This window comes from Sphingomonas sp. NFX23 (assembly GCF_049887795.1).
Lineage (GTDB): Bacteria > Pseudomonadota > Alphaproteobacteria > Sphingomonadales > Sphingomonadaceae > Sphingomonas.
The window spans coordinates 1-227403 of the sequence record NZ_JAGEKH010000002.1; the positions used below are offsets into that span (position 1 = coordinate 1).

The 227403-nt window shown below is 65.1% G+C and carries 210 protein-coding genes, 5 tRNA genes, 1 rRNA gene, 1 other RNA gene and 2 pseudogenes (1 of these 219 only partly in view); 105 read left to right on the forward strand and 114 right to left on the reverse strand.

The features are described 5' to 3' along the window. The 5 genes from J4O76_RS03810 to J4O76_RS03830 form a co-directional block, all read right to left on the reverse strand. Window positions 1-85, reverse strand: a 16S ribosomal RNA gene (locus J4O76_RS03810); the annotation flags it as partial. Between the two features lie 454 nt (window positions 86-539). Further along, on the reverse strand, window positions 540-929 hold the full coding sequence (locus tag J4O76_RS03815; protein WP_426280404.1) for a reverse transcriptase-like protein: 390 nt from the start codon (window positions 927-929) through the stop codon (window positions 540-542). Next, the gene (locus tag J4O76_RS03820; RefSeq protein WP_426280405.1) at window positions 929-2074 is read right to left on the reverse strand and encodes a YihY/virulence factor BrkB family protein; all 1146 of its coding nucleotides are present in this window, start codon (window positions 2072-2074) and stop codon (window positions 929-931) included. Before J4O76_RS03820 ends, J4O76_RS03815 begins: the two co-directional genes overlap by 1 nt. A 107-nt stretch (window positions 2075-2181) precedes the next feature. Beyond that, window positions 2182-4680: an ABC transporter permease gene (locus tag J4O76_RS03825; RefSeq protein WP_426280406.1), complete on the reverse strand. Its 2499-nt coding sequence runs from the start codon at window positions 4678-4680 to the stop codon at window positions 2182-2184. Next, a complete protein-coding gene (locus J4O76_RS03830; protein ID WP_426280407.1) occupies window positions 4677-5375 on the reverse strand; it encodes an ABC transporter ATP-binding protein in 699 nt (232 codons plus the stop codon). Before J4O76_RS03830 ends, J4O76_RS03825 begins: the two co-directional genes overlap by 4 nt. A gap of 25 nt (window positions 5376-5400) precedes the next feature. Between J4O76_RS03830 and J4O76_RS03835 the strand changes: the two genes are divergently transcribed. Both J4O76_RS03835 and J4O76_RS03840 read left to right on the forward strand, forming a co-directional pair. Then, the gene (locus tag J4O76_RS03835) at window positions 5401-6114 is read left to right on the forward strand and encodes an arylesterase (protein WP_426280408.1); all 714 of its coding nucleotides are present in this window, start codon (window positions 5401-5403) and stop codon (window positions 6112-6114) included. Between the two features lie 118 nt (window positions 6115-6232). Beyond that, window positions 6233-6961, forward strand: coding sequence for a Crp/Fnr family transcriptional regulator (locus tag J4O76_RS03840; RefSeq protein ID WP_426280409.1), 729 nt, complete (start codon window positions 6233-6235; stop codon window positions 6959-6961). Between the two features lie 144 nt (window positions 6962-7105). Here J4O76_RS03840 and J4O76_RS03845 read toward each other — a convergent pair whose 3' ends face one another. The 3 genes from J4O76_RS03845 to J4O76_RS03855 form a co-directional block, all read right to left on the reverse strand. After that, window positions 7106-7441 carry a hypothetical protein gene (locus tag J4O76_RS03845; RefSeq protein WP_056063484.1) on the reverse strand — a complete coding sequence of 112 codons (336 nt, stop codon included), beginning with the start codon at window positions 7439-7441 and terminating at the stop codon, window positions 7106-7108. A 101-nt stretch (window positions 7442-7542) separates the two neighbouring features. After that, complete coding sequence (locus tag J4O76_RS03850; RefSeq protein ID WP_426280410.1) at window positions 7543-8370, reverse strand: transglutaminase-like domain-containing protein; 828 nt, start codon at window positions 8368-8370, stop codon at window positions 7543-7545. Window positions 8371-8384: 14 nt separating this feature from the next. Then, on the reverse strand, window positions 8385-9320 hold the full coding sequence (locus J4O76_RS03855; protein WP_426280411.1) for a transglutaminase family protein: 936 nt from the start codon (window positions 9318-9320) through the stop codon (window positions 8385-8387). Here J4O76_RS03855 and J4O76_RS03860 point away from each other — a divergent pair. The 3 genes from J4O76_RS03860 (at window position 9319) to J4O76_RS03870 (ending at window position 15526) form a co-directional block, all read left to right on the forward strand. Continuing rightward, window positions 9319-10101 carry an N-formylglutamate amidohydrolase gene (locus tag J4O76_RS03860; protein ID WP_426280412.1) on the forward strand — a complete coding sequence of 261 codons (783 nt, stop codon included), beginning with the start codon at window positions 9319-9321 and terminating at the stop codon, window positions 10099-10101. The genes J4O76_RS03855 and J4O76_RS03860 overlap by 2 nt on opposite strands. A 90-nt stretch (window positions 10102-10191) precedes the next feature. After that, window positions 10192-13098 carry a PAS domain-containing protein gene (locus tag J4O76_RS03865; protein WP_426280413.1) on the forward strand — a complete coding sequence of 969 codons (2907 nt, stop codon included), beginning with the start codon at window positions 10192-10194 and terminating at the stop codon, window positions 13096-13098. 265 nt (window positions 13099-13363) lie between these two features. Then, a complete protein-coding gene (locus tag J4O76_RS03870) occupies window positions 13364-15526 on the forward strand; it encodes a TonB-dependent receptor (RefSeq protein WP_426280414.1) in 2163 nt (720 codons plus the stop codon). 47 nt (window positions 15527-15573) lie between these two features. Here J4O76_RS03870 and J4O76_RS03875 read toward each other — a convergent pair whose 3' ends face one another. From J4O76_RS03875 to glgX, 5 genes are read right to left on the reverse strand one after another with little or no spacing between them, the layout of a single operon-like run. Further along, window positions 15574-15780 (reverse strand): TOBE domain-containing protein, encoded by a 207-nt coding sequence (locus tag J4O76_RS03875; protein ID WP_056063255.1) that lies wholly within the window; start codon window positions 15778-15780, stop codon window positions 15574-15576. A gap of 41 nt (window positions 15781-15821) precedes the next feature. Beyond that, window positions 15822-18272: a malto-oligosyltrehalose synthase gene (gene treY, locus J4O76_RS03880; protein ID WP_426280415.1), complete on the reverse strand. Its 2451-nt coding sequence runs from the start codon at window positions 18270-18272 to the stop codon at window positions 15822-15824. Beyond that, window positions 18269-20245, reverse strand: a complete 1977-nt coding sequence (malQ, locus tag J4O76_RS03885; RefSeq protein ID WP_426280416.1) for a 4-alpha-glucanotransferase — start codon at window positions 20243-20245, stop codon at window positions 18269-18271. Before malQ ends, treY begins: the two co-directional genes overlap by 4 nt. Beyond that, window positions 20242-21948, reverse strand: coding sequence for a malto-oligosyltrehalose trehalohydrolase (treZ, locus tag J4O76_RS03890; RefSeq protein WP_426280417.1), 1707 nt, complete (start codon window positions 21946-21948; stop codon window positions 20242-20244). Before treZ ends, malQ begins: the two co-directional genes overlap by 4 nt. Next, window positions 21945-24047, reverse strand: coding sequence for a glycogen debranching protein GlgX (glgX, locus tag J4O76_RS03895; protein ID WP_426280418.1), 2103 nt, complete (start codon window positions 24045-24047; stop codon window positions 21945-21947). The genes treZ and glgX overlap by 4 nt, the downstream gene beginning before the upstream one ends. A 181-nt stretch (window positions 24048-24228) precedes the next feature. Here glgX and J4O76_RS03900 point away from each other — a divergent pair, with 181 nt between their 5' ends. Next, window positions 24229-25332, forward strand: a complete 1104-nt coding sequence (locus J4O76_RS03900) for an NADH:flavin oxidoreductase/NADH oxidase (RefSeq protein ID WP_426280419.1) — start codon at window positions 24229-24231, stop codon at window positions 25330-25332. Window positions 25333-25498: 166 nt separating this feature from the next. Here the strand turns inward: J4O76_RS03900 and J4O76_RS03905 are convergent, their stop codons facing one another. The 3 genes from J4O76_RS03905 to J4O76_RS03915 are packed head-to-tail and all read right to left on the reverse strand — an operon-like array spanning window position 25499 to window position 28938. Further along, window positions 25499-26302: an SDR family NAD(P)-dependent oxidoreductase gene (locus tag J4O76_RS03905; protein WP_426280420.1), complete on the reverse strand. Its 804-nt coding sequence runs from the start codon at window positions 26300-26302 to the stop codon at window positions 25499-25501. A 28-nt stretch (window positions 26303-26330) separates the two neighbouring features. Further along, a complete protein-coding gene (locus J4O76_RS03910; protein ID WP_426280421.1) occupies window positions 26331-28154 on the reverse strand; it encodes a glycoside hydrolase family 15 protein in 1824 nt (607 codons plus the stop codon). Further along, entirely contained in the window at window positions 28147-28938 is a 792-nt protein-coding gene (locus J4O76_RS03915; protein WP_426280422.1) for a glucose 1-dehydrogenase, read from the reverse strand. Before J4O76_RS03915 ends, J4O76_RS03910 begins: the two co-directional genes overlap by 8 nt. Window positions 28939-29108: 170 nt before the next feature. On the opposite strand from J4O76_RS03915, the gene J4O76_RS03920 reads away from it, so the two are divergent. Together J4O76_RS03920 and J4O76_RS03925 are read left to right on the forward strand one after the other, a co-directional pair. After that, on the forward strand, window positions 29109-31256 hold the full coding sequence (locus J4O76_RS03920; RefSeq protein WP_426280423.1) for a catalase: 2148 nt from the start codon (window positions 29109-29111) through the stop codon (window positions 31254-31256). Window positions 31257-31303: 47 nt separating this feature from the next. Beyond that, a pseudogene (locus J4O76_RS03925) lies at window positions 31304-31669 on the forward strand (glycosyltransferase); the annotation flags it as partial. A gap of 510 nt (window positions 31670-32179) precedes the next feature. On the opposite strand, the gene J4O76_RS03930 reads toward J4O76_RS03925, so the two are convergent. From J4O76_RS03930 to J4O76_RS03940, 3 genes are read right to left on the reverse strand one after another with little or no spacing between them, the layout of a single operon-like run. Beyond that, complete coding sequence (locus J4O76_RS03930) at window positions 32180-32770, reverse strand: SAM-dependent methyltransferase (RefSeq protein WP_426280424.1); 591 nt, start codon at window positions 32768-32770, stop codon at window positions 32180-32182. Continuing rightward, window positions 32760-33512, reverse strand: coding sequence for a PIG-L deacetylase family protein (locus J4O76_RS03935; RefSeq protein ID WP_426280425.1), 753 nt, complete (start codon window positions 33510-33512; stop codon window positions 32760-32762). Before J4O76_RS03935 ends, J4O76_RS03930 begins: the two co-directional genes overlap by 11 nt. Beyond that, complete coding sequence (locus tag J4O76_RS03940; protein ID WP_426280426.1) at window positions 33503-34612, reverse strand: acyl-CoA dehydrogenase; 1110 nt, start codon at window positions 34610-34612, stop codon at window positions 33503-33505. The genes J4O76_RS03935 and J4O76_RS03940 overlap by 10 nt, the downstream gene beginning before the upstream one ends. A gap of 160 nt (window positions 34613-34772) precedes the next feature. On the opposite strand from J4O76_RS03940, the gene J4O76_RS03945 reads away from it, so the two are divergent. Beyond that, window positions 34773-34928, forward strand: a complete 156-nt coding sequence (locus tag J4O76_RS03945) for a hypothetical protein (RefSeq protein WP_168711596.1) — start codon at window positions 34773-34775, stop codon at window positions 34926-34928. Between the two features lie 3 nt (window positions 34929-34931). On the opposite strand, the gene J4O76_RS03950 is transcribed toward J4O76_RS03945, so the two are convergent. Then, the gene (locus J4O76_RS03950; protein WP_136189876.1) at window positions 34932-35195 is read right to left on the reverse strand and encodes a hypothetical protein; all 264 of its coding nucleotides are present in this window, start codon (window positions 35193-35195) and stop codon (window positions 34932-34934) included. Window positions 35196-35324: 129 nt separating this feature from the next. Between J4O76_RS03950 and J4O76_RS03955 the strand changes: the two genes are divergently transcribed. Beyond that, window positions 35325-35414 (forward strand) — tRNA-Ser (locus tag J4O76_RS03955). Between the two features lie 19 nt (window positions 35415-35433). On the opposite strand, the gene J4O76_RS03960 is transcribed toward J4O76_RS03955, so the two are convergent. The 4 genes from J4O76_RS03960 to J4O76_RS03975 are packed head-to-tail and all read right to left on the reverse strand — an operon-like array spanning window position 35434 to window position 37698. Further along, window positions 35434-35865, reverse strand: coding sequence for a DUF1178 family protein (locus J4O76_RS03960; RefSeq protein ID WP_426280427.1), 432 nt, complete (start codon window positions 35863-35865; stop codon window positions 35434-35436). Then, the gene (locus tag J4O76_RS03965) at window positions 35862-36689 is read right to left on the reverse strand and encodes a carbon-nitrogen hydrolase family protein (protein ID WP_426280428.1); all 828 of its coding nucleotides are present in this window, start codon (window positions 36687-36689) and stop codon (window positions 35862-35864) included. The genes J4O76_RS03960 and J4O76_RS03965 overlap by 4 nt, the downstream gene beginning before the upstream one ends. After that, window positions 36689-36943 (reverse strand): glutaredoxin 3, encoded by a 255-nt coding sequence (grxC, locus tag J4O76_RS03970; RefSeq protein ID WP_056063132.1) that lies wholly within the window; start codon window positions 36941-36943, stop codon window positions 36689-36691. Before grxC ends, J4O76_RS03965 begins: the two co-directional genes overlap by 1 nt. 32 nt (window positions 36944-36975) lie before the next feature. Beyond that, window positions 36976-37698, reverse strand: coding sequence for a ComF family protein (locus tag J4O76_RS03975; protein WP_426280429.1), 723 nt, complete (start codon window positions 37696-37698; stop codon window positions 36976-36978). 70 nt (window positions 37699-37768) lie between these two features. Between J4O76_RS03975 and J4O76_RS03980 the strand changes: the two genes are divergently transcribed. After that, on the forward strand, window positions 37769-38629 hold the full coding sequence (locus tag J4O76_RS03980) for a class I SAM-dependent methyltransferase (RefSeq protein ID WP_426281096.1): 861 nt from the start codon (window positions 37769-37771) through the stop codon (window positions 38627-38629). On the opposite strand, the gene J4O76_RS03985 is transcribed toward J4O76_RS03980, so the two are convergent. The 9 genes from J4O76_RS03985 to J4O76_RS04025 all read right to left on the reverse strand — a co-directional run bounded on the left by J4O76_RS03985 (window position 38626) and on the right by J4O76_RS04025 (window position 52903). Further along, a complete protein-coding gene (locus tag J4O76_RS03985; RefSeq protein ID WP_426280430.1) occupies window positions 38626-39018 on the reverse strand; it encodes a response regulator in 393 nt (130 codons plus the stop codon). The two genes, J4O76_RS03980 and J4O76_RS03985, sit on opposite strands and share 4 nt — an antisense overlap. 64 nt (window positions 39019-39082) lie before the next feature. Beyond that, entirely contained in the window at window positions 39083-41557 is a 2475-nt protein-coding gene (locus J4O76_RS03990; protein ID WP_426280431.1) for an ATP-binding protein, read from the reverse strand. A 5-nt stretch (window positions 41558-41562) separates the two neighbouring features. Then, window positions 41563-42927 (reverse strand): EAL domain-containing protein, encoded by a 1365-nt coding sequence (locus J4O76_RS03995; protein WP_426280432.1) that lies wholly within the window; start codon window positions 42925-42927, stop codon window positions 41563-41565. 433 nt (window positions 42928-43360) lie between these two features. Next, on the reverse strand, window positions 43361-44842 hold the full coding sequence (locus J4O76_RS04000; protein WP_426280433.1) for a flavin-containing monooxygenase: 1482 nt from the start codon (window positions 44840-44842) through the stop codon (window positions 43361-43363). A 69-nt stretch (window positions 44843-44911) separates the two neighbouring features. Beyond that, on the reverse strand, window positions 44912-49180 hold the full coding sequence (locus tag J4O76_RS04005) for a translocation/assembly module TamB domain-containing protein (protein ID WP_426280434.1): 4269 nt from the start codon (window positions 49178-49180) through the stop codon (window positions 44912-44914). Continuing rightward, window positions 49180-51378 (reverse strand): autotransporter assembly complex protein TamA, encoded by a 2199-nt coding sequence (locus tag J4O76_RS04010; RefSeq protein WP_426280435.1) that lies wholly within the window; start codon window positions 51376-51378, stop codon window positions 49180-49182. The genes J4O76_RS04005 and J4O76_RS04010 overlap by 1 nt, the downstream gene beginning before the upstream one ends. 94 nt (window positions 51379-51472) lie before the next feature. Continuing rightward, window positions 51473-51907 (reverse strand): hypothetical protein, encoded by a 435-nt coding sequence (locus J4O76_RS04015; protein WP_426280436.1) that lies wholly within the window; start codon window positions 51905-51907, stop codon window positions 51473-51475. Further along, entirely contained in the window at window positions 51904-52659 is a 756-nt protein-coding gene (locus J4O76_RS04020) for a prepilin peptidase (RefSeq protein ID WP_426280437.1), read from the reverse strand. The genes J4O76_RS04015 and J4O76_RS04020 overlap by 4 nt, the downstream gene beginning before the upstream one ends. Continuing rightward, complete coding sequence (locus J4O76_RS04025) at window positions 52652-52903, reverse strand: hypothetical protein (protein ID WP_426280438.1); 252 nt, start codon at window positions 52901-52903, stop codon at window positions 52652-52654. The genes J4O76_RS04020 and J4O76_RS04025 overlap by 8 nt, the downstream gene beginning before the upstream one ends. Before the next feature lie 88 nt (window positions 52904-52991). On the opposite strand from J4O76_RS04025, the gene J4O76_RS04030 reads away from it, so the two are divergent. Further along, entirely contained in the window at window positions 52992-54185 is a 1194-nt protein-coding gene (locus J4O76_RS04030) for an acetyl-CoA C-acyltransferase (protein WP_426280439.1), read from the forward strand. An 83-nt stretch (window positions 54186-54268) separates the two neighbouring features. Here J4O76_RS04030 and J4O76_RS04035 read toward each other — a convergent pair whose 3' ends face one another. Further along, window positions 54269-54769, reverse strand: a complete 501-nt coding sequence (locus tag J4O76_RS04035) for an SH3 domain-containing protein (RefSeq protein ID WP_426280440.1) — start codon at window positions 54767-54769, stop codon at window positions 54269-54271. Window positions 54770-54884: 115 nt separating this feature from the next. Here J4O76_RS04035 and J4O76_RS04040 point away from each other — a divergent pair, with 115 nt between their 5' ends. Together J4O76_RS04040 and J4O76_RS04045 are read left to right on the forward strand one after the other, a co-directional pair. Next, entirely contained in the window at window positions 54885-55883 is a 999-nt protein-coding gene (locus tag J4O76_RS04040; RefSeq protein WP_426280441.1) for a 2-hydroxyacid dehydrogenase, read from the forward strand. A gap of 89 nt (window positions 55884-55972) precedes the next feature. Continuing rightward, window positions 55973-56164, forward strand: a complete 192-nt coding sequence (locus J4O76_RS04045; protein WP_093399163.1) for a hypothetical protein — start codon at window positions 55973-55975, stop codon at window positions 56162-56164. 143 nt (window positions 56165-56307) lie between these two features. On the opposite strand, the gene J4O76_RS04050 is transcribed toward J4O76_RS04045, so the two are convergent. From J4O76_RS04050 to J4O76_RS04065, 4 genes are all read right to left on the reverse strand, one after another. Beyond that, on the reverse strand, window positions 56308-56553 hold the full coding sequence (locus J4O76_RS04050; RefSeq protein ID WP_133019121.1) for a hypothetical protein: 246 nt from the start codon (window positions 56551-56553) through the stop codon (window positions 56308-56310). 167 nt (window positions 56554-56720) lie between these two features. Next, window positions 56721-57359, reverse strand: a complete 639-nt coding sequence (locus J4O76_RS04055) for a LysE family translocator (RefSeq protein WP_426280442.1) — start codon at window positions 57357-57359, stop codon at window positions 56721-56723. Between the two features lie 290 nt (window positions 57360-57649). Beyond that, complete coding sequence (locus tag J4O76_RS04060; RefSeq protein ID WP_056063082.1) at window positions 57650-59053, reverse strand: NAD(P)H-dependent flavin oxidoreductase; 1404 nt, start codon at window positions 59051-59053, stop codon at window positions 57650-57652. Window positions 59054-59122: 69 nt separating this feature from the next. Then, complete coding sequence (locus tag J4O76_RS04065; protein ID WP_426280443.1) at window positions 59123-60271, reverse strand: glycosyltransferase; 1149 nt, start codon at window positions 60269-60271, stop codon at window positions 59123-59125. On the opposite strand from J4O76_RS04065, the gene J4O76_RS04070 reads away from it, so the two are divergent. Beyond that, a complete protein-coding gene (locus J4O76_RS04070) occupies window positions 60270-60410 on the forward strand; it encodes a hypothetical protein (RefSeq protein ID WP_426280444.1) in 141 nt (46 codons plus the stop codon). The genes J4O76_RS04065 and J4O76_RS04070 overlap by 2 nt on opposite strands. A 93-nt stretch (window positions 60411-60503) precedes the next feature. Further along, window positions 60504-60860, forward strand: a complete 357-nt coding sequence (locus J4O76_RS04075) for a hypothetical protein (RefSeq protein WP_056063078.1) — start codon at window positions 60504-60506, stop codon at window positions 60858-60860. A gap of 53 nt (window positions 60861-60913) precedes the next feature. On the opposite strand, the gene J4O76_RS04080 is transcribed toward J4O76_RS04075, so the two are convergent. The 3 genes from J4O76_RS04080 to J4O76_RS04090 all read right to left on the reverse strand — a co-directional run bounded on the left by J4O76_RS04080 (window position 60914) and on the right by J4O76_RS04090 (window position 63846). Beyond that, entirely contained in the window at window positions 60914-62023 is a 1110-nt protein-coding gene (locus J4O76_RS04080) for a glycosidase (RefSeq protein WP_426280445.1), read from the reverse strand. 123 nt (window positions 62024-62146) lie between these two features. Then, window positions 62147-62905: an SDR family oxidoreductase gene (locus J4O76_RS04085; protein WP_426280446.1), complete on the reverse strand. Its 759-nt coding sequence runs from the start codon at window positions 62903-62905 to the stop codon at window positions 62147-62149. A 59-nt stretch (window positions 62906-62964) separates the two neighbouring features. Then, window positions 62965-63846: an alpha/beta fold hydrolase gene (locus tag J4O76_RS04090; RefSeq protein WP_426280447.1), complete on the reverse strand. Its 882-nt coding sequence runs from the start codon at window positions 63844-63846 to the stop codon at window positions 62965-62967. 37 nt (window positions 63847-63883) lie between these two features. On the opposite strand from J4O76_RS04090, the gene J4O76_RS04095 reads away from it, so the two are divergent. From J4O76_RS04095 to J4O76_RS04125, 7 genes are all read left to right on the forward strand, one after another. After that, the gene (locus tag J4O76_RS04095) at window positions 63884-65245 is read left to right on the forward strand and encodes a protein adenylyltransferase SelO family protein (RefSeq protein WP_426280448.1); all 1362 of its coding nucleotides are present in this window, start codon (window positions 63884-63886) and stop codon (window positions 65243-65245) included. Window positions 65246-65281: 36 nt separating this feature from the next. Further along, a complete protein-coding gene (gene astD / locus J4O76_RS04100) occupies window positions 65282-66694 on the forward strand; it encodes a succinylglutamate-semialdehyde dehydrogenase (protein ID WP_426280449.1) in 1413 nt (470 codons plus the stop codon). 248 nt (window positions 66695-66942) lie between these two features. After that, on the forward strand, window positions 66943-67734 hold the full coding sequence (cobA, locus tag J4O76_RS04105; protein ID WP_426280450.1) for a uroporphyrinogen-III C-methyltransferase: 792 nt from the start codon (window positions 66943-66945) through the stop codon (window positions 67732-67734). Then, window positions 67731-68027 (forward strand): DUF2849 domain-containing protein, encoded by a 297-nt coding sequence (locus J4O76_RS04110; RefSeq protein WP_426280451.1) that lies wholly within the window; start codon window positions 67731-67733, stop codon window positions 68025-68027. Before cobA ends, J4O76_RS04110 begins: the two co-directional genes overlap by 4 nt. A 1-nt stretch (window position 68028) precedes the next feature. After that, the gene (locus J4O76_RS04115; protein WP_426280452.1) at window positions 68029-69660 is read left to right on the forward strand and encodes a nitrite/sulfite reductase; all 1632 of its coding nucleotides are present in this window, start codon (window positions 68029-68031) and stop codon (window positions 69658-69660) included. Continuing rightward, window positions 69653-70093 (forward strand): DUF934 domain-containing protein, encoded by a 441-nt coding sequence (locus J4O76_RS04120; protein WP_056050673.1) that lies wholly within the window; start codon window positions 69653-69655, stop codon window positions 70091-70093. Before J4O76_RS04115 ends, J4O76_RS04120 begins: the two co-directional genes overlap by 8 nt. Then, on the forward strand, window positions 70086-70838 hold the full coding sequence (locus J4O76_RS04125) for a phosphoadenylyl-sulfate reductase (RefSeq protein ID WP_426280453.1): 753 nt from the start codon (window positions 70086-70088) through the stop codon (window positions 70836-70838). Before J4O76_RS04120 ends, J4O76_RS04125 begins: the two co-directional genes overlap by 8 nt. A gap of 165 nt (window positions 70839-71003) precedes the next feature. Here the strand turns inward: J4O76_RS04125 and J4O76_RS04130 are convergent, their stop codons facing one another. After that, a complete protein-coding gene (locus J4O76_RS04130; RefSeq protein ID WP_056050676.1) occupies window positions 71004-72494 on the reverse strand; it encodes a replicative DNA helicase in 1491 nt (496 codons plus the stop codon). Between the two features lie 99 nt (window positions 72495-72593). On the opposite strand from J4O76_RS04130, the gene J4O76_RS04135 reads away from it, so the two are divergent. Genes J4O76_RS04135 through J4O76_RS04145 form a run of 3 tightly spaced genes read left to right on the forward strand, consistent with a single transcriptional unit; the run spans window position 72594 to window position 74207 of the window. Beyond that, window positions 72594-73076 (forward strand): UPF0262 family protein, encoded by a 483-nt coding sequence (locus tag J4O76_RS04135; protein WP_353467793.1) that lies wholly within the window; start codon window positions 72594-72596, stop codon window positions 73074-73076. A 7-nt stretch (window positions 73077-73083) separates the two neighbouring features. Further along, entirely contained in the window at window positions 73084-73761 is a 678-nt protein-coding gene (locus J4O76_RS04140) for a glycoside hydrolase family 25 protein (protein WP_426280454.1), read from the forward strand. Further along, on the forward strand, window positions 73758-74207 hold the full coding sequence (locus tag J4O76_RS04145) for a cytidine deaminase (RefSeq protein WP_426280455.1): 450 nt from the start codon (window positions 73758-73760) through the stop codon (window positions 74205-74207). The genes J4O76_RS04140 and J4O76_RS04145 overlap by 4 nt, the downstream gene beginning before the upstream one ends. On the opposite strand, the gene J4O76_RS04150 is transcribed toward J4O76_RS04145, so the two are convergent. From J4O76_RS04150 to J4O76_RS04185, 8 genes are all read right to left on the reverse strand, one after another. Then, window positions 74204-74908: an HPP family protein gene (locus J4O76_RS04150; RefSeq protein ID WP_426280456.1), complete on the reverse strand. Its 705-nt coding sequence runs from the start codon at window positions 74906-74908 to the stop codon at window positions 74204-74206. The genes J4O76_RS04145 and J4O76_RS04150 overlap by 4 nt on opposite strands. A gap of 85 nt (window positions 74909-74993) precedes the next feature. Then, window positions 74994-75830 carry a CheR family methyltransferase gene (locus tag J4O76_RS04155; RefSeq protein WP_426280457.1) on the reverse strand — a complete coding sequence of 279 codons (837 nt, stop codon included), beginning with the start codon at window positions 75828-75830 and terminating at the stop codon, window positions 74994-74996. Continuing rightward, the gene (locus J4O76_RS04160; protein ID WP_426280458.1) at window positions 75827-76945 is read right to left on the reverse strand and encodes a chemotaxis protein CheB; all 1119 of its coding nucleotides are present in this window, start codon (window positions 76943-76945) and stop codon (window positions 75827-75829) included. Before J4O76_RS04160 ends, J4O76_RS04155 begins: the two co-directional genes overlap by 4 nt. A gap of 13 nt (window positions 76946-76958) precedes the next feature. Continuing rightward, window positions 76959-77324: a response regulator gene (locus J4O76_RS04165; protein ID WP_055878033.1), complete on the reverse strand. Its 366-nt coding sequence runs from the start codon at window positions 77322-77324 to the stop codon at window positions 76959-76961. A gap of 85 nt (window positions 77325-77409) precedes the next feature. After that, window positions 77410-77838, reverse strand: a complete 429-nt coding sequence (locus J4O76_RS04170; RefSeq protein ID WP_426280459.1) for a chemotaxis protein CheW — start codon at window positions 77836-77838, stop codon at window positions 77410-77412. Beyond that, complete coding sequence (locus tag J4O76_RS04175) at window positions 77835-80135, reverse strand: chemotaxis protein CheA (RefSeq protein ID WP_426280460.1); 2301 nt, start codon at window positions 80133-80135, stop codon at window positions 77835-77837. Before J4O76_RS04175 ends, J4O76_RS04170 begins: the two co-directional genes overlap by 4 nt. A 75-nt stretch (window positions 80136-80210) precedes the next feature. After that, window positions 80211-80855 carry a histidine phosphotransferase family protein gene (locus tag J4O76_RS04180; protein ID WP_426280461.1) on the reverse strand — a complete coding sequence of 215 codons (645 nt, stop codon included), beginning with the start codon at window positions 80853-80855 and terminating at the stop codon, window positions 80211-80213. 136 nt (window positions 80856-80991) lie between these two features. Then, window positions 80992-81387 carry a M67 family metallopeptidase gene (locus tag J4O76_RS04185; RefSeq protein ID WP_426280462.1) on the reverse strand — a complete coding sequence of 132 codons (396 nt, stop codon included), beginning with the start codon at window positions 81385-81387 and terminating at the stop codon, window positions 80992-80994. 17 nt (window positions 81388-81404) lie between these two features. On the opposite strand from J4O76_RS04185, the gene J4O76_RS04190 reads away from it, so the two are divergent. Genes J4O76_RS04190 through mtgA form a run of 4 tightly spaced genes read left to right on the forward strand, consistent with a single transcriptional unit; the run spans window position 81405 to window position 85269 of the window. Continuing rightward, on the forward strand, window positions 81405-82352 hold the full coding sequence (locus J4O76_RS04190) for an RluA family pseudouridine synthase (RefSeq protein ID WP_426280463.1): 948 nt from the start codon (window positions 81405-81407) through the stop codon (window positions 82350-82352). Between the two features lie 57 nt (window positions 82353-82409). Beyond that, window positions 82410-83312: an RNA polymerase sigma factor RpoH gene (gene rpoH, locus J4O76_RS04195; protein WP_056048373.1), complete on the forward strand. Its 903-nt coding sequence runs from the start codon at window positions 82410-82412 to the stop codon at window positions 83310-83312. 1 nt (window position 83313) lies between these two features. Then, window positions 83314-84585: a flavin monoamine oxidase family protein gene (locus J4O76_RS04200; RefSeq protein WP_426280464.1), complete on the forward strand. Its 1272-nt coding sequence runs from the start codon at window positions 83314-83316 to the stop codon at window positions 84583-84585. Between the two features lie 9 nt (window positions 84586-84594). Further along, complete coding sequence (mtgA, locus tag J4O76_RS04205) at window positions 84595-85269, forward strand: monofunctional biosynthetic peptidoglycan transglycosylase (RefSeq protein ID WP_426280465.1); 675 nt, start codon at window positions 84595-84597, stop codon at window positions 85267-85269. A 229-nt stretch (window positions 85270-85498) separates the two neighbouring features. Here the strand turns inward: mtgA and J4O76_RS04210 are convergent, their stop codons facing one another. The 8 genes from J4O76_RS04210 to J4O76_RS04245 form a co-directional block, all read right to left on the reverse strand. Next, window positions 85499-85822 carry a YbaB/EbfC family nucleoid-associated protein gene (locus J4O76_RS04210; protein WP_426280466.1) on the reverse strand — a complete coding sequence of 108 codons (324 nt, stop codon included), beginning with the start codon at window positions 85820-85822 and terminating at the stop codon, window positions 85499-85501. After that, window positions 85819-87513, reverse strand: a complete 1695-nt coding sequence (locus J4O76_RS04215; protein ID WP_426280467.1) for a DNA polymerase III subunit gamma/tau — start codon at window positions 87511-87513, stop codon at window positions 85819-85821. Before J4O76_RS04215 ends, J4O76_RS04210 begins: the two co-directional genes overlap by 4 nt. Before the next feature lie 341 nt (window positions 87514-87854). After that, an RNA gene (ffs, locus tag J4O76_RS04220) (signal recognition particle sRNA small type) lies at window positions 87855-87948 on the reverse strand. A gap of 69 nt (window positions 87949-88017) precedes the next feature. Next, on the reverse strand, window positions 88018-88257 hold the full coding sequence (locus J4O76_RS04225; RefSeq protein WP_426280468.1) for a hypothetical protein: 240 nt from the start codon (window positions 88255-88257) through the stop codon (window positions 88018-88020). Between the two features lie 81 nt (window positions 88258-88338). Continuing rightward, the gene (locus J4O76_RS04230; protein ID WP_426280469.1) at window positions 88339-88677 is read right to left on the reverse strand and encodes a hypothetical protein; all 339 of its coding nucleotides are present in this window, start codon (window positions 88675-88677) and stop codon (window positions 88339-88341) included. A gap of 112 nt (window positions 88678-88789) precedes the next feature. Then, the gene (locus J4O76_RS04235) at window positions 88790-89095 is read right to left on the reverse strand and encodes a 2Fe-2S iron-sulfur cluster-binding protein (RefSeq protein WP_426280470.1); all 306 of its coding nucleotides are present in this window, start codon (window positions 89093-89095) and stop codon (window positions 88790-88792) included. Continuing rightward, window positions 89092-90177, reverse strand: a complete 1086-nt coding sequence (locus J4O76_RS04240; protein WP_426280471.1) for a cysteine desulfurase family protein — start codon at window positions 90175-90177, stop codon at window positions 89092-89094. The genes J4O76_RS04235 and J4O76_RS04240 overlap by 4 nt, the downstream gene beginning before the upstream one ends. Then, window positions 90174-91217, reverse strand: a complete 1044-nt coding sequence (locus J4O76_RS04245) for a cysteine desulfurase family protein (protein ID WP_426280472.1) — start codon at window positions 91215-91217, stop codon at window positions 90174-90176. The genes J4O76_RS04240 and J4O76_RS04245 overlap by 4 nt, the downstream gene beginning before the upstream one ends. Here J4O76_RS04245 and J4O76_RS04250 point away from each other — a divergent pair. Beyond that, on the forward strand, window positions 91170-91955 hold the full coding sequence (locus J4O76_RS04250) for an alpha/beta hydrolase (protein ID WP_426280473.1): 786 nt from the start codon (window positions 91170-91172) through the stop codon (window positions 91953-91955). The two genes, J4O76_RS04245 and J4O76_RS04250, sit on opposite strands and share 48 nt — an antisense overlap. Before the next feature lie 143 nt (window positions 91956-92098). Here J4O76_RS04250 and J4O76_RS04255 read toward each other — a convergent pair whose 3' ends face one another. Together J4O76_RS04255 and J4O76_RS04260 are read right to left on the reverse strand one after the other, a co-directional pair. Continuing rightward, window positions 92099-92278, reverse strand: coding sequence for a hypothetical protein (locus tag J4O76_RS04255; RefSeq protein WP_192238768.1), 180 nt, complete (start codon window positions 92276-92278; stop codon window positions 92099-92101). After that, window positions 92275-93237, reverse strand: coding sequence for a threonine ammonia-lyase (locus J4O76_RS04260; protein WP_426280474.1), 963 nt, complete (start codon window positions 93235-93237; stop codon window positions 92275-92277). Before J4O76_RS04260 ends, J4O76_RS04255 begins: the two co-directional genes overlap by 4 nt. Window positions 93238-93374: 137 nt before the next feature. On the opposite strand from J4O76_RS04260, the gene J4O76_RS04265 reads away from it, so the two are divergent. From J4O76_RS04265 to J4O76_RS04285, 5 genes are all read left to right on the forward strand, one after another. After that, window positions 93375-94610 carry a type III PLP-dependent enzyme gene (locus tag J4O76_RS04265; protein ID WP_426280475.1) on the forward strand — a complete coding sequence of 412 codons (1236 nt, stop codon included), beginning with the start codon at window positions 93375-93377 and terminating at the stop codon, window positions 94608-94610. A gap of 148 nt (window positions 94611-94758) precedes the next feature. Next, a complete protein-coding gene (locus J4O76_RS04270; RefSeq protein WP_426280476.1) occupies window positions 94759-95820 on the forward strand; it encodes a 1,9-bis(guanidino)-5-aza-nonane synthase in 1062 nt (353 codons plus the stop codon). 199 nt (window positions 95821-96019) lie between these two features. After that, a complete protein-coding gene (locus J4O76_RS04275) occupies window positions 96020-96445 on the forward strand; it encodes an MAPEG family protein (protein WP_426280477.1) in 426 nt (141 codons plus the stop codon). Between the two features lie 74 nt (window positions 96446-96519). After that, window positions 96520-97524: an alpha/beta hydrolase gene (locus J4O76_RS04280; protein ID WP_426280478.1), complete on the forward strand. Its 1005-nt coding sequence runs from the start codon at window positions 96520-96522 to the stop codon at window positions 97522-97524. A 70-nt stretch (window positions 97525-97594) separates the two neighbouring features. Next, entirely contained in the window at window positions 97595-97780 is a 186-nt protein-coding gene (locus J4O76_RS04285) for a hypothetical protein (RefSeq protein WP_426280479.1), read from the forward strand. Here the strand turns inward: J4O76_RS04285 and J4O76_RS04290 are convergent, their stop codons facing one another. The 3 genes from J4O76_RS04290 to thiS all read right to left on the reverse strand — a co-directional run bounded on the left by J4O76_RS04290 (window position 97781) and on the right by thiS (window position 99991). After that, window positions 97781-98461, reverse strand: coding sequence for an HAD-IA family hydrolase (locus J4O76_RS04290; RefSeq protein ID WP_426280480.1), 681 nt, complete (start codon window positions 98459-98461; stop codon window positions 97781-97783). It abuts the gene before it with no gap. 244 nt (window positions 98462-98705) lie between these two features. Continuing rightward, window positions 98706-98888: a CsbD family protein gene (locus J4O76_RS04295; protein WP_056050734.1), complete on the reverse strand. Its 183-nt coding sequence runs from the start codon at window positions 98886-98888 to the stop codon at window positions 98706-98708. A 110-nt stretch (window positions 98889-98998) separates the two neighbouring features. Next, window positions 98999-99991, reverse strand: coding sequence for a sulfur carrier protein ThiS (thiS, locus tag J4O76_RS04300; RefSeq protein WP_082441445.1), 993 nt, complete (start codon window positions 99989-99991; stop codon window positions 98999-99001). A 121-nt stretch (window positions 99992-100112) separates the two neighbouring features. Between thiS and aroQ the strand changes: the two genes are divergently transcribed. The 7 genes from aroQ to J4O76_RS04335 all read left to right on the forward strand — a co-directional run bounded on the left by aroQ (window position 100113) and on the right by J4O76_RS04335 (window position 106726). Beyond that, the gene (aroQ, locus tag J4O76_RS04305; RefSeq protein WP_426280481.1) at window positions 100113-100547 is read left to right on the forward strand and encodes a type II 3-dehydroquinate dehydratase; all 435 of its coding nucleotides are present in this window, start codon (window positions 100113-100115) and stop codon (window positions 100545-100547) included. A gap of 14 nt (window positions 100548-100561) precedes the next feature. Next, on the forward strand, window positions 100562-101059 hold the full coding sequence (gene accB / locus J4O76_RS04310; protein WP_426280482.1) for an acetyl-CoA carboxylase biotin carboxyl carrier protein: 498 nt from the start codon (window positions 100562-100564) through the stop codon (window positions 101057-101059). Further along, window positions 101059-102411, forward strand: a complete 1353-nt coding sequence (accC, locus tag J4O76_RS04315) for an acetyl-CoA carboxylase biotin carboxylase subunit (protein ID WP_426280483.1) — start codon at window positions 101059-101061, stop codon at window positions 102409-102411. The genes accB and accC overlap by 1 nt, the downstream gene beginning before the upstream one ends. Before the next feature lie 131 nt (window positions 102412-102542). Then, the gene (locus tag J4O76_RS04320) at window positions 102543-102878 is read left to right on the forward strand and encodes an arsenate reductase family protein (RefSeq protein ID WP_056052772.1); all 336 of its coding nucleotides are present in this window, start codon (window positions 102543-102545) and stop codon (window positions 102876-102878) included. A gap of 181 nt (window positions 102879-103059) precedes the next feature. Beyond that, on the forward strand, window positions 103060-103398 hold the full coding sequence (locus tag J4O76_RS04325) for a P-II family nitrogen regulator (protein ID WP_055875939.1): 339 nt from the start codon (window positions 103060-103062) through the stop codon (window positions 103396-103398). Window positions 103399-103541: 143 nt separating this feature from the next. Continuing rightward, entirely contained in the window at window positions 103542-104954 is a 1413-nt protein-coding gene (gene glnA, locus J4O76_RS04330) for a type I glutamate--ammonia ligase (protein WP_056062965.1), read from the forward strand. 434 nt (window positions 104955-105388) lie between these two features. Then, window positions 105389-106726 (forward strand): ABC1 kinase family protein, encoded by a 1338-nt coding sequence (locus tag J4O76_RS04335; protein WP_426280484.1) that lies wholly within the window; start codon window positions 105389-105391, stop codon window positions 106724-106726. 3 nt (window positions 106727-106729) lie between these two features. On the opposite strand, the gene J4O76_RS04340 is transcribed toward J4O76_RS04335, so the two are convergent. Both J4O76_RS04340 and J4O76_RS04345 read right to left on the reverse strand, forming a co-directional pair. Continuing rightward, complete coding sequence (locus tag J4O76_RS04340; RefSeq protein WP_426280485.1) at window positions 106730-107752, reverse strand: phytase; 1023 nt, start codon at window positions 107750-107752, stop codon at window positions 106730-106732. Then, window positions 107752-110814: a TonB-dependent receptor gene (locus J4O76_RS04345; protein ID WP_426280486.1), complete on the reverse strand. Its 3063-nt coding sequence runs from the start codon at window positions 110812-110814 to the stop codon at window positions 107752-107754. Before J4O76_RS04345 ends, J4O76_RS04340 begins: the two co-directional genes overlap by 1 nt. A 264-nt stretch (window positions 110815-111078) precedes the next feature. On the opposite strand from J4O76_RS04345, the gene J4O76_RS04350 reads away from it, so the two are divergent. Then, a complete protein-coding gene (locus J4O76_RS04350) occupies window positions 111079-113598 on the forward strand; it encodes a TonB-dependent receptor (protein WP_426280487.1) in 2520 nt (839 codons plus the stop codon). 63 nt (window positions 113599-113661) lie between these two features. On the opposite strand, the gene J4O76_RS04355 is transcribed toward J4O76_RS04350, so the two are convergent. The 3 genes from J4O76_RS04355 to J4O76_RS04365 form a co-directional block, all read right to left on the reverse strand. Continuing rightward, the gene (locus J4O76_RS04355) at window positions 113662-115002 is read right to left on the reverse strand and encodes an ATP-binding protein (protein ID WP_426280488.1); all 1341 of its coding nucleotides are present in this window, start codon (window positions 115000-115002) and stop codon (window positions 113662-113664) included. After that, entirely contained in the window at window positions 114999-115679 is a 681-nt protein-coding gene (locus J4O76_RS04360) for a response regulator transcription factor (RefSeq protein WP_426280489.1), read from the reverse strand. The genes J4O76_RS04355 and J4O76_RS04360 overlap by 4 nt, the downstream gene beginning before the upstream one ends. Before the next feature lie 356 nt (window positions 115680-116035). Next, the gene (locus J4O76_RS04365; protein ID WP_426280490.1) at window positions 116036-117010 is read right to left on the reverse strand and encodes a quinone oxidoreductase family protein; all 975 of its coding nucleotides are present in this window, start codon (window positions 117008-117010) and stop codon (window positions 116036-116038) included. Between the two features lie 106 nt (window positions 117011-117116). On the opposite strand from J4O76_RS04365, the gene J4O76_RS04370 reads away from it, so the two are divergent. Further along, window positions 117117-118577 (forward strand): aldehyde dehydrogenase family protein, encoded by a 1461-nt coding sequence (locus tag J4O76_RS04370; protein WP_426280491.1) that lies wholly within the window; start codon window positions 117117-117119, stop codon window positions 118575-118577. Between the two features lie 159 nt (window positions 118578-118736). Here J4O76_RS04370 and metH read toward each other — a convergent pair whose 3' ends face one another. The 5 genes from metH to J4O76_RS04395 form a co-directional block, all read right to left on the reverse strand. Beyond that, complete coding sequence (metH, locus tag J4O76_RS04375; protein WP_426280493.1) at window positions 118737-121445, reverse strand: methionine synthase; 2709 nt, start codon at window positions 121443-121445, stop codon at window positions 118737-118739. Between the two features lie 5 nt (window positions 121446-121450). Then, window positions 121451-121843, reverse strand: coding sequence for a hypothetical protein (locus J4O76_RS04380; protein WP_426280494.1), 393 nt, complete (start codon window positions 121841-121843; stop codon window positions 121451-121453). Window positions 121844-121845: 2 nt separating this feature from the next. Continuing rightward, window positions 121846-122904, reverse strand: coding sequence for a homocysteine S-methyltransferase family protein (locus tag J4O76_RS04385; RefSeq protein WP_426281098.1), 1059 nt, complete (start codon window positions 122902-122904; stop codon window positions 121846-121848). Window positions 122905-123019: 115 nt separating this feature from the next. After that, window positions 123020-123964, reverse strand: a complete 945-nt coding sequence (gene metF, locus J4O76_RS04390) for a methylenetetrahydrofolate reductase (RefSeq protein WP_426280495.1) — start codon at window positions 123962-123964, stop codon at window positions 123020-123022. Continuing rightward, window positions 123961-124914 carry an ArsR/SmtB family transcription factor gene (locus J4O76_RS04395; RefSeq protein WP_426280496.1) on the reverse strand — a complete coding sequence of 318 codons (954 nt, stop codon included), beginning with the start codon at window positions 124912-124914 and terminating at the stop codon, window positions 123961-123963. The genes metF and J4O76_RS04395 overlap by 4 nt, the downstream gene beginning before the upstream one ends. A gap of 193 nt (window positions 124915-125107) precedes the next feature. Between J4O76_RS04395 and J4O76_RS04400 the strand changes: the two genes are divergently transcribed. The 3 genes from J4O76_RS04400 (at window position 125108) to J4O76_RS04410 (ending at window position 126730) form a co-directional block, all read left to right on the forward strand. Continuing rightward, the gene (locus J4O76_RS04400) at window positions 125108-125479 is read left to right on the forward strand and encodes a hypothetical protein (protein ID WP_426280498.1); all 372 of its coding nucleotides are present in this window, start codon (window positions 125108-125110) and stop codon (window positions 125477-125479) included. Window positions 125480-125591: 112 nt separating this feature from the next. Then, entirely contained in the window at window positions 125592-125786 is a 195-nt protein-coding gene (locus J4O76_RS04405) for a hypothetical protein (protein ID WP_426280499.1), read from the forward strand. Further along, a complete protein-coding gene (locus tag J4O76_RS04410; RefSeq protein WP_426280501.1) occupies window positions 125783-126730 on the forward strand; it encodes an aldo/keto reductase in 948 nt (315 codons plus the stop codon). The genes J4O76_RS04405 and J4O76_RS04410 overlap by 4 nt, the downstream gene beginning before the upstream one ends. A 135-nt stretch (window positions 126731-126865) precedes the next feature. Here J4O76_RS04410 and J4O76_RS04415 read toward each other — a convergent pair whose 3' ends face one another. After that, the gene (locus J4O76_RS04415) at window positions 126866-128248 is read right to left on the reverse strand and encodes a helix-turn-helix domain-containing protein (protein ID WP_426280502.1); all 1383 of its coding nucleotides are present in this window, start codon (window positions 128246-128248) and stop codon (window positions 126866-126868) included. 191 nt (window positions 128249-128439) lie between these two features. Here J4O76_RS04415 and J4O76_RS04420 point away from each other — a divergent pair, with 191 nt between their 5' ends. From J4O76_RS04420 to J4O76_RS04430, 3 genes are all read left to right on the forward strand, one after another. Beyond that, window positions 128440-128604, forward strand: a complete 165-nt coding sequence (locus J4O76_RS04420; RefSeq protein WP_164913371.1) for a hypothetical protein — start codon at window positions 128440-128442, stop codon at window positions 128602-128604. A gap of 295 nt (window positions 128605-128899) precedes the next feature. Beyond that, window positions 128900-129886, forward strand: coding sequence for a cation diffusion facilitator family transporter (locus tag J4O76_RS04425; RefSeq protein ID WP_426280504.1), 987 nt, complete (start codon window positions 128900-128902; stop codon window positions 129884-129886). A gap of 56 nt (window positions 129887-129942) precedes the next feature. Further along, on the forward strand, window positions 129943-130575 hold the full coding sequence (locus J4O76_RS04430; RefSeq protein ID WP_426280505.1) for a hypothetical protein: 633 nt from the start codon (window positions 129943-129945) through the stop codon (window positions 130573-130575). Here J4O76_RS04430 and J4O76_RS04435 read toward each other — a convergent pair. Next, window positions 130572-131204 (reverse strand): DUF4893 domain-containing protein, encoded by a 633-nt coding sequence (locus J4O76_RS04435; protein WP_426280507.1) that lies wholly within the window; start codon window positions 131202-131204, stop codon window positions 130572-130574. The two genes, J4O76_RS04430 and J4O76_RS04435, sit on opposite strands and share 4 nt — an antisense overlap. A 94-nt stretch (window positions 131205-131298) precedes the next feature. Then, window positions 131299-132084 carry a 3-hydroxybutyrate dehydrogenase gene (locus J4O76_RS04440; RefSeq protein ID WP_426280508.1) on the reverse strand — a complete coding sequence of 262 codons (786 nt, stop codon included), beginning with the start codon at window positions 132082-132084 and terminating at the stop codon, window positions 131299-131301. A 100-nt stretch (window positions 132085-132184) separates the two neighbouring features. On the opposite strand from J4O76_RS04440, the gene ypfJ reads away from it, so the two are divergent. After that, complete coding sequence (gene ypfJ / locus J4O76_RS04445) at window positions 132185-133099, forward strand: KPN_02809 family neutral zinc metallopeptidase (RefSeq protein WP_426280510.1); 915 nt, start codon at window positions 132185-132187, stop codon at window positions 133097-133099. Between the two features lie 188 nt (window positions 133100-133287). On the opposite strand, the gene J4O76_RS04450 is transcribed toward ypfJ, so the two are convergent. Both J4O76_RS04450 and J4O76_RS04455 read right to left on the reverse strand, forming a co-directional pair. Continuing rightward, on the reverse strand, window positions 133288-133569 hold the full coding sequence (locus tag J4O76_RS04450) for a DUF427 domain-containing protein (protein WP_426280511.1): 282 nt from the start codon (window positions 133567-133569) through the stop codon (window positions 133288-133290). 11 nt (window positions 133570-133580) lie between these two features. Then, entirely contained in the window at window positions 133581-133925 is a 345-nt protein-coding gene (locus tag J4O76_RS04455; protein WP_426281099.1) for an ArsC family reductase, read from the reverse strand. Window positions 133926-134055: 130 nt separating this feature from the next. Between J4O76_RS04455 and J4O76_RS04460 the strand changes: the two genes are divergently transcribed. Genes J4O76_RS04460 through J4O76_RS04480 form a run of 5 tightly spaced genes read left to right on the forward strand, consistent with a single transcriptional unit; the run spans window position 134056 to window position 139373 of the window. After that, window positions 134056-134523, forward strand: a complete 468-nt coding sequence (locus J4O76_RS04460; protein WP_426280512.1) for a DUF1203 domain-containing protein — start codon at window positions 134056-134058, stop codon at window positions 134521-134523. A gap of 49 nt (window positions 134524-134572) precedes the next feature. Continuing rightward, window positions 134573-136618: an NAD(+) synthase gene (locus J4O76_RS04465; protein WP_426280513.1), complete on the forward strand. Its 2046-nt coding sequence runs from the start codon at window positions 134573-134575 to the stop codon at window positions 136616-136618. Window positions 136619-136672: 54 nt separating this feature from the next. Then, the gene (locus J4O76_RS04470) at window positions 136673-137533 is read left to right on the forward strand and encodes a CDP-alcohol phosphatidyltransferase family protein (RefSeq protein WP_426280514.1); all 861 of its coding nucleotides are present in this window, start codon (window positions 136673-136675) and stop codon (window positions 137531-137533) included. Window positions 137534-137548: 15 nt separating this feature from the next. After that, window positions 137549-138640 (forward strand): inositol-3-phosphate synthase, encoded by a 1092-nt coding sequence (locus J4O76_RS04475; protein WP_056050788.1) that lies wholly within the window; start codon window positions 137549-137551, stop codon window positions 138638-138640. 1 nt (window position 138641) lies between these two features. Next, complete coding sequence (locus J4O76_RS04480; RefSeq protein ID WP_426280517.1) at window positions 138642-139373, forward strand: NTP transferase domain-containing protein; 732 nt, start codon at window positions 138642-138644, stop codon at window positions 139371-139373. A gap of 182 nt (window positions 139374-139555) precedes the next feature. On the opposite strand, the gene J4O76_RS04485 is transcribed toward J4O76_RS04480, so the two are convergent. From J4O76_RS04485 to ettA, 3 genes are read right to left on the reverse strand one after another with little or no spacing between them, the layout of a single operon-like run. After that, window positions 139556-140755, reverse strand: coding sequence for a sensor histidine kinase (locus J4O76_RS04485; RefSeq protein WP_426280519.1), 1200 nt, complete (start codon window positions 140753-140755; stop codon window positions 139556-139558). 2 nt (window positions 140756-140757) lie between these two features. Continuing rightward, window positions 140758-141300 (reverse strand): hypothetical protein, encoded by a 543-nt coding sequence (locus J4O76_RS04490; RefSeq protein ID WP_426280521.1) that lies wholly within the window; start codon window positions 141298-141300, stop codon window positions 140758-140760. Between the two features lie 4 nt (window positions 141301-141304). Then, on the reverse strand, window positions 141305-142984 hold the full coding sequence (ettA, locus tag J4O76_RS04495) for an energy-dependent translational throttle protein EttA (RefSeq protein ID WP_426280522.1): 1680 nt from the start codon (window positions 142982-142984) through the stop codon (window positions 141305-141307). Window positions 142985-143107: 123 nt separating this feature from the next. Between ettA and J4O76_RS04500 the strand changes: the two genes are divergently transcribed. The 3 genes from J4O76_RS04500 (at window position 143108) to J4O76_RS04510 (ending at window position 145144) form a co-directional block, all read left to right on the forward strand. Next, window positions 143108-144511: a M20/M25/M40 family metallo-hydrolase gene (locus J4O76_RS04500; protein ID WP_426280523.1), complete on the forward strand. Its 1404-nt coding sequence runs from the start codon at window positions 143108-143110 to the stop codon at window positions 144509-144511. 154 nt (window positions 144512-144665) lie between these two features. After that, complete coding sequence (locus tag J4O76_RS04505; RefSeq protein WP_031393308.1) at window positions 144666-144932, forward strand: hypothetical protein; 267 nt, start codon at window positions 144666-144668, stop codon at window positions 144930-144932. A gap of 136 nt (window positions 144933-145068) precedes the next feature. Then, window positions 145069-145144 (forward strand) — tRNA-Ile (locus J4O76_RS04510). 117 nt (window positions 145145-145261) lie between these two features. Here the strand turns inward: J4O76_RS04510 and J4O76_RS04515 are convergent. The 6 genes from J4O76_RS04515 to J4O76_RS04540 form a co-directional block, all read right to left on the reverse strand. Next, window positions 145262-146305 (reverse strand): rod shape-determining protein, encoded by a 1044-nt coding sequence (locus tag J4O76_RS04515; protein ID WP_056490679.1) that lies wholly within the window; start codon window positions 146303-146305, stop codon window positions 145262-145264. 267 nt (window positions 146306-146572) lie between these two features. Then, window positions 146573-148357 (reverse strand): DUF885 domain-containing protein, encoded by a 1785-nt coding sequence (locus J4O76_RS04520; protein ID WP_426280524.1) that lies wholly within the window; start codon window positions 148355-148357, stop codon window positions 146573-146575. Window positions 148358-148370: 13 nt separating this feature from the next. Next, window positions 148371-150485 (reverse strand): prolyl oligopeptidase family serine peptidase, encoded by a 2115-nt coding sequence (locus J4O76_RS04525; RefSeq protein WP_426280526.1) that lies wholly within the window; start codon window positions 150483-150485, stop codon window positions 148371-148373. 68 nt (window positions 150486-150553) lie between these two features. After that, window positions 150554-151540: a DUF2891 domain-containing protein gene (locus J4O76_RS04530; protein ID WP_426280527.1), complete on the reverse strand. Its 987-nt coding sequence runs from the start codon at window positions 151538-151540 to the stop codon at window positions 150554-150556. Between the two features lie 29 nt (window positions 151541-151569). Beyond that, complete coding sequence (locus J4O76_RS04535) at window positions 151570-151995, reverse strand: YybH family protein (RefSeq protein WP_426280528.1); 426 nt, start codon at window positions 151993-151995, stop codon at window positions 151570-151572. Beyond that, window positions 151992-153665 carry an EAL domain-containing protein gene (locus J4O76_RS04540; RefSeq protein ID WP_426280529.1) on the reverse strand — a complete coding sequence of 558 codons (1674 nt, stop codon included), beginning with the start codon at window positions 153663-153665 and terminating at the stop codon, window positions 151992-151994. Before J4O76_RS04540 ends, J4O76_RS04535 begins: the two co-directional genes overlap by 4 nt. 124 nt (window positions 153666-153789) lie before the next feature. Between J4O76_RS04540 and moaA the strand changes: the two genes are divergently transcribed. The 6 genes and pseudogenes from moaA to J4O76_RS04570 all read left to right on the forward strand — a co-directional run bounded on the left by moaA (window position 153790) and on the right by J4O76_RS04570 (window position 158364). Beyond that, window positions 153790-154818: a GTP 3',8-cyclase MoaA gene (gene moaA, locus J4O76_RS04545; protein ID WP_426280530.1), complete on the forward strand. Its 1029-nt coding sequence runs from the start codon at window positions 153790-153792 to the stop codon at window positions 154816-154818. Beyond that, window positions 154815-155594, forward strand: a complete 780-nt coding sequence (locus J4O76_RS04550) for an NAD kinase (RefSeq protein WP_426280531.1) — start codon at window positions 154815-154817, stop codon at window positions 155592-155594. Before moaA ends, J4O76_RS04550 begins: the two co-directional genes overlap by 4 nt. Before the next feature lie 88 nt (window positions 155595-155682). Continuing rightward, a tRNA-Asn gene (locus tag J4O76_RS04555) sits at window positions 155683-155757 on the forward strand. 318 nt (window positions 155758-156075) lie between these two features. Next, window positions 156076-156327 carry a hypothetical protein gene (locus J4O76_RS04560; RefSeq protein WP_426280533.1) on the forward strand — a complete coding sequence of 84 codons (252 nt, stop codon included), beginning with the start codon at window positions 156076-156078 and terminating at the stop codon, window positions 156325-156327. Between the two features lie 379 nt (window positions 156328-156706). Continuing rightward, window positions 156707-156931: pseudogene (locus tag J4O76_RS04565) on the forward strand (altronate dehydratase); the annotation flags it as partial. Next, window positions 156928-158364, forward strand: a complete 1437-nt coding sequence (locus J4O76_RS04570) for a mannitol dehydrogenase family protein (RefSeq protein WP_426280534.1) — start codon at window positions 156928-156930, stop codon at window positions 158362-158364. The pseudogene J4O76_RS04565 and the gene J4O76_RS04570, both read left to right, overlap by 4 nt. Here J4O76_RS04570 and J4O76_RS04575 read toward each other — a convergent pair. Continuing rightward, window positions 158361-159203 carry an amidohydrolase family protein gene (locus tag J4O76_RS04575; protein WP_426280535.1) on the reverse strand — a complete coding sequence of 281 codons (843 nt, stop codon included), beginning with the start codon at window positions 159201-159203 and terminating at the stop codon, window positions 158361-158363. The genes J4O76_RS04570 and J4O76_RS04575 overlap by 4 nt on opposite strands. On the opposite strand from J4O76_RS04575, the gene J4O76_RS04580 reads away from it, so the two are divergent. The 3 genes from J4O76_RS04580 to J4O76_RS04590 are packed head-to-tail and all read left to right on the forward strand — an operon-like array spanning window position 159177 to window position 161382. After that, window positions 159177-159440, forward strand: coding sequence for a hypothetical protein (locus J4O76_RS04580; RefSeq protein ID WP_426280536.1), 264 nt, complete (start codon window positions 159177-159179; stop codon window positions 159438-159440). The genes J4O76_RS04575 and J4O76_RS04580 overlap by 27 nt on opposite strands. An 11-nt stretch (window positions 159441-159451) precedes the next feature. Further along, window positions 159452-160279, forward strand: coding sequence for a hypothetical protein (locus J4O76_RS04585; protein WP_426280537.1), 828 nt, complete (start codon window positions 159452-159454; stop codon window positions 160277-160279). After that, complete coding sequence (locus tag J4O76_RS04590; RefSeq protein ID WP_426280539.1) at window positions 160276-161382, forward strand: glycosyltransferase; 1107 nt, start codon at window positions 160276-160278, stop codon at window positions 161380-161382. The genes J4O76_RS04585 and J4O76_RS04590 overlap by 4 nt, the downstream gene beginning before the upstream one ends. Before the next feature lie 53 nt (window positions 161383-161435). Here the strand turns inward: J4O76_RS04590 and J4O76_RS04595 are convergent, their stop codons facing one another. Both J4O76_RS04595 and J4O76_RS04600 read right to left on the reverse strand, forming a co-directional pair. After that, window positions 161436-162302 carry a galactosyltransferase-related protein gene (locus tag J4O76_RS04595; protein ID WP_426280540.1) on the reverse strand — a complete coding sequence of 289 codons (867 nt, stop codon included), beginning with the start codon at window positions 162300-162302 and terminating at the stop codon, window positions 161436-161438. After that, entirely contained in the window at window positions 162299-164392 is a 2094-nt protein-coding gene (locus tag J4O76_RS04600; RefSeq protein WP_426280542.1) for an HAD-IIB family hydrolase, read from the reverse strand. The genes J4O76_RS04595 and J4O76_RS04600 overlap by 4 nt, the downstream gene beginning before the upstream one ends. Window positions 164393-164533: 141 nt before the next feature. Here J4O76_RS04600 and J4O76_RS04605 point away from each other — a divergent pair, with 141 nt between their 5' ends. After that, on the forward strand, window positions 164534-165778 hold the full coding sequence (locus tag J4O76_RS04605; RefSeq protein WP_426280543.1) for a glycosyltransferase family 4 protein: 1245 nt from the start codon (window positions 164534-164536) through the stop codon (window positions 165776-165778). Here the strand turns inward: J4O76_RS04605 and J4O76_RS04610 are convergent. The 4 genes from J4O76_RS04610 to J4O76_RS04625 all read right to left on the reverse strand — a co-directional run bounded on the left by J4O76_RS04610 (window position 165694) and on the right by J4O76_RS04625 (window position 169599). Continuing rightward, window positions 165694-166641, reverse strand: a complete 948-nt coding sequence (locus J4O76_RS04610) for a hypothetical protein (RefSeq protein ID WP_426280545.1) — start codon at window positions 166639-166641, stop codon at window positions 165694-165696. The genes J4O76_RS04605 and J4O76_RS04610 overlap by 85 nt on opposite strands. A 111-nt stretch (window positions 166642-166752) precedes the next feature. Next, window positions 166753-168420, reverse strand: coding sequence for an inorganic phosphate transporter (locus J4O76_RS04615; protein WP_426280546.1), 1668 nt, complete (start codon window positions 168418-168420; stop codon window positions 166753-166755). A 251-nt stretch (window positions 168421-168671) separates the two neighbouring features. After that, window positions 168672-169001, reverse strand: a complete 330-nt coding sequence (locus J4O76_RS04620) for a UrcA family protein (RefSeq protein ID WP_426280547.1) — start codon at window positions 168999-169001, stop codon at window positions 168672-168674. 202 nt (window positions 169002-169203) lie between these two features. Then, complete coding sequence (locus J4O76_RS04625) at window positions 169204-169599, reverse strand: GFA family protein (RefSeq protein ID WP_426280548.1); 396 nt, start codon at window positions 169597-169599, stop codon at window positions 169204-169206. 109 nt (window positions 169600-169708) lie between these two features. Here J4O76_RS04625 and J4O76_RS04630 point away from each other — a divergent pair, with 109 nt between their 5' ends. Beyond that, entirely contained in the window at window positions 169709-171991 is a 2283-nt protein-coding gene (locus J4O76_RS04630; protein WP_120299660.1) for an ATP-dependent helicase, read from the forward strand. Window positions 171992-172012: 21 nt separating this feature from the next. Here the strand turns inward: J4O76_RS04630 and J4O76_RS04635 are convergent, their stop codons facing one another. Further along, window positions 172013-172354, reverse strand: a complete 342-nt coding sequence (locus J4O76_RS04635; protein ID WP_426280549.1) for an L-rhamnose mutarotase — start codon at window positions 172352-172354, stop codon at window positions 172013-172015. A 112-nt stretch (window positions 172355-172466) separates the two neighbouring features. On the opposite strand from J4O76_RS04635, the gene J4O76_RS04640 reads away from it, so the two are divergent. From J4O76_RS04640 to fucP, 5 genes are read left to right on the forward strand one after another with little or no spacing between them, the layout of a single operon-like run. Next, complete coding sequence (locus J4O76_RS04640; RefSeq protein ID WP_426280550.1) at window positions 172467-173207, forward strand: SDR family oxidoreductase; 741 nt, start codon at window positions 172467-172469, stop codon at window positions 173205-173207. 10 nt (window positions 173208-173217) lie between these two features. Next, on the forward strand, window positions 173218-174063 hold the full coding sequence (locus J4O76_RS04645) for a fumarylacetoacetate hydrolase family protein (RefSeq protein ID WP_426280551.1): 846 nt from the start codon (window positions 173218-173220) through the stop codon (window positions 174061-174063). Beyond that, complete coding sequence (locus tag J4O76_RS04650) at window positions 174060-175337, forward strand: L-fuconate dehydratase (RefSeq protein WP_426280553.1); 1278 nt, start codon at window positions 174060-174062, stop codon at window positions 175335-175337. The genes J4O76_RS04645 and J4O76_RS04650 overlap by 4 nt, the downstream gene beginning before the upstream one ends. Then, a complete protein-coding gene (locus J4O76_RS04655; protein WP_426280554.1) occupies window positions 175334-176086 on the forward strand; it encodes an SDR family oxidoreductase in 753 nt (250 codons plus the stop codon). Before J4O76_RS04650 ends, J4O76_RS04655 begins: the two co-directional genes overlap by 4 nt. A gap of 28 nt (window positions 176087-176114) precedes the next feature. Then, window positions 176115-177392, forward strand: coding sequence for an L-fucose:H+ symporter permease (gene fucP, locus J4O76_RS04660; RefSeq protein ID WP_426280555.1), 1278 nt, complete (start codon window positions 176115-176117; stop codon window positions 177390-177392). 205 nt (window positions 177393-177597) lie between these two features. Here the strand turns inward: fucP and lldD are convergent, their stop codons facing one another. Beyond that, entirely contained in the window at window positions 177598-178731 is a 1134-nt protein-coding gene (lldD, locus tag J4O76_RS04665) for an FMN-dependent L-lactate dehydrogenase LldD (RefSeq protein ID WP_426280557.1), read from the reverse strand. Between the two features lie 164 nt (window positions 178732-178895). Between lldD and J4O76_RS04670 the strand changes: the two genes are divergently transcribed. From J4O76_RS04670 to J4O76_RS04715, 10 genes are all read left to right on the forward strand, one after another. Next, the gene (locus J4O76_RS04670) at window positions 178896-179705 is read left to right on the forward strand and encodes an IclR family transcriptional regulator (RefSeq protein ID WP_426280558.1); all 810 of its coding nucleotides are present in this window, start codon (window positions 178896-178898) and stop codon (window positions 179703-179705) included. 309 nt (window positions 179706-180014) lie between these two features. Beyond that, window positions 180015-180380 carry a hypothetical protein gene (locus tag J4O76_RS04675; protein WP_426280560.1) on the forward strand — a complete coding sequence of 122 codons (366 nt, stop codon included), beginning with the start codon at window positions 180015-180017 and terminating at the stop codon, window positions 180378-180380. A gap of 97 nt (window positions 180381-180477) precedes the next feature. After that, on the forward strand, window positions 180478-181887 hold the full coding sequence (locus tag J4O76_RS04680) for a mechanosensitive ion channel (RefSeq protein WP_253072214.1): 1410 nt from the start codon (window positions 180478-180480) through the stop codon (window positions 181885-181887). Window positions 181888-181925: 38 nt separating this feature from the next. Then, a complete protein-coding gene (locus J4O76_RS04685; protein ID WP_426280561.1) occupies window positions 181926-182210 on the forward strand; it encodes a CsbD family protein in 285 nt (94 codons plus the stop codon). A 189-nt stretch (window positions 182211-182399) separates the two neighbouring features. Further along, window positions 182400-183188, forward strand: a complete 789-nt coding sequence (gene aqpZ / locus J4O76_RS04690; protein WP_056486919.1) for an aquaporin Z — start codon at window positions 182400-182402, stop codon at window positions 183186-183188. A gap of 283 nt (window positions 183189-183471) precedes the next feature. After that, window positions 183472-184602 (forward strand): LuxR C-terminal-related transcriptional regulator, encoded by a 1131-nt coding sequence (locus J4O76_RS04695; RefSeq protein WP_426280562.1) that lies wholly within the window; start codon window positions 183472-183474, stop codon window positions 184600-184602. 183 nt (window positions 184603-184785) lie between these two features. Beyond that, entirely contained in the window at window positions 184786-184968 is a 183-nt protein-coding gene (locus tag J4O76_RS04700) for a hypothetical protein (RefSeq protein WP_426280563.1), read from the forward strand. 18 nt (window positions 184969-184986) lie between these two features. After that, the gene (locus J4O76_RS04705; RefSeq protein WP_136189770.1) at window positions 184987-185130 is read left to right on the forward strand and encodes an entericidin A/B family lipoprotein; all 144 of its coding nucleotides are present in this window, start codon (window positions 184987-184989) and stop codon (window positions 185128-185130) included. A 236-nt stretch (window positions 185131-185366) separates the two neighbouring features. Next, complete coding sequence (locus J4O76_RS04710; protein ID WP_136189769.1) at window positions 185367-185606, forward strand: hypothetical protein; 240 nt, start codon at window positions 185367-185369, stop codon at window positions 185604-185606. After that, a complete protein-coding gene (locus tag J4O76_RS04715) occupies window positions 185599-186588 on the forward strand; it encodes a diguanylate cyclase (RefSeq protein ID WP_426280564.1) in 990 nt (329 codons plus the stop codon). The genes J4O76_RS04710 and J4O76_RS04715 overlap by 8 nt, the downstream gene beginning before the upstream one ends. Window positions 186589-186633: 45 nt before the next feature. Here J4O76_RS04715 and J4O76_RS04720 read toward each other — a convergent pair. Both J4O76_RS04720 and J4O76_RS04725 read right to left on the reverse strand, forming a co-directional pair. Beyond that, window positions 186634-186707 (reverse strand) — tRNA-Gly (locus J4O76_RS04720). A gap of 129 nt (window positions 186708-186836) precedes the next feature. Then, a complete protein-coding gene (locus J4O76_RS04725) occupies window positions 186837-187343 on the reverse strand; it encodes a MarR family transcriptional regulator (RefSeq protein WP_136189767.1) in 507 nt (168 codons plus the stop codon). Window positions 187344-187384: 41 nt separating this feature from the next. On the opposite strand from J4O76_RS04725, the gene J4O76_RS04730 reads away from it, so the two are divergent. Both J4O76_RS04730 and J4O76_RS04735 read left to right on the forward strand, forming a co-directional pair. Beyond that, on the forward strand, window positions 187385-188494 hold the full coding sequence (locus J4O76_RS04730; protein ID WP_426280565.1) for a branched-chain amino acid aminotransferase: 1110 nt from the start codon (window positions 187385-187387) through the stop codon (window positions 188492-188494). Between the two features lie 52 nt (window positions 188495-188546). Beyond that, window positions 188547-188621 (forward strand) — tRNA-Gln (locus J4O76_RS04735). A 357-nt stretch (window positions 188622-188978) separates the two neighbouring features. Here the strand turns inward: J4O76_RS04735 and J4O76_RS04740 are convergent. Next, window positions 188979-189200, reverse strand: coding sequence for a hypothetical protein (locus J4O76_RS04740; protein WP_426280566.1), 222 nt, complete (start codon window positions 189198-189200; stop codon window positions 188979-188981). Window positions 189201-189464: 264 nt separating this feature from the next. On the opposite strand from J4O76_RS04740, the gene J4O76_RS04745 reads away from it, so the two are divergent. Together J4O76_RS04745 and J4O76_RS04750 are read left to right on the forward strand one after the other, a co-directional pair. Then, on the forward strand, window positions 189465-190472 hold the full coding sequence (locus J4O76_RS04745; protein ID WP_426280567.1) for an AAA family ATPase: 1008 nt from the start codon (window positions 189465-189467) through the stop codon (window positions 190470-190472). After that, on the forward strand, window positions 190435-192960 hold the full coding sequence (locus J4O76_RS04750; protein ID WP_426280568.1) for a S8 family peptidase: 2526 nt from the start codon (window positions 190435-190437) through the stop codon (window positions 192958-192960). The genes J4O76_RS04745 and J4O76_RS04750 overlap by 38 nt, the downstream gene beginning before the upstream one ends. 142 nt (window positions 192961-193102) lie before the next feature. Here the strand turns inward: J4O76_RS04750 and J4O76_RS04755 are convergent, their stop codons facing one another. Then, entirely contained in the window at window positions 193103-193678 is a 576-nt protein-coding gene (locus tag J4O76_RS04755) for a recombinase family protein (RefSeq protein WP_426280570.1), read from the reverse strand. A gap of 355 nt (window positions 193679-194033) precedes the next feature. After that, window positions 194034-194957 carry a LysR family transcriptional regulator gene (locus J4O76_RS04760; protein WP_426280571.1) on the reverse strand — a complete coding sequence of 308 codons (924 nt, stop codon included), beginning with the start codon at window positions 194955-194957 and terminating at the stop codon, window positions 194034-194036. Between the two features lie 148 nt (window positions 194958-195105). Between J4O76_RS04760 and J4O76_RS04765 the strand changes: the two genes are divergently transcribed. The 7 genes from J4O76_RS04765 to J4O76_RS04795 all read left to right on the forward strand — a co-directional run bounded on the left by J4O76_RS04765 (window position 195106) and on the right by J4O76_RS04795 (window position 202643). Beyond that, entirely contained in the window at window positions 195106-196089 is a 984-nt protein-coding gene (locus J4O76_RS04765) for an aldo/keto reductase (protein WP_426280573.1), read from the forward strand. A gap of 16 nt (window positions 196090-196105) precedes the next feature. Then, a complete protein-coding gene (locus J4O76_RS04770) occupies window positions 196106-196963 on the forward strand; it encodes an aldo/keto reductase (RefSeq protein WP_426280574.1) in 858 nt (285 codons plus the stop codon). Between the two features lie 63 nt (window positions 196964-197026). After that, entirely contained in the window at window positions 197027-197566 is a 540-nt protein-coding gene (locus J4O76_RS04775; protein WP_426280576.1) for a nuclear transport factor 2 family protein, read from the forward strand. A gap of 64 nt (window positions 197567-197630) precedes the next feature. Next, on the forward strand, window positions 197631-198797 hold the full coding sequence (locus tag J4O76_RS04780; RefSeq protein ID WP_426280578.1) for a (R)-mandelonitrile lyase: 1167 nt from the start codon (window positions 197631-197633) through the stop codon (window positions 198795-198797). A 14-nt stretch (window positions 198798-198811) separates the two neighbouring features. Next, window positions 198812-199438, forward strand: a complete 627-nt coding sequence (gene paoA / locus J4O76_RS04785) for an aldehyde dehydrogenase iron-sulfur subunit PaoA (RefSeq protein WP_426280579.1) — start codon at window positions 198812-198814, stop codon at window positions 199436-199438. After that, window positions 199435-200388: an FAD binding domain-containing protein gene (locus J4O76_RS04790; RefSeq protein ID WP_426280580.1), complete on the forward strand. Its 954-nt coding sequence runs from the start codon at window positions 199435-199437 to the stop codon at window positions 200386-200388. The genes paoA and J4O76_RS04790 overlap by 4 nt, the downstream gene beginning before the upstream one ends. Beyond that, window positions 200385-202643, forward strand: a complete 2259-nt coding sequence (locus tag J4O76_RS04795; RefSeq protein ID WP_426280582.1) for a molybdopterin cofactor-binding domain-containing protein — start codon at window positions 200385-200387, stop codon at window positions 202641-202643. The genes J4O76_RS04790 and J4O76_RS04795 overlap by 4 nt, the downstream gene beginning before the upstream one ends. Before the next feature lie 1416 nt (window positions 202644-204059). Here J4O76_RS04795 and J4O76_RS04800 read toward each other — a convergent pair. Continuing rightward, window positions 204060-204983, reverse strand: a complete 924-nt coding sequence (locus J4O76_RS04800) for a hypothetical protein (protein WP_426280583.1) — start codon at window positions 204981-204983, stop codon at window positions 204060-204062. 144 nt (window positions 204984-205127) lie between these two features. Continuing rightward, the gene (locus J4O76_RS04805) at window positions 205128-206948 is read right to left on the reverse strand and encodes a DUF6538 domain-containing protein (RefSeq protein WP_426280585.1); all 1821 of its coding nucleotides are present in this window, start codon (window positions 206946-206948) and stop codon (window positions 205128-205130) included. 226 nt (window positions 206949-207174) lie between these two features. Between J4O76_RS04805 and J4O76_RS04810 the strand changes: the two genes are divergently transcribed. After that, entirely contained in the window at window positions 207175-208353 is a 1179-nt protein-coding gene (locus J4O76_RS04810) for an aspartyl/asparaginyl beta-hydroxylase domain-containing protein (RefSeq protein ID WP_426280587.1), read from the forward strand. Between the two features lie 34 nt (window positions 208354-208387). Here J4O76_RS04810 and J4O76_RS04815 read toward each other — a convergent pair whose 3' ends face one another. Together J4O76_RS04815 and J4O76_RS04820 are read right to left on the reverse strand one after the other, a co-directional pair. Then, on the reverse strand, window positions 208388-209677 hold the full coding sequence (locus J4O76_RS04815; RefSeq protein WP_426280588.1) for an aspartyl/asparaginyl beta-hydroxylase domain-containing protein: 1290 nt from the start codon (window positions 209675-209677) through the stop codon (window positions 208388-208390). 18 nt (window positions 209678-209695) lie between these two features. Continuing rightward, on the reverse strand, window positions 209696-209956 hold the full coding sequence (locus J4O76_RS04820) for a hypothetical protein (protein ID WP_426280590.1): 261 nt from the start codon (window positions 209954-209956) through the stop codon (window positions 209696-209698). A 128-nt stretch (window positions 209957-210084) separates the two neighbouring features. Here J4O76_RS04820 and J4O76_RS04825 point away from each other — a divergent pair, with 128 nt between their 5' ends. Then, a complete protein-coding gene (locus J4O76_RS04825) occupies window positions 210085-211149 on the forward strand; it encodes a hypothetical protein (RefSeq protein ID WP_426280591.1) in 1065 nt (354 codons plus the stop codon). Window positions 211150-211343: 194 nt separating this feature from the next. Here J4O76_RS04825 and J4O76_RS04830 read toward each other — a convergent pair whose 3' ends face one another. Further along, window positions 211344-214571 (reverse strand): TonB-dependent receptor domain-containing protein, encoded by a 3228-nt coding sequence (locus J4O76_RS04830; protein ID WP_426280592.1) that lies wholly within the window; start codon window positions 214569-214571, stop codon window positions 211344-211346. Window positions 214572-214793: 222 nt separating this feature from the next. Between J4O76_RS04830 and J4O76_RS04835 the strand changes: the two genes are divergently transcribed. The 4 genes from J4O76_RS04835 (at window position 214794) to J4O76_RS04850 (ending at window position 220143) form a co-directional block, all read left to right on the forward strand. After that, the gene (locus J4O76_RS04835; RefSeq protein ID WP_426280593.1) at window positions 214794-215333 is read left to right on the forward strand and encodes a hypothetical protein; all 540 of its coding nucleotides are present in this window, start codon (window positions 214794-214796) and stop codon (window positions 215331-215333) included. Between the two features lie 209 nt (window positions 215334-215542). Further along, window positions 215543-217465 (forward strand): S9 family peptidase, encoded by a 1923-nt coding sequence (locus J4O76_RS04840; RefSeq protein ID WP_426280595.1) that lies wholly within the window; start codon window positions 215543-215545, stop codon window positions 217463-217465. Window positions 217466-217503: 38 nt separating this feature from the next. Further along, entirely contained in the window at window positions 217504-218484 is a 981-nt protein-coding gene (locus J4O76_RS04845) for an MBL fold metallo-hydrolase (RefSeq protein WP_426280597.1), read from the forward strand. 78 nt (window positions 218485-218562) lie between these two features. Beyond that, on the forward strand, window positions 218563-220143 hold the full coding sequence (locus J4O76_RS04850) for a L,D-transpeptidase family protein (protein WP_426280598.1): 1581 nt from the start codon (window positions 218563-218565) through the stop codon (window positions 220141-220143). Here the strand turns inward: J4O76_RS04850 and J4O76_RS04855 are convergent. Then, window positions 220140-221474: a chloride channel protein gene (locus J4O76_RS04855; RefSeq protein ID WP_426280599.1), complete on the reverse strand. Its 1335-nt coding sequence runs from the start codon at window positions 221472-221474 to the stop codon at window positions 220140-220142. The two genes, J4O76_RS04850 and J4O76_RS04855, sit on opposite strands and share 4 nt — an antisense overlap. A 169-nt stretch (window positions 221475-221643) precedes the next feature. Between J4O76_RS04855 and J4O76_RS04860 the strand changes: the two genes are divergently transcribed. Then, entirely contained in the window at window positions 221644-222807 is a 1164-nt protein-coding gene (locus J4O76_RS04860) for an endo-1,4-beta-xylanase (protein WP_426280600.1), read from the forward strand. A 27-nt stretch (window positions 222808-222834) separates the two neighbouring features. On the opposite strand, the gene proC is transcribed toward J4O76_RS04860, so the two are convergent. The 5 genes from proC to J4O76_RS04885 all read right to left on the reverse strand — a co-directional run bounded on the left by proC (window position 222835) and on the right by J4O76_RS04885 (window position 226114). Next, on the reverse strand, window positions 222835-223638 hold the full coding sequence (gene proC, locus J4O76_RS04865) for a pyrroline-5-carboxylate reductase (RefSeq protein WP_426280601.1): 804 nt from the start codon (window positions 223636-223638) through the stop codon (window positions 222835-222837). Further along, on the reverse strand, window positions 223635-224141 hold the full coding sequence (locus J4O76_RS04870) for a YbjN domain-containing protein (protein ID WP_165895101.1): 507 nt from the start codon (window positions 224139-224141) through the stop codon (window positions 223635-223637). The genes proC and J4O76_RS04870 overlap by 4 nt, the downstream gene beginning before the upstream one ends. 97 nt (window positions 224142-224238) lie before the next feature. Continuing rightward, window positions 224239-224526, reverse strand: a complete 288-nt coding sequence (locus tag J4O76_RS04875; RefSeq protein ID WP_426280602.1) for an accessory factor UbiK family protein — start codon at window positions 224524-224526, stop codon at window positions 224239-224241. A gap of 51 nt (window positions 224527-224577) precedes the next feature. Continuing rightward, on the reverse strand, window positions 224578-225096 hold the full coding sequence (locus J4O76_RS04880; RefSeq protein ID WP_426281101.1) for a TspO/MBR family protein: 519 nt from the start codon (window positions 225094-225096) through the stop codon (window positions 224578-224580). A gap of 220 nt (window positions 225097-225316) precedes the next feature. Then, window positions 225317-226114: a TlyA family RNA methyltransferase gene (locus J4O76_RS04885; RefSeq protein ID WP_426280603.1), complete on the reverse strand. Its 798-nt coding sequence runs from the start codon at window positions 226112-226114 to the stop codon at window positions 225317-225319. A gap of 185 nt (window positions 226115-226299) precedes the next feature. Between J4O76_RS04885 and J4O76_RS04890 the strand changes: the two genes are divergently transcribed. Further along, complete coding sequence (locus J4O76_RS04890) at window positions 226300-226971, forward strand: RBBP9/YdeN family alpha/beta hydrolase (RefSeq protein WP_056047792.1); 672 nt, start codon at window positions 226300-226302, stop codon at window positions 226969-226971. A 141-nt stretch (window positions 226972-227112) separates the two neighbouring features. On the opposite strand, the gene J4O76_RS04895 is transcribed toward J4O76_RS04890, so the two are convergent. After that, window positions 227113-227280, reverse strand: a complete 168-nt coding sequence (locus J4O76_RS04895) for a hypothetical protein (protein WP_353466769.1) — start codon at window positions 227278-227280, stop codon at window positions 227113-227115. Continuing rightward, window positions 227277-227403, reverse strand: the final stretch of a protein-coding gene (dxs, locus tag J4O76_RS04900; protein ID WP_426280605.1) for a 1-deoxy-D-xylulose-5-phosphate synthase. Its footprint extends 1796 nt past the window's final position; 127 of the gene's 1923 nt are visible here — the last part of the coding sequence; the start codon falls outside the window, past its right edge; it ends in the stop codon at window positions 227277-227279. The genes J4O76_RS04895 and dxs overlap by 4 nt, the downstream gene beginning before the upstream one ends.

Sequence of the window (227403 nt, forward strand, 5' to 3'; positions counted from 1 at the left end):
ACTAAGGCCGAAGCCTTCGTTCGACTTGCATGTGTTAGGCATGCCGCCAGCGTTCATTCTGAGCCATGATCAAACTCTCAAGTTTATGTCACCAGCCAATCGCAGTGGAATTCCACGATCAACCAGCCCATCTCAAGGAGCCGCTCTGCACAATATCATTCAGACACCCTACCCGACCAAAGCCAGACGGAGTGTCCATTACATATGGAATATGTGAAGGACATATGAGAACGACTTAGCTTTAAACGATACCCCGAACCCTTGAGGAGCCCGAGAACCGCAAGCCGCCGCCCACATGTCCCTTCATCTTAACCTACAATGTCAAAGAGCCGACAAAAATACCGACACTCGCATAACCTCCCTTTCGAGAAGCTTGGAGCATCTGGTTTTTTGCGACCGTCGCGGTAGCCGGTAAGCCCCTCCGCTGCGGTGACACCCCTCTAGGGCCACCTCCCCACCCCGTCAAACACTATTTTACAGTTTGAGGTCAGTTTTTGGAAAAACCAATGTCGCGCGCCTGAGCAAGCCCTCCGTCGACCTTAGCGAGGATGCAGCCGGGCGAGCGCAATGCCGGCAAGGTTCTGGGCTCGGCCGATATGCCGGATACGGACGCGGTCAAAACGTTCGGCCAGTGCCGCGAACCTATTACGGTGCACTTCCAAGTCTGCCGAACGGCACCGCGCCTTACCGCTGGCTTGCGTCACGACCAGGGTAGAATCGCCTAGCAGCGTGATGTCGCGATCGCCTTCTAGTTGAGCGATCTCCAACGCATGGATCGCAGCTAGCCATTCGGCGTCGCTGTTTGTTCCCTCACCCAGATCGTGCCGGTAGTGGGTAACGCCCTTGCGGACGACAGCACACTCGATCGGGCCAGGGTTTGGCCGGCATCCACCATCGAAGAACAGCTTGGTCGACTGCCCGTATGTCATCAGGCCTTCGCTCGCGGCTTCGTCGTTGCTTTGCTCGATGAGTTACGCTTCCTGTGTGACAGCGCGGCGCCGATCGCGATCATGCCAAGGCCAGCGACTGGCGAACCACGACGGATCGACCGCAGACCGCCCAGCGCCAGAAGCGATGCGGGCAAGCCTGCATGCACGCCACCCAAATGGGCAACGGCTAAGACCCCTGCCCTGTCCGGCTCTGCAGCCTGAACAGCTGGCTTCGGGTCAACGTCTGTTGCAACCGTGTCAGCGACGGTCGCGCCCCGCGTTCCCATCGGGGTGGCCCCGCCGGTCGTCGTATCGCTCGTCGTCTCGTGTTCGAGTTCCGAATTCAGCTCTGCGCCGAGCAGGAACACGTAGGCCGAGAGCCACAGCCATGTCAGCAGCACGATGACCGCGCTCAGCGAGCCATAGGTCGCGCCGTAATTGCCGAAGCGCGACACGTAGACGCCGAAGCCGATCGTCGCACCAAGCCAGATGACGGTCGCGGCCAGCGATCCAGGGGTCAGCCACATCCACTTCGCCTTGTGACGGTTGGGGCCGAACCGATACAGGCAGGCCGCCGCCGTCACACCAAGCGAGGCGAGCACGGCGTAGCTTGCGAGGCGGATCGCCAGGAGCAGGATTTCCGGCGCGCCGGGTATCAGGCTGTCGAGAAGCGCGAACGACGCCGTCGAGAGCGCCGCGACAAGGGCCAGCATCACCGCACCACCGGTGATCGCAAAGGCGAGCAGGTTCAGCGTTATGAACCCGCGCGTTTCCTTTTCTTCATAGGCGATGTTGAGCGCGGTGACGATCGACGACGCACCCTTGGTGCCGCCGTACAAGGCGATGCCCAGCGCGATGAGGAGGCCGAAACCCTTTTTGCCTTCCGACGTGTTGACGACCGTCGCGAGCTGATCGCCGATTACCCTTGCCGCATCTTCGGGGAGGACGTTGAACAGCGCGCGGATGTTCGCGACCACCGTCGCGGTGTCGGCGACCAGACCGTAGATCAGTACCACCGACGCCAGCAGCGGAACGATAGCAGCGAACCCGTAGAACGCGGTACCCGCCGCGATGAGACCGATATTGTCATCGTTCCCCTCGGCCCAGGTGCGCTTCAGGACCTTCCACCATTCGCTTGCTGACATCGACCAGGGGCTGGTGGCCTGATGCTCGGATGATGTTTCGTGCGTGCTCAGCGTCTTGCCCCCTTCGGTGTATTGCGGCCCAACGCAGCACGGACGCAAACGGACCCTCAGAGTTGCCGCAACGCCTGTGCGGGCCGCGCGCCGAGAATGGGCCACGCACCGATCAACCCGATCACCATCGTCAGCCCCGCCCCGCCCAGCAACGTCGCCAAGACGGTCGCGTAATCCGGACGCCACTCGAAACTGAAAAGTTGCGTCACGACATACCAGGCACCACCGAGCCCGAGCAGCAATGCGAGTATCGACAGCACGATGCTGAGAAACGCGTATTCGAGCGCCTGCACCGCGAGCACCTGCCGCCGGGTCGCGCCGAGTGTACGCAGGATCACGCCGTCATAGGTGCGCGCCTCTCGCGCTGCGGCGATCGCGCCGATCAGCACCGCGATCCCGGCCAGGATCGCCACCGACGCCGCCGCCGTGATCGCGGTCGCCATCTGCGAGACGATATCACGGACCTGCCCGAGCACGCCGCGAACCTCGATCACCGATACAGATGGGAAGCGCGGCAGCAATGCTCGCATGACAGGCGCTTCCTGCCCTGGCGCAAGCTCGATTGTCGCCGCCAGATCATGCGGCGCGTCCTCGATCGCGTTGGGCGAGAAGACCATGACGAAGTTGAAGCCGAGCGTATCCCAGCTGATTCGTCGGAACGACGCGATATGCGCGGTCCGCTCTACGCCGAGCAAGGTGTAGGTGAGCGGATCACCGATCTTGAGGTCGAGCACCTTGGCCAGTCGCTCGTCGATCGAGACCAGCGGCTGACCCGTATAGTCACGCGGCCACCACCGACCGGCGGTGAGTTCGCTCCCCTCGGGCAAGGTCACGGAATAGGTCAGCCCGCGTTCGCCGCGCAACGCCCATGCGCCGTCGGGCAGCGTCTTGAGATCGGCGACGCGCGTGGTGCCGTAGCCGGTGATCGTGCCGCGCATTGCGGGCACGGTGCGGATCACCGGGTGGGTCGCTACGCCTTCGATCGTCCTCCGGAACTCCGCCTCGCGGTCCGGCGGAACGTCCAAGGCGAACAGTGCCGGCGCGCGCTTGGGTACGGTGAGCGCGATGTTCGCGTCGATACTGGTGCGGATGCCGGCGAGGAGGACGAACAGCGTAAGGCCGAGACCGAGCGCGACGACCAGGGTGCCGGTGCGAGCCCCAGGGCGATGGAGTCCGGCGATGGCGAGGCGGAGCAACGGCTTGCGCGAACGAGGGAGCGCCGCGGCGATCCGGCGTACGGCCCAGCCGAACCCAGCCAACACCAGCAACACGCCGGCCACTGCAGCGAGGAAGCCTGCGCTGAGACCGGGCTGGTCCGCGGTCGACAGCGCGAGTGCGACTATCGCGGCTCCTGCACCGAGAACCCAGGGCAAGGTCCGGCGCAACGGCACGGACCGATTGCCGAACACGCCGCGCAACAGGCCGGCTGCCGGAATGCTGCCAGCCTCGATCAGCGGTGGCGCGGTGAAGGCGAGCGCGATCAGCATGCCATAGGCAGCGGCGAGCGCGAGCGGCGCGAACTGGAGCGAGAATTGCGGCGCGACCGGCAGGACGTCGCCCGCGAGCCAGACGATCAGCGGCACCGTGACCGCGCCCGCGACCAACCCGGCAACGATCCCCATCGCGGCGACGACAGCGACTTCGAGAAGGTAGATTTTGGCAATCAGGCCGGACGTCGCGCCGAGCACCTTCAAGGCCGCGATGCTGCTGCGGCGTGCGGCGAGATAGGATGAGACGCCGTTGCCGACCCCGATTCCTGCGATGACGAGCGCGGACAGTCCGACCAGCAGCAGGAACTGGCCCATGCGCTCGACGAAGCGTTCGGCACCGGGCGCGGCACGATCGCGTGTCTTGGTTTCCCAGCCGCCGGTCGGGAATGCCGCCTTCAACCGATCGACCGCGGTCGTCGGCGAGGCGCCGGGTGAAAGGCGTACCCGGTATTTGCTCTCGTACAGGCTGCCGGGCTGGACCAGACCGGTCCGCGCTATACCCGCCATCGACACGATCGCGACGGGGCCAAGCGTAAAGCCCTCACCGAGCCGGTCCGGTTCGTTCGCGATCACCCCCGCGACGGTGAAGTCGGCGATCCCGAGCCGTACGCGCGCCCCGCGGCCGACGCGGAGCCTCTGCGCCAAGGCCGGGACGATCCAGATCGCCTTGGGATCGTCGACCTTCGCGACCGATCCACCCTGTACGGCCAGCGTCCCGTAGAGCGGATAGACCGCGTCGACGCCCTTGAGCTGGACCGGCACGCTGTTCGTTCCGCGGATCGCGGTCGCCTGCATGCGGACGGTCTCGGACACCGTCCCGAGCCGCGCCATCGCGGTGCGCTCGTCAGGCGTGGCGGCGCGCTGCGACGTGCCGAACTCGATGTCGCCGCCGAGGATCGCGCTACCGCGGGCCGCAAGCTCGCCGTCGATCGACTGCGTCAGGCTGCCGATCGCCGCCAGCGCGCCGACGCCGAGGAACAGGCATGCCAGCAGAAGCCGCAGCCCGCGAAACCGAAGATCGAGTTCGCGACGGGCAAGCCGCCACGCCAGCCGCCATTCGCTCACCGCAAGCGATCCGCGGCGATCCGGCCGTCGGCAAGTTCGACAATCCGATCGCAGCGCGCGGCGAGTACGGGATCGTGCGTGATGATGATCAACGTGGCGCCGGTCGCAGCGCGGCGGTCGAACAGCAGGTCCATGACCGAGGCTCCGGTGGCCGCGTCAAGGTTGCCGGTCGGTTCGTCGCCGAAGACGAGTGCTGGCCGCGGGCCGAGCGCACGGGCGATCGCCACGCGCTGCTGCTCGCCGCCGGAAAGCTGCGTGGGATAATGGCCGATCCGGTGCGACAGGCCGACCGCGGCGAGTTCCACTTCCGCGCGCTCGAAGGCGTCGGGCATCCCGGCCAGTTCCATCGGCACGGCGACGTTCTCCAGCGCGGTCATCGTCGGCAGCAGGTGGAAGGCCTGGAGGACGATCCCGATCCGCCCACGCCTCGCCCGTGCAAGGGCATCCTCGTCGAGCTTGCCGAAATCGAGGCCCGCCACCTGGACCCGGCCGCTAGTCGCCCGCTCCAGTCCTGACAGCACCGCCATCAGCGACGACTTCCCCGACCCGGACGGCCCAAGGAGCGCGACGCTGGTGCCCTGCGCGATGTCGAGATCGATGCCCTTGAGGATCGTCGTCGCGGCAGTCGAGGCGCCGAGTGTCAGCGTGACATCGCGCGCCGAGATCACCATATCGGCGGAAGCAGGTTCTGACATGGAGACCAATATCTTGGAGAAACAGATGCGATTCTGGCCTCTTTATGGGGGCGGACTGGCGCTACTCCAAGCGGGGTTGCTGGCCGGCTGCGATCGGACGCCCGAAGTCCCTGCCCCGCCGCCTGCGACGAAAGTGGTCGCGCCGGTTGTTGCGACCCCAGCCCCGCAGGGTCCCGAGCGCCTGATCCTAGCCTTCGGGGACAGCCTGTATGCCGGCTACGGCCTCGACCGCGGCCAAAGCCTGCCCGACGCCTTGCAGAACCGGTTGCGCAAGGACGGGATCAACGCGACGATCGTCAATGCCGGCGTCTCGGGCGATACCAGCGCGGCGGGACGGCAGCGGTTCGCGTTTGCGCTCGACAACATGAAGCGCAAACCAGACCTCATCCTGCTGGGCTTGGGCGGCAATGATGTTCTTCGCCAGATTTCGCCGGCCGAGACGCGCGCCAACATGACGGCGATGATGGACGAGGCGAAGCGTCGCGGCATCCCGGTGATGCTGACCGGGATGATGGCACCACCCAATCTGGGTCCGGAGTATTCGGCTCAGTTCAATGGGATATGGACCGACTTGGCCAAGACCTATCATGCGACGCTGTACCCGTTCATCCTGGATGGCGTCATTGGTAACGCCGCACTGTTGCAGGCGGATCGTGTTCATCCCAACCGGACCGGCGTCGACCGGATCACCGCCCGCGTTGCGCCACTGGTGGAAAGCGCGTTAGGACGGTCGCAATGACGGCATTGCATCGTCATCGATAGACTTACAAAGGATCGCGCGATCCACGACGCGCGGTACGATCAATTGGCGGCGGGACGGCAATAGCCGCGCGCAAGGAAAAGGGTAAAGCATGCAATTGAGCGGTTTGATCGCACGACTGGGGCGACATCTCGATCTCACCGACGCCGAACGCGAGGCGATCCTGCACGCCGAACGCGGCGAGCGGCGGTTGCGTGCGGGTGACGTGCTGGTCGCGGAAGGTGGCGAAAGCCATGCGCTGTACGTGGTCCGCCAGGGGTGGCTGCACTCCTCGACCAAGCTGGTCACCGGCGGGCGCCAGATCCTGCGCTTCCACTATGCGGGCGACCTGATCGGCACGTCGAGCATGGCGTGGTCGCAAGCGGCGGCGACGCTGACCGCGATCTCGGACTGTATCGTGATCGATTTGCCGAAGACCGAACTCGGGCTGCTCTTCCGCGCGCAACCGCGCATCGCCGGGCTGCTCTATGCGATCGCCGCCGCCGAGAACGTCGCGATGAGCGACCGGCTGACAACGATCGGCCGGATGGGGGCGAGCGAGCGGCTGTCGACGCTGTTGCTCGACATCATGGCGCGGCTGCGCGTGACGGCGGGCGGGATCGTCGATTCCTTCGACCTGCCGCTGACGCAGACCGATATCGGCGATGCGCTCGGGCTGACCAAGGTTCACGTGAACCGCACGATCCGGGCGCTGGAGAAGGCAGGCGTGATCGAGCGGAACGGGCGGCGGGTCCGGATCGTAGACGAAGCGGCGCTGGTCGAGGCGACCGGGTTTACAGACCGCTACGGCGAGATCGAAACCGGGTGGTTGCCGCCAGCGGTTTGAGGCGTCGCCTATACTCCGTCATCCTGACGAAAGTCAGGATCCAGAGCCATGATGGGCAGCGCCTGTTACTCTGGATCCTGACTTTCGTCAGGATGACGGAACGAAATCAGGCGAATAGCGCTCCGCAGGCGCCCTCGAAGACTTTTACGACCGATCGACGACGAACAGCGTGACGCGGTCGTACTTGATATCGCCGGGGTTGAAGATCGCGTCGGGTACGAACGGACGATCGGTCACTTCGATGTCCTTCAGCCCAGCGAGCTTGAACGTCCCGAGCTTGATCTCCTTGGGCGGCTGGCCGTCGCGCTCGAGCGTCACCGCATCGACGAACACATCGTCGTGCTTGGTGTACAGGATGTGCGGCGCAAGCGTGCAGACCATCCGGTTGTAGGTCGCGGTGATGCACTTGCGCAACGCGATCGCCTGGAGAAGCAGCGCGTTCGCGTTGTTCGGCGCGGAGGTGTCTGGGGTCGAAGTCATGTTGTGCATCGCAGCATAAGTTTGAGGATCGGTGCCGTTAGGCCGAACGCGACCTTACCCACAAGGGTTAAGTTTTCGCGGCCGCCGCTTCGGCTGCGCTTTTACCCGCTGGGCTGGTCGTCGGCAAAGACTTCGTCGGTATGCACGTCGAACCTTACCAACTGCGCCCGACCGAACGTCGTCGTGAGCGCGGTGTCCGTCGCATCGCGCCCCCGCGCCATCAGGATACGGCCGATCCGCGGGCGATTGTGGCGTGCGTCGAAGGTGTACCATGTGCCGCCCAGATACACGTCGAACCATGCCGAAAAGTCCATCGGCGCGTCGACCGGCGGGATGCCGATATCGCCGAGATACCCGGTGCAATAGCGCGCGGGAATGTTCATGCACCGGCACAGCGTGATCGCCAGGTGGGCGAAGTCGCGACACACGCCCTGGCGCTCCTGATGCACGTCCCACGCGGTCTTCGTCGGGCGGGCATAGTGATAGCCGAACTCGACGTGATCATGGACGAAGTCGACGATCGCCTGAACTCGCTGCCAGCCGGCCGGGACATGCCCGAACAGCGACCAGGCGGTCTCGGTCAGCCGGTCGGTCTCGCAATAGCGGCTGCCGAGCAGGTAGATCAGGACGTCGTCGGGCAGATCCTCGACCGCGTGCTGGACGGCGTCCGGCGTGATCGGATCGGGCTCGCCGCTGTCCTCGATCGTAAAGTCGCACGACAGCGTCAGGCCGCCCTTGGGCACGGTGATGCGCGTGCAGACGTTGCCGAACGCATCGAGATAGTCGTAGGTCGGCACGTCGGGGGTCGCGACGATCCGGTGCGGCGTCACGAGATCCTTGTTGCGGGACGGGTGCAGGCTCAGCATCGCCATCATCGGCGTCGCGACCTCGGTCTCGAAAACTATGTCGTATCCAGTCCGGATCAGCATGGAAGAGCCCCTTTTCACGCCTGTTTTAAAGTTTGTGCCAAGTGTTGCCCCGCCGCGTCGACGTCATCGAGCGTGATGTCGACCGACACGGTCATGTCGAGAAAGCTGCCGGGAAAGCCGCTCCAGGTGCCGGAGATCGGCACGGCCTGGTAGATGTCGCGCGCGACCGCGACACGGACGAGTCCGCGGTTGCCGACGATGCCATTGGTCGGATCGAACTCGACCCAGCCCGATCCCGGCAGGTACACGCGGACCCAGGCATGCGTGTTGCCGCCACCGGTCCGTTGCTCGCGAGCGCTGGGGTTGTAGACATAGCCCGAGATGAACCGTGCCGCGAAGCCGAGCGCGCGGACCGCCTCGATCATCAGCACGGCGTAATCGCGACACGTCCCCTTGCGCGTCGCGAGCGTCTCGATCGGCGACTGCGTGCCCTTTTCCGGTCGCGGGACATAGGTGAACTCACGCCGGATCGTCGCGGTCATGTCCGACAGCATCGCCAGCGTATCGGTCGGCCCGTCGGTCCGCACGAAGCGCCGTGCCCAGCTGTCGATCTGGCGCAGCGGATCGTGATGCTGACGCTCTATCGAGCGAAGCAAGTCGGGCATTTCCTCCGACGAATAGGTGAACGGATAAAGCCGCGCATACCGCTCGATATCGACGTTCTGGAGTTCGGCTGGCGTGTGCAGCAACTGCACGCGGCTGTCGAAGACGAGCTCCTTCGCGCGCTTGTCGAACGTCGCGATCGCAACCGAATTGCCGAACACGTCCTGCAGCCAGCGGACGTCCGAAGGCTCTGGACTGATCGTCAGCTGCGCATCGATCAGATGCTGGTCGAAACTCTCGCGCGGGCGAACCATGATCCGATGCTCGCCAAACGCTACCGGATGGCGGTAGGAGTATCGGGTTACATGAGAGAGAGTTAGAGATGGCATCGAGGATCCGTGTCGCATGAAGACCGCTATCAGCCAATCGCTGCTTGGGACCGAAGATGCCGCACCGGTCACATTGGTCAACCCCGAAGGCGCGTCATCGTTCCTGCTGATCGGCGATCACGCGGGGAAAGCCGTGCCGGCTGCGCTCGGCGCGCTGGGGTTGAGCGATGCCGAACTGTCGCGGCACATCGGCTGGGACATCGGCATCGCCGAGCTTGGCCTGCTGTTGGCCGAGCGGCTCGACGCGGTCTTCCTCCGCCAGACCTATTCGCGGCTGGTGATCGACTGCAACCGGAGCGCAGAGCAGCCCGATGCGATCGCCGCCGTCAGCGACGGGACCATGGTGCCCGGCAACCAGGCACTGTCGGACGCCGACGTCGCGGCGCGGTTCGCCGAGATCCACGAGCCTTATCAGGCGGCGATCGCGGCCGAACTCGCGCGCCGCGATGCGTTGGGGATCACGACGACACTCGTTGCGCTGCACAGCTTCACGCCGTCGATGCGCGGCATCGACCGGCCATGGCAGATCGGCATCCTGCATGACGGCGGCGATACCGGATTTGCGCACGCTCTGCTCGACGTCCTGCGCGAGGAGGCCGACCTGACCGTCGGGGACAACGAACCCTACCGCATGGACCAGATCGACTACACCATTCCGCGCCATGCCTACCCTGCCCGTCCCTATGCCGAGATCGAGATCCGGCAGGATTTGCTGGGCTCGACGGAAGGGTGCGCGGCGTGGGCGGATCGGCTGGCACGGTTGCTGCCGGTGGCCGCGGCACGCACCCGGGGAGCTTGAACACGCGCCAACCGGGATCGGTTTTCAGATTGGCGCGTTAGGCCGCAGGCCTTGGATTATGAGGTCGCGTCCTCCGACCCCTGAGATACGATGCAGCGACCGACGGCCCCGACCACCGATACCCCTATTTCGTCGCATGCGAGCGAGGACCGATACCGCGCCTTGGTCGACGCGATCGACGCCGGTTTCTGCATCATAGACCTGCTGTTCGACGGCGAACGCCCCGTCGACTACCGCTTTATCGAGGTCAATCCGCGGTTCGAAAGCCAGACCGGGCTGGTCGATCCGGTCGGCAGGACCGCCAGCGAACTGGTCCCCGATCTCGAAGCCTTCTGGTTCGAGACCTATGGCCGCGTGGCGACGACCGGCCAACCCGCGCGGTTCGATCATGGCTCGGAGCAGATGGGACGGTGGTTCGACGTCCACGCCTTCCGCGTCGGCGATCCCGAAGCCCGGCAGGTCGCGGTATTGTTCACCGATATCTCCGAGCGCCGCAGCATCCTCACCGCGGCGCAAGCCAGCGAGGAACGGCTCGGCCAGGCGCTGGCTGCAGGCAATGGTATCGGCACATGGGACTGGGACGTTCCAAACGACCGCGTCACCGCGGACGAGCGGTTCTCGACGTTGTACGGCGTCTCCCCCGAGCTTGGACGCGCCGGTGCACCGATCGAGCGTTTCTTCGGCAACATCCATCCCGACGATGTGCAAGCCGCGCAGTCCGCAATCGACACGGCCTTACGGACTGGAGGCGATTTCAATGCGGAATACCGTCTCGTACAGCCCGACGGCGCAATCCATTGGGTGACCGCGCAAGGTCGCTGTCGCTTGGCCGCCGATGGTACGCCGCTCCGCTTCCCCGGCATCAGCTTCGACATCACCGAGCGCAAGCAGGCCGAATTGCGACAGCGCGCGCTACTCGAGTTGAGCGACGCGATCCGCGACCTGACCGACCCCGACGAGATCGCCTATGCCGCCTCCGCGATCCTGGGCCGCGCCTTGCAGGTCAGCCGGGTAGGCTATGGCATCATCGACAAGGTGAACGAGACGATCACGGTCAAGCGCGACTGGAATGCGGAAGGCGTGACGACGCTTGCCGGTACGCTGCATTTCCGGGCGCATGGGACATATATCGAGGACCTCAAGGCCGGACGAACGGTGGCGATCGCCGATGTCGACAAGGACGACCGGACGCGCGACACCGGCGATGTCTTGAAGGCGATCGACGCGTGGTCGTTCGTCAACATGCCGCTCCTCGAACAGGACGATTTCGTCGCGTTGCTCTACGCCAACCACGGCGTCGCGCGAGTTTGGAGCGACGATGACCTGGTGCTTATGCGGGAAGTCGCGGAGCGAGTCCGTGCCGCTACCGAACGGTTGCGCGCGGAAACCGCGCGGCGTGAAAGCGAGGAACAGTTCCGGGTCTTCGCCGAAGCCGTGCCGAACCAGATCTGGGCGGCCAGGCCTGACGGGCATCTCTATTGGTTCAACCGCCAGGTCTATGACTATAACGGCCTCGAACCCGGTGCGCTCGACGGTATCGGCACCTGGAGGGACCGCGTCCATCCCGACGATTACCCAACTGCCTCCGAAGCTTGGCGGCATTCTCTTGCAACCGGTGAGCGGTACAGCGTCGAGTATAGGGCGCGGAGCAAGGATGGCGACTATCGCTGGTTCCTGGTTCGTGCGGACGCGGTCCGAGCGCCCGACGGCACGATTCTTCGCTGGGTCGGGACCAACACCGACATCGACGACAGCCGCCGCCAGACGGCCGAACTCGCGCGCTGGAACGAGACGCTGGAGGATCAGGTTGCGACCCGGACGCGCGAACTCATGGTGGCCGAGGAAGCGCTGCGACAAAGCCAGAAGATGGAGGCCGTCGGTCAGCTCACCGGCGGGATCGCGCATGATTTCAATAATTTGCTGACCGGCATTACCGGCAGCTTGGAACTGCTCGGAATCCGGATCGCGCAAGGTCGGCTGAACGATGTCGAACGCTATTCGCTGACCGCGCAAGGTGCCGCGAAACGTGCGGCGGCACTAACGCACCGGTTGCTCGCCTTCTCACGGCGACAGACGCTCGATCCCAAGCCGACCGACGTCAACCGGCTGGTCGGGGGGATCGAGGATATGGTCCGGCGCACGGTCGGTCCCGAAGTCGAGGTCGAGGTCGTCGCCTCGGTTGGGCTTTGGGCGACTCTGGTCGATCCCCACCAGCTGGAAAACGCGCTGCTCAACCTGTGCATCAACGCGCGCGATGCGATGCCGGGTGGCGGGCGACTGACGATCGAAACCGCCAATCGCTGGATCGATGCGAGGACGGCACGCGAGCGCGAACTCGATGCCGGGCAATATGTATCGCTGTGCGTGTCCGACACCGGCACGGGCATGACCCCGGAGGTGATCGCCAAGGCGTTCGATCCGTTCTTCACGACCAAGCCACTCGGGCTCGGCACGGGCCTCGGCCTGTCGATGATCTACGGCTTTGCCCGGCAATCCGGTGGACATGTCCGGATCTATTCCGAGGTGGGCGAGGGCACCAACGTTTGCATCTACCTCCCGCGACACTTCGGTGAGGTCGAGAATACCGAAACCGTCGCCGAACACACCGATGCACCGCGTGCGAACGCGGGGGAGACGGTGCTAGTGGTCGACGACGAACCGACCGTTCGAATGCTGGTGGTGGAGGTACTCGAGGAGCTGGGCTATGCGGCGATCGAAGCGGCGGACGGGGCATCCGGGCTGAAGCTGTTGCAATCCGACATCCGCATCGACCTGCTGGTGACCGACGTCGGTCTTCCCGGCGGGATGAATGGGCGACAGATGGCCGACGCGGCGCGGATCGGGCGGCCGGAGCTCAAGATCCTCTTCATCACCGGCTATGCGGAGAATGCGGTCGTCGGTAACGGGCATCTCGATCCCGGCATGCATGTCATGACAAAGCCGTTCGCGATGGAGGCCTTGGCCACGCGCATCAAGGATTTGATCGTTGCGGGGTAATGGGGCGGGGTGTGGAGTCGGATTCTCCCCACTCCGTCATCCTGACGAAAGTCAGGATCCAGAGTAACGAACGCCCCCCGTCATGCCTTTCGATCCTGATTTTCGCCAGAATGACGGCAAGCGTTATCCCCGCTGACGACAGCAGCCATGTTGCATCGCGGTAACAGTCGCGACGCCATTCGCGTTCATGGCAACATTGTCACTTGATATGATGTATCATCAAATCTACCCGATTTGTCGTACAGGGACGACACAAGGGAATTTCATGAAGACGATGCTGTTCGGCGCCACCGCCCTGGCTGCGCTCCTCTCCTCGCAGGCGCATGCGCAAACCGTCGCCACGGATGCTCCGGCCCCTGCCCCCGCACCGACGTCGGTCGGTTCGACCAACCAGCGCGACATCATCGTCACCGCGCCGATCCAGACCAGCGAGCGCGACGTCCTGCAAGGCACGACCGTCCTCACCGGCCAGGAACTCACCCGCCAGCTGCGGCCGTCGATCGGCGAGACTCTCGCCCGCCAGCCCGGCGTATCGGCCAGTTCGTTCGGCCCGAGCGCCTCACGCCCGATCCTTCGCGGCTTCCAAGGCGACCGTATCCGCGTGCTGACCGACGGGATCGGATCGATCGACGTCTCGAACACCTCGGTCGACCATGCCGTCATCATCGACCCGCTGCTCGCCGAGCGTATCGAGATCCTCCGCGGCCCCAGCGCGCTGCTCTACGGCACGTCGGCAGTCGGCGGCGTCGTCAACGTTATCGACACGCGCATCCCGCGCACCGTGCCCGAGAACGGCTACCGCGTGAACGGCATCGCCAACTACGGCTCGGCTGCGAACGAGCGCTCCGGCGGGATGGCCGGTGACGTCGCCGTCGGCCAGCACCTCGTGCTTCATGCGGACGGCTCGTACTTGAAATCGGGCGACCTGCGCACCGGTGGCTACATCCTTTCGCGCGATGCCCGCGCCCAAGCGCAGGCTACCGCCGCCCTCCCCGTCGATCCCAACGAAGCCGACCCGATCGACTACGCCGCATCGGCACAGCTGAAGGGCAAGCTCCCCAACACGCAGGCCGAGACCTGGACCGCGGGTGCCGGCGCGTCGATCATTACCGACAACGGCAATCTCGGCATCTCGTACAGCCACTACGACAGCCTCTACGGCGTACCGATCCGCTACGCCACGCAGCCCGGCCAGGAGCAGGAAGCGCCGCGCCTCGACGTCCTCCAGAACCGCGTGGACCTGCGCGGCGAGATCGACACCGGCGGCGATTTCATCAGCAAGATCCGCGTCCGCGCCGGCCAGGCCAGCTATCGCCATTTCGAACTCGAGGAGGACAACTCCGTCGGCACCGCCTTCTACAACAAGGGTCTCGAAGGTCGTCTCGAAGTCGTCCAGGCGAACCGCGGCGGCTGGCAGGGCGCATCGGGCGTGCAGTTCTACAACCGGATCTTCAACGTGGTCGGCGACGAGGCCTTCCTGCCGAAGAACGAGACCAACCAGACCGGCCTCTTCACGCTCCAGCAATATGAGTCCGGCAAGTTCCACGCCGAGGGCGGCGTCCGCTACGAGATCACCGACCTCGCCGCGCGGACACCCGAGGATGATCTGCGCTTCTTCCGCGGCAGCCAGAGCTATCATTCAGTGTCCGGCTCACTCGGCGCATCCTACGCGCTGACCGACAGCATCCGCGTCGGCCTGAACGGCTCGCGCACCGAGCGTGCGCCATCGGCGGAAGAACTGTTCGCGAACGGCGCGCATGCTGGCACGCAGGCGTACGAACTCGGCAATCCGAACTTCCGGCTTGAAAAGTCGTGGGGCCTCGAAGGCACGCTGCACGCGCATGGCGACGGCTTCAGCTTCGACGCGTCAGCCTATTACAACTGGTTCTCGAACTACATCTCGGAGAACCAGGTCGCGTCGACGGTCTGCCAGGCGGCGGCCGATCCCTCGGGCCGCACCGTCGACCTGCCCTGCTTCCAGTATCAGCAGGCCGACGCCCGCTATTACGGGTTCGAGGCGGATGCATCGGTGAAGGTCGCGCAGATCGGCGGTTATGCGGTCAACGCCGACGTGCTGGGCGATTACGTCCACGCCAACATCGTCGACCAGGGCCCCGTCCCCCGCATTCCCCCGATGCGCGTGCTCGGCGGGATCGAGGCGCAGGGAGACCGGATCAACGGCCGCGTCGAGGTCGAGCATGTGTTCGACCAGAACCGCATCGCCGCATTCGAGACGAAGACCAACGAGTACACGATGGTCAACGCCTCGATCGGCCTGAGCCCGTTCGGCAAGGATTCAAAGACGACGTTGCTGCTGAGCGCGAACAACCTGTTCGACGTGAACGCACGCCGCGCGACGAGCTTCCTCAAGGACTTCGCCCCGCTCGCCGGTCGCGATTTCCGCGCGACGCTGCGCTTCGGTCTGTAACCTCTACCGGCCGTTCCAGCATCGAAGCGGGAACGGCCGGCTCGCGATCATTTGCCGATCAGGACGTCGCTCGCCTTGATCAGGACGGTCACGGTATCGCCGGTCGCGAGTGCGAGGTCGGCGATCGCTTCTTCGGTGATATTGGCGGTGACGACGTTGCCGCCGCCGATGTCGACCTTGATCGAACCATTGACCGCACCCGGCGTGATCGAGACGATGGTGCCGGAAATCTGGTTGCGTGCGCTGATCTTCATCGTTCTGTTCCTTCTGAAATCGTTCCCCGGCAGCGTATTGGTCACGCCGCCAGCGCTGGATCCGATGCCATGAGATCGACGCGCACGCCATCCTCGCCGAGCAGATTGCAAATCCGCTCGCCAGACGACAACGCGGTATCGCCCCACCACTCGGCCGCCGTCATCCCGTGGAGATAGCGCTCGGCACACCGCAACGCGATGATGCAGCGAAGCGTCATCCCCTCATGCTCCCGCTCGAACGCCATAACATGGTCGCGGCGCGGTCCGATGACGGCGATCGGCGCGTAGCTACCGTTCGAGAACAGCGCAGGATGCTTCCGCCGGAGATCCAGCAGATGCTTGATCGACCGCATCTTGGGTGCACCGCCAGCCCACGGCGTATCGCGCAGGAGAGCATAATCGACCGGCCGCCGGTTATCCGGATCGACTAGGCTCAAATCGGCGATCTCGGTACCCTGATACAGATCCGGCACGCCCGGCACGGTATAGCGCAATGCAACCTGCACGAGGCTGTTCTGGTCTGCGGCGGGGGCGATGCGATCGACGAATGCCGTCATGTCCTCAAGAAAGTCGGTCGACCGTTCGGGATCGAGTAACGCCCGCGCCAGATCGTGACAGCGGGTCTCGTACGCCTCGTCCGGCGCCTCCCAGGACGACCGGAGCTTGGCTTCGCGCAACGCCTTTTCCTGCCACGCGACGATTCGCTCTGCATACTCCGACAGAGCATCGGCGTCCGGCGCGCGAAGGTTCGTCGGCCAAGCGCCGAACAGCGTCTGGAGCAGCATATAGGCGTCGGCGGGATCGACGCCTTCCGCATACGGGGCAGCCTGTTCGAACCAATGCTCCGCAAGGGAACGCCAGAGATCGGGTATCTCGCTGAGCACCGCTAGCCGCGCGCGAACGTCCTCACCACGTTTGTGGTCGTGCGTCGCGGTGGCGAGCATCGCGGACGGCCAGTCGCGGGCACGCTCGATCATCGCGGCGTGGAACGCGTCGATATGAAGCGACATCCGCGCGGCGTCGAACCCGACATCGTTGCGCGAGAGCAGTCGGCCATAGCGGTAGAACGCGGTGTCCTCGACCGCCTTCGCCGCGATCGGCGCGGAGAGTTGCTGGAATTTGCGCGCCGCTTCGGCGGCGAGTGCGACGTCGCCTGGCCCCTCGCCTGCCAGCCAACCCAGGATCCGGTCCACGACCGCGCCTTCGCCGGGCGGGACGAACTCCGCAACCCGCTGGCGGACGGTATCGCGGATTCCGGCGTCAGCGAGCGGCGCAGATTCGCCCGTTCCGTAGGTCCGATACACTGGGAAGACCCAGAGCAACCGCTCGATCGCGCGGTGGAGCATGCCCCTCGTCACCCCGTCGCATTCAGGTGTCGAGCGGGCCAGCGCCACGAAAGCTTCGACGCAGCGGCGGTGCTGCGCATCGAACTGCCACGCGAGCAATTCCTGCCGCGCGCGCAGTTCCTCGGGCGCGAAGTCAGCGGAGCGGCCGCTTATGTGGGCCCAGAGTTCGGCTAGCGGTTCTGCGCCACCGGGCGCGTGGAGCAAGGCGGTGACCTGCTCCATGAAGTCGTACCCGCTGGTACCGTCGACGCCCCAGTCGGTGCTGAGTGGTTCACCGTCGGCGAGGATCTTCTCGATGACGAGATACGCCGGGCCGGGCGGCGCGTCGACGGGGCGCTCGATCGCGTCGAGCCTTGCGCGCAAGGTGCGGCAATAGCCGGCGGGGTCGGTCAGGCCGTCGACGTGATCGACGCGGACGCCGTCGATCAGGCCCTCGGCGTAAAGACGGAGATAGAGCGCATGCGTAGCCTCGAACACGACCGGGTCTTCGGCGCGGAGGCCGGCGAGGTCGTTGATCGTGAAGAACCGCCGCCAGTTGAGTTCGTCGTTCGCGACGCGCCACGAGGCGAGGCGGTAATGCTGGCGGTCGATGAGCGCGGCTATGTCGTCCGTCCCTGCGGTCGTTTGGTCCTCGTCGCGGATCGGGAGACGGTGTTCACCGTATGCTTCGAGGACGTAGCGGCCGTCGACCTGCTCGACCTTCAGCGCACCGCTGGCCAGCGTCTCGAAGAGCGGATCGCCGAGGATCGGGAGAACGAGCTTCTCGCGCCAGTCGATGTCGAAGTAGCGTGCGAATTCGCTGTCTTCCCCGTGCGTTAGAATGTGATTCCACCACGCGTTCTCACCGCCGGCGACGCCCATGTGGTTGGGGACGATGTCGATGATGACGCCCATGTTGAGGGCGCGGAGGGCTGCGACGAGGCTCCGGAAGGCATCCTCGCCGCCAAGTTCGGGGTTGATACGGGTCGGGTCGACGACGTCGTAGCCGTGGGTAGACCCGCTTGGCGCAGTGGTGATCGGCGAGGCGTAGAGGTGGCTGATCCCAAGGTCGTCGAGATAGGGCACCAGCGCTTCCGCGTCGGCGAAGGTGAAGTCCTTGTGGAACTGGAAGCGGTAGGTTGCGCGCGGCGTGGTGGGGGCGGTCATGCGGGTCTCGTGACGTTGAGCGTGTCGATGCGAGCGGCGACTTCGGGGCGGGCGAGCAGCGCCTCGGTCGTGTCGGGCATGCGGCGGCGCCAGTTGGGGTGCTCGTCGATCGTGCCGGGGAGGTTGGGTTGCTCGACCAACCCGGCGAGGTCTTCGATCGGGATAATGGCGAGCGCGCAGGGCGTGCTGGCGACATGCGCGATGGCGGCGTCGACGACAGGGTCAGTGTCTTCAGGGGTTGGCTGTTCGGTGCCGGTGTCGAATGCAGACCAGAGCGCGACGCGGTCCTTGGCGCGATCGGCAAGGTCCGTGGGCTTATCGACAGCGTCGGACTTGCGTCCGAGGTCCCACGTCCAGTCGATATCGCGGCCGCTCCACCAGCCTGCGGCGGTGGCAAGGTCGTGCGTACCGGTCATCGCCACCGCGTCGCGCGACCATTTGGTGGGCGGCACGAAGCCGTCGGCGTCGCGTTCGAACCACAACACCCGCATGCCGAGCATGGCGCGCGCGTCCATCGCCTCGCGGAAGCCATCGGGGACGGTGCCGAGGTCTTCGCCGATGACGATCGCCTTGGCACGCTGCGATTCCATCGCGACGATCCGCATCTGGTCTTCGAACGGCATGTCGAGGTACGCGCCCTCAGCGGCAGAAGCGTCTTCGGGAACGACCCAGAGGCGACGAAGGCCGAACGCGTGGTCGATGCGGATGCCACCGGCATGGGCGAGCGCAGCGCGGATGGTCGCGATGAAGGGGGCGAAGGCCGTGTCACGGAGCGCTTGCGGGTCGAAGCCAGTGATGCCCCAGCTTTGACCGTCCGGCCCCAGCGGGTCGGGTGGCGCGCCGATCGACAGGCCGGTGAGCAAGTCGCTGCGCCGGCTCCAGCCGTGGCTGCCGCCGGCGTCCATGCCGACGGCGAGATCGGCGATGAGGCCGATCGCCATGCCGGAGTCCTTGGCAGCCATCTGCGCGGCGTCGAGGTCGCGGCGGGCCAGCCATTGGAGGAAGATGTAGAACGTGACATCGTCCGCCTGCTCCGCGACGAAGCGGCGGACGGCGGGACTAGCGGGATCGTGATACTCGGCGGGCCATTGCTGCCAGCCGCGTGCGCGGGTGGTCGCGAAGAAGTGGGCGTGGAAGGCGTCGAACTCGGCATGGCGCTCGAGGTCGTCGCCGCCTTGACGCCTGAACGTTGTCAGCGTTTCCTTAATCTGTGGAAGCACTTGATCGAAGCTCTTGCGCAGTCGTGCGAGCTTTTCGGGGATCGCGGCGTGCCAGTCGATCAGTTCGGGGAGGTCGCGGCCGTCGGACTGTGCACCGAATGCAGCGGGATCGCCGTACAGGCCATTGAGGAATTGGCGGCTCGAGGGTGCGTAGGGGCCGTATCGGCCGGGGTCGGCGGGAAACAGCGCGTGCGTCGGGCTGATCGCGAGGGCATCGGCGCCGCGTTGGCCGAACGCGCGGGCGGCATCGGCTAGCGAAACGAAATCGCCGAACGCCTTCGGCGCATCGGTGCGGAGGCTCGGGATCTGGACGGCGGGCGCCCAGAGTTTACGTCCTGGTAGCGCGTCGGCGATCGTGTAGCAGCGGCGTGGTGCAACGAGAATGTCGATGACTTCGCCATTGATTTCAAGCTCGTGGTAGCCGCTTTTGCTTATCGGACTCAACTCGCCGTCATTGACTGTGACGGAGCGCATCGTACCGTCTTCGAACGTAAGTTCGGCTTTGCCCGATACCTTTGATTTCAGCCGGATCGGGTCTCCCACATCGATGGACAAGAAACGGACACCCTGCGCGTTTCGAGCTTCGATCGCGGCGAGGCTTTCGGCGATCTGCTTTTCACTTCCGGACGGATGGCCGAGACGATACAGGATCGCCTGTAACGCACCGTCGGCGACGGTCTGGCGACGACCTGCTGCGTCCTGCCATTCGGGTTGCAGGCCGGCGGCGACAGCGAGTGTTCGGAGGCTGCTCATCGATCCAGCCAGACTGCCACGCTGGCAGCCTCCCCCGGTTCGCCCTCGGCGAAGATCGGCGAAGCCTCTATTGCCGGAAAATCAACGACATCGTCGCCGAGGTTGAGCGCAATTGTCAGGATTGCGCCGTCACCCATTTTCCAGCGTGCAACGACCGCCCCCTCGCCGATCGCTTCGGCGCCGGTCGCGGTCGTGTCGCGCAGGCGGGGGATGATCTGCTCGTGGCGGATCTTGAGCAGGGTGCGGTACAGGTCCTGCCACTCGGCCGCATCGGCGCCGGGCCGTGCTCCCGATTGCAGGAAGGTTTCTTGCGCGTTGGGGTCGGGGATTGCCTCGCGTGCTTCGGGATCGGCGAAGGCGGCGAACTTGGCGAATTCCTTGCGGCGGCCTTCGCGCACCGCGTCGGCGAGTTCGTCGTGGAAGTCGGTGAAGAACAGGAACGGGCTTTCGCTGCCGTGGTCGTCGCCGATGAAGAGCAAGGGTATCTGCGGGCCGAGCAGGAGCAACGCGGTGGCGGCGCGGAGCTTCTTGCGGTCCGCGAGCAGCGTCAGGCGTTCGCCCATCGCGCGGTTGCCGATCTGGTCGTGGTTCTGGAGAAACGCGACGAACGCGGTCGGCGACAGGTGGGCGCTGGGCTTGCCGCGAGTCTTGCCGTCTTGGTTTGGCGACGCCTCTCCCTGATAGATGAAGCCTTCGCCGAGGCAGCGCGCGAGGCGTTCGGCGGGGCGGTCGGCGAAGTCGGCATAATAGGCGCTGGTCTCGCCGGTGAGCAGGACGTGCAGGACGTTGTGGAAGTCGTCGTTCCACTGCGCGTCGAACGCTGCCGGGTGGAGCCGGTCGGCATCGTTGCCTTCGTTCTCGAGGACGAGGTGGACGTGGCGGCCGGCGGTCTTCTCGCGCAGTTCGGCAGCCATCGCGTCGAGAAAGGCATCGTTCTCGATCGCGTGGACCGCATCGAACCGGAGGCCGTCGAACTTGTACTCGTTCAGCCACATCAGCGCGTTATCGACGAAATAGCGGTGGACCGGCGCCTGGTCGACCGCAACTGCGCCACCCCATGGGGTATCGACTTCGGGGTGAAAGAAGCCCTTCGCATAGGCGCCGAGGTAGTTTCCGTCGGGGCCGAAGTGATTGTAGACCACGTCGAGGAACACGGCGAGACCGAGTTCGTGGGCGCGGTCGACCAGCGCTTTCAGTTCGTCGGGGGTGCCGTAGCTTTCGGCCGGGGCGTAGGGCAGCACGCCGTCATAGCCCCAGTTGCGGGTGCCGCCGAACGCGTTGACGGGCATGAGTTCGATTCCCGTGATGCCGAGCGCGGCGATTGCCGGGAGGTGGTCCGCGACGTCTGCGAAGCCGCCGAGCGTGCCGACATGGACCTCCTGGATGACCATCTCTTCCCACGGTCGGCCGCGCCAGTCGGGGGTCCGCCACGTATAGGCTTCAGGACCGACGACGACGCTCCAGCCGTGCACGCCGCCGGATTGCGCGCGCGAGGCGGGATCGGGAACCGCGAGGTCATCGGTCAGGCGGAACCGGTACCGTGTCCCTGGCCCCACCGACGCCTTCGCGCTGAACCAGCCTTCCGGTTCGCGGGTCATGACAACCGCGTCGCCTTCAGCGACCTCGAGCGTTACCGCGTCGCGATCCGGCGCCCAGAGGCGGAAGTTCGTTCCGTCGGCGGCAAGCGTCGGCCCCCAAGTCACGCTGCTTCGATCGTCCAGGAGAGCAACGCCGCGCCCTGCGGGGGAAGCTCGTAGCTGTTCTTGATCGGGGTGGCGCCCTGCTCGGGCTTGCTGCTGTCGATCAGGACGGTGCGCTCCACCTCCTCGGGCGGCGGCATGTGGAAGGTCAGCGGCCCCTCTGACGCATTGAGCAACAGCGAGATCACCTGCACCTCGCCCGACTCACGCTCGCAGGCGCGGCGCATCACCAACGCGCGGCCGTTGGTGTTCTCCCAATCTGCGGACGTGAGTTGCTGGCCACGCTCGTCCCACCATTCGATGTCCTTGAGGCCCTCGGCGGGCGTGTCCTCGCCGTAGAGGAAGTTTCCGGCGCGGAGCATGGGATAGTCGCGGCGAAGCGCGATCAGGCGCGCGGTGAAGTCGATCAGTGCGTCGCCCTCGGGGGACTTGGCCTTGTTCCAGTCGAGCCAGCTGATCTCGTTGTCCTGGCAGTACGCGTTGTTGTTGCCGTTCTGCGTGCGGCCGAACTCGTCGCCCGCGACCAGCATTGGCGTCCCGAGCGACGCGAACAGCGTGGTCAGCATCGACCGCATCACGCGCGACCGGGTTTCGAGGATTGCGGGGTCTTCCGTCGGGCCTTCCACGCCCCAGTTGCGCGAGCAGTTGTTCGAGTGGCCGTCGTTATTGTCTTCGCCGTTCGCCTCGTTGTGACGCTCCTCGTAGGCAACCGTGTCGGCAAGCGTGTAGCCGTCATGCGCGCCGAGCAGGTTGACGCTTGCCCAGGGTCGGCGTGCGCGGCGATCGAACAGGTCGGCCGAGCCGGTCAGGCGCGCGGCGAGGTCGGCACGCTGCGCATGGTCACCGCGCCAGAATTTCCGCACGGTGTCGCGGTACTTGTCGTTCCACTCGGCGAAACCGGGGGGGAAGTTGCCGAGCTGGTATCCGCCCGGGCCGATGTCCCAGGGTTCGGTGATAAGCTTCAGCCTGCCGAGCACGGGATCCTGGCGGAGCACGTCGAAGAACCCTGCGCCGGGATCGAAGCCGGTGTCCGTCCGGCCCAGCGTCAGGCCGAGATCGAAGCGGAAGCCGTCGATGCCGAAGCTGGTCGCCCAGTAACGCAGCGAATCGGCGACCATCTGGATGACGCGGGCCTTGGTGAGGTTCAGCGTGTTGCCGGTGCCGGTGTCGTTGATCGAATAGCGCGGGTCGTCTTTGACGAGGCGGTAGTAGCTCGCGTTGTCGAGGCCGCGCCAGGACAGCGTCGGACCTTGCTCGGAGCCTTCGCAGGTGTGGTTATAGACAACGTCGAGGATCACCTCGATCCCGGCCGCGTGGAGGCGGCGGATGGAGCGGCGGAGTTCGTCGTGGCTGTCTGTCGCGAAGAACGAACGCTCGGGCGTGAAGAAGTTGAGGGTGTTGTAGCCCCAGTAGTTGCGCAAGCCCTTTTCCTGGAGGAAGCGGTCCTGGATGTAGGTGTGGATCGGCAGCAGCTCGATCGCGGTAACGCCAAGGCGCTTGAGGTGATCGATGACCTTGGGATTGCCGAGCGCTGCGAAGGTGCCGCGTTCGGAGGGCTGGACCTCCTCGAACAGCTTGGTCAGGCCCTTGGTGTGCGCCTCGTAGATCACCGTCTCGGACCAGGGCGTGTTCGGGCGCACGTCGCGCGACCAGTCGAAATGGCTGTCGGTCACGACGCCCTTCGGCATCGTCAGCGCGCTGTCGCGCTTATCGAAGCTCAGGTCCGCGCGCGGCGACTTCACCTGGTAGCCGTACATCGCGTCGGTCCAGCGGAGTTCGCCGATCATCTGCTTGGCGTACGGATCGAGCAGCAGCTTGTTGGGGTTGAAGCGGTGGCCTTCCTCGGGCGCGTATCGGCCATGTGCGCGATAGCCGTAGACGAGGCCCGGCTGCGCGTCGGGGAGGTAGCCGTGCCAGACTTCGTCGGTCCATTCGGGGAGCGGATAGCGCTTTAGTTCGCGGCGGCCGGTCTCGTCATAGACGCAGAGTTCGATCTTCTCGGCATTGGCGGAATAGACCGCGAAGTTGACGCCGAGGCCGTCGAAGGTCGCGCCGAGGGGATAGGCCGAGCCGGCGTCGAGCGTGTCGGGCAGTAGATGCAATGCGAGGACCCTTTTCGTGTCGTAATCATCGCTGCGGGCACGACTTTATCGCGGTGCAGCATTCCTTGCCGTGAAACCCGCCCGCCCGTTCCTATGTTCCGCAGGCAGCAGCGAGTTTTCGCGGCACTTTTCTACGTATCAAGGACATGCACATGCCTTACACCATCCGATCGATCGCCGCATGAGCGGGCCGAAACTGTTCGAGCCTCTTCAGGTCGGCAACCTGACGCTCGCGAACCGGATCGTGATCGCGCCGATGTGCCAGTATTCCGCGACCAACGGTTGCATGAACGACTGGCACCAGATCCACCTGGGCCAGCTCGCGCTGTCGGGTGCGGCGCTGCTGACGATCGAAGCGAGCGCGGTGCTGCCCGAGGGGCGGATCACGCATGGCGACGTCGGGCTGTACGACGACGCGACCGAGGCGGCGATGGCGGGCGTGATCGAGAGCGTGCGGCGCTGGTCCGACATGCCGATCGCAATCCAGTTGTCGCATGCCGGGCGCAAGGCGTCGTGCGAGGTGCCTTGGAAGGGTGGGCTGCAGATCGCGCCGGGCGAGCCGAACGGGTGGCAGACCGAGGGGCCCTCCACAGTGCCGTTCCTGCCGGAGGAGAATGCTCCGGTCGCGCTCGACGCCGAGGGTTTGGCGCGGGTCCGCGATGCGTTCGTGGCAGCGACGGTGCGTGCGGCGCGGCTCGGGATCGACGCGGTACAGTTGCATGCGGCGCATGGGTATCTGCTGCACGAGTTTCTGTCGCCGCTGTCGAACCGGCGCGAGGACGAGTATGGTGGCAGTCTCGAGAACCGGATGCGGTTCCCGCTCGAGGTGTTTGACGCGGTACGGGCTGCGTTTCCGGCCGAGCGCGCGGTGACGATGCGCGTGTCGGGGACAGACTGGGCCGAGGGCGGTTGGGATTCCGATCAGACAGTGGCGTTCGCGAAGGTTCTGGAGGCGCGCGGTTGCAGTGCCATCCACGTGTCGAGCGGTGGGATCACGCCCGCGCAGCAGATCCCGGTCGGGCCGAGCTATCAGGTGCCGCTCGCGCGGGCGGTGAAGCAGGCGGTGTCGATCCCGGTCGTCGCGGTCGGGCTGATCACCGATTTCGAGCAGGCCGAGGCGATCGTCGGGACGGGCGATGCGGACATGATCGCGCTAGCTCGGACGATCCTCTACGATCCGCGCTGGCCCTGGCATGCGGCGGCGCATCTTGGGGGTAAGGTGAAGGCGCCGAAGCAGTATCTCCGGTCGCAGCCGCGGCAGTTTAAGGACTTGTTCGAGGGGTAAGGCCCACTTTTGCAATCCTCCCCCACCAGGGGGAGGTGGCGCGGAGCGACGGAGGGGGAGGACACGGAACAAAGGTTTCGCCTGCCTCCCCCTCCGTCAGGCTGCGCCTGCCACCCCCCCTGGCGGGAGAGGATTTCTTATTTACGTTCTAGCGATGCCTGAGCGTTCACCCCGCGACGGTCATCACCGAGCCCGAATCCACCCGGATATCCGCACCGTTGATGAAGCTCGCCCGCTCCGAGCACAGGAACACGATCGCCGATGCGACCTCTTCCGACGTCCCGCGGCGCTTCAAGGTCATCCCCGGGCGCTCCTCCTCGAGGAACGTCTCGATCGCCTCGTCGAAGCTCACCCCCTTCTCGTCGGCACGCTTCTGCATCATCTTGTCGGTCATCGGCGTCGCGATGAACGCGGGCGAGACGGTGTTCACCAAGACGTTGTCGCAGCCGTAAGCCTTTGACAGCCCCTTCGACAGGCTCGAAATCCCCGCCTTCGACGCACAATAGGCGAGCTCGTCGACATAGGGCTGCACCGCATCCTCCGAACTCATCAGCACGATGCGGCCCCATTTGGCGGCGCGCATCGCCGGAATCGCCTCGCGGCACACCCGCACGGCGCCCATCAGGTTGATGTCGATCGTCGACTGCCAGCCGGCATCGTCAACGTCGAGGAAGTCGCCGGTCGCGCCGGTCACGCCCGCGCAGTTGACCAGGATGTCCGGCTCACCGAGCTGCTCGCGGACCTTCGCGAACAGCGCCTTCACGTCGTCGAGCTTGGTCAGATCCGCCTCGACCGCGATCACCTCGCCGTGCGCCTTCAGCTCTTCGACACTCGCGTCGAGGTCGCCGCCGGGCTGGTCGGTGATCGCGACGCGGACGCCTTCCTGGAGCAGCATCCGGGCGGTTTCCTTGCCCATGCCGCTGTCCGCGCCGGTGATGAGTGCGATCTTGCCCGTGATATCGAGGTTCATGCTGTCGTCCTTGCGTCAGTGAAAATTGTCATGCCCATTCGCGCGGACCGTCACTGTCGAGCGCGCGGTCGAGGTAGAAGGCCGCGCTGATCAGCGCCAAGTGGCTGAAGCCTTGCGGAAAATTGCCGAGGAAGCTGCCGTCCTGCGCGATCTCCTCGGCGAACAGGCCGAGATGGTTGCCGTGCGCGAGCAGCTTCTCGAAGTTCAGCCGCGCCTCATCAAGGCGCCCTGCCCGCGCGAGGCATTCGACGTACCAGAACGAGCAGGCGACGAACGTCCCTTCCTGCCCCGGCAAGCCGTCGTCGATCCGGTAGCGGTAGACCTGCCCGTCGTCGGACAGGTCCTCGCCGATCGCCTCCAGCGTCGCGAGCCACTTCGGATCGGTCGCGCCGACGAAGCGGACCAACGGCATCATCAGCAGCGCGCCGTCGACCGCCAAATCCTCTGGCGCATCGCCGATCGCGCGGACGAAGCGGCCGAGATCGTCGTTCCAGAAGTTCGCCCAGATATCGTCGTGGATCGCCGTCCGCGTCTCCGACCAGCGGACCAGCGGCGCGGGGAGCGAACGCTTCTGCGCCAGCCGCACCGCGCGGTCGACCGCGACCCAGCTCATCAGGCGTGAATGAAGATAATGCTTCTTCGGCCCGCGGACCTCCCAAATACCAGAATCCGGCGTGTCCCACGTCTCGCAGACCTGATCGACGATCCGGCCGATCGCGACCCAGGAGTCATGCGCGATCGGCTCGCCGTATTTGCTGCCGAGATAGGTCGCATCGAGCAGCGCGCCGTAGATGTCGTGCTGCGTCTGGTCCTTCGCCTCATTGCCGACGACGATCGGGGTCGCGCCCTCGAACCCGGCAAGGTCGAGCTTGCGTTCGTCGGCGATCTCGCCGCCGTCGAGCGCGTACATGACGCCGAGATGACCCTTCGAACACGCCTGCGCGCGGTCCATCGCCCAGTGGAGGAAGCCGACCGCCTCGCCCTGATAGCCGAGCCGGAGCAAGGCATAGACGATGAAGGATGAGTCGCGGACCCACGTCGCGCGGTAATCCCAGTTTCGCACGCCGCCATGCGCTTCCGGCAAGCCGAAGGTCGCGGCGGCGGCGATCGAGCCGTGCTTGCGCGAGGTGAGCAGCTTCAGTGCCATCGCCGAGCGCTCGACCGTCTCGCGCCAGCGGCCGCGGTAGCGCGACTTGCGGCTCCAGGTCCGCCAATAGTTTAGGTCCTTCTCGACGATCGCGTCGAGCGCTTCGGTGTCGAGTGAGACGTCGTCGGGGTTGCTGAGGATCAGCGAGACGGTGTCGCCTTCGGTCAGGTGTATCTCGGCGGTCAGATCGCAGTCGTCCGCGACCAACGTCGTGGCACCGTGAACCGCGAGCGCGAGGCCGCTCTCGTGGTCGAACCGACCGCGCGATACGTCCGCGCCCGACGTCGTGACGGAAGCCGTGCGGCCCATCACGCCATAGTCGAACCGCGGGGCGCAGCGGACGCGGACCGTCGCCGATCCGCGCGTGCAGGTCAGCCGCCGGACCAACCGCGACGGCGCGTCGTCCTTGTCGTTGCCGACCGGCATGAGGTCGACCAGATCGACGCTCGCCGCGTTCGCCATCCATCGGGTCAGCAGGATGTTGGTCTCGGGCAGGTACATCTGGACGATGTTCGCGTCGGGCAGGCCGGGCTCGATCGAGAAATGCCCGCCCGTGTCTCCGTCGAGCAGCCTCGCGAACACCGACGCGCTGTCGAGGCACGGCCAGCAGAGATAATCGATCGTGCCGGCCGTATCGACCAGCGCGATCGTCTCCAAATTACCGATCGCGCCGTGGTCCGCGATCGATATGCCAGGCTTATCCATTATCGCGGAAGCCGGGATACAGGCTCATGCCACCATCGATGGTGAGCGTCGATCCGACGATATAGTCCGCTGCGTCCGACACCAGGAACAGGGCCGCCCGGGCGACGTCCTCGGGGTCGCCGATCCGGCCATAGGGGATCAGTTCGAGCAGCTTGTCCTGGTCGGCGGTCGCGTCCTCGTTGATCTCGGTCGCGATCGCGCCGGGGGCGATGCCGTTCACGCGGATGCGGTCGCCGGCGATCTCCTGCGCGAGCGTGCGCATCAGCATCCCGCTGCCGCCCTTCGACGCGGCGTAATTGGCGTGGCCCGCCCAAGGGATCACCTCGTGCACCGAACTCATGAACAGGATCTTCCCGATCGAGCGGCTGAACCCGCGGTCGCCCTGCTTGCGGAACCGACGGACGGCCTCGCGCGAGACGAGGAACTGGCCGGTCAAATTGACGTCGATGACGCGCTTCCAGTCCTCCAGCGTCAGATCGGCATAGGCCGCATCCTTCTGCATGCCAGCGTTGGCGAAGACGATGTCGACGCCGCCGAAACGCTGGACCGTCTCGTCGAACAGCTTCAAAACCGCCGCCTCGTCCGACGTATCCGCTTCGCAGGCGAACGCCTCGCCGCCGGCCTGCTCGATCGCCTCGACCACCTCGCGCGCCTTGTCCGCGCTGCTGTTGTAGTTGACCGCGATCTTCGCGCCGGCCTTGGCAAAGGCGATGGCGGAGGCGCGGCCGAGACCGGAACTCGCGCCGGTAACGATCGCGGCCTGGCCTGTCAGGTCGATGTGCATGGCTGGTCTTTCGCTGGGGATTATCGCGGCTTAACGCGCGCCCTCCGGCATTTCTCCCTGCTCACGCCCTCCCCCCGCAATCTTGCTGATCTGCATTAAGTCACCGTTTCCGGTGCAACTCTTAGCCCGTCCCGCGCGCTGTGGGTCCTGAGAAGCTACGAGGACGGCACATGACCAAGACCATCGCCAAGGATACCGGCACGCCACCGCAGGGCGCCAAGTTCGAAACGCAGGTCGGCGAAGGCGGCGAACTCCACCAGATCGCCAGCGGCGATGGCGACGTGCTGACGACGCAGCAGGGAATCCCGGTATTCGACGACCAGAATTCGCTCAAGGTCGGTGAACGCGGGCCGACTCTGCTCGAGGATTTCCACTTCCGCGAGAAGATCTTCCACTTCGATCACGAGCGTATCCCCGAGCGCGTTGTCCACGCGCGCGGCTATGGCGCGCACGGCACGTTCACGCTGACCGAGAGCCTGGAAGAGTTCACCAGCGCCGGCATCCTGACCGAAGTCGGCGAGCAGACGCCGATGTTCCTTCGTTTCTCGACGGTCGCGGGCAACAAGGGCTCGGCCGATCTCGCACGCGACGTACGCGGCTTCGCGGTCAAGTTCTACACCAAGGAGGGTAACTGGGACGTCGTCGGGAACAACATCCCGGTGTTCTTCATCCAGGACGCGATCAAGTTCCCCGACCTGATCCATGCCGCCAAGCAGGAGCCCGACCGCGGCTTCCCGCAGGCGCAGACCGCGCATGACAATTTCTGGGACTTCATCAGCCTGACCCCGGAATCGATGCACATGGTCATGTGGATCATGTCCGACCGCACCATCCCGCGCGGCTTCCGCTTCGTCGAGGGTTTCGGCGTGCACACGTTCCGCCTCGTCAATGCCGAGGGCAAGGGCACTTACGTCAAGTTCCACTTCAAGCCGAAGCTGGGCCTTCAGTCGGTCGCGTGGAACGAGGCGGTCAAGATCAACGGCGCCGACCCCGACTTCCATCGTCGCGATCTTTGGGACTCGATCGACCAGGGCAATTTCCCCGAGTGGGACATGGGCGTCCAACTGTTCGACGACGAGTTCGCCGACAATTTCGAATTCGACGTGCTCGATGCGACCAAGGTCATTCCCGAGGAGCAGATCCCGGTCCGCATCATCGGCAGCTTCAAGCTCGATCGCCTGGTCGACAATTTCTTCGCCGAGACCGAGCAGGTCGCGTTCTGCACGCAGAACATCGTGCCAGGGATCGGCTTTACCAACGATCCGCTGCTGCAGGGCCGCAACTTCTCGTATCTCGATACGCAGCTGAAGCGCCTCGGCAGCCCCAACTTCACGCATATCCCGATCAACGCGCCGAAGATCCCGGTGAACAATTACCAGCAGGACGGCCACATGGCGATGCATGCCCGCAAGGGTCGTGCGAACTATGAACCGAACAGCTGGGCCGGCACGCCGCGCGAGAGCCCATCGAAGGGCTACAAGCATTTCCCGTCGCAGGAGACGGGGCGCAAGGCACAGGTGCGGTCTGCCACGTTTGCCGATCACTACAGCCAGGCGCGGCAGTTCTTCATCAGCCAGACCGCAATCGAGCAGAAGCACATCGGCGATGCGCTGACGTTCGAGCTGTCGAAGGTCGAGCGAGTCGATATCCGCGAACTGATGGTCGGGCATCTGCTCAACATCGACGAGAAGCTCGCGAAGACGGTCGCGACCGGTCTTGGGCTCAAGGCGATGCCGCCAAAGGCCAAGGCTGCGGTCGAGACGCGGACCGACCTGCCCGCTTCGGATGCCCTCAGCATCCTGAAGAACACCAGCGGCAGTTTCGAGGGTCGCAAGCTTGGCATTCTCGTCACCGACGGTGCTCCGGCAGCAATCGTGCAGGCCCTGGTCGACGGGATCGTTGCGGCGAAGGCCACGTACGAGATCATCGCACCGAAGGTTGCCGGCGCAACGCTCGACGACGGAACGCTCGCGGAGGGCAAGCAGAAGATCGATGGTGCGCCTTCGGTGCTCTACGATGCGGTCGCGATCGTCGTGTCGGCGGACGGGGCCAAGAAGCTCGGCAAGGACAAGACCGCCAAGGACTTCGTCAGCGACGCGTTCGGGCATGCCAAGTTCATCGGCTTCAACGCCGACGCGAAGCCGTTCCTCGAAAAGGCCGGCATCGAGGACGAGGACATGGACGACGGCGTGATCGCGCTGGGCGGCAAGGGCGATGTCGATGCGTTCCTCAAGACGCTCGGCAAGCTCCGCATCTGGGAGCGCGAACTGAACGTCGACCTCGACGCGCCGGCGTTTGAAAACCCCGAGGCGGCTTGATCTCTTCGTTCAAACCCGGGTCGTCGCCACCGTACGCGCAGCGTGCGGTGGCGATCGCCATTCCGGTAAAGAACGAAGACCAGTATCTGCTTGGCTGCCTCGACGCGCTGGATCGTGCCGCGGGGCGCTACGGCGGCAAGGTGGTCATCGTCGCGATGGCGAACGACTGCACCGACGGCACGATCGATATCCTGACGAACTGGCGGCCGACGCATGCGACGCTTGCATGGTCGGCCGTTTCGCTTCTGCCAGGCGCGCGTCATGCCGGATGGGCCCGGCGGCTAGCGCTCGACGCTGGTGTCGCGCTGCTTACGCGTCATACCGATCTGCTGCTGTCGACCGATGCGGACACGAACGTCTCCGCGGACTGGATCGTGCGGATCGCCGCGCATGTCTATGCGGGCAACGACGCCGTGGCGGGTCGCGCGCTGACGCTTCGGTCCGACCGTGCGAGCCTTGGCGCCGCGGCACGACGGCGGCTCGATCAGCTCGGGCGTTATCACACCGCTCTGGATTATCTCCGCGCGCGCGCCGAGACCGAAGCGCATGATCCCTGGCCCCGCCATTTCTATGAAGGCGGCGCGAGTATCGCGGTGACCCATGCGATGTACCGCCGGATCGGTGGCGCCCCTACCCCGCCCGTTGCCGAGGACCGCGCGCTGTTCGATCGGATCCGGGCGCATGGCGGGCAGGTTCGACACCCGCTAGACGTTCGCGTCTTCACCTCATGCAGGATTTCGGGCCGTGCGCCAGGCGGCATGGCGGACGCGGTCGCGCGGTGGATCGACCAGCCGGTCGACGCACCGCTGCACGAGACCTACGCGGTGACGGCGGCGCTAAACCCCGCCTCCGCGAACCCCGGCGACCAGCTCAGCTTCGCAACGTTGCCCGCTGCGATCCACGAGGCGCAGGCGCTCATCCGTCTAACGCGCGTCTTCCAGCCGCCAGAGGTCGAGCCGATACGCTTCGTGCCGATCGCTGCGAACGACCGTGACGCGGTCGCCGAGCGCAGCGTGCAGTTCGGCAACGGCATCGTCCCCGCTTTTGGGATAGTCGGTCTCGCCGATCCAGTGGACCAGCATCACATACCCGCCTGACGCTGCCGCCGAGCGGACGTACGCGGCCAGCCGGACGATGTCGGCGCTGTCCCAGTAATACACCACCTCCGACAGCAGGATCAGGTCGAACGTCCCTGCGGGAGCGTCTTCGGGAAGTCGGCGCTGCTCGATGCGGATATGCGGTTGGTCTGCACACCGCGCCCGTGCAGCCGCGACCGCGGTTTCCGACACGTCGAGCGCGAGCAACGCGTCGCAGCGTGCACCGAGCCGCGCGGTCAGGACGCCGTTCGCGCAACCGACCTCCAACGCGCTCTCGAACCGCTCCTTCGGCAACGCGGCCAAGGTCTCGTCATACTTCGCCGCCTCGTACGGACTGGTCTCGAACTCCCACGGGTCGCCCTTGTCCTTGTAGAGCGCCTCGAAATATTCGGGCTCGATCGAGTGTTCACGGCGCATCGCGGGTCTCCAGCAACAGGGTGTTCGGCCGGTCCATCAGCCGCATCATCGCGTCGGGCAGCCGGAAGTTCTCGCGCGCGCCTACGATCCGCCCGCCCCGCTGGCTGCGATGGTACGCCATCGCGCGACGCTGTCTGGGCCGACCGGATGCCGTGGCGATCGAGACCGTGCGGGCGCTACGCAGGCGCTCGGTCAGGTCGGGGACGGTCCAGCCCCAGACGAGATACTGCCAGAGACGGCAATGCGCGCGCCGTGCCACCGCCTCGGCGAGTGCGGCGGCGGCCTCGTGGTCGCAATGCGGTTCGCCGGACCATGTCACGGCGATCTGGCGGACACCGCGGGCTTTGCACCACGTGGCCAGTCGATCGACGCTGCGCACGAACAGCAGATCGCCCTTCGAAGCCGGCGACGCGTCGGGCCAATCGAGATAAAGCGCGTCCTGCTGACCACCCAAGGCCGTCAACGCCGCCCGCGCCTCACCGCGCCGTAGCCCCGCGATTCGCTTCCCCGTCCAGCCAGGCGCATCAGGATGCGATCCCGCGCCATCGGTCAGGAACGCGGTATGAACCCGGCCGCCTGCCGCGGTTACCGAGGCGATGAACGCGCCGCAGCCGAGCGTCTCGTCATCGGGATGCGGCGCCAGCACGAGCCAGGGCCCCTGCCCCGCCGCCGTCCTGGCCGACATCCGCCGTGCCCGCCGCGTGAAGTTGCTCCAGGCCTTGCCGCCCGGTGCTACCACCACCGATCGTCGCCCCAGCAATCATCCTCAAGCCACGCCGCCGCCGCCCGGTCGCGCGCCTGGTCCGGGACCGGCTGGCGCAGGTAGAGCCCCAGATCGCGCGTGATCCGGTCGATCCGGCTGGCCGCGAAGAACGACGCGGTGCCGACCGAGCGCGCCGCCGCCTCCATCGTCTTCAAGCCCGCCTCTTCGACCACGCCGCGTGTCATCAACACCAGCGGGATGGCGTCGCTCGCCTGCGCCTCGGCCAGATGCGCCGCCTGGCGCACCCACAAGCCTGCGCTCCGCGTCTCGGTCAGGCAGGCGGCAAACCGCGCGCGCTGGATCGGGTCCGCCCCCTTGCCGGTCGCGACGAGGTGATCGCGCAGATGCCGGACGAGTGCCTCGACCGCGCCGAGCTGGACCGCCGTGAACCGCCACGCGCCCGCGCTGAAGCGTGGCTCGCGTTCATAGTCGTTCGGCGCACCGATCACGCCTTCGCGACCGATCTCCATACCCGTGAAGTCGAACCGCCCACTGCACGTGCCTCGCATCCCGCGCACCTGCCATCCGGAATTGTCGGTCCGTGTAGTCTCGCCCGCGATCGGGACCAGCACGAGCTGCTTGTCGCCGTTCGCATCGCGCGCCGTCACCAGGATGCGATCGAGATGCCCGGCCCCGGTCGCAAAGCTCTTCGCACCGTCAAGCGTCCAGCGACTGTCGCCAGCAGCGTGGATCGCGAGTCCCGGCGCCGGTTCGGTATTCCAGACTCCGAAGACCTTGCGCGCCGCGAGATCCGCATCGAGCGCCTTGCGCTGCGCGTCGTTGCCGTAGGTCGCGACGAGCTGGACGGCATTCACATGCCCTTCGAACACGCGCCCAAGGCTGAGATCGGCGCCCCCGATCGCGCGCAGAACGTCGAGCAGCGCGTCGGTCTGCACGCCCGTGCCAAGCGTCTTGAACGCGGCCAGCGCGCCCGCGCCGTGGAGGTCGGCTATCCGCTCCGCCGGGAATGTCTCGTGCGAATTGTCCTGATCCCATGCCGCGGCGAGGTGCCGGACGGTCTCCAGGACGGTCCAGCCGGTTGGATATGTGGTCAGTGGCCGACTCCCCGTGAAACCCATGGCGGTACGCCAGCTTCGTCACACAGAACGCGGGACAGGCGCCAGCGTTGCGTATCGCCATCATGGAGCGCGGAACTAATTTACGCGTCCGACACCGCAGCCGAACCTTTGGTTAACGCTTGGCCGGCATACTCCCATCCAACGGAAAGGATCGGACTCGATGGCACGCAAACAGGATGTCTTCACGCTGCTCGGCAAGCGTATGCAGATCGACCAGCCGTCGCTTCGCGGGCGTCGTTGCGATAGCGACATGCCGCCGATCGCGGACCTGATCCGGCGGATCGACCGTGCGCTGCTGGAACGCCGCGCGGCCTGACCATTAGTCGTCCGCGCCGGCTGCCCCGATTGCGGAGGCATACATCTGTGCCGCCCGCTGTTCCCGCGGATCCTTGAACGCCCGCATAGGGTCGGGCGCATCGCCGGTCGCGCGCAACACGGCCCAAAGCGCGAACCGCCGCCCAGCATCCCGCTCGGTGCCGAACGCGATCGACACGCGCTCGCGACCGGCCTCCAGAGCCCCCGAGCTCAGCGTATCGATGTCGGTCGTGCCGAAGAAGTGGTGCGAAATAGCGTCTAGGTCCATGCCAACAGCCTAGCGGACCACCTGCTCTCCGCGCAATCTGATGCAACCGTACAGACGGCGTATCGCAACGGTTGCGATCCCGACGCTCTCCGCTTAGACGCCGTCCTCCCGGCTCGCCGGGTACAGGTTGGAAGAGTGTCCGAGTGGTTTAAGGAACTGGTCTTGAAAACCAGCGATGGGGTAACTCATCCGTGGGTTCGAATCCCACCTCTTCCGCCAAGGCGCGGTTAGCCGCGGATCAGTTCACTTTTCCCGGTGGAACGATTGGCAGGGGAAGCGGGGCAACCGGAACGCCTTCGTCGACAAGGGCCTTCGCCTCAGCAAGGCTCGCCTGACCGTGGATGGTCGCGTGTTTCTCTTCCCCGAGGTGCATCGCGCGGGCGCGGTCGGCGAAGGCGGTGCCGACCCATTCCGAGGACTCGAGCGCCTTTGCCTGCCGGGTGGCAAGCATCTTCATCGCGACCTTGACCGCGTCCGGGGTCGGTGGTGCCGCCTTGCTGTTGCTCTTTGCCGAGATCGCGGGCGCCATCACCGCCTTGGTGATCGTGCCATCGTCGCAAACCGGACAGCGGACATGGCCCGCCGAGCGTTGCTCTTCATAGGAGCCGCTCGATCCGAACCACGCCTCGAACACATGGCCGCCACCGCACTTCAAGTCGAATACGATCAACCGACGGTCGATACGGGAGGAATCGTCCGGCGGTGCGCAAGGACTGGCATACGCGACCGCACCTGCTTAATCCGAGCGAGATCGATCTCCGCGAACGCCAGCCCTGCGCCCTCACCCATGTCGAGCAGCACATCGCCCCATGGATCGATCACAAGCGAATGGCCGTGGGTTTCGCGTCCGTCCTCGTGAACGCCAGTCTGCGCCGATGCAACGACGAACGCGCCCGCTTCGATCGCCCGCGCGCGCAGGAGGATTTCCCAATGCGCTGCGCCAGTCGGTCGCGTGAACGCGGCTGGGACCGACAGGATAGTCGCGCCCGCATCGCTCAATGCGCGATAGAGGTCGGCAAACCGGAGATCGTAGCAGATCGACGTACCGAGCTTGCCCGCGGGCGTGTCGACGACCGTCGCCGTCTCGCCCGCGACATAGGCTGAGGATTCCCGCCAGCTCTCACCGGACGGGAGGTCGACGTCGAACAGATGAAGCTTGTCGTAGCGTGCGCGGATCGCGCCGCTCGGGTCGATCACGAACCCACGGTTAGCGAATTTACCGTCCGCGCGTCGTACCGCAAGCGATCCCAGGTGGACCCAAATGCCGGCCGATGCCGCACCGTCACGGACGGCCGCCAGCACCGGGTCATTATCCTCGGCGACGATCGAGTTGGCAGCGCGGGCCCGATCGCGATCGACCAGACCCGACATTTCGGGCGTAAACAGCATCTCCGCCCCCGCTTCCGCAGCCATCCCAATCGCTTCGACAAGCGTCGCGGCGTTGACGGCGGGATCGATCCCGCTCGTCATCTGGAGGACGCCGATCTTCGCCATCAGGCGAGCAGTGCGTCGAGGCCGCCCTTCGCATCGAGCGCGGCCAGATCGTCGGATCCGCCGATATGCTTACCGTCGATGAAGACCTGCGGCATGGTCATGCGACCGCCAGACCGCTCGACCATCTCGGCCTTTTTCGGGCCCCCCATCGTGACGTCGAACTGCTCGGGCTCGACCCCCTTCGATGCGAGGAGCTTCAGCGCGCGCGTGCAATACGGACAGAACGCCTTGGTGTAGATTTCGACTTTAGCCATGAAGCGGGAAATGTGGTCTCGGTTTGCCGTTGTCAATCGTCAGACGCCGGCAAGACCCGCGCCCAGCACAGGATCATGACCGATCGCGCGCCCGCCTTGAGCAGCGCGCGGGTGCACGCGTCGGCAGTCGCTCCGCTGGTGTAGACGTCGTCCACCAACGCGATCGCCCTGCCCCGCACGCGGCCCGGCGCCGTAACCGCGAACGCGCCCGACACCGCCTTTGCCCGCTGTCGTCCGCCGAGCCCGCGCAACAGGATCGTCCGCCTGGGCCGCGTCAGAACGGTGCGATCGTGCCCTACCCCCGACAGCTTCGCGATGGCGTCGGCGATCAGCGCTGCCTGGTTGAAGCCGCGCGACCATATTCGCCAGCGGTGCAGCGGCACTGGCACCAGCAAGTCGACCTCGTCCGGCAGCAAGCGCCGCATCTGTCGCGCCATGGTCTCCGCAAAGGCGATACGCCCGCCATATTTCAGGCGCAGCGCCAGCGTCCGCGCGATCGGACCGTACGCGACGGCCGCACGGACGCCGGCATGACGCGGCGGATCCTCGAGGCATGCCGCACACCGTGCGTCGTCACCGCGATCGAACGCGAAGGGTCGGTTGCAGCTGGCGCACCACGGCGGTCCCAGGAAGCGCAACCCTGTCCAGCAGATCGCGCAGAACCGGTGATCCTCGGCAACCGGGGTGCCGCAACCGGCGCACCGCGGCGGCAAGGCGATCCCGGCGATGAAGCGGAACGGGGCGAGTATCTTCATCCAGCCCCCCCATGAGTGCCAGCCCTTGTCGGAGGCACGCGACCACGGCACAAGCGAAGACGTGTCCGATATCGTTTCAGAAAACTCCGCCCCAGAAATCTTCGACCGCGCCGCGCGCCGTGTCCGCCGGGACCGCGCCGCGCCCGGCTATGCCGAGCACGACTTCCTGCGGGCCACGATGCTCGACGGAATCGCCGAACGGCTGGATGCAGTGACCCGCGACTTTACCGACATCCTCGATCTCGGCTGCTTCGACGGCGCCTTCGCCCCGCCGCCGGGCGCTCGCGTGGCACGCTGCGATGCGGGGTTCGCGTTCGCTGCCAAGCCGGGCGGCGTGCAAGCCGACGAGGATCGCCTCCCGTTCGCCAATGCGTCGTTCGATCTCGTCGTAAGCGCCGGCGTACTCGATCAGGTCAACGACCTGCCCGGCGCGCTAGCCTTGATCCGCCGCGTGCTGCGTCCTGACGGCCTGTTTCTCGGTGCATTCGTTGGTGCGGGGAGTTTGCCGGCACTTCGCAGTGCGCTGAGGTCCGCGGAAAGCGAACGGCCCGCCGCGCGTCTCCATCCGCAGATCGACGTGCGATCCGCCGGCGACCTGCTGATGCGTGCGGGATTTGCCCTACCCGTGGCCGATGTGGAGACGCTCGACGTCGGGTACCGCGATCTCGGCCGGCTGCTCGGCGACCTGCGCGGAATGGGGGCGGGTAACATCCTGGCCCAGCGCCAGCCTCTCGTGTCGGCGACGGTGGGACGGACCGCTGCGGCTTTCGCAAGCGCATCGGACGATCGTGGCCGGACCCACGAGACATTCCAGATCGTGTTCCTGACCGGCTGGTCGCCAGACCCGTCTCAGCCCAAGCCAGCGAGACGCGGCAGCGCGACTGCATCGCTCGGCGCGGCGCTCGGGCGCCACGGTCAAAGCGACGCCTAGACGATTAGGCCGTCGCCGTCGGCGCCCCGTGCCAGGATCATACCCATCGCGTCGAACAGCGAATCCATCGCGACCGGTTTGAAAATAACGTCGTCTGCACCCGCCGTCAGACAACGCTCCCGCAGATCTGGCGCGATATCAGCGGTCACGACGATGATCGGCACCTTGGCTTTGGCGTCGCCCCGAGCACGGATATGCTGGATCGCGGTGATGCCATCCATGCCCGGCATCCGCAGATCGACAAGGATCATCGCGAAGTCCTGCTCGTCGAGGATCTCAAGACCGCGTTCCGCACTTTCCGCCTCGACCATAGCGACGCCTGCGACGTCGAGCATATCCTTGACGACGCGGCGGTTCATCCGGTCGTCCTCGATGAACAAAACGTTCACCGCACCCCCCGCTTAACATAGATCAAAGGAGGATATATCGTGGCCATATGGCCGCCTCTACGCCTCATGCAGCATGCGATACAAGGTCGGGATTCACGCCGTCGGTCGATACCGATCCATCGAACATTCTCGCAATCAGCGCCCCCCCGCTCACCGGCTTCGCAACGACCCGCGTGATCCCCGTACCCAGCAGTTCCTCACGCTCATCCTCTGCGGCAACGGGCCACAGCAACGTCGTTTCGGCACCCGAAATATACGCCGCCTCGGCAACCCGCGACAGTCCGCCCAGCGCGTCGTCGCCGACACGCACCGTCGCATCGTCGATCAACACGCGTGCGATGTCGCCATCGGCAAGACGCGTGACCGCTTCGTCGACCGAGGCTGCGAAGGTGATCGGGCCGCCGTGCGGTGCAAGCAACGTCCTGAACATGCTGCGCGTGATCGGGTTGCGATCGACGATCAGCGTACCCGGTCGCGTATCCGTCTCAACGATATCGACCGCCTTCGAGTCGGCACGGACCAACGGCAGGACCAGCGTGAAGGTCGCCCCCTGCCCCACGATGCTGCTGACGGACACGTCACCGCCCATGGCGCGCGCCAGATTGCGACAGATGGACAGTCCCAAACCAGTACCACCGAATTGCCGTGTCGTCCCGGCATCGGCTTGGCGGAACGATTCGAAGATTTCCTCGATCTTGTCGGCGGGAATACCGATACCGGAATCGGTGACGCCAACACGCAACCGGTCGTCGTCGCCAACCTGGATGCTCAGCGCGACATGGCCCGTCTTGGTGAACTTCAGCGCGTTCGACAGGAGATTGAAGACGATCTGCCGAACCCGTGCGGCGTCGCCCATGATCATTGCAGGGCAACCGCCGACATCGACGGTGAAGGAGAGGCCTTTCGCGCGCGCCTGCTCTTCCCACATCCGCGCCGCGTCCTTCACTGTCGCGCAGACGTCGAACGCAGCAGCCTCGATCGTCAGGTTGCCGGTTTCCATCTTGGCGATGTCGAGGATGTCGTTGACGAGCGCCCGCATCGTGATCCCGGCGCCATGTACCACGCCAAGCCGGTCGCGCATGTCCGCCGGAAGCGTCGGGTCCGCCAGCATCACCTGAGTCATGCCCAGAATACCGTTCAGCGGCGTCCGGATCTCGTGACTGGTCGTGGCCAGGAACTCGGTCTTCGCGGCCAGTGCCTTGCCCAATGCGCTGTTCGTCGTCGCAAGGTCGTCGTTGGCAGCACGTACCTGATCCCGGCTGCGACGGATCGTAACCAGCCCGATCGCCAGCAGAACGATAACGACCGCGACCGCAGCCCCCGTCGCGATAAAGATATTCCGCTGGGTCCGCGCCTGTGTGCGCTCGAACGCAATGCTGCGCTGCAATTCGCTGGCCTTGAGTTGGCTGATCCGTAACTCCTGATTGGCGAAATCGAATCGCGCCGCCATCAGCGCGGTCTTCGTGTCGGTGGCGAGCTTGGTGCCAGCGTCGTCGAGGCGCTTGAGAGCTTGCAGATGCACCAGCGCCGAAGTGGTGTCGCCCGTTGCCGTGAAGACATTGTACGCGGTCTGATGAAAATCGCGGTACGAAATGCCCGTGGTTTTCGGATCGATCCCGACCAGCGCACTTTCGATCAATCGATTAGCGCGCGGCAGGTCACCGTGTTGCAACGCCGCCTGCGCTGCCGTTGCCGTCAGGCGCCCTGCGAGACTCGGGTCACTGGGATCGGCCATCGCCCGCCCGTTCGCGATAGCCCGGTCCGCCAGCGTCAGGTTACCAAGTTCGAGCTGCACGCGCGCGATGTTCATATAGATCAGCTCGAGCAGGTTCCTGCTGTTAAGCTGCTTCGCGAGATCGAGCGCGTTCTTGAACTGCTCCGCGGCCTTCTTGTATTGTTTGTCCTCGGCGAACACCAAGGCACGGTTGTTGTAAACGGAGACGGCGATATTCACGTCCCCCCGATAGATATCGAGCGCCTGCTGATAATAGCGATCGGACGTCTCGGGGTCCTTAGCCTGCGTATAGAGCAACGCGATAAAGACCAGCGCCCGCGACTGCCCCCGAGCATCGCCAAGCTTTCGGTAGATACCGAATGCCAGTTGATAGTCGATAAGCGCATTGCCGACATGGCCCTGATAGCTGTCGAGCCACCCCATCGATATGAGCAGGTCGGCATGAAGCTTCGACTTTGGCTGATACCGTTTCACCGCCGCAAGTGCCCCCCGGATAAGCACATCCGCCTTGTCGGGGGTATTGATCCGGAGATACGCCTCGCCTTGGAGCCATTGTGCGGTGGCGATCGCAATGCCGCGAGCTTTCTCGTCGGCGATTTGTGCACCAAGGCGTTCGGCGACGATCGCTTTGGGCAACGCCTTGGCCGGATCGACCAGCATCGTCGCATTGGCATCCGCAACCGTCGTCTCGTATCGGTCGGCAGCAACGTCCTCTGCCTGGACGATAGCCGGTTGCGCCGACACGGCCGGGCCGATGAATGTCAGGGCTACGGCGGCGGCCGCTACGATCCAGCGCTGCGCCATTGCGATCAGGCGCGCTTCCAGACGGTCGCAAGACGATTGAACGGCGCGCGCATATCGGCTGCCAAAGCCTGATACTTTCCATCATCGAGAAAATGGATCAGCGCATCGAGGTTGATCGGTCGGCTAATGAGGAAGCCCTGGATCATGTCGCAGCCCATCACCGACAACAGTGCCATCGCCGCCTGGGTCTCGACACCCTCTGCGACCACCTCCATCTCGAGCGCGTGCGCGAGGTCGATCGTCGAGCGGACGATCAGCGGGTCGCGATTCGAACTCGTGAGCTGCGTCACGAAAAGCTTGTCAATCTTCAGTTCGCGTGCCGGCAACTGCTTCAGATACGCCAGCGATGACAGGCCGGCTCCGTAATCGTCAATCGCGATGACGATCCCAATATCCGCGAATATCTTGAGGTTTGCGATCGCGCTTTCCGGGTCACGGATGACCGACGTCTCCGTGATCTCAAACCCGAGTTGCGCCCCGCTCGCCTGCACCAACTCGCAGGCGCGACGAACGAAGCGCTTGTCGGCGAGCAATGCCCCCGCGATGTTGATGAAAATCCGGAGGTCGTGACCACTGGCAGCCAGTGCCTTCTGATCGGCAATCGAACGGCGGATCGTCCACAACGTAAGTGCGACGATATCCCGCGACTCCTCGGCCAGAGGAATGAAGTCGTTGGGCAGCACGAGCCCACGTGTCGGGTGGTTCCAGCGGACCAGGGCCTCGACGCTCGTGACCTGCTGGCGACGGAGGTGAACCTTTGGCTGGTATTGGAGGAACAGTTCCTCCTTTTCGATCGCACGCGTCAGGTCCAGCGATAGCTCGGCACGATCCATTGCCGCAGGGTTGCCGGTGACATCCCGCGCGATCGTGATTCGTTCGGCCCGAGCTTCGCGCAACGCGTGCTCGGCCTCTTCTATGAGCAGGACCTCGTCGCGGTGCGCCGAGGCGGCGGCAGCCCCCAACTGGATATGGATCACATACGACTCACCGTCGATGTCGAACGGGTCCTCGAACGCGATTTCCAGCGCGGCGATCGCAACGTCCAAGGCTAGCCGTGCCTCGCTCTCGAAGACGATTTCCGCCGTGTCGCGTCCCGCGACCATGACCCTGGCGTCGGGCAGCGTATTGGCGATCCGCGCCGCGACATCGACTATCACGGTGTCCGCCCTCGATCGCCCGAGATGACGCCGCAACACCGCAAAATTCGCAACCTCGGCAAGCACGAGAAACCGCCAAGAACCTTGTGAAGCCTGGCATATCGCATCCCGCGTGCGCTTTATCGACAGGTCGGCGTCCAACAGCCGAATGCCCCCTAAATGCGGGCTGCCTTCGACCTGACCGTGCGGAATGTGGCTCATCCCAACCCGCATAGCTCGGACGCATAAATATACCCTTAAGCACTTAGCACGCCCGGACGCCAAGAAGATGGTTAACAAATTACAAATGTTATTGTTTAACGCTTCATTAACCGATATTCGGAACCGGCACCTTCTCGGTGCCAATTAGGGAGCAAAACATGCTGAAGCTCATTATCGCGCTCGTTTACGGCGAAGGCATTCGCCCCTGGTGAATGCCGGTCGGCTCGAACATTGCGGAGGCGTCGAATAAGGGCGCGCCTCGGTGTTCGGGCCGACATTTTAAAGTGGCTGCTGTCTGGACCGAGGCACTTCGGCGCAACTGCCCGCCCGCTAAGCGCTGATTTTGCTTTATAGTCTTTCCATCGGCGAAGTGTGAACCTGCTTAGGCAAACCCCGCGCCGATCCTGGATGCCCCGACTGCTAGTCGGGACTCAAAACGGTACCCTCAGGCGGTAACGTGCTCGCGCCGCGCACGAGCCTGCATCGGGTTCGAGAACCGCATCGCATCATCGATTGAACCGAACTTGAGCGCGAGCACGTCCAGGGCGTAATTCTGGTTCAGCTTCCACGGCTTGCGCTCTCCCTGCGTCGGCAAAGCCGCGGCGGCGCGCTGCACGTACCCCGATGTGAAATCGAGGAACGACTCGCTCTTCATCGTCGGATCGTCATTGAACGGCGTCGCCTGACGCAGGCCGCGCTTCTTCATCGTATTCAACAGTCGGCACATGTAGATCGCCGTCAGGTCCGCCTTCAGCGTCCACGACGCGTTGGTGTAGCCGAAGGTCGAGGACAGGTTCGGCACACCGTCAAACATCATACCCTTATATTGCAGCCGTCCGGCGAGCTCGATCGGCTTGCCGTCGAGGCTGAACGCGACACCGCTCATCAGTTGCAGTTCGAGGCCAGTGGCAGTGACGATCACGTCGGCGGGCAGGTCCTTGCCCGAATCGAGGCGGATGCCGTCGGGCGTGATCCGTGCAATCGTGTCGGTGACGATCGAGGCTGTGCCGGCGTTGATCGCGGTGAACAGGTCGCCATCGGGCACGAGGCAGACGCGCTGGTCCCACGGATTGTAGCGCGGGGTGAAGTGCGTCGCGACGTCGTAGTCCGGGCCGAGCTGATCGCGGACCATGCCGATCATCCGCTCCTTGACGACCGCCGGCTTCTTTCGCGCCATCCGGTAAAAGAACATCCCCATCAGCACGTTCTTCCACCGCGTGATGCCGTACGCTGCCTTTGCCGGCAGTTTCCCACGAAGCCAGTTCGCCACGCCGTCCTCGCCCGGCCGCGCGACGATGTAAGTCGGCGAGCGCTGGAGCATGGTTACGTGCGCCGCGGTCTTCGCCATCGACGGGACCAGCGTCACGGCAGTCGCGCCGCTGCCGATCACGACGACTCGCTTGCCGCTATAGTCGAGGTCTTCGGGCCAGAATTGCGGGTGGACGATCTGTCCGGCGAAACTGTCCGCTCCCTCGAACTCGGGCGAATAGGCCTTGGCGTAATTATAATAGCCCGCGCACATCGAGAGGAAGTTGCAGGTCAGCGTTACCGGGCCATCGGGGCCGGTGGCTTCGACGGTCCAGCGCGCGTCCTCGGTCGACCACGCCGCGGCCTTGACGTGGTGGCCGTAGCGAATCTTCCGGTCGATTCCGTACGCTTGCGCCGTCTCCTCGACATAAGCACGGATCGAGGGGCCATCGGCGATCGACTTGGCCGCCGTCCACGGGTGGAAGACGAATCCCAGCGTATGCATGTCCGAATCGGAGCGAATGCCGGGATAGCGGAACAGGTCCCACGTCCCGCCCATCGACTGCCGACCCTCGAGGATCATGTAGCTGCGGTCGGGGCAGCGCGTCTGGAGGTGGTAGCCGGTGCCGATCCCGGAAATGCCGGCGCCCACCACGATCACGTCGACATGTTCGGTCATGCTGCATCCTCGCGCCCCGGCGTTACGCCGTAGGTTTCATAACCGAACCTATCCTGTTGTGATCTTTACTCAATAGTCCTTCGTATATTTCACGCTCGCGCTCTGCCCGCCGCTTGATCCCGCGGCCGACAACAGGCTTAGCGCCTTGGTCAGCGCGATCTCGAGCTGCGTCGAGGTGAAGCCCTTCGCGTCGGTCACGATCTCCACATAGATGTTCTTCGTGATGTACTTGCCCGCCGCGAGGCTCGTCCCGCGGCCGGTCGCTTGGTCGGCACCGAGCACGCGCAACCGGTCGAACCCGGTCGCCGAGCGGAGCTTGCCGAGCGGGTTCAGACCGCCGCCGCCCGATCCGCGCAGCGAGTTAAGCGCGGACGCCAGCTGAATCGCCTCGGTCGCCGACAAATTGGCCGGGCTCGACCCGAACAACAGGCGGCTGAGCACCTCGTCCTGCGGCAGGACCGGCGTCGACGTGAACGCGATCTGCGGCTTCTGGCCGGTCCCAGTGACGTTGATGACGACGGTGATGTCGCTAGTGGTCGTGGTCGCCTGGATGTTGATGTCCGGATCGGTCAGCGCACCGCCGCGGAAGCGGATCTGACCCTTGTTCACCTCGAACCGCTTGCCCGAGAACGAATAGGTGCCGCGGACCACGTCCATGCCGCCGGTGACGATCGGCGCGGCGGAGGTGCCGCCGATGTGCATGTCCATCTCCCATTCGGACTCGAGGCCCATGCCCGAGACGAACAGCTGGTTCGGCGCACGGACGCGAAGGTCGAGCTTGAACTTGCCGATAGCAGGCACGTCCGAGCGATCGGTCGAGACCGGCGTTCGGATGTCGCTCTTGCGGCGCACGCCCGTCAGTTCGGGAACCTCGGCCTGCCCTTGGCGGATGATCTGGTAGCGCGCCTCGGGGATCTGGAGATCACCCTGGATCAGGCCACCGTCGCGCCCGTTCGTCAGGTGGACCGTGCCCGTCGTAGTGGCGCTGATCGCGTCGCTCTTGGCGAGCTGCGCATTGTTCAGCGTCGCGCGGATGTCGATCGGGAAGCCGCTGTCCGCCGCAAACCCGATCCTGCCCTGCGCCTGCACGGTGCCGTCGCCGGCCTTCGCGTTGAGCTGCGTCAATTGCAGGTCGGTGTTCGAGAACCGCCCGGCGATCCGCATCTGCGACAGCCGCGTGCCATAGGTCTCGTTGTCGTAAGTCAGGTTGTCGGCGCGGACGACGCCGTTCAGCTGCGGTGCGGACAGGCGCCCGGAGAAGTCTGCCGCGACCGCGATCGGGCCCGACAGCTGCTGGTTCGGGATCGCGGCAAAGCTGAACAGCACCGCGGACGGACCGTTATAGCGGATCCCGCCCGACAGCGGCGCGGCCATCAGACGCGTGCTCCAAGAGCCGTTGCCGGCCGGCAGCGGCCGGAGGTTGGCGACCATGCGGCCGATGACCGACGTCCCGCGACGCACCAGGGCACGACCGGTCGCGCCGTCGCCGCCGAGCGTCCCGGCGAACACGATGTCGACGGGGTCGGAGACGGCAGCGAGACCCGAGCGCGTGAAGTTGGTGACGGTCACGCGTGCGTCTGCGGTCGGCAGTGCGGCCGAATTCGCCTGCGCAAAATCGAGGCTGCCGGTCGCCTTGCCGCCGATCCCGAGGTTGGGGACGAGAGCGGAGAGCGTCGACAGGTCGAGGCGATCGAGCCGGACCTGCGCGTTCGTGCCGCGGCCGTAGCTGCCAGCCAGGCGCGCCGAGCCACCGCCTGCGCCACCGAAGTCGATCCGGGTCGGCGACAGGCGATATTCGCCCTTTACCGCCTGGATGCGCGCCGGGTTGACGGTGCGGAAATCGATGCCGTTCGCTTGGCCCTGTGCGGCGACGAGGTAGGTGTTGGGGCTGAGCTTCGCGTTGACGGCGAGGCGGAACGGCACGCCGTTCGAGCCGGTCAGCAGCGCCTGCGCGGTGCCGTTGCCGCCGACATAGTTCACCTTCGCACGTGCCGCCGAGAGGACGATCGCGCCGTAACGCATGTCCGCGACCTGCGCGTCGGCGACGATCTGCGGCGTCGGCGTCAGCACCGCGGTGGCGTTGACGATCGCGCGGCCGATGGTGAAGTCGACCATGCCGGGGATCTTGGCGCCGTTGGCGCGCGCCGCGACATCGGCGCGCTGGTAGCCGCCCTGGTTGGCGAGACGGACATTGCCCGACAGGCCCTGGCCAGCGAACTGGAGCGCGCCCGCGAATGGGCCGGCCGCCGTCTGAACGATCCGGCCGCTGCCGACGATCCCGGCGAACACCACGCGGCGCACGTCGACCGCGAGCTGCGCCCCCGGCTTGACCAGCACGTCGGCGGTGAACGGCCCGTAATTGGTGCTGCCGCTCGCGGTGACGGCATAGGCGCCGCCGCGGCCGACGATCCGCGCGTTAAGGTTCACCAACCCGACGCCGACGCCCGGACGCGGTGCGCGCAGGACGACGACCGGCGCCGTTGCGCTGCCCGTCACGCGGGCGAACAAGGGACCGTAGGCGGTCGAATACGCGTCGGCATTCACCAGCACCGCACCGGTCGCCGGATCAAACCGGCCTTCGCCGCTGGTCACACGGAACTGTGGCGCGTTCATCCGGAGATTGCGGAAGGTGACGATGCCTTCGGGGCTGTAGCCGATGTCCGAGCGGACGATCGCGTTGCCGCCGAGGAAGCTGCGCGCACCTTCGTTGAAGATCTGCGAAGTCTGCGCGACGACGCGGCCGGTGATCCCGAAACCGCCGTTCGGGCCCGGTACCAGCTTGGCGTCGGTCGTCAGGTTGACGATGCCAATGCCGTCGACGCGGTAATTGTTGATCCGCCCCTTGAGCGCGCCGGTATAGCGCCCGGTCGCCATGTTCGCGACGACGACCGCGGTCGCGTCGATCTTGTCCGAACGGATCTTGAGGTTGTCGGAGAGGACGTTGACGCCCGAGATCGCGAAGTCGCCGTCGATCGCGACGTTAGTCGCGAGCCCGCCGACCGCGGCATTGAGCCCCGTCACGCGACGCGCGCGCGCCTTGATCGGTACGAGGATACGGTCCGAGTTCACGCGTGCGAGCCCCTCGGCGTAGAGGTTCTCGACGCCCATGTCGCCGAACGCGATCGTGGTGGCGCGGACCTTGTAGTCGACCGTCGGCGTCGCGAACGCACCGTCGAGGACGACCCGCGCCGTCACGTCACGACCGCGCAGGTTCGGCAAGATCGCGCCGGGCGTCAGGAGCTTCGCGTTCACCGCGAAATTGCCGAACCGGCTGTTGGCGAGATCGATCAGGCCGCCGGCGTCGACCGCGAGCGCGTCCGACTTCAGCGTCATCCGCGTGTCGGCCTTGCGGTCGTTCAGCGTCGTGTCGATCGCGACGTCGAGCTGCGGCGACGTCAGGCGCTCGACCGGCCCTTCGAGATACAGGCCGGGACGCGTCGAACCGCGCACTTCGATATGGCCGTTCTTCGCAGTCAGCCCGAGGTTGGCGAGTTGCCCGCCGCCGAGCGTTGCGACGGCGCGCCCCTGCCACGAGGCCCAGCTGCCGCGGCCATCGACGGTCGCGGTCAACGGTGCCTTGAACGACCCCATCGTCGACACGACGCCGCCGACCGGAGCGGTCAGCTTCAAATTCACGTCGAGCTTGTTCTGCTCGGGCACCGCGTCGAGCTTCAGTACGAGGCGGTCGCCGCCGGCGATGCCGGGGCCGGTCAGCGCGGTCGCGTTGGTGGTCAGCTGCGCGCGCTTGTCGGCGATGTGGACCGCGCCGTCGATCTTGACGATATGCGTCTGGCCGGTGACCGGCTTGGCGATCAGGAAGCGATCGATAACCAGGCGGTTCACGTCGATGTCGAGATCGGGGAGCAACGGCGCGTTGGGATCGGTCGGCGTCGCGTTGAGCACCGGGCGGCGCTGCAGCGTGACCAGCGGCGTGGTCAGCGAACGCACATCGACATGGTTCTTGGCAAACGCGAACGGACGCCAGTCAACGGCGAGCTTCGGGCTGGTCAGGAAGACGCCCTTGGGATCGGACACGCGCACGTCGCTGAGCGTCATCGCGCCGTAGATCGAGCCATCGATCCGGCCGACCTTGATGTTCAGCCCGGATGCGGTGGTGTAGCCGCCGATCTGGTCAGCGACGAGGCGCCGGCCCGGATCGGTGTTGATCCCGAACAGCACGATCAGGACGAGCGCGATCAGGCCGACGACCAGGATCGCCAGCCATTTCAGGATGCGCTGCCACAGGGGGCGACGTTCGACGATCACCGTTTCGGTCTGCTCGAACTGGTCCCGCTCAGTAGGGCCCTGTTCAACAGGTGGAGTGCCGTTTTCGGCCATCAGAATGCCTGCCCGATCGAGATGTAGAGGGCGATCTTGCCGTCGCCCTCGCGTGGGTTCAGCGGCGTCGCGACATCGAAACGCATCGGGCCGAAGCTGGTATAGAATCGCCCGCCGATGCCCGCGCCGTAGCGCAGGGACGACAGGTTCGGCGTGCTGCTCTCATAGCTGTTGCCGGCGTCGATGAACGGCACGATGCCGAAATCGCCGAACCGGTAGCGGGCTTCGAGCGCGAATTCGTTGAGCGAGCGCCCGCCGACCGGATCGCCGTTCGGATCGAACGGCCCGAGCCGCTGGTATCCGTAACCGCGCACCGATCCGCCGCCGCCGCCGTAATAGCGCCGCGAGGGGGCGAGGTCGTCACGGGAAACGCCTTGGATCGAGCCCGCCTTGGCGCGCCCGGCGATGACGATGCTACTGGAGACGGGGTAGTAGAACGTCCCCTCGATCATCGTCCGGATGTAAGGCTTTACCGACCCCTGCACCGACGTCTCGGGGCTGAGGTTGAGCGTCAGGCGATAGCCCTTGGTCGGGTTGAGCAAGCTGTCCGAGCGATCGAACTTCACCTGGCCCGGCAACGCGACGATGCCGTAGGTGCGGCGCACGTTCTCGCCGCGACCGAAATCATAGACGCTTTCGTTCGTGCCGACGAGTTCGCCGCCGTAATAATAGGTCAGCGGCTTCTGCCAGATCGGCGTGGAGTCGTAGCTCCAGCGGACGCCGACACTGGTCGTGAACGCGTCGTACGCATCGTAATTCGAATGGTTCGCGCCTGCGGTCAGGCTGAACGTCTTGTCGCGCTTGCCCGCATTGGCACGGCGGAACGTGCCCGACAGGCCCTGCTCCTGCGTACCCGCGATTACCGATCCGATCAGCGCGCCCTCGTACGGGAACAGGTTGCGGTGCTGCCACGTGCCTTCCGCGCGGAAGCCCTGCCCGGTCGAGAACCCGACATTGCCGCCGAGCGACCGCGGCTTGCCCTCGCTCTGGCGGACCAGCAGGTCGACCTGCTCGGTGCCGTCGGGGTTGATCGTGCCGGTGCGGACCGGTTCGACCGACACGGTAGAGAACAGCGACGTCGCGACCAGCGCATCGCGCAGGTCGTCGGTCATCCGGTTGTCGTAGAGTTCGCCCGCCTTGAACCGGGGGAACAGGTTCAGATGCTCGAGGTTGAAGACCGGATCGCCCTCGGTGCGAAGCTGCCCGAACGACGAGCGCGGTCCGGTATCGACGGGCAGCGTGTACGCGCCGGTCGGGGTCCGGTCGTCGAGCAGGATGTCGCGCTCGCCGACCTTGACGAATGGATAGCCCTGCTGCGGCAGCGTCAGGCTGACATTCGCCTCCGCGCCCTGAATGCGTGCGGCCTCGATCGGATCGCCGACCTTGAGCGGCAATTGCGTGCGGACGAGATCGGGCGGGGTCGTCGCGTCCGCTTTCACGGTGATCGACGACAGCGAATAGAGCCGGCCGGGTTGCGCGCTGACGGTCGCCTTCAGCCGCGCGGGCTTGGTCTTGTCGGCGTCGGGGATCGTCTCGATCGTCGAGATCGCCGTCGCATCGTAATAGCCGAGCGACTTCAGCAGCCGCACCGCCAGCGCCTCGTCCTCGCGGGCACGCGCCGCGACCTGCGTGGCGTTCGCCGCTTTGCCCTTGCCCTCGGCGAGCGCGGACAGCGCCTTGTATTCGCCTTCGAGCCCGTCGCCCGCCTTGTCGAGACCTTTGGTGGCGGTCTCGTAGCGGATTTCGGGCGCGTCCTTGTCCTTGATATCCGCCGCGGTCTGAAGCGGGGTCGTGTCGAAGCTCGACAGCGGCGTCAGCGGTTGCGCGAGCTGCGGATCGCTGGGGCCGGTCGGGGGCAGGACGTCGCCGGCCAGCGTGGTCGCGGGGGTCGTTGCGGTGGCGGGTGTCGCGGGTGTTTGCGTCGAGGGAGCGGGCAACGGTGCCATCGCTTCCAACGGCGCGTTGAGGTCGCCGCTCAACGGCGGCAAAGCGCTGTCGAACTCGGCGTCGGGCACGATCGGCGCGTCGGAACGCGGGTCGTTCGACTGCGACTGGTCGCTGGGCTTCGGCGCGTCGGGACCTTTGGCTGGGGCGGTGCCCGGCTTCACCAACTGCGCGGAACCGACGCCCGCGAATCCCGTTGTCGACGCTACCAACGCCAAAGCGAGCCAATGATGCCGGCTGTTAGAAGCTGTCACACGATCCCCTTTACAGGCAGCGATCGTGCTCGATTCACCCCCATCTTCGTCCACGTAACGCACATAGGACGGCTTGGTTTCACAAAAATTAACCTCAGACACAGCCGATTAGGCCACCGACCGGTATGACGACAGTATCCCGTCCGGGGCGGTCGATCCGTAGCGTCGCGGACGTCACGGTCGCGCCTGCGGAGATGTCGGCGCGGACCGCGACCGCCATATCGAGCGTCGCGGTCACGTCGCCGCCGCGATATTGCGTGACGCCGCCGAAGCCGAAGCCGATCGCGGGCGACTGGGTCGTCATCGCGTAGTCATTGGTCTTGCCGTCGATCGCGAGACGGATCTGCGCGGGGTCGGCGGTGGCCATCGCGACGAGTTGCCGACCGGCGTCCATGCTCCAGAGATACGCGGCGCATCCCTTCGCGGGGAGCTTCTGCTGGCCGATCGCGCCGAGGGGGCCCGGACCTGAATTGGCAGCTGGCGCAGGCGTCGCGGCTTGCAGCGCGAGCATAAGAGCGAGCGATATCATGGCGTCACGCCTATCATGAACAGCCACGCGGGATAAGCCGCGATCGCCAGCAACGCGCCGAATGGAAGCGCCGTGTCCGCTGCCATGCTGCGTCCCTTGAGGTGTGCGGCAAGGACGACGCCGAGCCCAATCATGCTCGCGATCAGCAATACGGCGGGCAACATCTGCCACCCGAGCCACAGTCCGATCGCTCCGAACAGCTTGGGATCGCCGCCGCCCATCCCGTCGCGGCCACGTATGCGCCGATAGCCGACCGCGACCAGCCACAGCGTCCCGAACCCGGCGAGTCCGCCAATCAGCCGTTCCTGAAGCGGCGGGTCGATACCAAGCGCGGCGCCAATGAGCCCGGTCGCAGCCAGCAGGATCGTCAGCCGATCGGGCAGCCAGAATGCGACGAGGTCGAGGCTTGCCAACGCCAGCAACAGCCATCCGAACACCGCGCCGGCGATGCCGACCGTCCCCGGTGCGACGATCCCCGCTGCCAAGCCGATCGCCAACCCCGCCAACTCGATCCGCCAGTGCACCGGACTGATCGCAACGCCGCATCCTTGGCACCGACCGCGCAGGACGAGCGCACTCACCAACGGCACCAGCTCGACCGCGCGGAGTGTCCGCCCGCAGCCATCGCACGCCGAGCGCCCCTGCATCACCGATCGCCCGTCGGGCCAGCGCGTCACCAGCGCCGCGACGAAGCTGCCGATGATCGCCCCGAGCACGCCCAGCAGCACCGCCCAGAACGCAGCCTCAGACACCTGTTTTCCGCACTAGGTAGCGATACACGCCGAGGAGGTTGATCCCGAACAACACGATGTTCTGCGTGCCCAGCGCCCAGTCCCCGGTCAAGGCCGCACCGCTCAGCCACGCGATCGACGAGGCAACGAACAGCACGAACCCCCACCCCGTCACGCGCCGCCCGAAATCGAGCGACACCATGAAGGCGGCGATCACCCCCGACCCTGCTGCACACCATTTGAGCGTCGTGATGAGTGTTTCCATGACGGGAGGTCTAGGCGCATCCCGCGGTGCTTTGTATTGCCGCACATCAACCCCAGATACGGGGGCAGAAGAATATATGGAGAGTGAAGTGGCCGCCGATCGAGATCCTATCGTCATCCTGTCCTACGCACGTACGCCAATGGGGTCGTTCCAGGGTGCGCTTGCCGGCGCGACCGCGACGCAGCTTGGCGCCGATGCGGTGCGCGGTGCGGTCGAGCGCTCGGGCGTTTCGGCGGCCGAGATCGAGCGGATCTACATGGGCTGCGTGCTCCCCGCCGGGCTCGGCCAGGCGCCGGCGCGACAGGCTGCGATCAACGCCGGGCTCGGCGATCACGTCGAGGCGACGACGGTCAACAAGATGTGCGGTTCGGGGATGCAGGCGGCGATCCTAGCCGCCGATGCGCTCGCGGCTGGGTCGGTCGACCTGCTCGTCGCGGGCGGCATGGAGAGCATGACCAACGCGCCGTACCTTTCCAAGAGCCACCGAGGCGGCGCGCGGATCGGGCATGACCGGATGTACGACCACATGTATCTCGACGGGCTCGAGGATGCGTACGAACCCGGCAAGCTGATGGGCAATTTCGCCGAGGACACCGCGCACGAATACCAGTTCACGCGCCAGCAGATGGACGACTACGCGATCGAGTCGCTGCACCGGGCACAAGCCGCGCAGAAGTCCGGCGCTTTCGACCGCGAGATCGTCTCCGTCGATATTGCGGGGCGGAAGGGCACTACCACGGTCTCGCTCGACGAGCAGCCGGCGAAGGGCGACGTCGCCAAGATCCCGACGTTGAAGCCTGCCTTCTCGAAGGAGGGCACGATCACCGCCGCCAATGCCTCGTCGATTTCCGACGGTGCTGCCGCCTTGGTGATGACGCGTGCGAGCGTTGCAGAGCGCCTTGGCATTACTCCGATCGCGCGCGTCGTTGCACACGCCGCGCATGCCCACGCCCCGGCCCTGTTCACGACCGCGCCGGTGTTCGCGATGCGGAAGGCTATGGAAAAGGCCGGCTGGTCGGCGTCGGACATCGACCTGTTCGAGGTCAACGAAGCCTTCGCCGTCGTCGCGATGATCGCGATGCGCGACCTTGGCTTGCCGCACGACAAGGTGAACATCCACGGCGGCGCGTGCGCGCTAGGCCATCCGATCGGTGCAAGCGGCGCGCGGATTTTGGCGACGTTGCTTTCGGCGTTGGAGACGACTGGCCAAAAACGCGGGCTTGCCTCGCTCTGCATCGGCGGCGGAGAGGCGACTGCGATGGCGGTGGAATTGATGAACTGATCCGCTGACCTCCCCCTCCCTAAAAGGGGGGGCGGGGGTTGGTCGGTGTCCACATTACGCCATCATCAAGCCCCCTCAAACACTCACGGCAGAGCCTCACCGGCCTCGACACCCCAGAGACCACCGATCTGCACAAACCCCGCCTGCCCCTTCACGTCCATTCTACACCAGCCATTGCCGCACTGGCTCAGCCGCCCGACCACGCCCGGCGCTGCGCGCCAAAGCAATTTGGCGGACGAGACGGGCTTCTCGCGCATCTCCACCGGCCCCGCGCCGTGGACGATCGCGGTGCGCGTGCCGCTGAGCAGGTTCGCCTGCATCCAGCCTTCCGTGCCATCGGGATCAGCGACCTTGCGCCATTCCTTGAAGATCGCGACCACCTTGATCGGGAGATCCTGGCGTTGATACAGCCAGCTCGCCGGATACGTCCGCGCCGGCCCGGTCCGCATCCGCGCGCGCGACGCCGAGATCGACGCGTAATAGGGCACGCTCTTCTTCGTCGCGTCGGCAGCCGCCACGGGGTCGGGCACCAGCGCAGCGGCAACAAGAGCGGAAAGCGCGGCGGCGAGAATGCGCATGGTCATGTCCTAACTGGCGAGCCGAACTCCTATCGCGACCAACCGCTTTCCTCAACCGAAGTTGCGGCCCCGACGTTGACGGAACGTTGACGGGCACGAGCGCCTTCGCCAAGCCGGTCGCATGATCGACACACGCCGCTGTCCGAACCCCAAGGTCGTCGTCACCCGCGAGCTGGCCGATACGCTGATGGATCGGATGGAGGCGCTGTTCGACACGCAGAACAACCGCGCCGATGTGAAGCTCGACCGCGACCAGCTCGCCGCGGCGATGGCCGATTGCGACGTGTTCGTGCCGACCGTGACCGACGACATCGACGCCGCACTGATCGCCGGCGCGGGCGACCGTCTGAAGCTGATCGCGAACTACGGTGCGGGCGTGAACCACATCGACCTGAAGGCGGCACGCGCACGCGGGATCATCGTCACCAACACGCCGGGAGTGCTCACCGAGGACACCGCCGATATGACGATGGCGCTAATCCTGTCGGTACCGCGGCGGCTGGCCGAGGGCGAGAAGCTGGTACGGTCCGGCCAGTGGAACGGCTGGAGCCCGGGCGGCATGCTGGGCCATCGAATCGGCGGCAAGGCGCTCGGGATCGTTGGGATGGGACGGATCGGCCAGGCGGTCGCGCTGAGGGCGCGCGCGTTCGGGCTGACGATCCATTATCATAACCGCACCCGCCTGCCCGCGGTCCGCGAGGCGCAACTGGTCGCCACCTTCCACGCATCGCTCGACGACATGCTCGGGGCGGTCGACATCGTCACGATCCACACGCCCTTGAATGCCGATAGCCGCGACCTGATCGACGCCCGCCGGATCGGCCTTATGCAGCCGCACGTGTACCTCATCAACGCGGCGCGCGGCGGGATCGTCGACGAAGGTGCGCTGGTCGATGCACTGGAGGCGGGCAAGCTGGCGGGCGCAGGTCTCGACGTCTGGGCACACGAGCCGGTGATCGATCCGCGATTGCTTGCTCTGCCCAACGTCGTGATGCTGCCGCACATGGGCTCCGCAACGCTCGAGGGGCGAATGGCATCGGGCGAGCGCGTCATCCAGAATATCCGGATGTGGGCCGATGGCCATCGCCCGCCGGATCAGGTGCTCGACGGGTGGGTCTGAACCCGTCGATACAATCTAAATCAAGATTTGGAACCGATGCCGCGGTGCAGCATTTGTTGGATACCCCCGGAGAGACAGGAGTATCCAAGATGAAGAAGTTTGCCGTTTCCGCCCTGCTGGTCGCATCCGCCGTCTCGATGAGCGCATGCTCGACGCTCAAGGGCGCGGGCATCGGTGCAGCCGGTGGCGCAGGCGTTGCCGCCGCGACCGGTGGTAGCGTCGAGAAGGGCGCAGCCGTTGGCGGCGCTGGTGGCGCGGTCGTCGGCACTGTCGCCGACTGATCGATGGACGATCCCCCCCCGCCAGGGGAGGTGTCAGCGAAGGTGACGGAGGAGGAGGACGCGGAACAAAGGTTGTCCTTTCCTCCCCCTCCGTCTGGCAAGGGCCAGCCACCTCCCCCTGGCGGGGGAGGATCGCAGCGATCTTAAACCGCGCGCATCCAATGTGTTCGCGCGACGTTCCCGGTCAGAACCTTCGACCCGAACGCCTTGATGATCTTCGCGGCATCGGCACTGTTCATCAGCACGACGCGCGTGCCACCTGATGGCAGCGTCTCGATCGCACTGATGATCGCGTCATGCTTCTTGCACATCGCAACGACCTGAGGCTGTTCAACGCTGACGTTGACGGCGCGCGAGATCGGCACGACCGTTTCGGTGCCCGTCGTCACGATGCGGCCCCTGAGATCACGAAGAAAGAATAGATCGTCATGCGGCATTCCCGGCTCGGAGCGGGAGCGCAAAGCATCTCTCAGTCGCAGCCTGCCCGTACGAAGCGCCGCGATGCCTCCACTATGCGCGCTATCGCTCCGAACGGCAATGGCGCGGCATGCTTTGGCTATGCTCGCACCCGCAGCAAAGCAAGACCGAACCCGACGAAGATCGCCCCCGTCACACGGTCGAAGGCGCGCCGCAACGCCGGGCGCGTCAGATAGCGCGCGAGCGTCCGCCCACCGGCTGCATACACGCCGTACCAAAAGCTCTCGACCACCGCGAAAGTCACGACGAGTATCGCGAACTGCGGCGCCTGCGGTGACGCGCGGTCGACGAACTGCGGCAGGAAGGCGGCGGCGAACAACAGCAGCTTGGGATTGCTGATCCCGATCACGAACCCGCCGCGATACAGCCGCCACGCCGATACGGTCGGGGGAAGTGCCACCGGCGACGTATCGTCGCCGACGTCGATCGGAGCCCCCGCCCCGCGCCACGCCTTAATCCCGAGGAATATCAGATACGCAACGCCGCCATAGCGCAGCGCATCGAACACCCGCGGCCACGCCGCCAGCAACGCGGACACGCCTGCTGCCGACGCCGCCAGCACGAGCACCAGCGCGGTCAGGCACCCCGCCATCGCCGCGACGCTCCGCCGCGCACCGAAGGCAATGCTGCGCGTCATGACGTGCAGCATGTTTGGTCCGGGCGTCCCGCATAACAGGAACACCGCGACTACGAACAACCACCAGGCGTGTAGAGTCATTGTTGTTTCTACTCGCTCAGCTACTGAAAAACGCAAGCTAGCGCCACAACTCGGCAGTTCCGGCTCAGGACCTCGGTAGACTTAAAGTGTCTATCGAGACGTTGTCAGCAGTTGCTTCACCTCCCCGGCGCAGGCCGGGGTCCAGTTAGGGGACGCTGCTATGTCACGCAGAGCTCCGTTACTGCGACCTCTCCACCTGGACCCCGGCCTTCGCCGGGGAGGTGCACCGCTGGACAGAACGGTGCCCGGACAAGTCGAGCGACCCTGAGGCCCGGCCTGATGGAAAGGCCTCAATCCCCCGTCAAAATCCGGTCGACCAGCTGCCCGACGCTTGGCACGAACCCGTTCGAATAGAACGGATCCTTCTTGAAATTATACGCCGCATGGCCCGCGAACATCAGATTCTGGTCGATGTCCCCGCCGTGCGCGATGTCCTGCAACGTCTTCTGAATGCAGAAGCTGCGTGGGTCGGCGAGGCGTCCGGTCGAGTTAGTCTCGGTATCCGCCCAGCTCGAGAACGAGCATTGCGACAGGCAGCCCATGCAGTCGGCCTGGTCCTTGCGGATCATGCCCTTCTCGGTCGGGCTGACGAACACCAGCGTGTTGTCCGGCGTCTTCAGCGCATCTGTGTAGCCCTCGCCGAACCACTGCCGCGCACGCAGCAAATCGTTGCGCGTCACCCAGAAGTTTTTGCCCTTCACGCCGACGTCGAGCTGGAACACATGATCGCCAGCCTCCTGCGTCGAGAACGCGATCTGGCGCTCGGAGCGTGCTTCCAGCGAGCGCAGGAACGGATTGCGCACTGCCGACGAATAGAACCCAGTCGGCGAGAACTTATGCAGCAGCACATCGCCTTCCTCGATCTGCGTCAACGCGTCCTTCCACCCCTGCGGGATCGGGCTCTCGCGCGTCAGCAAGGGCCGCGTGCCGAACTGGAACGCGATCGTGCCGAGCTCGGGATTGTCGATCCAGTCGTTCCAGTCGCGCAGATACCAGACGCCGCCCGCCATCACGATCGGCACGTCGTCGCTGATGCCGCCTTCGCGCATCACGTCGCGCAGTTCCTTCACGCGCGGATACGGGTCCTGCGGCTTCAACGGGTCCTCGGCATTCGACAGGCCGTTATGCCCGCCTGCAAGCCACGGATCCTCGTACACCACCGCGGCAAGCCACTCGGCTGCCTTCGAATAGGCGCGCTTCCACAGCGCGCGGAAGGCACGGCCGGAGCTGACGATCGGCAGGTAGCTGACGCCGTAGGACGCAGTGATCTCGGACAGCTTGTACGGCATGCCCGCACCGCAGGTGACGCCGGCCACCTTGCCGCGGGTGCGTTCGAGCACGCCGTGCAGGATCCGCTGCGCGCCGCCCATTTCCCACAGCACGTTGATGTTGATCGCGCCCTTGCCGTCAGCGATCTCGTACGCGCGCTCGACCTGCTGGACCGCGCCCTCGATCGCGTACTGAACGAGCTCCTCGTGCCGGTCGCGTCGTGTCAGCGCCGCATAGACCTGCGGGATGATCTTGCCTTCGGGATCGTAGCTGTCGGCGTTGACTGCCGAGACGGTGCCGATGCCCCCGGCCGCAGCCCAGGCGCCGGCCGACGCGTGGTTGGTCGCGGCGACGCCCTTGCCGCCCTCAACCAGAGGCCAGACTTCCCGACCGTTATAGACGATAGGCTTCAGGCCCTTGAACACGACGTCACCTCTCCCGGAAAATACGGCCCCCTATATCGCAAGGACGCAACGCGCGAGCAATATTACGACCTAGGTTAGTAGTTCGCCTAGTACGCCAGGCCGTCCGAGTGCGTCTTCGTACAACGCACGATAGCGAGCGATCATAACCGCTTCGTCGAATTCAGCCCGCGCCTTGGCCTGGTTCGCGGCGCCGACCGAGGCGCGCAACACGGGATCGGCGACCAGCGCCTGCAACGCGTCGCGCAATCGCACTTCGCCGGGGAGTTCGGTCACGAACGGCAAATTCTCCGGCGAGACCATTCGCCTGATATCGCCGACCGGGTAGCTCGCGATCGGCAAGCCGGCCGCCATCGCCTCGACCACCGAGATCGGAAACTGCTCGCTCCGCGACGACAGCGCCAGCATGTCGAAATGGCCAATATAGCGGTACGGCCGATCGAGGAATCCGGGCAGTACCAGCTTGTCCGCCATCCCCATCGCCGCAGCGGCCTGCAGTATGTTCGCGCGCTCCGGCCCCTCCCCGACGATCACGAGGCGAACCCGCCCGGAAACGCCACCGACCGCACGCACCAGCGCAGTCAGGTCCTTCACGTCTCGAAGGCCCGCCAGCGCGCCGATCACGACTTCCTTTGCGTTGGGCGTAAATCCCGGAATCGCCTTGGGTTCGGGCTTCTGCGCGTAATAGGCGGTGCCGATTCCGTTGACGATCCGGTGGACCCGCTCGCGCGGCTGCTTCCACGTCTTCAGCGCGATGCCTTCCAGCACCTCGGACGGCACCGCCAGCGCATGCGCCGCGCCCAGCGCGAGCCGCCGGTAGATGTTGCGCTCGATCTTGAGCCCGTTCGCCTCGTCGGCGTTAAACCCATCCTCGTGATGCACCAGCGGCGGCGCGCCTTTGGCGAACGCCCGTCGCGCCATTGCCCCGTCGATCGCGCCCCAGTTGTACGTCAGCACCAGATCGAACCGCCGCATATACTGCGCTATCGCCTCGTAGCGCGCGACCGAAGGCTTGCCCGTCAGCGGCGGCGGGTTCTGCGCGATCTCGTAGCGCACCCCCTTCGCGATCGAGTCCCGCGCGCTCAGCGCATCGGGCACGCCCGACACGATGGTGTGTTTCGCGCGATCGCCGAACGCATTCATCAGCCGAACCGCGCGCGCTTCCTTCCCTCCTAGGTCGAACGAGGAGTGGAGGTGGAGGATGTTGACGGGAGCGGCCATGGCCGACGCGATGCCGATTTTCGCGAGCGCTTTCAAGGGCGCGTGCGGACTTACCGTGCGCGAGCGCTGGCAACACAATCTGCATCGGTACAGTATTGCCGTCGAATCGGACCATTCATCCAAGTCTTTGCATCGATAGCCAAGCGAAACGGACAATGTTCGCGTTGAGCCTTATGCGACCTAGCCCGTAAAACAGCTGAACCGGAATACCGGCAATAAAAGGATGACCGTCATGGCTGCCTATGATTTCGACCCAAAACAGATCCAGAGTGCTCTCGACGCCGCTGCGCAACATGCAAAGTCGGCCAATATTGCTTCGGTTAGTGCGGAGACCGACGTTTCCAATGGCGGCGCCTTGGTACTAGCCGGCGGGTGTATCAGCGTCACGGTTAACAACGGACAGGTCTGCGTCAATCTGCCACTAGGGTTCGGCTCGATCTGCCTGCCCATTCCGTCGATCTTCCCCAGCGGAACCGCAGCGCAGGCTTGCCTCGACATCTGCACGACATGGGGCATCCCTACCGGCGTGAAGGTCACGATCTCGGTCGCCGGCCATGTCGTCGTTTCGAAGTCGTTCGGCCGCTGCTGACCCGACTTTCCAGGAGGGAGGCTGCGCACCGCGTCCTCCCTCCGGGCTAGCGCTCAGCCTGCGAACACTTCCTTGGCGATGTGCGTGATCCGGCATGCCAGATCCGCCTCACCACTGACCACCACGTAGAAGTCGCCCGCGTCGGCGATGCCCGTCGTGAAGACGACGTTGTCGAGGTACATGCTGTCCTTCAACGGCTCGGTCAGCGCCGGGTTCGGCTCCAGCAGTGCGGCATGCTCGGTCGCCACCGTGATCGAGGGATCGTCCTTGTCGAGGATCGACCAGTACGTCCGGTAAATCCCGACCACGCCCGATGGCTCCACCCCGTGCCACAGCGTCAGCCACCCGCGATCGGTCAGGATCGGAGGCGCGCCGCCGCCCATCCGCGCGGTCGAGACGGTGGCCGCATGCGGCCGGATGCCGGGCTTGTCATGCGGCTTCCAATGGAGCGCGTCCGGAGACCGGGACAGGTTGATCGACGGTCCGCTGCGCCACTCGCTGCCCGGCGGATAGGCGAAATACAGGTCGCCGAGCGGGCGGGTCTGCGCCCAGTACTGCCCGTCAATCAGCCCTTCGAAGATCAGCATGTCCTTGTTCTGGTGATCGAGCACGATCCCCTCGAGCTGCCAGTCGAGCGCATCAGCGGACGAATATAGCGTCGTCGAATGCCGCTCCGGGCTGACCGAGCAGGTGGTCATCAGATAGCGGTCGCCGACCTTCGAGATCCGCGCATCCTCGACGCCGTAGCATTGGTATGACGTCCGCGGCGCGATCGCCTTGTCGTAATGCACCGCGACCACCGAGCGGCCCTCAGGCTCGAGCTCGACCGGCAGCAGCCACGACAGCGACGTCAGCGCCATCACCTTCCACCCGCCGCCGGGGATCAGGAATTTGCGTGGATCCTTGGTATCCACCATCGTCAGCGGCCAAGCGTCGAGCACATACGCGCCGTCTTCCCAGCGGATCGCATGGACGTTGCCGTTCTTGACCGGCTGCTTAAGCGCCTCCGCCACGCGCACCATCAACAGCAAATTGCCATTCGCCAGCCGCGTCATCCCGGGATTGAACGCACCGAGCACATAGGTCTCCGCGCCGACCTTCCCCGCCAGTGGCGAGCGCGACAGATCGATGTCGGCGGGGGTGAAGACGAGCTGGTCGAACATGGAAGCCTCCTAAGTGGTTACCTCAGCGCTCTGGCTGTTCCCCCGCGAAGGCGGGGGCCCAGGAGCCACAAACGCCGTTCCCAGTGACCCTGGGCTCCCGCCTTCGCGGGAGAACAGAAGGGATTACTCCCCCTCGAGCGCCCGCGGGACGATCACGATCTGCTGGATCACGGTCCGGGTCGGCTGCGTCAGCACGAACTCGACCCCCGCCGCGATGTCCTCGCCGCGCAGCATCTGCTCCGCCTCGATCATCTGGCGCTGCTTGTCGTCGGGCACGTCGGGATACTGCATGTCCGACCCGACCTTGCCCGGCTCGACCAGAGACACACGAATACCCTTCGGCCCCAGTTCGCGCCGCAACGCTTCGGAAAAACCCGCGATACCCGACTTGATCCCGGCATACACCGTTGAGCTTGGCCCAAGTATATGCGCGCTGAGCGAGCCGATGATGACCATGTCGCCGATCGGCGTCATCCGGTGCGCCGCATGATGCGCGCTGAGCAGGTACGCGGTAAAATCGACCGCGATCGCGTAGCGCAATTCGTCCTCGCTCATCTGCGTAAGGCCACCGGCCGCTACCGCGGCGTTGATGACGGTGATGTCGAACCCGCCTAGATACGCCTCGCCCGCATCGAAGAACGCGCGGACCTTGTCGGGGTCGGCGAGTTCGGTGATCATCCCGTCGCCTTCGCCGACTTCGCGGATGTGCGTCAGCGCATCGGCCAGGAACCGCTCGTCGCGCCCACAGATATAGACCTTGGCACCGTTCGCCGCGAGCATCACCGCGATCGCCCGGCCGATCCCGGTCGTGCCCCCGGTAATGATCGCGCGACGGCCCTTCAGCGGGCGGGCGGTCGTGTGGAGGTCGGCGCGTTCGGTCATCGAGTTTCCCGGCTTGTCAGTAAGGTCGACGCCAAACGCGCAGTCCCAGCCGGATGTCCCTAAGCGCGGATCGCCGCCCCCTCAAGCGCGCGCGCCAGCAACCGGTCGATCGGCTCCTGCAGCATCGTCTCGCTCAGAGTCGGCGCGTGGCCGACGCCCGGCACCGTCACCAGTTCGGCCTGATCGAGCGATGCCGCCATCCGCTCCGCCGTCGCCGCCGAGAGCAGGTCCGAGCGTCCACCGCGGACGATCAGCGTCGGCACGTCGCGCAACGACGCCAGCGCCGGCCACATATCCGGCCCCGCCTCGTTCCCCGGCACGCGGAACGGCTCGGCGATCTTCAGGTCGTAATCGAGCACGATCCGCCCCGAACTGTTGAGTCGGTACAGCCGCTTGGCCATCGCCAGCCAATCCTCGATCTGCCAGTCGGGATAGACGTCGGCGTTGTTCTCCGAAACGCAGCGCGCGGCGTGCATCCAGGTCGGGAAGACGCTCGCCTTGCCGACATAGCCGCGGATCCGCGACAGCCCCTGCGCATCGATCTCCGGCCCGACGTCGTTGAGCAGCGCCGCCACCATCCGGCCCCGCGATGGCCCAGCCATCAGCATCGTTACGATACCGCCCAGCGACGTCCCGAACGCGATGTACCGATCGATACCCTGGTCGGTCAGCAATGCCTCGACGTCCTGCACGTACGTCAGCGGGACGTACGACATCGGGTCTTTCGCATACGCGCTCTCGCCGCGCCCACGAAAGTCCACCGCGATCAGGCGCCAGCGCCCTGCCAGCCTGGCCGCGAGCGCATCGAAATCGCGCGCATTCCGCGTCAGGCCGGGCATGCAAATGATTGGCGGCTGGCCTTCCGCGCCGCCCGGATAGTCCCTCGCGTGCAGTCTCAGCCCGTCGTTGGACCACCAATAGAGGTTTTCGTAAGCGGCCATGGTTGCGTCCTTCGGGTAGCGGCCACCATATCGCCGCATGCCCATCTCCCCGCAAGCCTATCGCCCCGAAGCAAAGCTCCTCGACCTCGGCGACGGCTTCTTCGACCCCGTCGCGCCCGCCGACTTCCCCGAGACGCGAACCCGTTTCCGCAACGATCGCGCCGCCGCGCAGATCGGGGTCGACACGCTCACCGACGACGAATGGACGCGTCATTTCGGCCGGTTCGAGCCGCTCCCCGGCACGCTCCCCCAGCCGGTCGCGCTCCGCTACCACGGCCATCAGTTTCGCAACTACAATCCGGATCTCGGCGACGGCCGCGGCTTCACCTTTGCGCAGATGCGGGATGACCGAGGCCGGTTGATGGACCTAGGTACCAAGGGATCCGGCCAGACGCCGTGGAGCCGCGCGGGCGACGGCCGCCTCACACTCAAGGGCGGTGTCCGCGAAATCCTCGCGACGGAGCTGCTCGAAGCGCTCAACGTCCCCACCTCGCGGACGCTGTCGCTGATCGAGACCGGCGAGGAACTCCAACGCGGCGACGAACCAAGCCCGACGCGCTCGGCGGTTCTCGTCCGCCTCAATCACAGCCACGTCCGCATCGGCAGCTTCCAGCGTCTCGCCTACCACCGCGACGAAGCCGCCTTACGCAAGCTCGTCGGCTACACGCTGCGCAACCTCTACGACGAGGACAGCGACGATCCGGTCCGCCTGCTCGGCCTCGTCGTCGGCCGCACCGCGCGTCTCGCCGCACGCTATATGGCGGCAGGGTTCGTCCACGGCGTGCTCAATTCCGACAACATCAACGTCACTGGGGAGAGCTTCGACTACGGCCCGTGGCGCTTCGCCCCGACCTGGGACCCGGCGTTCACCGCCGCCTATTTCGACCATCAAGGACTCTACGCGTTCGGTCGCCAGCCCGAGGCGATCCACTGGGACGTGATGCAACTCGCCGTTGCGCTCCGCCAGATAGCCGAGAGCGACCCGCTGGTGGCGGCGCTCGACCAGTTCGGTCCGCGCTATCAATCGGAAGTCACGGAGGCGATCCTCTGGCGCCTCGGCGTCCGCCCGCGCGATCCCGATACCGACCGCGACCTCGTCCAGGCCACCGAACGCGCGCTCCGCACCTCCGGCGTCGGGATCGACCGGTTCTTCTTCGACGCATTCGGTGGGGATCTGCCCGGCACCTACGACGAACCCTGGGCCGAAGTCCGCGCCGCACTCGCGTCCTACGAACCCCGGAAAGACCGCTCGCACCCCTATTGGTCGGGCGAGCCCTGCAGCATGCTCATCGACGAGGTCGAAGCGATTTGGGTCCCGATCGCCGAGCACGACGATTGGACAGCACTAAATGCAAAAGTGGCCGTGATCCGCGGCATGAGCCAGGCACTGGCCGATTAATTGGAATCAAACCCGATTTGGGGCAAGAGCGGCACCATGTCCGACGAGATCATCTCCTACGAGCCAGCCACCGGCGCGGTCCTCTGGCGCCATCCGATCGGCGACGTCGATGCCGAGGTCGCCTGCGCGCGCGCCGGCTGGTCGAGTTGGGCGTCGAAACCACTCGCCTTCCGGATCGAGACGATGCGGCGTTTCGCGAACATCGTCCGCCAGCGCAACGACGCGTTCACCGACCTGATCGCGCGCGAAACCGGCAAGCCGATCTGGGAAGCACGGGGCGAGGTCGAGACGGTCATCGCCAAGGTCGACATCTCGGTCAGCGCCTATGCTGACCGCACGGCGCAACGCCGCCTCGAAGCGACGATGGGATCGCGGATCGCCGTCCGCCACAAGCCGCACGGCGTGCTGGCCGTGCTCGGGCCGTACAACTTCCCCGCACATCTGCCCAACGGCCACATCGTCCCCGCGCTGATCGCCGGCAACGCAGTCGTCTTCAAGCCATCCGAAAAGACCCCTGCCGTCGGCGCGTTCCTCGTCGAATGCTTCCGCGCCGCCGGCGTACCGCCCGAATGCATCCGTCTCGTGATCGGTGGCCCGAACGAGGGCAAGGCACTCGCCGCACATCCAGATATCGATGGCCTGTTGTTTACCGGCTCGGCACGCACCGGCCTCGCGCTCAATCGCGCGTTCGCCGACAAGCCCGAGAAGATCCTCGCGCTCGAGATGGGCGGCAACAACCCGATCGTGGTCTGGGACACGCCCGATCTGCACACCGCGGCGATCCTGATCATCCAGTCGGCCTTCACCACCGCCGGTCAGCGCTGCACCGCGGCGCGGCGACTGATCGTCGACACCAAGCTCTATGACCCGCTGATCGCGACCGTCGACAAGATGGTCGGCCGGATCATCGTCGGCGAACCGCACGCCAACCCCGCCCCGTTCATGGGCCCGGTGATCGACAACGAAGCCGCCGAGCAGCTGACCGAGAGCTTCCTCGAACTGCTCACGCGCGGTGGCCGCCCGATCCGCCATCTCGAACGCCCGGTCGGGGACCTGCCGTTCCTGAAACCCGCGTTGATCGACGTCACCGATATCGCAGACCGCCCCGATATCGAGCTGTTCGGCCCGATCCTGCAAGTCGTCCGCGTCGACGATTTCGACGCCGCGATCGCCGAGGCGAACAACACGCGCTACGGCCTGTCAGCCTCGCTGATCAGCCAGACTCCCGCGCTCTACGACCGCTTCTGGGCGAACATCCGCGCCGGCATCGTCAACTGGAACAAGCCCACCAATGGTGCCTCGAGCGGCGCGCCGTTCGGCGGCATCGGCTGGTCGGGCAACCACCGCCCAAGCGCCTATTATGCAGCCGACTACTGCGCGTATCCGGTGGTCAGCAGCGAGTCCGAAAGCGCGCGTGCGTCGATTGGGATCGGACTTGCCGACGGCTGATCACCTCATAATCTGATCCTCCCCCGCCAGGGGGAGGTGGCTGGCACTTGCCAGACGGAGGGGGAGGTAAGCGATTACGCCTCTTCCGTGTCCTCCCCCTCCGTCGCTACGCGCCACCTCCCCCTGGCGGGTGAGGATCGTCCGGTTCGCCGACAGCCACCTTGATCTACCAGCGCAAAAGCAATCCTACCTCCCGCCAAAGCATCATTCGGTTGCAGCGCAGCGCCCATCCGCCCATCTCCGGTCGCATGGCAAGCCTCCTAGACCCCACCGCCCGCGGGCGCGTCATCCTCGTCGGGGCGGGCCCGGGCGATCCCGGACTCCTCACCGTTCGCGCTGTCGAGGCGCTGAAGACTGCCGACGTCGTCGTGCATGACGGGCTGATCGATCCGCGCGTGCTCGACATCGCGCCGCCGGGGGCTCAGCGCATCTCGGTCGCCAAGCAGCGCGCGCGCCACACGCTGCCGCAGGAGGCGATCAACGCGCTGATCATCGCGCACGTGAAGACCGGCGCGATCGTCATCCGGCTCAAGGGTGGCGACCCGTTCGTGTTCGGCCGCGGCGGCGAGGAGGTCGAGGCGGTTCGCGCTGCCGGTCTCCCCGTCGAAGTCATTCCCGGCGTCTCGGCTGCACTAGGTTGCGCTGCGGAAGCCATGCTGCCGCTCACCCACCGCGATCATTCCAGCGCAGTCAGCTTCGTCGCGGGCCAGTGCAAGGGGCTGACCGAGCAGGACTGGTCCGGGCTCGCCGGCCAGGGCCGCACGCTCGTGATCTACATGGGCATCGCCACCGCGACCGAGATTGCCGACAAGCTGATGGCCGACGGCGTCGCACCAGACATGCCCGTTGCCGTGCTCGAACGCGGCACGTTGCAGGGCAGCCGTGCGATCCGGACGCTACTCGCCGATCTCGGCGCCATGGTAGCGCGCGAGGCGGTGAAAAGCCCCGCGATCATCGTCGTCGGCGAGGTCGTCGAACTGTCGGACGCCAAAGACAAACTCGCCCGCTGGGCCCGCGTAGCAGAGGACGCCGCCGCATGAAGCTGCTGACCGGAAACGACCTTCCCACCGGCGATGTTGTCTGGTGGACCGGCAATGGCTGGTCGCGCCACATCGAGGACGCTGCCGATGTCGGCGTCGCGGGTGAGGCCATCCTCCAGGCGGAGGAAGGCGCGCGCCGCGTCAACGTGCCGTATCTGATCGAGGCCACGCTGACCGACGACGGCCCCCGCCCCGCCCACATCAAGGACCGCATCCGCGCTCTCGGGCCCACGATGCGGCCCGACCTGACTCTCAAACCCGCCGACCCCAACGCCGGCAGCTGGGTAATCTGACATGTATAAATACGACGAATACGACCAGGCGATCGTCGACCAGCGCGTCGACGAGTTCCGCGACCAGGTCCGCCGCCGCCTTTCGGGCGAGCTGACCGAGGACCAGTTCAAGCCGTTGCGGCTGATGAACGGGCTTTACCTGCAATTGCACGCGTACATGCTGCGCGTTGCGGTGCCGTACGGGACGCTTGACGGGCGGCAGATGCGGATGCTCGGCCACATCGCGCGGAAGTATGATCGCGGGTACGGCCACTTCACCACGCGGCAGAACATCCAGTTCAACTGGATCCAGCTCGACCAGACCCCGGACATCCTCCAAGAATTGGCGACGGTCGAGATGCACGCCATTCAGACCTCGGGCAATTGTATCCGCAACATCAGCTCGGATCAGTTCGCCGGTGCTGCCGCGGACGAGGTCGCCGACCCGCGACCCTGGGCAGAGCTGATCCGCCAATGGTCGACGTTCCACCCGGAATTCACGTACCTGCCGCGCAAATTCAAGATCTGCGTGATCGCGGCGAACGAGGATCGCGCGGCGATGCGGCTCCATGACATCGGCATCGGGCTGCACGTCCGCGACGGTGAGCTCGGCGCGAAGATCTTCGTCGGCGGCGGCATGGGCCGCACGCCGATGATCAGCCACGAAATCCGCGACTTTGTCCCCGCCGACGATCTGATGAGCTATCTCGAGGCGTGCCTGCGCGTCTACAATCGCTATGGCCGGCGCGACAACATCTACAAGGCGCGGATCAAGATCCTGCTCCACGAGATCGGCCCCGACGAATATCGCCGCCAGGTCGAGGAGGAGTTCACCGCTGTGAAGGGCCTTGGGCTCGATCCCCCGCGGGCTGAGTTGGAGCGCATCACGAGCCACTTCGGTGCGCCAGCGTTCGACACGGACGCTGGCACGGACATCGATCGCAGCGACCCCGATTTCGCCGTCTGGCTCGACCAGAACGTCCGCACCCACAAGCAGGATGGTTACGCTATCGTAACGATCAGCTTGAAGCCGGTCGGTGGCATCCCCGGCGACGCCTCGGCCGACCAGATCGACCTGATGGCCGACCTCGCCGAGCGCTACAGCTTCGACGAACTGCGCGTCACGCACGCCCAGAACATCGTCCTGCCACACGTTCATAGGCGTAACCTTCATAACCTTTGGACCGCGCTGAACGAGGCAGGGCTCGCCGAAGCCAATCTCGACCTGATCAGCGACATCATCGCCTGCCCCGGCCTCGACTATTGCAGCCTCGCCAACGCGCGATCGATCCCGCTCGCGCAGAAGATCGCGACTCGCTTCGGCAGCCTCGATCGGCAGCGCGATCTCGGCGAACTGAAGCTCAAGATCAGCGGCTGCATCAACGCGTGCGGGCATCACCATGCCGGTCACATCGGCATCCTCGGCGTCGACAAGAAGGGTACCGAGAATTACCAGCTCTCGCTCGGCGGCTCGGGCGCGGAGGACGTCAGCCTCGCCAAGATCACCGGGCCCGGTTTCTCCGAGGATGGCGTGGTCGACGCGATCGAGCGCGTCACCGATCGGTACCTTCAGGTCCGCGATCCCGGCGAGCGCTTCCTCGACACCTACCGCCGCGTCGGCTTCGAGACGTTCAAGGAGGCGATCTATGGTTGAGTATCCGGACCAGACGCTGCTCCGCTTCCGCGACGACGAGCCGCATGACGAGCCTGCGGTGACGCTCGATTCGTTCATCGGGCAGAGCAACGCGGCCGCCGTTCGCCTGGAAGCGGGCGACGACGCACGTGCGTTGTTGCCGCAGATCGACCAGCTTGCGCTGATCGAGGTGAGCTTCCCCGGCTACCGCGATGGGCGTGGCTATTCGTCCGCCCGGATCCTGCGCGAGGCGGGCTATACCGGCGAACTGCGTGCGCAGGGTGACGTGCTGGTCGACCAGATTCCGCTGATGCGGCGGTGCGGGTTCGACAGCTTCGCACCGCAGGCGCCGATCGATATCGACGTGCTGCGCGCGAGTCTGGAGCGCTACGATACGCCGTACCAGAAGGCGGCGGACGGCGCGGTGCCGGTGTGGAAGCTGCGCCATGGGTGAGCCCGCGCGCCAACTCGACATGATCGACGTCACGCCGGCGTTCACGCGCGCCGATGCGATGGCGATGCAGGAGCGGTTCGAAGGCGTCTCCGCACAGGAGATGCTGTTCGAACTGCTGGTCGACGAGTTGCGCGGGCGGATCGCGGCGGTGTCTTCGTTTGGCGCGGAGTCGGCCGTGCTGCTGCACATGGTCGCGCAGGTCGATGTCGATGTGCCGGTGGTGTTCACGAATACGCAGAAGATGTTTGGGGAGACCTTGGCGTACCGTGACGAACTGGCGGAGAGACTAGGGTTCACGGACCTGCGCGTGTTCCGGCCCGATCCGCGGTTGCTGGCGATCAAGGACAAGACGGGGTTGCGGTGGTCGTACGATCCAGATGGCTGCTGCGATCTGCGGAAAGTCGAGCCGCTGCGGCGGGCGCTGGCGCCGTTCGATGCCTGGATTTCGGGGCGGAAGGGGTTTCAGTCGGGGACCCGTACTGCCTTGCCGCGGTTCGAGGAGGACGAGGGCCGCCTGAAGATCAACCCGCTGGCGGATTGGGACAAGGCCAAGCTCGACGCGTATTTCGCGGAGCATGAATTGCCGCGGCATCCGTTGGAGGCTCAGGGCTATCTCTCGATCGGTTGCGCGCCTTGCACGACCAAAGTCGCCCCCGGCGAGGACCCGCGCGCTGGTCGGTGGCGCAGTTTCGACAAGGTCGAATGCGGCATCCACGCCCCCACCGACTACGATCCGATGATTTGATCCAATTCCCTCGCCCCTACGGGGAGAGGGAGGGAGGAGCCACTTGGCGACGGAAGGGAGAGGGGAGTTGGGATGCGACGTCCCCAGCCACACTCCCCTCTCCCTTCCCACGGCAAGAGCCGCGGGCCCCTTCCCTCTCCCCGAAGGGGCGAGGGACTCAGACACTCAATACTCCGCTAGATCCGAGAACTTCGTAATCGTCGGATCGAACTTCATCCGAACCTTGCCGGTCGCACCGTGGCGCTGTTTGGCGATGATCAACTCCGCCAAGCCGTAGACCCGCTCCATCTCCGCCGCCCACGACGCATGGTCCTCGAAGATCTTCGAGCTATCCCCTTCCGCCGGTCGCTTCGGCTCCTTCGACGCGACGTAGTAATCCTCGCGGTACACGAACCAGACCATGTCGGCGTCCTGCTCGATCGACCCCGACTCGCGAAGATCCGACAGCATCGGCGTCTTGTCCTCGCGCGATTCCACCGCACGCGAAAGCTGCGACAGCGCCAGCACGGGCACGTTGAGGTCCTTCGCCAGCGTCTTCAGCCCACGCGAAATCTCGGAGATTTCCTGGACGCGGTTGCCGTCCTTGCTCTTGCCCGAGCCCGACAGCAGCTGGAGGTAGTCGACCACCACCAGCCCGATCTCGTTGTTATGCCGACGCTGCAACCGGCGCACGCGCGTGTGCAACGCACCGATCGACAGACCGCCGGTATCGTCGATGAACAGCGGCAAATTCTCCAGCTCGGCAGCGGCAGCGGCGAGCTGCGCGAACTCGGTACGGCTGATCTTACCCATGCGGAGCGATTCGGAACTGATCTGCGACTGCTCGGCGAGAATACGCGTCGCGAGCTGATCGGCGGACATTTCCAGCGAGAAGAATGCGACCTTCGCGCCGACCGAATCCTTCGGCGCGATCCCGTCGGCCATGTCGCGCATCCAGCGCCGCGCCGCATTGAACGCGATGTTGGTGGCGAGCGACGTCTTGCCCATGCCCGGGCGGCCGGCGAGGATCATGAGATCGCTGTGATGCATGCCGCCGATCTTCGCGTTGATCGAATCGATGCCGGTGGTGACACCCGACAGATTGCCGCCAGAGTTCAGTGCGCGCTCGGCCATCTTGACCGCCGCGGTCGTCGCCTGCGCGAACGATTTCACCGTGTTCTCGGAACCGCCATCCGCCGCGACCTTGAACAGCTCCTCCTCGGCCAGTTCGATCTGCGCGCGCGGATTGACCTCCTCGGAGGTATCCATCGCGCGATCGACCAGCGTGCGGCCGACCGACACGAGCGCACGCAACATCGCGAGGTCATAGATCTGCTGCGCGAACTGGCGCGCGCCGATCAGGCCTGCACCGCTGCCCGTCAGCCCAGCCAGATACGCCGGCCCGCCCAACTCGCGCATACCCTCGTCCGCATCGAACATCGGCCGCAGCGTCACCGGCGTCACCAGCATGTCGTTGCCGCGCAGCGTCTTGATCGCCGCGAATATCCGGCCGTGGACGGGTTCGAAGAAATGCCCCGGTTCGAGCTTGTCGACGAGATCGTCGGCAAGCCGGTTGTCGATCATCATCGCACCGAGCATCGCGGCCTCGGCCTCGACGTTGCGGGGAAGCTGCTGCGGTTCGGGGACCGCGGGAACGGGGAATGCGAGAGTTGCCATCCCCTGCACCTACGCGATGGACGGGTCCTCGTCCAAGCCGCTCGCGCCGGAATGCTGGGGATAAGTGACAGGGCGAATGTCCGCCGCTATCGAACCGGTATGGCCGACCCGCGGATCATCGACGTGCAACTCGACGAGACCAGTCTCGGCTGGCGTTCGCCTGACGTCGAGCAGGAGCGGCGGATCGCGATCTTCGACCTGATCGAGGGCAATCACTTCGCCCCGCAGCGTGCCTATGCCGACGGCTATACGGGGCCGTACAAGATCAAGCTCCAGTCGGAGGAAGGACGCCTCGGCATCCATATCCACCGCGAGGACGACACGCATCTCGAGACGCTGGTGCTCGCGCTGGGTCGGTTCCGCCGGCCGATCCGCGATTATTTCGCGATCTGCGACAGCTATTACCAGGCGATCCGGCAATCCTCCCCGGCGCAGATCGAGACGGTCGACATGGCCCGCCGCGGCGTCCACAACGAAGCCGCCGAGCTGCTCAAGGAGCGTCTCGACGGCAAGATCGAGGTCGATTTCGACACTGCGCGACGGCTGTTCACGCTGATCTGCGTCCTCCACATTCGCAACTAGAAGACCCATGGCTCACGCACTTTTGAAATTCGCGGCTGCGCTGGCCGCGACCGGCTTCGTCGGTATCTGCGGCTGGACCGCCGCGACCGGCTGGCACCCCGACGTCAAGCAATACCCGCTGCAGGGCATCGACCTCGCCGAGAACCCCGGTCCGGTCGAATGGGGCACCGTGCGCGCGAGCGGCGCCGACTTCGCCTACATCGTCGCGACGTCGGGCACCGACCGCCGCGATGCGGCGTTCGAGGCGAACTGGGCGGCGTTGCCCGACGCCGGCCTGCGCCGCGGCGCGGTCCATGTCTATTCCTTGTGCCAGCGCGCGGACGAGCAGGCGAACGCGTTCAACACCTTCGTGCCCCGGACGTCCGATGCCTTGCCGACCGCGGTCGACATCGCGTTCCACGATGATTGTAACGCGCGGCCGGATCGCGCGACGCTGATCGCCGACATCGCGCAGTTCGTGACGATGGTCGAGACGCACACCCGGCAACCGGTGATGCTGCGGATCAGCAAGGCGGTGGACTCGAAATATACGCTGTCGGACGCCGTCCCGCGGCCGCTATGGGCGGTGGAGAATATCCTCAAGCCCGACTACACCGCGCGACCGTGGCGGATGTGGCGGGCAAGCGATTTCCGCCGCATCGACGGGATCGAGGGACCGGTGAATTGGGACGTGGTGGCATCATGACTGAACAAGCAATTCAACTCGTGGCCGCAGCACGCGACGCAGCGCGCAACGCCCACGCGCCCTATTCGCGGTTCGCGGTCGGTGCTGCGGTACTGCTCGACGACGGTACGGTGATCACCGGCGCAAACTTCGAGAACGCTAGCTACGGCCTGTCGCTGTGTGCGGAAACAGTCGCGATCGCCACCGCGAGCGCCGCAGGTCGGCTCCGCGATATCGTCGCGATCGGCGTGATCGGCGGGGCGATGGATGCCGAGGGCCGCGCGACCGGCACGTCCCCCGTCAGTCCCTGTGGGCGCTGTCGCCAGGTCATCAACGAAGCGGCGCAGATGGGCCGCCGCGACCTGCCGGTGCATTGCGGCGCGGCGGAAGGCGATGCGATCCGCACCTACATGGTTTCGGAATTGCTGCCTGATGCGTTCGGCCCGGCGGACCTGGGGGTCAGCTAAGCCGCGCGTCCCACGGGGCCGCCGCCAGTCATGCGCGTACGCCGTTGGGCTGCGTGGTATTCGACACGACCAAACAACAGGTCGAGGTCCTCACGGCTGACGTCGAGCGTTTCGCCGAGATCGGCGAGCGCCTTGTCGAGATCCTCGGCCCGGAGCGCGGCTTCGATCGGCGCTGGTACCGCAACGGGCACCTTGTGCGGATAACTATGCCCTGAAAACCGGTGGAACAGGATTCCGCACGCCGTCAGTATCATGGCGTTCAGCGCGATCGGGACGAGGACGAACGCGAAGCCCGCGTCGACAACGGCCGGGCCCCCGACGACTGCGGTCAACGCGACCGCACCAGCGGGCGGATGCAGCGACCGGGTCAGCGACATCATCAGGATCGCCGCGCCGACCGCGATCGGCGCCGCGAGTTCGGGCGCCGGTACGAGCATTCTGACGGTGACCCCGACCAGCGCGGCGATGATATTGCCGCCGATGACCGACCAGGGCTGTGCCAGCGGGCTCGCCGGTACCACGAACACGAGGACGGCCGCGGCGCCCATCGGCGCGGCGATCAGCAGGAACGCGCCGTACGGGTGAACCACACCCGCGCTGATCGCGCTGGTCAGGCCGATGCCGAGCAGAGCGCCCAGGCACGCCCGGAGTCGATCCCTCAGGTTTCCCCCTGCGAGAATAGGAACGAAGAATTTGCGCATGCGAGACACCCGGTGAACGATGCCTGGTCCATATGGCGCGCACGCCGGCAAGTCACGGCGGCCGGCCCGTCGCGAGGTGGACCGATTACCCCTGTGCGGGCATTTCGTAGAAGCCGCGGAACCGCTTGCTCGGCGCGAACGCGCTTGTCTGGCCGATCACGGTTTCGCCCGCCCCCATGACCAGCACGCCGCCGGGCTTCATCGCCTTGGCGATCTTCGGGAACACCTCGGCCTTGGTGTCGGTCGACAGGTACAGCAGCACGTTGCGGCACAGGACGACATCGAAATGTCCTGGCGGCGCTGGGTCTGATACCAGGTTCATCCGGCGGAACGCGACCATGCCCAGCAGATCGGGCTTCGCCACCCAGTCGCTGCCGGTCGTGTCGAACCAGCGAACCATGCGACGCACCGGCAGGCCGCGCTGGATCTCGAATTGCGAGAAGCGACCGGATCGCGCGCGGGCGACAGCCGCATCGGACACGTCGGTGGCGACGATCTCGGGCATGGGCACGCCACTCGTCTCGCGCCGTTCGGCGAACTGCATTGCGAGCGAGAGCGGCTCCTGTCCGGTCGAACAGCCTGCGCACCAGATCCGCGCGCGACGACCGTCACGCTCGGCGTCGGCGACCGCCTCGGCGAGCATCTCGAATACCTGCGCGTCGCGGAAGAACGAGGTCTCCTGGTTGACGAGGGCGTCGACGATCGAGTCGCCGATCGAACGGTCGCTTCCCTGCAGCAACTGGGTCACCAACTGGTCGAGCGTATCGAGCTTGCGCGCGCGCAGCAGGGGCTTCAGCGCGGTGTCGAGCCGCCATGAGCGATAGGCGGCGATCTGTTGACCGGTACGTGCCTCGAGCAACGCGGTGAGGACGTTGATCGTGGCCTGCGACGCGGCAGGTGCGGGAGCGGCGCGCGACGTCATGGTCGGCGTCGCGTCGCCGCGAGGCGACCGATCGCGTCGGGGGCCAGCACGGCGTCGGCAATGCCCGAGGCGGCGATCGCACCCGGCATGCCCCACACCACCGAGCTTTGCTGATCCTGCACGACGACGCACCCGCCGCCGTCGTGGACGCGCCGTGCCCCCTCCGCACCGTCGCGCCCCATCCCGCTGAGCACGACCGCGAGCAGACGCGGGCCATAGACGTCCGCGAGCGAGGCCAGCATCGGGTCGACCGACGGCATGCACCCGCTAAGCGCGGCCTCGTGCGTCAGACGAAAGGCCGCGCCACCTTCGGACAGCTTCACAGCTTTAAGATGCGCGTCGCCGGGTGCGATGGTGATCCGGCCCGGTCGAATCCGCATCCGGTCGACTGCGACATCGCACGGGCGTCCGGCAAGCACTGCGATCTGCGCGGCGAAATAGGGCATGAACGACGCGGGCAGATGTTGGGTGATGACGATTGGCAGGCGGAACCCAGCGGGAATCTGACCGAACATCTGGCTCAGCGCATGGATGCCGCCGGTCGAGGCACCGATCGCAACGATGTCATAGTCGTCGCTGGTCGAGACCGGGCGGATCGGCAGCGGCGGGTCCGCGGGCGGCGTCGGCAAGACGGGCGCGCGCACGACCAGCGCAGGCGGCACCTGCGCCGAATACTCGCACAGCGCCTCGAGCTTGTTGACCAGTACCGACCCGAACCGCGTCGACAGGGCACTCGTGGACGGCTTGATCAGCGTCTCGGCCGCGCCGAGTGCCATCGCCCGCAAGGCGGTAGCCCCGCCTTCGTCCGCGCTCGACGACACGATCAGGACCTTCGCGCCCTGCCCCGCCGCGATCAGGTCGGGCAATGCGCTGAGCCCGTCGATCCCCGGCATCTCGATATCGAGCAGGATGAAGTCGACCATCGCGCGATCCAGGAATGCCAAGGCCGCAGCGACGTTGCCGACCGCGCCGACGACCGAGAACCGGTCGCTCGCATCGATCAGCCGCGCGATCACCGCGCGGACGACCACCGAGTCATCGACGATCAAGACCCTTGCGCTGTCGAGCCCGTCGCGGTCCGCATGCCGCTCGGCAGAGTGGGTCCGGGTCGTCACGGCCAGGCCTGGATCAGGCCATGCCGACGATCTGGAGTTTCGATTCCAGCGTGTCGCGGTCGAACGGCTTCATGACATACTCGTCTGCGCCTGCCTCGATCGCCGCACGGATATACGCCATGCCGTTCTCCGTGGTGCAGAACACGACCTTGGGGCGGCGCGGCACGTCCGCCTCGCGCAACGCGCGGAGGAAATCCATCCCGCTCATCACGGGCATGTTCCAGTCGAGCAGGATCACGTCAGGGATCGACGCCATGCAGGACGCCAACGCCTCGCGGCCATCGCACGCTTCGGTGACGGTAAAGTCAAGTGTCTCGAGGATGTGACGCGCGACTTTTCGGATCACTTTCGAATCGTCGACGACAAGACAGGTCTTCATGGAAAGCCTTCCGGGAAATCGTGCGACCGTCCTAGATCGCAAACAGTAAGGAGGGAGTTAAGCGTTGGAACGTCGGCGTAAAACGTCACGCCGCGAGCGGCGACGTCGGCAGGACGACAGCGAGATCGATGATCAGCAAGGGCTCGCCGTCGCGCTCGACAAGTCCCGTACCAACCGACGCCCAGCCGCCACGTAGCGCCAAGCCCGATGACAGCGGCAGCCGGACGAACGGCGCGACGTCCTCGACCGAATCGACCAGGATCGCGTAATGATGCCCATCGACGATCGTGATGACCGCGCGGCGCATCGCATCGGGGGTAGGTGCAAGTCCAAGCGCAATCCCCGTGTCGATCACGGTCACGACCCGGCTGCGCAACGCGGCCAGTCCGCGCACGAACGCCTCGGCGCGAGGCACCGCGACGATCTCGCCGATATCGACCACCGAATCGACCTGCGCCGCGTCGATCGCGACCCCGCGACCGGCGATATGCGCGATCAGGAACAGGTCGCTCACAATCCCCTCCGTGCGGCGATCGCCGCAATGAGCGCGGGGCGGTCATAGCGGTAGACGCTCGGGTCATCGTCGCCGTCCGCGACCCGCGATCGCCGCAGCGTCACCACCGGCGCGTGCGCGGCGGAGACCGGCGCATCCTCCATCGCCAGCGCGACCGCCGCCGTCTCGCCCACCGCCAACGCCGTTACGCAGCGATAGCCCGATGCCTCCAGCGCAGGTTTCAGGAAGGTTTCCATCCAGCCCGACCCGTCGACCTGCAACAGGCATAGCGGCGGCGTCGCGATCTTGACCGGCTCACCCGCGAACAACGCATGCGGATCGACCACTTCGACCTGCTCGCCGGCGATCAGCACGACACCCGCGATCGGAGCGCCTGCATCCGTTCCGCCACGCCGCGCCGGCGCCATTTCCGCGGGCAACGCCACGATTTCGATCGCTTCGGCGATCGCATAGGCCATCTCGCTCTCGCCATCGGTGAGCCGAAGCATCGCGATCTCGGTCCGATCGCCGAACCCGCCGACCGCATGGACCGGGATGATCGCGTCGCCGATCGTCAGTCTCATCGCCCCCGCGGTCCGGCGGATCGCGTCCACCGGTACGGGCTCGACGCGGTCGATCACCGCCAGCGCGATCGCGCGACGCTGCCCATCGAGATCGTCGAACAGCAATGCCGGGATGCCGGGAGCAGCGACCTCCTCGATCGCGTCGTTCACCACCACCGGCGCGAACCGCAGGCCAGCGACGGTCGCGATCCCCGCCGCATCGAGCAGCAGCATCGGCAAGCCGTTGTCGGGCAAGGTCATGCCGGCATACACGCCCGTCGCCATTATCGCGGGCGACGCCGGCTTTACGACCAGTTCCTCGGTATCGATCACGGTGTCGACGCCCAGCGCGTAATCGCCCTCGCGGGTCGATACGATCACCAGCGTCGGCGGCGGTTCCGACCCGAGCCCGAACAGTCCGGCAAGCGCCACCAAAGGCATGCGACGCCCCCGCACCAGCACCGCCGCCGCATCGCCGATCGTCTCGATCCGCACCTGATCGCCGCGCACCAGCACGATCTCCTCGACCGATTGGCGCGCGAGCGCGAAACGCTGAGTCCCGACTTCGACGATCAGCGTCGTGAGGATCGACAGCGTCAGTGGGACGCGCGCGATAATTCGCAGCCCCCTCCCCGGATCGTTGACGAGGACGATGCGGCCGCCGATCTGCTCGATATTGGCGCGGACCACGTCCATGCCGACGCCGCGTCCCGACGTCGCGGTGACGACATCGCGGCTCGAAAGCCCGGGCGCAAAGATCAGGTCGAGCTTCGCCGTATCGCTCATCGCCGCCAGTTCGGTCGCGGAGTGGAGCTTCTGCTCGGCCGCCTTGGCGACGATCCGCGCTAAGTCGATGCCCCGGCCGTCGTCGCTGATCTCGATGAGGATCTGGTTCCCCGATTGCCGCGCGGAGACGATCAGTCGCCCCGCCTCCGGCTTGCCGGCAGCCCGACGCGCCTCCGGCGTCTCGATACCGTGGTCGATCGCGTTGCGGATAACGTGGAGCAACGGATCGCGCATCAGCTCGATCATCTCGCGATCGAGTTCGACATCGGCACCGTCGATGACGAGGTTGACCGACTTCCCCAGTTCCGCGCTGGTATCGCGCACCATCCGGGGCAGCGCGGAGAACAGCGCGTCGACCTTCTGCATGCGCGTCCGCGTGACCGTGTCACGCATGTCAGCAACCGTCAGCGACAACCGCTCCAGCGCAGCCTCGACCTGCGGATCGGCGTCGCCATCGCGCAACCGCCGCGCGAGATCGTTCCGCGCGAGGACCATGTCGGACATACCGCTCATCATCCGATCGAGCAGATCGACGTTCAGCCGGACGCTGCGGCTGGTCGCCCGCCCCATCGGTACCACGGCCACTGCGGCCTTGGGTTTGGCATCCGACGCCAGCGCGGCGATCAGTGAGTCTTCGGTCGAATCGTCCAGCGTTGCGCCCGCGTCGATCGCCTCGACGATCTCGCCGATACGGTCGACGATGCCGAGCACGGCGTCGACCAGCGCGGTATCGGGCGTCCGCTTGCCGTCGCGCACCGCCGCCAACACGTCCTCCGCCGCGTGACTGAGCCGGGCCAGCCGCGGCAAATCCAGGAACCCGCAGCTGCCCTTCACGGTATGCACGAAGCGGAAGATCGCATCGAGACGCGCACGATCGGTCGGATCGGACTCCCACGCGACGATCTCGCCGGCAATCGCTTCCAGCGTTTCGCGCGTCTCGGCAATGAATTCCTGTAACAGATCGTCCATGCGGCCCCGCGTTCGAGCCCGTCATGCATGCTTCAGGTTAAGGCGAGGTTGATTGTCCTGCCCGCCTCTACGGGATCAACGCGCGTTGAAGACTGCGCCGAAGATCATGATGCCCTCGGCAGGCTCCGATACGATGACCTTCCCGCCGGCTTCCGCGACGACGGTGTTGATCATGTACGCCGCCGCCGCACGCGGCGTGACAGTGTGCGCGCCCTCCCCCTCGACCAATGTTCGGCGAATCTCCGGGTCGAGCACGATCCGGGTGCCCTCGATCTTCACGACGATCTCCAGCTGACCGTCATTATCCTCGCCCCCGACCTCCATCGTGCCGCCGCGTACAAGCGACTCGGTTGCCACGAGGACTAGGTTGAGCAGTATTTTCACCGCGGACTTCGGCATTGCCGGCGTCTCGACAGCCCAGACGAAGGTGATCCGCTTGTTCTCGGCAACTAGACCTTCGATCGCGTTCCTGGCCTCGTGCGTATCGACCAGCTCGCCGAACCCGCCCGCCGCACCGAACGCCAGACGGAAGAACTTCAGCTTGCTGGCGGACGCGCGCGCGCTGTCCGCAAGCAGTTCCATGACGCGCTCGCGCATCGCCGGATCGGTCTCGTCGGCGAGCAGTTCTAGCCCGTTGTTGAGCGCGCCAACCGGCGACAGCAGGTCGTGACACAGGCGCGAACAGAGCAGGCTCGCGAAATCGACCGGGCTGACCGTCATGAAAATCCCCTAATTCTGGAGGGTCTTGTGGCTGGCGGGCGGCCGCTACGCAATGCCAACTTGCGGTACCCTATACAGTAGAAGCCGCCACCCTTCTTCCCCCCTCCCTTCCAGGGAGGGGGGAAGAAGGGTGGCGCTACTCAACGACCTCGATCGCCTCCTCGACAAACGCCCCCACCTCGGCCGACCGCCACGCCCGCGCCACACCGCCGCCGAGGATAACCCAAACCGCGCCATCCCCCATCGCCTGCGCCGCGTCCCGAGGAGACGGAACCGGAAGCCCGGAGGGATGCGAATGATAATGCCCGATCACTGCCAGCCCGCCTCCCCGAGCCCGCCGATGGGCCGCAAACAAAGCAGCCGGGTCGATCTCGAAAGCCCGCGCAGTATTCGCCGCCACGTTCGCGCACGCCTCCGCCGCCTCGATCCGTAGGGTTGTCCCGAACAGCAACCCACAGACCTCGGCATCCGGCGACTCAGCCGCTTCTGCGACCAACTGCTGCAGCAGTTCGCTTGAAATCGTCACGCTCATCGCCACATCAGTACGACATGGACCGGGGGGTTTCCATCATCGAAGCATCGATCACGCCGGCCACGGATGGCTGGAGACTCGATCGTGCGCTTGCCGAAGTGCTTCCCGACATGTCGCGCGAGCGGTTGAAGGGGCTGATCGCCACGGGTCAGGTTACCCTCCACGGTCGCGAATGGCGTGATTCGGCGAAGAAGGCGGCGGCCGGTCAGGTGTTCGCCGTCGCGATCCCGCCGCCGACCCCGCTGCACAACGAAGCGCAGGACATCCCGCTCGTCGTCGCGTACGAAGACGAGGACCTGATCGTGATCGACAAGCCCGCGGGCTTAGTCGTCCACCCCGCTGCGGGCAATTTCGACGGCACGCTCGTCAATGCGCTGCTCCACCATTGCGCCGGAAATTTGTCGGGTATTGGCGGCGTCGCGCGACCGGGCATCGTCCACCGCATCGACAAGGACACTTCGGGGCTGATGATCGCCGCCAAGACCGACCGCGCGCACGAAGGCTTGGCGAAGCAGTTCCACGACCACAGCATCGACCGCCGCTACAAGGCGATCGTCGGCGGCATCCCGCGGCCGCCAAGCGGCACGGTCAATGCGCCGCTCGCGCGGAGTCCGCAGAACCGCAAGAAGATCGCGATCGTCGAGGGCGGCAAGCGTGCGGTGACCCATTTTTCGACGATCGAAACTTTACGCGGTGCGGCGCTGATCGAGTGTCGACTAGAGACGGGCCGCACGCACCAGGTGCGCGTCCACATGGCGTCGATCGGCCATGCCTTGTTGGGGGACCCGGTCTATGGTAGAACAAAGCAAGCTCAGAAGTCGCTGCTCGAAACGCTCGGTTTCCGCCGGCAGGCCTTGCACGCGGCGCATCTGGGGTTCATCCATCCGGTGAAAAGCATCGCTTTGGCGTTCGAAAGCGAAATGCCCGCAGACATGCAGGAACTGTTCACCCAGCTTCACGTATAGGTAATCGAGCCCATGCCGCATTGCGGCAATCGGGGTCATCAGAAAGGGATTACGACCATGGCAGCCCGCTCCAACGTTCCAGCGACGATACCTGCGCTCGGCAGCGAGGCGGGTCTCAATCGTTATCTTGCCGAGATCAAAAAATTTCCGCTCCTGAAACCCGAGCAGGAATACATGCTCGCCAAGCGTTTCCAGGAACATGGCGACACCGAGGCTGCGGCGCAGCTGGTGACCTCGCATCTCCGCCTCGTGGCGAAGATCGCGATGGGCTATCGCGGCTACGGCCTGCCGACGTCGGAACTGATCTCCGAGGGCAATATCGGCCTGATGCAGGGCGTGAAGAAGTTCGAGCCCGAGCGTGGTTTCCGTCTCGCCACCTATGCGATGTGGTGGATCCGCGCTTCGATCCAGGAGTACATCCTGCGCTCGTGGAGCCTCGTGAAGATGGGCACCACCGCGGCGCAGAAGAAGCTGTTCTTCAACCTGCGCCGGATGAAGAGCCGTCTCGATGCGTTCGAGGATGGCGATCTGCGTCCCGAGCACGTCACCAAGATCGCGACCGACCTCGGTGTCGCGGAAACCGACGTCGTCAGCATGAACCGCCGCATGGCGATGGGTGGCGATACGTCGCTCAACGTGCCCATGCGCGAGGACGGCGAAGGCCAGTGGCAGGATTGGCTGCAGGACGATGCGCCGCTGCAGGACAAGATCGTTGCCGATGCGCAGGAGGCGGACGTTCGTCACTCGATGCTGGTGTCGGCGATGGACGACCTCAACGAGCGCGAGCAGCACATCCTGACCGAGCGTCGCCTGACGGATGATCCCAAGACACTTGAGGAATTGTCTCAGGTCTACGGCGTGTCGCGCGAACGCGTGCGGCAGATCGAGGTGCGTGCGTTCGAGAAGCTGCAGAAGGCGATGATGCGGATTGCCGGCGAGAAGCGCCTACTGGCAGCATAACATGGCGCGCACCGTCGTCATCGGCGGCGGTGCGGCCGGTATTGCGGCGGCAAGAATGCTGCACGACGCGGGGCAAGAGGTGCTGTGGGTCGAGGCCAATGACCGCCTAGGTGGCCGTGCGCACAGCCTGTCCCTCGCCTCCTTGTTCCCCCGCGAAGGCGGGGGCCCCGACTGGACTCCCGCCTTCGCGGGGGAACATGTAGACGCTGGTTGCGGCTGGCTACACTCCGCCCAGCGCAATCCTTGGACTCAAATTGCCGAGGCAACGGGCTTTACGGTAGACCGCTCCGACGCGAATTGGCGCACCCAGTGGCGGGACCTCGGCTTCCCACCCGAAGACCAGTCAGCCTCTGCCACAGCTTACCAAGATTGGAACGAGCGCGCCCTAGCCGCCCTTGAAGGCCCCGACCGCCCGCTGTCCGACTTCATCGCCCCCAACGACAAATGGCGCCCGAAGATCGACGCGATCTCCGGCTACGCAAACGGTGCGAACCTTACCCAAGTATCGCTCCACGACTGGGCCGCATACGAAGAGGCTGCTACCGACGACAACTGGACGGTCAAGGAAGGCTACGGCACACTCGTCTCCAGCCACGCCGGCGGCCTGAACATCCGCCTCTCCACCCCGGTAACGCGCATCGACCACAGCGGTCGCCGCATCAAACTCCACACCCCGGCTGGAACGATCGAGGCGGACCACGTGATCGTCTGCGTCCCCACTACCGTCCTCGCCAAGTCGCAGATCGTCTTCGATCCGCCGCTCCCCGATAAGCACGCCGCCGCCGCGGACCTCCCGCTCGGCCTAGCGGACAAGGTGTTCCTCCACGTCGACCGCCCCGAATGGCCGACCAACGCGCACCTGGTCGGCAACCCGTACAGCGCTTGCACCGCCAGCCACCGCCTTTCTCCGTTCAGCTGGCCGATCGTCGAGAGCTTCTTCGGCGGCGACTGCGCGGAGATGCTGGAGGACGGCGATGCGGCACAGTTCGCGATCGACGAACTGGTAGGGTTGCTCGGCAGCGACTGGCGCAAGCGCTTCACGCCGCTTGTCGCAACCCGCTGGCGCCACGAACCCTATATCGGCGGAAGCTATAGCCACGCGCTGATCGGCCGGGCCGATCAGCGCGCCATCCTCGCCGCCTCGGTCGACGACCGCATCCACTTCGCGGGCGAGGCCTGCCACCCATTCGATTTCTCGACAGCACACGGCGCGTACGAAACCGGCGTGACGGCCGCCAGTGCAGTCATTGGCGAGGCCGCGACGATCGCATAAGGAGCGGCGATGGGCCCTATCCGCATCGCTGCAAAGATCGTCTTCGCCTTCGTCCTGATCACGGTCGCGTGGGTCGGCATCTACCGCTTCGTGCCGGTGCCGTTCACCTGGACGATGATGGGCGACCTGCTGTCGGGCCACACCATCACCAAGGACTGGATGCCATTGTCGGAGATGGACCCGGACATGGCGCGTGCGGCGATCGCTGGCGAGGACTCGCGGTTCTGTTCGCATCATGGCTTCGATTTCAAGGCGATGGCGGGGGCGGCGGCGCGCAATGCACAGGGCGGACGCATTCGCGGCGGCTCGACGATCAGCCAGCAGACCGCGAAGAACGCGTTCCTGTTCCAGGGCGGCGGGTATGTGCGGAAAGCGTTCGAGGCGTATTTCACCGTGCTGATCGAGACGCTGTGGGGGAAGCGGCGGATCATGGAGGTGTATCTCAACATCGCCGAGACCGGGATCGGGACGTACGGCGCGAACGCCGGGGCGATCCGGTATTTCAATCACGATGCGTCGCGACTGTCGCCGACCGAGGCGGGGCGGATTGCTGCGGTGCTACCGTTGCCGAAGAAGCGGGCTGCGATCGATCCGCATGGTTTCGTGCGAAAACATGGGAATACGCTGTCGCGGCGGGTTTCTGTTGTGCGGAACGATGGGTTGGACAGCTGCTTGCGAACCTGACCCGTTCCGCCACCCCGGATCAATTCCGGGGTGGCGGAGTGGGAGGCAGCTGAACTCACCGTCAGCTTCCGTTCTGCTCACGAACCCGCCCCCTCACCCGTCACCCCAGTGAAAGCTGGGGTATCCTCGTGGCGAAGGGTGCGCGTCACCGAGGGATATCCTAGCTTTCGCCGGGATGACGGGCTCGTGAAGCTCGGGCGTGCGATTTGTAATGAGACAGTTGCAGGTATCAGAACGGCAGCTTGAACCCGGGCGGCAGTTGCAGGCCGCTCGTCATCTTCGACATCTCAGTGCCAGACACCGCATCCGCCTTGGCGCGCGCGTCGTTAAATGCGGCGGTGAGAAGGTCCTCGAGCATCTGCTTCTCGCTCACCTGCATCAGCGAATCGTCGATCGCGATGTTGATGATGCGGCCCTTGGCGGAGGCCTTGATCTTGACGAGTCCGCCGCCGGACGCGCCCTCGACCTCGATCGTGTCGAGATTGGCCTGCGCCTTTTCCATCTCGCTCTGGACGTTCTGCGCCATGGCGAGAATTTCATCGATATTCTTCATGCGTTGCTCCTTTGACCTGGCCACGATTCGAGCTGGGCGTCGGGAAACGCTGCCACCGCGGCCTTCATGATGGGGGATTCAAGAATGGCTTGCCGCACCGCCGCGTCGGCGGCGTCCTGCGCCTCGCGCAACGTGGGCTCACCGGGGGCGTCGACGATCGACACTTTCCACGCGGTCCGCGTCACGCTTTTCAACAGCGTGTTCAGTTCGGCGAGCGTGTCGGCCGAGACCGGGCGGCTGCCGCTGAGGACGAATTCGGGCGGCGAGTAACTGACGATCCGTGCGCCGTGACGAAGACGTGCGGCGATCGCGAGGCCGCCCGATTCGTCGAGCAGATCGACCAGCGCTTCGAACGTCGGCGGCAGGATCGGTCCGGTCGCGACGGGTTCGGGCGCCTTCGCAGCGGATCCAGCGTTCCAGGGCGGCGCTTCGCCGGAAGGAGGTGTAGGTGGTGGCGGCGCCGTTGGTGCAGCCGCGGGGGTCGCACCGCTGGCGATCTGCCGGGCAAGCTCGCCGGGATCCGGCAGCGTCGAGGCGTAGATCGCGCGCAACAACGCCATTTCCGCGGCCTCGATCGGCAGCGCGGCCTTGGCGACTTCGTCATGGCCCTTGAGGAACAGCTGCCACAGACGGTGGAGCGCGGGATAGCCGAGCGATGCCGCCCATTCCTCGCGCGCTGCACGCTCTTCCATCGGTTGCGCCGCGTCAGGGGGCGTGCCGACCTTGGTCAGCGTGATGCCGTGGACGGTTTCGAGCAGCGAGCGCAGCACCGACAGCGGATCGACGCCGTAATCATATTGCCGGCGCATCGAGGCGAGCGCCCCTGCCCCGTCGCCGGCGAGGATCAGCGTCAGCAGATCGCGCACCGCGCCCCGGTCCGACAAACCGAGCATCTGGCGCACAGCATCCGCGGTCACGCCGCCGCCTTCGAGCCCGGCATGCGCGATAGCCTGGTCGAGGATCGACAGGCCGTCGCGGGCCGAGCCTTCCGCGGCGCGCGCGATCAGCATCAGCGCTTCAGGATCGGCGACGACGCCTTCTTGCTCAGAAACCCACGCGAAATGCTTCGAAAGCTGTTCGGCGGAAATGCGGCGCAGATCGAAGCGCTGGCAGCGCGAGAGGACCGTCACCGGGACCTTGTTCACTTCGGTCGTCGCGAACAGGAATTTCACATGGGGAGGTGGCTCCTCCAGCGTCTTCAGCAACGCGTTGAACGCGTTCTTCGACAGCATGTGGACTTCGTCGATGATGTAGATCTTGAAGCGCGCGGTGACCGCCGAATAGCGCGACGCGTCGATGATCTCGCGGACGTCGTCGACGCCGGTATGGCTCGCGGCGTCCATCTCGATCACGTCGATATGGCGGCCCTCGGCGATCGCTCGGCAGGGTTCGCAGACGCCGCAGGGGTCGATCGTCGGGCCACCGTCGCCGTCGGGGCCGATGCAGTTGAGCGCCTTCGCGATCAGGCGGGCGGTCGACGTTTTCCCGACGCCGCGGACGCCGGTCATCAGGAAGGCGTGGGCGAGCCGGTCGCGCTTGATCGCGTTGCCGAGCGTCTGGACCATCGCGTCCTGCCCGATCAGCTCGGAAAAGGTCTGCGGACGGTATTTGCGCGCAAGCACGCGGTAGGCGGGGGCATCCGGTGTTTTAGCCGGCTGCGGGGGTTCGCCCAGGTCGAAGGAATCTGACATTGCGGTCGTCATAGCGGGTGCTGCGCGTGCTGTCGAAGGGGTCGGAAGTTCACAAAGTTCACACGCTGGGAAGGGTCTGCACTTCGACGTACCCGGAGGCTGGCGAGTGGATTGTCGGAACCTGTGATGTGGGCAGTGCCGGTCATGCGCGGCTTATGCCACAACACTGCGGCGTAGGATAATTGTTTGGAACGTTGTGGGAACATCGGGGGTGGTTTCTACCCGGTTGCGCTTGGGTAACTGGTTCGCTGAGAAGTTTAGAAGTGCGCTGCGGCTTAGCCGCATCGTCAGACGGCGCTTTGCGCCGCTGGCCGCGCTCATATGTCGGAACGACATGTTCGCGGTGGGAGCCGGGACGACCCGGGGCTTAGTCGTTGTGGCTGCTTCCTTCCGGATCTGACCAAGTTGGCGACGACCACGTCCGCCCGACTCCCGCGGCGCATATGGCGGGGTCGGGCGGGATGATCAAGCCGCTTTAGCTTGAAGCGGGTTCAGCGCCCCGGCTCAGCGGTTGTAGCGGACCGTGCGGCAGATGCGCTGGCGATGATGGTTGCGATAGACGTTGCGGCAGACCTGACGCGTGCGGACGACATGGCGACGGTAGCCAGGGCGACGGTCGTCATGGCGAACGACGGTGCGCTCATGGACGACGGTACGCTGCGCCGAGGCTTCGGCCGCGATGCCGACGGGGGCAAGGCCGGTCAATGCGACGAGACCGGCGGCGGCGATGGTGAACAACTTCATGATACTCTCCTTTTGGGTGCGGGGCCTCCCGACCCCGGCAACCTATGTTATCAAACTAAAGGGGTTCGTTACGGTTCCGTACTAGCGGCGGAAGCAGCGACGAACCGGGCCATAATAGTCACGCTCTATCCGGCAGACGACGCGCGAGCGGCCGTATCCGCGAGGTCCGCGATAGCCGTAGCCGCCGCGATAGCCGTAGTCGCCACGATACCCGCCGCCATAGCCACGATAGCCGCGATCCCTGCCGCGCCAGCCACGGTCGCCGTGCCAGCCGCGATTGCCATGCCAGCCACGATCGCCGTGCCAGCCACCACCGTGGCGGGGGCCGTCCCAGCCGTGGCGTTGCGCATCGGCGGGGGCCGAGGCGAACAGCGTTCCGGCGGCCAGCGCGCCGGCGGCGAACATTGCGATGATCTTCATGTTCGGTACTCCTCTCAAGACCTCGTACATTGAGGCGATGAGGGGATAATCCGCTCCCGGCCGTGCACGTTCCCTGAACCGGCCGTTGTCTTCCTGTAAGCTTTGCTGTCGTTTATTCCGGGATGCGGACGGTCAAGCCGTCGAGCGCTTCGGTCAGGCGGATCTGGCAGGCGAGACGACTGGTGCGCGTCGCATTGTGCGCGAGATCGAGCATGTCCTCCTCGTCCTCGCTCGCCGGCGGTAGGCTGGCGAAGTCGGCGGGGTCGACGATGACGTGGCAGGTCGCGCAGGCGAGCTGGCCTTCGCAGGTGCCTTCGAGCGGCTGGTTATGCGCCTGTGCGGCGTCCAGCAGGCGGTCGCCGGGGGTTGCGGAGGTCGTCGTTGCGGTGCCGTCGCGGGCGATGAAGCGGACGATCATGGCCATTGCGCCTCGGCGGCGGCAACGATCGTATCGATCGCGTCGCGGAGTTCGGTTTCGGTGGTATAGCGGCCGAAGCCGAGGCGGATGCTGGACCGCGCCTGCGCTTCGGTAAGGCCGATCGCGCGGAGGACGTGGCTGGAGCGGCCAGACCCGCTGGCGCAGGCGGACCCGGCGGAGAAGGCGATCTCGCGAAGGTCGGACATCAGGCGGTTTACGTCGAGATTTGCACGGTGGACGTTTAGGTTGCCGTGATAGCGATGTTCGGTCGAGCCGTTGATGGTCCATTGGGGGCCTAGGCGGTCGAGCGCGAGCGACCAGAGACGGTGGATGTGCGCGACGTCCTCGTCCTTGCGGTCGGCCATGAGTTGTGCGGCGATGCCGAAACCTGCGCAGAGTGCCGGTGACAGCGTGCCCGAGCGGCCGGGGGCTTCCTGCCCGCCGCCGTGCATCAGCGGCGCGAGGTCGATGCCGTCGCGGATCCAGAGTGCGCCGATGCCTTTGGGGCCGTGGATCTTGTGCGCGGAGATCGTGATCAGGTCGACGGTGTCGGGGATCGGAACGCGGCCATAGCCTTGTACCGTGTCGCAGAGCATCAGCGCGCCGGCTGCGTGGGCGATCTCGGCGAGCGCGGCGATCGGCTGGATGACGCCGATCTCGTTGTTGACGAGCATCGCGGCGACGAGCCCGGTGCCGGGTTGGATCACGGCGCGGGCTTGGTCGAGGTCGACCACGCCATCGGGGCCGACGGGAATAACCGTGACGGGGCGTTTCTTCACCGCTTCGGCTGCGACCGTGTCGAGGACGGCGGCGTGTTCGGTGGCGAGCGTCGTGACGGCGCCGGTCGTGCCCTTGATCGCCCAGTTGAGCGCTTCGGTTGCGCCGCTGGTGAAGGCGACGCGGCCACCGGGGGGGAGCAGCGCGGCGACATGGTCGCGGGCGACTTCGACGGCTGCTTTGGCGCGGCGACCTTCGCGGTGGGGGGAGTGCGGGTTGGCGTGTTGCGAATCGAGCCAGGGAAGCATGGCGGCGAGCGCTTCAGGCGCGAGCGGGGTAGTTGCCTGGTAGTCGAGGTACGTCATGCCCCCAGTCTCCCAGGGCGCTTTATGTCCTGGGCGATCCGCGTCCAGGCTTCGGCGAACTTCGCGACGTCTTCGGGTGTCGTGGTCCAGCCGAAGCTGACGCGGACGACTTCGGCGGCGGCTTCGGGGGGATAGCCCATCGCGGCGAGGACGTGGCTTGGGCGCATGCTGCCCGACGAGCACGCGCTGCCCGCGGAGACGGCGAACCCGGCCATGTCGAGGCGGATCAGCTGCGCGGCGGAACTGACGCCGGGCATGCGGTAGGAGGCGATCGTGGGGATGCGGGGGGAGTTTTGCGCGACGATCTCGCCGCCGCTCGCGAGGATGGCTTCGTCGAGTTCGGCGCGAAGATCGGCCATGCCCGGGAACCAGTCGCAAGGGGCTTCGAGTGCGGCGGCGAACCCGAGCGCGCCGGGGAGGTTTTCGGTGCCGCCGCGGTAACCGCGCTCCTGCCCGCCGGTCGGGTCGAGCATCCCGAGATCGCGGATCAGCAGCGCGCCGATGCCGGGAGGGCCGCCGAGCTTGTGTGCGGAGACGATGATAAGGTCGGCTTCGGGGAGCGGGAGCTTGCCGGCGGTTTGGGAGCAATCGGCTATCCAGAGACCGGTGGGGCGATCCTGGAGAACACCTGTTTCGCTGTTGGCGGACTGGAGTGCGATCGTCTGGGTTCCCTCCCCGTTCGTGACGGTACCGCCGGCATCGACCTCCAGCATCACCGGCTGTTCGGCCGCGCGGAGGACCGCATCATGCTCGACCGCCGCCACCGCGACACCCGGGCGGCCACGCAGCGCCAGCGCTGCGGACTCGCTCGCGCCGCTGGTGAGGATCACGTGCTGCGGCCAGTCCAGCGCCTGCGCGATCCGCTTCCGCGCATCCTCCAGCGCAGCCCGCGCCGCGCGTCCCTCGGCATGCGGCGAGGACGGGTTCGCCCAGCGCGCCATGCCTTCCGTCACCGCCGCGATGGCCTCTGGGCGCATCGGCGTGGTGGCGGCGTGATCGAGGTAGATACGCGAGTCGTTACGGGCCAGGGTCGGTTCCAATTGCGAAAAGGGGCTCGTTCCCTATATAGCGTCGATAATCCGGCACTCCACCCGAGTGCGTATCCCAGCTCGCGAGTGCCTATGCCAGAAGTCATTTTTCCCGGTCCCGAAGGCCGTCTCGAAGGTCGTTTTGCGCCGGGGCCACGTCCGCGCGCACCCGTCGCGATGATCCTGCACCCGCATCCGTCGGCCGGTGGCACGATGAACAACGCGATCGTGCAGCAGCTCTACAAGACCTTCCAGCGGCGCGGCTTCGCGACGTTGCGGTTCAACTTCCGCGGTGTCGGCAAGAGCCAGGGCGTGTTCGACAATGGCGTCGGCGAACTGAGCGATGCGGCGAGCGCGCTCGACTGGGTGCAGAGCTTCCACCCCGAGGCGCAGACGACTTGGATCGCGGGCGTCAGCTTCGGCGCGTGGATCGGCATGCAGCTGCTGATGCGTCGGCCTGAGATCCGCGGGTTCATCTCGGTCGCACCACCGGCGAATTTGTACGACTTCACGTTCCTCGCGCCTTGCCCGTCGAGCGGGATCATCATCCAGGGCGAGGCCGACGAGGTCGCGACGCCTGGGGCTACGCAGAAGCTGGTGGATAAGCTGCGGACGCAGAAGCACATCACGATCCATCACGACACGATCCCGAAGGCTAACCACTTCTTCGAGCATGAGATGCCGGAGTTGATGGGGAGCGTGGACAAGTATCTGGATATGCGTCTCGACCCGAACTCTCCGATCCGGTAATTTTCCTTCTCCCCTCGGGGAGAAGGTGGCGCGCTAGCGTCGGATGAGGGGGAGTTGGGATGGGCGATCGCTCGCCAACTCCCCTCTCCCTTCCCACCGCAAGCGCGGCGGGCCCCTTCCCTCTCCCCACAGGGGCGAGGGAGTTAGAGGGTCCAGATTGCTACGTTGGCTAGCAGGACTGCGGCCATTATCAGCATCAGGACGCCCTTCTTTGTATCGCGCTTCTTCGCGATCAGCGCGATGCCGCCGATCAGGCAGGCGAACATGCCCAGCATTGCTATGGCGGGAGCCGCAGCGGCGATCGAGGTCAGTGCGGGGTTCATGCTGCCATCGCCTTCGCGTAGGCGGCGAGGTCGACGTTGCCGCCGGACAGGATGACGAGCAGGCCGGGTTCGAGCTTCACCTTGCTGGAAAGGACCGCCGCCAGCCCAACTGCGCCGCCGGGTTCGATGACCAGCCGCAGTTTCTCCGCGGCCCATCGCTGCGCTGCGGCGATCTCCGACTCGCTGACCGCTACGCCGGTCGCGTCGCGGCGGGAGAGGACGTCGAAGGTCAGCGGCGATACGCGTAGGGTCTGGAGCGAGTCGCAGGCGGTCGGCGGGGGGTTGGGGCCGACGGGTTCGATCCATGACGCCTCCAGGGAGCGGCGCATGTCGTCCCAGCCCTCGGGTTCGACGACGGTGATCGCGCTGTCCTTCAAGGCCAGCGCGATGCCTGCCGACAGGCCGCCGCCCCCGCAGGGGATGACGACGCGGCTTGGTACGCCCATGCCTAGCGCTGCCATCTGTGCTGCTGCCTCGATCCCAGCGCTCCCCTGCCCCTCGATGATCCACGGGTCGTCGAAGCTCGGCACCAGCGTTGCGCCCCGCGCTTCGGCCAGCCCTGCGGCGATCGTTTCGCGGCTTTCGGTGGCGCGGTCGTAGGTCACTACCTCCGCGCCCAGTGCCAGGGTCGACTCGCGCTTCAGGCGTGGCGCATCCGACGGCATCACGATCGTCGCTGCGATGCCGAGGCGTTTCGCCGCCCAGGCAACACCCTGCGCGTGATTGCCCGAGGAGAACGCGACGACGCCTTTTTGTCGTGTCACGTCGTCCAATGCGGTGAGCCGATGCCACGCGCCGCGAATCTTGAAGGCGCCGATTGGTTGCAACGACTCGGCCTTGAAAGCGACCGGTACACCCTTGATTTCACTGATAAACAGTGGCGTCGGCGGGAGTATCCGGGCGATCTTCTCCGCGGCGTCGCGGACGCCCGCCCGCGTCGGTTGTCGCAAAATCGTCACACACCGTCTCCTATCCGCCAAACGCTATTTACATGGGGGGCGCGTAACCCTAGATCGCGCTTCCGCTGCCCCATGGGACTTCCAACCGCAAGGCAGTGTTTTTGTAATTTGTCTCAGGACATTGGAGGTCCCTTGAATTGGTCAAGCATCATATCGCGCTGGGGTTAGCGAAAGCCCATTCGACCGCCGACACCTCCCACATCGGGAGCGGCATCGACATCGCTAAAGGGCGTCCGGTCAATCCGGTCACGCTCGTTCGTCCGCACGCTGCTGCGCGCGCCGCTCGGTTCTTCGTCGAGAAGTTCCCGGGTCGCTCGATGTATGCGGTGAAGGCGAACCCGTCTCCCGAACTCCTGCAGATCCTGTGGGACAATGGCATCACGCATTACGACGTGGCGTCGATCGCCGAAGTGCGCCTGGTCGCACGGACGCTTCCCAAGGCTACGCTGTGCTTCATGCACCCGGTCAAGGCCGAGGAAGCGATCGCCGAGGCGTATTTCACGCACGGCGTCCGCACCTTCAGCCTCGACAGCCTGGAAGAGCTCGACAAGGTCGTTCGCGCTACGAAAGCCGCCGCCGACCTGACGTTGTGTGTGCGCCTGCGCGTGTCGTCGGAGCATTCGAAGCTGTCGCTGGCGTCGAAGTTCGGTGCAGCCCCGCATGAAGCCAAGGAACTGCTGTTCGCGGCCCGCCAGGCTGCGGACGCGCTCGGCATCTGCTTCCATGTCGGTTCGCAGGCGATGACCCCCGAGGCCTATTCGAACGCGATGGAGCGCGTCCGTGCGGCGATCGTCGAGGCGGCGGTCACGGTCGACGTCATCGACGTCGGCGGCGGCTTCCCGTCCTCGTATCCCGGCATGGAGCCCCCGCCGCTCGAGCATTTCTTCGAGACGATCCACCGTGCGTTCGAATCGCTGCCCGTCAGCTATTCGTCCGAGCTGTGGTGCGAGCCGGGCCGGGCGCTGTGCGCGGAATATTCGTCGATCATCGTGCGCGTCGAAAAGCGTCGCGGGACCGAGCTGTACATCAACGACGGTGCGTATGGCGCGCTGTTCGACGCGGCGCATATCGGCTGGCGTTTCCCGACCGAGCTGCTTCGTGAGCCGGACAGCCGTGCGAAGGACATGGAGTTCAGCTTCTATGGTCCGACGTGCGACGACATGGATTACATGGTCGGCCCGTTCATGCTGCCCGCGGACACGCAGGCCGGCGATTATATCGAGATCGGCATGCTCGGCGCGTATGGCTCGGCGATGCGGACCGCGTTCAACGGGTTCGGATCGGACGAGACGGTGATCGTGACGGACGAGCCGATGGTCTCGCTGTATGACGAGCGCTTCCAGGACCTCGCGTCGAACGTCGTCAAGCTGTAACCAAGCTTTAGTACCGCGCCCTTCTTCCTCCCCTCCCGTTTACGGGAGGGGTCGGGAGAGGGCTTGTCCGCGAGCGTGGCGTTCGCGGATATTTCAGTCCCTCCCCTAACCCCTCCCGCAAGCGGAAGGGGGATTTATGGAGCATGTTATGACCGAAGACACCCGCATCGACGCGCAGCGCAAGGCGGAACTCCTTTCCACCACCGTCGAGCATATCGACATCACCAGCTTCGACGCGCGGCCGATCGTCGACGCGATGAAGAAGATGTCGTTCACCAGCCGCGATCTGGGCCGTGCGACCGACATCTACAACCAGATGCTGGCCGACAAGGACTGCACGATCTTTCTCGTGATCGCGGGCTCGACGAGCGCTGGCGGTTGCATGGACCTGTATGCCGAGCTGCTGCGCAACAACATGATCGACGGCATCGTCGCGACCGGCGCGACCATCGTCGACATGGATTTCTTCGAGGGCCTCGGCCACAAGCATTATCAGGCGCTCGAAGTGCCGCACGACGACGTGCTGCGTTCGCTGATGATCGACCGGATCTACGACACCTATATCGACGAGGAAGAGCTTCAGCACGTCGACCACACGATCTTCGAGATCGCCGAGACGCTCGAACCACGCGCCTATTCGAGCCGTGAGTTCATCCGCGAGATGGGCAAGTACCTCGTCGAGCACGGCAAGAAGGATAACAGCCTCGTCAAGCTCGCTTACGAGCATGACGTGCCGATCTTCTGCCCGGCGTTCGTCGATTCGTCGGCGGGCTTCGGTCTGGTCAAGCACCAGGTCGACGCGGTGAAGGCGGGCAAGCCGTACATGGTCCTCGACGCGATCGCCGATTTCCGCGAACTCACCGAGATCAAGATCAAGGCGGGCACCACCGGGCTCCTCATGATCGGCGGCGGCGTGCCGAAGAACTTCATCCAGGACACCGTCGTCTGCGCCGAGATCCTCGGTCACGACGACGTCCAGGTGCACAAGTACGCGGTGCAGATCACGGTCGCCGACGTGCGCGACGGTGCTTGCTCGTCGTCGACGCTGCAGGAAGCGGCATCGTGGGGCAAGGTGAATACGGGGATCGAGCAGATGGTGTTCGCTGAAGCCGGTTCGGTCATGCCGCTGCTGGCGTCGGACGCGTATCATCGTGGGCTTTGGAAGGACCGTCCGGTCCGCAAGTGGGGCGCGAGCTTCGACAAGGCCTGAGGCTAGCTGATCCTCCTTGCAAGGTGGCGCTGGCGCGAAGCGGCGGAGGGGGAGGCGGCGATAACGCTGGTTGCCCTCTCCTCCCCCTCCGTCAGGCAAGCGCCTGCCACCTCCCCCTGGCGGGGGAGGATTAGAGATACCGTTGCCCCCTCCGGGCAATTGATGCAGCCTCCTCCGGATAACCGGGGGAGGCTTTTTCATGCACAGCGAGATCCTGCGACCGATGGTCGTGCTGATCGCGTGGACGCTCGTGATGCTGGGCTGGACGCTCGCGACGCGGTTGCCGGCGATGAAGGCGGCCGGCGTCGATATGGGCAAGCTCGTCGGCACCAAGGCGTCCGACGCGGATCGATCGCTGCCTCCGCAGGTGCAATGGAAGGCGCACAACTACAATCACCTGATGGAGCAGCCGACGTTGTTCTACGCGGTGTGTGCCGTGCTCGCGCTGAGCGGCACGGGCAGCGGCGTCAATGCCTGGATCGCCTGGGCCTATGTCGGGCTGCGGATCGCCCACAGCCTCGTCCAGGCGACTAGCAACCGCGTCAGGGCCCGCTTTCTCTTCTTCATGCTATCGAGTCTGATGCTCGTCGCACTCACGCTGCATGCCGCGCTCGCCGTGTTTTGATAAAGACCGCGAATAATCGCCGATCGCAGCGCCCGCCTCTCCCCGAACGCGATCCGATCGTCTAGGAGTTTGCCATGACCTTCGATCGCCGTTCGCTGCTCACCCTCCCCCTCGCCGCCGGGCTGGCGCTTCCTGCATTCGCGCGGAGCGGTGCGCAGTTCACTGCTGCTCAGCCTCGCGCGACGGACGTGCCGATGTGGCCGCCCGCAGAACGGTTTGCGCTTTGGCCCGGTATTCCGCCAGGCGCGCCGAACCCGCTGCCGGTGCCGCAGCCGCGGATGCCGCGCTACCCCGATGGTTATCGCGATTTCCAGATGCGCGGCGTGGTGCGGCCCGAGGTCGGCGTCTTCCGCCCGGCTCGGCCCGACGGTCGCGCGGTCCTGATCCTGCCCGGCGGCGGCTATTCGATCACCTCGCTGCGCAACGAGGGCATCGACGTCGCGCGCGTCCTGAACGGTTTCGGCATCACCGCGTTCGTGCTGAGCTACCGGCTGCCGGGCGAAGGCTGGGCCGATCGCGCCGACGTCCCGCTATCGGATGCGCAGCGTGCGATGCGGCTGATCCGGGCGAACGCTCGCGCCTACGAGATCAGGGCGGAGAAGCTCGGCGTGCTCGGTTTCTCGGCCGGCGGGCACCTTGCCGGGTCCGTGGCGGTCCTACACGAGTTCAAGGCGTATCGTCCGGTCGATGCCGCCGACCGGCACTCTGCGCGTCCTGCTTGGGCGGGACTCATGTACGCGGTCTCGAACATGGACCCCGGCCGCAGCCACGGCGGATCGCGCGCGAATCTGCTCGGTCCTGATCCGCTGCCTGCGGTCCAGGCGCGCTATGCGATCGACCGACAGTTGAAGGCTGGCGACCCGCCACTGTTCCTCGTGCATGCCGACGACGACAACACGGTCCCAGTCGCCAACAGCGTCGATACGCTCGCCGCCGCCCGCCGCGCCGGCATCCCCGCCGAAGCGCATTTCCTCCAGCATGGCGGGCACGGCTTCGGCACGCGCCTATCGCCTCGGTCGCCTGGGTCGCTGTGGCCGCAATTGTTCGATCGGTGGATGGGCGAACTGGTCGCTGGCTGACCATGGTCGGTCAGTATCGCGGACCTATCCGTCCTCACCGACGTTTGTCCTGAAAGATCAGGAGAGCGCGATGACTAGTCCGCATGCCGAGCCCCGCGACGTCTTCCATGAAAATGGCGAGGTCGTGATCGACGGGCCGGATGGCGCAGTCATCGCAATGACCCCCGAAGCGGCGTTGCGCACGGCGGGTCGGCTGGATGAGGCAGCGCTCGACGAACTGGTCGCGCGCGCTCAACTAGCCGGCAATGCTGATTAATTATACCTCTCGCCCATCTCGGCGGAGCGCTATCATCAGTTGACCATCGGACGAGACCGTCGCCGTAACGTCCAAATAGTCGCGGATGCGCAGATGACGAGCATCGAGCGCGTGGCTGGTCCCATGGGTCGCAGTGATCACCAGAACATCTGCGCCTGCCGCCTCGCCTGCCGTGATCCCGGCAAGAGCATCTTCGAAGACCAGGCAATCGCTGGCCATGACGCCGAGTCGTTCCGCCGCGACAAGGAAACAGTCCGGTGCGGGCTTGCCGTTGGGGATATCGTCCGCGGCGATCATCGTTGCGGGAACCGGCAGGCCGGCGGCCTTGAGGCGAACCTCGGCGAGAGCGCGGGGGGCAGAGGTGACGATCGTCCAGCGTTCGGATGGCAGGCTGGCCAGGAATGCGGCGGCACCCGCGATCGGTTCGATATCGCCAACGTCGAGCATTTCGGCGGCAGTGATCGCGGCTGCCTCGGCGACCGGGTCGACGCCGGGGAGGTTCAGGCGGCGGACCGTCTCGACCGATTGCACGCCGTGGATCGTCGGCACGAACGTCGCCGCGTCGAGACCGTGGGCGATTGCCCATTTGGTCCAGGTCCGCTCGGCGGAGGCGATCGAGGTGAGGATCGTGCCGTCCATGTCGAACAGGAATGCGGCGTAGCTGCGGGTCAGGAGAGTCATTCGGGTGCTCGTGATGGGAATTGGTGGGTTGGGCAAGTGAGTTTGGCCTAGCCCGCTACACCACCCCGGCGAAGGCCGGGGCCCAATTGGCATGTCCGAGCTAACTACGCGATACCGCTAGTCAGCTTCGTTCCCCAATTGGGCCCCGGCCTTCGCCGGGGTGGTAGCGGTCGGTATTGGCCACACAAAGAAAAGGCCGCTCCGGTTTCCCGAAGCGGCCTGTATTCCTGCACCAAGCTAAAGCTTAGATGTCGTCGCCGAGTGCGCCCTTGACGCTGCCCTTGACGTTCTGCGCAGTGCCCTTGGCCTGCTGCGCTTCGCCTTCGGCTACCAGCTTCTCGTTGTCCGTCGCCTTGCCGACGGCTTCCTTGACGTTGCCTGCAACCTTGTTGCCCGCTGCTGCGACCTTGTCGGTGAACTCGCCCATCAGAGCCTCCACTTGTTATGCGGGCCCGCCAACCGGGCCGCTTGAACTTGCAAAGGTATAACGGCCGTCTTTACCGTGGGTTCCGTGACGTTTGCGTCATGACCTATGTTTCAGATCAGTCCCGCCAGCGGGCTAGACGGATCGGCATAACGACGCTGCCCCATCCGCCCGGCACGGTACGCCAGACGCCCCGATTCGACCGCGGCCTTCATTGCGGCGGCCATCATCAGCGGGTCCTTCGCCTCGGCAATGGCCGTGTTCATCAGCACGCCATCGCAACCGAGCTCCATTGCCACCGCCGCATCGGACGCGGTGCCGACGCCGGCATCGACCAGCACCGGCACCCCTGCCCCCTCGACGATCAGCCGGATCGTCACGCGGTTCTGGATGCCAAGGCCCGAGCCGATCGGTGCGCCGAGCGGCATGATCGCGACCGCGCCTGCGTTCTCGAGGCGTTTGGTGGCGATCGGATCGTCGACGCAATAGACCATCGGCTTGAAACCCTCGTTGGCGAGAATCTCGGTCGCGCGCAGCGTCTCGACCATGTCCGGATAGAGCGTCTTCGCCTCGCCGAGCACTTCGAGCTTCACCAATTCCCAGCCGCCCGCCTCGCGCGCCAGTCGCAGCGTGCGAATCGCCGACTCGGCATCGAAGCAGCCCGCGGTGTTGGGCAGGTAGGTGATCTTCTTCGGATCGATGAAGTCGGTCAGCATCGGCGCGTTGCGATCGGACACGTTGACGCGGCGCACGGCGACGGTGACGATCTCCGCGCCCGATGCCTCGACCGCGGCAGCGTTCTGCGCGAAGTCCTTGTACTTGCCCGTGCCGACGATCAGCCGCGACTTGAAGGTCTGGCCTGCGACCGTCCAGCTGTCCTCATGATCGCCACCACCGACAAAATGCACGATCTCGAGGTCGTCGCCGTCCTCGACCATGACGTCTGCCAGCGTCGAACGCGGCACGACCTCCATGTTGCGCTCGACCGCGATCTTCTCGGGCACGAGGCCGAGTTCGGTCGCGAGTCCAGCCAGCGAAAGACCGGCAGAGACGCGCTTGTGCTCGCCGTTGACGGTGATCGAGACGGTGCCATCGGAATGGGGCATGGGTACAGGGTCCACTATATAGCGACGGCGCGGCTCGACTTGACGCGAGACGAACCTGTAAGGAATGGCGTGACGCGCATATAGAGACCGCTCCGCAGCACCCGCAACCGAAAGGCCGCCCTTGCCCGATACGATATTCGTCCTGAACGGCCCCAACCTCAATCTGCTGGGAACGCGCGAGCCGGAAATCTATGGCGACGAGACGCTCGACGACATCGCCGGGATGCTGGAGGACCGCGCCCGCGAGCTCGACCTGGAGATCGACATGCGCCAGTCGAATCACGAGGGGCACCTCGTCGACTGGATCCAGGAGGCGCAGGCGCGCGGTGCCAAGGCGGTGATCCTCAACGCGGGTGCGTTCACGCACACCTCGGTCGCGGTGCACGACGCGATCAAGGGCGTGAAGACTCTAGTGATCGAGGTGCATCTTTCCAATCCCCACAAGCGTGAATCGTTCAGGCATGTGAGCCTGGTCGGGCAAGCGGCGAAGGGCACGATCGCGGGTTTCGGCGCGCTTTCGTATCTGCTCGCGCTTGAAGCCGTCGCACGGTTCTGACAGGAGGCCCCGCCATGAACGATACAACTGAAAACACGGGCGCAATGCAGGTCGACGTGACCCTGGTGCGCCAGCTCGCCGAACTGCTAGACACCACGCAGCTGACCGAGATCGAGGTCGAGGACGGCTCGCGCCGGATTCGCGTCGCACGCAAGGCGGCCCCAGCGGCCCCAGCGGCACCCGTCGCGCATTATGCGCCAGCGCCCGCCCCGGCCCCCGTCTCGGCACCGCTGTCGATCCCGCAGGCCGAGGTCGGCGCGTCCGCCCCCGCGATCAGCGCTAGCGCGGTCAAGTCGCCGATGGTCGGCACCGTCTATCTCGCCGCCAACCCCGAGGCGAAGCCGTTCTCGACCGTCGGCCAGAAGGTCAATGCGGGCGACACGCTGCTGATAATCGAGGCGATGAAGGTGATGAACACGATCGTCGCGCCGTCGGCCGGCACCGTGACCGCGATCCTGGTCGAAAACGGCCAGCCGGTCGAGTTCGACCAGCCGCTGGTCGTGGTCGAATAATGCCGCAAATCAAGAAGCTGCTCATTGCGAATCGCGGCGAGATCGCGCTGCGAATCCACCGTGCCTGTCACGAGATGGGCATCAAGACGGTCGCGGTGCACTCGACCGCCGACGCCGACGCCATGCACGTCCGGCTCGCGGACGAGGCGATCTGCATCGGACCGCCGTCCGCCGCCGACAGCTATCTGAACATTCCGAACATCATCTCGGCCGCCGAAATCTCGGGCGCGGACGCGATCCATCCCGGCTACGGCTTCCTCAGCGAGAACGCGCAGTTCGCCGAGATCGTCGAGCTGCACAACATCCTGTTCGTCGGGCCCAAGCCCGAGCACATCCGCACGATGGGCGACAAGGTCCAGGCGAAGCGCACCGCGGGCGCACTCGGGCTGCCGCTCGTCCCCGGGTCTGACGGCGCGATCAGCGACATCGCCGAAGCGAAGCGGATCGCCGAGAACATCGGCTATCCGGTGATCATCAAGGCGGCGTCAGGCGGCGGTGGTCGCGGGATGAAGGTCGTCAACGACCCCGACGATCTCGAAACGCAGATGCAGCAGGCCGGCAGCGAGGCGAAGGCCGCGTTCGGCGACGCCACCGTCTACATGGAAAAATACCTCGGCAATCCGCGGCATATCGAATTCCAGATCTTCGGCGACGGCAACGGCAACGCGATCCACCTCGGCGAGCGCGACTGCTCGCTCCAGCGCCGTCACCAGAAGGTGCTCGAGGAAGCCCCCTCGCCGATCATCACCGCCGAAGAGCGCGAGCGGATGGGCGGGATCGTCGCCAAGGCGATGGCCGACATGGGCTATCGCGGCGCGGGGACGATCGAGTTCCTGTGGGAAGCGGGCGAATTCTACTTCATCGAGATGAACACCCGGCTCCAGGTCGAGCATCCGGTGACCGAGATGATCACCGGGTTGGACCTGGTGCGCGAGCAGATTCGGGTGGCCGAGGGCCATCCGCTGACGCTCCGCCAGGAAGACGTTCAGTTCCGCGGTCACGCGATCGAATGCCGCATCAACGCCGAGGACCCGCGCACGTTCGCGCCGTCGCCGGGGCTGGTGAAGGTGTATCACGCGCCGGGCGGGATGCATGTGCGCGTCGATAGCGGGCTGTATGCCGGGTATCGCGTGCCGCCTTATTACGACTCGATGATCGCCAAGCTGATCGTCTACGGGACGACTCGGCAGGGTGCGTTGCGGCGGTTGCGGCGGGCGTTGGAGGAGATGGTGATCGAGGGCGTCACGACGACGATTCCACTGCACCGTGCGCTGCTCGACGATCCCGAGTTCCAGGAGGGTGCGTACACGATCAAGTGGCTGGAAGAGTGGTTGGCCAAGCAGGGGGCGTAACGCCTGACTTCCCCCCTCCCTGAAAGGGAGGGGCCGGGGGTGGGTCGGCCTGGGGCTGGCCGGAAATTCCCTCGAAACCGACCCACCCCCTACCCCTCCCTTCCAGGGAGGGGAGTTTTGACGGAGCATTCGTGAAGGCGACGATCTACCACAACCCGCGTTGCTCCAAGTCCCGCGAGGCGCTCGCGCTGCTGCAAGAGGCAGGAGCGGACGTCACGATCGTCGAATACCTCAAGACCCCGCCCTCCCGCGCGGAACTCGTCCGCCTCTACGACCGCGCCGGCATGACGCCGCGCCAAGGGCTCCGCATGGCCGAGGACGGCGCCAAGGCGGTCAAGCATGGCGACGCCGAGGCGATCCTCGACGCGATGATGATCGATCCGCTGCTGATCGAGCGCCCGCTGGTCGAGACCGACAAGGGCGTCCGGCTCGGCCGCCCGATCGCGCGGCTGCACGAGATCCTGTGATCGAGTCCCCTGCCCTTACATTGCACACGCACTCCCTAAGTGCCGCAATTTCGGGCAGTGATATCAACGATATTCCGCGGTTGCCCGAGGGCGCTGCGGCTGGCACGCTTGGTGCAAGGCGCCCTTCAGGGCGGACGGCTCGCTCGCAAGAGCGAGGGTTTCAACAATCGGGGGCGTACCTGTGAAAAAGATCGAAGCCATCATCAAGCCGTTCAAGCTGGATGAGGTGAAGGAAGCGCTGCACGAGATCGGCGTGAGCGGCATCACCGTGACCGAGGCCAAGGGTTTCGGCCGGCAGAAGGGCCACACCGAGCTGTACCGCGGCGCGGAATATGTCGTCGACTTCCTGCCGAAGGTGAAGCTCGAGGTCGTCGTCGAGGACGGTCTCGCGCAACGCGTCGTCGAGGCGATCGCCGCAGCCGCGCAGACCGGCCGGATCGGCGACGGCAAGATCTTCGTTATCCCGGTCGAGAGCGCGCTCCGCATCCGCACCGGCGAGCGCGACGACGACGCAATCTAGTTCCTAGCCATGCATATTGCGTTGACGACGAGTGACGACATCGTCATTTGACGCGACGCAACATTGTGTGGAAATTCCGTTCCATACCGCAATTAGATTCCCCGCATGATGCGGCGGAAATCTCAAAACGAAGGGCAAGCATCATGGCGAATTCGGCCTCCGACGTTCTCAATATGATCAAGGACCAGGAGATCGAGTGGGTCGATCTGCGGTTCACCGATCCCAAGGGCAAGTGGCAGCATCTGACGATGGTCGCGAGCCTAATCGGCGAAGACGAGCTGACCGACGGCCTGATGTTCGACGGCTCGTCGATCGAGGGCTGGAAGGCGATCAACGAGAGCGACATGACGCTCAAGCCCGATCTCGACGCGGTCTATGTCGATCCGTTCTCGGCGACGCCGATGATGATCCTGATCTGCGACATCAGCGATCCGTCGACCGGCGAGCTGTACGCGCGCGATCCGCGCTCGACCGCCAAGCGCGCCGAGGCGTATCTGCTGACCACCGGCGTCGGCGACACCGTGTATGTCGGCCCCGAAGCCGAATTCTTCATGTTCGACGACGTCCGCTTCGAGAACAGCTATTCGACCAGCTACTACAAGATCGACGACATCGAGCTGCCGGGCAATTCGGGTCGCGAATATGAGGGCGGCAACCTCGGCCACCGTCCGCGCGCCAAGGGCGGCTATTTCCCGGTCGCACCGGTCGACAGCGCCGTCGACATCCGCGGCGAGATGGTCTCGACGATGATCGAGATGGGCCTGCCCTGCGACAAGCATCACCACGAAGTCGCGGCCGCACAGCATGAGCTGGGCCTGACGTTCGGCACGCTGACGCAGACGGCGGATCGCATGCAGATCTACAAGTATGTCGTCCACCAGGTCGCGCATGCGTACGGCAAGACCGCGACGTTCATGCCGAAGCCTATCAAGGAGGACAACGGTTCGGGGATGCACACGCACTTCTCGATCTGGGAAGGCAAGACCCCGCTGTTCGCCGGCAACGGCTATGCGGGCCTGAGCGACATGTGCCTGTATTTCATCGGCGGCATCATCAAGCACGCCAAGGCGGTCAACGCGTTCACCAACCCGTCGACCAACAGCTACAAGCGCCTCGTCCCCGGTTACGAAGCGCCGGTGCTGCTCGCCTATTCGGCACGCAACCGCTCGGCATCGTGCCGCATTCCGTACGGCACCGGCCCCAAGGCGAAGCGCGTCGAAGTGCGCTTCCCGGACGCGCTGGCCAACCCGTATCTCGCCTATGCGGCGCTGATGATGGCGGGCATGGACGGCATCCTCAACAAGATCCATCCGGGCGAAGCGATGGACAAGAACCTGTACGACCTGCCGCCCGCAGAGCTCGCGCAGGTCCCGACTGTCGCGGGTTCGCTCCGCGAGGCGCTCGAATGCCTGCTCGCGGATCACGACTTCCTGCTGAAGGGCGACGTGTTCTCGAAGGACCAGATCGAGAGCTATGTCGAGATCAAGTACGCCGAGGTTGCGCGTTGGGAGATGACGCCTAGCCCGGTCGAGTATGACATGTACTATAGCGGCTGAGCCGTGCGGGCCGCACGGCGGTGCGCGAAAGCGCACAGCCGCTGTCGGCCGGCGTCGCGGGTAGCGACGACCGACGGCGTGGCTTTGCCACGTCGCTGATTTGGAAGAGGGCGCCCGGAGCAATCCGGGCGCCCTTTTTGTTTCAGGCCAGTCTCAATCCTGTCCTCACCCTTCCCACCCGGCAAGAGCCGCGCGGGCCCCTTCCCTCTCCCAATTGGGAGAGGGAGAGACGCCGAAGGCGGCGATGGGTGAGGACGGTTCCCCCGAAGCTTGTCTGCCCGCGAAGGCGGGGACCCAGTCTGGGCTCCCGCCTTCGCGGGAGAACGAGAAGGGGTAGCCTCGGTTAACTTCGCGCGTTGGGTCCGATTGATCGACTGCTTCCGCAACCCATATCCCAATCGCAACGCACCGCCCCCAAAACCCAAGGAACACCCGTGACCGAAGACAGCGGCAACAGCGCCGGACGCGCTATCCCCAGCGGCCGCCTCGCCCGTCTCGGCGTCTTCGGCAAACTCGCTGGCGGCGTCGCCGGCGGAGTCGTCGCAGAAGGCGCCCGCCGTCTAGCAAACGGAGAGCGCCCCAAGATCGGCGACCTCCTCCTCACCCCCGCCAACGCCACCCGCGTCGCCGATCAGCTCTCTCACCTCCGCGGCGCCGCGATGAAGTTGGGGCAAATGATCTCGATGGACGCGGGCGACATGCTCCCGCCCGAACTCGCGACCATCCTCGCGCGCCTGCGCAACAATGCGAACCACATGCCGCCGCAGCAGCTCGACCGCGTGCTCGCCGCCGAATGGGGCAAGGACTGGCGCCGCAAATTCGCACATTTCCAGGCGCACCCGGTTGCCGCCGCCTCGATTGGCCAGGTCCATCGCGCGCGCCTGCCCGACGGCACCGAACTGGCGATCAAGGTCCAGTATCCCGGCGTGAAGGAAAGCATCGACGCCGACGTCGACAACGTCGCGACGCTGCTGCGCGTGTCGGGCATGCTCCCCAAGTCGCTCGACATCGCGCCGTTGCTCGACGAGGCGAAGAAACAGCTTCACGAGGAAGCCGATTACCTCCGCGAAGCGCAGATGCTGGCGCGCTACGGCGAGTTGCTTGCCGACCAGCCGCAATTCGTCGTGCCCGCGCTTTATTCCGAGCTCACCACGCCCCGCGTCCTCGCGATGAGCTTCGTCACCGGCGTGCCCGTCGAGACGCTGGAGACCGCGCCGCAAGACGTCCGCGACCGCGTGATGCACGACCTGATCTCGGTCGTCCTGCGCGAACTGTTCGACTGGCGGCTGATGCAAACCGATCCGAACTTCGCCAACTATCGCTGGCAGCCCGAGACGGAAAAGCTCGTCCTGCTCGATTTCGGCGCCGCCCGCCCCCTCCCCGCCGAGACCGGCGAAGGCTATCGCCGCTTGCTCACCGCAGCCCTCGCCGGCGACCGCGACGCGGTGCGCGAAGCCGCGATCGCTGCGGGGTTCCTCGGCGAGGCGGCCGTACTCCAGCACCCCGCGCTGGTCGACCGGATGATCGACGTCATCCTCGTCGAACTCGCCAAGCCCGGCCCGTTCGATTTCGGTGATCGCGCGTTCGTCGGCGTGCTGCGCGAACAGGGCACCGAGATCGCGCGCGACCGCGATACCTGGTACCTGCCGCCGATCGACACGCTGTTCGTCCAGCGCAAGATCAGCGGCACCGCCCTGCTCGCCGCTCGCCTCAAGGCGCGGGTCGATATCCGCACGATGGTCGCCGCGTATTGCGACGGCGCGCCGTCGTGAGGATCAGCGCAGTTTGAGCGCGCGCTTCACCCCGGCCCAGCTGACGTATTTGAAGTTCTGCGTGGCCGGCGCATTGTCGCCATCCTGTGCGACCAACAGGCCTTGGGGGTAGGCAGGGCCGAAGTTGCCGAGCATCAGTTCGATCCCGTCGGTATCGCTCGTCCCGTCGATCGCGCCCCCGCCGATCCGGAAGCGACCGGCATAGGTGACGCCCGGCAGGCGGTAGAGCGTGTAGGCGTTATCGCCCTGGCTCGACACGACGAGATAGCCGCCGTTCCTGCCCGATGGGGCGAGCGCGAGGCCCTCCGCGTCGGCGACCAGCGTCTTGCCGTCGACCTTGGCGATCGGGGTTGCCGTGACCGGTACCGATGGGTCTGCGTCGAAGCGCCAAAGGCCGACATCTTCCTCGGCGACGTAGAGCTGCCCGGTGCGATCGTCGACGACGCAGCCTTCGGACTGGGTGCCGAGCTTCATCGAGCGGACCGTCGTGACCTTGGGCGCTGCGCCGGAGACGTCGATTGCGACCTGGTCGATGCGGCCGTCCTTGAGCACGACGAAGCCGAACAGCGCGTGATCGCGCGCGCGGGTCCAGAGGCACATGCCATACGCCTCGCCCGGACCGACCGGGAATCGGCCGATGGGCACGAGCTTTGCCGCCGCCGTGTCGAGCTTAAACAGCGAAACGTGCGCAGTGGCGATGTCGGCCCGGTCGCTGGCAGCGGCGATGACTCGTCCCCCGAGGTCGCGCAGGTCGACATTGTTGAGCCGCGCGGCCGGGGTAAAGCTGAGGCGCTTGCCCGCCAGGCTGTAGACGTGGATGCCGGCTTTCTTGTCGGTGCCGATGACGAGGCTCTTCGCCGGATTGCTCGCGTTACGCCAGATCGCGGGATCGTCCGCGGCATCGGCGGCGGTGTCGACCGGGTCGGTCTCGGCGGTTGCAGCGACTGTCGGCGCCTCGACCGCCACGGGGGTCGAGGTCGTTACACATCCCGCTAGCAACACCGCGATGAGGGGCAGCGCGCGCATCAGAACGTCACTCGCACGCCGCCGGTGTATCGCCGGCCGAACGTCTCATGCTCGATCGTGTAGGCCGAGGAACCGACATAGCGGCGGCCTGGGCCGTTCAGCAGATTGGCGAAATCGCCGTAAATCTCGACATTGCCGTTGATCGCATAGCGGACGGACGCGTCGAGTTCGTTGTCCTTGGCCCAGTAGAAATCGCCGCCATCGACACCGCGGACGACGCCACCGATCGTGTCGACCGCACCGATCGCATCGAGCCACGCCGACCGGTTCTGATAGGAAACGCGGGCCGAGAAGCCGTATTTTTCGTAATAGGCGATCAGATTGTAGATCGCGTCCGATGCGCCGGGCAGCCGTACTTTGCGCGACGGGATCGCGCCGGTTGCCGGCGTATCGGCACGGCTCTTATTGATCGTTGCATTGAGCTGCACGCCGAAGCCGCCCATCCAGTCGGGCAGGCCGAGATCGGCGGTGAAGGGGTCGAGCTGCTGCTGGATCGCGCCCTCTATCCCCATGATGTAGCCTTTGCCGCCATTGATGATCGTCGAGTAGACATAGCCCGACCGATCGACGCCGGCGGCGTTCAGGTTCGTCTGGCCGTAGGTCCGGGTCGAGTCGAACAGGACATCGGTGACGTCCTTGTAGTACGCGCCGATCGACAGGAAGCCGCGCGGCATCGTGTAATATTCGACGTAGAGATCGACGCCCTTGGCCTTTTCGGGCTTCGCGTCGGGGTTGCCGCCGGAGATGGTCGCGTTCGCGTCGTTGATGCTGAGATTGGGGCGCAACTGATCGTAGTCGGGACGTGCGGCGCCGGTGTTGAATGACAGCCGCGCCTTCATCCGGTCGTTGACGTCCCAGTTCACGTGCAAGCTTGGGTAGACGAGCGTCTGGCTCGACTTCACGTCGATCAAGCCGAGCGACGAGAACGCACGGGCATCGTTGCGGATATGCTCGACGCGCGCGCCACCGATGACGCTGCCCCAGTTGGTGGTCGTCGTCGCCATCGCATAGGCGGAATAGACCTTCTCGCCGACATCGTAGAAATTGGCGTCGGTGGACACGAACGGGCTGACCGCCTTGGCTTGCTCGACCAGCCCTAGGATTTTGTCCCGATCGAAATACTGGAAGGTGTAGCCGAGCGGGATCTCGCCCTGGAACCCGCCCGGCTTGGCGATGGCGGCGTACCCCGTCGGAATGCCCGCCGCGGCGAACTGTGCCGGCGTACTCAGCTCGAGCAGATACTCATTCGCGGTCTTGGTGCGATCGTCGTAGCGAAGGCCAGCCGCGAACACCGTCTGCGCGCCGAACACCGAGGCCTCGCGGCTGATGTCGAGCTTGGCGGTATAGGCTTCGGTCACGTCCTGCGCCTTCAGCGACCGCAAGCGGGCCAGCGTGCGCGGGAAGTCCTCGATCGACGTGACCTGAGCGCCGCGCGAGAAGGTGCCGTCGGCGTTGCGGATCGTGCGGAACAGCTGGACCTTGGCGAGCTGCGGGTCGGTCAAATTGTAGCCGACGGTCAAACGGTTGGCGGCGTTCGCGCCGTTGGTGCCGAACGACGGGCTGTCATAGTTCAGCTGCGCAGGCTGCGAGCGGTCGTCGATCGAGCGGGTGAAATTACCGCGCCATTTGACGTTCCAGGCGCCGAGTTCGTGATCGCCGCCGATAGTGTTCGTGAACACCGACTGCTTGTATTTGCGCACGGTGAAGTTCGAGTTGAGATCGATGCCGTAGACAGTGCCGAGCAGCGGCGTGTTGCCGGTGCAGACGTCGGCATAGCCGGTCGTGCCGGTCGCGGGGCGCGCGTTGACGGTGCAGGCGGCGGTGCCGTTGGGCGTGCGCGACTGCTGATCGTCGAGGTCGAAGATGTAGTTGTTGCGCTGTTCGTCGTCCTGGAACGCCGAGTAGATCGATTCCGCGAACAGCTTGTGGCCGGGCGCCGGGCGCCAGTCTAGCCGGGTCGACAGCGAGTAGTTCTTTCGCGTCAGGCGATACAGCTTGTTCTCGGTCTCGCGCGCCCAGTTGCGCGTCTCGAAGCCGGGGCGGCGATCGCGGTCGACCGCCTCGAAATCGGTCTCGAAATTGTCGGTGACCATGCCGCGACGATACAGGCTGGCGGACGAGACGATGCCGAACTCACCGATGCCGGTGTCGATCCGGTCGGAGATGACGAGCGAGCCCTCATATTCGGTCTTCTTGCCGAGTTCGACATGGCCGAGGCCGCCCTTGGCCTGCACCTTCATGCCCGGATAATCGAACGCGGATCGCGTGATGATGTCGACGTTGCCTGCGATCGTCTCGCCGGTCATGTCGGGGGTGACGGCCTTCCGCACGATGATCTGCGAGGCGATCGCGGAAGGGATCGAATCGAAGCGGGCGTCGCGGCCTTCGGGGCTGACGACGTTGATGCCGTCGATCGACAACGTAGTCCAGTTGATCGGTGCACCGCGCAGCGTGATGTAGCGTGCCTGGCCCTGGTCGCGCTGGACGCCGACGCCGGGAAGGCGGCTGACCGCCTGCGCGATATTCTGGTCGGGGAGGCGACCGATCGAATCGGAGGCGATGACCGAGACGAGCGAGGGGCTGGTCCGCTGGATCTGGAGCGCGGCGGCTTCGGACTCTGCGATCGGCCGCGAGCCGGAAACGACGATCTCGTCGCCCTCGCCCGCGTTCGCACCGACTTCGGTGGTCATCGCAACGTCGAGCGTCACTACGGCATCTGCGACCGTCACGGTCCGGTGCGCGTCGGGGAAGCCGACATAGCGGATCACGAGTTCGTGCGTGCCGGCGGGAACACCGACCAGCGAGAACCGCCCGGTGCGATCGACAACGGTCGACAGTTCGAGCGTCGGGATCGAGACCGATGCACCGTCGAGATAGTCGCCGCTGCCTGCCTGCGACACGGTACCGGTGATGCTCCCAAGTGCCCGCGGCGCGCTGACCGGGGTCGCGGCATCGGGACGCGCATAGGCGCTGGTGGCGGTCAGCGAAGTCAGCGCGCAGCCAGTCAGCAGCGCATGCGCGAGGACGCGACCGCGGACGCGGGTCGACAGGTTCGATTTCATGGTATTCCCCCGGGTGGTCCCGACTTCTTCAGCCGGCTTGGGAGGCGCGGTAGCGGCCGTGCATGGCACCGACGTTACTTTTGCATGACATTCACATGACAGCGGCGTCATCTGGAATAGGCTCACGTACGCGCGAGGATAAACCTACATTAAACCAACGTTAAAATCGCCGGACACGCGATTCTTATATTCGTAACGGACGTGCCACGACCGCCGCCTATCGCGCCCTTCAAGGCAAAGACTGCCGAAAAAGGGAAACTCTCGATGTTGAATTCAGCAAGCCTGCGCTTGCGGCTGCTGGCCGGCGCCGCCCTGACGGTCGCGATCGCGTCGCCAGCGTTCGCGGCCCCCGCGCCGACCGCCGCCAAGGATGCGGCGCCCGCTGCCGCTGCCGCGGACCCCGTGATCGATCCGGCCCCCGCAGCTGTGGAACCGGCCGACCAGACCGGTCTTGGCGAGATCGTCGTCACCGCGACCAAGCGCGAGACGAACCTCCAGAAGACGCCGATCGCGATCAACGTCCTGAGCAGCCAGGCGCTGACCGACCGTCACGTCCAGAGCCTGTACGATCTCGCCGACGGCGCCGTGCCGTCGTTGCGCGTTGCGACGTTCGAGGCGCGCCAGTCCGCGCTGACGATCGGTATCCGCGGCATCGTTCCGCTCGATGCCAACCAGCCCGCACGCGAGCAGGGCGTCGGCGTCTACATCGACGGTGTCTATCTCGGTCGCCAGCACGGCCTGAACGCCGCGCTGTTCGACGTCGACCGGATCGAAGTGCTCAAGGGCCCGCAGGGCACGCTGTTCGGTCGCAACACCGAAGGCGGCGCGCTCAGCATCGTCACCAAGGGCCCGAGCGGCAAATGGGGCGGCAGCGCAACCGGCGGGATCGCGAATTATGGCAGCTATAACGGTACGCTGCATGTCGACCTGCCCGAAACGTACGGCGTATCGCTGAAGCTCGACGGCGTCATCCAGCATCAGGACGCGACCACCAAGAACCCGCTCGCGGACCAGACCGGCTTCAATTATTATCATCGCCGCGGCTTCAAGGCGACCGCACGCGTCCGCCCGATTTCGGGCATGACCGCCGATTTCAGCTACGATAACGGCTACGACTCGAACAGCCCGTTCTACAGCCAGTTGCTCAACGTGAACCCGAACGGGTGCAAGGCCGGTGCGCAATCCGCGTCCCCTGCTTGCGCGCTGCCCGGCACCAACTACACGACGCTAACCGGCAGCGTGAAGCCGCTCCCGAGCCAGGTCGTCGTCAATGGCGACAGCCGCATGAAGGTCGCAGACATCGGCGTCCCTCAGCAGCCGAGCATCGACAAGACGCACGGTTTCACCTCGAACATTCGCTGGGACGTCGCGCCCGAGATCGAACTCCGCTCGATCACCGCATGGCGCGGCGTGAACGCGACGCAGTACGACAATAGCGGCGGCTATCACCGCGTCCCCGTCGTTGCCGCTGGCTGCGTCGGCAGTGCGTGCAACTTCAGCCGCTACAGCCTCGCCGACCTGCATCAGAACCAGTTCAGCCAGGAATTCCAGGCGGTCGGTACGGTCGGCCAGTTCGACTACGTCGCCGGGCTGTATTACTTCAACGAGCACATCAGCGACGACGCGGCGACGCCGAACTCGCTGGCGTTCAATTCGGCGCTGACGACGATCTCGGTGCTCGATCCCTGCACCGGGTCGGGCGGGTTCGGCTCGCTCGTGGGCTGTCGCTCGATCGATCGTGCCTCGGAAGTGCATTCGAAGAGCTATGCCGGCTATGGCCAAGTCACCTGGAACGCGACCGACCGCGTTCACCTGACCGCCGGTGGCCGCTACACGCGCGACGAGAAGCAGGGCGTGCTGCATTTCTCGCGTAACTTGAACTACGACACGGCGACCCAGGCCCAGTTGACCGCGGCCGGCTATGCGCCGCTCGACGCCACTTGGAACCGGTTCAATCCGATGGCGACGCTCGCCTATGACGCCAGTGACACGGTCCACGTCTATGCAAAATACGCAACCGGCTACCGTGCCGGCGGTGCCAGCTCGCGGACGTCCAACTACCAGACGTTCAACCCCGAGGACGTGAAGTCGTACGAGATCGGCGCCAAGACCGATTTCTGGAACCACCGCGCCCGCCTGAACCTTGCCGGCTACATCATGGATCGCAAGAACAGCCAGGTCGACATCAGCTCGATCCAGACGACCGCGTCGGGCAGCTTCAACAACCTCGTGACGATCAATGCGCCCGGCATCACCAAGATCCGCGGGATCGAGGCCGACCTGACCGTGCAGCCGGTCGACGGCCTGACGCTGACCGCGGGCTATGCCTACACCTACACGAAGATCCCGCCGGTGCTGATCACGTCGACCGGCGTGTATCAGAACTTCTACATCGTGTTCACGCCGCGCAACGCCGCCAACGGATCGGTCGACTACACGATGCCGATCGGCGCCATGGACCTGAAGTTCCACCTCGACGGCAACTACTCGCAGGCGACGCAGACCTTCGATCAGTTCGCGACCAAGAACGATCCGGCGTTCATCGCCAACGCCCGCCTCGCCTTGGCGAACATCCACGTCGGCGGCAGCAACGCGGTGACGATCTCCGCCTGGGTCCGCAACCTGTTCGACAAGCAGTATGTCTTCCGCCGCGACCCGTCGAACAGCCTGCCGGGCGCTCCGACGACCAACCTCACGTCGGGCAGCGTCAACAACGTGCTGGGCGACTACGGCAATTTCAACGCGCCGCGCACCTACGGCATGGAGGCTTCGGTCAAGTTCTGATCGGGCTTGCCGCGTAAAAATGGAAACCCGGGCAGGCGCTCAGCCTGTCCGGGTTTCGTCGTTTCAGCCCTTGGGCAGCGCAATGACGACGCGCAGTCCGGGGGCCGCGTCTTCGAGTGCGATCGTGCCGCGGTGAAGACGGACTATCGCCTGGATCAGCGGCAGCCCGAGACCGTGCCCTTCGTCGTGGCGGCTGGCATCGAGCCGCCCGAACCGCCGCAACGCCAGCTTGCGCTGATCCACCGGAATGCCGGGGCCGGTATCGGTCACCGTGAGCGTGGCAGTCTTGCCGGTGTTCGTGACGCCGATCTCGATGCGGGTGCCGGGTGGGGTGTGGCGGAGCGCATTCTCGATGAGGTTCACGAGCATCTGGCCGAGCAGTTGGCGATCGCCGACGATCTCCGCCTCTGGCGATGTTTCCAGCGTCAGCGTGCGGTCGCCATCGGCGACTACCGGTTGCATCATCGTCGCGATCTCTTCGGCCAGCGCCGCCAGATCGAGCGCCGCGAACGCCGCGCGCCGATCGCCGCCTTCGATCTCGGCGATCCGCAGCATCGCCGCGAACATCTCGAGCAGTTCGTCGCTCATCGCGATCGCGGTTTCGAGACCGTCGCGTTGGCTGTCCGTCTGCGCCCGACGCAACGCCAGCGCCAACTGGCTGCGCAGGCGCGCCAAGGGCGTGCGAAGATCGTGCGCGATATCGTTGGAGACGTTGCTGATACCGGCCATCAGCTCCGCAATACGGTCGAGCATGCGGTTGAACGCCATCGCCTGATGCGCGAACTCGCCGCCCGATCGATCGACCGGTACGCGCCGCGACATGTCACCATCGATGATCGCGTCGACCGTCCGCCGGGTCTCGCCGATCCTCCGTCCGATCGTGATGACGAAGAACAGCAGGCCACCGATGACGACCAGCAGGATCGATCCGAAACCAATGAGGTAAATCCGGACACGTGCCGCATTATAGTCGTCGAACGGTTCGGTCTCGGCGATCGTCACCAGCGTCATGCCGTGCCCGACGTCGCGGACCAGCGCACGCCCGGCGGACAGCCCGGCGATCTGGTCCTTTAACGCGACCGTCGAGAACCCGATCGGCAGGCGGCGCGGCAAGGCGATGTTGCCGCCGAGCCTGCGACCGGTCGCATCCAGCAGCAGGAAGCCTATGTCGCCGGTATCACGCTCGCGGGACGCGGCGTTGATCCGCCGGACGAGCTCTTCGGGGCTGCGGTCGCCGGAGATGCCGGCGGCGGCATCGCTCACGACCAGGATGCGGCGATCGACCAGTCGCTCGATCGTGCGCTGCGTCGCGGTGTAGATCGCGAACCCGGTGCCGAGCGTCGCGACGAGGAACGCGATCAGGAACGCCAGCGTCAACGCGCGCAGCGATCGCAGGCGCGTCATCCGCGCAGCATGTATCCGACGCCGCGCACCGTGCGGATGGGATCGTCGCCGCCCGCCGCGGTCAATTTGACGCGCAGGTGGCGGACATAGACGTCGACGATGTTGGTGGTCGGTGCGAAGTCGTACCCCCAGACCCGCTCGACCAGCATCGCGCGGGTCAGCACTGCGTCGGCATTGGCGACGAACTCGGCGAGCAGCTTGAACTCGAGCTTGCCGAGATCGAGCGCGATGCCGTCGCGCCACGCGCGGAACTTGGTCGGGCTGACGACGATATCGCCGGCGTGGATCGTGTCGCCGGCGCTACCGGTCCAGCCGCGCCCGCGCATCAGCGCGAGCAGGCGTGCGTTCAGTTCGACCGCCGCGATCGGCTTGACCACATAGTCGTCCGCACCGGCCTCCAGCCCCTCGACTTTCTCGACCGAGCGGCCGAGAGCGCTGAGCATGATGACCGGCATCGTGATGTTCGCGCTCCGCAGCCGCTCAAGCACGAAGATGCCGTCGATCTTCGGGAGCATCCGGTCGAGGATCACCGCGTCGAACGCCTGGCTGTCGACCGCGGCAAGTGCGTCGCGGCCATCCGGCGCGATGGTCACCCCATGATCGAACCCGCGCAGTTCCTCGGCCATCGCCTGCGCGAACACGGCATCGTCCTCGACCAGCAGAATGTTAAGGCTCATCACGGTCTCACTCGGGCAAGCCTCCGTCCTATCGTGGATCGTCGCGCGTACAAGCGTCTTGCGGGCTCAGCCGGAGGTTACAACGCCGTCCGTCGCCTAGCGAGAGCGTCGCATTGGTTCACGCGAAGGCACGAAGGCGCGAAGAGATGAGAAGAATGGGTTCACGCGGAGACGCGGAGACGCGGAGAGTTCTCCCGGACCAACGGTCCCCTATCATCGCCGCAAGATGATGAACGACACGCCCGTACCGCCCGCAACACCTCCGCGTCTCCGCGTCTCCGCGTCTCCGCGCGAACAAACCTTCTCCACGCCTTCGCGCCTTCGCGTGAACACACCTTCTTAAACCCGCCCACCCGTTACGGCAGCAGGATCGTGCTCCCCGAAGTCTCACCCGCCTCGATCGCGCGATGGGCGGCGGCAGCCTCTTCGAGCGGAAAGGTCCGGCCGATCTCCGGCGTGACCGCGCCGTTGTCGAGCATCGCGAACAGGCGGGCGATGCCGGCCTGCCTTTCCTCAGACGTGACGTAATAATCGAACAGCGTCGGCCGCGTTACGAAAAGCGAGCCTTTCCGCGCGAGGACGCCGATGTTGACACCGTCGACCACGCCGCCTGCATTGCCGTAGCTGACGATCAGGCCACGCTTCGCCGCGCTGTCGAGCGACGCCTCCCAAGTCGCGCGACCGACACCATCGAGGACAACCGGCACGCCCTTGCCATCGGTGATCTCGCGAACGCGCGCGGCAATGTCGTCGGACTTGTGGAGGATGACGTGATCGGCGCCAGCCTTGCGGGTGCGTGCCGCCTTATCCTCGCTGCCAACGCTGGCGATGACGGTCGCGCCGATCGCCTTCAGCCAGCCGACCAGGATGTGGCCGACTCCGCCCGCCGCCGCGTGGACGAGGACGGTCTGGCCCGCCTGGACCTTGGCGCAGCGCTCGACCAGGAACTCGGCGGTGCAGCCCTTGAGCAGGATCGCCGCGGCGGTCTGGTCGTCGAGCGTATCGGGCAGCTTGAACAGCTGGTTCGCGGGTACGTTGCGCTCGGTCGCGTAGGCGCCGCGCGAGGGGCCGAAGGTGCCGACCCGATCGCCGGGCGCGAAATCGGTGACGCCCTCGCCGACCGCCATCACCACGCCCGCCGCCTCGCTGCCGAGCCCCGAGGGCAGGTCGACCGGGTACACGCCGCTGCGGTGGTACGTGTCGATATAGTTCAGCCCGACCGCGGTGTTGCGCATCCACACCTCGCCCTTGCCCGGCGGCGGCAATTCGACGTCGCGCCACTGGATGACCTCGGGGCCGCCGGTCTTCTCGATGAATGCCACTCTCGCCATGCCGGCCTCCTGATGAATTTCCCGGTCAACCTACGGCATGCGTTTCGGGTTGCAACCGATCTCCGGCGAGCCCATTCCTTGGCAAGACAAGATGCGGAGAGGCACGATGAAAAGCTATTTGCAGCAGTATATTGACGGCGCTTGGGTCGATAGCGAGGGCGGCACCGTCTATCAGGTGATCGACCCGTCGACGGAGCAGCCCTGTACCGAGATCACGCTGGGCACCGCCGCCGACGTCGACAAGGCCGTAGCTGCAGCCCGCTCGGCGTTCGAGAACTGGAGCCAGACGAGCGTGCAGGAGCGGCTCGACGTGCTCGGCCGGATCATGACCGAATACAAGGCGCGGATGCCGGATCTCGCCAAGGCGATGTCGCAGGAAATGGGCGCACCGATGGCACTCGCCTCAATGGCGCAGGCACCGACCGGGCTCGCGCACTTCTCGGCGACCGCGAAGGCGCTGGCGGCGTTCGAGTTCTCGGAGGTCATCGGCAAGGCGACCGTCGTGCACGAGCCGCTCGGCGTCGTCGCGATGATCACGCCGTGGAACTGGCCACTGAACCAGATTTGCGCGAAGGTCGCCCCTGCCCTCGCGGCGGGCGACACGATGATCCTGAAGCCGTCCGAGGAAGCGCCGTCGTGCGCGGTGATCCTCGCGGAGATCATGGATGCGGCGGGCGTTCCGGCGGGGGTGTTCAACCTCGTTAACGGTGACGGTCCAGGCGTCGGCGCGGCGCTGTGCGCGCACCGCGACGTCGACATGGTGAGCTTCACCGGCTCGACGCGCGCCGGGATCGCGGTCGCGTTGGCGGCGGCCCCTACCGTGAAGCGCGTGCATCAGGAGCTTGGCGGCAAGGCGGCGAACCTCGTGCTCGAAGGCTCCGACCTCGCGACCGTCCTGCCACCGACAGTGGCGGGCGTACTCGCCAATTCCGGCCAGAGCTGCATCGCGCCGACCCGACTGCTCGTGCATGCGAGCCAGGTCGCGGAGGCGACGGCGATCGTGAAGTCGATGATGGAGCAGACCAAGGTCGGCGATCCCGCCGAGATGGGCCAGCACATCGGCCCGGTCGTCAACAAGGCGCAGTTCGACAAGATCCAGGGGCTGATCCAGTCCGCGATCGACGAAGGCGCGACGCTGGTGACGGGTGGTGTCGGGCGGCCCGACGGACGCAACGCTGGCTATTACATTCAGCCGACGCTGTTCACCGACGTGCGGCCCGACATGCGGATCGCGCAGGAGGAAACGTTCGGGCCTGTCGCGACGATTACGTCGTACGCCGATCAGGACGAGGGCATCCGCATCGCCAACGCGACCGAATACGGGCTGTCGGCGACGATCTCGGGTGATCCGGCAGCGGCAGCGAAGGTCGCACCGAGATTGCGCGCGGGGCTGGTGACGATCAACTCGTGGAGCCCGGACATCGGCGCGCCGTTCGGGGGGTACAAGCATTCGGGGAATGGTCGTGAGAACGGGCGCTATGGGCTGACCGACTTCATGGAGGTGAAGACGATCACCGGCCTGCCGGGTGACACCCGCCAAGGGAAGCCGGCCGAAGCTGGGGCTTAAGGATCAGGAGGGGAATGCCAGCTCCTGGGGGCTCGTCAGGCACGAGCCCCTCCCCGTCATCCTGACGAAAGTCAGGACCCAGAGCCACGAAGGTTGCCTGTCGTAACCCTGGGTCCTGACGTTCGTCAGGATGACGGACGGGGTGACGGGCGCGCCAGCCTAGTCGAGGTTTGGCCGAAGCCAGCGTTCGGCGGTCTTTAGGTCCGCACCACGTCGTGCCGCGTAGTCCTCGAGCTGATCTCGACCAACGCGCGCTACACCGAAATACTCCGCCTGCGGGTGGCCGAAATAGAACCCCGACACCGCTGCGGTCGGGAACATAGCGAAACTCTCCGTCAGTTCGAGGCCGGTCGCAGTCTCGGCATCGAGCAGGTCGAACAGGATCGGCTTGAGGCTGTGGTCGGGGCATGCGGGGTAGCCCGGCGCGGGGCGGATGCCGCGATACTGCTCCTTGATCATCGCTTCGTTGGTGAGTTGCTCGTCCGGCGCATAGCCCCAGAGATCGGTGCGGACATGCTTGTGGAGGCGTTCGGCGAAGGCTTCGGCGAAGCGGTCGGCGAGCGCCTTCAGCAGGATGTCGTTGTAATCGTCGTTGTCCGCCTTGAAGCGCGCGATGTGCGGGTCGATGCCGTGGATGCCGACCGCGAAGCCGCCGAACCAGTCGTTCTCAGTATCGACGAAATCGGCGAGACACATGTTCGCGCGCCCCTCGCGCTTGGCGATCTGCTGACGCAGCATGGGGAGCCTTACCTCCTTCTGCTCCCTCTCCCCTGCGGGGAGAGGGTCGGGGTGAGGGGCTGTTCCGGGCGCTGCACTGTTTGGCTGCCCCTCACCCCAGCCCTCTCCCCGCAGGGGAGAGGGAGCAGTCACGACCACATCATCACCCTCGCGCCGCGCGGGCCACAACCCAGCTACCCCGCGCGGGGTCAGCCACTTCTTCGCGACGATCGTGTCGAGCATCGCCTGCGCATCCGCATACAGCGAACTCGCGCTCTCGCCGACGACCTCGTCGGTCAGGATCGCCGGGAAATTCCCTGCCAGTTCCCACGCGCGGAAGAACGGCGTCCAGTCGATATAGTCGCGCAGGTCCGACAGGTCCCAGTCCGCGAACACATGCACGCCCGGCTTCACCGGCGCAGGCGGCTTCATCGCGAAGTCCGCCACGAACCCGCGAGCGCGAGCCGTCTCCAGCGGCAAAAGCTCACTCTGTCCCTTGTTCGCGCGCGAGATCCGTACCGCCTCATATTCGTCCGCGGTCTTCGTCACGAACTCGTCGCGGATCGTGTCCGACACCAGCGTCGACGCAACACCCACCGCACGGCTCGCATCGAGCACATGCACGACTGGCCCGTCATACGCCGGCGCAATCCGTAGCGCGGTATGCACCTTCGAGGTCGTCGCGCCGCCGATCAGCAGCGGCATCGTCATGCCCGCGCGCTTCATCTCCTCGGCGACCGTCACCATCTCGTCGAGGCTCGGCGTGATGAGCCCGGACAGCCCGATCATGTCCGCGTCGTTCTCGTTTGCGGATTCGAGGATCTTCGACCACGGCACCATCACGCCGAGATCGACCACGTCGAAGCCGTTGCACTGGAGCACCACGCCGACGATGTTCTTGCCGATGTCATGCACGTCGCCCTTGACGGTCGCCATGATGATCTTGCCCTTGCCGCGCGCGCCGGGCTCCTTCGCCGCCTCGATATACGGCAGCAGATGCGCGACCGCCTTCTTCATCACGCGCGCCGACTTCACGACCTGCGGCAGGAACATCTTGCCCGATCCGAACAGGTCGCCGACCACGTTCATGCCGTCCATCAGCGGTCCTTCGATGACCTCGATCGGGCGGCCGCCATTGCCCGCGATGATCAGCCGTGCTTCCTCGGTATCCTCGACGACGTGGAGGTCGATGCCTTTCACGAGCGCATATTCGAGCCGCTTGTTGACGCCCAGCGAGCGCCATTCCGCCGCCGCCTTCTCCGCGACCACGTCGGTGCCGCGATAGCGTTCGGCGAGCGCAACCAGCCGATCGCCCGCCTCGGGATCGGTGTTGAGCACGACGTCCTCGACCGCCTGGCGCAGCTCGGGATCGATGTCGTCGTAGATGTCGAGCTGGCCGGCGTTGACGATCGCCATGTCCATGCCCGCGGGGATCGCGTAATACAGGAACACGCTGTGCATCGCGCGCCGCACCGGCTCGTTGCCGCGGAACGAGAAGCTGAAGTTCGAGAGCCCGCCCGAGATATGGACGTGCGGGCAGCGTGCCTTGATCTCCTTGCACGCCTCGATGAAGTCGACGCCGTAGTTGTTGTGCTCCTCGATCCCCGTCGCGACCGCGAACACGTTGGGATCGAAGATGATGTCCTCGGGCGGGAAGCCGATCCCGACGAGCAGCTTGTACGCGCGCTCGCAGATCTCGACCTTCCGGTCCTTGGTATCCGCCTGCCCGACCTCGTCGAACGCCATCACGACGACGGCCGCACCGTACGCCATGCACTTGCGTGCCTGCGCCAGGAACTGCTCCTCGCCCTCCTTCATGCTGATCGAATTGACGATCGGCTTGCCGCTGACGCACTTCAGCCCGGCCTCGATCACGCTCCATTTCGAGCTGTCGACCATGAACGGGATGCGCGCGATGTCGGGTTCGGCGGCGATCAGTTTCAGGAACGTCGTCATCGCGTGATGCGCGTCGAGCAGCCCCTCGTCCATGTTGACGTCGAGCACCTGCGCGCCGCTCTCGACCTGCTGGCGTGCGACCTCGACCGCGGCGGGATAGTCGCCCGCCATGATCAGCTTCTTGAAGCGCGCCGAGCCGGTGACGTTGGTGCGCTCTCCGATGTTGACGAAAGAGGTGGAGGAGGAGGTGGTCATCGGATTCACTTTTTGAGAAGCTTTGCAAGGAGATCTATTCGCGATGGTCCGCTACTCACAAACGACTCACGGACTGCTGCCAATGCCGCAGTATCGCGCATGGCATCCAGCAGTTCGAGCAACCTTAACTCGGCGGCAGGATCTTCGTGGTTGACGGCGTCGACAAAGCTTTCGATCGCGACATAAAGATCACGATTTCCGTCAATTACGAGTTTGGTGATCTCACTGAAAATCTCATGCTTCTTTGGAGATCCCGTCCGCCAGAATTCGACCAACCTGCCCGCGATAGCTGCATAGCTAACACGACGTGCAGCAGCGATCGTCGCAATGCGTGCCAGCATCATTGCCAAGAGTGCGACGCCAATTGCAGCAAGAATTTTCCAGAAAACGTCCTCCACGGTCAGGCGGCCATCGTGAACGGTTCGAGACCAGCGAGCTTGGTCCGCACTTCAGGCCGCGCCACCGCACGCGGCTCAAGCCCGCGCACACCATCCGCCATCGCCTTGATATGCGCTGGGGTCGACCCGCAGCAGCCGCCGAGCACGTTGACCTGCTTGGCCACCGCCCACTCGCCGACCAACCCGGCCGTCGTCGCCGGCTGCTCGTCATACTCGCCGAGTTCATTCGGAAGCCCCGCGTTCGGATACACCATGATCAACGTGTCCGCGATCGCCGACAACGTCTTAACGTGCGGCCGCAACTGCTCCGCACCGAACGAGCAGTTGAGCCCGATCGTGATCGGTTTGGCGTGCCGCACCGCATGCCAGAACGCCTCGACCGTATGCCCCGACAGGTTGCGCCCGCTGAGATCGGTCAACGTCATCGACATCATGATCGGCACGTCGCGCCCGAGCGCGTCGCCCGCCTCGATCGCTGCCATGATCCCCGCCTTGGCGTTGAGCGTATCGAATACCGTCTCGATCAGGATGAAGTCGACGCCGACCCCCTCGCCGCCTTCGAGCAGCGCATCGATCTGCTCGCGGTACACGCCCTTGAGATAATCGAAGTCGATCTCGCGGAAGCCCGGATCGTTGACGTCGGGCGACAGCGACAGCGTCCTGTTGGTAGGCCCGATCGCGCCAGCGACGAAGCGCGGGCGGCCGTCTTTCGCCTGATATTCATTGGCGAGCGCGCGCGCGATCCGCGCGGACTCGACGTTGATCTCGCGCACGAGATGCTCGGCGCCATAGTCCGCCTGCGAAATGACGTTCGCGCTGAAGGTGTTGGTCGAGACGATGTCCGACCCCGCCTCGAGATATTCGCGCGTGATCGTCTCGGGGACGTCCGGCTTGGTGATCGCCAGGATGTCGTTGTTGCCCTTCTGGTCGTGGCTCAGGCCGAGCGACCCTGCATAGGCGGCCTCGTCGAGCTTCCAGTTCTGGATCTCGGTGCCGAACGCGCCGTCGGTGATCAGGATGCGCTTGGCGGCTTCCGCGTTGAAACGTTCACGTGGTGTCATCATCAATCTCCTCCCCTCCCGCTCGCGGGAGGGGTCGGGGGAGGGAAGTGCCGCAAACGAGACGGTCGGGTTGGGCCAGCCGCTCCCCTAACCCCTCCCGCAGGCGGGAGGGGAATTACGCCGCGGCGACCCTGTCGACCGGCTTCGCCCGCACGCCGAGCATGTGGCAGATCGCGTAGGCCAGTTCCGCGCGGTTGAGCGTGTAGAAGTGGAAATCCTTCACGCCGCCCGCGTACAGCCGCCGGCACATCTCGGCCGCGATCGTCGCCGCGACGAGCTGCCGTGCCGAGGGGTGATCGTCGAGCCCCTCGAACAGCCGGTCCATCCACGCCGGGATCTCAGCGCCACACAGCCCCGCGAATTTCCGCGTCTGCGCGACGTTCGACACCGGCAGGATCCCCGGCAGGATCTGCGCGGTGATGCCAGCCGCCGCAACCCGGTCGCGGAACCGGAAATACGCTTCGGGCGAGAAGAAGAACTGCGTGATCGCGCGGGTCGCACCGGCATCGATCTTGCGCTTCAGATTGTCGATGTCGGCATCATGCCCACCCGATTCCGGATGGCATTCGGGATACGCCGCGACCGAAATCTCGAACGGGTGCAGTTTCCGCAAACCAGCGACCAGGGCCGCCGCGTTCTCATAACCGCCGGGATGCGCCTGATACGGCTGGCCCAGCGTCGGCATGTCGCCGCGTAGCGCAACGATGTGCCGCACGCCCGCCGCCCAATATTCCTCGGCGACCTGGTCGATCTCCGCCTTGGTCGCCTCGACGCAGGTCAGGTGCGCGGCGGCGTTCATCGACGTCTCGCGCTGGATTCGCGCCACCGTCGCATGCGTCCGCTCCCGCGTCGATCCGCCAGCGCCGTACGTCACCGACACGAAATCGGGGCCGAGCGGCTCCAGCGTGCGGATCGCGTCCCAGAGCTGCGCATCCATCTTCTCGCTCTTCGGCGGGAAGAACTCGAAGCTGATGCCGACATCGCCCGCCAGATCCGCGAAGAGCGGTTCTTCGAGCGCGCAGCGCGCTTCGGCCAGTTGGGGGATCGAAATGTTCGTCATGCCGCCTTCACCTCACGCAAGCTCGTGCCGATCTTCCGACCGAGCCATAATTTCACCGTCAACTCACCGCCCTCGAGCGTTTCCACGCGCGCCGTCTGCAGGCCCGCCGCCTCGAACCACGCCGCCATCTGCTCGTCCGCGAACCCGAGACGCGTATGCGCATCGCGCAACCGCAGTTCCTCGCGGTCGTGACTCGCAAAGTCGGCGATCAGCAACCGTCCGCCGGGCGCGAGCACCCGCGCCGCCTCGCTCACCGCAGCGCCAGGCTGCTGCGCGAAGTGCAACACGTGATGCAGGATCGCGACGTCCGCTGCGGCATCCGCCATCGGCAGCGCGTACAGATCGGCCTGCCGGAGTTCGGCGTGAGTCATGTCGTGCAGCTTGGCACGCGCGAGCCGCAGCATCTCCGAACTGCGATCGATCCCGAGCGCGACCGTAGCGCGACCGCCGAACAGTTCGAGCATCCGCCCGGTGCCCGTACCGATGTCGATCAGTGTGCCGACCGGCGCATCGCCGAGCACGGCCGCCATAGCCGCCTCGACCTCGCTGTCGGCGACGTGAAGCGACCGGATCGCGTCCCATTCGTCGGCATGCCCTTCGAACCACGCCGCTGCACTCGCCGCCCGGTCCGCACGCACCGCCGCAAGCCGTGCCGCATCCGCGACCGCCCAATGGTCCGGCTCGGCCTTCGCCCATACATCGAGCGCACCCGCGACCGGCTCGACCACGTCCGGAGACCCGAGCGCGACGAACACCCAGCTGCCTTCCTTGCGACGTTCGGCAAGGCCGGCATCGCACAGGATCTTCACATGGCGCGAAACGCGAGGCTGGCTCTGGCCGAGCACCTGCGCGAGCTCGCCGACCGACAGCTCCATCCGCCGCAACAGCGCAAGGATCCGCAACCGGGTCGCGTCCGCCAAAGCACGGAAGATTTCGAGCGCCATCGTCATACGAGGACATATAAAGAATTCTTTATATGAGGTCAACGCGGGCGTGTGCGTCTCGAACATTACCGATCGGCACCCGCGACTTATCGCATCGCGGCCGATCGTGACGGATCGGAAACGCTTCGTCCGCGTTCGATTGCGCTATGGGCTGGGCATTCCCCGGTCCACAAGACGACATCCACGGGAGTAGATACCTATGAAGAAGTTCCTGATCCCCGCCCTGGCGCTTACCGCCGGTCTCGCCGCCTGCAGCAACAATGCGCAGGACCAGACCGCACAGGCTGCCAACGCAATCGCCGCCGATGCGAGCGCGACCACCGCCAATGCCGTCGACGACGTCAGCGCCGCCAGCGATCGCGCGCTGGGTTCTGCCGAGCGCTCGCTCGACAACGCCGGTGCCCGCATCGACAACTCGACCGACCATCTCGACGCCAAGGCCGACCACGCCGGCGACCGGATCGAAGCCGGTGCAGACCGGGCAGGCGCGTCGATCAGCAACGGTGCGGACCGTGCGGCCGACGCGACCGGTAACGCGCTGACCCGCGCCGGCAATGCGATCAAGGACTAACATCTGAATGGACCGCCGCCCGCCTCCCCTCGTCATCTCAGTGAAAGCTGGGATCTCCCGCTTCGTTTCCCAGCGACCTAAGCGGACAGATGCCAGCATTCGCCGGCATGGCGTGCTAGGTTTGGCGGCGGTCCTGCTCGCGGCGTGTTCGCCCGCGAGCGAACCCGGCGCGGTCACCGCCGACGAAGCGCACCAGTTGAACGAAGCCGCCGCGATGCTCGATGCGAACAGCGTCGACCTGAATGCGGTCGCCGCCGCTCCTGAAGATACCGAACTCCCCTCGAATCAAAGCGATCAGACCCGATGACCCTCCGCCGCCTCGGCTCGACCGATCTAAAGATCGCCCCCCTCGTCCTCGGCGGCAACGTGTTCGGCTGGACTGCCGACCGCGCCGCCAGCTTCGCCGTGCTCGATGCATTCGTCGCGGGCGGCGGCACGATGATCGACACCGCGGACGTGTATTCGGCTTGGGTCGATGGCCATCAGGGCGGCGAATCCGAGAGCATGATCGGCGAATGGCTGAAGGCCAGCGGCAAGCGCGACGGCGTGTTGATCGCGACCAAGGTCGGCATGCTCCCCGGCGAAGGCGGCGAGAAGCTCGCCCCCGCGCGCATCGCCGCCGCTGCCGAAGCCTCGCTCAAGCGTCTCGGGACCGATCGCATCGACCTGTATTATGCGCACCAGGACGACGACACGCAGACGCAGGAGGCTGTCCTCGAAGCATTCGGCAAACTGGTCGATGCGGGGAAAGTCCGCGTGATCGGCGCGTCGAACTTCCACGCCGCTCGCCTCAAGTCCGCGGTCGAGGCTGCCAAGACGTCGGACCTGCCACGCTATCATGTGCTCCAGCCCGAATATAACCTCGTCAGCCGCACCAAGTTCGAGGGCGAATTGCAGGATTACTGTGTCACCGAGAACATCGGCGTGCTGCCTTATTACGGGCTCGCCTCGGGTTTCCTCACCGGCAAGTACCGGACGAAGGACGACCTGGGCCAGAGCGTTCGCGGTGGTCGGATGGGCGAATTGCTCGAAGGTACCGGCAAGGCTGTCCTCGATGCGATGGACTCGGTCGTCGAGGCTACTGGCGCGACCCACGCGCAGGTCGCGCTGGCGTGGCTGATCGCGCAGCCGGGCGTCACCGCGCCGATTGCGAGCGCCACCAGCGTGAAGCAGGTCGAAGACCTGTTGCCTGCGATGACGCTGGAACTGTCGAAGGATCAGCTGGACGCGCTGATGGTCGCTGGCGCCTGACCACTTGATGCTCCCCCGCCAGGGGGAGGTGTCGCCGAAGGTGACGGAGGGGGAGGACAAGGGAACAGCGGTTTCGCCTTCCTCCCCCTCCGTCAGGCAAGCGCCTGCCACCTCCCCCTTGCGGGGGAGGATTGTTTAATCCCCGGCGAACGTAAGCGCGGACGTCTTTCGCTCCCGCTCGTTGATCAGCAGCGCCCGCCCGGCCGGCGCGACCGACCGTTGCGGGCAATCGTTGCGGAAACAGGCGCGGCAGCCGAGCCCGATCGGCATCGCCCTCCCCGCCAGATCGAAGCCGCTCGCCGCCGCCAGCACACCCGCCTGCGCCGCCGCGACGCCGAGGCCGATCGCGAACTCCGCGTGCACTGCGCCAAAGCGGCTGCCCTGCGGCGTCACGGTGCGCGCCATCGTCAGCCAGCGCGCGCCGTCCTCCAGTTCGACGAGCTGCACCATCAGGCTGCCGGGCCGGTCGAATGCATGATGCAACCGCCACAATGGGCAGCGCCCATCCGCCTCGACTAGCGCCGCGCCGCTGGCGCCGGGATAGCGCTTCGATGCCTGCCCCGCCCGATCGATGCGGATCATGAAGAAGGGCAAGCCGCGCGCGCCGACGCGCTGCAACGTCGTCAGCCGGTGCGCGACCTGTTCGAAGCCAGCGCCGAACCGGCGTTGCAGCAACTCGATATCGTACCCCGTCGTCTCGCATCCACGGAGGAACCGGGCGTAGGGCATCATCAGCGCGGCGGCGAAATAGCCGAGAAGGTGGCGGCGATAGAGCCGTTCCGCCGCGCGATCGGTGAACCCGGCGCCTTTCGCCAGCGCATCGATCTCCGCCTTCGCCTCGATCTGCCCGAGCTGAAACGCGACCGCGAACGTGCGCGAGGCCGGGTCGAGCATCTCGCTCAACTGCAACTGCCGCGCGTGCAGGTCGAGGCGGCGCAGCGTGTCGGGCAGCACGTCGGCAGGCAGCACCCGGATCGTCAGGCCGTGTTTGGCGCGCAACCGCTCGGCAATCGCGCCGTAAAGGTCGCCCGCACCGAGCCGCAATTCATCCGCGAGCGCTTCGGCCGCCGCATCAAGATCGGCGAAATGATTGCGCCAACGCTCGATCTCGCGACGGACGAGCGTGACCGGATCGTCGCCCGCCTCGATCACCGCGCCGCCGCCGATCCGATCGAACACGCGGGCGAACGCCGCCGCGCCGCCGGGCGCACTGGCGAGCCACTCCTCGACTTCGTTGCGGTCGATCTCGAGGTCGGCGAACATCGGATCGGCCAGCCGCCGCCGGATCGCATCCGCACCGCCGCCCGGTTCACCCGCCGCCAGCGAGCGCGGATCGAAGTCGAAGCTCTCGGCGAGCTTGATCAGCAACGTCGCGGAGATCGGCCTCTGGTTGCGCTCGACGAGGTTGAGATAGCTCGGGCTGATCGCGAGCATGTCGGCCATCGCCGCCTGCGTCAGCCCCGCCCCGCGCCGCAAGCGACGGATCGCATGCCCCGCCAGCAATTTCCGTTCCGCCACCAGCAAACCCTCCTGTCACGATGTTTACAGAACGACACGTGTTCCACAAGCTGGACGGACACCGCGACGTTGCGGCGGCGTGGGACGGTCTTCCAACGTGCCGGCTTCGAACGCTATTGCCTGTGCATCGCCTCTCTCGGCGCACGATCGGTGTAAAGAGAGAGACAGACGATCATCGAAGGAGGCAAGCCATGCAGACGACTACCGAACAACCCCGCGCCCGCGCCGTCTTCTCGACCAACGATTTCGCGCTGATGAAGGAGGTGCTCGGGGAGATGATCAGCAAGACGTCGATCGACGACGAGCGGCTGACGCGGATGAGTGCGCTGTACCACCGCCTCGGCCGGCTCGGCTAAACCGCTTCACACAGTTTCCTGGGGAGGAAAGGATCCCGCTGGTGGCTCGTCCATCGGCGGGTATTCCTGTTTAAAAGGACGGTGCGCTCCCGAAGCCCGTCATCCTGACGAAAGTCAGGATCCAGGGTAACGGGCGCTGGAGCTTGTGGCTCTGGATCCTGACTTTCGTCAGGATGACGGAGTGGGGGTGGCGGGTGCGTCCGCCTACCAGGGCACCGTCGAGTTCACGCCGGACTAAGCATCCCCTTGCGAAAGCCGCCCTTTCCAACCCAGTCCCCTCGTGTAGGACGGCGGGATGGCCAAGACACTGACCGCTCGCATCAAGGACGACATCGTCCTCTACGGCGCCCTCGCCGCCAATCTCGGGATCGGCGTGGCCAAATTCGTCGCGGCCGGAATGACCGGATCGTCGTCGATGCTGACCGAGGGCTTCCACTCGGTGGTCGACAGTGGCAACCAGGTGTTGCTGCTCTACGGCCAGAAAAAGGCCAAGCGCCCCGCCGACGAAGCGCACCCGTTCGGCTATGGTCGCGAGCTGTATTTCTGGGCGTTCGTCGTCGCGATCCTGATCTTCGCGATCGGCGCTGGCGTGTCGATCTTCGAGGGCTGGCGACATATCCGGCAGCCCGAACCGCTTACCAGCCCGACCATCAACTACGTCGTCCTCGCGATCTCGTTCGCGCTCGAGGGCAGCAGCTGGACGATCGCGGTGCGCGAATTCTCGAAGGCCAAGGGTGACATGGGCTGGTGGGCGGCAATCCACCGGTCGAAGGACCCCGCCGGTTTCATCGTGCTGTTCGAAGATTCCGCGGCGCTGGCGGGTCTCGTCATTGCCGGGATCGGCATCTGGGCGAGCCATGCGTTCAACGATCCGCGGATCGACGGCGCCGCCTCGATCGCGATCGGCCTGATCCTCGCGCTGGTCGCGGTGCTGCTCGCGCGCGAATCGAAGGGCCTCTTGATCGGCGAGCGTGCCGATCCGGCGGTGATCGCGACGATCCGCAAGATCGTGTCCGCGCATCCGGCGATCGTCTCGGTCAATCACGTCCGCACGATCCACACCGCGCCCGAGAGCATCTTCGCGGCGATCAGCGCGGACTTCGACGATTCGGTGACGATGGGCGACGGCGAGACGGTGATCGAGGCGATGGAGAGCGAATTGCGGGTGGCTATCCCGATGCTCTCGTCGATCTATATCCGTCCGGAGAAGCGCGAGAATGCGACGCTGACGTCGTCCGCTTCGCCTGCCCCGGCGACCGTACAAAATACCACGCAAATCTGATCTAAATCAGACTCATCACACTGGTAAGGCTCGACATTCCAAAATAATATTGGGGGATGAGACCGCTACTTCGGCTGATCGCCCTGTTCTGCCTGTGCCTGGGATACGCGCTTCCCGCACAGGCGGCCGTCACCATCACCTTCTGGAGCCACGAGCTTGGCAACAGCTTCCCGCACGCGTTCTTCACGTTGCGGGGCATACCCGACGCCGGCGGCCCGCCGGTCGACGCCAACGCCGGCTTCACCGCAAAATCGGTTTCGCCGGCGCTGTTGATGGGGCCCGTGCCAGGCAAGCTCGACATCGCCAGGCCGGGATATGTCGCGAGCAGCGATGCGCAATTCTCGGTCGTGATGAGCGACACGCAATACAACGCGGTACTGCGGCTGGTCGACGCCTGGAGCGAGGGCAAGCCCGACAGCGTCTACCGCCTTTCGGATCACAATTGCGTGACGTTCGTGAAGGAAGCAGCGCGGATCGTCGGGCTGTCGGGGCTCGACCAGCCCAAGCTGATGAAGAAGCCACGTTCGTACCTGAAGGCCGTTGGCGCCGCGAATGCCGGTCGCGTCATTCCGGTCGGGCTGCACGGGAAGGACTATCTCGCTAGCCTGCCGCCGATCTCACCGTCACAAGCAACCGCCTCCAACACAACGGCGGTCGTTGCCACGGCGGCACCAGTACCCGCCCACTAAGGCGCGGGTATCAGTTCGACCACGTCGAGGACCGACTCAAAATGCGGATAGGGGAGGACGACGCGCCACCGCCGCGTGCCGATCCGTTCGATCAAGCCGGCCATGTCGCGATTGGCGTCTCGACCATAGCGCATCGGGCGCTTTTCATCGCCAAGCTCCATCGTCCCCAGGAATATCGCGCGCGACGCGGTGTCGACGAAGACCGTGCCGACAGGGCGTTGCGATCCATCGACCTTGACCAGGCTGACGACATCGGTGTCGCCGTTCGAGTCTATCCGGCAAGCGAACCAGGCGGATGCGCTGTATGTCGGGCCGATCCCACCACGCGCGCCGAGCTTGAACGTGCGGCACTGATAACTTCCGGCGGGCGGCAGGGCGTCGGCGAGCGCATGGTCCGGATCGAACAATATCGGCTCGGCAGCAAGGTCCTTCGCGTCGACCTGTGCCAGCGCGTCCATCCATGCACCACGCCAGCCCCGCAAACGCGCGCGATCAGCGACCGTGGCGACACGCCGCCAGTCGGAGTCGCGATCGGTATCGAGCGGCGACACGGCGCCCGAGCCGATCAACGCCGCGCGCGATGCGCTCGAACAGTATCCGGCCAGTATGAGACAGGCCCCGGTGGCCAACCATGTCCGCTTCGTCGTCGACCGCGTGTGCATATCCGAAGCTAACCCTCTAACATGCCGTATTACAATCATATTCTCGCACCACGGGGCACCATCACGCTGCCGTCCAGCCGCCGTCCATCGACAAATTCGCGCCGGTGATAGCCTTGGCCTCGTCGCGACACAGGAACAGCGCGAACGCCGCGACCTGCTCGGGGGTGACGAACTCCTTGGTCGGTTGCGCGGCGAGCAGCACGTCGTTCATCACCTGGTCGCGCGTCAGCCCGCGGGCCGCCATCGTGTCGGGGATCTGGTTCTCGACCAGCGGCGTCCAGACATAGCCCGGCGAGATGCAGTTGACGGTGATGCCGTCGGTCGCGGTCTCCAGCGCGATCGTCTTGGTGAGCCCTGCGATCGCGTGCTTCGCCATCACGTAAGCCGACTTGTTCGGGCTCGCGACCAGCGAGTGCGCGGACGCGGTCGAGATGATCCGCCCCCAGCCCTTGGCGCGCATGTGCGGCACCGCGGCGCGCATCATGTGCCAGGCGGACGACAGGTTGATCGCGATAATCGCGTCGAACTTGTCGACCGGGAAATCGGCGATGCCCGCGACATGCTGGATGCCCGCGTTGTTGACGACGATGTCGAGGCTGCCGGTCTCGGCCGCTGCCCGCTCGACCATTGCGGCGATCTGGTCGGGCTTGGTCATGTCCGCCGGGTCGTAGAGCGCGATCGCGCCGCTGGTCTGCGCCAACGCCGCCCGCTCACGTTCGATCGCATCGGCATCGCCGAACCCGTTGAGCACCACTGCTGCGCCTTCGGCTGCAAACGCCTTGGCGTAGGCGAGCCCGATCCCCGACGTGGATCCGGTGATGACCGCGGTCTTGCCCTTCAGGAACATGCATACTCCCCCATCTTGGCGCAGCGTATTCTGCGGCCGTGCAACCCTAGCGCCACCTTGCGCATTTCGTTCCCGAGAAGAAACGAAAAGGGGCATATCCATGCGGCTCGACGATTACGATCCGAACATCAACGTCGAGGACCAGCGCGGGTCGGGCGGCGGAGGCGGCGGCTTTGGCGGCGGCGGTGGCGGCCTGCTGATGGGGCTGTTGCCGATGATCGGCAGCCGCTTCGGGTGCGGCGGGATAGTCGTGGTGCTGATCCTGATGGCAGTGTTTGGCGGCATGGGTGGCCTCGGCGGACTGCTCGGTGGCGGACAGACGTCGACACCGACAACGCAGAGCGGACCGCGCTCGGGCACCGATACCAAGTCGAGCTGTTCGCTGAACGCCGAAAGCAAGGCTGCCTGCAACGCCTTCAGCTCGGCCGACAATACCTGGGAGGCCATCTTCCAGAAGAACGGCCAGCGGTTCGAAGCACCGAAGCTGGTGTTCTTCGACGGCAATGGCCGCTCGGGTTGCGGTGCGGCGCAGTCGGCGATGGGGCCATTCTATTGCCCGACCGACCAGGGCATCTATCTCGACACCAGCTTTTTTAACGAACTGTCGACTCGCTTCAAGGCGAACGGCGACTTCGCGCAGGATTACGTGATCGCGCACGAGTTCGGCCATCACATCCAGAAGCTGCTCGGTACCAACGCGCAGGTCCAGCAGGCGCAGCGCCAGGCGAGCGAGACCGAGGGCAATGCGCTGTCGGTGCGGCTCGAACTGCAGGCGGATTGCTACGCCGGTGTGTGGGCGGCGGCGAACAAGACGCGGCTCGAGGCCGGGGATATCCAGGAGGGCATGACCGCGGCGCAGGCGATCGGCGACGATACGTTGCAGAAGCAGTCGCAGGGTCGCGTGGTACCGGACAGCTTTACGCACGGCACCTCGGCACAGCGCCAGTCGTGGCTGAAGCGCGGGTTGGACAGCGGCGATCCGCAGCAGTGCGACACGTTTTCGGGCGCGATCTGAGCTGACGCCGACTCGTTCCTTCCCCGCCAGGGGGAGGACTTCGGTAGGCGGCGCGCATTTGTAAAAGCCGTCACCCCAGCGAAAGCTGGGGTATACCTCGTGGTTCGCGACGCCCGCCCAACAGGGAGATCCCAGCTTTCGCTGGGATGACGGCGCGTTGTGACGGCAATCGCGAGCGTCGCGCCGACTTACTCCACCGTCACGCCCTTCCAGAACGCATAGCGATCCTTGATCTCGGCGGCCGCGGACTTGGGATCGGGATAATACCAGACCGCATCGACGTTCCGCTTCCCCTCGACGACGAGAGTCTTGTAGCTCGCCACACCTTTCCACGGGCAGTTCGAGTGCGTCGCGCTATCCTCCAGCAACGCCGGATCGACGCTGTCGGCGGGAAAATAATGATTGCCCTCGACGACGACGGTATCGTCCGCTCGTGCGATCTCGTGGCCATTCCAACTTGCAACCGGCATACTGATCTCCTTCAGGCGTGCCCCAGCCCCACCGCCTCATACGCCTCGGGCTTGAACCCGACCAGCAGCGTCTTGCCGGTATCGAGCACAGGCCGCTTGATCATCGACGGTTGCGTCAGCATCAGCGCGGTGGCCTTCCCGGCATCGAGATCCGCTCGGTCCGCTTCGGTAAGTTTGCGGAACGTCGTCCCCGCACGATTGAGCAGCACCTCCCAGCCAACCCGGCCGATCCAGTCGTCCAGATGCGCAGCGTCTATTCCGGCGGTCTTATAGTCGTGGAACGCATAGTACACGTCGTGCGCATCCAACCACGTCCGCGCCTTCTTGATCGTGTCGCAATTCTTGATGCCGAACATCGTGATCGTCAAAATAGCCTCCGAAGCAAAATTGGAATCAGTCCAGGCGCATCCGTTTGATAGCAAGCTACGGGACGCACATGCACCCGGTCCAGGACATGAAGCTCGCTCATACCCAAGAGGAGCGATCATGTCCTTCCGCGTTCAGGGGCTCGACCCCAACCAGTTCCGACACCTTTTCGGCGCCTCCGATGCAAGCCTCGCGCTTGTCGGCGCACGGCGATACGTGGTCGACGCCGAGCCCGGCTTTCCCGATCGCATCGCGGTGCGCGATCTGGAGATCGGCGAGACGGCGATCCTGATCAACTACGAACATCAGCCGGCCGACACGCCCTACCGCTCACGCCACGCGATCTTCGTGTCCGAGACCGAGACGGAACCGCTGGACCTGCTCGACGCGCTCCCCGAGGCGATCCGCATCCGGCCGATATCCCTGCGCGCCTTCGGATCCTACGACGAGATGATCGACGCAGACCTGGTCGCCGGCACGGACCTGATCCCGCTGATCGAGCGGTTCCTCGCGGTGCCGGACGTGGCGTATCTCCAGGCCCACTACGCCAAGCGCGGATGTTATGCGGCGCGCATCGTTCGCGCCTGACCTGCGCAAGCCGGTGGCGTGACCGGCTCGGGGCGTTTATCGGTGCGCCATGACGCATCCATTCTACGCGATCCATAGTCACGGGCTGATCCGGGTCGCCTCCGCTACGCCGCGCGCCTCGGTAGGGGATACCGGCGCCAATGCCGAGGCTACGATCGCCTTGGCACGCGAGGCAGATGCGAAGGGCGTCGACCTCGTCGTGTTCCCGGAGCTGAACCTCACCTCCTACGCGATCGACGATCTGCATCTCCAGACCGCGCAGCAACGCGCGACGCTGACCGCGATCGCGACGGTGGTCGAGGCGAGTGTTACCTTGCGGCCGGCGCTGCTGGTCGGCGCAGCGCTGGTGCGGAACGGGCGGCTGTATAACTGCGCGCTGGCGATCGCGCGCGGGCGCGTGCTCGGCGTGGTCCCGAAGACGTTCCTGCCGAATTACCGCGAGTTCTACGAGAAGCGGTGGTTCGCGAGTGGCGTGGGAATGACCGGACTGACGATCGACCTAAACGGTGAGGGCGTGCCGTTCGGGACCGACCTGATCTTCGCCGCGCGCGATCTGCCCGGCTTCGTGTTCCATGCCGAGATTTGCGAGGATTACTGGGCCCCTACCCCGCCCTCGACCGCGGGCGCGCTCGCGGGCGCGCTGATCTGCTGCAACCTGTCGGCGTCGAACATCGTCATCGGCAAGGCGCGCGATCGGGCGATGCTGGCGGCGGCGCAATCGGCCCGAGCGGTCTGCGCCTATGTCTATTCCGCCGCGGGGCCGGGTGAAAGCACTACAGAGGTTGCCTGGGACGGCCAGGGACTGGTTCACGAACTTGGCGAACAGATCGCGGAGTCGGCGCGGTTCTCGACCGAGCCCGAACTGGTCGTCGCCGACGTCGACTGCGAACGGATCACGCAGGAACGCCTACGGACCGGCACGTTCAACGATGCGGCCATGTTCGCCGGTAATCCCGAGACACGCTTCCGACGGATCGCGTTCGATCACGCGCCGGTAGTTGAGGACACTGGCCTCGAACGCGCCATTCGCCGCTTCCCGTTCGTGCCGAATGATCCGGCGCGGCGCGACGACGATTGCTACGAAGCGTTCAACATCCAGGTAGAGGCGCTGTCGAAGCGCCTCGTCTCAGCACACGCCGAGACGGTCGTGATCGGCGTATCCGGCGGGCTCGACTCGACCCACGCGCTGATCGTGGCGGCGAAGGCGATGGACCGCCTCGGCCGCCCCCGCAGCGCGATCCTCGGCTTCACGATGCCCGGCTTCGCAACTGGCGAAGGCACCAAGGCGAACGCGTGGGCGCTCATGCGCGCGCTCGGCATCACCGCCGAAGAGATCGACATCCGCCCCGCCGCCACGCGCATGCTGGAGGACATCGGCCACCCGTTCAGCGAAGGCGAGCCCGTCTACGACATCACCTTCGAGAACGTGCAGGCGGGTCTGCGCACCGACTATCTCTTCCGCCTCGCCAACCAGCGGCGCGGGATCGTACTTGGCACCGGCGATCTCAGCGAGATGGCACTCGGCTGGTGCACCTACGGGGTCGGCGACCAGATGAGCCACTATGCCGTGAACAGCGGCGTGCCGAAGACGCTGATCCAGTTCCTGATCCGCTGGTGCATCCGCACCGATCAGTATGATGCGGCGACCGACGCGATCCTCTCGACGATCCTGGCGCAAGAGATTTCGCCCGAGCTCGTTCCGGCGGGCGCGGATGGCGCGTTGCAGAGCACCGAGTCGATGATCGGGCCCTATGCGCTGAACGATTTCTTCGCGCATTACGTGATCCGTTATGGTCTCGCGCCATCGAAGATCGCCTTTCTCGCCTGGCACGCATGGCGCGATGCGAGCGTCGGCGCGTGGCCGGAGGACCTGCCGGCGGACGCGCACGTCGCCTACGACCTGCCGACGATCCGCCATTGGCTGGAGAAATTCCTCTTCCGCTTCTTCACGACCAGCCAGTTCAAGCGGTCGGCGATGCCCAACGGGCCGAAGGTCTCGGCAGGCGGCGCGCTATCGCCGCGTGGCGACTGGCGTGCGCCGTCGGATGGAACTGCCGAGATCTGGCTCGAGGAATTGCGGTCAAGCGTTCCGTAAGGTCAGCCGCGCCGCCTTGCATAAATCGCCCATCCGGCGCATTATGAAAATCCTATGACAGTGGCTCCACCGGATGGATCGCGCGATCGCCGGATCGAGATCCCATCTAATCTTTGGCTGATTCACCCGGCAGGCCGTGCGCTTTTGCCGATCGCGTTGTCGCGTGGAATCTCGGCCAATTCGGTGTCGGTGGCGGGGCTTTGCCTCGGCGGAGCAGCGGCGCTCGCCTACACGCAATGGGGAAACTGGGCGCTCGCGCTGGTCGGCCTGGTGCTGTCGATGGGATGGCTGATCGCCGACGGACTCGACGGCATGGTCGCCCGCGCGACCAAGACTGCGAGCCCACTCGGTCGCATGCTCGACGGATTGTGCGATCACGGCGTCTTCGCGCTGATCTACATCTCGCTCGCGCTGACGATCGACACGCCCGAGGCCTGGGTCCTCGCAGTCGCGGCTGGTGGCGCGCATGCCGTTCAGTCGAACATGTACGAAGGCGAGCGCTCGCGCTTCCATCGCCGGATCAAAGGCGTGGCGCTCGAAGCGCTCCCCGTTCCGACCGGCAACGCGCTCGTCCGCTTCTATGATGGCGTCGCGAGCAGCATCGACCGGATTGCCATGCCGTTCGAACGCACGCTCGGTCAGTCCGCGGATCCGGTCGCGCTCGGGGCCCTGTACGGTGCCCGCGCCGTCGCACCGTTGCGCTTCATGGCCTTGCTTACCGCGAATGTCCGGGTATGGGCGATCTTCGTCGCCTGCTTCGCGGGCAACCCACGCATCTTCTGGTGGTTCGAAATCGTCCCTTTGACGCTCGTGGCCATCGTCGGGCTCGTCTGGCACCGTCGTGTCGAGCGGGCTTTCGTTCGTAATACTTCCGCAACGCGACCAAAGACCGCGTCGCGCATGCATCTTTCGTAAGGAACAGGGTCAGTAATGAATAGCATTCGGATCGCCGTGGTCGGCATCGGCAACTGCGCGAGCTCGCTCGTCCAGGGCCTCGAGCATTATCGCGAGGGGGCAAACGACCAGGTTGGCCTGATGCATTTCGACATGGGTGGCTACAAGCCGAGCGACATCAAGGTCGTCGCGGCCTGGGACGTCGATCGCCGCAAGGTCGGCAAGGACGTCGCCGAGGCGATCTTCGCCAAGCCGAACTGCACCGCTGTGTTCGCACCCAATGTCGGCAACACCGGCACGATCGTGAAGATGGGCAAGAAGCTGGACGGCGTCGCGGACCACATGGCCGACTTCAAGGACGACCGTACGTTCCTGGTCTCCGACGCCGCCGAGCCGACGCGTGAAGAGGTCATCGCCGAGCTGAAGGCATCGGGCGCCGATGTGCTGATGAACTACCTGCCGGTCGGTTCGCAGGAAGCGACCGAATTCTACGCCGAATGCGCGATTGAAGCAGGCGTTGCGTTCGTCAACAACATCCCCGTGTTCATCGCATCGAACCCGGTCTGGGCGAAGAAGTTCGAAGACGCAGGCGTCGCGATCATCGGCGACGACATCAAGGCACAGCTCGGCGCGACGATCGTCCACCGCGTGCTGACCGACCTGTTCGCCAAGCGCGGCGTGAAGCTGGATCGCACCTACCAGCTCAACACCGGCGGCAACACCGACTTCCTTAACATGTCGAACCATCGCCGGCTCGAGTCGAAGAAGATCTCGAAGACCGAAGCCGTCCAGTCGGTTGCGGCCGAGCGGATGGACGACGACAACGTCCATATCGGCCCGTCGGACTATGTGCCCTGGCAGAACGACAACAAGGTCTGCTTCCTGCGCATGGAAGGCCAGCTGTTCGGCGGCGTGCCGATGAACATCGAGCTGCGTCTCTCGGTCGAGGACAGTCCCAACTCGGCGGGTGTCGCGATCGACATGATCCGCTGCGCCAAGATCGCCAAGGATCGCGGCATCGCCGGCGTGATCGACCCTGCATCGGCCTATTTCTGCAAGCACCCGCGCACGCAGATGACCGACGATCTCGCGCAGATCGAAGTCGAGCGGTTCATCAAGGCCGCCTGACATGATCGATACGCCCCGGATTCAAACGGCGATCATCCTCGCCGCCGGGGAAGGCAGCCGCCTCCGCACCTCCGCCCCGTACAAGCCGCTCTGCGCGGTCGCGGGGCGGCCGTTGATCGCTCACGCGCTCGAAGGACTGGCCGAGGCCGGCTTTGCGCGCGCGATCGTGACGGTGAGTTACGGGCGTGAGGCGATCGAGGCGTATCTCGCGAGCCGGCGTTGGCCGTTGAAGGTCGAGACGGTTCTCGCCGATCACCGCGAACCGAACGGCGTTTCGGTACTGGCGGCGCGCGATGCGCTGGCGGGCAGCGACGCGATCCTCGCGATGTGCGATCACCTCGTCAGCCCCGAACTCTACGCCCGCATGGCGAAAGCCGGCGCTGGCGGTGGTCTGCGCCTCGGCATCGACCGGCGCCTCGGCCACGATTGGGTCGATCCCGAGGACGTCACCTGCGTCGCCACCGAAGGCGACCGCATCGTCGCGATCGGCAAGGGCCTCGAACCACACGACTGCTACGACACCGGCGTCTTCGCGATCGGCCCTGCGCTGTCGGACGCGCTGGTCACGCTCGTGAGCCCCTCGCTCACCGAAGGCGTCCGCCTGCTTGCCGCGCAAGGCTTGGCCCGGATCGTGGACTGCAGCGACATCGACTGGATCGACGTTGACGACGCCCCCGCCCTGGCAAAGGCCGAAGCGTGGATGGCGACCAAGGCAGATGCCGTCGCGGCGTAAGCCACCGTTCTCCTGCGAACGCAGGAGCCCAGGGTCACGATCGTCACGCTTCATTACCCTGGACTCCTGCGTTCGCAGGAGAACGATAAACCCCGTCATCCTGACGAAAGTCAGGATCCAGTGTTACGAGTGGAGCTCTCTGGGCTCTGGGTCCTGACTTTCGTCAGGATGACGGAGTATCGTTAGGACGCCGAGGCTTCCTCGACCCGAGGATCAGGCACGTCCAGCGTCGCGCATGTCCCCAGCTCAGCATTCTCGATCGTCACCGTCCCGCGCAACTGCCGCGCGAGGCTGCCGATCATCCGCATTCCGAGGCTTTTCCGCGATGCCGTCTTCAAGTCGAAGTCGGCCGGCAACCCATCGCCCTCGTCGGACACGGTCAACACGATCCGCCCGTCCGCACTGCGCACCGTGACCAGGATCACGCCGCCGTCGTCGCCATACGCGTACTTGATCGCGTTGGTGACCAGTTCGGTGACCAGCAACCCCATCGGGATCGCCACGTCCGCGCTGATAAGGATCGCCTCGATATCGCAGTCGATCCGGTGGGTGAGCGATTGCTCGCCCAGCCCCGTCGCGATCCCGCAGACCAGATCGTTGAGCGCGACGATGCCGACCTGATCGCCACGCCAGAGCTGGTCGTGCGTCTGTGCGATCGCAGTGATCCGCGCCTGCGCATCGCCCAGCAGCCGCCGGATCCGCGGATCGTCGTCCTCCTGCATCTGGAGGTTGAGCATCGCCGACACCAGAGCCAGGCTGTTCTTCACCCGGTGGCTAGCCTCCCGCGTGAGAAGCTCCTGATGCTCCATCGCCTCGCTCAGCCGCTGCTCCGCCTGCTGCCGCTCGATCGCCACGCCTATGAGGTTCGCAAACCCCTGCATGAACGCGAAGTCGGCGGGCTCGAACTTGCCCTCGTCGGGGCTGTCGACCTCGAGCACGCCGAAGCGCTTGCCCGAGGTCTCGACCAGCACATTGATCGCGCGGCGGATATTGTGCTGCGCCATGAACTCCGGCGTCCGGAAGCGCTGTTCGTTCTCAAGGTGGTTCGAGATCACCGGCAGCCCGGTCTCCAGCGCGAACCCCGCCGGCGAGCCGAGGTCGGTACGCATTTCGGTCGATCCGACCACCCCCGGCGCCCAGCCGATCCCGGCGCGGACCAACAAGGTGTTCTGTTCGGGACGGTATTCGAGGAACTTGCAGTATTTCGACCGCATCCCCTCGCCGCACAACTCGGTCGCGCGCTGCAACATCGGCTGCAGATCCCGCGCCCGCAGCGCCTCGATCCCGAAGTCGGCCAGGATCGACTGCTGGCGAAGACGATATTCGAGTTCGCCTGCGCCAGGGGGCCGATCGCCGCCGGGAGATTGTTCGATAACCGTCATACTCACTCGATGTTACTGGCAATAAGTCTCGTCACGCCTGCCGCATCCAGCAGGCTCAATCGCCCACCCTGGAATCGCGGATCATGCGTGACTTCCGCGATTGCCCATTCGGGGCTGACGATCGACGTCAAAGTGGCCGCGTCGTCCTGCTCGATCTCGGCGCGTTCGAGCCCGGCGAGCGCTCCTTCGAACAGGTCGATGCCGAAATCAGCACCCACCCGATACCGGCGTTTCCTCAACGATCGTGCCGGCAGTTTCGCCAGCAGGTCATACTCGTCCCGATCAAGATACGTCGTGACCGTCGGCCTGCTCAGCACGTCGGCAACGTCGTGTTTCTTGCCGATCTTCAGGACCACACGCCCCGAGCCGCTATCGGTCATGGCGCGCAGCCTTAGCCGCGTGCCCTCAATGTACCGGTCCTCGATCAGGATATACGGCGCGTCGGCCAGATCGGGCCGACGCGCCGGATCGACGGGAAACCGGCGCTCGCGCTCTACCTGCGCGTATTTGTGAGCGACCAGTTCCTCGTCGAGCCCCCGCAACATCGGGTCAGCGCGTCAGCTTCTTATAGGACAGCGCGGTAGGACGATCCGCCGCATCGCCCAGACGGCGGCGCTTGTCCTCTTCGTAGGATTCGAAATTGCCCTCGAACCATTCGACATGGCTGTTGCCCTCGAACGCCAGGATGTGCGTGGCGAGACGATCCAGGAAGAAGCGGTCGTGGCTGATCACCACCGCGCACCCGGCGAAGTTCTCGATCGCTTCCTCGAGCGCGCCCAAGGTCTCGACATCGAGATCGTTGGTGGGCTCGTCGAGCAGCAGCACGTTGCCGCCGCGCTTCAACATCTTGGCGATGTTGACGCGGTTGCGCTCGCCGCCCGACAGCTTGCCGACGTTCTTCTGCTGGTCCTGGCCCTTGAAGTTGAACGCCCCGACATAGGCGCGCGTCGACTGGTCGAACCCGTTCACCTTCATCGAATCGAGACCGTCGGAAATCTCCTCCCAGACGTTCTTCTTGTCGTCGAGATGGTCGCGGCTCTGGTCGACATAGCCGAGCCGCACGGTCGAACCCTTGTCGATCGTGCCGCTGTCCGGCGTCTCCTGCCCAGTGATCAGCTTGAACAGCGTCGACTTGCCGGCGCCGTTGGGACCGATGACACCAACGATACCGCCCGCGGGCAGCGTGAACGAGAGGTTCTCGAACAGCAGCTTGTCGCCGTAAGCCTTGGAGACGTTGTCGAGCTCGATGACCTTGCCGCCGAGACGCTCGGGCACCTGGATGACAATCTGCGCCTTGCCCGGCGAGCGGTTCTCCTGTGCGGAGACGAGGCGTTCGAAGTTGGCGATACGCGCCTTGGACTTGGTCTGGCGCGCCTTGGCACCCTGACGAATCCATTCGAGCTCGTTCTTGATCGCGGTCTGACGACCGGATTCCTCGCGATCCTCCTGCTCAAGGCGCTTGGCCTTCTTCTCGAGATAGGTCGAGTAATTGCCCTCGTACGGGAAATACTTGCCACGATCGAGTTCGAGCACCCAGCCGACGACGTTGTCGAGGAAATAGCGGTCATGGGTGATCATCAGCACCGCGCCCGCATAATCCTTCAGATGGTTCTCCAGCCACTGGACGCTTTCCGCGTCGAGATGGTTGGTGGGCTCGTCCAGCAACAGGATACCCGGCTTCTGGATCAGCAGGCGGGTCAGCGCGACGCGGCGCTTCTCACCACCCGACAGCTTGTCGACCGGCCAGTCGCCCGGCGGGCAACGCAGCGCCTCCATCGCGACCTCGAGCTGGTTGTCGAGCGTCCAGCCGTCGATCGCGTCGATCTGCTCCTGAAGCGTCCCCATCTCCTCGAGCAGCGCGTCGAAGTCGGTGTCGTCCTGGGGATCGCCCATCTCGGCGGAGATTGCGTTGAAGCGATCGACCATGTCCGCGACACCGCGCGCGCCGTCCTTGACGTTCTCCAGCACGGTCTTGGTGGCGTCGAGCTGCGGCTCCTGCTCCAGATAGCCGACGGTAACGTTCTCGCCCGGCCAGGCTTCGCCGGTATAGTCCTTGTCGATGCCGGCCATGATCTTGATCAGCGTCGACTTGCCCGCGCCGTTGGGGCCGACGATGCCGATCTTGGCGCCATGATAGAATTGCAGATTGATGTTCGACAGCACCGGCTTGGGCGCGCCGGGGAAGGTCTTCGTCATGTCCTTCATGACATAGGCGTATTGGCCGGCCACGGGGGTCTCCGTTCGGGTGTTCGTGAGGGAGGGATTGATCTGCGCATGTAAGGGCAGCCGCGAAGGTTGGCAACGCGCGAGCTGGGACCTAACGAAGGAGGCCGACACCAAGGGGAATTGCTGATGACGCGTATCGCACCATTTCTGGCGGCCTGTGCCGCAATCACCGCCGTTCCTCTTGCGGCGCAGCGTACCGCCGCCCCGGCAACCGCGGTCGACGCGAGGGTTGCAGCACTTCGTGACAAGGCGCTGACCGACGATACGGCGTACAAGATCGTCGAGGGCATCACGACCGAGGTCGGCCCGCGGATGACCGGCACCGAGGCGGCACCGCGGGCGCGCGCCTGGTCGGTCGCCAAGCTGAAGGCGCTCGGGTTCAAGAACGTGCGGATCGAGCCATACCAGCTGCCGGTCTGGTCGCGCGGCACGGAGAGTGGTGAGCTGGTCGCGCCCTATGCGCAGAAGCTGCATCTGGTCGGCCTCGGCAATTCGGGCGCGACGCCGCCGGGCGGGCTGACCCTGCCGATCGTGTATTTCCCGACGTACAACGACCTCGCGCTCGCCGCCGACGGTAGCCTGAAGGGCAAGATCGCCTTCGTGTCGAACGCGATGCAGCCGACCCAAGACGGGTCGAGCTATGGATCGCAGGGCACCGCGCGCTTCGTCGGACCGAACGTCGCCGCCAAGAAGGGCGCGGCGGCGATCGTGATCCGGTCGATCGGTACCGATCACGGCCGCGGGCCGCACGCGGGCAACACCAATTTCGATGCGGGCGTGACGCCGATCCCCGCGGCCGCGCTGTCGGTCGCGGACGCCGAGCATGTCGAGCGGCTGGTGAAGCTCGGCAAGCCGGTGACGCTGAAACTGGTGCTCGAAGACAAGCAGGTCGGCATGCGCGAATCGGGCAACGTCGTCGCCGAAGTCCCCGGCACCGACCCCAAGGCCGGGATCGTGCTGGTCGGTGGCCATCTCGACAGCTGGGACCTCGGCACCGGCGCGATCGATGACGGCGCGGGCATCGCGATCACCGCGGCGGCCGCCAAGATCGTCATGGACGGCGGCCAGCGCCCACGCCGCACCATCCGCGTCGTCTGGTTCGGCGACGAGGAGAGCGGCGGCTTCGGCGGAGCCGCCTACGCCAAGGCGCACGCCGGCGAACGCCATGCGACTGCCGCCGAATCGGATTTCGGTGCCGATCGCGTCTGGCGGTTCGAGAGCAGCCTGCCCGACGCTGCCAAGCCGATCGAGGATCGCCTGGCGGTCGCGCTCGCCCCGCTCGGGATCGTTCGCGGCGCCGATGCCCCGCATGGCGGCACCGATGTCGGCCCGGTGATCGCCACGGGGGTCGCGGGAATCGACCTCAACCAGTCGGGCCTGCGCTACTTCGACTACCACCATACGCCCGAGGACACGCTGGATCTGATAGACCCCGAACAGCTCCGCCAGAACGTCGCGGCTTGGACCACGGTGATCGCGACAGTGGCCAATGCGCCCGAGGAAATCGGGTCAATTGTGCCCCAGAAGTGACGAATTGCATGAACCAATCTGTCATCGTTCTGCCGCAAACCTTGCGGACAGATGAATTTAGCGGATTGACCGCCCGCCGGGGGCCGCTATTTGACGTGACTTCGCGACGGCAATCGGGTCGGCCGCGAGTGAAACTATGCTTGGGAGCATTCGAATGAAGAAGATCGTTCTGATCGCTGCTGCCGCCGGCCTGATGTCCGTCGCAGCCTGCAGCAAGTCGCCAGAAGCCGCCGCAGTTGAGAACAACGCGGACATGCTGGCTGACAACATGGAAATGCAGGCTGACAACATGGACGCCATGGCGGACAACACCTCGAACGCAGTCGCTACCGACGTGCTCGAGAACGCTGCTGACAACATGAACGCAGCTGCCGACAACGTCCGTGACGCTGCCGACGAGAAGACCGACAACATGAACTAAGACCCTGTCGGGCTTTCGCGCTCGATAGAGTATTAGTGTCGGAAAGGGCGTTCCTTCGGGAGCGCCCTTTTTCTTTGCCGTTTTGCTTGTGCGCCCTTTTGCGGGCCGATCGCTTGCGCTAACGCAGGCGCCGGTGGGGCCTGTAGCTCAACGGTTAGAGCTGGCCGCTCATAACGGCTAGGTTGCGGGTTCGATTCCTGCCGGGCCCACCAACCTCTCGCCCTGTCATCGAGCCAAGCGCTTGAAAGCCGATGTCGGGTTCGAGCGCTTCACGACGTGCAGTGCATGACGACGTTGCCGAAACCGCAGAGCGCCGGTGTCCCGGTAAATCAGATTTCCGTCATCACTCCCTGATAGACAGGCTCTTCCATCGCGCGGCCCGCACCGATCGCGACGCAGGTCAGCGCGTTCTCGGCGACCGTGACGGGCAGCCCCGTCGCGTCCGACAACACTTCGTCGATCCGCGCGAGCAGCGATCCGCCGCCCGTCATGACGATGCCCTGATCACAGATATCGGCGGCCAGTTCGGGTTCGGTCTTTTCCAGCGCAGTCAGCACGGTTTCGACGATCTGGCCGATCAGATCCGCCAACGACGCCGCGATATCAGCCTGCGTCACCTCGATCTCGCGTGGCACCCCTGCACGCAAGTCGCGTCCCTTGACGCGCATGACCTCGCCGATTCCATCCTCCGGCATTCGCGCCATGCCGACCGCCAGCTTGACGCGTTCTGCGGTGGCTTCGCCGATCATCAGATTGTGCTTGCGACGAATCATCGAACTGATCGCCTCGTCCATCTTGTCGCCGCCGACCCGCGCCGACGTGCTGTAGGCAAGTCCTCGCAGCGACAGCACCGCCACTTCGGTCGTGCCACCGCCGATATCGACGACCATCGCCCCGACCGGTTCGGTCACCGGCAGTCCGGCACCGATCGCCGCCGCCATCGGCTCTTCGATCAGATATACCTTGCGCGCGCCGGCATTGGATGCCGCCTGGCGTATCGCGCGACGCTCGACCAGGGTCGCGCCGGACGGGATGCAGATCGCGATCTCGGGATGGCGTGGCAGTCGGCTGGGCCCGCCGTGCGCCTTTTCGATGAAGAACTTGATCATCTGCTCGGCGACGTCGAGATCGGCGATCACGCCGTCACGCATCGGCCGGATGGTCTCGATCCCGTCGGGCGTCTTGCCCATCATCAATTTCGCTTCGGCACCGACCGCGCGCACCTGCTGGACGCCATTGCGCGTTTCGATCGCCACCACCGACGGTTCGTTCAGGACGATGCCCTGACCGCGCAGGTAGACGACGGTGTTCACCGTTCCGAGATCGATCGCCATGTCGTTCGACGGGCGGCTGAACAGGCGAGGAAGACGCATGGGCTATGACAATCTGAAAGCGTGCGCCCGTTACCGTGGCCACTGTATGAAACCATACGCTGTCGGCGTAGTGCGATCCGCGTCAATCGCTCTGCGCCCGGACGGGCGAACCCAACGACGATCACGACGGTGTTCTCCGTACGGTGTCGTCGAATAGTGTCGCGAGGGCCGCGAACGGCGTACTGCGCCGGGCGAGACATGCCCCTCGCCGCCCGTGCCGATGAACGGATCGACCACGGGATATGCGTTACGTGCACCCGCCTGCCGTCATCCGATCGGCAGGTCGAACAGCAGTTCGCGGACGTAGCGCACTGGCGGCGAACCATGGGCGAGCAACGCGTCGTTGTAGCGCTTGAGATCGAACGCCGCGCCCTGCCGCTTCTTGGCCTCTTCCCGCAACGCCATGTGCTCCGAATAGCCGGTGAAATAGCTCAGCAGCTGAGTCGAACCCAGCGAGGCGCGGACCCATTTGCCCGCCGCCTCGCGCTCCTGCTGGAACGCGGTGTGCGTCATCAGCTGCATCGCCTGCTCGCGAGTCATGCCCTCGGTGTGGATACCGATGTCGAGCAGCGAGTTCGAGATCGAGCGCAGCCGCATCTTGAGCACCGTCAGCTTGAACAGCGGATCGCCATTCAGATAGCCCTCGTCCGCCATCATGCCCTCCGCATACACCGCCCAGCCCTCGACGAACGGCCCCGAGCCGAGCACCGCGCGCAACGTCGACTGAGTCGCGTTGGCGTGCGCGAGCTGGAGGTAATGCCCCGGCATCGCCTCGTGCACCGCGAGGTCGTGGATCATGTAGTCGTTATATTCACTCAGGAACGAGGTCGCCTGCGCCTCGGTCCAGTCGTCGGGGATCGGCGAGACGGCGAAGAACGTGCCGAGGTTCTTTTCCAGCGGGCCGGGGGAATCGCAGTAGGCAACCGCGACGCCCTGCTGGAACTTGGGCATGGTGATGATCTTCACCGGGCTGTCGGGCATGCCGACCAGCCCCTTGTCGCGGACAAAGGCGGTCGCCTGCGCCAGAGCCTTGGTCGAGGCGTCAATCATGCCGTCGCGTGCTGGGCGCTTGGCGTAGGTGAGTTCGAGTGCGAGCTGGATCGCGGCCTGTTGCTGCGCTTCGGACGGCTTGTCGGGAAGCAGCAGCGCGCCCTTCTTGGCGCCAAATATCTGGCGTGCGATCGCGTACATCTGCGCGCGCGTGTCGACGATCGCGGCCTGCGCGCGGCGCTTGATCTCGGCCCGGGTGAGGTCGGATTGCAGCGCGAAGCCGAGCTTCTTGTCGTAGAGCGCCGCGCCGAGGCGGAAGTCGCCCTTCGCACCGGGCACGAGCGTCTTGTCGAGCCAGACCTGATGCTCGGCAACCGCCGCCTTCAGTCTCGCGAGCGCGGCGTCGAACCGCTTGGCGTCCGCTGCGGACAATTCGCCCTTGTGTGGCGCGAGCATGCTTTCGGCGATGTCGACGATGCCGCTGTTCTGCTTGGCCACGGTCGTCGCGTAGATCGACGGTACGCGGGCCACCACGATGTTGGCGCGCGCCTGCGCCAGCAACGCGGGGAGCGCCGCCATCCGCGCGGTCGCCGCGTTCAGCCGCTGCGGCCACGGCGCGAAGTCCCGCGCGGCGAGCGAATAGAGCGAGCTGCCGGCGATGTCGTTATAGACCTGCGGATCCCACGCCCACCCGCCGAGCGTCTCGGTATCCCAGATGTCGTAGCGCAGCGCATTGTCGAGCAGCGCCGCATCGACCTGCTCCTCGCGCGACAGGGCTTTGCGGTCGATCCGCTGGAGATCGACGAGCATCGCCTTCGAGAACGCCTCACGCTTGGCACGCCCTGCGGCGGACATGTCGGTGACCTGTGCGTCGAAGCGGTGATCGCCGAGCGATGTCGCCGACGACGGATTGAGGCGGGCGAGGCCATCGACGTAGCGCTTCGAGAGCGACGCGAACGCCGAATTCTCGTTCGCTTGCGCGGCCAGTACGGGCGCAGGGATAGATGAAACCGGCAGCGCGAGCATCGCGGCGCTGAGCAACAGACGGAAATTACGCATCATGGATTCCTGACGATCAGCGCTGTGGCGCGAGTTGCGCGTTCAGATAGACGGTGACGAGCGCGGCGCGCTTGGCGTCCTCGATCTTGTCGGCGCCCGCCGCATGGCCGCCTTCCGGGTTCTCGTAATAAAAGAACGGATCGCCATACGCCTCCAGCCGCGCGGCGAATTTGCGCGCGTGGCCGGGGTGGACGCGGTCGTCTTCGGTCGAGGTGTAGATGAACGGCGTCGGGTATTGCACGCCGCGTTTCAGGTTCTGGTACGGCGAATATTTCGAGATGAACGCCCAGTCCGCAGGCTTGTCCGGGTCGCCATATTCGCCGATCCACGACGCGCCCGCCGACAGATGCGAATAGCGCTGCATGTCGAGCAGCGGCGATCCCATCACGATCGCGCCGTAAAGGTCGGGACGTTGCTCCATCGCGACGCCGACCAGCAGGCCACCGTTCGACCGGCCGGATACCGCGATCTTGCGCTTGGCACTGACCCCGGTCCGGACAAGATCGTCGCCGACCGCGTGGAGATCATCATACGCCTTTTGCCGGTTCTCGCGCAGCGGCATCTGGTGCCAGCGCGGCCCGTATTCGCCACCGCCACGGATGTTGGCGAGCACGAACGCGTTGCCCTCCTCGACCCAGAACAGCCCGGCCGGGCCCGAACGATAGGGCTGGTCAACGAGGTAGGTCGGCGTCTGCGCATTGCGGAACCCGCCGTACGCGTGGACCAGCGCGGGCACTGGCCCGGTCGTGCCTTTCTTCCGAACCAGGAAATACGGGATCTTCGTCCCGTCCTTCGACGTCGCGAACCGCTGTTCGACCTGCATCGTCGAGGCATCGAACCGCGCGGGCAGTGTGTCGACCGCCACCGGCTTCGCATTGGGGCGGACGGCATAAAGCGCGGGCGGGCTGAGGAAGCTTTCGACAACCGCGAACGCGACGTCGTCCTTGCCCGCGGTCGCATCGAGGTGGATCGTCGACGCGGTCGGCAGCGTCGCGACGCCTTGCGTCCAGATGCCATCCGCACCGCGCGTCAGCGACACGAGCCGGCCAGAGACGTCGTCGAGCATTTTCACCCACAGCACCGACTTGCTCGAATCGACCTGCTCCACCGCCTGCGTCGCGGTCGGTACCAGCACGCGCTCGATCGTCGGCGCGTGGCCTGCCAGCACGTCGGCAATCGAATACGCCACGACCGACCCGCTCGGAATCCCCTTCCAGTCGGACGCCAGTGTCGCGATCAACCGGCCATCGAGGACGGCGTTGATCTCGGCATCATCTGGCAACGGCGACGGCACCAGCCGGCCATTCTCGGCGATGTGACTACGCTTCGAATGGAAGAAATCGACGTTGCGCGACACTAGCGGATAGCGCCGGTCGCCATCGGTGAAGACGCTGGTTTCGATCCCGACATCGTCCGGCGTCGCGCTCGTCACGGTGGCCGCGGCCGAGAGCGGCGTGCCGCGCTGCCACCGCTTCACGGTCCGCGGATAGCCCGACTTTGTAAGGCTGCCAGCGCCGAAATTCGTCGCCACGTACAGCGCGTTCGGGCCCGCCCAGTTCAGCCCGGTCTTGAAGCTCGGCACGACGAAACCGTCCGCGACGAACTTGCCCGTGGGGATGTCGAACTCACGCTCCTCGACCGCATCGCCGCCGCCGTTCGACAGCGCGACCATGCAGCGATCGTAGGACGGCGAGCGGCAGGTCGCGCCCTTCCACACCCAGCTCTTGCCCTCCGCCTTGCCGAGCGCATCGACGTCGATCAGCGTCCGCCACACCGGCTTGCCGCTGGTGAACGAGGCCAGCGACGCGACCCGCCAAAGCCCGCGCACGTTCGTCTTGTCCTGCCACAGGTTCAGCACCTGATCGCCGAGGATCTGGTCGGGCGTCGCGATCTGGCGGTCCGCCTGCAACAGGTCGAGCGCGCGCTGGCGGTAGCGGGCATAGCCGGGCTTTGCTTCGAGCGCGGCCAGCGACTGCGTGTTCCACCGCTTGACCGTATCGAGCGCACGCGTGCCGTGGATGTCCTCGAGATACGCATTCGGATCGGCGGCGGGCGGCGGAGCCGACGTCTGGGCCAACGCAGTCGTGGAAAGGGCCAGCAAGGCCAGGAACGGCAGGCGTCTTTGCATCATCACTCTCTTATCGTTCAGTGATGCGACTTTAGGCAGCGCAGTTCGCTACGCCAGCCCCTCTCTTCAGATCATTCAGTCTCCAGCGCGAGGAGTGCGAACGTCGCCAGCCAATGCTCGCCCATGTAATCGTCCGCGAGATGCGGCAGCGCTTCGGCGAGGTGCGCATCGGCGATCGCGCGCGCGGCGGCAGGATCGGGCAGCGCGTCGGCTATCGTCCGCCAGCACCACGCGCGCGACAGGTTGACCCCGTCGAGATGCGCGAGCCGGCCGTCCGACCGGTCGCTGACGATCGCGGGGGAGCGCAGGCACGCCGTCACGGCACCGAACGGATCGGGCAGGAACCCCGCCAGCCACGGCGCGAACTCGGCCCCGAGCACGTCCTTCATCAACGCCGCCTCGCACAGCGTTGCCGACAGGAAATCCTCCCCGCTCGGCTCGAACGGCCGGCAGTCGCGGTCGTCCCCGTACCAGTCCCGCGTGCGCGCCTCGATCAGTGCGGCGAGCGACTCGTCATGCGTCCGCGCCCAGCGCAGCGCGTGGACGAGCGCGAACGCGGTGCAGTCATGCTTCCCGCTACGCACCGGGTAGATCAGTTTTGGCAGATACGCCGCGAACCGGGCTGCGAAAGCCCACGCTAACGGCTCGACCGCCGCCGCCCAAGGCCGATCGGGACGCAGCGCGAGTTCGTCATGCAGCGCCAGCAGCCACCCCCAGCCATAGGGCCGCTCGAACCCGCCCGTGCCCGGTCGGTCGAGATACGCCACCTCGCCCGCGATCAGCGCGGGCACCAGCATCCGGTCCGCCAGCGCTTCGACAGCGGCGGCCTCCGCCATGCCGGGAAAAAGTCGCGCGAGGCGCATCACCTGCCACCAGCCATGGACGCAGCTATGCCAGTCGAAACTGCCGTGAAACACCGGATGCAGCGTCTTCGGCAGCGCCAGGTCACCGGGCCCGTCGAGCACCTGGTCGAGCTTGTACGGCCATTCGCGGGTCAGATGCCCGAGCGTCAGCCCGGCAAATCGTGCCGCGGTCGCGTGGTCGAGCCGCTGTGTCATCGTGTCATCCCACATCGTTCGTCGGACATTCAGCTGCTGTGATCCGAAATGATCTTCCACGCTGTACCCCGCCGTTCGAACACCAAAGTCGTCATGCCCGATTCGCTGGTCGACGCCCCGGTCAGCGTCCACCGTGCGAACAGCATCGCATGCGCCGGATCCAGGCCGCGCATCTCCAGGAACGCGAACGACAGCTTGCCTCGCACATTGCCCGTGCCGCTGAAGCTGGCCCGGTATTTGTCCGCAATCGCCGGTTTGCCGCGAAGCAGTCCCTTCGGCGTCACGAACACCGCGTCCTCGGCATAGATGTCCATGAACCGCGCGAGATCGCCCGCGTTCCAGCCCGCCGCGCTCGCTTCCATGCCCTTGCGGATCGCGATTTCGGCGGGCGTCTGCGCGATTGCGGGTGCTGCGATCGCGACGATCGCGAGGGGTATCATCACGGTACGCATCATTCTCTCGCCATCAGTTCGAGCAAAGCCGCCTCGCCGACCGGTTCGGACAGCAGGAAGCCCTGGTACAGGCTGCATCCACCCGCGGCGAGCAGTTCGAGCTGCGACGGCCGTTCGACCCCCTCGGCGATCACCGCGAGCCCCAGCGAACGCGCCATCGTTATCGCGCCGGCGACCACCACGCGGTCGCGCGCGCTGCCGTCGATGTCCCGGACCAGCGACTTGTCGATCTTCACGTAATCGAGCGGCAGCGACTTCAGATAGGCGAGACTGGAATACCCCGTCCCGAAATCGTCGATCGCCACCCGGCACCCCGCCCCGCGCAGTTCCGCCAACAACGCCGATGCCGCCGCCAGATCCTCGATCAACCCCGTCTCGGTAATCTCGACCGTCAGCCGCCCGCGGGGGAAGCCACTCTCGTCGATTCGCGCCAGGAACAGCGCGGCAAACCCCGGCCGCGTGATATCCGCCGCCGTCAGGTTCAGCGACACGCGCAACGTCCCCAAAACCTCCGGCCATGCGACCGCACGCGCCAGCACCAGCCGCTGGATATGGTCCGACAACGCGATGCCCAGGTCGGCCCGGTCGGCGGCATCGAACAGCGTGTCCGCTCCGAGCGGCCCCAACGCCCTGTGGTTCCAGCGTGCCAGCGCCTCGACCCCCGTGATCTTGCCGCTCGCGATCTCGACCTGTGGCTGCCAGCGCAGGTCGATCTCGTCGCGCTCGATCGCATGGTGCAGGTCGATCGCCAGCGCATCGATCGGCGCGACCCCGTCGGGCAGCGCGACGTGCAGCACCGATCCGTCGCTCGCCTTCGCCTCGGCCAGCGCCTCGCTCGCGCGGCGCAACAATGCCGCCGCGTCGTCGCCGGGCTGGCGCTGCGCCACGCCGAAGCGACAGCCGAGCACGGCACGCGTATCCGCCACCGCGAACGGCCGCGCGAGGGCGGCATCCAACGCGGTGATCGCCGCCGTCACCGCGGCCCCGGCCGCCTCGATCACCAGCACGAACTCCGACCCGCCGAGCCGCGCGACCATCGCATCCACGCCGATAGCCTGGCGCGCGACCGTCTCCGCGCGCAACACGGCCGCTTCGATCAGGCCATCAACCGCGGGACGGCCATGCGCCGCATTGACGATGTCGAGGCGCGACAGCGCGACCAGCACCACCGCCACCGGCCGCTCCTCCGCGATACGGCTGACGATCCAGCGCCGCGCTTCGCCGGTCTCCCTGTCATAGTGCGACGCGCCCGGTATCCCGCGCCGATCGATCGCGCCGCCGGATGCGCGTGCGGCATGGCGCCCCGCGAACCGCAGCGCCTGGACCAGTTCGCCTTCGCTCGCCGGACTGGCGAGGAATTGCGTCGCACCGGCATCGAAGAACTCGCCGATCGCCTCGACATCGCCGCGCGACACCAGCACCAGCAACGCCGCACCGTTGGTGGCGACCAACCCGCCCAGCCTGCGCGTCGCCGATAGTCCGTCGTCGAGCGCACCGCGCGCATCGATCAACGCGACCGCGGCACCACTCCCCAGGAACCGGCTTTCCAACCCTTCGGCATCGCCCACGACCGCCGCCTGCCACCCCGCACCGGCGCCTGCGCTTGCCAAAATCTCCGCGATCTCATCACGTTGACGGAACGATACCGCGAACAGCGTCGTTGCGATCTGCATGTCTTCCATATCCGTCGCACCTCGCTCGATCGGTGCGAGCCTAGCCGCCGTATCGCCGCGCGCCAATCCAATACCAGCCGATCCGGCCTTGTTAGTGGGACAGTCAGGTCTTAGCTCGGAGGAGATGACGATCGCGCCCACCCTCGAGCAAAAGCCGCTGCGCGATACGCATGGTCGCACGATCAAGTATCTGCGGATTTCGGTGACCGATCGCTGCGACCTGCGCTGCCGGTACTGCATGTCCGAAAAGATGACGTTCCTGCCGCGCAGCAAGCTGCTGAGCCTCGAAGAGATCGCGATCATCGCCGAGCGCTTCATCGCGCGCGGCGTGACAAAGATCCGTCTTTCGGGTGGCGAGCCGCTCGTGCGTCGCGACGTTGCCGAACTGGTACAGCGCTTGGGTCACAACATCGGCGCCAATGGACGAGGGGGTGGCCTGGAAGAGCTGACGATGACGACCAACGGCACGCGCCTAGCGCAGCATGCCGAGGCGATGGTCGACGCTGGCATCCGCCGCGTCAACGTCAGCATGGACAGCCGCGATCCCGAGCGGTTCCGCTACATCACCCGCCACGGCGACGTGTCGCAGGTGATCGGCGGGATCTACGCCGCACGCGACGCGGGGCTCGCGATCAAGATTAACATGGTCGCGCTGAAGGGTTTCAACGAGGACGAGATCGCACCGATGCTCGCCTGGTGTCGCGACGAGGGCTTCGACCTGTCGCTGATCGAGACGATGCCGCTCGGCGCGATCGATGAGGACCGTACTGATCGCTTCCTACCCCTCACCAAGGTGTTCGACGACCTCGGACAGCAGTTCACGCTTGCCCGCGACGCGCACAAGACCGGCGGCCCCGCACGCTATTGGAACGTCGATGGCACGCGCACGCGTCTTGGCCTGATCTCGCCGCTGACCGCCAATTTCTGCGAAGGTTGCAACCGGGTGCGCCTGACCACCGAGGGCAAGCTGTACATGTGCCTGGGCCATGACGATCAGGTCGACCTGAAGGCGGCATTGCGCGAAGGTGGCACCGCTGGTCTCGACGAAGCGATCGACGCTGGTCTGTTCGCCAAGCCGAAGGCGCATGACTTCCGCATCGGCCAGGGCGAAGGACCCGCGGTCGCACGCCACATGAGCGTCACCGGCGGATGAGCCTGTACGAGCGGCGGGCGCTGGTCGCGTCCAATACCCCGCCTGCTCGTGCCGCCGAAGCGGAACTTGCCGACATGGGCGAGTGGGTGCCTGTCGAGGAGGCGGACGTCGTCATCGCGCTCGGCGGCGACGGGTTCATGCTGCAGACGCTGCACACGATGCTGGAGCGCCGCAAGCCGCCCGTCCCCGTGTTCGGCATGAACCTGGGCACCGTCGGCTTCCTGATGAACGAATGGCGCCACCACGGCCTTACCGACCGGCTGGAGCGGGCGAAACCGTTCAAGGTCATCCCGCTCAGTATGACCGCGATCGGCGTCGATGGCCGGACGCACACGCTGCCCGCGATCAACGAAGTCTCGTTCCTGCGCGAGACCCGCCAGACGGCCAATCTCGAAGTGACGGTGAACGACCGCGTCGTCCTCGCCGAACTCGCCTGCGACGGTATCCTCGTCGCGACACCGGCCGGCTCGACCGCATACAACCTCTCCGCGCATGGCCCGATCCTGCCGCTCGGCTCGGGCATGGTCGCACTGACCCCGATCAGCCCGTTCCGCCCCCGGCGCTGGCGTGGCGCGATCCTGCCAGACAAGGCACGCATTCGCATCCGCGTGCTCGACCCCGGCAAACGCCCCGTCTCCGCAGTCGCCGACCAGCGCGAGATCCGCGACGTGGCGCAGGTCGACATCTGCATGGACCGCGCCCGCGAGCTCACGCTGCTGTTCGATCCCGAGCACGCGCTCGACGACCGCATCACCATGGAACAGTTCGTCGCCTGAACACGGTTTATCGCCGACTTTGCATTTTTGCGGCGAAACCCGCTTGCATCGTCCGACCGGCCGTTTATAGAGCCGCCTCCGGCAACGTTCCCTGATAGCTCAGCGGTAGAGCTCTCGACTGTTAATCGAGTGGCCGTAGGTTCGAATCCTACTCAGGGAGCCATTTTCCAGCCGGACAAGTCCTCGCTTACCTGCGAGATGCCGGTAGGCCGGACCTCTCTTCGTCGACCTGCCCAGCGCTTCGCACTCATCCTGCGACAGTGTCGGACCTGCCCTTCCCCAGAGGTCCAGGACTTCGAGCTCAACACCAAAGCTAGGTGAGACACGTTCGCGATAATCGCGATTTGGCGAGGTATTTTCGGAACTTCTCCGGTGCGATCGACACCGAGACATAACGAACATTTATTACTTTATGAAAGTTATGTCATGTTAAGACACTTTATGGTCTAAGATGAAGCTTCCCTCAAACATTGGAGATTTCATGTTTCTTAAGTCACTTGCCACGGCATCGGCTGGCCTCATGCTGCTCGCCGCACCGGTTGCAGCGAACGCGGCTTCGGCCAACCCGGCATCGAGTCTCTCGACGATCAAGTCGGCACGCGCCGGCACGCCGACCGTCAAGAAGTCCAAGGTCGCCGACGGTGGCTTCATCATCATCGCTCTTGCCGCCGTTGCGGTCGGTGGTGGTCTGTATCTCGCGATCGACGATGGCGACGATTCCGACAGCAACTAATCTGTTGGACCGGTGTCATGCACCGGTCCAATCGACTTGGGCTCGGCTGAAGCCACATCGAAACGCACGCTTGAGTGTCGCTGGTTCTTAAATGCACTGAACTACCGATAATCGTCGCCGACTTACCGCGCTCCCTGCTCAATCCGATGACGCTCCCCGATAGCTTTATTCGTGCGTCGCGCGCCGATTTGAGACTATGCGATCCTGCACGCGAAAATGGAGCGGAGGGTTCGGAATGGTCGATGCAGTGATAGTCCGCGCAGGCGACGGCGTCGCGACCCTGCTACGCGACGGCGATATCGGCGACCGGATCGATACCGGCGACACCATGCTCACCCTGTCTCAGGCTATTCCGCGCAACCTGCCGCGGCACTCGCCCGGCTTCCCCGTGCCGACGATCAAGATCGCGTCGAACAGTAACCTTGCCCAGCGCAAGCAAAGCTGGATCGATTTCGACGCCGGACGGGTGCTCGACCAGGGGTTCGCCTCGGCCGAAGCTGCGTTGCTCGACTGCATCGCCGCGATCGCATCGGGCCGCGAGACCGCCGCCGAGCGCAATGGCGAACGCGAGATCGCGATCTGGAAACGTGGAGTAACGCTTTGACACGACTGACCCATGCGACGCTCGACCAGCTTGCAGCGACGATCGAGAGCCCGCGAGGCCGCCCCCTCCCCTCGATCGGCATCGTCCATTTCGGGCCTGGCGCATTCCACCGCGCGCATCAGGCGGCGTATATCGACGCGCTGCTGGACCATGATCCACGCTGGGGCATCGCGGCGGTCTCGATGCGCAGCAAGCGAACGGTCGCAGCACTTGCCGAGCAGGACGGGCTCTACACGCTCGCGATCCGCGACGCCGAATCGTCGAACCGCGTGATCGGTGCGCATCGCCGGTTCCTCGGGCCCGACGACGCGACCGAAACGCACGCACTGCTCGCCGATCCCGCGGTCCGACTGGTGACGTCGACCGTGACCGAGAAGGGCTATTGCCTCGCCGCCGACGGCACGCTCGACCTGTCGCATGCCGATATCGTCCATGATCTTGCTGGGACTGACACCCCGCGCAGCCTGGTGGGATGGCTGGTCGCAGGCCTCGCCGCGCGCCGGAATGCGGGCGTCGCCCCGTTCGTGCCGATGCCGTGCGACAATCTCGCCAGCAACGGCGCCAAGCTCCACGCGGCCCTGGTCGCCTTCGCCCGCGTGGGCGACACGGATCTGGCGGACTGGATCGCCGGCGAAGTGCGGGTGCCGTCGACGATGGTCGATTCGATCACGCCGGCGTCCGACGCCGCTCTATACGACGACGTCGCCGAAGCGATCGGGCTCGAAGACCTTGCCGCCGTCCAGCGTGAATCCTTCGTGCAGTGGGTGATCGAGGACATCGGCACGCCGCTCGGCCCCGATCTCGCGTCGGTCGGCGCCACGATCACGACCGACGTCGCCAGCTACGAGAAGGCGAAGCTGCGGATCCTCAACGGGGCGCATTCGACGCTCGCTTATATCGGCCTGCTCCGTGGCGCAGCGAGCGTGGCGGCCGCAATGAACGACGTGGCGCTCGCCGGGTTCGTCGATGCGATGATTCGCGACGACATCATCCCGATGCTAGCCCACACCCCCGGCCTCGACCTGGATGCCTATCGCGCCGCCGTGCTCCAGCGGTTCCGCAACCCGGTCATCGTCCACCGGCTCGACCAGATCGCGCAGGACGGATCGCAGAAGCTGCCCTACCGGCTGGGCGATACACTTGTCGCAAACCGCCGCGCGGGTCGCATGCCCACCGGCGTCGTCACCGCGCTCGGCGCATGGGTAACGTTCCTGATGCAACGTGCCCGCGACGATATTTCGATCGTCGATCCCGCCGGCGATCGCCTGGCGGACGCGGCACGCCACGGAACGCCCGCCGAGGTCGTCGCGCGCCTGATCGACGCCGGACTGGGCTTCCCACCCGAACTCCGCGAGGACGCAGCCGCCCGGTCCGCGATCGCCGAAGCAGCCGAACGGATCAGCCGCGGCGACTGGTCAGGCGTGAACCTCTAGACCCTGTACGCCGCCCGAGCATTGCCGCCGAAGATCGCGTCCCGCGCCTCCGGGCAAGCGCGCGTGACGAACCCGTCGATCAGGTCGACGATCTGGCGATACTCGGCGGCAAGGCGGCAGACCGGCCAGTCGGAGCCGAAGATCAGGCGGTCAGGGCCGAAGCACGCAAGCAGGTGATCGAGATACCGCGCGATTTGGTCCGCCGTCCACGTCGCGTGATCCGCCTCCGTGACGAGCCCGGATATCTTGCAATAAAGCGACGGCACCTGCGCCATCTCGACGATCGCATCCGCCCAACGCTGCCAGCCACCATGCGCGATCTCGGGCTTCGCGCCATGATCGAGGATCAGCCGCGGTGCCGTCGAACGCCCCGCCGCGACCAGATCGCAGAATCGACGAACATGAATCGCCTGATGAGGTTTGACGAGAATGTCGTAGCTGAAACCGCGCTCGACCGTCGCCCGGACCCCGCGCACGAACTCGGGTGTCAGCAGGAAATCGTCGTCCGGCTCGTCCTGAACGATATGCCGAAAGCCAACCAGCTTGGACGATCCCGACCAGGTCTTCAGCCGCTCGGCAATGTCGCCGGCCCGCAGATCGATCCAGCCGACCACACCGATGATCCGCGGATGCGCAGCCGCGAGCTCCAGCAGCCAGTCGGTCTCGGCTTCGGTCTGCCGCGCCTGCACCGCGATACAGCCATCGATCGCGGCGCCGTCCAACAATGGCATTAGATCGGGAGGCAAAAAGTCCTGGGCGAGCACGCTGTCGCGATCGATCCAGTCGAACACAGACGTCGAATAGGACCAGAAATGCTGGTGCGCGTCGATACGAGTCACGCCGCGATTCTCTCTCGGCTGGTCGGCTGTGTCTGCATCCAAAGAACGTACCGCGTGCTCGCCAGCGCGGCAATCGGATCGACCTGTCGCCGTGACCGAACGCTGTTTCGCGACGACCGCCGGCATGAAGATATAACCGTTGCTGCGGACCGTCCGGATGATCTCCGTTTTTTAAATACCACCACCATCGAAGCCTTTCCCGGCACGATGGTTGTACCGGACATCAGTCGGCGCTAGCGGCATTCCCCATGTCGACGCCCGCCAAACCGCACGTTAAACCCTTGAACTGGCTCCAGCCTTTGGAGGGCCTGCGGATACTGAAGCGGGGCGACGTGCCGATCACGCGAGTCCAGGTTTACGGCCAGCGATGCAGCGGTACCAACCTCGTCACGCGCGCGATCGAGGCGAACATGCCGAGCGTGACGATCACCGAGGATTTCGGCTTCAAGCACTGGTTCGTGCCGCCGCAAACGTTGTTCGTGAAGGATACGCTGGTGCTGGTCATCGCGCGCGATGCGTTCGACTGGACCCGTAGCCTTCACCGCCAGCCCTGGCACGCGCACCCGGACCTCAAGGCACAGCCGTTCGACGAGTTCATCCGCAGCCAGTGGCACAGTTATTGGGACGATCATTTCGGCCCCATCGAGCCGGGGCATCCGATGCAGGGCGACGAGATGCTGCACGAGCGCGATCCGGAAACCGGCGAACGCTTCGCCAATTGCATCGCCAAGCGTACCGCGAAGCTGCGCCACTGGGCGTCGTTGACCAACCGGACGCACAACGTTGCGTTGCTCGGCTATGATGCGTTCGCGCGTGCGCCGTCGGCGTTCGTCGAGGCGTTGTCCGAGGCGACCGGGATTGCACGGCGCAAAGAATATGTGCCGATCACCAGCTACAAGGGGCAAGGCTATGCGCCCTATGTTCCGACGGCTTATCCCGAACTCGCGCCTGCTGATGCCGAACACATCACCGCGTGGCTCGATCCCGAGGTCGAGGCGGCATTCGGGTTGAGCGCCGACTATGCTGATCGATATCAATCGCCATCGGAGGCCGAATCGGTACAACGTTCGGCATGACCAAGCCGATCACGTTCTTCATCCATCACCAGGGTCGCGGCCACGCCAACCGTGCGATGGCGATCATCCGCGAGCTGCCGGCCGAGCGCGCGGTGACGATCCTGACCGCCAAGCCTTCGCTGTTCGACGGGTTCGAGCGGCCGATCACGATCGCCGCGCTGCCCGACATGATTGGCGCGCCGGTGCCGACGCCGGGCCTGTTCGCGCAGGCGACGCCCGAGGTGATGCACTGCGTTCCGCTCGGTGTCGCGAAGACCCGCGCGACGATGCGGACGATCATCGACCATCTCGACGACGTCGATCCGGCGCTGTTCGTGGTCGACGTCTCCGCCGAGATCGCATTGCTCGCCCGGATCGCGAGCGTGCCCGCGATCAGCATCCGAATGCACGGCGACCGGCTCGATCCGGGTCATCTGGGCGCATATCAGGCAAGCGTCGGCCTGCTCGCACCGTTCGGCGAGGCGCTCGAGCAGGCGGATACGCCGGACTGGGTACGCGCCAACACGTGCTACGCCGGCGGCCTGTGCACCACCGTCGACCCCGTCCCGACCAGGGCCGAGGCGCGCGCGAAACTCGGCCTCGATCCGACCAAGGAAATCATCGTGGTCCTCACCGGTGGCGGCGGCGCGGGCACGCCCTACGCGCCGCTGACGATGGCAGCGCGCGCGGTGCCGGATGCGCTGTGGCTGGTGCTCGGGCCGGTCCACCGCGAGGGGCATGAGACCGATTTCGGCAATCTCGTCGAGCTCGGCTGGGTCCCCGGCGTCACCGACCACATCGCCGCCGCCGACGTCGTCATCGCATCGGCCGGTGACAATACCGTACACGAGATCGCACGCGTCGGCCGGCCTTATGTCTGCGCACCCGAATGGCGGTATTTCGGTGAGCAGACCCGGAAGGCGGAGCGTCTCGCGGAGCTTGGCGCTGCGGTCGCGCTGCCGTCATGGCCCGGCGCGTTGGCACCGTGGCGCGGTATCCTCGACGCGGCGAAGGCGCTCGGTCCGGCCGCGCTCGCCGACCTGTACGACGCGGATGCGGCCAAGGTTGCCGCTGACTATCTGGAAGGACTGGCGGTCTCGCTTTGGGCGCCCGCTTCGAAATAGAGCGCTAGTCGATCCTCCCCCGCCAGGGGAGGATCGACACGTTGCGCAGCATCTCAGCTGAACAAAACCTCCGGCGGCATCTTTGACGCGGCCACCTCTTCCGCAGTCGGACCTCGCAACACCGTAATCGTTTCCGCATCCCAGGCGATCAACCCGCGCTCGGCGAAATGCCCCAGCCAATAGTCCATGCACCACCGCCCCCACGTCGTGCGAAACAACCGCGCGTTGCGAATGATCGCGTCGAAATGCTGATAGGCCGGCGTGTGGACGACATGATGCTGGTGATACGCCCGCGCACCACCGACCCACCACATCGGCACCCCGGCGTGCTCGAGCCGCGCGGCAAAGTCGGTTTCCTCGCCGCCATAGCCGACATAGCGCTCGTCCATCCCCCCTGCCCGCGCCCAGTCCGCAGCGGAGATCGCGAACGACAGGCCCCAAAGCTCACCATGGCTAGGTGTCGGCCGTATTTCATCAGATGCGATCGGCGGCTTGGCCGGGTGACGCACGCCGACCCGGTCGAGCATGTCCCAGTCCAGCCCGGCATCCAGCGCGCCGGCGGGGAGATACAGCACCTCGCCCAAGCGAATACCGCCCGGCTCGACCGCCGTAGCCGCATAGCGCTCGACCAACGTCGGCGCAGGGACGCAATCGACGTCCAGGAAAATCAACTGATCCCCACGCGCAGCCGCCGCCGCGCGGTTACGCGCCGCCGCCAACGGCATCGCCTCCCCCTCGACCAACACCGCGCGCACCGGAAAGTCGGTCGGCGGGAGATCGGCGTGCGGCGCATCCTGCATGTACGCGATCACCAATTCGTCAGGCTTGCGCGTCGATGCGTTGAGGCCGGCGATCAGGTTCACCAGATGCGCGCGGCGACCGCGTACCAGCGTCAGGACGCTGACCATCGAGGACGTCACGATGCCTTCCTGATACCCTCGACGTCGATCCCGGCCGCGGCATCGCGGAAGAACGCGACGCCTTCGATCACACCGCGCGCGTGATGGCCGATTGCGACATAGCCGTGCGCCAAGTCCGCCCGCGATCCCAGGCCGTCCGAATAATTGCCGACGATGATCGCGTGGCGTGACGATCGCAGCATCTCGATATCGTTGCCGCTGTCGCCAGCGACGATCACCTGTCGCGGTTCGAGACCGAGGCGGCGGCGGACATGCTCGACCGCGGTACCCTTCGACGCGGCATGCGGCAGGATGTCGAGATAGCGGCCGTGGCTCTGAATGATCGAACAGCTGTGACCGTGTTCCGCGAGCAAAGCCCGCACCCGCTCGGCCGCCGCCATGTCGCCATCCGCGAAATAGCTGAGCTTGAACCGGCGCTGCTCGAGCGGACTCTGCGGCGTCAGTCCGGCATGTTGACCGATCAGTGCAGCAACCGCCTCGCGGTCCCAACCGGCGGCGATGATCCCGTCCCATTCGGTATCGCGGTCGTACACCGCCCCGCGCACCGTCCGGTAATAGATCTCCGAGCCGACCGAGGTGATCAGGATTTCGGGGCGCGGTGCATCATGCTGCCCGAGCACCGCCATCGCGCTGTGGAAGCTGCGCCCGGTGGCGATAGCGAACGCGACATCGGTCTGCGCGTCGTGCCACGCGGTGAAATCGTCGACGCCTTTTGCACAGCCGATCAACGTTCCGTCGATATCCGACACCAGCAACAATTCCGGCTTCCGATCCGTGACCACAGGCGCGGCGTTCACGACCTCTGCGAGCAACCCGGTATAAAGCTGTACGTGCCGGTCCCAGTCATAGGCGCGGATCGCTACCGACCCCGCCGCTGAGTAGCGCGACCACAGCGCCGGATCGTCTAGTATCTTCAGGATCGCATCGGTGATGGCGCTAGGCGAACGCGGATCGACGAGAATGCCGTTGCCGCAGGTCTCGACGATATCGTTCGGACCACCGCTGTCGGTCGCAACCACGGGCAGGCCGCTCGCCGCCGCTTCGAGCAAGGTCAGCCCGAACGGTTCGTTGAGCGCCGGATTAACGAAGACGCCGCGCCGGGTACGGGCATGGGCATAGACGGCGGCGATATCGTCCGGTCGGTGCTGCTTCGGATAGGCGACCTTGCCGTACAGGTCATAACGGTCGATCAACTGGAGCAGTTCGGCGATGTTGTCGCGAATCTCGGGCTCCAGCGTCGCACTGTCGTCACGCGTGCCCGCCAGGATCACGAGGTTCGCCGCGGCCTGAAGCGCGGGTGACCGGCCGTACGCGTGGACAAGTGCCGCAAGGTTCTTCTTGGTCACCGGGCGCGCAATCGCGAGGATTACCGGCTTGGCGGGATCGTCGAGGAACCGGTTTATCAGCGCATCAACGCGAGCATCGGTGCCACAGTTCGCGAACTGCTTGAGATCGCTACCCGGCGCGAACACGCGAATGCGGCCGGGATCATATGCATCATAGTCGGCATACTGGACTTCGGCCTCGTCACGCGACGACGCGATGATCGCAGCCGCCCCGGCGATGGCTTCTTCCTCGATCGCGATCCGGCGATCGAGACCCGCGGTTTCCGCGCACTCACGATCGAACGCGGCCAGCTTAACCCGACCGAGCGAATGTGCGGTGAACACATAGGGGATGCCGGTGCGCGCGGACACACGCGCCGCGATCAGTCCGGCATCGGCATAATGCGCGTGCATGACGTCGGGCGTGCGATCGAGCGTCGCGATATGCGCCACCAAAGCCTCGACCAGGCTGCCATGCTCGGTCCACAGGTCTTCCTTGACGAGATACGCATCGGACGCGGTCAGCAATCGGACGATACGCGTTGTGCCGTCGATCGTCTCGATCGGCTCGGCATAGCATTCCGCATACGCCGCATGATGGAATGCCCGGGTAACGATTTCCATCCGGTCGATCGCCGAATTGCGGCCGCTGGCAGCGACGAGATCGAGAAGGTACCGGATATGGCCCCCGGTATCCGCGGTGATTCCGTATTCGACGTCGGTTGCGCGTAAACACCCCTGCAACGCGATATGTAGTACGAACACCCTTCCCCCGTTCATCTGCAATTCACGTAAGGAACCGCTCACGGGGTTGCCGAGTTCCGGGCCGATGATACTTTACATGCCGGTATTGACGCAGGTTATTACGTTCCCTGCGACGCCTCGTTCGCTCGGTGATCGATCGCTGTGAGAATCGCTCTACTCACCTGGGCCTATCCTCCTGAAAAGAGCGGACTTACTCGCGCCGCGCGCGAAATCGCGCAGTCATTGGCACAGTCTGGCAACGACGTCCGTGTCTTCACTATGGACCGTCGCGAAGACAGCCACGACGGCCGGGTTACGGTCATCGGTTGCGGTCTGCGCGAGGGATCGTTCGCCGCGCGCCTCCGGAAGATTGCGGGTATCGGGCACCTCGTCGCGCCGTTCGCGTTCCGCCGAGCGGTTGCTCGCGAGCACCGACGCGAGCCGTTCGACGTGGTCGAGGCGACCAACTGGTATGCGCCAGGACTGGCGATCGCACTTACCGGCCCCGCGCCGTTGGTGACGCGAAACTCGACCCCGGCAGCGACCTCGGCCGAAACGGTAACGAGTCTGCGCGACCGGTTGGATCGGCGCGCGGCGATGCTTGCGGAGCGGGTCGCAGCGCGCTTCAGCAAGGCACTGATCTCGAACACGCAGCTTCACGGCGAGAAGATCGCCCGGTTGTATGGCGTCGAAGCGCCGGGACCAACCGGGCATCACGCGGTCATCGGCCTCAGCCTGCCGCCGGAGATCGTGGCCCGAGGAACGGCCGCAGCCTATCCCGACGATATCCCCGAGGACCAGTCGATCGAACTGCTGTTCGTCGGGCGGGACGAACATCGGAAGGGATTCGATGCGCTCATCATGGCGCTGCGGATCCTCGCCCGGCGCGCAGATGCCGGGATGCGCAATTTCCGCCTCACGATCGTTGGTGTCCACGCGGACGATTTGAAGGCGCTTCCGTCCACCGCACGCACCAGGCTGCGCTGCCATCACCGTGTCGACGAACCGACGTTGCACGACCTGATGAGTGCGGCCCACGTCATCGTCGCGCCCTCGCGCTACGAGAGCTTCGGGCTGGTGTACCAGGAGGCGATGATGTTCGGCCGACCGGTCGTCGCCTGCGCCGAGGACCCGAGCGCGCGGCTGTTCATTGGCGAGAGCGGTGCCGGATTACTGGCCAAGGCCTGCACCGGCGACGACCTCGCCACGCAGATCCAGCGGCTGATCGAGGACCCGGCCTTGCGCGCGCATTACGCCGCGGCGAGCCGGCGTGCGTCGGGGATGTTCACGCGCGATACCCTGTCCGCGCAGACGAGCGCGGTCTATCGCACCGCGATCGGATCGAAGGGGGCGAGCAGCAACGCCTCGTCCTCCGGCCTGCCCGCGCCGGTCGACATCGCCTCGTAGATCCGCGTCCGCTCGCGCACCCGCTCGCCATCAAGCCGGTGTTCGAGCACACCGGCCAGTGCCAGCGAACTCTCGACGAACGGCACGACCGGGCGCTCGTGGACGCGGCCGGCAAAGCGGATATCGCTGCGATTGAGGCGGTACTGGATGTCCGGATAGGACGCGGACTGCACCCCGTCGACGAGGTTGCGGCGCGACACGCCGAGCGAGCGCAACTCGTCGCGATCCGCCGCCGCGACCAGCCAGCCAAGCGCGTCGAGCAAAGCGCCGTCGAGGCGCTCGTCGGTATCGATCTGCAACACCCAGCGGGTCTGCAACGCGTCCTGGAGCCTGTTCCGCTGTGCGGCAAAATTGTCGGCGAGAGGGTGATGGGCGACCTCCACCCAAGGAATACGCGCTGCGAGATCGCTTGCTTCGTTTGCCGAGCCGTCGAGCAGGACGACGATCTGGGCAAACGCGGTGCGATAATCGGTCGCGATCTCGACGATGTCGTTGGCGTCGGCGGGCCGCGCCATGATGCCGAGCCCTATCGCGTGCGGCACAGTCGTCGCGGGAGCCGAATGCGCTTGGGCAGGACGGTAATCGGGGGGAAAGCGCACGTCGCCCTTCGCAACAGCGACCGGCTCCACCTCGAACCCGAACCGCCACGCCGCGTTCCGCAAACCGGCTGGGTCGAGCATCCAGCGCTCCGCAGGATCGCGCTGTAGGTCGACAAGCCCGCTTCCCAACCGCGCGACGATCTCGTCGGCAACCGCACCGACCTCGCTCACGTCGCGGACAAGCAGGCGGCAGTGGCTACACTCGAACCAATCCTCGCGCACGAGCCAGTCCCAGTTCCCACAGATCGAGCATCGCAATCGCATGGCTCCGGCAACCCGCGGCGCCAAGGACCGGTTCCCCCGCTGCGACCGGCACCCTTCCGATCTAACCTACCGCCGTCATCCCGACTTTCGTCAGGATGACGGCCGAGCCGCTCAATACCCGAACGTATGCGCCAGCGTCAGCAGCAGCCAATACAGCCCACCCGACAGCAGCATCGCCACCGGCAGCGTCATCACCCATGCAAGCGCCATGTTCATGACCGTGCGACGCTGCAGCCCGGCGCCATTCGCAACGCTCGCGCCCGCGACACCCGACGACAGGATGTGCGTGGTCGACACCGGCATGCCGTATTTCACCGCCAGCAGGATCGTCGCCGCCGCGACCAGTTCGGCCGACGCGCCCATGCCGTAGGTCAAATGCGTCTTGCCGATCCGCTCACCCACAGTGACGACGATCCGCTTCCACCCGACCATCGTCCCGAGCCCGAGCGCCAGCGCGACGGTCACCTTCACCCAGGTCGGGATATAGCGAGTGCCCTGTTCGAGCCCGCTATTATAGCTCTTGAGCGTCGTGATCTCCTGCGCGGTGAAGCGGCTCTGCGCGGACTTGTCCTCGGCGATCAGCTTGGTCGTATCGAGCACGAGGTACATGTCGTTGCGCAGGTTCGGCGTCGCGGCAGCCGGCACCTTGCCCAGCGACCCATAGCTTTCGATCCGGCTCGACACGTCGTCCGACAGCGTCGCCAGCGCGCCATAGATGACCGGGTCGGCGACATGCTTACTCTTCAGCGCCTTGGTGACCTGCGCACGCGAAGTCGCAACGTCGGCGGGCGCGCCGTCGGCATGCGCGCGGTAGGCGGCCGATGCAGCCTGCGCCGACTGCACGAATGCGGGCATCGCGCTCTCGGGCATCGTCCGGTTCAGTGCATATGCGGTCGGTGCGCAGCCGATCAGGATGAGCATGATCAGCCCCATCCCCTTCTGCCCGTCATTGCTGCCATGCGCGAAGCTGACCGCTGTGCAGGTGCCGATCAGCAGCGCGCGGATGCCGCGCGGTGGCGGCGTCTGGCCCTCGGGCGCCTCGTACAGCTTCTTGTCGCGCAGGAACCGCTTCATCACGAGCAGCAGCAACAGCGCGCCGACGAACCCGACGATCGGGCTGAACGCGAGTGCGGAGAGCACCTTCCAGACCTGCACCATGTCGACGCCCGACGTGCCGTCCGCGCCGCCGCCATTGATGATCTGGTTGGCAAGGCCGACGCCGAGGATCGAGCCGATCAGCGCATGGCTCGACGAATTGGGCAGCCCGACCGCCCAGGTCGCGAGGTTCCACAGGATCGCCGCGAGCAGCAGCGCGAAGATCATCGCGAACCCGCCGACGCTGCCGACGTTCAGGATCAGGTCGACCGGCAACAACGTGACGATCGAATACGCCACCGCGCCCGACGACAGCATCACGCCGAGGAAGTTGAAGAACCCCGACCACACGACCGCGAGCGGCGCGGGCATCGAATGCGTGTAGATGACGGTGGCGACCGCGTTGGCGGTGTCGTGGAACCCGTTCACGAACTCGAACCCGAGCGCGATCAGCAGCGCGAGCGCGAGAAACGCGAACGCCCCGCCCGCCAGGCTCTCGCCGACCTGCGCGGTATCGAAGGCGATGCTGAACCCGGCATAGGCAAGCCCGCCGATCAGCACGGCGAGGAATATCCAGCGCCCGGACGGATGCAGCGCATGATCGAGCTTGGGACCGGTATGCGGCGCAGCGGTAGCGCTCGAATCAGCCGTCACCGCATCGGGTGCAAATGTGGAGGTTGCCATAGGAATGTGCAGTCGGCCCTTACGATGACAATCTTATGACAGATGTAAATCAAGCGATCGTTCGACCCTATTTGGGACGTCGCTCTCTACAATCCTCCCCCGCCAGGGGGAGGTGGCTGGCCCTCGCCAGACGGAGGGGGAGGCAGAGGACAACGTGCGTTCCGTGTCCTCCCCCTCCGTCGCTTCGCGCCACCTCCCCCTTGCGGGGGAGGATGTTCGGAACCGACTTCGTCGGACGTGAGTAAGTTAATTCACCGAGCTTCACCGATGCTCGCGAGCTGCATGCCATTGCGGCCGAACAAAGTGACCATCTTCACGTCCGCATCCGCGGTCATCTCCTTGCGGCATTGCTGCGCGTCGGCGAGCGCCGCGAGGCCAACACCGTGCGATTGGCAGGCGCCGACGATTGCCGAACGCAGCCGGCGCTGGAACGCGGTGCGCCCGACATCGCTGGTCAGGTCGAGCCCGGCGCGCGACACGCGCACCGATACCGGGTCGCGCCCGGAACTCGCGGAAGCACCCGTGGAAAACAGGCAAGCGCCGACGATCGCCGCCGAAGCGACGCTGATGAAAAGCTTCATGATGATGTTCCTCAAATGGTCCTGCGGTCCGCAAGGCTATGCCTGCGGGCGACGGCGCCAGCGCGTCGGGACACCTTTCTGGGTGCGGCATCTCCGACGACGAACCACGTCGCTGCGCATCCCCTACCCGTGATTCGTTACGCTCGCGCGACGGTTTGGCGACGGTCCGACGACGCGCCGAAACTCTAGATGAGGCGTTAGGTCACATCCCCGGATATCGCTCGAACGCAGGCAGAGCGGCCACATCCGCCATCCACGCCAATCGGTCGGCCACCTGGATATGCGCACCCGGCGCGACCGCCTCGGGATCGTCCAGCGTACAGGATTGCACGTCAATGATCCCCGGCAGATACGCCGCATTGGTATAGAATAGTCCCGTCCCGCACCGTCCGCAGAATTGACGCCGACCGCTTGCCGACGATTCATACGTCACCGGATCGCCCGAGATGGTCACCTGTTCGGATCTGAATGCGATCCAGCCTACCATCGGCGCTCCCGCGCTTCGCCGGCAATCGCCGCAATGGCACAGCGCGTGATGCTCGGGCTCGCCCTCCGCGACATAGCTGATCGATCCGCAATGACATCGTCCCGCCAGCATGCCCGCCTCCCTCTATGTTCTCAACTTGTTCCACGTATCGTCGAACCGCGCAAGTCATACCCGCTTGCCCCATCGCCCCCCGTTCCCTACCTGTTCACCGGTGAACCAGATCGCCCAAACGTCCGCGCCGCAAGCAGAGCCTCCCTATCTGCGCGGTCTCAACCCGCCGCAGCGCGAGGCGGTGCTGACCACCGACGGGCCCGTCCTGATCATCGCCGGCGCCGGCACGGGCAAGACCGCGGCGCTGACCGCACGGCTCGCGCACTTGATCTTCACCAAGAAGGCGTGGCCGTCGGAGATCCTCAGCGTCACCTTCACCAACAAGGCCGCGCGCGAGATGCGCGAGCGCGTCGGTCGCCTGGTCGGCGATGCGGTCGAAGGGATGCCGTGGCTCGGTACCTTCCACGCGATCGCGGCCAAGATGCTGCGCCGCCATGCGGAACTGGTCGGGCTCCAATCGAACTTCACGATCCTCGATACCGACGACCAGCTGCGGTTGTTAAAGCAACTGATCCTCGCCGCCGACATCGACGAGAAGCGCTTTCCGACGCGCAGCCTCGCCGGGCTGATCGACCAGTGGAAGAACAAGGGCCTCGTCCCCGCGGACATCGATGCGGGCGAGAGCGAACGCTATGCCAACGGTCGCGGCGGCGAACTGTACCAGCAATACCAGGCGCGGCTGATCGCGCTCAACGCGTGCGATTTTGGCGACCTGCTGCTCCACATGCTGGTGATCCTGAAGACGCACCGCGACGTGCTCGCGCAGTATCAGCAGCGCTTCAAATACATCATGGTTGACGAGTATCAGGACACCAACTCGTCGCAGTATCTCTGGCTGCGGTTGCTCGCGCAAGAACGCAAGAACATCGCCTGCGTCGGCGACGACGACCAGTCGATCTACTCGTGGCGCGGTGCGCAGGTCGAGAACATCCTGAAGTTCGAACGCGACTTCCCGGGCGCGAAGGTGATCCGCCTCGAACAGAATTACCGCAGCACGCCGCACATCCTCGGCGCCGCGTCGGGCGTGATCGCCAACAATGGCGGACGGCTCGGCAAGCAGCTCTGGACCGAGCGCGACGTCGGCGAGAAGGTCAAGGTCATTGGCGTCTGGGACGGCCCCGAGGAAGCGCGGCGGGTCGGCGAGGAGATCGACATCGTCCGCCGCTCCGGCAAGTCCTTGGACGAGGTCGCGATTCTGGTCCGCGCGCAGCACCAGACGCGCGAGTTCGAGGACCGCTTCATCGCGATCGGCATGCCGTACAAGATCGTCGGCGGCTTCCGCTTCTACGAACGCGCCGAAATTCGCGATGCACTGGCGTACCTCCGCGTGGTCAACCAGCCCGCGGACGACCTCGCCTTCGAACGCATCGTCAACGTTCCCAAGCGCGGCCTCGGCGACAAGGCGGTCGCGCGCATCCATCAGCTCGCCCGCGCCACCGGCACGCCGCTCACGACCGCCGCCGCGCGCATCCTCGACACCGACGAATTGACCGGCGCGGCGAAGAAGTCGCTCGGCCGACTGGTCGGCGACATCGCCCGCTGGCGCGACATGGCGACCAGCCTGCCGCACGCCGAACTCGCCCGCCAGTTGCTCGACGAGAGCGGCTACACCGCGATGTACCAGGCCGAGAAGTCGGTCGAGGCGACCGGCCGCCTGGAGAACCTCAGCGAGCTCGTCCGCGCGATGGAGGAGTACGACTCGCTCGGCGCTTTCCTAGAGCATGTCAGCCTCGTGATGGACAACGAGGGCGGCGCGCAGGACCCGCAGGTCACGATCATGACGATTCACGCCGCCAAGGGCCTCGAATACGACACGGTCTTCCTGGTCGGCTGGGAGGAAGGCCTGTTCCCGTCGCAGCGCTCTTTGGACGAAGGCGGCGTGAAGAGCCTCGAGGAGGAACGTCGTCTCGCCTATGTCGCGATCACGCGTGCACGCCGACTTGCGGTGATCATCCACGCTGCCAATCGCCGCATCTACGGCCAGTGGAACTCGTCGATCCCCTCGCGTTTCGTCGCCGAACTCCCCGCCGAACACATCGACACGGAAACCACGATGTCCGGCGGCGCGAGCCTCTGGCAGGCCAATTGGTCCGACCGCGCCGATCCGTTCGCGGACGTCGCGCGCGGCACCGGTCGCGGTCCCGGCTGGCAGCGCGCATCAGGCACCGGCAGCACCTTCTCCACCAAACCCGCACGCGTCGTCGAAAGCCGCTCCAGCGCGATCAGCCTCGGCAACAAGGGCCGCGACGACCTGTCGCTCGGCATGCGCGTGTTCCACCAGAAGTTCGGCTACGGGCTGATCGCCGAGATCGAAGGCAACAAGCTGGAGATCGATTTCGAACAGTCGGGCCGCAAGCGCGTAATGGACAGCTTCGTGACGCTCACGCCCTAACGACCTGAGGAGAAGGACGGATCAGCCGGCGGTCTGATCGGCGAGCGAGAATATCCGCTCCATCACCGCCCATTTCGGCCCGGTCGCGTCGATCGGCTTCTGATACACGTCCATCGCCGTCTCCCAGGACGCGACGACCGGCTGCAACGCCGGGTCGGCCGCGCATGGAAAATCGTCTTCGACCTCGGCGATCATCACGAGCCGGTCGGCGATCTGCCAGATCTCCATCTCTCGATACCCCCGCTGGACGATGTCGCGCACGACCTCGGGCCACACGGCGCCCGGCGCGTGGCGTTCGCGATAGGCGGCGATCAGGGCTGCGTCGTCGACGAGGTCCAGCGCGGTCACGATGCGATACGTCACGGAAACTCCTTCGATACGGCGTACTCCCGCGACAATAGCGTCGCCGCCCCTTTTCAAAAGTCACTTTGACTAATAAAACCAACAAAACGCACAACGACGCGCAGGAGATGGAATGAGACTGTCCGGCAAGACCGCGGTAGTGACCGCGGCGGCACAAGGCATCGGCCGCGCCACCGCAGAACGCTTCCGTGACGAGGGCGCACGGGTCTTTGCGCTCGATCGTGATGGCGATACGCTGCAGGCGATCGACGGCGTCGAACGTCTGGTCGTCGACCTGCTCGACGCCAGCGCGATTGCCGCGCTGCCTGCCGCGATCGGCGATATCGACATTCTGGCCAACGTCGCCGGCTTCGTCGCGGCGGGCGATATTCTCCAGGGCAGCGACGACGACTGGATGCTGTCGTTCGACCTCAACGTCCACGCGATGCACCGCATGACCCGCGCGTTCCTGCCCGGCATGCTCGCGCGCGGCGGCGGTGCGATCGTCAACATGAGCAGCATCGCGTCGAGCGTGAAGGGCATCCCCAACCGCTACGCCTACGGCGCATCGAAGGCGGCGGTGGTCGGGCTGACCAAGGCCGTGGCAGCCGATTTCGTCGGCCGCGGGATCCGCTGCAACTGCGTGTGCCCGGGCACGATCGAGACCCCGTCCCTGCGCGAACGCATCGTTTCGCAGGCAGGGACGCAGGGCATTTCCGTGAGCGAGGCCGACGCCGCGTTCGTCGCGCGCCAGCCGATGGGCCGGCTGGGCCGCGCCGAAGAGATCGCCGCGCTGTTCCTGTACCTTGCCAGCGACGAATCGAGCTTCACCACCGGCGCGGTCCACGTGATCGACGGCGGTTGGGTCAACTAAGGATCATTTGATGAAATTACTGCGTTACGGCCCCCGCGGCGAGGAAAAGCCCGGCATCCTCGACCAGGACGGTGCGATCCGCGCGCTGCCCGCCGAGCTCGGCGATATCGCCGGTGAATTGCTGTCGCCCGCGGGGCTCGCGAAGATCGCCGCGCTCGACGTGATGACCTTGCCCAAGGTCGACGGCGCGCCGCGGATTGGGCCGTGCGTCACGCGCACCGGCAAGTTCATCTGCATCGGCCTGAATTATTCGGACCACGCCGCCGAGAGCAACATGGACCTCCCCGCCGAGCCGGTCGTGTTCGGCAAGTGGACCAGCGCGATCCAGGGTCCGAACGACGATGTCGAGATCCCGCGCGGCTCGGAAAAGACCGACTGGGAGGTCGAACTCGGCGTCGTCATCGGCACGCCCGGCCGCCACATCGCCAAGGAAGACGCGCTGTCGCACGTCGCCGGATACTGCGTCGTCCACGACGTGTCTGAGCGCGCGTTCCAGCTCGAGCGCAGCGGTACGTGGGACAAGGGCAAGGGCTGCGATACGTTCGGCCCGATCGGTCCCTGGCTCGTAACCGCGGACGAGGTCGGCGATCCCCAAAAGCTGGGTCTGTGGCTCGAAGTCGACGGCCATCGCTATCAGGACGGCACCACCGCCAACATGATCTTCGACGTCGCGACGATCGTTTCCTACCTCAGCGATTTCTGCACGCTCGAAGCCGGCGACATCATCTCGACCGGTACGCCGAAGGGCGTCGGTCTGGGCCAGAAGCCGCCGGTCTATCTGCGTGCGGGCCAGACGGTCCGCCTCGGTATCGATGGCCTCGGCGAACAGACACAGACGATGGTCGCCGCCGCGTGACGACCATCACCGGCCTGCGCACGATCGACCTTCGTTTCCCGACCAGCGCGGGACTCGACGGGTCCGACGCGATGAACCCCGATCCGGACTACTCGGCCGCCTATGTCGTGCTGGACACGGATACGGACGGGCTCGAAGGTCACGGCCTGACCTTCACGATCGGCCGCGGCAACGACATCTGCGTCGCGGCGATCGAGGCGATGCGGCATCTCGTCATCGGGCTCGACCTCGACTGGATCATCGAGAATCCGGGGCGAATGTGGCGGCACCTGACCGGCGACAGCCAGTTGCGCTGGATCGGCCCCGACAAGGGCGCGATCCACCTCGCGACCGGCGCGGTGGTCAACGCGATCTGGGACCTTTGGGCGAAGGCGGTCGGCAAGCCCGTCTGGCGCCTCGTCGCCGACATGACCCCGGAGGAACTGGTCCGGACGATCGACTTCCGGTATCTGACCGACGCGATCACGCCGGAGGACGCGCTCACGCTGCTGACCAAGCGGGCGGAAGGTAAGGGCGAGCGGATCGCCGATCTCGAGGCGACCGGTTTCCCTTGCTACACCACGTCGGCCGGCTGGCTCGGCTATCCCGACGAGAAGCTGCGGCGGCTCGCGCAGGAAGCGGTCGATGCCGGCTTCGACTATATCAAGCTCAAGGTCGGTCGCGATCTGGAGGACGATATCCGTCGCCTGACGATCGCACGCGAAGTGCTCGGCCCCGACCGCAAGTTGATGATCGACGCGAACCAGGTGTGGGACGTCCCGCAGGCGATTGAATGGGTGAACGCACTCGCCTTCGCGAAGCCCTGGTTCATCGAGGAACCGACCAGCCCCGACGATATCCTGGGCCACCAGGCGATCCGCAACGCGATCGGCGAGGTGAAGGTCGCGACTGGCGAGATGTGCCAGAACCGCATCATGTTCAAACAGTTCATGGCGGCGGGTGCGATCGACGTCGTGCAGATCGATAGTTGCCGCCTGGGCGGCGTCAACGAGGTGCTGGCGGTGCTGTTGCTGGCGGCGAAGTTCGACCTGCCGGTGTGTCCGCATGCCGGCGGCGTGGGGCTGTGCGAATATGTCCAGCACCTGTCGATGATCGACTATCTCTGCTTCTCCGGGACCAAGGAGGGGCGCGTGATCGAGTATGTCGATCATCTCCACGAGCATTTCATCGATCCCTGCGTGATCCGTGACGCAGCCTACATGCCGCCGACGCTGCCGGGCTATTCGATCGAGATGAAGCCGCAGTCGCTGATCGACTATCGGTTCGCCGGATGAAGCTCGGGCTCGCCGGCAAGGTCGTGATCGTCACGGGTGGCGGGGCCGGGATCGGCCTCGCCATCGCCCGCGGGCTGGCCGAGGAAGGCGCGATCCCGGTGATCGTGTCGCGGAGCGCGCCCGAGGACTTCACGGCCGAGCATCTGTTCGTCGCGACCGAATTGTCCGACGACGCTGCGTGCGCGGCGGCGGTCGAGGCGGCGGTCGCGCGCTATGGCCTGATCGACGGGCTGGTGAACAACGCTGGCGCCAACGACAATATCGGGCTCGGCCGGACGCCGGCTGAGTTTCGCGCCTCGCTCGACCAGAACCTCGTCCATTATTTCGCGATGGCGCATCACGCGGTGCCGCATCTGCGCAAGACCGGCGGCGCGATCGTCAACATCTCGTCGAAGACCGCGGTTACCGGGCAAGGCGACACCAGCGCGTATGCCGCCGCCAAGGGCGCGCAACTCGCGCTCACCCGCGAATGGGCGGTGGCGCTGCGCGGCGATGGAATCCGCGTCAACGCGGTGATCCCCGCCGAGGTGATGACGCCGCTGTACCAGCGCTGGGTCGACAGTTTCGACGATCCGCAAGCGAAGCTCGACGGCATCGTCGCGCGCATACCGCTCGGCCACCGCATGACCGAGGATCGCGAGATCGCGGACACGGTGGTGTTCCTGCTGTCCGACCGGGCAAGCCACACGACCGGCCAGTGGCTCTACGTCGATGGCGGCTACACCCATCTCGACCGCGCGATAGACTGACAAACATAAACATAATCAGGAGTGGATCATGAGCGGAACGACCGCCGACAGGAAATATGTGCCGGCGATCGTGCTGACAGTCGCGCTGTTCTTCCTCTGGGGGATGGCGAACAACCTCAACGACATCCTGATCGCGCAGTTCAAGAAGGCGTTCACGCTTTCCGACTTCCAGACCAGCTTCGTCCAGCAGGCCTTCTACATGGGCTATTTCCTGCTCGCGGTGCCGGCGGCGCTGGTGACGCGCGCGAAGGGCTACAAGACCGCGATCGTCACCGGACTGGTGCTGTATGCGGCGGGGGCGCTGCTCTTCTATCCCGCCGCGCATTACGGGGAGTATCTGTATTTCCTCGCCGCGCTGTTCGTGATCGCGTGTGGGCTCGCGTTCCTGGAGACGTCGGCGAACCCGCTGATGACCGAACTCGGCGACCCGACGACCGCGGCCAAGCGGTTGAACTGGGCGCAGGCCGCGAACCCGGTCGGCACCGTCGCGGGCGTGCTGATCGGCAAGTATTTCATCCTGTCGGCGATCGTCCACGACGAGAACGCGGTCGCGGCGATGAGCCCGGCGGCGCGCGAGGCCTTCTATCGCAGCGAAGTCGTCGCGGTGCAGACGCCCTATCTCGTGATCGGCCTCGTCGTGCTGCTGTTCGCGGTCGCCGCCGCGGTGATCCGCTTTCCAGAGCATCGCGCGGAAGAAACCGTCGGCGCACCGTCGCGGTTCGTCGACGTGTTCCGCCACCCGCGGCTGATCTTCGCGACGGTGACGCAGTTCTTCTACGTGGGCGCGCAGGTCGGCATCTGGAGCTATACGATCCGCTATGCGCAGGCGAACGTGCCCGGCATGGCCGAGCATGATGCCGCGGATTACCTCTTCGCCAGCCTCGTGCTGTTCGGGATCGGCCGGTTCGCCGGCACCGCGCTGATGGGCCGGATCGCGCCCCCTCGCCTGCTGGCGATCTTCGCGGTGGTAAGTGCCGTGCTGGCAGGCATCGCGGGCCTCGCCGGCGGGCAAATCGGGCTGTACGCGCTGGTGCTTGCCAGCCTGTTCATGTCGATCCAGTTCCCGACGATCTTCGCGCTCGGCATGGACGGGCTGGGCCCGCTCCGTCGCGCGGGCGCCTCGCTGATCATCATGGCGATCATCGGCGGCGCGGTGCTGACCGGGCTGATGGGGCATATCTCCGATCTTGCCGGGATCGATACCGCGATGCTGGTGCCGGCGGCGTGCTTCCTGGTGGTGCTGGCGTTTGCGGTAAAGGCCGGACGGACGCTGTCGGGTGAGGCGCTAGAGCCGACGATCCACTGAGCTCTGTATCGAGGCACTGGAAAACTCGCAGGACCTCCCGATGTTGCCACCACCCCGGCGAAGGCCGGGGCCCAGTTGGGGGACGGAGGTAACCAGGGACCGCCCTACGTTATGACGACCTTTCCAACTGGGCCCCGGCCTTCGCCGGGGTGGTTAACTTAAGCAGCGTGCGTGAGCGTGAAGCGAGCGTTAGGAGGCCCTGCCCTCAGACCAGAATACCCCGATCGATCTCCGCAATCGACCGCACCCCCGTCAGCGCCATCGCCACGCGCATCTCGCGCTCGATCAGCGTCAGCAACTGGGTCACCCCCGCCTCGCCCCGCGCCGCCAGCGCATACAGCCACGCCCGGCCGAGCAGCACGCCGTCCGCCCCCAGCGCCAGCATCCGCACCACGTCGAGCCCCGACCGCACGCCCGAATCCGCCAGCACCGTCAGCTGCCCCTTCACCGCCTCCGCGATCGCCGGCAGCGCCGCCGCGCTCGACAACACGCCGTCGAGCTGCCGCCCGCCATGGTTCGACACGACGATCCCATCCGCACCGATCGCCGCCGCCTCGCGCGCGTCATCCGGATCTAGGATGCCCTTGATGATCAGCGGCCCGTCCCAGCCGTCGCGGATCCATTCGAGGTCTTTCCACGCGATCGACGGATCGAAATTGTTGCCAAGCCAGCCCATGTAATCGTTCAGCCCGCTCGCCTTGCCCAGCACCGGCTCCAGATTGCCGAGCTGGTGCGGCCGCCCGTGCAAGCCCACGTCCCACGCCCAGTCGGGACGCCCCATCGCCTGCAACATCCGGCGCAGCGGCGCGCGCGGCCCCGACATTCCCGAATGCTGATCGCGGTAGCGCGCGCCCGGCACCGGCATGTCGACCGTGAACACCAGTGCCTTCGCGCCTTCCGCCTTAGCCGTGGCGAGCAGATCACGCATGAACGCCCGGTCGCGAATGACGTAGAGCTGAAACCAGGTCGGCCCGGTCGGCGCCGCTTTCACCACCTCGCCGAGCGAGCACAGCGACACCGTCGACAGGCAGAACGGTACCCCCGCGGCATGCGCGGCGCGTGCCGCCTGCGTCTCGCCGCGGCGATGGTACATGCCCGCGATCCCGACCGGCCCGAGCCCGACCGGCAGCGCCTGGTGCTGGCCGAACAGCGTCGTCGACAGATCGATATCGGACACGTCGCGCAACACGCGCTGGCGCAGCGCGATGCCCGACAGGTCGCTGACGTTGCGCGCGAGCGTCGCCTCCGCATAGGAACCGCCATCGGCATAGTCGAACAGGAACCGCGGCAGTCGCTTGCGTGCAGCCTCGCGGAAATCGAGAGTCGAGGCGATCGTCATGCGGCGTCTCCTATGGTCTGCGCATCGATCCTCAGGTCGCCGCGTACGGCGTTCCCTAGCAAGCCAACGCCTCCGCCAGCAACTTTCAGATATGAAAGATTGTTGTTCCGCGTCCGCGCGTCTGCGGCATAAGGATCGCGCCTGCCATCACGATAGCTTCAACCATGCCGCTTCCCTCGCCGCCGCCAGACATCAATAGCGCCAGTCCGCGCGTCTATACGGCGCCCGCGCTGGAAAAGGCGATCGACATCGTCGAACTCCTCGCACGCGAACCGAACGGCCTTACGGTCAGGGAAATCGCCACTCGCCTCGCGCGGTCGATCAGCGAACTCTTCCGCGTGATCGTCGTGCTCGACCGGCGCGGCTGGCTACACAAGGATCCCGGCAGCGATCGCTACCGCGTGACCTACAAGCTCCTCGAAACCGCGCACCGCGCGACCCCCGCGCAGGAACTGACGCACGTCGCCGCGCCGCTGATGCAGGCGCTTTCCGCGATCGCGGTGCAATCCTGCCATCTCGTCGTCGTCAACGGCACGTCCGGGCTGATCATTCTTCGACAGGAAAGCCCCGGCCCGACCGGTTTCGCCGTCCGGCTGGGTACCAGCATAGCCTTGGCGACAAACTGCTCGGGTCACGTCCTGCTCGCCTTCATGGCCGACGATGCCCGATCCGCGATCCTCGACCAAACAATGGACCCGGCGGCCCGCGACACGCTCGATGCCGCCTTTACCGAAATCCGCGAACGCGGCTATGAATCGATCCGCAGCGCACGGATGGGCGGCGTGTCCGACATCAGTTGCCCGATCTTCGGCTTTGACGGCCACGTCGTTGCCGCGCTGACCATCCCGTTCCTCGAGGTCATCGACGAGACCCCGCATATCTCCGCCGACGAAGCACTGGTTGCACTGAAGCGTACCGCAACGCAGATTTCGCAAGCGCTAGGCTGGTACGCGCCGGGCGCGGCGTCCGCCTGAGGTCTGAGGCTATTGTTATAAGCCGCATCCTCCTGTCGCTTGCCACCCTGATCCGTGGCTGAATGCGTCGAACGTAGGCCCATATCGACCAGTCAGACGGCGTTGGCGGGGCCGCATGGAACATCGTTCTGAACAGTTTCTCTGCTCTAATCCGGTGTCCACCCATCCGGGTAGAATAGTATTTATCTACCCGACGGCTGGCTAACAATACTAGAAACTTTTAAATGAATTGAAGGGTTTGGCGCTCGGGATCATCGGATCGCGGGTCACTCCGGCCTGATGTCATGGCCCCGACAAGAGGGGCTTTTCATGACTCGGCATCCTAGTTTTTCACGCGTCGCGGCGCTTGCTGCTGTCGGCATCACCACGCTGTCGCTCGCTGCGTGCGTCAATCCGTCGGCGAAGATCGCCACCTCGCTCGAGGGGTATGGCTTCCAGCCTGCGCAGTCGCAGTGCGTCGGCGACCGGCTCGAGGCGAACCTGTCGCTTGGCCAGCTCCAGCAGCTCGGTCGCGCAGCCAAGGCGTCGCGCGAAGGCGACACCACGCCGGGCCGCCTGACGGCCAGCGACTTCGTTCGCGTGTCGGGTCAGGTCAAGGATCCCAAGGTACCACTCGAGGTCGGCAAGGCCGCTGCTGCGTGCGGCATCCTGACCGACCCCGCATCACCACTCTAATCCGGAACCGCGGCATCGAGGCCAAGGCACACCCAAGGCGCACGATGCCGCGAACGGCAGACGTCAGGCCCCGTAGAGGGTTTCAAGGGACACACACATGCAAGACGTAACCTATGCGGGCGATACGGTCGTATCGAACACCCGCGATTTCGGGGCGCAAGCCTGGAGCTATGTCGAGATCTGGACACCCCGGATCATCGCGGCGCTGATCATCCTCGTCATTGGCTGGGCGATCGCGCGTGCCGTGAAATGGGGCGTCGCCAAGCTCGTCAACAAGACGCCGCTCGCGATCCACGCCAACGAGCCGAATGCCAACCCGCGCAACCCGACCACGATCGGCGCGCAGGTCGGTGATGCCGCCTATTGGGTGGTCCTCCTGATCGCGCTGTTCCTCGCCACGCAGCCACTGGGCCTCGCCGGCGCAACCGGCCCGCTCGGCGACATGTTGCAGGGCTTCGGCACGGCCATCCCGCGGATCATCGGCGCAGCGCTGATCTTCTTCCTCGGCTATGTCCTCGCCAAGGTCGCCAAGAAGGCGGTCGAGGCGGTCATCACGGCCAGCCATGTCGAGCGTTTCTCGACGCATGTCGGCGCGACCACGCCGACCGACCCGACGATGCTGCCGCGTACCATCGGTGGCATCGTGTTCGCCTTGATCATCATCCCGGTCTCGATCGCGGCGCTCGACACGCTGAACATCGCGGCGATCTCGCAGCCGGCAACCGCCATGCTGCGCATCATCCTCGACGCCATCCCGCACGTCATCGCCGCCGGCATGATCCTCGCCGTCGCCTATGTCATCGCCAAGTTCGCGTCGCGTCTGTTGACGCAGTTCCTGGCAACGACCGGCTTCGACCGGACGATCGGGTCGATCGGCATCTTCGGCAACACGGAGAACCGCGAGCTCGGCACCACCGGCCAGTCGACCGGTCCGTCGTTCGTGCCATCGAAGACGGTCGGCACCGGCGCGTTCGTCGCGATCCTGATCTTCGGCCTGATGGAAGCGTTCCGCCAGCTGAACTTCGCCTATGGCTCGCAGATCATGGCCGAGGTGCTGACGCTGTTCGGGCAGGTCGTGTTCGGGGCGATCATCATCTTCGCATCGGTCGTCATCGCCCGCTTCGTGGCGCACGCCATCGAGCGCAACGGCGACCAGGGCACGCGCGTTGCCGCCCCCGTCGTACGGATCGCGATCATCGTGCTCGGCACCGCGATCGGCCTGCGCTTCATGGGTCTGGCCGACGACATCATCAACCTGGCGTTCGGGTTGCTGCTCGGTGCGATCGCAGTCGCCTTTGCCCTGGCGTTCGGCCTGGGTGGTCGCGATGCAGCCGGGAATGCCGTGAAGCGGATGCTCGACGGTGCCAAGTCGACCGATAACCCCGCCGATCGGGCGATCGACGGCGACCGCACGACGCCACCCTCAGGGATGGATCGTCAGACGGACGGCGATCTCGCCCGTCAGGATGACCGTGGCGACATGCGGGACCTTACCGACCGCCCCTGATCTGACCGTCCTTCCCTAGACAATCAAAGGAGATTCTCATGAACACCGATACCCTCAACGGCGCAGCCACCAACGTCGGCGGCAAGCTCAAGGAAACGCTCGGCGGCGTGATCGGCGACACGTCGTTGCAGAGCGAAGGCACCGCGGATCAGCTTGGCGGCACGATCCAGAAGACCGTCGGCCAGGCGAAGGACGTCGTCCAGGACAATATCCGCCCGCTGCTCGACTATGTTCGCCAGTTCTCGAAGGAGCGCCCCTTCACCGCGGCCGCCGTGGCCGGCGTGCTCGGCATCGCGGTCATCAACACCCTGCGCGGCAAGTAAGCCGCCAGACGGAAACGCTCTGATCGGCGGGCGGGGCAGCGATCGCTGTGCTCTGCCCGCCACCCCAAAGACCGACGGGCGCTCATCGATGCACCCCAGTTAGGCACGAACGACATGGCCGACAGTCCACACCTTCAGCGCACGTCGACCATCGGTACGCCCGCTGGTCAGGCAGCCCGACCCCGCCGTATCGCTACCGCGCGACGGCTGGCCGCCGAAGTCATCGGCACGTTCTGGCTGGTCCTGGGTGGTTGCGGCGCTGCGGTTCTTGCCGCGGGCACGGGCGTCCCCGGCACGATCGGCATGGCGGGCGTGGCACTGGCGTTCGGCCTTACCGTCTTCACGATGGCGTTTGCCGTCGGCTTCATTTCGGGCGGCCACTTCAACCCAGCCGTCAGTGTCGGCTTGACGGTCGCCGGCCGCTTTCCCGCTCGCGACCTGCCGGGCTATGTCATCGCGCAGGTCATCGGCGGCATATTGGGCAGCGCGGCACTCGCTGCACTGGCATCGGGGACCGCAGGGTTCGACCTGGTCGCCAGCGGGTTCGCCGCGAATGGTTACGGCGTGCATTCGCCGGGCGGATACGGCGCCGCAACCGCGTTCCTTTCGGAGGCACTGCTGACCGCCGGTTTCCTGACGGTAATCCTCGGCGCGACCGACGAGCGCTCTCCGGCAGCGTTCGCCCCGCTGTCGATCGGTCTGGCGTTGACGCTGATCCATCTCATCTCGATCCCGATCGACAATACGTCGGTGAACCCGGCGCGCAGCACGGGTCCGGCGCTGTTCGTCGGCGGGTGGGCGCTGTCGCAGCTCTGGCTGTTCTGGATTGCACCGCTGAGCGGCGCCGCCGTGGCTGGCCTTCTCGGTCGCTGGCTGTTCGCGCATACCGATGAAGATCAATCGCCAGGCCCGATCGGCGATACCCCGGTCGAACTGATGGTCGGCGACGACCGCAATACTGCGCCGCGTGAAGGATAATCAGTTCGGCAGCCGCCAGAATGGGAAGCAATAGTTCACCTGGTCAACAACAACACAACACCTGAAGCAGCAATACAAGAACCGGTCTGAGATAATATCATAGTTAATACCATCGGGATCGACTTAAGTAACCGACACTGACCTTTCGACTCATCTGTCATACAGATTGCGCGCCAATATACAGATCTCCTTAGTATCGAAATGGGGCATTCTTGGTATAACGGATTTTTCACTCCATCTATCGATCAACTTAAGTGTATCTTCGTGACGACGAGGAACGACCATGACGAACGACTGCCTGGATATCTTCACACGGCCTCACCACTCGCTCGCGGGCACCGTGTGGCATGCGCCAGATCGCATGACGCGGCTCGAATGCTCGATCGAGTCGCACCCCGCCCCCGCCATCGTCTGCGGCTTGCGGGACCTGCGCTACGTCATGGTCAGTCGTAGTTTCCTCGCGCTCACTGATAGCACGGACGAGGATTGGCTGAGCCGCTCGATGTACGAGCGCAACATCCTCGAGGGCGTCGCGAACTACGCGGCGGTGAAGCGCGCGCTCGTCAACGCGCAGACGATCCCGCAGACCCGGGCCAGCCTGGCGATGCCTGACGGCACAAGCCGGCCCGTGATCGTTACCGGCCAGCCCGTCACCTTCGGCGGCCAGCCGTGCATGCTGTTTACGCTGACGGATATCGAAGCGTGGCAGCAGACCGAACGCCATTACGATCAACTCCGAACAAGCGTCGAAACCGCGTTCGCGACGTCGACGGCCTGCATGATGATCGTCGATCCGGCCGACAATTTCGTGACCGTCGCGAATGACAGTCTCTGTTCTCTGATCGGGTATTCGCGAAGTGACCTGTCCGGTCGATCGACCGATGACATCGAGATTTGGCCATCGGGAATTGTATCTGGGGCCGTCCGTACCAAGTGCGGGCAGCGTCTCGAATGCCAGATATCGGAGGCCACGATCATGATCGCCGACAAGGCCTACGCGCTTTGGACCTTTCAGGACGTCACCAATCGTCGGATCGACGAACGCAATCTGGCCGCCGCGATCGAGGCGACGATCTCGGAATCGAAATGGCTCAGCCACGCCATTCTGGACAATCTGGTACTGCAGTCCGAACCACCGCGAGCCGTTACGCCATCGGGCCTGAACGACCTGACCGCGCGCGAACGCGATGTGCTCGCGCTGATTTGCGAGGGCATGGACGACAAGACGATGGCGCGCACATTGAACGTCAGCGGCAACACCGTCCGCAACCATGTCGCACGCGTCTACAGCAAGATCGGCGTCAATCGCAGGGTGGCGGCGGCGGCCTGGGCGCGTGCCCGCGGGTTCGGCGATGGGGCCGATCGCAAGACGCTGCTGCCAAGCCCCGTCCCGGTCGTGACGCTACAGCCCTGATGGACACTGGCCTGATCGATGACGCCGCTGATATTGATCGAACCAAGCAGGCGCCGCCTGCCCGATAGTATCCGTGCGAGATGTCGAAAATACTATCGGGTTGATACAACCCGATCTGTTGCCGTCATTCGGATCACGCTAAATCACGGGACTTGACCAAACCCGGATGGAGAATGGGTGCTCATGAGTGATGATACCGATGATTTTGCCGACAAGGCCAGAGTCTCGGTTGCGGAGGCGATCTTCAAGCTCACCGGGGCAGCCCCGTCCGAAACTGACGTCGATGCCAAGGCCGCTCGTATCCCGAAAACTTCACTTGCGGTCGGCCGCACTCGTCGCACCGGCACCATCCACCTCAAACACTGAACATGAGAGAGACCAAGTATGAAGAACGTATTTGCACTGGCACTACTTGCTGCAGGCCTGGCGTTGACGGGATGTCACACGGTTAACGGCGTCGGCAAGGATGTGAAGTCCGCTGGAACGGCCGTCTCGAGCGCCTCGGGTGAGAGCGGCAAGAAGAAGTAACGGACATGGCACCGTCCGCAATTTGAATCGACTTTCGCCAGGACTTTCAGTGCTGGCACGAACATCCGGCGATATTCGCGACGGACGGTGAAACCTCGGAATGCCCTGCCGATCCTTGATCCGGCAGGGCATCTTTTTATCTGGAGCCGGGAATCGTTGAGAGTGTCGAACAGGCCCGTTTGAGCTCTGTTAACCGTTCGGCTGTAAAGACTCGGTGCTGCAATGAGAGGCCGAACGTGCGCATCGATCAACTTCAGCCTACCCCCACCGTGGCGGAACCGCTCGAGATCCCCGCGGAGTTGTTGGCGAGCGTACAGCGCCACCAGGCACATCTTGCCGAACTGATCGTCAGCCTGCGGGCGGCGGGACTCGGCGAGGACGTCGTCGATGCGAGCATCCGCACTCTGGTCGACAGCTATGCCGACGATCTCACCGTAGCAATCCGCGCGATGATGAAGGCACCGGATCATGGATAACGCCCTGCTGCTCGACGACGACGATGGCCGGGTCGCAGCCTTGCGTCGCCTCGACGTGCTCGACACCGCGGTCGAAGAGCCGTTCGAGAAGATCGTCACGCTCGTCCGCACGGTGCTCGCGGTACCCGTGGCGACCGTGACGCTCGTCGATCGCGATCGGCAATGGTTCAAGGCGCGACGCGGTTTGGAGCAGAGCGAAACGCCCCGCGCGGTATCGTTCTGCACGCATACGATCCAGCAACGCGACCCGTTGATCATCGAAAACGCGCTGGCCGACCCGAGGTTCGCCGATAGTCCGCTCGTCGTCGGCCCGCCCTATGTGCGGAGCTACGCGGGCATCCCCCTGCGCACGCCCGAAGGATATAACGTCGGGGCGCTGTGCGCGATGGATACCCGGCCCAGACGGTTCAGCCCCGCGGACATCGCCATCCTCAGCAATTTCGCCAACATCGTTTGCGACGAGCTCGAACTGCGGCTGATCGCACAGGTCGATCATCTGACTGGCGCGCTGACCCGGCGTGGCTTCGTCGATCAGGCGCAACGGGAAATGGAGCGTACGCTTCGCTACGGGCGGGCAAGTTCGCTGATCATGATCGACGTCGACCATTTCAAGCGGGTGAACGATACTTACGGCCACTCGATCGGCGATCAGGTCCTGAAGCAGATCGCCAGCCTTGCCGAAACCACGTTACGCCCTTGCGACCTGTTCGGTCGTCTCGGCGGCGAGGAATTTGCCCTCCTGATGCCGGAAACCAGCGGCGCGGCGGCTCTCGTCGTCGCGGAGCGCCTTCGGAATACCATCGCCGAACATCCGATGACGCTCCATGGCGGCGGTACGATCCACGTAACCGCGAGCTTCGGCGTGGCTGAGCTGTCCGCATCCTTCAACACGCTAACCGCCTGGCTCGAACGTGCCGACACGATGCTCTACGCAGCGAAATCCGGCGGCAGGAACCGTACGCAACTCGCGGAGCCGATGTAGAACGGCGGACGCGGAACGGCGACGTTCATAATTTTAGCGAAAACGTGGAGCGGGTGAAGGGAATCGAACCCTCGTCACTTGCTTGGGAAGCAAAAGCTCTACCATTGAGCTACACCCGCTAACGGCGATCTACGCCTGTCGGTCCGGGTCTTGCACCGGCTCTCGATGACCGGCCGAGTGCCACAGTCCTTGCAGCGACGTCAACGCCAAATCGTCCCGCGTGAGCCGACTTGCCCTGCGTGAACCGACTAGCCGCGGAGACCGAACACCTGCGAACGGTCCGCCTCCGGCACCAGTCCTTCGAGCACCGCCCAGAACCCCGATACCGCGCTTTGCCCGGCGCTCGCATACGCCTCGGCCATCCGGATCCGCGCAGCCTCGAACAGTTCGCGCTCCATCTTCGAACCCTCGGCCGTCAACCGCAGCAGCCGCTGCCGCCGGTCGCGCTCGCCCGGCCGCGTCTCGACCAGCTTGCGGTCCGCCAGTTCGTTCAGCACGCGTCCCAGCGACTGCTTGGTGATCGCCAGCAGCGACAGCAGTTCGCTCACCGTCATGTCGGGCTTTCGCGCGATGAAATACAGTGCGCGGTGGTGCGCGCGGCCCAGCCCCTCTTCGGCAAGACCCTGGTCGATCGACCGCGTCAGGTGGCTATAACCGAAGTACAGCAGCTCCATGCCGCGGCGGAGTTCGGGTTCGCGAAGGAACAGGGGTGAGGCAGAAGACGGAGTGGCAGGCATGTTGACCGGTTTAGACATCGCCCGTAGTCGTCGGCAACCCGCAACGAGAGAGATTTTCGATGTCCGTTCCAGCTTTTACGCCGTCTTCCGCCTTCCGCCATGAGCCGAACGCGACTCCGGTCGAGGCGAACGAGCGGGCGAAGCGGCTGATCGATCCCGGATTCGGGCGAGTCTTCACCGATCACATGGCGATGATCCGCTACAGCGAGACCGAGGGCTGGCATGACGCGCGGATCACCGCGCGCGCGCCGCTGACGATCGATCCGGCGTCGTCGGTGCTGCATTATGCGCAGGAGATCTTCGAGGGGATGAAGGCGTATCGACTCGCCGATGGCGGCACCGCGCTGTTCCGCCCCGAGGCGAATGCACGCCGTTTCCAGGATTCGGCACGGCGCCTCGCGATGCCCGAGCTGCCGGCCGAGCTGTTCCTCGAGTCGGTCGAACGCCTCGTGAAGACCGATGCGAACTGGATCCCGGAGAGCGATGGCGGCGCGCTGTACCTGCGCCCGTTCATGTTCGCGAGCGAAGTGTTCCTCGGCGTGAAGCCGTCAGCCGAATATCTCTACATGGTGCTCGCCTCATCGGTCGGCGCCTATTTCAAGGGCGGCGCCCCCACCGTGTCGATCTGGGTGAGCCAGCAATACACGCGCGCTGCTCAGGGCGGCACCGGCGCGGCGAAGTGCGGCGGCAACTACGCCGCCAGCCTGCTCGCGCAGTCCGAGGCGATCCGCAACGGCTGCGACCAGGTGGTCTTCCTCGATGCGGCCGAGCGGCGCTGGGTCGAGGAACTCGGCGGCATGAACATCTTCTTCGTGTTCGACGACGGCAGCATGGCGACCCCTGCCCTCACCGGCACGATCCTGCCCGGCATCACCCGCGACTCGATCCTGACGCTCGCCCGCGCGAACGGCATTGCGGTCCGCGAGGAAGGCTACACCATCGACCAGTGGCGCGCCGACGCGGCCAGCGGTCGCCTGGTCGAAGCATTCGCCTGCGGTACCGCGGCGGTCGTCACGCCGATCGGCACCGTCGCCAGTCCCGAGGGCCGCTTCACGATCGGCGACGGCGCTCCGGGCGCACTGACGATGCGGATGCGCAACGCGCTCGTCTCGATCCAGCGCGGCACCGCGCCGGACGAGAACAACTGGCTGCACCATCTCGCGGATTGACGTCCGCAAGGGCTTTTCACACGCCGCTGCCCCGCTATAAGGCCGCCTCTGTTGGGGCGTCGCCAAGTGGTAAGGCAGCGGCTTTTGATGCCGCCATGCGCAGGTTCGAACCCTGCCGCCCCAGCCAATTTTCTTTTTTGATGTAAATTCAACGACTTAGCTGTACCGCTGTAGCAGTGCCTTGTAGCACTCACTGTAGCACTGGCGCCGCACGACGCTGGCGCTCAAATCCAGCGAGGCTCAACTCTTCGCGCTTTCAATATGCAGTGAAAAGATTCTCGTTTTAAGATGGCCGGATACCAGCGTGGTTGTCCGCATGCGTTAGTGATGCGAAAGCTCGGTCGCATCTTTTTGCTCCTCTGGATTGCGCTCGATGCTGATCGTCGGTGTCCAAAGACGGTGTGGGGAAGGCCGTTAACAAAGCCCGCCGCAGGCCAAAACGCCTTACCCGGTCGCCTACGCAATATGGGCGACGTTCTCATACTTACATGAGACCTCCGATCATGAACCCGGCTCCAAATAGGACCGCGCCGAGAACGCACCCGATCATCACCGCCTTCCACGGGCTCATGCTCTCCGCCGTCATGCGGTCGATCTCTTCTTGGTGACGCTGCATTGCTTGATGATTGAGCGCGCGCGCGCGTCGGACTTGCTCGGCTATGGATTCAGCCTCACTAGGCGAATGAGCTTCGTGGATTGCATCCATTGGGCGACCTCCTCCCGCGTAATTGGGTAGCTGAGGGTAATGTAAACCGAGCCCCATCGTCCAGCAGACAGGATCGAGCCAAGCCGCATGCCTCGCAGCGGTAGCCTAACTTCGATTTAACTGGTGTCGGCGCACTCCAGCGTCACGCTACCTTCTCGAGAGGCAAAATCGCTACGCGGGTCATGATTTTTATGATGCTACTGTCGCACAATCGCTGAGAATGGTATCGTCAGGCGATAACGAGTTAAAAGGACTACCAAAGCCTTGGCGAGAAGCGATCTTCTCCTGTCGATCGTTCGTGCTGGTGCCACGGGCGATCAGGCAGCGCTACGGTCATCGGTCGAGGCCGTTGTTGCTGATGAGCGAAGCAAGAATCATAACATTCTGGCCGACCGGCTCCAGCGCGCGTTAAGCGCAGTCACGGTCACATCACCCGCTCGCGCTGTTTTAAGCAGCCATGCCGGACGCGATACCATTCTCGAAACCGAACCCCGTCAACGGCTCGACGACCTGATTCTTCCGCTACCTGTGACGCATCAGGTTCGACAACTGGTGGAGGAGCAGCACCGCGCTGACCTGCTGCGCGCCCATGGTATACAGCCCCGTCACCGAGTTCTGATGTCGGGCCCGCCCGGCAACGGCAAAACTTCGATTGCTGAGGCAATTGCAGAGGCTCTCGCCGTACAGTTTTTTACCGTGCGCTACGACGCGCTTGTGGGTTCCTATTTGGGTGAAACCAATACCCGACTTGCGAAACTTTTCGACTATGCTCGCACCGTCCCATGCGTGCTGTTTTTTGATGAGTTCGATTCGATTGGTAAGGAACGCGGTGACATCCATGAAACTGGCGAGATCAAGCGCGTCGTTTCGTTCCTGCTGATGCAGATCGATCAACTGCCCAGCTATGTCGTGACAGTTGCAGCCACTAATCACGCCGAGTTGCTAGACCGTGCCGTTTGGCGTCGTTTTCAGCTTCGCCTATCTCTGCCGCAACCTTCACCAGGGGCGTTGGCGATCTTCCTTGACCGGCAATTCGCTTTGTGGCCAGAGGATCCAGGTATGCGGCCTGAGACGGTGGCCGCTAAACTTGGTTCGATCAGCTATGCCGAAGCCTTAGAACTTTGTCAGACGGTTCGACGTCAACACATCCTTTCGCTTGGCGCACGCAATATTCGCGATATTCTCCGCGAACAGATCGGTTTTTGGTCGACACGGGTGAGGATTGACGAAGTAGATGCCGCACGATCCCAGCAAACCGTTTCTCCGTCTTAACGAATACAATCCTGCACCTCGCCGGCCTAGCGGCGGCGGCGGGGGCAACAAGCGCTCTTTCAGCCGAGACGACCAAATCGCCGCACATGGTCCGGTGTTTCGTAATCTGCGGAACGTCCTCGATGCCGACGACCCTGCCCTAGCGCTCCACGCTGACCCCCAGGCGCTTGCACCGGAGCGCCTTCTGGTACTGGATGTCACCGGCTCGATTGACAAATTTGCAGGGGCAGTCGCGCGTATTGCCGGGCTCGAATTTGCCGGGGAGGAAGAGCTCCCGGCGAACGAGCTCGACCCGAACCCAGAATTTTACATGCTTGTGCCTCAGATGAGCGCCTTACGAGAAATCTTGTCGCTGTGGGAAGGATGGGAAAGAACCGGCAATGTTCCGTATGGCTATGGACCTTGGCGCGACTTGTTCCTTCATCTCAGGGCCGTCCGCCCCTGGGGGCCGGGCGATCGGGTATCAACTCGGAACCGGGCATATTTCGAGGCCGTCGTAGACGGCGCACCCGATGATTTTCCTGTTCGTGTCGAGATCGAACTGGTGTTTCGTCAATCTGCGGCAGCACGCATTGAGATAGAAAAGACAATCACGGCGGCAATCGTGGCCGCAGGCGGCGTAATCATCCACCGCGCTGAACATCCCGCCTTCGCCTACCATGCCGTATTGACGGACATTCCTGCCCAAGAAATTCGGCGCATTGCTGCGCTCGACCCTAACTCACTCGCCGGCGCCGATCCCATCGCCTCAATCGTACCCCAAAGCGTTGGTGTGCCGATTGAGACTGGCGATAGCGATACGATTGCCGCCGTTCCGCCCGCGCCAGGCGGCGAAGAGCCGATCGCCGCAGTATTCGACGCGGTGCCGCTCCAGGCGCATCCGCTGCTCACCAACCGGCTCGTGATAGACGATCCGTCCGATCTCGAAGCTAAAGCTGTCGGAGCGCGTGTCCACGGGACTGCAATGGCGTCACTCGCGGTCCACGGCGATCTGAACGATACGTCGTCACCGATAAGCCGACGAGTCTATTTCCGTCCCGTCATGTATGCTCCCGCCTACGGCGACGAACTTTTTGAAGACGACCGACTTGTAATCGATGTAATCGTTGAAGCGGTATTGCGAATGCGCGCGGGTGGCGGTTCGCAGGTCTTCATCGTCAACCTTTCGCTCGGCGATCGAACCCGGCCTTTCGCTGGGAAAATCTCCACTTGGGGTCGTGCGCTGGATTACCTGTCGTACACCCACGGCATTCTGTTTCTGGTAAGCGCCGGGAACATCGGCGAGCCAATTTCGGTGTCTGGCTTTCCTGATGCGGCGGCCTTCCACGGAGCGCCGCCACTCGATCGAAACAAGGCGGTGCTTCGGGCTCTCGACGGCCTAAAAGCCGATCGCCGGCTGCTTGCGCCAGCGGACAGCCTCAATGCCTTGACTATCGGGTCTTGGTATCGCGATGCCGTTGCTGTGCCGTTCGCGGGAGCAAGTCCCTTTTCGCCCTATTCAGAACAGGAGATGCCCAACCTTTCCTCGCGGCTGGGTTTGGGTCATCGGCGCAGCACCAAGCCGGACATATTGGTCGCTGGCGGCCGACAACCCGCCCGCTTTGATCCGATCGCACCACCACTGGCTTTAGTCAGTCATCCGAATCCCGGCCGCTTTTGGGGTCTCAAGGTAGCGGCACCTGAGACTGACGCCGCTACCGGCACGCATTTCACGATAGGAACCAGCGCCGCTACCGCACTCGCCACGCATACTGCCCACCGCATCTTCGACGGACTGGAACGGGCGTATCCGCAGCTTATAAGACCAATGCCATTCACCGAGCGCGCCGCGCTCATCAAGGCGATGCTCGTTCATTGCGCCTCTTGGCGTGACGCCGAACACTTCATTCGACCAATTGTCGATCCCCACGGCACGATGCATCACGAACATTGGAGGCGGGAAGTCTGCCGTCATCTTGGTTATGGCTTTATGGACCCCGACGATGCCGTAGCCTGCGCCGCCGACCGTGCGACGCTATGGGCTACTGGCAGTCTCGCGCCCGAAGCTGCGATCTCTTTCGATGTGCCGGTCCCAGCCACTCTGGGAGCGCAAGCAAACCATCGCGAAGTGCGAGTTACTTTGGCTTGGATTGCGCCAGTCCGGCCGGGGCATTTAACGTACCGAGCGGTCAAGCTTCGGATTGCAGCGCTGGGCAAAGACGATCTCGATAGCATCGGGGTGGCAACAACCACTGGCCAGCCGTCCAACAGCCAGTCCGAAGGGGGCACCATCATTCATCGTCGCTGGTGTGATGCAAAAGTGGGCGATTTGTCAGGCGGCCCAACGATTCCGATCCAGATCCAGCGCGAGAAGGATCAGGGACTGCCAATCGACGAGCCGGTGACGTTTGGTCTCGCCGTAACCATCGAAATGCCCGGAGAACTTCAAATTTACACAGAGGTTCGCAACCAGATCCTGCTCCAGCCGCAAGTCCCGGTCCCAGTTTGATCATCCACCTATCGAGCTACGACAGGTCGAGCTGGCATATAAGGTAGAGCGATCGTCCAGATCTCAAGTCGCAAATCATGGCAGCGGTAGGTCGAGGTTTGCAGTTGGCTCGGTTAAACCTGAAGGCGGTATCAAGTATGCGCTACGTTCGCTTCTCCGCACGTTGTATCGCCGCACGGCTCACACCATACTCAGCCGCGAGAGTACCTAGCGAAACACCCTTAGCCCTGCTTGCGCGTATAGCGGCCTGCTGATCGCCGGTAAGGGCTGAGGGGCGTCCGAGCGTCTTGCCCGCCGCGCGGGCACGATCAAGACCTGACTGCGTGCGCTCTATTAACAGGTCGCGTTCAAACTCTGCGACAGCGGCAATTACGCTCATCGTCATTCTACCAGCGGGGCTGGTGAGGTCCACGCCTCCAAGTGCAAGGCAATGAACCCGCACGCCGGCCAAGGCTAACGCTTCGATCGTGGCTCGGACATCCATTGCGTTTCGACCCAATCGGTCCAGCTTGGTGACAATCAGAACGTCGCCCTTTTCAAGGCGCTCTGTGAGCTTTCGGAAGCCTTTACGCTCCATCGCCGCCACCGACCCGGAAACGGTCTCCGTGACCACCCTATGCGGCTCTACGGCGAAGCCCGCCGCCTCGATCTCGCGAACTTGGTTGTCGGTAGTCTGGTCGGCGGTGCTGACCCGGCAATACGAAAACGTGCGTGTCATGGTCTTCCTGTATCGAAATCGTGCATTCAATCTATAGGTGTATCGAAATTGAGGTAAAGGTATATTTCGATACATTCCCTGATGGGGGCTCGAAAACGACCGATTCAGATACAGCGGGCTCCTGATCGCGAGATCATCGCCCCGACGAGACTTGATCAATCGCCTGTTGAGCCACCGCGCGGCTACGCCAGCTGGAATGCAGTTGTAATGCTTGGGAATTAGGTGCCTGCACGGTCGGAAGCGTAGTTCCAATTGCTTGTGGCAGCGTCATGGAAAGCACTGCGGTTAAGGGCGATGGCATGCAACGAATAACAGTCGAGGGCGTCACAACCAGTCAGTCCTAGTACCTACACCGTTACCGCGCTGAAGCTTGGCTTTGCGATTTGGCGCCTCGGTACCTCAGCGCCTCCAAAAGTAGGCTGAAGGCTGGCGATGGCTGGCGTCGGCTGGGGTAGTAAAGATAGTGGCCGTCGAACGGTTCACACCAATCCTCCAGTACCCGAACGAGACGCCCATCAGCCAACTGTGGCGCGACATGATCCTCGATCATGAAGGCGATACCGTGGCCGGCAATTGCGGCATCGATGGTCAGATCAACGTCGTTGAGGACAAGCTGTCCCTCGACCTTCACCTTCAGCTCGCGTCCGTTCTTCTCGAACTCCCAGACATACAGGCCACCAGAACTGACGAAGCGCAAGTTGATGCAGCGATGATGGGCAAGATCACCAGGCGTCTGCGGTGTGCCATGTTCGGCAAGATAGCCGGGTGACGCTATTGCTGCCATGCGAAGCTTCGGACCGATCGGCATCGCGATCATGTCCTTTTCCAGCCGCTCCCCCAGGCGAACGCCGGCATCGAACCGTTCGGCAACGATGTCTGTCAGCCCGGCATCAACGCTAAGCTCGACCTCTATGTCGGGGTTTTCGCCAGTAAGCCGGTCGATTGCTGGCCACAGGACCGTTCGCGCCGCGTGCTTGGACGTCGTGATGCGGATTGTCCCGGCAGGACGTTCGCGCATTTCGGTTAGCGAGGAGAGCTTGGCATCAATATCTTCCAAGGCAGGCCGCAACGTCTCTAAGAGCCTTTCGCCGGCAACGGTCGGCGAAACGCTACGTGTGGTACGGGTCAGCAGCCGCAAACCTAGCTTGGCTTCCAGCCTCCGCATCGAATGGCTTAGAGCCGATTGCGACACGCCCAGTCGCGCAGCAGCGCGGGTGAAGTTACGTTCCTCGGCCACAGCAAGGAACATGGCGAGACTACCTAGATCCTCACGCCGCACAGGTTAGCCTAACTCGATATGGTTTCATGACAACTGGTCATAGGCTCATGCCGATCATGCTGTCTAATCGCGGTGATAACGCGAGCCTATCTTGGTCGGCAAGCGGTGCTGGACGTGCATCGCACATCGACGGCGCAGGAACACGATCATGCAAAAGCGTAAATTAGGCGAGAGCGGTCTTGAGGTATCGGCACTAGGGCTCGGCTGCATGGGCCTCAGCTTCGGCTATGGCCCGGCAACCGACCGGAACGAGGCAATCTCGCTAATCCGCGCTGCATTCGAGCGCGGCGTAACTTTCTTCGACACCGCTGAAGCCTATGGTCCAGGTACCAACGAAGAGATCGTCGGTGAAGCGCTGGCACCGATGCGTGACCAGGTCGTGATTGCAACTAAGTTTGGCTTTAAAAACGCTGTTCCAGCCGATGGTCTCGACAGTCGTCCCGAACGCATCCGACAGGTTGCTGACGAAGCGCTGGCGCGGCTCGGGACTGACCGCATCGATCTTTTCTACCAGCACCGCGTCGATCCAGCGGTACCTATGGAAGACGTGGCCGGCACGGTGAAGGATCTGATCCAGGCCGGCAAGGTCAAGCACTTCGGCCTGTCGGAGGCTGGGGCTGCCTCGATCCGCGCCGCCCACGCCGTACAGCCCGTTGCTGCCTTGCAGAGCGAATATTCGATGTTCTGGCGTGAGCCAGAGACCGAAATTCTGCCGCTACTCGAAGAGCTGGGCATCGGCTTTGTGCCGTTCTCACCGCTCGGCAAGGGCTTTCTGACAGGCAAGATTGACGCGAACAGCACCTTTGCCGGCGACGATTTCCGTAGCACCGTTCCCCGCTTTTCACCCGAAGCGCTGAAGGCGAATATGGCGCTGGTCGACCTCGTCGGATCGATCGCAGCGGAAAAGGGTGTGACCCCAGCACAGGTCGCTCTGGCATGGTTGCTGGCGCAGCGTCCGTGGATCGTGCCGATCCCCGGCACGACCAATCTTCATCGCTTGGAGGAAAATCTGGGCGGCGTGGACGTTGTCCTCACGGACACGGATCTGACCCGCATTTCGGGCTCACTCGCCGGCATTGAGCTTCAAGGCGAGCGTTACGGCGCTTCGCATCAGCGCCTCATCAATCGCTGAATCGGAGGAAACGAATATGAGCAACACCATCCCAGCAGTGACGCTGAATAACGGCGTTGAGATGCCGATCCTCGGGTTCGGCGTATTTCAGGTGCCGGACCCGGCCGAGTGCGAGCGCAGCGTTCGCGATGCTATCGACGTCGGCTATCGGCTGCTCGACACGGCTGCGTCTTACGGCAACGAAGCGGCCGTAGGCGCAGCGATCAAGAGTCACGGTATCAATCGCAGCGAGTTGTTCGTCACGACCAAGCTTTGGATCCAGGACGCCAACTACGATGGGGCCAAGGCAGCCTTCGAGCAATCGATGGACAAGCTTCAGCTCGATTACCTCGATCTGTACCTGATCCATCAGCCGTATGGCGACGTCTACGGAGCATGGCGGGCGATGGAGGAACTGCAAAAGGCCGGACGGATCCGCGCGATCGGCGTCAGCAACTTCTATCCCGATCGCCTTGTCGACTTCGTACTGCACAACGAGGTGAAGCCGGCGGTCAACCAGATTGAGATCCACCCCTTCCACCAGCAGGCTGATGCGGTGAAGACCCTGGCGGAATACGGCATTCAGCCAGAGGCGTGGGGACCGTTCGCCGAAGGCAAGAATGGCCTGTTCACGAACGAGGTGTTGCAGCCGATCGCCGACAAGCATGGCAAGAGCGTCGCTCAAGTGGTGCTTCGCTGGCTGACCGACCGGGGCATCGTCGCGATCCCCAAGTCGGTGCGCAAGGAGCGCATGGCGCAGAACTTCGCCATCTTCGACTTCGATCTCGACGCCGGCGACCTCGAAGCGATCGCCAAGCTCGATCAGAACGCCAGCAGCTTCTTCGACCACCGCGATCCGGCGATGGTAAAATGGCTCGGTGAACGGAAGATTTGATCGTCAAACCTGGCCGATGTCGACGCATCGGCCTGCCAATTTCAATGTCGTGCGGGAGCAGTGATGACGGATACTCGATCGACCCAGGGAACGAGCTGGCGCTGCCTGCTTGGTGCCGTGGTCTTGTCATTGCTGCCGATGCAACCTTCGCCCGCACAACAATCGCCGGCACCGCCCACGGAGACAATCAAGACCGCCGCCACCCATACCCCGATGCAGCAGCAGGTCATCGACCTGTCGAAGGCCAAGTGGGACTGGATGGCGGACAAGAAGGTCGACTCCCTGGCGACGCTCTTCGACGACCGCGCCATGTTCACTCACATGGGCGGGACGTGGGGCAAGGATCAGGAGCTCGCCACCATCAAGAGCGGAGGCATCTGGTACAAGAAGGCATCGCTCTACGCGGTGGACGTGCGGGTGTTCGGTGACACCGCGATCGTTCTGGAAGACATGGATCTGGAGGCCGTTGTCGGTGGCAACACCGTCACCAACGCCTTCATGGTCACGGAAGTCTACACAAAGCAGGCTGGCAAGTGGCGCTTGGCCCAACTGACATTCTCGCACCTTCGTCGTCCAGTGCGGGCGGGTGCGAGCAGCAAGTAGCGTCGATGAACGACGCTGTTCGATGGCAAGTCGCCAGTGTGAGAGTAGGATGGGAGATGAAACTATGAAGGTTGCTTCAACCGCTGCTGCCGCTCTGGCGATGGCCGTGCCGGCCGAAGCACAGGATCGTCCGTCGGTCGCACCCAAGAACATGCAGGCGATCGCGCCGGCGCTGGCGGGCTATACCGATCGGGTGTTGTTTGGCGACGTCTGGGTGCGTCCTCAACTGGCACCGCGAGATCGCAGCATCGTCACGTTGTCGGTGCTGATCGCGACCGGCAAAACCGCGCAGATGGCGAGCCATCTTGGCCGCGGTCTCGATAATGGCATCAAGCCGACCGAGGTGGCGGGCATGGTCACGCAGCTTGCCTTCTACACCGGATGGCCAAACGCCGTCTCGGCTCTGAATGAGGTCGAGAAGGTGTTCGCCGCACGCCACGTCGATCTGCAATCACTCGCAGCAATCCCTCCGGCCACCGCGCCGCTTCCCGGCTCCGATGGCGCTCGTGCCGCGACCGTTCAAAAGACGCTCGTGTCGATCGCACCCAAACTCGCTCAGCTCACCAACGACGTGGTGTTCGCCGACCTCTGGCGACGCACTGATCTGTCGCCCCGCGACCGTAGCCTCGTCACCATCGCCGCGCTCGCCGCAGGCGGCGACGGCGATCAGCTCACTTTTCACGTCCAACGTGGTGTTGAGAATGGGCTGACCCAGGCGCAAGTCGTTGAAGCGCTGACCCATCTCGCTTTCTACGCGGGATGGCCGAAGGCGAACGCCGCGATCGGCATCGCGGGTAAGGTATTTGGCACAAAGGAGTCCGACGCCATGACAACCGTCCAGATCGTTCATCCTGGCCAGGAGCCTAAGCCCGGCCCCGCCGACTATTTCACCGGCAGCGTTTCGGTCGCGTCGCCCTTCAAAGGAACCGGCGACGCCCGCCTTGGCGGCGCGACGGTGACGTTTCAGCCGGGTGCCCATACCAACTGGCACACACACCCCTTGGGGCAATTGCTCATCGTCACCGCGGGACACGGGTGGGTTCAAGTCGATGGCGAGGCTGCCAAGCCGATCGCAACAGGCGATACCGTCTTCGTCTCGCCGGGCGTCAAGCACTGGCATGGTGCGGCTCGCGACACGGCGATGACGCACGTCGCAGTGTCGGAAGCGCTCGACGGTACGTCCGTGACCTGGCTCGAGCCGGTCGCGGGCGACCTATACAACAAGCTGTGATGGGAGAGCCGGCGATGATGTCCGAGATCGAAATGTCGAGGCGAGGCGTCCTCGCTGGCAGCGCTGCGACGGCCGCCTTGGTGGCGGCGCCAAATGTGGAAGCACAACCCGCCAAGACGGCTGCGCCGGCAACCATGCCGGTATCGCTGACCGTCAACGGCAAGCGCCAAGACCTCACGCTCGACACGCGCACGACGCTGCTCGACGCGCTCCGTGAGCATGTAAAGCTCAACGGCACGAAGAAGGGCTGCGATCACGGCCAGTGCGGCGCCTGTACGGTGCTGGTGAACGGGACGCGGATCAATTCCTGCCTCAGCCTTGCCGTGCAGCATCAGGGCGACGCGATCACAACGATCGAGGGTCTGGGAACGCCGGACAAACTGCATCCGATGCAGGCGGCGTTCGTCAAGCATGACGGATACCAGTGCGGATATTGCACGCCCGGGCAGATTTGCTCGGCGGTCGCGGTTCTCGCTGAGATCAAGGCCGGCGTCCCGAGCCACGTTCAGGCCGACCTCACAACGAAGCCGCAGGTGACGAATATCGAAATGCGTGAGCGGATGAGCGGCAACATCTGCCGTTGCGGCGCATACTCCAACATCGCCGAAGCGATGGCTGACGTTGCGGGGAGCAAGGCATGAAAAGCTTTACGTACGAGCGTGCGAAGACGCCAGCCAATGCGGCAGCAGCGGTCGGCACCATGCAGGGCGCGAAGTTTCTGGCTGGTGGCACCAACCTGCTCGACTTGATGAAGCTGGAGATCGAGACGCCGACCCATCTCGTCGACGTGCAGGATTTGCGCCTCGATCGCATCGAGAAGACCGATCAGGGCGGGCTACGCATTGGCGCATTTGCAACCAATACTGCGCTGGCGGCTGACGAGCGCGTGCGGCGTGACTATGGCGTGCTAACCCGCGCGATAGTGGCCGGGGCGAGTGGTCAGCTTCGCAACAAGGCGACGACCGCGGGCAATCTGCTTCAGCGCACGCGCTGCCCGTATTTCTACGACACCAACCAGCCCTGCAACAAGCGCCGGCCCGGTTCGGGATGTGCCGCGATTGGCGGCATTTCGCGGCAGTTGGCAGTCATTGGATCATCTGACCAGTGTATCGCCACGTACCCCGGCGACATGGCTGTGGCGCTGCGCGTCTTGGATGCCAGCGTCGAGACGATCACGCCGAGTGGGCAGACACGATCGATACCGATTGCTGACTTCCACCGGCTCCCCGGTAACACCCCGCACATCGATACCAACCTTGCCAAGGGTGAACTGATCACGTCGGTGACGTTGCCGCGGCCGATCGGCGGGACGCACATCTACAGGAAGGTACGTGATCGCGCCTCCTACGCGTTCGCACTCGTGTCCGTCGCGGCTGTCGTTCAAAAGGACGGTAGCGGTCGTGCCGCATTCGGCGGGGTCGCGCACAAGCCGTGGCGGGTCGAAGCCGCGGAAGCGGCAATGGCGCAAGGTGCTGCTACAGTGACGGCGCAGGCATTCGCAGGCGCCAAGCCGACGTCTGAGAACGCGTTCAAGCTATCGCTGGCCACCCGAGCGCTGGCGTCCACCTTATCGGAGGCACGGGCCGCATGAAGTTCGACACGCCCGCGGGCATCAACCCGATCGACCGCGAAACGGTCATCGGCAAGCCGCATCCTCGTATTGAGGGGCCGCTCAAGACCACCGGCACGGCGGTCTACTCCTATGAGAACCATGCCGTCGCACCCAACGCTGCCTATGGCTACGTCGTTGGTGCCGGCATCGCCAAGGGCCGGATCGCATCGATCAATGTTGCCGAGGCGAAAGCGGCGCCAGGCGTTCTCGCCGTCATCACGGCCGACAATGCCGGGCCTGTGAAGTCTTCAGGCTTCTATGTCGCCAAGCCGCTCGCCGGCCCGGAGGTCGATCACTACCATCAGGCGATCGCACTCGTCGTGGCGGACACGTTCGAGCAGGCGCGCGCCGCAGCCGGGTTGATCCGCGTCGATTACACGCGGGGCAAGGGCGCGTTCGACCTCCCCGCCGCCCGCGCCGGTGCCAAACCCCATCAACGCCAGCCGGACGTCAGGATTGGTGATTTCGAGGGGGCCTTCGCCAAGGCAGTGGTCAAGGTCGATCAGACCTACACCACGCCCGATCAGAGCCACATGATGATGGAGCCGCACGCGACGATCGCGCGCTGGGATGGCGACGAGCTGACGCTTTGGTCGGCCCAGCAGATCGTCGGCTGGGCGCGGCGAGATTTGGCGAACAAGATCGGCGTGCCGCAGGACAAGATCCGGGTCGTCGCGACATACATTGGCGGCGGGTTCGGCGGAAAAGGCAGTGTCTGTTCGGATGCCGTTCTCGCGTCACTTGGTGCGCGGGCGACAGGTCGGGCGGTCAAGGTCGCGCTGCCACGTCCACTGATGCCAAACAACACCACGCATCGTCCCGCGACCATCCAGCGTGTCCGCCTTGGTGCCGGCAAAGACGGTAAGCTGATCGCCATCGGGCACGAAAGCCTGTCGGGAAACCTGCCAGGCGGCGGGCCGGAGATTGCGGCGGCACAGACGGAATTGCTCTACGCTGGTGCGAACCGCCTCAACGTGACCCGACTTGCCACGCTCGACCTGCCGGAGGGTAACGCCATGCGTGCGCCGGGTGAGGCATCTGGCATGATGGCGCTCGAAGTGGCGATGGACGAGTTGGCGGAAAAGCTCGGCATGGACCCGGTGGAGTTGCGGATCATCAATGATACCCAGGTCGTGCCAAGCGACCCCGGCCGTGGCTCCGGGACCGATCCACAAGGCGCCAGCGGCAATCAGGGACCGCAAAAGCCAGCCTCGCGCCCCTTCTCGACGCGCGAGCTGGTGCAATGCCTGCGTACTGGTGCGGACCGGTTCGGCTGGAAAGAGCGCGATCCCAAGCCGGGGGCGCGCCGTGACGGCAACTGGCTGATCGGCATGGGGATGGCGTCAGCAATCCGTGGCGCACCGATCATCCCAGCGGGCGCGCGCGTGACGCTGGATGGCAAGGGCATGGTCACTGTCGAAAGCAACATGACCGACATGGGGACCGGCAGCTACACGATCATCGGCCAGACGACGGCCGAGATGATGGGCCTGCCCCTAGACCGGATCATCGTGAAGCTCGCCGACACTCGTTTCCCCGAGGCGTTTGGTGGTGGTGGACAGGCGGGGGCGGCGACGGCGACCGCGGGTGTCTATGCCGCGTGCGTTAAACTGCGTGAAGCAGTTGCGACCTCGCTTGGCTTCAATTCCGGTGATGTCGAGTTCGCGGACGGGGAGGTGCGATCAGGCAATCGCCGCGTGCCATTGGCGGGTGCCGCGAAGGCCGGGCCGATCACGGCCGAAGACAAGATGGAATATGGCGACCTGTCTAAGCGTTATGAGCAGCAGACGTTCGGCGCGCACTTCGTCGAAGTCGGCGTAGATGCCTGGACCGGCGAGATCCGTATTAGGCGCATGCTCGCCGTCTGCGCTGCCGGGCGCATCCTGAACCCTACGACAGCACGAAGCCAGGTGATCGGTGGCATGGTCATGGGTGCCGGCGCTGCGCTGATGGAGGAACTGGCCGTCGACAAACGGTTCGGCTTCTTCGTCAATCACGATCTGGCGGGATACGAGGTGCCGGTTCACGCCGACATTCCGCATCAGGACGTCTTCTTCCTGGATGAACTCGACCCGACGATGTCGCCGCTGAAAGCCAAGGGTGTCGGAGAGCTGGGCATCTCCGGCGTCGCGCCGGCGATCGCCAATGCCATCTACAATGCGACCGGCATTCGTGTCCGGGAGTATCCGCTCACGCTGGACAAACATCTCGACAAGCTGCCGCAGATCGCATGAGCGGTCCACGGCAGCACGGGTGGCAGGAGCGCTGCACGCGGCCTGCCACTGTTCGGTGAGCGCCTCATGACGAACACGGCAGGTATCTCGAAGCGGGTCATGCTCGCGGAATCTATCATCCTCGGCTTGGCGAGCGCCGCATGTACCGAGAAGAACGAGACGAGACGCATGAAGAACGCGAGAATGCTTTTCGCCTATCGCACGCGATCACGGATCACGGAGGTGCGATCGCATCGACAGCGCGAACAGCCTTGAGAAGCGCAGCATTGGCGTAGGGTTGCAGGAGGTCAGCGGGGGTGACGTGTTGTTTCTTTGGGCGGAGCTGGCTCGCGGAGCAGGCGTGGCGCAACAGATCGACATTGCTGTTGCCCGATAGTGCCCGACGCCGCCGGTGGATGGCTTGGAAGGGAATTTCCTCGGCTGTTTAGCTCCACCCGGGTCGTTACATGAAGCAAATATTTTAGGACTTCGCGTCCCGTTCTTTGGTCGTTTCGCGTCCTCTGTGACGGGCACTAGTTATCGTGCCCGTCACGCCCGCACTTACTCCTCCGATGACAAGTGTTCCCAACCCTCCTTAATGTCGTAATCGACGAGTCCTTCGCGGCGCTCTCGCAGTAGTGACCAGGTTGACTGCGACGCCAATGGTGAGTGGCATATCCAGGCACTGGTCACATTAGATACCATCAACATCGCGCCTGCAATCAGCTCTTCGTCTTCTAGGATCGCTAGTTCCATCGCACGTCGCAAAGAGGTTGCGACAACGTGTCGTATGAAGACTGGTCCCGGTATATCGATCTGATAAATCTGGTAGCTTTCCCTTTGATACTTATCGTTTGACATCACTTACAATCTCCACCGACCTTAATTGGTCTAGTTAGATATTGCATTAACCAGCTTGCATGTCGGGTGGCATGTCAGCAAAGCAAGATTTAAGTATTTAGCAGATGCACGCTCCCTCTAGGTAGTCGAGCCCAACAAACCTCCGAGCTTCTAAGGCCCATGCTCATCTTGGCCCAGGTCGCCTTCCATCGGGCCATAGGTGCGAGCGCACCGGAGATCCTAGTATCCGCACCCTCGTGACCCGCCGTTTTGATTGCCTCAGCGTCGAGGTGAGATACTCGCTCACGGGGCGCTCCGAGCGGGGCTCGATGGCATCGAGCCTGACCGACGTGGAGGTTGCACCTGCAACCAGACGCTGCGCCTCACTTTGCGCTCTAGGCCGCAGGTTGCCAGGCTTTCTGTGATGCGCCGGTGGTAGGCTTGGCGATAGAAAGGGTACGAAGAAAGAGCTCCGGCGCCTATCTCAAGCCCACTATCTTCCTCCCAATGGCTCGGCACGTCCACCACCGCCGAAGCGGTTATCACGACAAAAGTGCTCGAATCACGCAACTATCTGTAAACTATCCGCAACCGTGGTTACTGTCCCGCCGGCGCTCCCGGACCCGGCTCCCCGTCACGGATCAACGCCCAGAGACTCTGGGCCTCGCGGTTGAGCTCACGCGACATACACAAGCGGTTCTCGGGCAACGTACCGCTCGCGCTCATGGTGTTCTTGAACGAGTAGCTGATCCACTCGACGTTAAAAAAGGGGAAAAGCATCCTTTTCCACCAGACGTTGCGCCCCTGATTACGACCCTTGTAGATTACCGGACGGTCTCCCGTAGCATTCCCCGACGCGACTTTCATGGCATGGTAAATCTTGTCCGCTCCGGCATCGAGTCGTGCCGCTTCGAGGCCCTCGCGGGCTATTTGCACCTTGGTCCGCAATGGGAACTCGCCAGAGAGCAGCCTATGCGGATCTGCGGGTATGATCTGGATGACGCCATGAGCATGCACCTTGGTACGGCTCAAGCCGCTCTTGGTGCGGTCTTCTATGACGAACAGAAACCATGGCACGATGCCGAACTCGTCACGCAGACAACGAGCAAGCCTGTCCCGCAGGTAGACCTTGGGGTCTGTGCCTTTCGCTCGAAGCTCGTCTGCTAGTTCCTCGTGTATCGTGATCGTGAATGCCTTGCATGCCCCCTCCTGCAAGCACATCGATGCGACCTGCGATTTCATCCACTTGGTCAGTGACCGCCATGCGAGGAGGCTGGACCCGTCACTGTGCTTGAGCGGGAATCCTTTACCACGGTATTTCCAATATAATGATGACGACCCGTTTGCGAGGCTGTCGCGCTTGCCGGCGAGCAGGCGCTTGCGCACGCTAGTGGTAACAAAACTAAGGGTTTTCCAGTCACGCTCGATGGCTCGATCGGTGATAGCGAGGTCTATTGTCGCGTCGACTTTTTGCGGCCTCTTTGGGCGACTGCGGACGACAGGAGTGGTAGGAGCGTTCATAGTGGCCGTGTCGGTCCATTAAAAGTTGATGCGATGGGGTGAGGACCTCAATCGGTAGTCGATCAACCCGATCTCAAGCCGTGCCCCCCTGACGAGACGCCTGCCCCCATCGAGTGGCGGCGAACCATACCGGTTGATTCGACGTCAACAAGCGGGGTGGGGAACCTCGATGCCGGGATAGCTTATGCGCGCTATAATGTCGGCGCGCTGTCTCATGTCGATCCCGTCGGGGTTGTAAACCCTGTAGGTGAAACCGCGTTCGTGACCGAAGATCTGCGCCCAATCGTTTTCCGGCACTCCGCTGCGCTCCATTATGCGGGTCACGTTTTTGCGGAACGAGTGGAATGTCTTGGTTCGGTCGACGAAACCCCTGTCCGTCTTGAACCTCGAAAACTCTCGACCAGCGTCGTTGCCCGCCTTCTTGCCGCGACCTTCCTCGTTGAAGGTAGGCCAAAGCCGATCACTTGCCGCGCCTCGAGGACGCGCCAGCAGCCATGCGAGATCGGCGTGCACGGGGACTCTACGGTTGCCTGCGGGCGTCTTCGCATCCTCTACCTGGAAATAGTGGACGGTCGCCCCGCTGTCGGTGCTCTGACGGACCTGTGACCATGTCAGGGACGCGATCTCGTCTAGCCTCATGCCGGTGAACATGCCTACGAGAATGACCTCCAGCAGGTCCGAGCGCTTCGGTGGGGGGCAAAGAAGTTGACGAAGTTCATCGTCTTCCCAAGCAACATACGGTTTGACGTTGACGCCTGCGCGGAGCCTCGTGCGAAACCCATCAAATGGGTTCTCCCCATCACAGTGACCGCGCTGCTTCGACCACGTCCACAATTCCTGTAGCACTTGAAGGTGGCGATTCATGGTAGCGTCCGACAGGCCGCGGTCGCGATCCCCATGACGTACAATCAACTCGGACCATGAAAGCTTCCGCGAGGCAGGTGACCGAGCCCAATGCGGATCGAACAGGCGCAGTGTATCGAAGAAGTTCGTCGCATCCTGATGACAAACTCTACGAATTGGTTGGTCGTTGAAATAACCTCCGAACAGGCGGAACGTGGAGCGCTTCTGCTGCTCCGTGTTGGTCTCCTTGCGACCATGCGTTCCTCCTAGCCAATATCGCATGAACCGACCAACAAGCTCTGCAAACGGTATATCCGCTGCTGGAGCGCCTGGCTCACTGACGCCGAGCGCCCGTGTCACCAACTCATTAGCCGGTTTAGGAGCAAGCTCTCCCTGGTCGGCTCTGTAGCCCGCGTCTTGAGCTGCGACCACCGCGAGCGCGACATCGCGCACTAGCTGGGAAAACCATGGCGCTTCGCGATCAACCTCCACACCGTGGTTCGCGAGCTGTTTCTCGGTCGGTCCGATAAACCGCGTAACGTCACCGGCTCTAACCTCTCGCGCCACATCGAGCGCCGCTTCACGACGCTTGTCAGCCGAGCTATTGTGAGCGAGACGATCGCTCTTGAAGCTGGCAATGTCGAGCTCTTCAATCTTGTCGAGGACTTGGGTGTAGACCGCCTTGATGATCGCATTCTGCGTATGTTCCGGCAGCTCACCGCGCACGAGCACTTCAGGCTCGCGTTCGGTTAACGCGAGAGGAGATCCCCTGCGGATGCCGTCCCAATGCTCTTCGAGCTTTTCGAGAAGCATCATGGCAGCTTTGGTGGCATCACGGTCGTTGCTGGTACCCAGCGATTTTGTGACCACCACCTTGCCGAACGCCGCCTGCACGTCGGCTGGCACAGGCTTGCGTAACTGCCACATGGCCGAGCCGGGCCGCTTGACCATGTAACGGTTAAGGACGTTGACTGTAGCACTCATTTCAGCAGTCTGCTGTAGCATAAGCCTGCGGCAGTCAATGACTATGCCGTTCAAGGACACAAAAAGGTGATACAGCTTCGAACCCTGCCGCCCCAGCCAATTCTTTCCATATTCCGGATCTGCCGTATTTATCGGCAAGCCGCCGCCAGTAGCACGGCCGACTGTGCCAACGGCGTGGCCGCGGACTGGTCACCGCCTTGGCTGCGCTCCCGGTCGCTTATCGTCGCGTCGCCTGATCGACTATCTCCACTTCGAAATGCGGCTAACGTGGTCACATCGCATTCCCGCGCCGAAGCATGCCTCGCCTCAAGCCAGGTGAGACCCGCACACTTGGCATCCGCCTCCACATCGTTACGCTGGAGGAATGCAACTCACCCGGCCTCAAGCAGAAAATCTCGCGCGCGACGGGATGGCCGCGCTCCGCAACGGTAACGCGGCACGCGCCTATGAAATGCTGTCCCTTCTACGCGACGGGGCACCGGGCATGCCCGCGCCGTGGTTCCTGATCGCACAAGCCGCGCAGTCGCTCGGCCGCGACGACGAGGCGGAAACCGCGCTGGTGCATTTCCTGGCAGCAGAACCACGCCACCTGGCTGCGCTGTTGACGATGGCCGCGCTGAAGGTCCGACGCGGCGACGAGCGCGCGGCGCAATCCTTTTATCGCACCGCGCTGAACGTCGCCACGCTGCCGAATGCCACGATAGCGCCCGTCCTGGTGCCGATGCTGAAGGCCGGTGAAGCGTTCCTGGCGGATTGCGCGAAACGGTTTGCCGCACATCTCGGCGATGCGCTGGCGGGGACTGGTCTTGCCGCTGGCGTATCAGGAGGGCGTACGCGGTACGCGCTCGACCTGCTGCTCGGACGGCGCGAACTGTATCTGCAACAGCCTTCGATGTTCTATTTTCCCGGGCTTGCGCAGCGTGCGTTCTTCGAGCGCGACGAGTTCGCGTGGGTTGCCGCCATCGAGGCCGCGACCGCAGACATGCGTGCCGAACTCGAAAGCGTCGTCGCGGCCGAGAAGGGCTTTGCGCCCTATGTCCAATCGACGCCAGACCGCCCCGCGCCGGCCAACCCGTTGCTCGACGATCCAAGCTGGAGCGCGTTCCAGTTATGGCGCGGTGGCGAGCGCGTGGAACCCAACGCATCCTCCTGTCCGCATACCATGGCCGCACTCGAGCAAGCACCGATCCCGATCATCGCGGGTCGCTCGCCGATGGCGATCTTCTCGCTGCTGAAGCCGGGCACGCACATTCGGCCGCATCACGGGATGCTCAACACGCGGCTGATCTGTCATCTGCCGCTGATCGCACCCGAAGGATGCGCGCTGCGGGTCGGGGCCGAAACGCGCGCGTGGCGGGCCGGCGAGATGCTGATTTTCGACGATTCGTTCGAGCATGAGGCGTGGAACCGCGGCACGGAAACCCGGATCGTCCTGCTGTTCGAGGTTTGGCGGCCCGAACTGACCGCCGACGAACGCGCCGCGCTGACAGATATCTTCGAGGCCATCGACACCTATCAAGGCGTGGCGATCGACACGGGCTGAGCATATCCCTGCGGGCCGCCCGTCGGCACCGGCTTCAGTCTGCAACGTCTCCGCTATTGCCGAGCTTGTTGCCGAGAGAACCGAACAGGCGGCGCAGCATGGCCGTCTCGTCAGCCGTCAGATGGGGATTCCAGACATCGACGATCAGGACGGCCCGGATAGTGTCGCTGTCGTTCCAGGCCTCGTGCTCGATCGTATCGTCGAAAACGAACGCCTCGCCGACGCGCCATTCGCGGGTCTCGCCGCCGACGCGGAAACCGCATTTGTCGGGGACGATCAGCGGCAGGTGCACGACCGAACGAATGTTGCTGACCCCCGTGTGCGGCGGCAAATGCGTGCCAGGTTTGAGGACCGAAAAGAATGCGGTCGGTGCGCGGCCGGGAATATCCGCCAGCGGCAACGCATCGAGAATCGCCGCGGTCTGCGGACACCGCGCGCAGACCGCGTCGTCGCGGACCCCGTAGCGCCACAGATAGCGTGCGCTCCACTGGTCCGAGCGATCGAACGGACTCCACAGATTGGCCGGCGTGCCGAGCGGCATCGTCACGTAAGGTGAGAAGCCCGCCGACGGTTCGGCGAGCAGCGCGTCCAGTTCGGCGCGAATAACGGGTGTCGCCGCCTCGAAATCCGCCAACCAGGCGAAATGGTCGCGCGCGAAGAACTCGTCGGCCGGGAGGAACGGGAAATGCATCCCGTGCGGTGCGGGTGCGTAGATCGTCCGACGCCCCAGCATCGCATCGACGCAGGCATCGAACCGGCGGCGCTGTGCGGGGCTCACACCCGCCCGCAATGGCTGCATCGCGGCATCGACATCGTCCGACAGCGCGCGCGCGTGGAAGGCGATCCGCTCCGATGCACGCGCCAGCAGTTGATCGAGCGGTGGCGATCGATCGGCTATCGATTGGACGATCGTCGCCACCCCGCCCCAGCGAAACGCCGCCTGCGCCGCATCGCCGGTCCGGTCGTGCAGTTCGGCAAGGCGCACGTTCGCCATCAGGTTGCGCTGGTCGAGCGCCAGCGCGCGCTCCAGCGCAGTCCGCTCCGCCGTCGCATCGCCCAACCCGCGATGCGCGCTCGCCAGGTTCATCCACAGCGGCGCGGCGGCGGGATCGGCATTTGCCGCACGTGCGAAAAACTCGGCGGCGGCCTGGTCGTCCCGCCCCAGCGCGGCCATTCCCAGCGCGTTGAGCGCGACGGGATGATCTGGCGCGATCGCCAGGATCTCCCGGTACGCCGCCCCCGACCGCGCGGCATCGCCCGACCGGTGTGCCTGGTCGCCGTCACGCAGCAGCGCGTCGACCCGTTGTGCCAGTTGACTGCTCACGCCGATCGCCAAGCGCGCTTATTGACCGCCCATCGCCGCGCGATCGACCACATCCTGGCCCGCCGCGCGCCCCTCCTGGGCGAGCCGGTTCCATTCGGCACGCGTATGGCATTCGCGTCGGGTCTCGACCAGCGAGCCTGACGGTGCGGAGCGTTTGCAGATCGGCCGCTCCGGCTTGGCAACCGCCTTCGCCGGTGCCGCCGGTTCGGGTTGCTGCGCGACTACAGAGGATGTCGCGATGACAATCGTCGCCAGACCAAACGCAATCCGCTTCATCATCGCATAACCTCCCGGGCATCGTGTTCTTCGCAGTATCATGCCGCATTCGCCCGCGGGCACAATCGGAAATCGCACGATCGCGCCTCGCAGGTGGCGATCAGCGCCGTGATATGCGATCCCTTTGCCGCATGAGCATCTCTGCGCCATATCCTTCGACTAATAACATAGGCGCCGGCACGCTCCCCGCCGCTCGGATCGCCGACCCGCAATGGCTCGCGCATCGCTACGATCCCGGTCACGACGCAGTTCACCTGATCGCCGCGGACCGCACCATGCGAAGTGCTGCGACGTTCCTGACCGATGAATTCCTGCCGACTGCGGCAGCGCCGGTCGTGGTCCCCCGCCAGCAGGCGATCGCCATGATCCCGCGGATCGATCCGGTTCATTTCATCTTCCACTCGGCCTATTGCTGTTCGACCCTACTCGCGCAGGTCCTCGACCGTGCAGGACTTGCGTCGACGCTGAAGGAACCGCTGATTCTCAACGACCTTGTCGGCTGGCGCCACCGCGGCGGCAACCCGGCACAGGTCGCCGACCGGCTCGACAGCGCACTCACGCTGCTGTCGCGCGCATTCGTGCCGGGCGAGGCGGTGATCGTGAAGCCGTCCAACGTGGTCAATGCACTGGCTCCGACGATGATGACGCTTCGTCCAGAGGCACAGGCGGTGCTCCTGTACGCGCCACTGCGGGTCTTCCTCACGTCGATCGCGCGCAAGGGCATGTGGGGGCGTTTGTGGGTACGCGAGTTGCTTGCCAAACAGCTGGCGGACGGCATGGTCGACCTTGGATTCACGCAGGAGGATTATTTCAGGCTGACCGACCTGCAGGTCGCGGCGGTCGGCTGGATCGCGCAGGCCGACCTGTTCGCCGCGCTCGCGTCGCGGTTTCCGGGACGCGTGCGATCGTTGCAGAGCGAGACACTGCTTGCCGCGCCCCGCCCGGCGCTGGCCGCGCTCTGTACCCTGTTCGGCTTGGCCGACGATCCCGCGACGATCGACGCGTTGGCGGCAAGCGAGGCGTTCGGGCGCAACGCCAAGGACGGCAAGGCGTACCGTGCTGCCGACCGCACGCGCGAACAGATCGACGGTGCGGCATTCCATGCCGAGGAAATCGACAAGGTGCTGGCCTGGGCCGAAGCGGTCGCCCGCGGGGCCGGCGTAGCACTCGATCCACCCGCGCCGCAGCTCGACTGAGCACAAATCGGCGCGGAAGGTGTACGCCGCCGATGGCCGGGATCCTGCGTACCCCGTCACGTCAAACTGACGCAGCGTCCTCCTTCGCGCCAACCAGCCGACCCCGCGGCACGAAGGTTGCGACCCCATTCACGACCCCCACAGGCAAAAAGGGCGACTCCGAAGAGCCGCCCCAAGATCGGATCGTCGCGATCCTAGAAGTGCAGTCGTGCCCCGACCGCAAACCGACGGCCCAGCGCGTCGTACGTCGACGGATAGGTGTTGCCGCTGTTGTACGAGGTCGAACCAACAGTCGAACCAACGATCGGCGGCTCCTTGTCGAGCAGGTTCTGAACCGTGACGGTGAAGTCGAAGTTCTCTGCAACGGCGATACGCGTGGTCAGATCGAAATAGTCGTGCGCCTTGATGCGACCGAAGTTGACCGTGTCGCCGCCGAACGTACCTGCGAATGCAGGACCGCTACCGTCCGTCACGTCGTAAGGCTCTTGCTTAACACCTTCGATATGGCGCCACATGAGCGATACATCGACGCTGTCGGCAAACGTGAAGGTCGCCCGGGTATTCCAATAGAACTCCGGCTGGATCGATGCGCAGCTGACCGAATAATAGCCGGTGCATTCGCGGTTGATCGAGGTTGGCGTTGCTTGGAACTTGGAGTCATGCGTCCAGTTGCCTTGGAACGACAATGCCATCTTCGCAAATCCGATATCGCGACGATAATTGATGCCGAGATCGATACCGTCCGTCTTGATCTGGCCAAGGTTGGACAGCGGCGAGAACAGGCCGGGAGTAGTGGCGCTATCGCCGTAGAGATTGCCCGTCGCCGGATTACGGCGAATGACAGTGCAGGCAGCTGAAGTTGCGCTAGCCGCGCTCAAGGAAGGACCAAAGCAGGCGTTGATCGCATCGTCAGGCGTCTGGCTCGAAATCGCGCCCTTCACCTTGATGTTGTAGTAATCGACCGTGACCGAGAAACCCGGGATCAGCTGAGTAGGCTGGAGAACAACACCAAACGTGTACGAGTCGGACTTTTCCGGCCGGACGTTGAGGTTTCCGCCGGTCGTGACGTTCGGCTGACCAGCAGGATCCGCTTGGATCGTCCCGATCGTGCTGACCGGTGCGCCCTGCGCTACGCAGACGTTGCGCAACACGACGTTCGAAACAGGCGCGGTCCCAGCGCATGGATCGGTCGCCAGATTGGTCAGTCCGGTGGTCAGCGGTGAGAACAGTTCGCTGATGTTCGGAGCGCGAACCGCACGCTGATAGTTCCCACGCAGCTTTACGCCGACAACTGGCTCCCAGCTACCACCAGCCTTGTAGGTCGTCGTATTGTAGGTCGGCGAGGTGGGAACGAGCACCTTATAGTGCGAATAGCGCCCACCGACTTCCAACGTCAAACTTTGGAAGAAAGGCTTATCCTGGACGAGCGGCGCAATGATTTCGCCGAAACCCTCGACAACCTCATACCCGCCATCGACATTCGGAGCAGCACCACCGGCGCCACCGAGTTCGCCAGCCGTTTGAGCCAGCGTATCCGAGCGCTGCGACGCACGATATTTACGATATTCGGAACCGGCCGCGAAACCGACCGAGTCGGTTGCGAACGGCGATGCGAAGCCGAAGTCGCCGTTCAATACTGCACGAGCCTGAGCAAGCGATGTCTTGATCGTCGTGGTGCTCTCGCCGAGCAGGTAGGGAACCTGCGCTGGCGTGAGCGTCCCCTCCGCGCCGAACAGGTTAACGGGAACGCAACCCGTCCCTGCACCGAGCGCAGCACCCCCGGGAGCGCCAGCCAGGCAGGTCGTGGTGTTTGTAGCATACGCTGCCGAGCGCAAGCGCGACGTCAGGACGTAGCCCTGCAGCGTCTGCGTGTTCTCGGATTCACCGTAACCACCCGACACGTCCAGCTTGATGCCCTCGGTGATGCCCAGCTTAACGCCGGCTCGATAATCGAAAATCGTGGTTTGGAAGTTTGAGATACGCGGACCGACTTCTGGAGTACGACGCGACAGGGTCGTCGTCGCAGTCCGGAAGTTTGGATCCGTCGGGCTTGTCGCGATCGCGGCGGCCGCGCATTCCGTTGGTGTAAAGCGCGGCGTATAAGTAGTTTGAGCGGCAACCGAAGCACCAGCTGCAGTTACGCCGAGCGTTGTCGGTGCAATGTTGGCAGCGCAGAGCTGAGTACGGAGCGCGGCAGGCAGGTACGGATTGCTGAGGGGCACAACCAGCTGCGAGCCGAACGAACCCGATGGCGCCACGATGGTCTGCACGGTGTTCTTCGAGAACAGGCCGCGCGTATAGACCTCAATGTTGTCGGAAACGTCGTAGTGCGCCGCACCGTACATGTTGAAACGCTCGAACGGCGTCTGGAAGATGTTGTACGGGTTGAAATTGAACGGCGCATAAGCTGCAACGGCCTGCCCGTTCGAGCCAATCTGGCTGTTTCCACGATTGGCCATGCCGCCTGGGTTCAACGCGAGAATGGGAACGCCTGCTGCCGTCGTTCCGGTCTGGACATATAGCGGCGCCGTGTTGGCGATGCCGTTCACCAGCGTCCGAGTACCGGTAAGGCTTGCGGGGACCGAAGTACCCGAACCGCCGAGTGCACCGCTGAACGAGTTCACGTTGTTGATCGAGTAGTCACGATCGCCTTGATAGACGGGGTCTGACTGTTGATAGCCGACCGAGAATACCGCGTTGCCGCGACCGTCGTCGAAGTTCGCTCCGATCGTGATGTCGCCGCGGAAGTACGAACCGTCGCCACGCTCGGTGATCTGGTTCGAGACCGATGCGTCAAGGCCCGAGAAGTCCGAGCGGGTGATGAAGTTGACGACGCCTGCAACTGCGTCGGCGCCGTATGTTGTCGCTGCGCCGCCGGTCAGCGTGTCGACACGCTCGACGAGTGCGAGCGGGATGTTGTTGAGATCGACGCGACCGACCAAGCCCGATGGTGCCAGACGGTTGCCATCGAGCAGCACGACGTTACGGAACGAACCAAGGCCGCGAAGATCGACGTAGGATGCGCCGCCGTTGCCGTTGTTCACGGCCGAACCGATGCTCGGCACGGCACCTGGAAGGGTGCGCAGGATGTCTTCGGCAGTGTTCGACTGGCGAAGCTGGATTTCCTCCTGGCCGATGACCTGAACCGGCGCCGATGCGATCAGCGCCGGATTCTTGATCAGCGAGCCGGTGACGACGATGTCGCCCTGGCTGTTCTCGGTGGTCGGCGCCGCTTCGGACGTCGTCATGCCGACTTCGCCCTGGGCATTCGCGCCCGGCGTGGTTGCTTGGGTCGCGGTCGCGCCCCCAGCGCGAATCCCCGAATTGTCACCCTGGACTTGCGCGAACGCTGGCGTGGCAAGCGTCGCCGCTCCCATGAGCAGCGTGGTCGCAAGCAGGTGTGCACGAGCAGCAGATGTCATATTAGCCCCCTTGTTGCCGGCGTATCGCCGTGCATTTGCCCCCGGAAAAAGAACCGGCTCTGGGAGGGGTGTATCGATCGCTATTACCGCACCGCAATGAATATCGTCGATTCGGACCTTTTGAGTTCCGTTTGCGACATTAGCGTGACATAAGCGCAACATAGTGTCCCCCGCCGGTCTCGGCCGATAGATTCTTTCCTTTATTCGTCTCGAGGTAGTCCAATGCGTGATTTGCGTGCCTATTGCGTTCCGTTTGCACTCCTCGCTCTGGCGGGCGCCTCCTGCGGTGAACCGGCAACCGCCGCCCCCGATCGGACCTCGTCGCGAACATTGGACGTTCTTGCGGAATGCCAGCAGGTTGCGACCGACGCTGCTCGGCTGTCGTGCTTCGACGCAGCCGCTCGCGAGATAGCGAGCGCGCGCAAGTCCGGCAGTTTGCTGGCGCTGGACCGCGCGGCCGTCGTCGAGCGTAAACAGCAGCGGTTCGGGCTCGCAGATGCGGCAAAAAACCCCCTTGGCGGCGGCGAGGCCGACCGGCTCACGAGGGTTACCGAGGTGAAGACGACGATCACCGGTGTAAGGGCGTCAAGTTACGCGCGTTTCCTAATCCAGCTGGCCAACAATACGGCGTGGGAGACGATCGAGCCTCTGACGCTCGCACCGCGCCCCGGCACCGCGGTCATCATCAAGCAGTCTGGTTTCGGCGGGTTCAAAGCGTTGATCGACGGCGAACGACCGGTTTTGGTGAAGCGTCAGCGCTAGTGACTGTGGCAAAATAAGCCCAAGCGCGTCTCTTGGATTTCACTGCCCGAGCTAGCAGGTACGAACCCGCGATCACGGACGATTTCGGCCCGCTACGGAAGCCGGGCGGCCGCGGCGCGAGGTCTTTGAACGGCGTAGTCACGACACCGGCTTGCCGCAGGACCGCCACGCGTTAAGCAGGGGCAACCGCTGTTCTGCCGGAGCCCCCGATGCGTCTTACCGTCACCGCCGCCCTTCTCCTCGCGACCGCCGTGCCTGCGTCCGCGCAGACGCTTCACCAATATGGCGGGCTCGCGCTGTCCCCCGCCGGCGATCGCACCGCGACCATTGAAAGCAGCGGCGCGCACGGTGTCATAACCCTCCGCAGCGTCGCCGACGGGCACGTGCTGCGGACGATCGATCCTTGTGCGACGTGCAGCTATGCGGGGCTGACCTTCGCGCCCAACGGCGACCTGATATTCCTGGTCCGCGACACCGCGGCGGGTAACGTCAGGCTCACCTATGCCGACGCCAAGGCGACGCGCACCGTCGCGACCATCGCCGGTATCGCGCAGACGCCGCGCGTGTCGCCCGACGGCAAGCGGATCGCGCTGCTGGTGACGCTCGGCGCGGCCAAGGAATCGGGCGCGACGCAGGCCGGCGTCAGGATGATCGGCGAGATCGACGAGAAGAGCGACGAGCAACGCCTCGCCGTGTTCGATATCGCCAAGGCGACGACGACGGTGACGCCACTGTCGCCTGCGGGTCGCTACGTCTACGAATATGACTGGACGCCCGATGGCCGCGGGTTCGTCGCGACGACCGCGCTCGGCAATGGCGACAACAATTGGTGGGTGGCGACGCTCGACGCGATCGACGCGCAGACCGGCGCGGTCCGATCGATCGCCAAGCCGACGACGCAGATCAACCAGCCGCGTGTGTCCCCCGACGGCCGCACCGTCGCCTATGTGGGCGGCCTGATGAGCGATTTCGGCTCGATCGGCGGCGACGTCTTCACGGTCGGGCTGGAGGGCGGCACGCCGCGCAACGTCACCGGCGGCGCCAAGTCGACGGTGACGACGATCGCCTGGACCCGCGGTGGCCTGCGCACGGTGACGCTGGCCGGCGACCAGATGCAGTTCGGCACGCTCACCCCCGGCCAACCGGTGGTGCCGGGCTTTGCCAAGCCGGCAAGCTCGAGCGCAGGCGATGGCCGTGCCGTGTTCTCCGCGGACGGGCGGATTGCTGCCGGCGTGGTCCAGGATTACGAGCACGCACCGGCGATCTACGCAGGTCCGCTCGCCCCTCAGGGACAGGGCGTGAAGCAGATCACGCACGACAACGACGCGATGCCCGCGCTTGCCACAGCACGTAGCATCAGCTGGAAGAACGAAGGCTTCGACGTTCAGGGCTGGCTCCTCGCGCCCCGCCCAACCTCGGGCACCGCGCCGGCCGGCAAGGCGCCGATGATCACGATCGTCCACGGCGGCCCATCGGCGGCCTCGACGCCCGGCTATCTCTACCCGACCTCGCTCAACGCCGCTTTGGTCAAGGCGGGCTATTACGTCTTCCTGCCCAATCCGCGCGGCAGTTACGGCCAAGGCGAGGCATTCACCGCCGCGAACAAGCGCGACTTCGGCGGTGGCGACCTGCGCGACGTACTGGCCGGCGTCGATGCGGTCGAACGCGTCGCCCCGGTCGACGACAAGCGCCTCGGCCTTGGCGGGTGCAGCTATGGCGGGTTCATGGCGATGTGGGCCAACACGCAGACCAACCGCTTCAAGGGCATCGTCGCGGGCGCCGGCCTGTCGAACTGGGTCAGCTATTACGGCACCAACGGCATCGACCAGTGGCTGCTGCCGTTCTTCGGCAAGTCGATGTACGACGACATGAAGGCGTATGAGGACGTCTCCGCGATCTATCACGCGAAGACCGCCCGGACGCCGACGTTCATCTATGTCGGCGAGCGCGATATCGAGGTGCCGCCGACCCAGTCGATCGAATGGTGGCACGCGCTGAAGGATCGCAACGTCCCCGTAAGCCTCGTGATCTATCCCGACGCCGGCCACTGCGTGACGGGCCCCGAACAGTCCGCGGACGTCCGCCAGCGGTCGATAGCGTGGTTCGACAAATACGTGAAGAACGCAAAGTAGCGTCTGGGCGGCCGGGGGGCTTCGGGCTAGGCAGGCGCATGCCGCAGAACCGTTATTACCAGGGTCCCCCGTCCGACCATTTCGATGGTCTCCGGTTCTTCAATCCGGGGCAGGCGCCGACCGATCGCGGCCTGAAAGACGTGCTGCGGTGGAAGCTGGCGCCCGGTGTTGCGAAATGGCCGCGCTCGGTGCCGGTCACGCCGGCCAATCCCGACGCGCGCGTCGACGGGATCCGCGTCACGATGATCGGGCACGCCTCGATGCTGATCCAGGTGGCCGGGCTCAACATCCTGACCGACCCGATCTGGTCGGAGCGCGCGAGCCCCGTCTCGTTCGCCGGGCCAAAGCGCGTCGCGGCGCCCGGTGTCGCCTTCGACGACCTGCCGCCGATCGACGTCGTCCTCATCAGCCACTGCCATTACGATCATTTCGACGTCACCACTTTGCGCAGGCTCCAGGTGGCGCATACGCCCCTGTTCGTACTCCCACTCGGCAACGATACGATCCTGCGCGCCGCGGTGCCCGACGCCCGTTGCATCGTCGGCGACTGGTGGGACCGCCTGACGATCGGCGAGGGCATCACCACCACGATCACCCCCGCCTATCACTGGGCGAACCGCTGGCCGAGCGACGTCCGGATGGCTTTATGGGCCGGACACTGGCTCGACACACCCACCGGTGCGATCTGGTTTGCAGGCGATACCGCGTACGGTAATGGCGCGATCTTCGGCCAGATTCGCGAGCGCCTCGGCGCGCCCGACGTCGCGCTGATCCCGATCGGCGCCTACGCCCCGCGCTGGTTCATGGCCGGGCAGCATGTCGATCCCACCGAGGCGGTGCGGATCTTCGACGAGGTCGACGCGAAACAGGCGCTGGGCATTCACTGGGGGACGTTCCAGCTGACCGACGAAGCACGGGACGCGCCGCAAATCGCGCTGGGCGAGGCGCTGGACGCAGCGACGATACCCCGCGAGAAGTTTGTCGCGGCACCACCCGGCGGCGTCTTCGATTTCGGCTGATCGACGGGAGCCGAACCCAGGAACCGAGAAATCTGCCGCTAATGTGAGCCCATCGAACGGTCCAAACGTTATCCACCGATGACAGTACGAACTTTGCGGATGCAGCTCGCTCTGGGTTGCATGCCGGTCCTGGCTCTGGCGCTCGGTGGATTTGCTCCCGCGCCGAAGCCCATCGTCCCAACAAAGGCCGTCGCGGAAGGCCAGCCCCGCTCCGCATCGAAGTCGGCACCAAGGGCAGTTGGCAAGGCCACTCCGACCAAGGCCGCTTGGACTGCGGCAAACATCGCGGCCTTCGATCAAATCCTTGCCGACCGTGCGCGCCACGGCCTCGATCGGGTCGAGTTCCTTCCCGCCCCCGCTGACGGCGCCGCGCCGATCGACGATAGCGCGCGAACCAAGGCGGCACTCGACTATGCCGGCGCACTCGCACAGGGCCGCGTCGACCCCGCCTCGCTGCATCAGGTCTACACGCTGCCCCGCCCCAAGGTCGACCTTACCACCGGGCTGTCGCGGGCGCTGGCCAAGGGCGATCTCGTCGCATGGTTCGACGGTCTCCCACCGCAGGATGCCGAGTATAAACAACTCTCCGACGCGTATCTCGCGTTCAGCGCCAAGGCGTCGACCGCAACGCCGGTCCAGGCGATCCCCTCCGGCGTCATCCGCGTCGGCAACCGCGACGCGCGTGTCGCCACGATCGTCGAGCAGCTCGCGGAGAGCGGATATCTTCCCTCGTCGACCGACCCGCTCGCCGTAGCGCCCGTACCGACGCCATTTTCGCCGACAGCGACCATGCCGACGACCCCGGCACCAATGATCTACACGCAGGCAATGGCCGAGGCGCTGAAAGGGCTCCAGACCGACTACGGCATCGCCGCAGACGGCGTGGTCGGACCCGAGACGTTGAAGGTGCTGAACCTGGGTGCGGGCGACCGTGCGCGCGCGCTCGCGGTCGGGCTCGAACGGCGGCGGTGGCTGGCGCGAACGCCGCCGCCCACGCGGATCGACGTCAACACCGCCGCCGCACAGCTTCGCTATTACCGCGACGGCACGATGATCGATCGGCGCAAGGTGATCGTCGGCGAACCCGGCCGCGAGACGCCGGCGCTGTCGTCGCCAATCTATCGTCTGGTTGCCAATCCCACCTGGACCGTGCCCAAATCGATCCAGAACGGCGAGATGGCCAATGTCGGCGAGGAGTATCTGACCGCGCACAACATGGTCGTCCGCGATGGCTGGATCGTCCAGCAGCCGGGGCCGAGTAACGCGTTAGGCATGGTCAAGTTCGACATGGCGAACGATCAGGCGATCTATCTTCACGACACCTCCGCGCCGGGCTTGTTCGATCGCAGCCAGCGTCACCTGAGCCATGGTTGCGTCCGCGTCGAGGATGCGTTGGGGTTCGCGCGGATCCTCGCGGAGGACGAAGGCGTCGGCGAGGCATGGCAGACGGCGCAGGATTCGGGCGAGACGAGCTTCGTGCCCCTGCCCCGCCGCATCCCGGTCCGGCTGCTCTACCACAACGTCTATGTCGACGATGCCGGCAAGATCGCGTTTCGGACCGATCCTTACGGTTGGAACGATCCGATCGCGGAGCAACTCGGCTTCGCCAAGGCATCCGCCAAACGCGCCGAGGCGCAGGCGATCGATATCGGGCCCTAAGGGACTTTCGGCGTTGCGGGCATCGCGAACGTCTTCGACAACCCGTGGTACAGCTTCTCGCGGCAGACCCATTGGCTGGCCGCATCGGCGATGAACGCGGTTGCGAACATCGGCAGCATCAGCCCGCGGCTGGCGGTCGTCTCCGACAGGATGATGACCGCAGTCAGCGGCGCGCGGACGACACCCGCGAAATACGCGACCATCCCCAGGATCACGATCGCGCTTGCGGGTTCGCCGGGAAACACTTCGCGGAGCAAGTTGCCGACCCCGGCCCCGACGGCGAGCGACGGCGCGAAGATTCCGCCGGGCAACCCCGCGATCGCGGTCGCGGCGGTCGCGACGAACTTCGCGGGTCCGAACCACAAGGGTGCATCGACACCGACGATCATCGCGCGCGCCGCGGAATAGCCCGTTCCCCAGGTCAGGCCGGTGAACACGCCCAGCACCGCGACGACCGCACCGCACGCTCCCGCGAACTTGACCGGGTTGGCGCGGGTCCAGGTCGTCATGCGGTTGCGGCTCTGCGCCATTGCCAGCAACGTGTGGGAAAACAGGCCGCCCGCCATCCCGCCGGCGATTCCCGCAACCGGCGCTACCAGCAGCGCCGACAGCAACGGCATATGCGCGCCGATCGCACCGAAATAGATGTAGTCGCCCTGCACCGACTGCGCGACCATCCCGGCGATGACGATCGCGGCGAGGACCAGCAGCGTCACGCGCTGCTCATACGCCGACGCCAGTTCCTCGATCGCGAACAACAGCCCGGCGAGCGGTGTGTTGAACGCGGCTGCGACCCCCGCCGCGCCACCGGCGATCAGCACGCCGCCCCGCAACGGCACGCGGACCAGCCGGTGCGTCGCGCCCATCACCGCCGCGGCAAGCTGGACGGTCGGCCCCTCGCGCCCGACCGACGCGCCGCCCAGCACCGCGCCGATCGTCAGCACGGCCTTGGCGGCGACGGTCCGCGGCGAGATCAGCGTCCGCGTCGCCTCGTTCGGATCGGCCTGTGCCGCGATCACCTGCGGAATACCTGATCCCCGCGCGAACGGCGCGTACCGCCGGGTCAGCCAGACCAGTGCCATGAACGTCAGCGGCGTCGTCAACAGCGGCAGCCAGTGCCAGCTCTGCGCGTACCCGGCGAACACCCCCGCCGCCCAATCCGCCGCTTCGGCGAACAGCGTCGCGACGACGCCGATCAGGATCGCGCCCGTCAGGATCGCCGCACGAGTGCGGAACTGCACGGACCGTGGCCCCCGTGCACGCAGCAACGCACGGTACCGCGACGGCGTCCAGCGTTTCGCCGGCATAAGATGATCGAAGAGCCCAGGCATGATGTCGATCTAGTTCATGCCGCCCGCCACGTCACCCGCCCCATCACCCGCCTGCGTCACCCGCCTGCAACCTGGCGGCGCGCAGGCCTTGGCGGCCCGGTAAGCGATTGACATCGTCCCGATATCTAACAACGATAGCGCTATCACAAAAATATAATGAGGATGCTTCGTGGACATTACACGGCGGGACGGACTGGGCATGCTGGCGGGACTCGCGGCTGCTGGCGCTACGGCGAATGCTCAGGCGCGATCGATCCTGCGCCCGACGGGCGCCGACGGGAGCTTGCAGTCGCTCGCAGCAGCCAAGGGCATGCGCCTCGGCTCCTGTTTCGCGTGGAGCGAACCCGGCGCGGACCGCGGCTCGTTCGCCAATCCGGCTTATGCGAGACTGCTGAAGCGCGACTGCGGGCTGCTGGTGCCTGAAAACGAGATGAAGTGGCAGGCCCTCCGCCCCAGCGCCACGACCTTCGACTTCACGCGATTCGACGCGATGATGGCATGGGCCGATGCCAACGCGCTGCCCGTCCGCGGCCACAACCTCCTATGGCACCAGCCGAAATGGATGCCGAAATGGGAAGAGAGTCACGACTTCGGCGCGACGCCCGCGCGTGCGGCGGAACAGTTGCTCGTCCGGCACATCACCACGGTATGCCAGCGCTACGGTACGCGCATCCGCAGCTACGACGTGGTCAACGAGGCCGTCACTCCCGCCGACGGCACGCTGTACACGACCGCCCTGTCCCGCGCCCTCAGCAGCCCCGAGGCGACGCTCGACCTTGCCTTCCACACGGCGCGCACCGCAGCACCGCACGCGCAACTCGTCTATAACGACTATATGAGCTGGGAGCCGGGCAACGCACAGCACCGTGCCGGCGTCCTCAAACTGCTGGAGGGGTTCAAGGCCCGCGGCGTTCCGGTCAACGCGCTCGGCGTCCAGTCGCACCTCGTCACGCAAGGCACCGACACGCGCGCCACGATCGCCGCGCTCGAAGGCGAATGGCGTCGTTTCATCGATGCCGTCACCGCGATGGGCTATGCCATCGTCATCACCGAACTCGACGTCCGCGACAACAATCTCCCCGCCGACGTCGCCGCACGCGACCAGGGAGTGGCCGACTTCACGCGCGGCTATCTAGACCTGATGTTCGCCTACCCGGCGCTGAAGGACGTGCTGTTGTGGGGCATGACCGACCGCTACAGCTGGATCGAGGGTTTCGAGCCGCGCAAGGACAAGGCTCGCCGCCGCCCCTGCCCATACGACGCCGCATTCTCCGCCAAGCCGATGCACGCAGCAATCGCCGCGGCCTTCACCGCGGCAGCACCGCGCGGCTAGCAAGTCCCACGACATTCCACGCCGCCTCTAACGCGCCGCAGCCGCCATTTCAGCGTTGCGCCGTTCGGAGGCGGCAAGCGTCGCGGTAAGCAGCGCGACCAGGGCGTCGTCGCGGTCGAGGACGTTCAATCCCTCGCGGGTCGATCCACCGGGGCTGGCGACGCGGTCGGCGAGTATGGCGGGCGATACGTCCGCCTCGGCCGCCATGATCGCGGAACCCTCCAGCGTGGCGATAGCGAGACGCGCCGCCTGGTCTACCGGCAGCCCGAGCGCTGCACCCGCCCTGGCGAGCGCGTCGGCGAATCGGAACACGAACCCGGGGCCCGATCCGGCAAGCGCAGTCACGGCATCGAAATGCGCTTCGTCGGCGATCCATTCGTAATGACCGAGCGGCGCTGCGAACGCTTCCGCCGCCGCGATCGCCTCTTCCGACGCACCAGCGGTGTAGAGCGACGTCACGCCCTTGCCGATCGCGACCGGAAGGTTGGGCATCGCACGAACGATCGTGTCAGCCGCGAACCGCTGGGAGAGTGCCGCGTGGTCGACACCGGCGAGGATCGACAGGAGCAGCTTCGGCTTACCTCGCATGGGCGCCAGCAAAGCCTGCGCCGCATCGATCTGCTGCGGCTTCAGCGCGAGCATCACGGTCGCGGGCGCCTCTTCGTCGGGAAGCGCGGTCAGCGACCGGACGCCTTGAGGCGCGCCCTGCCCGCTCCGCGTGATTACCGTAACAGTCGCCGGGTCGAGCCCCGCGGCGATCCACCGCCGGAGCATCGCCCCGCCCATGTTGCCGCAACCGATCAGCCACAGCGGACCTGCCGGAAAGCTCATGCCTCGCCGTGCGTTTCGATCAGTGCCGCGGCGATCGCTTCCTTGGGGCTCTTTCCGCCCCACAGCACGAACTGGAACACCGGATAGAAGCGCTCGCATTCCTCGATTGCCGATTCGACGAGCAGTTCCGCCGCGTCGAGCGACATCGTGCCGTCGTCACCCCCGTCGACCATCGCCGCGTGCCGGAACAGCAGGATGCCGCTCGACGACCAGAGTTCGAAATGCCCGATCCAGAGCTGTTCGTTGACCAGCCCGATCGTCTCGTAGACCGCCTGGCGCCGCTCGTCGGGCACTTTGATGTCGGGAAAAGCGAGGAATTGCAGGACGCTATCGTCTTCGCGCCACAGCGCGCGCAGTTCGTAGGTCGCCCAGCTTCCCTTGACGGTCGCGACGATCTCATCGTCGTGACGCTCATGCTCCCAGCCATGCGCAGCGTAATAGCTCTCGAGCATGTCGATCGGGGCGGCGTCTTCATGGTCGTGGTCGGCGTGTTCAAGCATCATAGGGTCCTGGCGGTCCTTATCGCACGACAAAGGGTGCCGAGGCAAAAACGCCCCGACAACCCCATCGGCCCCAATTCTGCGGAAAACTGTGGAAAAGTCAGTCGACCGACGCCCCGAGCGGTGCATTTACCGTCGATTGTGCGGCAAACTTGGCTTCGAGCGCATCGAGGCGCGCCTTCAACGCATCGTTCTCGTCGCGGGCAGTCGAAGCCATCGCCTTCACAGCGTCGAACTCTTCGCGGCTGACGAAGTCGAGCCCGCCGAGCCATTCGCGCGCGCGTTCCCGTGCGCCGGAACCGGCTTCGCGACCGACGCCCGCAAGCGTACCGGCAGCACCGTTCAAGACCTTGACGATATCGTCGAACACGCGGTTTTCGGACTGCATTGCTTCAAAATCCCAAAGACTGTCGCAGTGACTGTGACAGTGACTGCTGCGTCACAGCATTTGGGACGTATGCGGCGCGGGTGCAAGGGTTTCGGCACTGGGGTTCAACTGCCCGATGCTGAACGCGAGCACGCCGGCAAAGCTGATCCACACCATATACGGCACCATCAGCCACGCCGCGGCGGGCCGGATGCGCGCGAATACGAAGGTCGCGGCGATCGACAGCACCAGCATCGCGACGATCACGAGTACCGACAGTCCGATCCTGTGCGCGCCGAAGAACATCGGCGTCCAGGCGAGGTTGAGCAGGAACTGGCCGACGAACAGCACGACGGCGACCCCTCGCAGCCGAGCGCCACGCGCGTTGAGGATCATCGCGAGCGCCAGCCCGATCAGGATGTAGAGCGTCGTCCAGACGACTGGGAACACCCAGCCCGGCGGGTTAAGCGCAGGCTTCGCGAGCGCCATGTACCAGGCATTCTCGCTGCCGACGCTGACCGATCGGCCGGACAGGAAGCCCAGCAACAGGATCAGGGGCACGGTCACGACCGCCCAGCGGAGGAACGACATCCTCAACTGGCCCTTCGAAGCGATACCGCCCACACAAATCCTTCCGCCTCTACGCGCGCTCGTCCTGGCGCGCATTTTGCGATCGGTAAACCGAGTTTGGTGGAGAATCGTTCCGCTAGTGGTTCATTCCGGCACGCTACCTCCCCACGCCGTCATCCTGACGAAAGTCAGGATCCAGGATACCGAGCGCACCCCGCGTGGCTCTGGGGCCTGACTGTCGTCAGGATGACGGCGATGTTTGGGTCTCGCTTGCCGCTTCCTGTAGCCGTTGCTCAGAAGCCGGCCGCCTATGCAAAGCAGCAATCAGGAACTCAACGTTACCCTCGGGCCCCGTGATCGGGCTCTCGACCACGCCGACCACGCTCCACCCCTGCCCGGTCAGCCACGCGGCAACCTCGTCGCAGACGCGCTGGTGGATCGCGGTATCGCGGACGACCCCACCCTTCCCCACTTCGCCGCGCCCCGCCTCGAACTGCGGCTTCACCAGCGCCATCAGCCTCGCGTCGGGCTTGGCAAAGGACATCGGCCGCTCCAGCACCTTGGCCAAGCCGATAAAGCTCGCATCGCAGACGATCAGGTCGATCGGCTCCGGGATATGCGCGGGCGTGAGGATCCGTGCGCTGATTTGCTCGTGGACGATGACGCGCTCGTCCTGCCGGAGCGACCAGGCAAGCTGGTTGGTGCCACTATCGACCGCGTAGACCTTCGCCGCGCCGTTCTTCAGCATGACGTCGGTAAAGCCGCCGGTCGACGAGCCAACGTCGATCGCGACCGCGCCGGCCACGTCCCAGCCGAAATGCGCCAGGCCGTGCGCCAGCTTGATCCCGCCGCGCGAGACCCAGGGGTGATCGCGACCGCGCACATCGAGTTGCACGTCGTCCGCGAGCGTCTGCCCCGGCTTGTCGACCTTCTTCGTCCCCGCGAACACGAGGCCCGCCATGATCAGCGCCTGCGCGCGCGTCCTCGACTCGACCAGCCCCCTGTCGACCAGCATTTGGTCCGCGCGTATCTTCACCATCCGCACGCTATCGCCGCCCAATCCGATTGCCGCAAGCTGCCTTCCTTTCGCCGCAATGCCATTGCCTACCGATCGAGTAGGATTATCTTGAGCGCATGGGATCGTGACCGGATGGCGTGCCCTAGAGCGTCCTTCGGCCACGCTCCCGACCTCGAAGAACGAGGTTTTGGAGAAGGAGAAGCGCTGTGGGTAGTTTCGCACCGTATGATTCCGTCCAGCCGACGATCCTGACCGTGCCCGGCCTTGGTGGATCGGGTCCTTCGCACTGGCAGACGTTATGGGAAGAGGCGCGGCCCGACACGGTGCGCGTCGAGCTCGGCATGTGGAACACGCCGCACCGCAATGCCTGGGTGACGCGTCTGGACGAGGCGATCCGGCAGGCACAGGCACCGGTGATTCTCGCCGCGCACAGCCTCGGGTGCCTCGCGGTGGCATGGTGGGCCGAACTGAGCCCGCAGCCTTATGGCTGGCCGGTAGCGGGCGCGCTTCTCGTGGCACCGGCGGACGTCGATCGCGGCGGCGCGCAGGCCGAACTGAAGGGCTTCTCGCCGACTCCGCGCACGCCCCTGCCGTTCCCGTCGATCGTGGTGGCGAGCAGCGACGACCCCTGGGTTACTCCGGAACGTGCGCACAGCATGGCGGCGGACTGGGGCAGCCACTTCGTCGATGCCGGGCCGCAAGGGCATTTGAATGCCGCGAGCGGGATCGGCTGGTGGCGTGAAGGGCAAGACTTGCTGGAGCGGGTGATTGCGGCGAGTGGCGATGGGCGCGGGCAGGCTTTGCCGCCAAGCAAAGCGCGGTCGATCCTTGCGGTGAGCGCTACAGACGCCGCGCAAACGCACTACTTGGGCGGCTGATTGCTCGCTTGAGGCTGCACCACCCCGGCGGAGGCCGGGGCCCAGTTGGGAAACGTCGCTAACTGAGCGCGATCGCCCATTACTGCGACCTCTCCAACTGGGCCCCGGCCTTCGCCGGGGTGGGGTGGTGGAGTTGGCTGCTCACGAAATCCGCGTACCATCCTCATCGAACAGTTCGGGATTAGCCGCCTGCTCGGCCTTCGCCGCTGCGAGCCCACCCCGCATCCGCCGCCACATCGCGATGTTGAGCGAAACCATCACGACCACCGCCAGCGCAATGATCACGAGCCCCTTGGTCGGCCCGGTCATGCGCGCGCTTCGGCAACCCCGCCCGAATTGTGGCGGAGCGCCTTGAGCACGGTATCCACCAGCGCGGTCGCATCGAGCCCGGCTTCGGCATACTGGACTTCGGGCTTGTCCTGATCCTGATAC

What these genes read in the sequence shown, in the direction of transcription:
- J4O76_RS04625 (WP_426280548.1), bottom strand. Translation starts at nt 169,599, where the DNA reads ATGCTGGCGGGACGATGTCATTGCGGATCGATCAGCTATGTCGCGGAG.
- J4O76_RS04015 (WP_426280436.1), bottom strand. Translation starts at nt 51,907, where the DNA reads ATGATATCGCTCGCTCTTATGCTCGCGCTGCAAGCCGCGACGCCTGCG.
- J4O76_RS04790 (WP_426280580.1), top strand. Translation starts at nt 199,435, where the DNA reads ATGAAAAGCTTTACGTACGAGCGTGCGAAGACGCCAGCCAATGCGGCA.
- J4O76_RS04135 (WP_353467793.1), top strand. Translation starts at nt 72,594, where the DNA reads ATGGCCGACCCGCGGATCATCGACGTGCAACTCGACGAGACCAGTCTC.
- J4O76_RS04065 (WP_426280443.1), bottom strand. Translation starts at nt 60,271, where the DNA reads ATGGCCGCTCCCGTCAACATCCTCCACCTCCACTCCTCGTTCGACCTA.
- J4O76_RS04465 (WP_426280513.1), top strand. Translation starts at nt 134,573, where the DNA reads ATGACGCATCCATTCTACGCGATCCATAGTCACGGGCTGATCCGGGTC.
- J4O76_RS03820 (WP_426280405.1), bottom strand. Translation starts at nt 2,074, where the DNA reads ATGTCAGCAAGCGAATGGTGGAAGGTCCTGAAGCGCACCTGGGCCGAG.
- J4O76_RS03915 (WP_426280422.1), bottom strand. Translation starts at nt 28,938, where the DNA reads ATGCACATCGACCTGACAGGCCAGGCCGCGATCGTTACCGGCGCGAGT.
- J4O76_RS04840 (WP_426280595.1), top strand. Translation starts at nt 215,543, where the DNA reads ATGCGTCTTACCGTCACCGCCGCCCTTCTCCTCGCGACCGCCGTGCCT.
- J4O76_RS04515 (WP_056490679.1), bottom strand. Translation starts at nt 146,305, where the DNA reads ATGCGTCTTCCTCGCCTGTTCAGCCGCCCGTCGAACGACATGGCGATC.
- J4O76_RS04680 (WP_253072214.1), top strand. Translation starts at nt 180,478, where the DNA reads ATGCAAGACGTAACCTATGCGGGCGATACGGTCGTATCGAACACCCGC.
- J4O76_RS03815 (WP_426280404.1), bottom strand. Translation starts at nt 929, where the DNA reads ATGACATACGGGCAGTCGACCAAGCTGTTCTTCGATGGTGGATGCCGG.
- fucP (WP_426280555.1), top strand. Translation starts at nt 176,115, where the DNA reads ATGAGCGGAACGACCGCCGACAGGAAATATGTGCCGGCGATCGTGCTG.
- J4O76_RS04175 (WP_426280460.1), bottom strand. Translation starts at nt 80,135, where the DNA reads ATGGACGATCTGTTACAGGAATTCATTGCCGAGACGCGCGAAACGCTG.
- J4O76_RS04255 (WP_192238768.1), bottom strand. Translation starts at nt 92,278, where the DNA reads ATGAACCCCGCACTGACCTCGATCGCCGCTGCGGCTCCCGCCATAGCA.
- J4O76_RS04620 (WP_426280547.1), bottom strand. Translation starts at nt 169,001, where the DNA reads ATGAAGCTTTTCATCAGCGTCGCTTCGGCGGCGATCGTCGGCGCTTGC.
- J4O76_RS04520 (WP_426280524.1), bottom strand. Translation starts at nt 148,357, where the DNA reads ATGATGCGTAATTTCCGTCTGTTGCTCAGCGCCGCGATGCTCGCGCTG.
- J4O76_RS04730 (WP_426280565.1), top strand. Translation starts at nt 187,385, where the DNA reads ATGTCCGTTCCAGCTTTTACGCCGTCTTCCGCCTTCCGCCATGAGCCG.
- J4O76_RS04825 (WP_426280591.1), top strand. Translation starts at nt 210,085, where the DNA reads ATGAGCATCTCTGCGCCATATCCTTCGACTAATAACATAGGCGCCGGC.
- J4O76_RS04535 (WP_426280528.1), bottom strand. Translation starts at nt 151,995, where the DNA reads ATGATGCGTACCGTGATGATACCCCTCGCGATCGTCGCGATCGCAGCA.
- J4O76_RS04370 (WP_426280491.1), top strand. Translation starts at nt 117,117, where the DNA reads ATGAAAAGCTATTTGCAGCAGTATATTGACGGCGCTTGGGTCGATAGC.
- J4O76_RS04695 (WP_426280562.1), top strand. Translation starts at nt 183,472, where the DNA reads ATGACGAACGACTGCCTGGATATCTTCACACGGCCTCACCACTCGCTC.
- J4O76_RS04505 (WP_031393308.1), top strand. Translation starts at nt 144,666, where the DNA reads ATGAAGAAGATCGTTCTGATCGCTGCTGCCGCCGGCCTGATGTCCGTC.
- J4O76_RS04080 (WP_426280445.1), bottom strand. Translation starts at nt 62,023, where the DNA reads ATGTTCGACCAGCTCGTCTTCACCCCCGCCGACATCGATCTGTCGCGC.
- J4O76_RS04780 (WP_426280578.1), top strand. Translation starts at nt 197,631, where the DNA reads ATGAAGGTTGCTTCAACCGCTGCTGCCGCTCTGGCGATGGCCGTGCCG.
- J4O76_RS04095 (WP_426280448.1), top strand. Translation starts at nt 63,884, where the DNA reads ATGCCCATCTCCCCGCAAGCCTATCGCCCCGAAGCAAAGCTCCTCGAC.
- J4O76_RS04075 (WP_056063078.1), top strand. Translation starts at nt 60,504, where the DNA reads ATGGCTGCCTATGATTTCGACCCAAAACAGATCCAGAGTGCTCTCGAC.
- J4O76_RS04410 (WP_426280501.1), top strand. Translation starts at nt 125,783, where the DNA reads ATGACCCTCCGCCGCCTCGGCTCGACCGATCTAAAGATCGCCCCCCTC.
- J4O76_RS03870 (WP_426280414.1), top strand. Translation starts at nt 13,364, where the DNA reads ATGAAGACGATGCTGTTCGGCGCCACCGCCCTGGCTGCGCTCCTCTCC.
- grxC (WP_056063132.1), bottom strand. Translation starts at nt 36,943, where the DNA reads ATGGCTAAAGTCGAAATCTACACCAAGGCGTTCTGTCCGTATTGCACG.
- J4O76_RS03990 (WP_426280431.1), bottom strand. Translation starts at nt 41,557, where the DNA reads ATGGCGCAGCGCTGGATCGTAGCGGCCGCCGCCGTAGCCCTGACATTC.
- J4O76_RS04855 (WP_426280599.1), bottom strand. Translation starts at nt 221,474, where the DNA reads ATGCCTGGGCTCTTCGATCATCTTATGCCGGCGAAACGCTGGACGCCG.
- J4O76_RS04800 (WP_426280583.1), bottom strand. Translation starts at nt 204,983, where the DNA reads ATGAACGCTCCTACCACTCCTGTCGTCCGCAGTCGCCCAAAGAGGCCG.
- J4O76_RS04530 (WP_426280527.1), bottom strand. Translation starts at nt 151,540, where the DNA reads ATGACACAGCGGCTCGACCACGCGACCGCGGCACGATTTGCCGGGCTG.
- J4O76_RS04275 (WP_426280477.1), top strand. Translation starts at nt 96,020, where the DNA reads ATGCACAGCGAGATCCTGCGACCGATGGTCGTGCTGATCGCGTGGACG.
- J4O76_RS03860 (WP_426280412.1), top strand. Translation starts at nt 9,319, where the DNA reads ATGAAGACCGCTATCAGCCAATCGCTGCTTGGGACCGAAGATGCCGCA.
- J4O76_RS04485 (WP_426280519.1), bottom strand. Translation starts at nt 140,755, where the DNA reads ATGACGGTTATCGAACAATCTCCCGGCGGCGATCGGCCCCCTGGCGCA.
- J4O76_RS04425 (WP_426280504.1), top strand. Translation starts at nt 128,900, where the DNA reads ATGGCCAAGACACTGACCGCTCGCATCAAGGACGACATCGTCCTCTAC.
- J4O76_RS04165 (WP_055878033.1), bottom strand. Translation starts at nt 77,324, where the DNA reads ATGAAGACCTGTCTTGTCGTCGACGATTCGAAAGTGATCCGAAAAGTC.
- J4O76_RS04765 (WP_426280573.1), top strand. Translation starts at nt 195,106, where the DNA reads ATGCAAAAGCGTAAATTAGGCGAGAGCGGTCTTGAGGTATCGGCACTA.
- J4O76_RS04705 (WP_136189770.1), top strand. Translation starts at nt 184,987, where the DNA reads ATGAAGAACGTATTTGCACTGGCACTACTTGCTGCAGGCCTGGCGTTG.
- malQ (WP_426280416.1), bottom strand. Translation starts at nt 20,245, where the DNA reads ATGAGCAGCCTCCGAACACTCGCTGTCGCCGCCGGCCTGCAACCCGAA.
- J4O76_RS04155 (WP_426280457.1), bottom strand. Translation starts at nt 75,830, where the DNA reads ATGACGTCGCGCGCCGCTCCCGCACCTGCCGCGTCGCAGGCCACGATC.
- J4O76_RS04140 (WP_426280454.1), top strand. Translation starts at nt 73,084, where the DNA reads ATGGCTCACGCACTTTTGAAATTCGCGGCTGCGCTGGCCGCGACCGGC.
- J4O76_RS04560 (WP_426280533.1), top strand. Translation starts at nt 156,076, where the DNA reads ATGTTTCTTAAGTCACTTGCCACGGCATCGGCTGGCCTCATGCTGCTC.
- J4O76_RS04775 (WP_426280576.1), top strand. Translation starts at nt 197,027, where the DNA reads ATGACGGATACTCGATCGACCCAGGGAACGAGCTGGCGCTGCCTGCTT.
- J4O76_RS04185 (WP_426280462.1), bottom strand. Translation starts at nt 81,387, where the DNA reads ATGAGCGTGACGATTTCAAGCGAACTGCTGCAGCAGTTGGTCGCAGAA.
- J4O76_RS04830 (WP_426280592.1), bottom strand. Translation starts at nt 214,571, where the DNA reads ATGACATCTGCTGCTCGTGCACACCTGCTTGCGACCACGCTGCTCATG.
- J4O76_RS04295 (WP_056050734.1), bottom strand. Translation starts at nt 98,888, where the DNA reads ATGGGCGAGTTCACCGACAAGGTCGCAGCAGCGGGCAACAAGGTTGCA.
- J4O76_RS04385 (WP_426281098.1), bottom strand. Translation starts at nt 122,904, where the DNA reads ATGACACCACGTGAACGTTTCAACGCGGAAGCCGCCAAGCGCATCCTG.
- J4O76_RS04500 (WP_426280523.1), top strand. Translation starts at nt 143,108, where the DNA reads ATGACGCGTATCGCACCATTTCTGGCGGCCTGTGCCGCAATCACCGCC.
- J4O76_RS04350 (WP_426280487.1), top strand. Translation starts at nt 111,079, where the DNA reads ATGTTGAATTCAGCAAGCCTGCGCTTGCGGCTGCTGGCCGGCGCCGCC.
- J4O76_RS04880 (WP_426281101.1), bottom strand. Translation starts at nt 225,096, where the DNA reads ATGTCGTTCCTCCGCTGGGCGGTCGTGACCGTGCCCCTGATCCTGTTG.
- J4O76_RS04150 (WP_426280456.1), bottom strand. Translation starts at nt 74,908, where the DNA reads ATGCGCAAATTCTTCGTTCCTATTCTCGCAGGGGGAAACCTGAGGGAT.
- J4O76_RS04740 (WP_426280566.1), bottom strand. Translation starts at nt 189,200, where the DNA reads ATGGATGCAATCCACGAAGCTCATTCGCCTAGTGAGGCTGAATCCATA.
- J4O76_RS04005 (WP_426280434.1), bottom strand. Translation starts at nt 49,180, where the DNA reads ATGGCCGAAAACGGCACTCCACCTGTTGAACAGGGCCCTACTGAGCGG.
- J4O76_RS04340 (WP_426280485.1), bottom strand. Translation starts at nt 107,752, where the DNA reads ATGCGCGCGCTGCCCCTCATCGCGGTGTTGCTAGCGGGATGTGTAACG.
- J4O76_RS04475 (WP_056050788.1), top strand. Translation starts at nt 137,549, where the DNA reads ATGAATAGCATTCGGATCGCCGTGGTCGGCATCGGCAACTGCGCGAGC.
- J4O76_RS04590 (WP_426280539.1), top strand. Translation starts at nt 160,276, where the DNA reads ATGACCAAGCCGATCACGTTCTTCATCCATCACCAGGGTCGCGGCCAC.
- accB (WP_426280482.1), top strand. Translation starts at nt 100,562, where the DNA reads ATGAACGATACAACTGAAAACACGGGCGCAATGCAGGTCGACGTGACC.
- J4O76_RS04585 (WP_426280537.1), top strand. Translation starts at nt 159,452, where the DNA reads ATGTCGACGCCCGCCAAACCGCACGTTAAACCCTTGAACTGGCTCCAG.
- J4O76_RS04355 (WP_426280488.1), bottom strand. Translation starts at nt 115,002, where the DNA reads ATGACGCGCCTGCGATCGCTGCGCGCGTTGACGCTGGCGTTCCTGATC.
- J4O76_RS04610 (WP_426280545.1), bottom strand. Translation starts at nt 166,641, where the DNA reads ATGCGATTGCGATGCTCGATCTGTGGGAACTGGGACTGGCTCGTGCGC.
- J4O76_RS04655 (WP_426280554.1), top strand. Translation starts at nt 175,334, where the DNA reads ATGAAGCTCGGGCTCGCCGGCAAGGTCGTGATCGTCACGGGTGGCGGG.
- J4O76_RS04345 (WP_426280486.1), bottom strand. Translation starts at nt 110,814, where the DNA reads ATGAAATCGAACCTGTCGACCCGCGTCCGCGGTCGCGTCCTCGCGCAT.
- J4O76_RS04430 (WP_426280505.1), top strand. Translation starts at nt 129,943, where the DNA reads ATGAGACCGCTACTTCGGCTGATCGCCCTGTTCTGCCTGTGCCTGGGA.
- J4O76_RS04235 (WP_426280470.1), bottom strand. Translation starts at nt 89,095, where the DNA reads ATGATCGTCCGCTTCATCGCCCGCGACGGCACCGCAACGACGACCTCC.
- J4O76_RS04115 (WP_426280452.1), top strand. Translation starts at nt 68,029, where the DNA reads ATGTATAAATACGACGAATACGACCAGGCGATCGTCGACCAGCGCGTC.
- J4O76_RS04285 (WP_426280479.1), top strand. Translation starts at nt 97,595, where the DNA reads ATGACTAGTCCGCATGCCGAGCCCCGCGACGTCTTCCATGAAAATGGC.
- J4O76_RS03950 (WP_136189876.1), bottom strand. Translation starts at nt 35,195, where the DNA reads ATGGACCTAGACGCTATTTCGCACCACTTCTTCGGCACGACCGACATC.
- J4O76_RS03905 (WP_426280420.1), bottom strand. Translation starts at nt 26,302, where the DNA reads ATGAACCTCGATATCACGGGCAAGATCGCACTCATCACCGGCGCGGAC.
- J4O76_RS04675 (WP_426280560.1), top strand. Translation starts at nt 180,015, where the DNA reads ATGACTCGGCATCCTAGTTTTTCACGCGTCGCGGCGCTTGCTGCTGTC.
- J4O76_RS03930 (WP_426280424.1), bottom strand. Translation starts at nt 32,770, where the DNA reads ATGCGCCGTGAACACTCGATCGAGCCCGAATATTTCGAGGCGCTCTAC.
- J4O76_RS04770 (WP_426280574.1), top strand. Translation starts at nt 196,106, where the DNA reads ATGAGCAACACCATCCCAGCAGTGACGCTGAATAACGGCGTTGAGATG.
- mtgA (WP_426280465.1), top strand. Translation starts at nt 84,595, where the DNA reads ATGGGCCCTATCCGCATCGCTGCAAAGATCGTCTTCGCCTTCGTCCTG.
- J4O76_RS03900 (WP_426280419.1), top strand. Translation starts at nt 24,229, where the DNA reads ATGAGCGGGCCGAAACTGTTCGAGCCTCTTCAGGTCGGCAACCTGACG.
- J4O76_RS04455 (WP_426281099.1), bottom strand. Translation starts at nt 133,925, where the DNA reads ATGTTCGGCATCAAGAATTGCGACACGATCAAGAAGGCGCGGACGTGG.
- J4O76_RS04420 (WP_164913371.1), top strand. Translation starts at nt 128,440, where the DNA reads ATGCAGACGACTACCGAACAACCCCGCGCCCGCGCCGTCTTCTCGACC.
- J4O76_RS03835 (WP_426280408.1), top strand. Translation starts at nt 5,401, where the DNA reads ATGCGATTCTGGCCTCTTTATGGGGGCGGACTGGCGCTACTCCAAGCG.
- J4O76_RS04540 (WP_426280529.1), bottom strand. Translation starts at nt 153,665, where the DNA reads ATGCAGATCGCAACGACGCTGTTCGCGGTATCGTTCCGTCAACGTGAT.
- J4O76_RS04685 (WP_426280561.1), top strand. Translation starts at nt 181,926, where the DNA reads ATGAACACCGATACCCTCAACGGCGCAGCCACCAACGTCGGCGGCAAG.
- J4O76_RS04230 (WP_426280469.1), bottom strand. Translation starts at nt 88,677, where the DNA reads ATGAAGATCATCGCAATGTTCGCCGCCGGCGCGCTGGCCGCCGGAACG.
- J4O76_RS04715 (WP_426280564.1), top strand. Translation starts at nt 185,599, where the DNA reads ATGGATAACGCCCTGCTGCTCGACGACGACGATGGCCGGGTCGCAGCC.
- treY (WP_426280415.1), bottom strand. Translation starts at nt 18,272, where the DNA reads ATGACCGCCCCCACCACGCCGCGCGCAACCTACCGCTTCCAGTTCCAC.
- J4O76_RS04200 (WP_426280464.1), top strand. Translation starts at nt 83,314, where the DNA reads ATGGCGCGCACCGTCGTCATCGGCGGCGGTGCGGCCGGTATTGCGGCG.
- J4O76_RS04000 (WP_426280433.1), bottom strand. Translation starts at nt 44,842, where the DNA reads ATGACCGAACATGTCGACGTGATCGTGGTGGGCGCCGGCATTTCCGGG.
- ypfJ (WP_426280510.1), top strand. Translation starts at nt 132,185, where the DNA reads ATGCGGCTCGACGATTACGATCCGAACATCAACGTCGAGGACCAGCGC.
- J4O76_RS04525 (WP_426280526.1), bottom strand. Translation starts at nt 150,485, where the DNA reads ATGATGCAAAGACGCCTGCCGTTCCTGGCCTTGCTGGCCCTTTCCACG.
- J4O76_RS04360 (WP_426280489.1), bottom strand. Translation starts at nt 115,679, where the DNA reads ATGAGCCTTAACATTCTGCTGGTCGAGGACGATGCCGTGTTCGCGCAG.
- J4O76_RS04835 (WP_426280593.1), top strand. Translation starts at nt 214,794, where the DNA reads ATGCGTGATTTGCGTGCCTATTGCGTTCCGTTTGCACTCCTCGCTCTG.
- J4O76_RS04725 (WP_136189767.1), bottom strand. Translation starts at nt 187,343, where the DNA reads ATGTCTAAACCGGTCAACATGCCTGCCACTCCGTCTTCTGCCTCACCC.
- J4O76_RS04070 (WP_426280444.1), top strand. Translation starts at nt 60,270, where the DNA reads ATGGCCGACGCGATGCCGATTTTCGCGAGCGCTTTCAAGGGCGCGTGC.
- J4O76_RS04085 (WP_426280446.1), bottom strand. Translation starts at nt 62,905, where the DNA reads ATGACCGAACGCGCCGACCTCCACACGACCGCCCGCCCGCTGAAGGGC.
- J4O76_RS03865 (WP_426280413.1), top strand. Translation starts at nt 10,192, where the DNA reads ATGCAGCGACCGACGGCCCCGACCACCGATACCCCTATTTCGTCGCAT.
- J4O76_RS04270 (WP_426280476.1), top strand. Translation starts at nt 94,759, where the DNA reads ATGACCGAAGACACCCGCATCGACGCGCAGCGCAAGGCGGAACTCCTT.
- J4O76_RS04035 (WP_426280440.1), bottom strand. Translation starts at nt 54,769, where the DNA reads ATGACCATGCGCATTCTCGCCGCCGCGCTTTCCGCTCTTGTTGCCGCT.
- J4O76_RS04440 (WP_426280508.1), bottom strand. Translation starts at nt 132,084, where the DNA reads ATGTTCCTGAAGGGCAAGACCGCGGTCATCACCGGATCCACGTCGGGG.
- J4O76_RS03995 (WP_426280432.1), bottom strand. Translation starts at nt 42,927, where the DNA reads ATGCGGGTTGGGATGAGCCACATTCCGCACGGTCAGGTCGAAGGCAGC.
- J4O76_RS04885 (WP_426280603.1), bottom strand. Translation starts at nt 226,114, where the DNA reads ATGGTGAAGATACGCGCGGACCAAATGCTGGTCGACAGGGGGCTGGTC.
- J4O76_RS04210 (WP_426280466.1), bottom strand. Translation starts at nt 85,822, where the DNA reads ATGAAGAATATCGATGAAATTCTCGCCATGGCGCAGAACGTCCAGAGC.
- J4O76_RS04130 (WP_056050676.1), bottom strand. Translation starts at nt 72,494, where the DNA reads ATGGCAACTCTCGCATTCCCCGTTCCCGCGGTCCCCGAACCGCAGCAG.
- J4O76_RS04450 (WP_426280511.1), bottom strand. Translation starts at nt 133,569, where the DNA reads ATGCCGGTTGCAAGTTGGAATGGCCACGAGATCGCACGAGCGGACGAT.
- cobA (WP_426280450.1), top strand. Translation starts at nt 66,943, where the DNA reads ATGGCAAGCCTCCTAGACCCCACCGCCCGCGGGCGCGTCATCCTCGTC.
- J4O76_RS03855 (WP_426280411.1), bottom strand. Translation starts at nt 9,320, where the DNA reads ATGCGACACGGATCCTCGATGCCATCTCTAACTCTCTCTCATGTAACC.
- J4O76_RS04110 (WP_426280451.1), top strand. Translation starts at nt 67,731, where the DNA reads ATGAAGCTGCTGACCGGAAACGACCTTCCCACCGGCGATGTTGTCTGG.
- paoA (WP_426280579.1), top strand. Translation starts at nt 198,812, where the DNA reads ATGATGTCCGAGATCGAAATGTCGAGGCGAGGCGTCCTCGCTGGCAGC.
- J4O76_RS04125 (WP_426280453.1), top strand. Translation starts at nt 70,086, where the DNA reads ATGGGTGAGCCCGCGCGCCAACTCGACATGATCGACGTCACGCCGGCG.
- J4O76_RS04615 (WP_426280546.1), bottom strand. Translation starts at nt 168,420, where the DNA reads ATGGCAACCTCCACATTTGCACCCGATGCGGTGACGGCTGATTCGAGC.
- J4O76_RS04400 (WP_426280498.1), top strand. Translation starts at nt 125,108, where the DNA reads ATGAAGAAGTTCCTGATCCCCGCCCTGGCGCTTACCGCCGGTCTCGCC.
- J4O76_RS04120 (WP_056050673.1), top strand. Translation starts at nt 69,653, where the DNA reads ATGGTTGAGTATCCGGACCAGACGCTGCTCCGCTTCCGCGACGACGAG.
- J4O76_RS04225 (WP_426280468.1), bottom strand. Translation starts at nt 88,257, where the DNA reads ATGAAGTTGTTCACCATCGCCGCCGCCGGTCTCGTCGCATTGACCGGC.
- glnA (WP_056062965.1), top strand. Translation starts at nt 103,542, where the DNA reads ATGGCGAATTCGGCCTCCGACGTTCTCAATATGATCAAGGACCAGGAG.
- J4O76_RS04395 (WP_426280496.1), bottom strand. Translation starts at nt 124,914, where the DNA reads ATGACGATGGCGCTCGAAATCTTCCGTGCTTTGGCGGACGCGACCCGG.
- J4O76_RS04795 (WP_426280582.1), top strand. Translation starts at nt 200,385, where the DNA reads ATGAAGTTCGACACGCCCGCGGGCATCAACCCGATCGACCGCGAAACG.
- metF (WP_426280495.1), bottom strand. Translation starts at nt 123,964, where the DNA reads ATGACGAACATTTCGATCCCCCAACTGGCCGAAGCGCGCTGCGCGCTC.
- J4O76_RS04810 (WP_426280587.1), top strand. Translation starts at nt 207,175, where the DNA reads ATGCAACTCACCCGGCCTCAAGCAGAAAATCTCGCGCGCGACGGGATG.
- J4O76_RS03965 (WP_426280428.1), bottom strand. Translation starts at nt 36,689, where the DNA reads ATGGCGAAGATCGGCGTCCTCCAGATGACGAGCGGGATCGATCCCGCC.
- J4O76_RS04145 (WP_426280455.1), top strand. Translation starts at nt 73,758, where the DNA reads ATGACTGAACAAGCAATTCAACTCGTGGCCGCAGCACGCGACGCAGCG.
- J4O76_RS03910 (WP_426280421.1), bottom strand. Translation starts at nt 28,154, where the DNA reads ATGGATAAGCCTGGCATATCGATCGCGGACCACGGCGCGATCGGTAAT.
- J4O76_RS04755 (WP_426280570.1), bottom strand. Translation starts at nt 193,678, where the DNA reads ATGACACGCACGTTTTCGTATTGCCGGGTCAGCACCGCCGACCAGACT.
- J4O76_RS04490 (WP_426280521.1), bottom strand. Translation starts at nt 141,300, where the DNA reads ATGTTGCGGGGGCTCGACGAGGAACTGGTCGCTCACAAATACGCGCAG.
- J4O76_RS04190 (WP_426280463.1), top strand. Translation starts at nt 81,405, where the DNA reads ATGGACCGGGGGGTTTCCATCATCGAAGCATCGATCACGCCGGCCACG.
- J4O76_RS03845 (WP_056063484.1), bottom strand. Translation starts at nt 7,441, where the DNA reads ATGACTTCGACCCCAGACACCTCCGCGCCGAACAACGCGAACGCGCTG.
- J4O76_RS04180 (WP_426280461.1), bottom strand. Translation starts at nt 80,855, where the DNA reads ATGACGGTCAGCCCGGTCGATTTCGCGAGCCTGCTCTGTTCGCGCCTG.
- J4O76_RS04240 (WP_426280471.1), bottom strand. Translation starts at nt 90,177, where the DNA reads ATGACGTACCTCGACTACCAGGCAACTACCCCGCTCGCGCCTGAAGCG.
- J4O76_RS04670 (WP_426280558.1), top strand. Translation starts at nt 178,896, where the DNA reads ATGCCGCTTCCCTCGCCGCCGCCAGACATCAATAGCGCCAGTCCGCGC.
- J4O76_RS04640 (WP_426280550.1), top strand. Translation starts at nt 172,467, where the DNA reads ATGAGACTGTCCGGCAAGACCGCGGTAGTGACCGCGGCGGCACAAGGC.
- J4O76_RS04875 (WP_426280602.1), bottom strand. Translation starts at nt 224,526, where the DNA reads ATGCAGTCCGAAAACCGCGTGTTCGACGATATCGTCAAGGTCTTGAAC.
- J4O76_RS04820 (WP_426280590.1), bottom strand. Translation starts at nt 209,956, where the DNA reads ATGATGAAGCGGATTGCGTTTGGTCTGGCGACGATTGTCATCGCGACA.
- J4O76_RS04550 (WP_426280531.1), top strand. Translation starts at nt 154,815, where the DNA reads ATGAGCCTGTACGAGCGGCGGGCGCTGGTCGCGTCCAATACCCCGCCT.
- J4O76_RS04460 (WP_426280512.1), top strand. Translation starts at nt 134,056, where the DNA reads ATGTCCTTCCGCGTTCAGGGGCTCGACCCCAACCAGTTCCGACACCTT.
- astD (WP_426280449.1), top strand. Translation starts at nt 65,282, where the DNA reads ATGTCCGACGAGATCATCTCCTACGAGCCAGCCACCGGCGCGGTCCTC.
- J4O76_RS03975 (WP_426280429.1), bottom strand. Translation starts at nt 37,698, where the DNA reads ATGAAGATACTCGCCCCGTTCCGCTTCATCGCCGGGATCGCCTTGCCG.
- J4O76_RS03945 (WP_168711596.1), top strand. Translation starts at nt 34,773, where the DNA reads ATGGCACGCAAACAGGATGTCTTCACGCTGCTCGGCAAGCGTATGCAG.
- J4O76_RS03850 (WP_426280410.1), bottom strand. Translation starts at nt 8,370, where the DNA reads ATGCTGATCCGGACTGGATACGACATAGTTTTCGAGACCGAGGTCGCG.
- rpoH (WP_056048373.1), top strand. Translation starts at nt 82,410, where the DNA reads ATGGCAGCCCGCTCCAACGTTCCAGCGACGATACCTGCGCTCGGCAGC.
- thiS (WP_082441445.1), bottom strand. Translation starts at nt 99,991, where the DNA reads ATGCCCCATTCCGATGGCACCGTCTCGATCACCGTCAACGGCGAGCAC.
- J4O76_RS04645 (WP_426280551.1), top strand. Translation starts at nt 173,218, where the DNA reads ATGAAATTACTGCGTTACGGCCCCCGCGGCGAGGAAAAGCCCGGCATC.
- moaA (WP_426280530.1), top strand. Translation starts at nt 153,790, where the DNA reads ATGACGATCGCGCCCACCCTCGAGCAAAAGCCGCTGCGCGATACGCAT.
- J4O76_RS03940 (WP_426280426.1), bottom strand. Translation starts at nt 34,612, where the DNA reads ATGGGTTTCACGGGGAGTCGGCCACTGACCACATATCCAACCGGCTGG.
- J4O76_RS04850 (WP_426280598.1), top strand. Translation starts at nt 218,563, where the DNA reads ATGACAGTACGAACTTTGCGGATGCAGCTCGCTCTGGGTTGCATGCCG.
- J4O76_RS04895 (WP_353466769.1), bottom strand. Translation starts at nt 227,280, where the DNA reads ATGACCGGGCCGACCAAGGGGCTCGTGATCATTGCGCTGGCGGTGGTC.
- J4O76_RS04290 (WP_426280480.1), bottom strand. Translation starts at nt 98,461, where the DNA reads ATGACTCTCCTGACCCGCAGCTACGCCGCATTCCTGTTCGACATGGAC.
- J4O76_RS04470 (WP_426280514.1), top strand. Translation starts at nt 136,673, where the DNA reads ATGACAGTGGCTCCACCGGATGGATCGCGCGATCGCCGGATCGAGATC.
- lldD (WP_426280557.1), bottom strand. Translation starts at nt 178,731, where the DNA reads ATGACGATCGCCTCGACTCTCGATTTCCGCGAGGCTGCACGCAAGCGA.
- J4O76_RS04040 (WP_426280441.1), top strand. Translation starts at nt 54,885, where the DNA reads ATGATCGACACACGCCGCTGTCCGAACCCCAAGGTCGTCGTCACCCGC.
- J4O76_RS04025 (WP_426280438.1), bottom strand. Translation starts at nt 52,903, where the DNA reads ATGGAAACACTCATCACGACGCTCAAATGGTGTGCAGCAGGGTCGGGG.
- J4O76_RS03830 (WP_426280407.1), bottom strand. Translation starts at nt 5,375, where the DNA reads ATGTCAGAACCTGCTTCCGCCGATATGGTGATCTCGGCGCGCGATGTC.
- J4O76_RS04045 (WP_093399163.1), top strand. Translation starts at nt 55,973, where the DNA reads ATGAAGAAGTTTGCCGTTTCCGCCCTGCTGGTCGCATCCGCCGTCTCG.
- J4O76_RS03875 (WP_056063255.1), bottom strand. Translation starts at nt 15,780, where the DNA reads ATGAAGATCAGCGCACGCAACCAGATTTCCGGCACCATCGTCTCGATC.
- J4O76_RS04870 (WP_165895101.1), bottom strand. Translation starts at nt 224,141, where the DNA reads ATGATGCTTGAACACGCCGACCACGACCATGAAGACGCCGCCCCGATC.
- J4O76_RS04365 (WP_426280490.1), bottom strand. Translation starts at nt 117,010, where the DNA reads ATGGCGAGAGTGGCATTCATCGAGAAGACCGGCGGCCCCGAGGTCATC.
- J4O76_RS04055 (WP_426280442.1), bottom strand. Translation starts at nt 57,359, where the DNA reads ATGACTCTACACGCCTGGTGGTTGTTCGTAGTCGCGGTGTTCCTGTTA.
- proC (WP_426280601.1), bottom strand. Translation starts at nt 223,638, where the DNA reads ATGAGCTTTCCGGCAGGTCCGCTGTGGCTGATCGGTTGCGGCAACATG.
- J4O76_RS04700 (WP_426280563.1), top strand. Translation starts at nt 184,786, where the DNA reads ATGAGTGATGATACCGATGATTTTGCCGACAAGGCCAGAGTCTCGGTT.
- J4O76_RS04280 (WP_426280478.1), top strand. Translation starts at nt 96,520, where the DNA reads ATGACCTTCGATCGCCGTTCGCTGCTCACCCTCCCCCTCGCCGCCGGG.
- J4O76_RS04480 (WP_426280517.1), top strand. Translation starts at nt 138,642, where the DNA reads ATGATCGATACGCCCCGGATTCAAACGGCGATCATCCTCGCCGCCGGG.
- J4O76_RS04750 (WP_426280568.1), top strand. Translation starts at nt 190,435, where the DNA reads ATGCCGCACGATCCCAGCAAACCGTTTCTCCGTCTTAACGAATACAAT.
- J4O76_RS03920 (WP_426280423.1), top strand. Translation starts at nt 29,109, where the DNA reads ATGACCAAGACCATCGCCAAGGATACCGGCACGCCACCGCAGGGCGCC.
- J4O76_RS04090 (WP_426280447.1), bottom strand. Translation starts at nt 63,846, where the DNA reads ATGGCCGCTTACGAAAACCTCTATTGGTGGTCCAACGACGGGCTGAGA.
- accC (WP_426280483.1), top strand. Translation starts at nt 101,059, where the DNA reads ATGCCGCAAATCAAGAAGCTGCTCATTGCGAATCGCGGCGAGATCGCG.
- J4O76_RS04845 (WP_426280597.1), top strand. Translation starts at nt 217,504, where the DNA reads ATGCCGCAGAACCGTTATTACCAGGGTCCCCCGTCCGACCATTTCGAT.
- metH (WP_426280493.1), bottom strand. Translation starts at nt 121,445, where the DNA reads ATGACCACCTCCTCCTCCACCTCTTTCGTCAACATCGGAGAGCGCACC.
- J4O76_RS04580 (WP_426280536.1), top strand. Translation starts at nt 159,177, where the DNA reads ATGCTGGTGCGCGTCGATACGAGTCACGCCGCGATTCTCTCTCGGCTG.
- J4O76_RS04215 (WP_426280467.1), bottom strand. Translation starts at nt 87,513, where the DNA reads ATGTCAGATTCCTTCGACCTGGGCGAACCCCCGCAGCCGGCTAAAACA.